This is a genomic window from Morganella sp. EGD-HP17, assembly GCF_000512315.2.
Lineage (GTDB): Bacteria > Pseudomonadota > Gammaproteobacteria > Enterobacterales > Enterobacteriaceae > Morganella > Morganella morganii.
On sequence record NZ_AZRH01000004.1, the window covers coordinates 1 to 230,686 of the forward strand.

Sequence of the window (230,686 nt, forward strand, 5' to 3'; positions counted from 1 at the left end):
TTTTTCTTTAGACACGACTCTATTCCTTATGAAGTCCCTTCTTCACTGTGAGAAGGGACTGAAATTAACGAGTTAAACCGGTAAGTTACCGATTATTTTGCATTACGAGCTTCAATAACAGCCTGAGCTACGTTGTTTGGCGCTTCATTATACTTCAGGAATTCCATGGAGTAAGAAGCACGGCCCTGAGTCTGTGAACGCAGGTCAGTTGCATAACCAAACATTTCAGACAGTGGCACTTGCGCACGGACGATTTTACCGGTAGGCATGTCATCCATACCTTCGATCATACCGCGACGACGGTTCAGGTCACCAATGACGTCACCCATGTAGTCTTCCGGTGTTTCCACCTCAACTTTCATGATTGGTTCCAGCAGAACTGGTTTCGCTTTTTTGAAGCCGTCTTTAAACGCCAGAGATGCTGCCAGTTTAAACGCCAGTTCAGAGGAGTCAACATCATGGTATGAACCGAAGTGCAGACGAACACCCATGTTAACAACAGGGTAGCCTGCTAACGGACCAGATTTCAGCTGCTCCTGGATACCTTTGTCAACCGCAGGGATGTATTCACCAGGAATCACACCACCTTTGATTTCGTTGACAAATTCGTATTCCATGTTGACGCCTTCGGCATCTTTCTTGTTCAGCGGGTACATGTCGATAACAACATGACCGTACTGACCACGACCACCGGACTGTTTAGCGTGTTTACCTTCGATATCAGTCACTTTCATAGTGATTGCTTCGCGGTAAGCAACCTGTGGTTTACCCACGTTCGCTTCAACTTTGAACTCACGACGCATACGGTCGACCAGAACGTCCAGGTGTAATTCACCCATACCGGCGATGATAGTCTGGTTAGTCTCTTCATCACTTGATACGCGGAATGATGGATCTTCCTGTGCCAGACGGCCCAGTGCGATACCCATTTTTTCCTGGTCAGCTTTGGTTTTCGGCTCGATTGCAACGGAGATTACCGGCTCAGGGAATTCCATACGCTCCAGGATGATTGGTGCATCAATCGCACACAGAGTATCACCTGTAGTGACGTCTTTCAGACCGATAGCAGCCGCGATGTCACCAGCGCGAACTTCTTTAATCTCTTCACGTTTGTTAGCGTGCATCTGAACGATACGGCCGAAACGTTCTTTCTTGGATTTAACCGGGTTCAGTACGGTATCACCGGAGTTAACAACACCAGAGTACACGCGGAAGAACGTCAGGTTACCCACGAACGGGTCGGTTGCAATTTTAAATGCCAGAGATGCAAACGGCTCTTCGTCAGAAGAGTGACGCTCAGCCGGGGTATCTTTACCGTCGTCCAGAATACCTTTAATTGCAGGAACTTCTGTCGGAGATGGCAGGTACTCAACAACCGCATCCAGCATCGCCTGAACACCTTTGTTCTTAAATGCAGAACCACAGGTTACCAGGATAATTTCGTTCGCCAGTACGCGCTGACGTAATGCTGATTTGATTTCAGCTTCAGTCAGTTCTTCACCGCCAAGATATTTTTCCATCAGCTCTTCTGAGGCTTCAGCTGCGGCTTCAACCAGATTCTGGTGCCATTCAGCAGCTAATTCCTGCATGTTTGCCGGGATATCTTCGTAGACGAAGGTAACGCCCTGGTCTTCTTCACTCCACTGAATCGCTTTCATTTTAACCAGGTCAACAACACCGGTGAATGATTCTTCAGCGCCGATAGCTAACTGAAGAGGAACCGGAGTAGCCGCTAAGCGGGTTTTGATCTGATCAACAACTTTCAGGAAGTTTGCACCCATACGGTCCATTTTGTTAACGAACGCGATACGAGGTACATGATATTTGTTTGCCTGGCGCCATACGGTTTCAGACTGTGGCTGAACACCACCAACGGCACAGTAAACCATTACAGCACCATCAAGAACACGCATGGAACGTTCTACTTCGATTGTGAAGTCAACGTGCCCCGGGGTGTCGATGATGTTGATGCGGTGTGGTTCAAATTGTTTGCCCATACCGGACCAGAACGCAGTGGTTGCTGCGGAGGTGATAGTAATACCACGCTCTTGTTCCTGCTCCATCCAGTCCATCGTTGCTGAACCTTCGTGGGTCTCACCAATTTTATGGTTCACACCTGTATAAAACAGAATACGTTCTGTTGTGGTGGTTTTACCGGCGTCGATATGTGCACTGATACCGATATTACGGTAACGTGAAATGGGTGTTTGACGAGCCATTTTTTCCTCTCTCTTGGACGTTCGTTTAATTTGGTCGGGCAGCCTTACGGCTACCCTATACACAATTCACTACGGTTTGATTACCAACGGTAGTGTGCGAACGCCTTGTTAGCTTCTGCCATACGGTGAACGTCTTCACGTTTCTTAACGGCAGTGCCTTTGTTTTCAGCTGCATCGGATAATTCATTTGCCAGGCGCAGAGCCATGGACTTATCACCGCGTTTACGGGCAGCTTCAACGATCCAGCGCATTGCTAATGCATTACGGCGGACCGGACGAACTTCAACCGGTACCTGGTAAGTAGAACCACCAACACGGCGGGACTTAACTTCGACAGTCGGACGCACGTTATCCAGTGCGATTTCGAATGCTTCCAGGTGCTCTTTACCTGAACGCTGAGCCAGGGTCTCAAGCGCGGTATATACGATTGATTCTGCGGTAGATTTTTTACCGTCTACCATCAGGATATTTACAAATTTGGCCAGCAGCTCTGATCCGAACTTAGGATCTGGCAGAATTTTACGTTGACCAATTACACGACGACGTGGCATGGAAATACTCCGTTGTTAATTCAGGGTTGTCCAAAACTCAATGAGTTTATTTGACATTAATGCGATAAATGTTTGGCCTTACTTAACGGAGAACCATTAAGCTTTTGGCTTCTTCACACCGTACTTAGAACGAGCTTGTTTACGGTCTTTAACACCGGAACAGTCCAGTGCGCCGCGAACAGTGTGGTAGCGAACACCCGGTAAGTCTTTAACACGACCACCGCGGATCAGGATCACGCTGTGTTCCTGCAGGTTATGACCTTCACCACCGATGTATGAAGAAACTTCAAAACCGTTGGTTAAACGTACACGGCATACTTTACGCAGTGCTGAGTTAGGTTTTTTAGGTGTGGTGGTATATACACGAGTACATACGCCACGTTTTTGCGGGCATGCTTCCAGTGCAGGAACGTTGCTTTTCACAACTTTCGAGCTACGGGATTTGCGAACCAGCTGATTAATCGTTGCCATTATAAAAAAAGCTCCTGGTTTTTTGCTTCGTAAACACGGATTTGTGCCTCGTATCTGTCAAAGACAAAACACGAGGACGCGAAATTTTATTGCTGACGCAACAGGGTGTCAAGAAATATACAATGATATTTGCTATTCCCACGCAAAATGTTGCGTGTGTGTGACCGTGAGCTCCACAAAACCAGTATAGTCTGTGATTCTCACTTTGCCCGAAAGGAACGGTAATAAACCGCGTGCTTCGGCATCCTCCCGCAACACACAGGGAATATGACCCGACTGAATAAGCGCCTGCAACAACGGGTTACCTTCCGTTGCTGCGATTACGCCATCTTCGGTAAAAAGGATGTCATCCTCAGGGGATAACAGATTCAGTAATGATTGGATATCAGTACGAAATGGCGATTGGCTGACAGTATATAGCATCTTGCTCACCGTAAGTAGATCAAAATGACACCACGGCGTCAAATGCCGCCAGTTTCCGGGCCAGTTCCGCCGCACTCAGGCAGGTGACCGGCAGGATATACGGCGTCTCCGGGGATAACCCGCGTGCGGCCATATCCTCCGCACAGCAGTAGCACTCATCAATATCGTACAGCGGCAGGACTTTGAAGGTGGAGATATAATCACGGGCGAGGATTTTTGCCGGTGTCTGTTCCGGTAATAACTGAAGTACCCCGTCAGACACAAAAAAGGCCGCAATCTCTTCCGTATAATTACTGGTTGCCAGCAGTGCATCCAGCCCTTCCCGGCCGCTGTTGCTGCCGTGAGGTGCACTTCTGAAAACAAATGCGATACGTTTCACCGGATCTCCCTAAAACTGGATAACGCGATCACAGGTCATCATGGCTTCCGCCAGAGTTCCCAGGCCGCTGAGGGAAAAACCGTCCGCCAGATTGGCTGCCGCCAGTTTCAGCGACTCCGCCTGTGCGGCATCGGTTACACCGCGGCGCAGCGCCGCTGCCACACAGACTGCCAGCTGAATACCGTTATCGCGGGCAAGCTGCTGCCACTGACGTACCATGTCGGTTTCGTCCCCGGCCGGTGATGTCAGCACATTGGCGTTGCTGACCCCTTCGCGGTAAAAAAACACACACTGAATCCGGTGTCCGGCCGCAATCACATGCTGTGCAAACAGCAACGCGCTGCCGGCACGCTGTGTGCCGTAGGCCGGGCCGGTGACCAGCAGGCAGTAAGATAACGGTGTCATTGCTCCGTGCTGCCTTACTCGCCGTTTTTAAACTGGCGGATGTAGAGATAGACCGTGTGTTTGGAGATATTCAGACGCACCGCCACAAGGTTGATGGCATCTTTGATATCAAATATCCCTTTCTCATACAGGTTCAGTACCACCTGTTTGTTCTTCGCGTTGTTTGCCACGTTGCGGTCGGCATTCACTTCTTCAATCGTCTGTTCCAGTGTCTGTGCCACCAGGTCTTCAACGGAAGAGGCAAAGTTCACATTGGAGGTCTCTTCTGCCAGCTCTTTCGGGATAAACGTCTGAACAATCTGGGAGAACGGCACATCCAGGTTCATGTTAATACACAGCAGCCCGATGATACGGCGTGATTTATTGCGGATAGCAATCGTCAGCGATTTCATCAGTGCCCCGGTTTTCGCCCGTGTGAAATAGGCTTTCGAGGTGCTGCAGTCTTCATCTGTAATGTCGTGCAGCATGCGCAGCGCGAGGTCGGTAATCGGGGAACCGACTTTACGGCCGGTGTGATGACCGTTTGCGATCTTCACCGCTGAGCGCTTCAGATCTTCCAGTGAGTGGAGAACGATTTCACAGTGCTCACCGATGAGCAGCGCCAGGCCATCAACAGCCGCCTCATAGGATTTCAGGATCTCATAATCCGTTTCAGTAAACGGATGATTTACAATGTAATCCGAATCATTGTCATTAAATAATACTGGGTTAGACATTTAATACACCACTCTTTGTAACGTGTGAACGTCGTTGGTTTTACTCATCTGTAATCTTTCACTGCAGGAGGAGGATTACCCTGTCATCATGTATCAATTATATACCCGGATTTCCCGGGTGCAGGAAAGCAGCAAATGACGGGCTTCCGGTTCTGTGCAGGTACCCGCAGGTTAAGTTATAGCGAAAAACAGGCCGTTTTGCGCCTGAGGTGATCAAATTCTGGTAAAAAATACAAAAAAACACGGATGTTTTGCAAATTTTTCATAATCCTGATCGTTGCGGAAACAAAAACCCGCACAACAGGGCGCGGGTTTTTGTCAGTTTCCGGTATCAGCAGGGCTTATTTGGCCGCAGGTTTGATATCCAGTAACTCGACGTCAAAGACCAGGGTGGAGTTGGCAGGGATCCCCGGAACACCGTCGGTGCCGTAAGCTGCTTCCGGCGGGATGACCAATTTGGCTTTACCGCCTTTTTTCATCTGCTTCAAACCTTCGGTCCAGCCTTTGATTACGCTGTCCAGACGGATAGTCAGCGGCTCGTTACGGTCGTAAGAGCTGTCAAACTGGGTACCGTCAATTAATGCGCCTTTATAGTGAACAACAACGGTGTCAGTCTCTTTCGGAGATGCGCCGTTACCGTCTTTCTCAGATTTGTAGAGCACACCGCTCTTGGTTTTTTCAACGCCTTTTTCTTTGGCGAATGCGGCACGGTATTTGTCACCGGCTGCTTTGTTTTCAGTCGCCTCGCGCGCCATTTTTTCCTGAGCGGCACCTTTCACCTGCTCTTCAAAGCCGCGCAGCGTCTGGTTGATCTCTTCATCACTCAGTTTGCTTTTATTATTGAATGCATCCTGAACACCCGCCATCATCTGATCGCGATCCAGATCCAGGCCAATGGATTTCTGCTCATTCAGGGCATTTTCCATGTAACGGCCCAGTGACGCACCCAGCGCATAAGCATTCTGCTGACTTGCGGTTTTAAATGCGCTGTTCAGCTTCACTTCTTCTTTTTTCGGCGCGGTATCCGCATAAGCCTGTGACATACCTAATGTCATTGCCAGCGAGGTTGCGACAACAGTCGCTTTAAACAGTGATTTCATCCTTTTCTCCATAAGTTTTGCAACAGTTACAGGACGTACCTCACAGCAGATCACGTCAGAGAGTCCTTGCAGCCGTCACCGGGCGACATCATAATGTCACGGTTTTGTGATGCTGAGACAACCTTAGCAAAAAGAGGTTTCATAGTAACCCCCCAATAAAAGATATCCTCTCACACTAAGTGTATTTCACAGGAATATTACATACTTTTACACAGTAATCCCCGTCTCAGACAGGAGAAAACGATGGACCTTTTGGAACTTGAACAACGCCTCGAACAGCTTGAAAGCAAAACCGCCTTTCAGGATCTGACCATTGAGGAACTCAATCAGGTGGTAACACAGCAGCAGATGGATATCACCCGGCTGAATGAAAGGCTCCGCCTGCTGACCGAACGCCTGAAAGCCACTCCGGGCTCAAATGTGGCACCGCTGTCAGAAGAAGTGCCGCCACCGCACTACTGATAAAACACAGGTATAAAAAAAGCGCATCCGTCAGAATGCGCTTTTTTTGTCCGGTTCAGATGCGGGTTATCAGTGACAACCGCAGCCGCCGTTACCGTGGCCTTTACCGTGACCGCCACCGCCGCAGCAGCCGCCTTCACCGTGTTCGTGACCATGGTCGTGATCGTGGCCATGACCGCCGCCGCAGCAACCGCCTTCTTCGCCGTGGTCGTGACCACCGCAGCAGCCGCCTTCTTCACCGTGAACGTGACCATGCTCCAGCTCTTCTGCTGTTGCTTCACGCACACCGATAACTTCGACGTGGAATTTCAGGTTCTGACCGGCCAGCATATGGTTGCCGTCAACGATCACTTCGTCACCTTCGATACCGGTGATTTCAACCGGCACAGGGCCCATATCGGTGTCTGCCAGGAAACGCATGCCGACTTCCAGCTCATCAACACCGACGAAAACGTCTTTCGGTACGCGCTGAACCAGGTTTTCGTCATACTGACCGTAGGCGTCGTTTGCGCCGACATCGACGTCGAACACATCACCGGCAACACGGCCGTCCAGTGCACTTTCCAGCCCGCTGATCAGCGCGCCGCGACCGTGCAGATAGTCTAACGGAGCACTTGCCGGAGACTCATCAACTAATACACCGTCTTCTGTTCTTACCTGATAAGCCAGGCTCACTACCAGGTCTTTTGCTACTTTCATGGTATCTCCTACACATCCGCGGGGGATAAGATTTTAATTAACGCGCCGATTGTAACGGAATTTACAGCCACTGTATCTGTTTTGGGACAAATTCCCCCAAATTCTCTGTGAAAAGCAGCGGCCTGTTATTCCCCCGGTGTAAAGATACCAATCACCTGTTCATCTTTGCGCACATGCTGCTCCGCATGCGCATCCGCCCGGCGCTCAAGATGGCCGCACTGCACACACTGCACCACGTCCACATTATCCTCACGCCACATGGCGAGGGTATCCTGTGCCTGACACTCAGGGCATACCGCACCCGCAATAAACCGTTTCCGGTTGCTCATTTTTCTGCTCCTGTCTCTGTCCGTCCGCTGCCCGGTGAGTCTTCCGTCAGGTTCCAGCTGTCCGGCAGATGTTTTTCCCGTTTCATTTCATTATCAAACAGATTTTCCAGCTCGCGCCGCGCCTCTTTCACGCGGGAGATATGCGAAATTTCCTCTTCCGCCTGCGGGATAAGCTCACGCAGCAACTGCATATCCAGCCTGCGGAATAATTGCTGCGCCCGGTGTGCTTCCGCCGGATGCGTGCCCAGCCCGATCAGGGTTTTGCGCGCCAGTTCCAGCGCTGACGAGAAGGTTTCGCGGCTGAACTGTGTTACGCCGTGTGTAAGCAGCTCGTGTGCCTCCACCCGTCCCCGGGCGCGGGCAATAATCTGCAGATGCGGGAAGTGCTCCTGACACAACTGCACAATGGTCATAGTATCTTCCGGCTTATCACAGGTAATGACAATCACCTTTGCCGTCTCTGCCCCGGCAGAGCGCAACAATGCGAGTCCTGTCGCATCCCCGTAATAAACCTTATAGCCGTAACGGCGCATGGCACTGACCGCGCTGACATCTTTTTCCAGTACCGTCGGATGTATTTTGTTCGCCATCAGCAGGCGGCCGATGACCTGCCCCATCCGCCCGAAACCGACCAGAATCACATGCGGGTGGTTATCCTCCACAAACGGGGTTTCGCCCGTTCCCGGTTCGGCATTATTGTAACGGCGCGCCAGAATCATATCGATGCCCTGCATCAGCAGCGGCGTGGTCATCATGGAAAGGGTGACCACCACCAGCAGCAGCGCCATCTGATGATCCGTAATCACACGGCTGGCCAGCGCCGCCGAGAACAGCACGAATGCAAATTCCCCGCCCTGACTGAGCACCCCTGCAAACTGTAAGCGCCCGCTGCGCCGGCAGGTCAGATGTGCCAGCAGATACAGCACCGTCATTTTGACACTCACCAGCACAATCACACCCAGCAGAATTTGCGGCAGATACTGCCACAGCACGCCGATATTCAGTGACATACCGACAGAAATAAAGAACATCCCCAGCAGCAGCCCTTTGAACGGCTCGATAGTGATCTCCAGCTCATGGCGGTATTCCGTATCCGCCAGCATCACACCCGCGATAAATGTCCCGAGCGCCATGGAAAACCCGAGCTGCTCCATAAACACCGCTGAGCCGATCACCACCAGCAGCGAGGCGGCGGTAAAGACTTCACTGACCCCGGATTTTACCACCAGCCGGAACAATGGCCGCAGCAGATAGCGTCCGCCGATCAGCAGTCCGGCAAAGGCCAGAATCTTGATACCGATGCGATACCAGTCACTGCCCGCCGTTTCCCCGCCCAGCAGAGGAATAACCGCAAGGATAGGGATCACCGCCATATCCTGGAACAGCAGCACTGAGAATCCCATCTGGCCGCTGTCGTTGTTGGTCATGCCCTTTTCATCCATCAGCTGTAATGCCATCGCTGTGGAGGACATCGCCATTCCCAGCCCGCCGACCACTGCCGCCTGCCAGGAGAAATCCGTCAGCCAGAGCAGCACCCCGAGGATCAGGGCGGAGAACACCACCTGCGCGGTGCCGGTACCGAAAATAGATCGCCGCAGTTTCCACAGTTCACGCGGATTCAGCTCCAGCCCGATAAGAAACATCAGGAACACCACACCAAGCTCAGAGAAGTGCAGCAGCTCATTGACGTTCTTGATAAAGCCCAGCCCCCACGGGCCGATAGCAATCCCCGCCAGCAGATATCCCAGTACCGCGCCGATACGCAGCCGCTGCGCCACCGGCACCATCACCACGGCTGCCGCGAGAAACACAATACCTGCATGCAGCAGGTTGCCGTCAGCTGGCTCCATTTTTACGCCCTCCGGTCAGTTGCGGTGCCCGCAGCCAGTCACAATACGCCTGCGCCTGCTCATGCAGCATGGCTTTTCCCTGGCGGCGTGCGGCATAGAGAATAACCGGTGCCAGCCAGTGCATTTCACACAGTGCCGCCGTCAGCTCAAACGGTCTCAGTAACTCACTGATCGGAAAACGGTTATAGCCGCCGTGCTGATAAGCTTCCGCCGGTTCCCCTGTTGTGATCACCTGGCGCCAGTATTTGCCGGACAGCTGTCTGCCGCCCTGTTCACCGGAGAAATCACGGGTCAGCACGCGGTCAAACCACTCTTTCAGCAGCGCGGGGCAACTGTAAGTGTACAGCGGGTGCTGAAACACAATGATGTCATGCTGCCGCAGCAGTTCCTGCTCATGGCGGATATCGATAAAAAAGTCCGGATAGGTGCCGTACAGGTCATGCACCGTCACATGCCCGAGTTCCGACGCCGCAGAGATAAGCGCCTTGTTGGCGATGGAGTGATGCGGTTCCGGATGGGCGTAAATCAGTAATATAGTCGGATTATTTATCATCACTTCCTCTTAAAAACGTGAGAATCTTTGTGATTTTCGCTACTATGCCCGCTGCAACGATACTCCTCGCCTGCTGACGGGTGATTTGCTGCTGACAACGCACGAATTACATTAATTTTACTCTCAATTACTTACCCTATCGATATTTATGATTGTTTTCTCTTCACTTCAGGTTCGCCGCGGCGTCCGTGTTCTGCTCGACAACGCAACGGCCACCATCAATCCGGGCCAGAAAGTCGGACTGGTGGGAAAAAACGGCTGCGGTAAATCCACGCTGCTGGCGCTGCTTAAGGGCGAATTACAGGCCGAAGCAGGCAGTGTGTCATTTCCGGGAAACTGGTCCATGGCCTGGGTTAACCAGGAAACCCCGGCACTGGATGAACCGGCGATCGAGTATGTCATTGACGGTGACCGCGAATTCCGTGAGCTTGAGGCAAAATTACAGCAGGCGAATGAACAGAATGACGGCCACGCCATTGCCGTGATCCACGGTCAGCTCGACACCCTCGATGCCTGGACCATCCGTTCCCGTGCCGCCACACTGCTGCACGGGCTGGGATTCTCACAGGAACAGCTGGACACCCCGGTACGGGCCTTCTCCGGGGGCTGGCGGATGCGCCTGAACCTGGCACAGGCACTGATTTGCCGCTCTGATCTGCTGCTGCTCGATGAACCGACCAACCACCTGGATCTCGATGCGGTGATCTGGCTGGAAAAATGGCTGAAGAGCTATCCCGGCACTCTGATTCTGATCTCCCATGACCGCGATTTCCTCGATCCGATCATTGATAAAGTCCTGCACATTGAACAAAACGGTCTGTTTGAATACACCGGTAACTACTCCTCCTTTGAGGTGCAGCGTGCCGAGAAAATGGCCCAGCAGCAGGCACAGTATGAAAGTCAGCAGTTACGCCGCGCACATCTGCAGAAATATGTCGATCGTTTCCGCGCTCAGGCGACCAAAGCCAAGCAGGCACAAAGCCGTCTGAAGATGCTGGAACGCATGGAGCTGATTGCCCCGGCACTGGCGGATAACCCGTTCCGTTTCAGTTTCCGCCCGCCTGAAGCACTGCCGAACCCGCTGCTGAAAATGGAAAAAGTCAGCGCCGGGTACGGTGAGAAAGTGGTGCTGGATAATATCAAACTGAACCTGGTGCCCGGTTCACGTATCGGCCTGCTCGGCCGTAACGGCGCGGGTAAATCCACCCTGATTAAAATGCTCGCCGGTGAACTGGAGCCGTTACAGGGCAAAATTGGTCTCGCCAAAGGTATCAAACTGGGTTACTTCGCCCAGCATCAGCTGGAATTTTTACGCGCAGATGAATCCCCGTTACAACATATGGTGCGCCTGGCGCCGGATCAGACTGAACAGCAACTGCGTGATTACCTCGGCGGTTATGGTTTCAAAGGTGATCAGGTGACCGACAACACCGGTCGTTTCTCCGGCGGGGAAAAAGCGCGTCTGGTACTGGCGATGATTATCTGGCAGCGCCCGAACCTGCTGCTGCTCGATGAACCGACAAACCACCTGGATCTGGATATGCGCCAGGCACTGACCGAAGCCCTGATCGAATTTGAGGGAGCGATCGTCGTGGTTTCCCACGATCGTCACCTGCTGCGATCCACCACCGATGATCTGTACCTGGTGCATGATGGTCAGGTCGAGTCGTTTGACGGCGATCTGGATGATTATCAGCGCTGGCTGGCAGACAGTCAGAAACAGATGCGCCAGAGTGCGGAGCCGGCGGCGGAAAACGGCGAGGAAAAAAATACCGTCACCGCGCAGGATCGCAAAGAGCAGAAACGCCGTGAGGCGGAATTCCGCCAGCAGACTCAGCCGCTGCGCAAAGAATCTGAGAAACTGGAAAAAACCATGAGCCGGTTATCGGACGCCATTGCCGTGATTGAGGAAAAACTCGGTGACAGCGGCCTGTATGATCAGTCCCGCAAAGCCGAGCTGAACACCTGCCTTCAGGAACAGGCGCAGTTCAAAGCTGAGCTGGAAGAGGCGGAAATGGCCTGGATGGAGATTCAGGAAAACCTCGAAGCCATGACACAGGCCTTTGAAAATCAGTAAATGATAAAGAGCGGCCCCTGCCGCTCTCTTTTCTTATCAGCCGTCCAGGCTGTTAATCATGGTGCGGGCATTGATCACCAGCCGCCGCGCCTGCTCTTCCCGCCGCTGTAACAGCGCCATAAACAGCAGATCCGTCACTGTATTCTGCGCCGTCCGTGAGGAAATAGACGAACTGCGCCACTCGTTTTCTTCCGCGACCGTTTCCAGCACATAATCCGCCATTTTTGCCAGCGGTGACTGACGGTTCCCGGTAATCGCAATCAGCGTGGCATTCTGTTTTTTCGCCGTGGCGGCGGTGACCAGCATATCCTTGCGTTTGCCGCTGAATGACAATACCACCAGCACATCCTTTTCGGTCAGCGTCTGGGAAAAAGCGATCTGGATATGGTGATCGGCTTCCGCCAGTGTCATCAGCCCGATTTTCTGAAGTTTATAGGCCAGATCTTTCGCCGTCAGCCCGGAGCCGCCGATACCGGCGACCTGAATACAGCGGGCATTATCCAGACAGGCGACAATCTCTGCCATCTGTTCAAAATCGAGCCGCCGTGTGGTTTCCGTAATGGAATTCTGCTTTTCCTGTGCCAGTTTCTGCGCGATCACCAGCAGCGGATCATGTGCTTCTATCCGGTTATGCAGCGCCTGCTGCTGATTAGCTGCCAGCACCCGGTTGCGGCCAATCTCTTCGCTGATAGCGACTTTCAGTGCCGGAAAACCCTTAAATCCCAGTTTCTGACTAAACTTCACTATAGCGGACTGACTCACGCCCACCCGCTCCGCCAGTACCTGGGAGGAAAGTGTCACGGTTTCTTCCGGCTGCGCCAGGATGAAATCGGCAATATGCTGCTGATTGGTCGCCAGCTCTGCTTTTACCCAGCTGATTTTTGTCAGGATCGCCATGTGTACCTGTTTTCCTTCTGCGGAGAATAAAAAAGGAATAAATTATTTTAACTAAAATGACGAATTATTCCTGATAAAGGACGTATCTGACTAATAAAAAATACATTTATATTCAATTAAATATAAAAAATAAAATGATGATGGGAAATGAAACTATTCCTGCTATAGCATCATAGTTGAATAGATTGCTCTGTGATAATTCTCACACAAAAAGAATATTTAATTCTCTAGCATGCGATTATATCTTATACAAAGGATCACGCATGAAGATTGACTTAACCTCAATGATTACCGAGAGCCGCAACCCGGCAAGCGCGGATATCGACAGCCTGCCGACATTAGATATGCTGCGGGTGATTAACCGCGAAGACCAGACCGTGGCCCTTGCCGTGGAAAAAACACTGCCGCAGGTGGCACAGGTGGTGGATGCGGTGGCACAGGCATTCCGCCTGGGCGGACGGCTGATTTATATGGGCGCGGGCACCTCCGGCCGTCTCGGGATACTGGATGCCAGTGAGTGTCCGCCGACCTTCGGCACCCCGGCAGAGCAGGTGGTCGGTCTGATTGCCGGTGGTCACAAAGCTATCCTGAAAGCCGTTGAAAATGCGGAAGATAACCGCGAACTGGCGGTGAGTGATCTGAAAGCCCTGAATTTCAATGAAAAAGATGTGTTAGTCGGGATCGCCGCCAGCGGCCGTACCCCCTATGTGCTGGGCGGTATGGAATACGCACTGTCACTCGGTGCAACGGTAGCCGCTGTCAGCTGTAATCCGGACAGTGAAATGAGCCGTCTGGCCGGTATCGCCATCACACCGGTGGTCGGCCCGGAAGTCATTACCGGTTCCTCCCGCATGAAAGCCGGCACCGCCCAGAAACTGATACTCAATATGATCACCACCGGCGCCATGATCCGCTCCGGGAAAGTGTACGGCAACCTGATGGCGGATGTGGAAGCGACCAACGCCAAACTGGTTGAGCGGCAGAAACGTATTGTGATGGCCGCAACGGAATGTGACAGAGCGACCGCAGAACAAGCCCTTGCCGCCTGTGACGGACACTGCAAGACCGCCATCGTGATGATCCTGGCACAGCTGAGTGCCGGTGACGCCAAAGCCCTGCTGGCACAGCATCAGGGGTTTATCCGTGACGCGCTGACCGGCGCGGCGCACTCTTAACGCAAGGTAATCACCATGGCCAAAATCAATCAGTCAACCATCATACAGATTCTGGATGCCATCGGCGGTCCGGGTAACGTGGCACAGAGCGGTAACTGTATGACCCGCCTGCGTCTGACACTGAACAACACACAGCTGGCGGATAAAATCGCCATCAAAAAAATTGAGGGCGTGCTGGGTGTGATTGAAAGTGATGAGCAGTTCCAGATTGTGCTGGGGCCGGGCAAAGCACAAACCGCCGCAGAGCTGATGCAGAAATATCTGGATGAGCATGTACCGGGCAGTGAACCGGACAGCCGCAGCCTGAAAGAGATTGCCGCTGATCAGAAGCAGCATCTGAAAGAAAAACAAACAAACCCGGTACAGCGTTTTCTCGCCAAATTCGCCACTATTTTTACCCCGCTCATTCCCGGGTTTATCGGTGTGGGTCTGCTGCTCGGCTTTGCCACACTGTTTGAATCGCTCTGGGTCACCGGAAATCCGTCCCCGAACGGCACACTGGTCGAAGTGCTCAGTTACATGAAGGTCTTCGGCAAAGGGCTGTTTACCTTTATGGGGATCCTGATCGGCTATAACGCGCAGAAAGCCTTCGGCGGATCCGGTGTCAATGGTGCAATCATCGCGGCGCTGTTTATCCTCGGTTATGATCCGCAGGCGACCAAAGGTTTCTACTCCGGTATGGAAACATTCTTCGGTCACGGCATTGACCCGCGCGGTAACATTATCGGTATTCTGATCGCCACCATCACCGGTGCATGGGTCGAACGCCAGGTGCGGCGTTTTATCCCTGCTAACCTGGATATCATTCTGACCTCCGCCATCACCCTGCTGATTATGGGCGCACTGACCTTTATTGTGATTATGCCGGTCGGCGTCTGGCTGTTTGACGGCATGTCCTGGCTGTTTATGCACCTTAACGCTAACCCGTTCGGCGCTGCTGTTCTCGCCGGTCTGTTCCTGATAGCGGTGATGTTTGGTATCCACCAGGGCTTTATCCCGGTGTATACCGCGCTGGTCGGCACTCAGGGTTTTAACTCCCTGTTCCCGATCCTCGCCATGGCGGGTGCCGGTCAGGTCGGTGCTGCGCTGGCACTGTATGTCCGCGCGAAAAAAGACTCGGTGCTGCGTAATCAAATCCGGGGAGCAATTATCCCGGGCTTCCTCGGCATCGGCGAACCGCTAATCTACGGCGTGACCCTGCCGCGCGTGAAGCCGTTTATCACTGCCTGCTGCGGTGGTGCAGCCGGCGGGTTCTTTATCGGGCTTGTCGCCTGGTTCGGCTATCCGGTCGGGCTGAATACCGTTTTCGGGCCATCGGGGATTATCGCCATTCCGGTGATGACATCCGACAGTGGTATCTTCATGGGGATGGCAGTCTATACCGGCGGGTTACTCGTCGCCTATCTGGCCGGATTCCTGTTTACCCTGCTGTTCGGCAGTAAGAATGTGGATTTAAGCTGATTTCGCTGCAGCGATAAAAAAACAGACCGCAATGCGGTCTGTTTTTCATTCAGCTTCTGTTTTTGTTCCGCAGGTTATATTATGTCTGCTATTCAAGCCAGATGAGCGGCACACAGGCGGCGGTGAGTAACCCCATCACAATATTGAAGGTGAACCAGGCATTGCGGCTGCGCAGAAAAAGGCCGATAAAGGCACCGAATCCGATCCAGATAAGCCCGGCAACCAGATTCACAGAGACCATCACAATACTCATCACTCCGACAGACAGCATATACGCATCACCGCTCAGGCTGTAACTGCCGACCGCCCCCAGTCCCATCAGCCAGGCCTTGGGATTGATAAACTGTAACAGCGCCCCCTGATACCAGGTGACGGCCTTACTGACCTGCGGTTCATTAAGCTCCTGATACGGTGCGGTAGCCAGTTTTTTGGCAAGCCACAGAAGGTAAAGACTACCCGCAATTTTCATAGCAGTATGCAATTTGGGATAAATCAGTAAAATAGCCGCAACACCAAAGGCTGAAAGGTATAATACCGTCTGCATGCCGAGCATAATACCAGCCATCAGTGCCAGCGTACGGCGAAAGCCGAGCTGTGCACCGGAGGCGGTCAGTAACATATTATTGGGGCCGGGCGTGACTGCCGCGATAAACATAAATACGGAAAGTGAGATAAAAAGATGTGCGGTCATGAGTAATCCGGCAACGTGGTCATTTTCTTCCCGGAAAATTACCAGTATGTTTTTCATTAAACAAGAGATGTTTTTTCATTACGAATCTAACTATGTCTAGTCATTTTCAACCGATTTCCTGGGCAACCAACCCGCACCTGCAAACGTTGCTGCCCCGGATTTTCCGCCGGAAACCGACGATAAAACCATTCTGGCAGCGCCTGACACTGCCGGATGATGATTTTATTGATCTTGCATGGAGCGAAGATCCCGATACCGCACGCCATAAACCACGGCTGGTCATCTTTCACGGGCTGGAAGGCAGTTTCCGCAGCCCGTATGCGCACGGTATCCTGGCTGCGGCCGCCCGTCAGGGCTGGCTGGGTGTTGTTATGCATTTTCGCGGATGCAGCGGCGAGCCGAACCGCTCCAGACGGATTTACCACTCCGGTGAAACCGAAGATGCCCGTTATCTGCTGAACTGGCTGCAGGATACCTACGGGAAAGTACCGACCGGCGCGGTCGGTTATTCACTCGGCGGCAATATGCTGGCCTGTTATCTCGCCGAAGAGGGTGAGAATGCCGCAGTGGATGCAGGTATTGTGGTTTCCGCCCCGCTGATGCTGGAGCCGTGCTCTTTCAAAATGGAAAAAGGCTTTTCCCGTTTTTATCAGTGGTATCTGCTGAAAGGGCTGAAACGTAATGCCACCCGCAAACTGGTGCGCTACCCGAATTCACTGCCGACAAACCTGCTGCATATCCGCGCGATTAAACGGATCCGCGAATTTGATGACATTATCACCTCACGGATCCACGGCTTCCGCGATGCCTCGGATTACTACCGCCGCTGCAGTGCCCTGCCGAAACTCCCAGCCGTACGTAAGCCGATGCTGATCATCCACGCCAAAGATGATCCTTTTATGGCACAGGAAGTGGTGCCGGATCTGTCACAACTGCCGCCGTGTGTGGAGTACCAGATGACCGAACACGGCGGCCATGTCGGCTTTGTGTCCGGCAGCTGGCGCCGTCCGCGTTTATGGCTGGAGGAGCGCATCCCTGAATGGCTCGCGCCGCATCTGGCCGCAAAGGAGACACCATGATTATTCCCTGGCAGGATATCGCGCCGGAAACACTGGAAAGTATCCTGGAAAGTGTGGTGCTGCGCGAAGGCACCGACTACGGCGAACATGAAAAATCACTCAGTGATAAAGTGGCGGATCTTTACACGCAACTCAAAAACGGCGACATTGTGATTGTCTGGTCGGAATTACACGAAACACTCAACATCATGCCGTCGGCACAATTCCGCGGCTGATTCAGCCGGAGGAAACGCCGCATGTCACGGACCCACCCGATTATCGCCGTTACCGGCTCCAGCGGAGCCGGTACCACTACCACCAGTCAGGCTTTCCGTAAAATTTTCCAGCAACTGGATGCGGTTCCGGCCATTATTGAAGGTGACAGTTTCCACCGTTACACGCGGCCGGAAATGGATGCCGCCATCCGCAAGGCCCGCGAGCAGGGCCGCCACATCAGCTATTTCGGGCCCGAAGCCAACGATTTTGGCCTGCTCGAAAGCACATTCCGCCAGTACAGCGAAAGCGGCAGCGGCGAACGCCGCAAATACCTGCATACCTATGATGAAGCCGTGCCCTATAATCAGCTGCCCGGCACCTTCACCCCCCGCGAGGCACTTCCTGCCGGGACGGATGTACTTTTCTATGAGGGATTACACGGCGGCGTGGTCACGCCGGAACATGATATTGCCGGACATGTGGATCTGCTGGTCGGCGTGGTACCGATAGTCAATCTGGAGTGGATACAGAAGTTAGTCCGTGACACCAATGATCGCGGCCATTCACGGGAGGCGGTAATGGATTCTGTCGTGCGTTCGATGGATGATTACATCCGCTATATCACCCCGCAGTTTTCCCGCACCCACATTAACTTCCAGCGGGTGCCGACGGTGGATACCTCAAACCCGTTCTCGGCCAAATCCATTCCGTCACAGGATGAAAGCTTTACCGTGATCCGCTTCCGCGGCCTGAAAAAAATCGATTTTCCCTATTTGTTATCCATGCTTCAGGGCTCCTTTATTTCCGCCTCAAATACCATCGTCGTCCCCGGCGGAAAATTAGGGCTGGCGATGGAATTAATAATGGCACCGCTGGCAGAGCAATTATTGCAGGGAAAACAAATAAACAAGCGATAAAAAAACCGGGTAATAATGTATTACCCGGTTTATTTTCAAAAATAAAAATAATATTTCAAAAAATCATTCAATATTCTTTACTTCAAAACTATGCGTAATGTTAACACTTTCGCCTAACATTAATGAAACAGAGCAATATTTCTCAGCGGATAATTGCACGGCACGCCCGACAACGTTTTCAGTCAGGTCACGGCCGGTCACAATAAAATGCAGATTAATATGAGTGAATAAACGTGGCGCGGTTTCACGACGTTCAGCGGTGAGTTTTACATCACAATCAATGACTTGATTACGGCCTTTTTGCAAAATAGAGACAACATCAATGGCGCTGCAGCCGCCGGTTGCCATCAGTACCATCTCCATCGGGTTCGGAGCTTTTTCACCGGCATTACCGTCCATTGTAATCTGGTGTCCTGACGCGGATTCCCCTAAGAAAGTCATGTTCTCAACCCACTTTACACGCGCTTCCATTTTTATACCCTCATCATCAATATAATTCACGACAGACTACCCTTTCATTCACGGGCTGGCAATCTATCCCATAGTTTATTATGCTGAAGCGAGACAGTGGAAGACAGGACAGTTTTCCTGTGCTAAAAACACGGCAAGGATTTATCTATGGCTAAGATCAATATCTTTCCGTGAGGATTATTATACTATTTTAATAAACTAACTTGCCGGAAATTCAGCAAGTTAATATGATAAGCTAAGACTTTATATAATTGCAGAGCGTAAACAACGGTTTGCAATAACTAACAACAGAGGATAACGCGAATGGTTCTCGGCAAGCCACAAACAGACCCCACGCTTGAATGGTTTTTGTCTCACTGCCATATCCACAAATATCCATCCAAAAGCACGCTTATTCATCAGGGCGAAAAGGCAGAAACACTCTACTATATTGTAAAAGGTTCTGTTGCGGTGCTGATCAAAGATGAAGAAGGCAAAGAGATGATTTTATCCTATCTCAACCAGGGTGATTTCATCGGTGAACTCGGATTATTTGAGGAAGGACAGGAACGTACAGCGTGGGTACGGGCAAAAAGCGCCTGCGAAGTTGCAGAAATCTCGTACAAAAAGTTCCGCCAGCTTATCCAGGTTAACCCGGATATCCTTATGCGCCTTTCCGCGCAGATGGCAAGCCGCCTGCAAACCACATCAGAAAAGGTCGGAAACCTTGCATTCCTTGATGTGACGGGCCGCATCGCCCAGACATTACTGAACCTGGCAAAACAGCCGGATGCGATGACTCATCCGGACGGCATGCAAATCAAAATTACCCGTCAGGAAATCGGCCAGATTGTGGGATGTTCCCGCGAAACCGTCGGCCGTATTCTGAAGATGCTGGAAGATCAAAACCTGATCTCCGCACACGGTAAAACCATCGTGGTATACGGCACCCGTTAATCCGGACCGCCCTTATCACCAAAACAGGCGCATCTGCGCCTGTTTTTTTGTTTCCGGCTCATCATTATTACTGAAGAATATCAGCTCTGCGAACCCGCAGCTTTCCTTCGCGGCCGGCTTGATCAAAAGAGGCTTTCAACTGACGCATTGCTGCTATTTTACGCTCTTTGATACTCATTTTTTTTATCTCAGAAATGTCGCGTTTTGAGTACATACCCTTTCCCCCCTTCACCAAGGCCCGCTTTTATTTCTGATAGTACGTTATCATGTCCGTGCTGTAAAATTCTGTCATAGTAGCGTTTTAACTTATCATTCTCTGCAATCATAAAATAAACCTTCGCAGCATATTGCTGACAATGCAGAATCACAATTCGTTGCAGGGCAACAGCCAGATCCTGAACAAATCCATAACGCCGTGAACACATTCCTCTTTCCGGTACCTGATAGAACGTTGAGTTTAAAAAATTATCTTCGCGATCAAACTTCAGGTCATAGCATCGTTCCGGAAGCCTGAACCCCGCCTCTGCACTCCGGAACGCCGAATATGCCGCATCAGTAATGTCGACCGGACTAAAAATAACCACAAAATCAAACCCATCGACAGAGAAGCGATAGAGATGAACATAAAAACTGCCATGAAGAAATTCTTCAAATCTGCCTGAAAACCGAATTGCTATTGCTTTACTGAGACTAGATAAACGTCCGGCAAACCTATCACAGTAAATATAGTAATAAAATATACAAATCAGTTAGTTAAACATGTTACCGTGATGGATTTACTGCATTTCCCGGAAATCATTCAGGGTTTTCGCCAGCCGTTTCATTCCTTCATCCACATCGGCTTTTTCAATAATCAGCGATGGCGTGAAACGCAGAACATTGGTACCGGCGTTAAGCAGCATCAGGCCGTTTTTGGCTGCCAGCCCCAGCAGGGTTTTTGACTGATCGCGGTAAATGCCCGCCAGTTCGGCACCAATCAGCAGCCCTTTCCCGCGGATCTCCGCAAATGCACCGAATGTACTGTTCAGAGATTGCAGTGCATCCGCAAACCACTGATGGCGCTCATTCACCCCCGCCAGCAATGCCGGGTCGTTGATCAGATCAAAGGCCGCATTACCGACCGCACAGGCCAGCGGGTTGCCGCCGTAGGTTGTACCGTGCGTACCGGGTACCATCACCTGTGCAATGTCCTGTTTTGTCAGCATGGCACTGATCGGGAAACCGCCGCCCAGCGCTTTGGCCGTGGTCAGAATATCCGGCTCAATGCCGTAATCCATATAGGCAAACAGTTTGCCGCTGCGCCCCATCCCGCTCTGCACTTCATCAAATACCAGCAGCGCCTGATGTTTATCACATAATTCACGCAGGCCCTGCATAAAGGCCGGTGTGGCAGGTGTGATCCCGCCCTCGCCCTGGACAGGTTCCAGCACCACGGCACAGGTGTGATCATCCATCACTGCTTTGACAGCATCAAGGTCGTTAAAAGGCACATGAATAATATCTGCCGGTTTCGGCCCGAAGCCATCAGCATATTTCGGCTGACCACCGACAGAAACGGTAAAGAGTGTCCGGCCGTGGAAGCCGTGATGGAAAGCGATAATTTTGGTTTTATAAGGATGATGACGGGTCAGTGCATAATGACGCGCCAGTTTGAATGCGGCTTCATTTGCCTCCGCACCGGAGTTGGCAAAGAAAACCCGTTCCGCAAACGTATGTTTTATCAGCTTCTGCGCCAGTATCAGCGCCGGTTCATTAGTAAAAATATTGCTGACATGCCAGAGCGATTCACTCTGGGCTTTCAGGGCCGCGATCAGTGCCGGATGACAATGGCCCAGCGCCAGTACGGCAATACCACCGGCGAAATCAACATATTCAGTGCCGTTCTGATCCCACACCCGGCTTCCCTGACCTCTGACAGGAATAAAATCAGCCGGTGCATAAATTGGCAGCATCACTTCATCATAAGTGCCGCGCGTAACCGCATTCTGTTTTGTCATCGTTCCTTACCTGATCTATCCACAAGTGAAAATATAATCACCAAATATGAATAAAAAATCAAATCAAAACGAATGAAAAAACAGAACCGGGGATAAAATAAGCGATAACTGATTAGTATTTCAGGAAATTATTCAGGAGTTCATGCCCCTGTTCACTGAGAATACTTTCCGGATGGAACTGCACACCTTCAATCGGCAGGGTTTTATGGCGGATCCCCATGATTTCATCCACATTGCCGTCATGCAGACTCCATGCGGTAACCTCAAACGAGGCAGGCAATGTTTCCGGGGCAATCACCAGCGAGTGATAGCGGGTGACGGTCAGCGGACGGTTCAGCCCTTTGAACACACCCTGCTGATTATGATGGATTGCTGTGGTTTTGCCGTGCATCACTTTACGCGCCTTCACCACCTGCGCGCCGAATGCCTGGCCGATAGCCTGATGCCCGAGACACACCCCGAGGATCGGGATTTCACCGGCGAAATGGCTGACCGCATCCAGTGAAATACCGGCTTCTGACGGCGTGCAGGGACCCGGTGAGATCACCAGGTGAGATGGCGATAATTGCTCAATATCACTGAGGCTGACGGCATCATTTCGTTTAACCTGTACATCTGCACCTAACTCACAGAAGTATTGATACAGGTTATAAGTAAATGAGTCATAATTATCGATAATTAATAGCATGATTATCTATATCCGACTGATATATTTATCTTTTTTATTTTCAAACTGCTGTATCAGGCACACGTTGACAATACCCTGCAACCCCGGGGGATTGCACAGACAGTTTCATGAAGCGGGCTATAATACCACAGCCGGACAGAGAAAATAGCCCGAATGCGGCATGGTGCCGCAGAGGCAGATATCGTCTTATTCAGACTATCAGGGAGTTTGACATGCTTACGGGGAATATCCGGAAATATTCCCCTTAGTCTGCACGAAAATACGGTTTATTTTACGATAGTTGCAGAAATAATTTTGATCGGTGTCGATGGCACGTTCTGGTACGGACCGATGTTTTCTGTCTTCACTTTTGAGATTTTATCGACAACTTCCATGCCGTTCACGACTTTACCAAACACAGCATAGCCGAAATCACGCTGGCCGTGGTCGAGGAATGCATTATCCGCTACGTTAATAAAGAACTGGCTGGTTGCACTGTCTTTATCTGCGGTACGCGCCATCGCAATGGTGCCGCGCAGGTTACGCAGGCCGTTATCCGCTTCATTTTTTACCGGCGGGCGGGTCTGTTTCTGGTTCATATCCGCCGTAAAGCCGCCGCCCTGCACCATAAAGCCCGGGATGACACGGTGGAATGTTGTATCGTCATAGAATTTATCGGTGACATACTGTTTGAAATTTTCCACAGTCTGCGGCGCTTTTTCATTATCCAGCGCAATTTCAAAATCGCCTGCGGTGGTGGTAAATTTAACATGCGTCTGCTCCGCCGCGAACGCCAGCGACGTTGCACTGAGGGTACAGGCTGCCACAAATGTAACTAAAACACGTTTTAACATTCCCAATTCCTTTCAACGAAATAAACTGACACTAATCTTACCGATTTTAATGGGCAATGGCGCTGAGCGCCACAGATTTACTTTAATTTACCTTTACTGCCGGGATAACTAATTAATATAAGAATTTTTCACGTATTTGTACTGATGATATTCTGCGCACAGCCCGTAATTTAGTAAAATAAGACGGAACCGTTCATTCTGCTGATGCTTTTATTGCATTTAACGCGTAAATATAAATATCATATTGATTTTTATGCGTAAATTTCATTCTCTGATGAAAAATTCAACTTATGCCAAATAAAAAATAACACCTGCCTGTATAACCGATAATAAACCGCTCTGTTTTTTTATCTTTTTGCGCGTAAATATCCGTGTTTTTTCCACCGGGAAGACTTTGTTTTTTCCGGATTATATCGGTTACCACACACAGCCCGATTATTGTTATTACTTTTTTCCGCTCTGAGAATAAACAGACACAGTAATCTGTCTGCCACAGTTCTTAAACAACAGGCATTAGGCTATAATCATCCCGGTTTCGACCTGAGGAGAACAGATTTTGACCATTAAAACGCACAACTACCAAGCGACCCATTTTGTCATCAGCGCACCGGATATCCGCCATTTACCGGAAGATACGGGGATCGAGGTGGCGTTTGCCGGTCGCTCCAATGCCGGAAAATCCAGTGCACTGAATGCACTGACACAACAAAAAAGCCTGGCGCGGACCAGTAAAACCCCGGGACGCACCCAGCTTATTAACCTGTTTGAAGTCACTGAGGGCTGCCGTGTGGTTGACCTGCCGGGCTACGGTTACGCCGAAGTACCGGAAGCGATGAAACGCAAATGGCAGGCAGCGCTGGGTGAATATCTGCAAAAGCGCGACTGTCTGCGCGGTCTGGTGGTGCTGATGGATATCCGCCATCCGCTCAAAGACCTGGATATGCAGATGATTGAATGGGCTGTGGCTATGCAGGTACCGGTTCTGGCACTGCTGACCAAAGCCGACAAACTGGCCAGCGGCGCACGTAAAAAGCAGCTGATGGCGGTGCGTGATGCACTGACTGACCTGAGTGAAACCGGCGATATTCAGGTGGAATATTTCTCCGCCCTGAAAAAAATCGGCATTGATAAATTACGTCTGAAACTGGACACCTGGTTCAGCGAAAGCGACGCAGAGTGATCCTCTGAAATATCCGCTCATGAAGAAGCCCGCGACAGCGGGTTTTTTTATGCAAAAAAAATGCTCCGGTCAGACATTGTCTGACCGGAGCAGCTAATATTCAGCTAAATCCGATTACGTGAAGTAAAAGGTCTGAAAGATAGAACATCTTACCTCTGTACCCTACGCGAATAACTTTACCGCAAATTTGCCGACAAAAAAACCTTTTTTGTAATTTTTTTTCAGATTGCGCACGATTCAGCTTGTCATAAAACCGTCAAATTCCCTCCAAATGTACTTTAATTACATATTTATGCGATCTGGATCTATAGGTAGTCCGGGACTATCCGCACAAAATAGCAACAAAACAGCACAAATGATGCCGTTTTCACACCATACTGTTATGATAGTCTGAGCGCATCCGGGAGTACGTCTCCCCATAATTTTTATTTATATTAGTGAGTTAGCTATGGCATTACTGACATTACGGCATTTTCCTGATCCCTGCCTGCGGGAAACGGCCCAACCCGTCACGGTTTTTGATGACGAACTGAAAACATTTGTCACGGATATGACAGAAACCATGTATGCCGAACGGGGCATCGGCCTTGCCGCGCCGCAGGTGGGTGTCTGTAAGCGTGTGATTATCGTGGATGTCTCTGAAAACCGCGATCAGCCGATGGCGCTGATTAATCCGGAATTTATTCAGTGCGACGGCGAAATGATGATGATGGACGGCTGTCTGTCCCTGCCGGAGAGTTATACGGAGACACAACGCTACTCCGCTGTTACTGTCCGTTATCAGGATATAAACGGTGCAGAACATACCCTTGAGGCGGAAGGATTACAGGCGGGCTGCCTTCAGCATGAAATCGACCATCTCAACGGCAAGTTATTTATCGATCATCTCTCGCCGCTGAAGCGCCAGCGCATTGAGAAAAAAGTGAAGAAAACCCTGAAAATGCGGGAAGAAAACGCCTGACAGACCCGTTCCGGGACCAATGCCTTTACGCTATAGATTTCAGTCTGTGGCAAGGCGGCAAAGGAAGAAATCCGGGGAGCATACATCAGTATGTGGCCCGGATTTCTGAGCATGCCCAACGCAGCTACGGATTGAAAGATGACGCGTGATCAAACAAACACGATTCAGAGCACAATGCCTTTACGCTATAGATTTCAATTTGTGGCAAGGCGGCAAAGGAAGAAATCCGGGGAGCATACACCAGTATGTGACCCGGATTTCTGAGTGCGGCCAACGCGGCCATGGATTGAAAGATGACGCGTAAATTAGTGGGCTTCGTCCCAGTTGGCGCCTACCCCCGCTTCTACTTTTAACGGCACATCAAGTTTCATCGCGGCTTCCATCAGCCCGCGGATCTTCTCTGCCATCTCAGCCTGTTGTTCTTTTCGTACTTCAAACACCAGTTCATCGTGCACCTGCATAATCATCAGCGCATCGATGTTCTCTTTTTGCAGCCAGTCATCCACGGCAATCATCGCTTTTTTGATGATATCTGCTGCGGTGCCCTGCATCGGGGCGTTGATCGCCTCGCGCTCAGCCGCCTTGCGGCGCATACCATTACGGGAATTAATTTCCGGCAGCCAGAGACGGCGGCCTTCAAGTGTTTCCACATAGCCTTTTTCTGCCGCATGTTCACGGGTTCGGGCCATATACTCCAGCACGCCCGGATAGCGCTCAAAATAGAGATCCATATAGCGCTGCGCTTCGCCGCGCGGGATCCCCAGCTGACGGGCAAGACCAAATGCACTCATGCCGTAAATCAGGCCGAAGTTGATCGCCTTCGCGCTGCGGCGCTGATCCGCCGTCACTTCGTCCAGCGGCATACCAAACACTTCGGCGGCGGTTGCGCGGTGGATATCCTTACCTTCGGCAAAAGCTTTCAGCAGCCCTTTGTCCTGTGACAGATGCGCCATGATGCGCAGTTCAATCTGAGAATAGTCCGCGGCCATAATGCAGTAGCCGTCACGGGCAATAAATGCCTGACGGATACGGCGGCCTTCATCGGTTCTGACCGGAATATTCTGCAGGTTCGGGTCACGGGAAGAAAGACGGCCGGTCGCGGTCACTGCCTGGTGATACGAGGTATGCACACGGCGGGTTTTCGGATCCACCATCAGCGGCAGTTTATCGGTATAGGTGGTTTTCAGTTTGGACAGGCTGCGGTGTTCGAGGATCACGCGCGGCAGTTCATGGTTATCCGCCAGCTCTTCCAGCACTTCCTCATTGGTTGACGGTGCACCGCCCGGAGTTTTCTTCACCACCGGCAGATTCAGTTTTTCAAACAGAATAGTTTGCAGCTGCTTTGGTGAAGAGAGGTTGAACTCCTCTCCGGCAATCGCAAACGCCTGTTTTTCCAGCTCATCCAGACGGGCTGTCAGCTCCACTGACTGTGCGGCAAGCACATTGGCGTCAATCAGAACCCCGGTCCGTTCCATACGGGAGAGCACCGGCACCAGCGGCATTTCGATATCCTGATAGACATGCAGCAGCGATTTTTCGGCTTCCAGCTGCGGATACAGCGCCTGATGCAGCAGCAGTGTGATATCCGCATCTTCCGCCGCATAATTGGCAGCTTCTTCCAGCGGGATCTGATTAAACGTCAGCTGCTTTTTGCCTTTCCCGGCGATATCTTCAAAGGTGGTGGTTTTGTAATTCAGATGACGGTCGGCCAGGCTGTCCATATCATGACGTCCGGCGACACTGTTGAGCACATAGGATTCCAGCATGGTATCGAAGGCGATTCCGCGCAGTTCCACACCGTAATTTTCCATAATCCCGCGATCAAACTTCAGGTTCTGACCGATTTTCCGTATTTTTTCATCTTCCAGAATCGGTTTCATCACCCGCAGCACCTGCTCAGTTAACAACTGGTCCGGTGCATCCAGATAATCATGACCAATCGGCACATACGCCGCATGGCCTGCTTTTGCTGCAAAAGACATCCCGACCAGACGCGCGGAGAGATTATCCAGGCTATCGGTTTCGGTATCAAACGCAAACTCACCGGCTTCACGCAGGATTTGAGCCCAACGGTTCAGCGCCTCTTCATCAAGAATAGTTTCATAGTTTTCGCTGCTGATGTCCGGCGTGACCGCCGGTGCAGCCGGGGTCTGTACTGCGGTGGTTACCGCTGCCTTTGACGACGCGCTGCGAGTACTTTTCTTCGCCAGCCAGCCGCCGTTTTCCAGATCACTTATCCAGCGTTTAAATTCATACTGCGTGAATAATGCATGCAGCTTATCTAAGTCCGGTTCCGTCAGTGCCAGGGAATCCCAGGTGCAATCGAGTTCCACATCGGTTTTGATGGTCGCCAGAGTGTAAGAGAGATATGCCATCTCTTTATTGGTTTCCATCTTCGGTGCGAGGGTTTTGGCACCACGGAAGCTCAGTCCGGCAATTTTATCCAGGTCCGCATAAATATCATCCAGGCTGCCCAGCCCCTGTAATAAGGCCTGAGCGGTCTTCTCGCCGACGCCCGGCACGCCCGGGATGTTATCGGAGGAGTCGCCCATCAGCGCCAGATAATCAATAATCAGTGACGGCGGAACACCGTATTTGGTTTCCACCTCTTCCGGCCCGAGAATGGTATTGTTCATGGTATTGATCAGGGTGATATCCGGGGTCACCAGCTGCGCCATATCTTTATCACCGGTACTGATCAGCACGGCACGGCCTTCTGCCGCCGCCTGTTTCGCCAGTGTCCCGATAACATCATCCGCTTCCACGCCGGAAACAGATAACAGCGGCATCCCCATCGCGACGACCATGTCATGCAGCGGCACTATCTGCTCACGCAGATCATCCGGCATCGGCGGGCGGTGTGATTTATAGGCTTCAAACAATTCATCACGGAATGTTTTACCTTTGGCATCAAATACCACGGCAACATGGCTGGGTTCATACTGCATTATCAGGCTGCGCAGCATATTCAGCACGCCGTACATGGCACCGGTCGGTTGTCCGGCGCTGTTAGTCAGCGGAGGGAATGCGTGGTAAGCACGATAGAGGTACGATGAACCATCGACTAAAATCAAAGGGTTGTCTGCAATCTGAGCCATAATTGCCTTCACAGTATTAAATGGATTCTTGCGGGTAGCATGCCACAGACTGCGGCATCAGACGACTATTATCAGCCTCAGCCGTTAATCTTCCCGCACTCAGAACAGGACGGGTTTGCCCTGGAAATAAAAAATAACAAGCTGTGGATAACTTTGTGGGTAAATTTATGAACCCTATGTAAATCACTGTCTGCAGCGCGATATGCCTGAATCTCGTTCAAAAAAATCAATAGGTTATAAACGAATACCGCAAGATAATCTGCCGTTGTAATCACTTGATTAATGTGGATAGTAAAAAAGCAATGGCGTTACCGCCATTGCTTCCCGGAGATACAGATACTGTGATCAGTTCTGTTTGATCAGATAATTGACCGTATCAGAGAACGCTTTACCGTATTCATTCACATCTTTGACTTCCAGACCGGCGTTGTTGATCTGGTATTTACCTTTGACAAAGACTGCCGGCACACCGCGTAATTTGTAATCCGCAGCCGCTTTCTGCTGCTTGGCAATCAGGGATTTAACAAAGATGCTGTTCGCGGCGGAATCATAATCCTCGCCGGTCACACCTGCTTTGATAAAGGCGTCACGGACATCAGCAGGGGTTTTAATTGTGCCGGTTTTCTGAATGCCTTCGAACAGGAGCGGAGTCACTTTGTCCTCAACACCCATCGCCATTGCCACAGACCAGGCTTTGGTCAGTTCAGGCCCCATCGGACCGCCGAGGAAATCAACATGATAACGTTCATGTTTCGCCCCTTCCGGCAGGTTTTTGCTGATGGATTCCGGTACTTTGAAGTTTTCTTCAAACTGGTAGCAGTGCGGGCAGTAGAAGGAGAAAAACTCCACCACGTCAGGCTGATTTGTTACCGGTGTGCTCAGTTCGGTGTACTCTTTTCCCGATACCGGGTTTGCAAAGACACTGAATGACATCGCAAATCCAATCAGCGCTAACCAAAGTTTCTTCATCTTTATCTCTCCTGAAAATCAATAAGGCAGAAAGCGCGTCAGCGGAGGCTCCGCCAGTACGGCTGTCTGTTCAGTCATCAGTGATTGCTGCTGTGACCAGAAATCACCTTCCGCCATCCACGGAAATGCCCGGGGAAAAGCGGGATCCTGCCAGCGGCGTGCCACCCAGGATAAAAAATGAACCATGCGCATGGCGCGCAGCGGTTCAATCAGTGCCAGCTCCCGCGTATCGAAGTCACAAAACTCCTGATAGGCATCGAGCAGAATATCCAACTGATAACGGCGCGAATCCGTATCCCCGCTGAGCAGCATCCACAGATCCTGCACTGCCGGACCGTTGCGGGCATCATCGAAATCCACCAGCCACGGTTCATCACGCCATAAAATATTACCCGGATGACAATCCCCGTGCAGGCGAATGGCGTGCCAGTCGTCGTGCCAGCGGGCGGATGTCTCACGGATCAGGGTATCCAGTGTCGCGATAAAGCTGTCACGACGCGCCTGCGGGATCAGCGGGCACTGCGCGAGGATTTCACGCGGTGTCAGCAGATATTCCTGCAGTCCGATCGCCGGCCGGTGCTCAAAACAGCGTTCCCGGCTTATCTGATGCAGCCGTCCGAGCAGCCGCCCGGTGCTTTCCAGCTGATCAAGATTATCCGTCTCATACGCCCGTCCGCCGACCGACGGAAACAGCGCGAACAGATAACCGTCCTGTGACAGCAGCGTGTCGCCGTCAAAGGCCAGCGGTGCCGCGACCGGCAGCCCGGCCTGAGCCAGTGTCAGGGTCAGGTCGTGCTCCTCACGGATCTGCGCCTCATTCCAGCGGGCCGGACGATAGAATTTCATCACATAGCGGGTACGGTTTTCATCCGTAAACTGATATACGCGGTTTTCATAGCTGTTCAGTTCCGTCAGACCGGAATCAAGCCAGATACCGTAACGGCTCAGGCTGTCGATCAGGCGGTCAGGCCGGAAATCCTGAAAAGTGAAAACCGGCGGGGTAATCGTCTGCATTACTCTTTGATGATGCCGCGTGCACGTAACAGGGCGGTTTTAAAATCTTCTTCGTAATCTTTTTTCAGACCCGGAATGGCGTCTGTTGCCTCAGAGCCGCGCATTTTCAGGTGATAAATAAGAATATCATCGGTCAGGTCAGATAATTCACCCTCAAACCCGGCTTCGTCAGCCAGTTTCTGTAACATCTGCATCAGGTTCAGATCAGAATGTTGCTGCCAGACAGGGTGCAGAAGTTCGATAACCTCATTAAGACGATGACATTTCATAATAAATTCCTTATAAGCAAGATCGTAACACATTACCAATTATCCGCCGCTCCGGAAAGAACAGGACTGTCAGGATGCGTAAATATTGGCAGGCTGTAATAACTGCGGCGTATTATCCGTGATTATAACGACCATTGCATTGATATTCGCGCTCACTATACCGGAATCCTTGTTAAGATAAGTTCAGAATATTTATCAGAGATTGTCAGAGAAACTGAAAATGATGATGCAACTCAGCGGCTGTATTCTTGCCGGCGGCCGGGCCACCCGGATGCAGGGACAGGACAAAGGTCTGGTATTACTGGGCGGGATCCCGCTTTATCAGCACAGTGTAAAACTGCTCGCCCCGCAGACAGACGATATTTTTATCAATGCCAACCGCAATACGCAGGATTATCACGCCACCGGCCTGCGGGTGGTCGCCGATACATTACCGGATTTTCCGGGCCCGCTTGCCGGGATGCTCGCCGGTCTTGAAAATGCCCTGCACGACTGGGTGCTGTTCGTACCCTGTGATGTGCCGCAGTTCCCGGCGGATCTGGCAGAAAAACTCTGGCAGCAGAAAGGTGATGCCCTGTGCGCTTATGCCTGTGATCACCAGCGGGCGCATCCGGCCTTTGCGCTGTGTCACCGCTCGCTGATCACGCCGCTGACAGAATACCTCACCGGCGGCGATCGCAAACTTCTGCTGTTTATGGATAAAATCGGCGCCAAAGCCGTCACATTTGATGCCAATCCCGGTGATTTTATTAATCTCAATACCCTTGCCGAGTGCCGGGAATGGGAAAAACAGCACCGGTTGCCGCACCCGGCACCACTGCTGGCCGTCACTGCCTACAGCGGCACCGGTAAAACCACACTGCTGAAAAAGCTGATCCCGCAGTTACGGGAAAGCGGGCTGCGCATCGGCCTGGTCAAACACACGCATCACGATATGGATGTGGACACCCCGGGGAAAGACAGCTACGAGCTGCGTAAAGCTGGTGCTTATCAGACTCTGGTGGTCAGTCAGGAGCGGTTTGCACTGATGACCGAAACCCCGGGTGGCGCGGAGCCTGATCTGATGCAGCTGGCCGCCCGCTTTGATACACGGGAACTGGATCTTATCCTGGTGGAAGGGTTCAAGGGGGAATCCGTACCGAAAATCGCCCTGTTCCGCGATGTGACTGACCGTCCGTATCAGACACTGCTGGATGAATTTGTTATTGCGTTTGCGTCAGATAAGCCACGGCTGGATGTTACTGTACCGCAGTTGGATATCAACAATATCACTGCCATCCGTGACTTTATTGTCAGTTGGCTGGAACACCATCCGTAATCGTCACTCATATCGGGCCTGACATAAAATCATGTTACCCGGCCCGATATGAGTCTCATCTGCATGCTCATACTTTTTATCCTGAAAAAACCATTTAATATTATTATTTCCTCTTTAAAAATAGAGAAATATTGAATATGACGTTATTTGATCTATCCTGAAAACGTATTTGTTGTATTTCCTGAAACAAAAAACGAGGTTTATTTATCATGAAAAAGTATTTCGTCACCGCGTGTCTGGTTGCTGCAAGTGCATTTTCCTCAGTGGCTCTCGCTGAACCTGCTGATATTCAGGTACCCGATAAAATGACCTGCAAAGAATTCGTTAATCTGAACCCGCAAAGCTGGGCGCCGGTTGCCCTGTGGGTGATCAGCAAAGACACACAATACCCGGGCGGTGACTTTGTGGCACTGTCAGAAAAAGGGGTTGCAGAAGCACCAAAAATTGTTGAATTCTGTAAGAAATTCCCGGAAGGCACCCTTCAGGATTACCTGGCTGCCCGCAATAAATAATCCCTGAAAATAAATAATAAAACGCCGGAGATATATTCCGGCGTTTTTATGCCACTATTCCGGCAAACTTTCCGCTGCATATTTGCTACAGTATATCTTTCAGCCGCTTTACCGGATAAAAGATATAATGAGTGACGAACTGATTCTGGTCGATGAACATGATAATACCCTCGGGTATGACGAAAAACTCCGCGTTCATCAGCTCGGATTACTGCACCGTGCGTTTTCTGTGTTCCTGTTTAATGATGCGGGTGAACTGCTGATCCAGCAGCGCGCGCTCAGCAAATACCATTCCGGCGGATTGTGGGCCAACAGCTGCTGTAGTCATCCCCGCCGTGGTGAATCGCTGGAACAGGCGACACAGCGCCGTCTGCAGGAAGAGCTGGGGATCACCTGTCCTCTGCGGCCTGCCGGACATATCATTTATCGTGCGGATGTTCCGCCGTCCCTGACTGAACATGAATATGATCACCTGTTTACCGGCCACTATAACGGCCCGTTTTCCCTGAATCCGCAGGAGGTCGCTGCCGTGCGCTGGATATCACTCACTGACCTGAAACAAGAGATGCGTGACCATCCGCAGCAATTTGCCGAATGGTTTAAGGTCATTGCAAAAAAATTCCCGCTGTTACAGATAACAACCTCATGACACTGATTACAGAAGAACGTGCGCCTTCCGCACAGGAATACTGCGCGCTGCGCATTAAAGCCGGATTGTCGGCAAAATCACTGAAAGCCGCTGAGATCGGGCTGCCCAACAGTTTATATATCGTGACCATCCGTGACGCCGGAACACTTATCGCCATGGGGCGAGTGGTCGGTGACGGTGCCTGTAATTTTGAGGTGGTTGATGTCGCCGTTGATCCGGCATATCAGGGCGCGGGGCTCGGCCGCTGGGTTATGGACTGTATCGATGGCTATCTTGTATCTGCCACACTCGAAGGTTCTTATGTCTCGATGGTCGCGGATAAACCCGGTTTCTATGAAAAACTCGGCTGGAAACCGGTCGGCCCGGCATCAGAGGGAATGTCGAAGAAGTTCAGGTGAAATATCTAATTTTTTTCTACCAGAAACGATGTGGTTTGCTCCGCTTCATTGATGATAATATCAATTTTTGTATTATCCTTAACCCATCGTTCTCTCTTCCGGTACTGATCAAACTTCTTTGAGAAACCTGACCGTTTGACATAGTCAAAGAGTTCATGGTTTCTCTTTGTATCGACATTAAAGAAAACAATATCATTAAACTCAGCTGAATTTCCGTCCACAGGCTCATAATTTATCTCATATTCACCTGATATCATTGGATATTTTATTTATCTCATCAAACGTATATAAATAATAGTAAACTATATTTAATTTTGTATATTCTCTGTTTCCCGGGAGGAATAAAAATATGACTGTAACGAAAAGAAAAAAAATAAACAGCGGAAAAATAATCAGTTTACTCAATTTAAATCCATTCACTTTCAGCTCCGAAATTAATCCCTGTAGTATCACTCTATAACTTTCATTCGGTGATTATATTATCCGGTTTATTACCAATCCCTTCAGCTTAGCGGTACAAAATCTGCATGTTATGACTGAATACCAACGATAGCACATAAATAAAAAAACCGGCTATATGACATGCATACAGCCGGTTTCATTTATTACATCCTCAGACCATCAGCGCATTGTCACAAACTCTTCCGCTGCTGTCGGGTGGATTGCCACGGTATTATCGAAATCTTTCTTGGTGGCGCCCATTTTCAGTGCAACCGCAAAGCCCTGCAGGATTTCGTCCATACCGTAGCCGATGCCGTGGATACCAACGATTTTTTCGTCTTTACCCGCACACACCAGCTTCATTTTGCATGGCTGGCGGTGGCTGGTGACAGCGGTATACATGGCGGTGAAAGAGGATTTGTAGCATTTCACATTATCCGCGCCGTACTGCTCAATCGCCTGTGGTTCTGTCAAACCCACGGTGCCGATAGCCGGGTGGCTGAAGACAACAGTCGGGATATTGGTGTAATCCAGGTGCTCGTCCGGCTTGTTGTTAAACAGGCGCTCAGAGAGACGGCGGCCTGCGGCAACCGCAACCGGCGTCAGTTCGACAGCGCCGGTGTTATCCCCCACCGCATACACGCCCGGAACCGACGTGTTCTGGTATTTATCCACCTGAATATAACCACGGTCGTTAAGTTTCACGCCAGTCACATCCAGATTGATGTTGTCTGTTGCCGGTTCACGGCCGATAGCCCAGATCAGGCAATCTACAGTCTGCTCGTGGCCGTTTTCCAGTTGCAGGGTCAGACTGCCGTCGGCATTTTTCACAACTGCTTTCGGTACAGAGTTGGTGTGCAGTGACGGCCCTTCGGTGTTCATCACCTCGACCAGCGTTTCCGTAATCAGCGGATCAAAATTACGCAGCGGTGCATGTTTGCGGACGAACAGATGTGTTTCGCTGCCCAGTGCATTCAGCACCCCGGCCAGTTCCACGGCGATATACCCGGCACCGACCACCGCCACACGTGACGGCAGAGCTTTCAGTGCGAAGAAACCATCAGAATCAATCCCGTATTCCGCGCCCGGGATGGACGGCGGAACCGGACGGCCGCCGGTGGCGATCAGGATATGATCCGCGGTGTACGTTTCACCGTTCACTTCTACCGTGTGCGCATCTTTAAAACGGGCAAAACCGGTGATCACATCCACTTTGTTATTGCCGAGAACGCGCTCATAAGACTGGTGAATACGATCAATATACGCAGAACGGCTTTCCAGCAGTTTGTCCCAGCTGAAATGATTGATGGTGGTATCGAACCCGTAATCCGGGCCGTACTGGCGGATAGCTTCCGCAATCTGCGCACCGTACCACATCACTTTTTTCGGGACACAACCGACGTTAACACACGTGCCGCCGAGCGCTTTTGCTTCAATCAGGGCACATTTCTGCCCGTACATTGCTGCCCGGTTTACAGACGCAATACCGGCACTGCCGCCGCCGATTGCAATATAATCGTAATGTTTGCTCATAGTTGGCTCGTTCCATTTATCAGTCAATACATAAACACCCGCTGCCGTCATGCCCGCAGCGGAAACGAATTATTCCGGTGTGATCCATTCAACCAGTGTATGCCCTGTACCTTCCGGTACCAGCACGTTATGCAGCCACGGCAGCACAGATTTCATCTGCGATTCCAGCTTCCACGGCGGGTTAATCACAATCATGCCGGATGCGGTCATACCGCGCTGATCACTGTCAGGGCGCACCGCCAGCTCGATTTGCAGAATCTTGCGGATCCCGGTTGCCTGGAAATCTTTTACCATCCGTTTGATCTGCTGGCGCAGCACCACCGGATACCAGACCGCATAAGTCCCGGTCGCAAAACGGCGGTGACCTTCCTGAATCCCTTTCACCACGGCCTGATAATCACTTTTCAGTTCATACGGCGGGTCAATCAGCACAAATCCGCGCCGGGACAACGGCGGTAACTGTGATTTCAGCTGCTGATAACCATCTTCCCGCACCACACGGGCGCGGTTATCGCGGCTAAATTCATTGCGCAGCAGCGGGAAATCAGACGGATGCAGTTCGCTGATATTTAATTTGTCGTGATCACGCAGCAAATGTGCGGCGATCAGCGGCGAACCCGGATAAAAACGCAGGTCACCACGCGGATTCAGTGCACTGACAGCTTCAAGATACGTTTTCAGTTCTTCCGGCACCGATTCCTGCGCCCAGATACGGGCGATCCCTTCCAGGTACTCCCCGGTACGCTCCGCATGCTCACCACTGAGCTGATAACGCCCGGCACCGGCGTGCGTATCCAGATACAAAAAGGGTTTGTCTTTCTCTTTTAATGACTCAATGATCAGACTCTGGACGGTGTGTTTTAACACATCCGCATGGTTGCCGGCGTGAAAGCTGTGGCGGTAACTAAGCATACAAGGGCCTCAGATGGTCGGGTGTGCACCACCCGGAACAAGAATATCAGTACAGATTGAAGTGCTCAGTATAACCTGATTTCGGCAGGAAAGAACCAATGCCCTTTCCTCATCTGTGCGGCGTGATAATGAACCATTGTCATTATTGATAGTCATAAAATGACGACTAGTATAAATAACGAGGTAAACATGACACGTTTTACAACTGCTGCACTGGCTCTGGGGGCATTACTGGTAAGCACCTCCGCGCTGAGTGCGCAGAATGGCTGTGACATCAAAAAAAGCAAAATTCAGGAGCAGCTCAGCTACGCCAAAGCTCACGGCAATACACACCGGGTGCAGGGGCTGGAGCGGGCTTTGCAGAATGTGAATACTTACTGCACACCAAACAGCCTGCGTGATGATGCCCGCGATGAAGTCAGTGACCGGACAAAAGAAGTGGCAGAGCGCAAAGCCGATTTACAGAAAGCCATCGATAAAGGCGATATCAGTAAGATTGCCAAACGCGAACGCAAACTGGCCGAAGCCGAAGCGGAATTAAAAGAAGCACAGGCGGAACTGGATTCATTATTAAAGTAATCATACCGCTGCCGGTTTTCTGACAACAGAAACCGGCAAACAGTATTAAAACGCTGTTGCTCTTAACTGCCCGAAATAATTAGTCAGCTGAAAGCGGACTTCAAAATAAGGCCCTTCCGGTTTATAAACACACCCGGTAATAAGCAGCAGAATAACCGGTATCAGCAAACAACGGTAAATTCCCCGGTTATTTCCGGGAAAGACACATTTATTATTCATATTGTGAACATCTTATAAATTGGTATTTATTTTAATTATTCTGAGAAGAAATAAGCGCGGCTGATTACATATTATTATCCCGGTTAATCAACCGGGAAATTCTGAAGCCCGTTATACCGGAACCTGAATTGTTCATCCGGTGAGTCCTGTAGTAAACTTAAACGGAATCAATTTCCGAACAAGCGAGGATACATGACCCGGGAAAACGACACACCGGAAGATGACAACAGCACATCATCATTAAAACCCCTGCGGAAGAATTTTGATGAAGGGTTAAAACAGGGGAAAAAAGCCCTGAAATGGAGTGTGAAAGCCGGAAATTATATCCGCAATATTCCGTTTATTGCCCATCTGATCCGCACCGCCACCCGCTTTAATGACAGAATGGGCAGCCCGTTCGGTGCAGCGATTACCTATTTCTCGTTTTTATCCATGATCCCGATCCTGATGGTCTCTTTTGCCGCCGCCGGTTATGTGCTGGCCTTTAATCCGGAACTGCTGACCAGACTTATCCGCGGTGTCGCCAACAGTATCAGCGACCCGACACTCGCCGCCACTATTGAGCGCAGTATTGATACCGCAATCCGCCAGCGTGCGACCGTCGGGTTAACCGGTCTGGCACTGGCACTCTATTCGGGGGTGAACTGGGTGGGTAATCTGCGGATGGCTATCCGGGCGCAGTACCACGACCAGTGGGAGCCGGATATCGAAGTCAAAGAGAACATGTTCCTGCGCTATCTGCGGGATTTCCTGGCGCTGATCGGTCTGCTGGTGGCGCTGGTGGTTACTCTCTCGCTGACCTCGATTGCCGGGGCCGCACAAGCCCGGATAGTCGCGTTTCTCGGCCTGGATGCTGTCGAATGGCTGCGTCCTGCCTGGACAACTATCGGCCTGACCATCTCCATCCTCGCCAACTATCTGCTGTTTACCTGGATTCTCTGGATCCTGCCGCGCATGAAGCTGAGCCGCCGCTCCCTGCTGAAAGGCACACTGCTGGCCGCGATCGGTTTTGAGATCCTGAAAACCATTATGACCTGGCTGCTGCCGAACATGGCGGCCTCCCCGTCCGGTGCTGCGTTTGGTTCGGTTATCGGCCTGATGGCCTTTTTCTATTTCTTCGCGCGCCTGATCCTCTTTTCAGCCGCCTGGATTGCGACTGACATCCAAAAAAATAAAACCGCCTGAGATTTTGGCTGCAATATGGTATGAATATCAGTCAGTGTAATGGATACTGAACCGTTACCGGCTGATATTCAGACAGTTGCAGACAACCACATCTATCAGGAGCCTCTATGCCATTCATCAATATCCGCATCACCAAAGAAGGTGCGACCGCAGAACAAAAGCAAAAACTGATTGAAGGTGCCACACAATTACTTGTTGATGTACTGGGAAAAAACCCGGCTTCAACCTTTGTGATTATTGATGAGGTGGAAACAGACAACTGGGGTGTCGGCGGACAGAGTGTGACGAAACTGCGCGCTGACGCGAAGAAATAATCATGCCGGCGCGGAATTTATCAGCCCTGCTGCAGGATGTTCAGCCGGACGGTTTTGCCACGGCATTCTGTTTCACCGGCGAAGGGTGTGAATTACCGGACGGTGCGGCACACGGCGGACTGAGCAAAAACGACAGCACGCCGGTCACCCCGGATACCCCGGTGCGGATCGCCAGTAATACCAAAACGTTTACCGCGGCGGCAGTGCTGCGCCTGTATGAACAGCAGAAGCTCAGTCTCAGTTCACCGGTCGCGCCGCTGCTCTCCCCGCAGTATGTCCGCTGGCTGACAGAGGCGGGTTATGATCTGAATGCCATCACGGTGCAGCATCTGCTCAGTCACAGCAGCGGGCTGTATGATCATGCCGATGAGAAGTATATCCGTGATGTGCTCGCGGATCCCGGCCATCTCTGGACACGGGATGAGCAGATCCGCCTGTATGTCAGCCGGGGCTATCCGCTGATGAAACCGGGCCTCTGTTTCCTCTATTCCGATACCGGGTATCTGCTGCTGGGCGATATTATTGAGCGGATCACACAACTGCCGCTGGCACAGGCGGTCCGGCAGTTGCTGCGCTTTGATGCACCGGGCATGGAATCCGCTTACTGGGAACTGGAAGAGCCTGCGCCGGCGGGTCTTCCGCCCCGGGCACATCAGTATCTCGGCAATATTGACGGGGAGACCATCAGTCCGACCATGGATCTCTGGGGCGGCGGCGGGTTGATTATGTCGGTAAACGCCCTGGCGGTGTTTATGGCAAATCTGTTTGAGGGCCGTATTTTTGACAAGCCGGACACCCTTGAAACCATGCTGAAACCGGGCAGCCATGACGGTGCGGAAGATTACCGCTGCGGGGTGATGGTGACAGAGCGGGACGGCCAGACACTCTGGTATCATTTGGGATTCTGGGGAACCGCAGCTTACTATCACCCGCAGAAAAAAATCGCGGCGGCGGGCTTTGTGAATAACAGGGACACCCGGCCGTGGCTGATGAATCTGCTGGAAAGCAGCTTGTGTCAGGACGATGAATAGCCATTAAAAAAGGGTATCTGAAAGATACCCTTTTTATTTCATACCATTACCCGAAATCAGGCACTGACACCGTCGGTGTTGTTATCTGCCGCCGGTGGCTCGGCATTGCCGTTTTGCCCGCCTTTTTTAGCCGGAGCCAGTGCTTTTGGTTCTGCCGGTTTCGCTTCCTGTGACGGCGCTGCCGCTTCCGGGGTTACCGCCGGGGCTTTGGCCTGCTCTGCGGCGGCTTTTTCTGCCGCTGCTTTTTCGGCTGCCGCTTTCTCAGCGGATTCCGCATCCGCCGCAGCCTGTTTCTCTGCCGCAGCAACCGCTTTCTCCGGATGCATTATCTTATCGAACTGAGCACGCAGCTGATCCACATTCATTTCTGTCTCACCTTTCGGCTGAATAAAGAAGAATGCGGTATCCTGCTCTAAAATTGCATGAATTTCTGCGTTCAGCACATCCGGTGTCAGGTTGTTCAGGAACGCCTGACGCAGACGCTGATACTGCTCCGGCGGAATATCAATGATATTACTCTGCTGGGACATCAGACGCTGGTTGATCAGAATATCCGTGGTAGTCCGGGCATAAATAGCAAATAGCTGCTGAAGCTGAGCCTGTTTCAGGGCAATCAGCGCATCAAAATTCTCAGCGGAAATCCCTTTTTCTTTCAGCACAGCCAGTTCACCGGCCAGCTCAGAGACAATCACCGGCATTTTTTCATTCGGCGCACGCAGGCTGAGCATGCAGCTGGCACGCTGATACTGCATCCGGCAATCCATATTCATTGCCATGAATTTTTCATTTTTCTTGCCGATGCCCTGCTGTAATGCACCAAAAAGGGCTTCACGGGCGAGATCGTTTAACCAGTAGCGGTTGAGTGCATCTGAATCTTTAACGGAAGACCAGTTCAGATCCCAGACCAGCGCCAGCATATCGTCTTTCTGATTTTCATTCACAGCATGGACTGAGCGTGGTTTCATCGGCGGCAGTGTGGCGACACTGACCGGAGTCTGACGTTTACCTTCCAGGGAGCCGAATGCTTTGCTGATACCGTCTTCCAGCGCGCGTTTATCAACCGGTCCGGCAACATAGAGCGTCGCCATATCCGGTGTGTACCAGCGCTGATAGAAACTGTTCAGTGCCTCAACATCAATTTTGCCTGCAGGCGGCGGCACCGGGTCAAACCCCTGGAGAGTAGTGCCTTTTAACCGGGCACGCCAGATAGGATCATTGATATTCGGCGGATAAGTGGCGACCGGAGAATCCGGCGCGGCCAGGGCGGCAGCAACGGTTTCCTGATTAAAAATTCCATGACCTGAGACATCCGCCATCCAGCTCAGTGCCGCTTTCAGCACCTCCGGATTATTATTCGGCAGGCTCAGGTTATAGAGTGTGAAATCATAGGAAACAATCGCCGGCGGCAGCGGCATATCCGGGCTTATGCCGTTACGCAGCAGGTTCGATAACTGCTGTGTGTTCAGGCTCTGGCTGTTAAACATCACCACTTTCGGGATGAGGTAAGCGAACCCTTTTTCAGCCGGTTTTTCCATCATGGAGCCGGTCTGAACAGAAAGGCGCATCTGTATGCGGTCATTCGGGCGCTGCGGCGTCTGAAGCAGCTGCCAGCTGAATCCGTTTGCCAGTTTACCCTGCTGCCATGCCGGGTCCGGCTGTAATGCTTCTGCGTGTAACTGAGATGTGACGGCAATCAGGACGCCACCGAGTAAAACACGTAAATAAGAGCGTTGCATGCTAACCTCTTTTAATATGAATCCCTGGTATGCCTTCTTCTGAGGTTTACCACTGATGCCGGAAATACTGTTATGTCAGACGATACGTACAGGCAAAAACTGACCGGCTTCCGGGACGCCCTTTTGATTCGTCTGGGTTTAGACAGCAAACCGTCCGGGAAGTTTTATGATGACTCCGTTTTATGTTTGTTCAGCTGGTTCCGGTACCCCTTCGCCAGCAAACCAAGTTCATCATCCTCATGATATGCTGAACAACTGAGCTGCTCTGCAGGCTCATCACTGTTCAGCTCACGGGCCATATTACGCAGCGGCCGCACGATCAGGCGGTTAATACACCAGCTTATCGCGATCACCAGCACCAGCGCCAGTAACAGATAACTGGTCACCATCAGTGCCACGACATTCATCGCGAAGCGGTATATGCGGTTATCATCCACCTGAAGAATAAGATAACCCTGCGGGGGTTTGCCGGTATGTGCCACGCCGTAGGCGTAAAGCGGAACCTTAATCTCAACCGGGATCCCGAAAATCATTTTTGCTGTGCCGGGAATAGGACGGTGTGTGGCAAAATCCAGGCTTATCACCTGAACATTTTCCGGCGTCATCACAATCGCGCGTCCTAAAATCCCGCTGGCCCGCAATGTTATCAGCGTCGATTTTATTGCGTTTAAGTCCGACCCTAACAAGGCATCTGCCAGCGGTTTCCTGACCTGTACTGACGAATTATAAAGCTGATTGATGTAATCATCTTTCCGCTGTTGTATCAGATGTGATAACAGAAGCGTCATAAAAAGTGCGATCGTCACCAAAGTCACCGCAGCGACAACTGACATCTGTTTGATAGTCAGTGACTTTCTGACTTTTACACGCATATTCCACGCCTTTCGTTACAATTCAGTTATCACATCTTTCGCCATACGCAGTGATTATACGTCATCATTGTGCTTTGTGCTGATCTAATCTCACCCGCCAGACAGCAAAAAGCGATAACGGAGCCCTCCATTATCGCTGTTTGTCTTCAGTTAAAACATGTTTTTCTGTAATTTACTGTAAAACAGAATGTTATGCGGAAATTTTTGCCTCTTCTTCCCTGTCCACCGCGAAACAGGCAATCAGCTGTCCGCCGTAGGATTTAAGCTCCGGACGGAACTGAGTACAGGTGCCAAATGCATGACGGCAGCGGGCGGCAAAGGCGCATCCCGGCGGCGGATTCAGCGGGCTCGGCAGCTCGCCGGTCAGTTTTATCCGCTCACGGCGCTGTGCCGGATTCAGCCTCGGTGTCGCGGAGAGCAGAGCCTGTGTGTAAGGATGGCGCGGATTCTCAAAAATCTGCGCTTTGGTACCTTTTTCCACACAACGTCCCAGATACATCACCATCACATCATCCGCGATATGTTCCACCACAGATAAGTCATGAGAAATAAACACATACGACAGACCCAGCTCATCCTGAAGATCCATCATCAGGTTCAGCACCTGAGCGCGGACGGATACATCCAGCGCGGATACCGGTTCATCGGCAATCACCACATCCGGATCCAGCATCAGCCCCCGGGCAATGGCAATACGCTGGCGCTGACCGCCGGAAAACATATGCGGATAACGGCTGTAATGCTCAGTTTTCAGGCCGACTTTCGCCATCATCGCCAGCACTTTCTCTTTGCGCTCTGCCGCGCTGAGAGAGGTATTGATAACCAGCGGCTCTTCCAGAATCTGCCCGACTTTTTTACGCGGATTAAGCGAGCCGTACGGGTTCTGGAACACAATCTGGATTTTCTGCCGCCGCAGTTTCTCCGCATGTTTATCTGCCACCAGCAGATCCTGCCCCTGGTAGAACAGCTCCCCGCCGGTCGGTTTTTCAATCATGGTCAGCAGACGGCCGAGTGTCGATTTCCCGCAGCCGGACTCCCCGACCACCGCCAGGGTTTTCCCGCGATTCAGATCAAACGATACGCCGTCGAGGGCTTTCACCATCCGCTCCGGCGAGAAAAAGCCTTTCTTCACCGGATAATATTTTTTCAGATCACTGACATGTAACAGCGGCTGTGTGGTTTCACTCATGGCCCGGTCTCCCTTCATCATCCAGCGGGGTATGACATTTCACCTGACGCGCCCCGACAGTACGCAGTTCCGGTTCCGTGCTGCGGCATAAATCCGTGGCGTACGGGCAGCGCGGGTTCAGCAGACAGCCCTCAGGCCGGTCATATTTACCGGGCACAACCCCCGGCAGTGATGCCAGACGGCTCTTGTTACCGGCGAATTCCGGCAGTGCCCGTAACAGTGCCTGAGTATACGGATGGCGCGGCGCGCGGAAGATATCCGACGCCTTGCCGGACTCCGCCACCTGCCCCGCATACATCACAATAATGTGGTGAGCGGCTTCCGCCACCAGCGCGAGGTCATGGGTGATCAGCACCAGTGCCATGTTTTCCTGCTGCTGTAACTCCAGCAGCAGTTCAATGATCTGTGCCTGAATAGTCACATCCAGTGCTGTTGTCGGCTCATCGGCAATCAGCAGCTTCGGACGGCAGGCAATCGCCATCGCAATCATCACACGCTGGCTCATCCCGCCGGATAACTGGTGCGGATAGACATCCAGCCGCGATTTCGGATCCGGGATACCGACCAGCGTCAGCAGGTCGATAGTCCGCTGTAACCGGGTTTTCCGGTTGCCGCCCTGGTGAACTTTCAGGGCTTCCATGATCTGATATCCCACGGTATAGCAGGGATTCAGGCTGGTCATCGGATCCTGGAAAATCATTGCCACATCCGCGCCCACCAGCTCGCGCCGCTCTTTTTCTGAGATGGTCAGCAGATGGCGGCCGTCAAACTCAAGGTTATCCGCCATCACCCGGCCCGGGAAATCAATCAGCCCCATAATCGCCAGTGAACTGACGGATTTACCGGAGCCGGATTCCCCGACAATCCCGAGCACTTCACCTTCCTCAACCTGATAGCTGATCCGGTCAACGGCGCGGAATGGCATCTCTTTTTCACCGAAGTGAACAGATAATTTATCAACTGTTAATAACGCCATGTCTGCACCTCTACTGCTTAAGCTTAGGATCAAGGGCATCACGCAATCCGTCGCCCATCAGGTTAAACGCCAGTACTGTCAGTAAAATCGCCAGGCCCGGGAAGGTCACCACCCACCATGCGCTCTGCGTAAACTGTAAAACATCGGACAGCATGGTTCCCCACTCCGGTGTCGGCGGCTGTGCGCCCATCCCGAGGAAACCTAATGCGGCCATGTCCAGAATAGCGTTGGAGAAACCCAGAGATGCCTGCACAATCAGCGGCGCCAGGCAGTTCGGCAGAATATTGACAAACATCTGGCGCACCGGGCCTGCGCCCGCCACCGCAGAAGCGGTCACATAGTCGCGGCTCACTTCCGTCAGCACCGCCGCGCGGGTCAGACGGATATAGTGCGGCAGTGCCACGAAAGTCAGCGCCAGCGAGGCATTAACAATCGACGGACCGAAAATCGCCACCAGCACCAGTGCCAGCAGCAGGCTCGGCAGTGCCAGCATGATATCGACGATACGCATGATCAGGGCATCAACCCAGCCGCCGAAATACCCGGCAGCGAGGCCAATCACCACCCCCAGCAGCAGCGACAGCGCTACCACCAGACAACCGACCAGCAGTGAAAGCCGTGCGCCGTACATCAGGCGCGACAGAATATCGCGGCCGATATCATCAGTACCGAGAATAAACTGCCATGAGCCGCCTTCCTGCCAGACCGGCGGTTGTAATAAATGATCACGGAACTGCTCATCCGGCAGATGCGGGGCGAGCAGCGGGGCAAAAACGGCGATCAGCAGCATCAGCAGAATATAGATCAGGCCGATCAGCGCGCCTTTGTTGCGCCGGAAGTAGTGCCAGAATTCGCGCAGCGGGGAAAGCGGCTCAGGCGCGCGGGTCACGGTAGTATTTGTCGTCTCAGACATTGTGCGCTCCTGTTATTTTTTATGACGGATCCGCGGGTTAACGACGCCGTAGAGTAAATCCACGCACAGGTTAACCAGGATAATCAGAATGGCGATCAGCAGAACGCCGCCCTGCACAACCGGATAGTCGCGGCGCTGAAGGGCATCAATCAGCCAGCGGCCGATACCGGGCCAGGAAAAAATCGTTTCGGTCAGAATCGCCCCGGCCAGCATCACGCCGACCTGTAAGCCGATAACGGTCACCACCGGCAGCAGCGCGTTGCGCAGTGCATGCACCACAATCACGCGGATGCGGCTCAGCCCCTTGGCGCGGGCGGTACGGATATAATCCTCACCCAGCACTTCCAGCATTGCCGAACGGGTCATACGGACAATCACCGCCAGCGGGATGGTACCGAGCACAATGGACGGCAGAATAAGATGCATCACCGCATCATGAAAATCGCCGTCCTCACCCCAGATCAGGGTATCAATCAGCATAAATCCGGTCAGCGGCTGACTGTCGTCGAGGAACACACTGTCCGATAAGCGCCCCGACACCGGTGTCAGATCGAGATTCACCGACACCAGCATGATCAGCATGATGCCCCACCAGAAAATCGGCATGGAATAGCCGGTCAGGGAGACCCCTATAGCAGTGTGATCAAAGATTGACCCGCGTTTGACGGCCGCCAGTACCCCGACCGGGATCCCGACAGAAATGGCGAAAATCATGGCACAGGCAGCGAGTTCCAGCGTGGCTTTAAAGCGGGGAACAAACTCTTCCCACACCGGCTGACGGCTCTTCAGAGAGAGGCCGAGGTCACCGTGCAGGACACCGTTGATATAATGAAGGTACTGTTTCCAGTAGGGCTGATCCAGCCCCAGGGCCGCCATCAGTTGAGCGTGGCGTTCAGGGGAAATTCCCCGCTCACCCGCCATGATAGTGACCGGGTCTCCCGGAATCAGATGAACAAATATAAACGTCAGTAACGTGATACCGATAAATGTCGGTATTACCATCCCGACCCGTCGGAGGATAAATTGCAGCATATCCCTGTTTCTCTTGTAATGGCCGCTGACAGCGCTCTGGTCATAAGACCGGACGAAAGGGAGGACTTTCCCTTTATACTCACACGATGAATAATATTGTTTTAGTTATGTGTTCTGCGTCGTCCGTGCAATGCGGTTCGATACAGGGTTGCCGCCCCCCGGAGGAGGCGGCAGACCGGTAACACTCATTTCCGGTTTACTTATTTTTCGATAGACACATTGTCAAAGTGGTGTTTACCCAGCGGATCCACCACATAGCCTTTCACTTCTTTGCGCACCGGCTCAAACACTGTGGAGTGTGCAACGATCAGTGCAGGCGCCTGCTCTTTCATCACTACCTGAGCCTGCTCATACAGCTTGGCGCGCTCTTTCGGATCAGCCGTGGTACGTGCCGGCTGAATGATGTTTTCAAAGGACTGATCACACCATTTCGAGTAGTTAGAACCCTGCTCTTTAGCCGCACAGCTGAAAAGTGTGGCGAAGAAGTTATCCGGATCCCCGTTGTCACCGGTCCAGCCCATCATGACAGTCTGAGGCTCGCCCGCTTTTGCGCGCTTGAGGTACTCGCCCCACTCATAGGTCACAATCTTGGCTTTCACGCCGACTTTCGCCCAGTCTGCCTGGATCATCTCAGCCATACGGCGGGCGTTCGGGTTATACGGACGCTGAACCGGCATCGCCCACAGGTCGATTTCAAAGCCGTTTTCCATACCTGCTTCTTTCAGCAGCGCTTTGGCTTTTTCCGGATCATACGGATAGTCTTCAATGCTGTTGTTGTAGCCCCACATGGTCGGCGGGATCAGGTTTTTCGCTTTCTGGCCTGCGCCCTGATACACCGCGTCAATGATGGCATCTTTATTAACTGCCATATTCAGTGCCTGACGTACTTTGACGTTATCCAGCGGTTTTTTCGTGACGTTATAGGAGAGATAGCCGACGTTCAGGCCCGGCTGCTCTTTCAGGACAATGTTTTTATCTTCACGCATACGCTCCAGGTCTGCCGGGTTCGGGTACGGCATTACCTGACACTCGTTTTTCTGCAGTTTGGCGTAACGGACAGAGGCATCCGGGGTGATGGAGAAGACCAGGCGGTCAATTTTCGGTTTGCCGTTCCAGTAATCGTCATTGGCTTTATACAGGATACGGGAATCTTTCTGGTACTGCTGCAACACAAACGGCCCGGTGCCGATCGGGTTCAGGTCGACTTTCTCCGGTGTACCGGCTTTCAGCATCTGATCGGCATATTCAGCGGAAAGAATGGAGGCGAAGTCCATCCCGAGGTTTGCCAGGAACGGCGCTTCAGAGCGGCTCAGCTGAAAACGGACAGTGTTGTCATCGACCTTCTCAACTTTATCGATGATTTTATCCATATCCATGCCGCTGAAATATTCATAACTACCGCCGGAGACCTTGTGATACGGGTTATCCGGGTTTTTCTGGCGGTCGAAGGTAAAGACCACATCATCCGCATTGAAATCACGGGTTGGTTTGAAATCCTTGCTGCTGTGGAATTTCACCCCTTTGCGCAGATGGAACGTATAGGTTTTTCCGTCTTCGCTCACATCCCAGGATTCCGCCAGGCCCGGCTCCAGCTCTGTGGTACCGGCTTTAAACTCCACCAGCCGGTTATACAGCGGCACGGAGCTGGCATCATAAGTGGTTCCCGAAGTGAACAGCTGCGGGTTAAACCCTTCCGGTGATCCCTCAGAACAAAAAACCAGCGTTCCCGCCGCATTAACACTGGCGGATACCGCCAGAGCAACCAGTGTAATACCCAGCTTCGCAAATCCTGTCTTACGTTTGGCGCTTCTCATCATCATTATCTCCGCCTGTCGTTGAATGTCGTGTTTGCTCTGTCGTCCGGCAGTGCCGGACCACAAATTTCAGTTTGTTTATTATTTTTTGACACTTCACTAAATCAACTGTCACAGAGGCAGTCAATACTATTGACTATGGACGATGACTACACATAAAACACACAAATCAAACGTTTTGATAACAAAAACAGCTAAAATGTTTGAACGGGTGCACAACTGAGCATTTATTCAGCTGCCGGATAAAACGTTCACAGAATAAACAGCTGATAAAAATTATCCGGATTTTGTGACTGAATGCTTAATTACTGCGCGATTATTTTGTCTGATATCACTGTCACAGTGTTTTCCGTTGCACATTTTGCCACAACTGCCGCTGTAATCCGCACCCTGCCTGATATACAGCGGTACTATCACGTACTGAAATCAAACCGGTCCTCAGTAACTGACACTGACAGAAAATCCTCCCGCCGGTGAAAAGGCCCGTACACGTTCCGCTTCTTTCAGCGGCAGACCGGCAAAGACCTGATAGCTCAGTGATTTATAAAACCCCTTCATCCCGATCTCCGTACCCGCCAGACGATGAGATCGCGCACCTCCGGAAATTTTTGCCCCCGGCAGCCCGGCATCTGCTGCCAGATACAGATTATGTCCCGGCAATACCTGCTGCCAGACCACCTCATTACGGCTGATAAAAGCCCGCGCGGCGCTCATGCTGTGGGAAAACGGATAGCCGCGTACCGAATAACGGCCACTCAGGGATTCATAATCCATCTCATCTGCTTTATCTGCATTAATAAAGCCGCGCATAACGCCTTCATAATAAAACGGCTGACCGGCAAGGCGGAACGGTACTGTCAGTGTTGTTTCTGCCATCAGCTGCCGGGTCGGTTTCAGCTTTTTTTCTGTTACCGGCAGCGCACCAAAGCGGTTCAGTGAATGCTTATACTGCACCTGATACTGCAAGGTGAAATCCGGCAGATACCAGCGGTGATTCAGTCCGGTATTCCAGTAAACAGACCGGCGCTCAGGCAATATCAGCGGCGCATGTCCGAGTGTGACATGCCGGGTTACCGCAGAAATGCCGCTGCTGAGGGTGAGATCATGTGCCGGAGTCAGAAGGAGCTTACGGCCGAAGCTCAGATCCAGCGTTTTGCTGCGGGTAAAATAGTCCAGTGATCCCCGGTATACCGGGTATTGCTGCTTCTGCTCACTGTAACTGCCGCCTGCGGTAAATTCCCAGTACCGGAAAGGGATCCGGTACTGGCCATAAATAAATTTCACCCCGGCGGAATGGTCGCGGTCCATATCCCGCAGGGTATAAATAAACAGGCGGTCATACAGCTGTAACGGATTTTCAAGACTGAGCCGGTTAGTTATCTGCCTGCTGCCGGTTGACGGGCTACCGTAGTTGCTGATTTCAAGTGAGCCGCTGATGCTGCGTTTTTTCTGCCGGGTAATGGTGATGATGCTGTTGCCGGGGTTCTGCGGATCAGGTTCAACGGCAGCCTGAGCCCCCAGACTGGGCAATTGATTCAGATGGGACATTCCCAGTTCAGTATCACGGATATTCAGCTGTCCGTCTGCCCGCTGCGGGAAAATCAGGTTCAGCCCGAAATGCGTATCTCCGCTCTCTTTATCGCGATAGCCGCTCAGATAACCGGGCTGATAGTGAAGTGTCAGGGTACCGTCGCTGACATTCTGCGGTGGCACACTGATTTGTGCTGTGATAAAACCGGCCTGATGCACCACCGACTCCAGTGTCATTACCGCTTCTGCCATCTGTTCTGATGTCAGACAGTGTCCGGTAATGCTTTTTTCAAATTCATCCGCCAGATAAGAGGGCTCAATTAATTCACGCTGCTTAATCACCACCTCTGACAGTATGGCGCAGGAGGCCGGAGAAACCGGCGGAGAAGAAGTGTAAGTGCTGCCCCATGCGCAGCCACAGGCCGTCGCCATCACAGCAGCAGCCGCTGTTTTTTTTATCATGTATCCGTCCGTCTGATGAAATCCTTTCAGCGGGCAGTTAAACGGATAACAGAAAACAGCGATATCAAAAAAGCGGCGGAATTTTTGAAAGTAACAGAAGAGGAAAAATGGCAGATGCTGAAAAGCAAAAAACCCTGCTGTAAAAGCAGGGTTTTTCTTAATATGGTCGGCGAGATAGGATTCGAACCTACGACCCACTGGTCCCAAACCAGTTGCGCTACCAAGCTGCGCTACTCGCCGAAAGCGGGATGGATATTACTGCCGGAAAGGCTAAACGTCAAGAGCAGAAACCGGAATTTTTTGTTTTTCGCCCCATTATTTTTATTTCGCCGGTTTATCAGCCAAATTTCTGTTTTTTATCCGCTTATTGGTAAACGGTATGTTTTTTATTTGCTATCGGAATGCTGAAAACTGACAAAAAATAACCACTCTGTTCATATCCGCTGTCAGCGACTTTATTTATCCTGCCCGTGGATTTTATACCTCAGCAACAACCAGGGAGTGGTTATGCCAAAAATAGTAAAGCTGTCCGTTATCAGCAGTGCCCTTTTCCTCGCTCAGTTCGCTTCTGCAGCAGATATTACCGTGCATCCTGCATCATCAGAGACGACTCAGGTTGTCCGTCAGGGGAACAACATCACCATCAATATCGCACCGGCAAACATACACGGTGTTTCTTATAATGCCTATGATCAGTTTAACGTCGGGAAAAACGGTGTGGTATTTAATAACCGCGAATCCGGCGCCGGAATGATTATTAACGAGGTGCTTTCAACCAAAAAATCACAACTGCGCGGTAATATGCACGTGGATGGCCAAAAAGCCCATCTCATTATCGCTAACCCGAACGGTATTGCCTGTAACGGATGCAGTGTTTCCGGCGCGGATCAGTTAACACTGACCGGCGGAAAAATAGTATTCTCTCTGGACGGAGAATTACTGGGTTATCACAATAGTAAAAATAACAGCAACATTCGCATTAGTAACACCACTGAAAATGCGTTTTCTTCCGTAAACAAATTCAATGTGATTGCTGAAAACATCACTATTCGTAACAGTGAAATCAGTACGCCCAATCTGGTGATGTTCAGCGGCCATGAATTAGTAAAATATTCACCAGATACAGTCCGGGGTTTGGAAGCCTTACCCGGCAGCAGTGGTACACAAAAAAGTAAACTGACTATCAGCAAAGGCAGCCATATTAAAACGGATAATATGTATATCAGTGCAAATAACACTGATATAAAAAATCACGGTATGATTACAGTTGGTGATGCACAAAAGCAACATGCTGTGAATAGTCAACTGACGTTGGATTTGGTCAATTCACACCTGATGAATGGCAGCAAAGGTAATATCCGTGTAACTGATGCGGATTCAATCCTGGAAAACAGCCAGATTACCAACAACGGCAATATCCATATTGATAACAAACATAAAATGCTGGCAATAGGCAGCGCTGTTATCCATAACAAAGGGAATATGTCATCAGATATCACCAAAATTACCAGTTTGAATAATGTTAAATCCGGTGTTGGTATTAATAACTATGGCAATCTGACAGGCAGTTTATTGGTTAAAGCAAATCAAATCGCATTTAACAATAAAAAATATCTGGAAGCATTGGATATATCTGCAGATAGTGATGTTCTTGCCTATATTAATGATGGCGAGATAATGAATGAAACAGCTAAGTTCAGAGCTTATGAACTCTATCATTCAGGTAATGGAAAAATCACATCCGTGCCTGTATTTGAATCTGAGATAAAAAAACCACTTCAGTAAAAAGAAAGCCCGGCATTGCCGGGCTTTTAGCTCTTTCACCGGTTACTGCAACAGCGAAATATCCGCAACACCCAGGAACAGGTTGCGCAGTTCATTTAATAATGTCAGACGGTTACGGCGGATATTGTCATCCTTATCCATCACCATTACGCTATCAAAGAACGCATCCACCGCTTCACGCAGAGAGGCCAGTTCAGTCAGTGCTTCCTGATATTTGCCTTCCGCATAGAGCGGAGCCAGCTGCGTTTTCAGGTCAGTCACATAGGCTGCCAGGCGGATCTCTTCCGGTGCATTCATTAATGATGCCAGAACGGTATCATTCAGTGCATCATCACTCTTCGACAGAATGTTGGAAACACGCTTGTTAGCAGCGGCCAGAGCAGCGGCTTCCTCCAGTGTACGGAAGTGAGTGACGGCTTTCATGCGGGCATCAAAGTCTGCCGGACGGGTCGGACGACGCGCCAGAACCGCCTGGATAGTATCAATCGCATAACCCTGCTCCTGATACCAGGCACGGAAACGGCCTAACATGAAATCAACCACGTCAGTGACCACATTCGCGTTCGTCAGCTTATCACCATACAGGCGGACCGCTTCCTGTGTCAGCGTTTCCAGGTCGAGGTTGTAACCTTTCTCAACGATGATACGCAGCACGCCGAGTGCGGCACGGCGCAGAGCAAACGGGTCTTTATCCCCTTTCGGATGCTGGCCGATACCGAAGATCCCCGCCAGGGTATCCATTTTGTCAGCAATCGCCAGAGCATCAGACACCGGCGTTGACGGCAGGTTATCACCGGCATAACGCGGCTGATACTGCTCTTTCAGCGCCAGTGCCACGTCTTCGGATTCACCGTCATGGCGTGCATAGTGCATGCCCATCACACCCTGGGTGTCCGTGAACTCAAAGACCATGTTGGTCATCAGGTCACATTTGGCCAGCAGGCCCGCACGGGTGGCGTGATTCACATCCGCGCCAATCTGACCGGCAATCCAGCCTGCGAGCGCTTCAAGGCGATCAGTTTTATCACGCAGTGTACCCAGTTGCTGCTGGAACAGAACCGTGCTCAGGCGCGGCAGGTTATCTTCCAGACGCTTTTTGCAGTCGGTTTTGAAGAAGAACTCAGCATCCGCCAGACGAGGACGGACGACTTTTTCGTTACCTGCGATGATCTGCGACGGGTCAGAAGACTCGATATTGGCGACAAAGATAAAGTTCGGCATCAGGTTGCCGTTTTTGTCGTAAACCGGGAAGTATTTCTGGTCACCTTTCATAGTGTAAACCAGCGCTTCAGACGGAACCGCGAGGAATTTTTCCTCGAATTTCGCTGTCAGCACAACCGGCCATTCCACCAGTGAAGTGACTTCTTCCAGCAGGCTGTCAGTCAGGTCAGCCACGCCGCCCAGTGCCAGTGCTGCTTTTTCCGCATCACGTTTGATCATGGCTTTACGGGCATCGTAATCCGCCATCACTTTACCGCGGGTTTCCAGAATTGCCGGATACTCGTCTGCGTGTGCGATAGTAAATTCCGCTTCACCCATAAAACGGTGACCACGGATAACACGGTCAGAGGTTATCCCAAGGACTTCACCCGGAATAACATCCGCGCCCATCAGCATCGTGACGGTATGAACCGGACGCACAAAGTGAGTCTCTTTATCACCCCAGCGCATCAGTTTCGGGATAGGCAGTTTTGCCAGCGCACGGCTGACCATATCTGCCAATAATTCTTTGGCTTTATTCCCTTTTTCCACCGCGCGGTACAGCAGCCATTCACCTTTGTCAGTGACCATGCGATCAGCCTGATCGACAGTGATCCCGCAACCGCGTGCCCAGCCTTCCGCCGCTTTGGTCGGTTTGCCTTCGGCATCAAATGCCTGGGCAATAGCAGGGCCGCGCTTTTCCACTTCGCGATCAGCGGCAGATTCCGCCAGACCGGCAATTTTTACCGCCAGGCGGCGTGGTGCAGCATACCAGGTCACATCACCGTGAGTCAGGTTAGCAGCGGCCAGTTCTGCAGTCAGGTTGGCCGCAAAAGATTCAGCAAGAGAACGAAGCGCCTTCGGCGGTAACTCTTCTGTGCCGATTTCCGTCAGGAAAGTCTGTTGTGTCATGACAGCCTCTTAGTTCTTTTTACACATCGGGAAGCCCAGTGCCTCACGGGAGGCATAATAAGCTTCGGCAACGGCTTTGGTCAGGGTACGGATGCGCAGGATATAACGCTGACGTTCCGTCACCGAAATCGCTTTGCGCGCATCAAGCAGGTTGAAAGAGTGAGCCGCTTTCAGAATACGCTCGTAGGCCGGTAACGGCAGCGGAGTTTCCAGTGCCAGCAGGGACTGTGCTTCTTTCTCATACTGTTCGAAACAGGTGAATAAGAAGTCCACATCGGCGTATTCAAAGTTATACGTGGATTGCTCAACTTCGTTCTGATGATAGATATCACCATAGGTGGTTTTGCCCAGCGGGCCGTCACACCAGACCAGATCGTAAACGCTGTCCACGCCCTGGATGTACATCGCCAGGCGCTCGAGACCGTAAGTGACTTCCCCGGTAACCGGTTTGCACTCCAGTCCGCCGACCTGCTGGAAGTAAGTAAACTGTGTAACTTCCATGCCGTTCAGCCAGACTTCCCAGCCTAATCCCCAGGCACCCAGTGTCGGGTTTTCCCAGTTATCCTCAACAAAACGGATGTCATGAACCGTCGGGTCAATACCCAGCTCTTTCAGGGAGCCGAGATACAGCTCCTGGATGTTATCCGGAGACGGTTTGATGATGACCTGAAACTGATAGTAGTGCTGCAGGCGGTTCGGGTTTTCCCCGTAACGGCCGTCCGTCGGACGACGGGATGGCTGCACATAGGCCGCCGCAATCGGCTCCGGCCCTAACGCTCTCAGACACGTCATCGGGTGTGAAGTGCCGGCGCCGACTTCCATGTCCAGTGGTTGAACAATGGTACAGCCCTGGCGCGCCCAGTAATCCTGTAATGTCAGGATAAGACCCTGGAAGGTTTTGGTATCAAACTTTTGCATGTTGGATCCGCACGCGAGAAAATGAATAATAAAATAAAAGTCATTCAGTATACCCTCTGACCGCCGGACTATACAGCGCTTCTCCGATCTTTTTCCGCCCGGATCGAAAAACCGGTAATATACCCGTTTACATGGATATTTATCCAGTATAAATTAACCGGAAAGCCGTCTTCCGGGAGAACACAATGTCACTGTCCGCCGCTGCTCAGACCCGCTGTGCCTGGGTTACTGATGACCCGCTCTATATTCAGTACCATGACACCGAATGGGGTGTCCCCGAGCGTGATAACCATAAATTATTTGAGATGATCTGCCTTGAAGGCCAGCAGGCGGGTCTTTCCTGGCTGGTGATCCTGAAAAAGCGTGAAAATTACCGGCAGTCGTTCTTTCAGTTTGATCCGGAAAAAGTGGCGGCCATGACAGAGGCCGATGTGGACAAACTGATGCAAAACCCGGGAATTGTCCGCCAGCGGGCGAAAATCAATGCCATTATCAGTAATGCAAAAGCCTACCTGGCGATGCAGGAGGCCGGTGAAGATTTCAGGGATTTTTTGTGGAATTTCACCGGTAACACGCCGCTGATTAACCACTATACAGACAGCAGCACCATCCCTGCGGATACCCCGCTGTCCCATGCTCTGGCAAAAGCACTGAAAAAACGCAGGTTTAAATTCTGCGGGCCGGTTATCTGTTATTCCTTTATGCAGGCCGTCGGCATGATTGATGATCATCTGCCGCACTGTTGCAGCCGCCGTTAAAAAAATCCCCGTTATGTGGTAAGTACATAACGGGGTAAAGGTATAACGAGGACTTTGGATCTGTTAACTGACATCACCGGCCGGCATAAAGCACAAGGCATTTACCTCACACCGTTCAGTAATGCGTCCCAGTTTACCCGCAAGTGCCTCCGGTAATGGCTGTAATAATCCTGCTATTATCATTGTATTAGCGCCGACAAACCGCACTGTTCAATAAATTCAGTCACACTTTCTGACAGATAATTCCGCCGGTTCTGTTAAAACAATTCCACGGGGGTGGTACCCTTTGCCTGTGATCTGCGTGTTTTACCGGTGACGATTTGCCGGTGATCATTTTCCGGTGACAGCACTCACGTTCCGCCGTTAAACGGAAATCCGGATCACACAAAAAAACAAAAACTTCTCAGTACACTCTATTTATGGAATAGTACGCCGGTCGGGTGAAATAATTACCGGTACCCGCCCGCTGTATATGCAGGGACATGTTATGACACGCAAATGTATGATAATAAGCGGATTGCTGGGACTGAGTACGATACTCAGCGGCTGCTCAAGTATTATGACCCGGACCGGCCCGACAGAGGGCTACTATCCCGGAACCAAAAACAGTATCGCCATGTTGCAGGATGACGAAACCGGCTGGGTCATGAAGCCGATTGTCGCCATTGACCTGCCCTTCTCCGCTGTCCTCGATACCCTTCTGGCCCCGGTCGATTATGCCACCGGCGGCAAAGACAACAGTGAGTCATCCCCTGCGGAACGGGTAAAACGCCTGGAAGCAGCGGAAACCGCCCATAACGCCCCGGCACCATTGCCGCAGGAGTAATCTGCCGCCGTTACAGCCCGGTGTCTGCCACCCAGATTTGCTGCCAGCCGTTTGTGCGGCGCAGAAATGCCACCCGGCTGTTATCCGGTGAAAACACCACCGCATCCCCTGACACCGGTTCTGCCGATGGTGCCGTCACCGCGCGGCATACCCCGGTTTCAGCACAACACACCATGACCAATCCTTTACGGACAAAGGTCAGATACCGCCCGGTGCTGTCCCAGCTGAATGCAGATTCAATACTGTCACTGCCGGAAGTGACCTGATGCACCTCACCGCCCAGCGGGGAAATCGTCCACAACTGAACAATTCCCTGATCGTCCTGCATCAGAAACGCAATTTTGTCGCCCTGCGGTGAGCTGCGCAGCCAGAAGCGCGGCTGTTTTGCCAGCCCCGGATACCGGCGATGATGAGTAAATGTCAGCCGCGTCTGGCTGACACCGGCCGGCGGAGCAGGCATCGTGCTGTCGGTTCCCTCAAGCGGCAGATCGCCGGCAACGGCATAATCTTCAGGCCGTTCCGGCAGATCGAGACGGAAAATCTCCGGGATCACCTCATCGTTTTCTGACCGGGTATCCCCGATAAACGCAATCGCACGCCGCTGACGGGAGCCGTCAGCCCGCAGATACCCCTGCTCACCAATCCAGCCCTCTTCATATGCACGGCTGATTTCATCACTGCCGGGTTGCGGCGCCGGGGTTGTCCGCGAGACCACACAGCAGAAAAACTCCCCGTCATATTCACGCGGGTGATGTTTCCCGGTACATACCGGATGCAGCGGAACCGCCACCGCCACATTACGCAGATCCAGCGCCGGATCCCGCTCATGCAGCACATGGTCGTTATAAGTGAAACTCAGCCATTCCCCGTCCGGGCTGAACACATGCACATGTGTACCGCCGCGCAGAGCGCCGGGCTGATAAGGCGGTGTAATGCAGAAAGCATCAATATTGTGTGCAACACCCGGCACATCATCACTGACCATCACCCCCTGACGGTGATGGAAATCATACTGCCACTGCGGATCCGGGTTCAGCGGCCCGCGGATAAAGGCATACCGCACCGGCAACTGCGGGCTGACAGTCACCACACCCACACAGGCCCCGGCGGTTCCCCGGTAAATTTCACGGATTTCTGTTGTATTCACATGAATTTTTTCTATCGTTTTACCGATAAACGAAGACCCCTGAGGGCGGACATCATAAACCAGCCATTGGCTATCCGGCGTCCATACATTAATATTAGTAAGCTGATGATGACGGGGTGTTGTTGTTATCTGATATTCATTCATTAGAGTGATACTCTCTTTTTATACCATCAGTTCGGATAACCTCAGGTAATCCGATTGGGTCAGACTAAAAAAACTCAGTCGAGACTTTCGGCTGTGCTGACTATGCTAACCTTCCGATAAACCGGCAATGATAAGACTATGTTACTCAGTATCCTGTACATTATTGGTATTACCGCTGAAGCCATGACCGGAGCACTGGCCGCCGGCCGCCGGAAAATGGATGTTTTCGGCGTAATTATTATCGCCTCCGCCACTGCTATCGGCGGCGGATCTGTCCGCGATATGCTGCTGGGCCATTACCCGCTGGGCTGGGTAAAACATCCTGAATATATTATTACGGTTGCCTGTGCTGCCGTTATTACTATCTGGGTTGCGCCGATGATGAAGCATCTGCGCCGCCTTTTCCTGATCCTGGATGCTATCGGGCTGATGGTATTTTCCATTATCGGCGCTCAGATAGCACTCGATATGAACTACGGGCCGATCATTGCGGCTATTGCCGCCGTTATCACCGGTGTTTTCGGTGGTGTGCTGCGCGATATGCTGTGTAACACCATTCCGCTGGTTTTCCAGAAAGAATTATATGCCGGTATCTCCTTTGCCGCTGCCTGGCTCTATATGGGATTACTGTTTTACACGCCGCTGCCGCGCGATGCCGTCATTATTATTACCCTGGTGGCCGGCCTGACGTCCCGGTTAATTGCCATCCGCTACCGCCTCGGGTTACCGGTCTTTAATTACGAAAATCAGGATTAACGGCAATAACCGCTCACCCGGAACCGGACAATACCGGTTCCGGTTCTGCTTATCTGCCCTGTTTGTCTGTTTTTTCCTGTTGTCCCGCACTGTCATGTAACTGACGGGTATATGCATACATTTTTATTCCGCCGGTGCGGAAAAATGAAACATCCGTATTCATCTGCCCGGAAAAATAAGAAATTTTCAGCAGATAATCACCTGAACGCTGCATGTCGCTGCGCGTGTGTGTATACTATATGCGGGGATTTATTCCCCGAGGCTTTTTCAACCCCCAATCAGACAAGACATCAACAATGACCCAAGGTACGTTATATATTGTCTCTGCGCCGAGTGGTGCGGGAAAATCGAGTCTTATTCAGGCATTACTGAAAACACAGCCTTTATATGACACCCAGGTTTCTGTTTCGCACACCACCCGTGGTATCCGCCCGGGCGAAGTGCACGGAGAGCATTATTTCTTCACCACTGAAGATGAATTCAAAAGCATGATCGGCCGTAATGAGTTTCTCGAACATGCCTGTGTCTTCGGAAATTACTACGGTACCGCCCGTAAAACAGTGGAAGATATCCTGAACTCCGGTGTTGATGTATTTCTTGATATTGACTGGCAGGGAGCCCGCCAGATCCGGGAACAGATGCCGGCAGCCCGCAGTATCTTTATTCTGCCGCCGTCCCGTGAGGAATTGCTGCGCCGCCTGCGCGGCCGTGGTCAGGACACTGACGAAGTCATTGCCGGACGTATGGCACAGGCGGTCAGTGAAATGCAGCACTATGGCGAGTACGATTATCTGATTGTGAACGATGATTTTAATGTCGCGCTGACCGATTTACAGACGATTATCCGTGCGGAACGTCTGCGTTCAGGTCGCCAGGTTCAGCGACATGATGCTTTAATCGCCAAATTATTGGCACAGTGATACAACTTTCAGTATCATGCCGAGTCATTTATTTATCTGTGGAGTAGCACACCTATGGCACGCGTAACAGTCCAGGACGCAGTAGAAAAAATTGGTAACCGTTTTGACCTCGTATTAGTGGCAGCACGCCGTGCGCGTCAGTTACAGGCCGGCGGCAAAGAGCCTCTGGTTCCGGAAGAAAACGATAAAGTCACCGTGATCGCCCTGCGCGAAATCGAAGAAAATCTGATCAACGGCCAGATCCTTGACGCCCGTGAGCGCCAGGAACAACAGGAGCAGGAAGCTGCTGAAATGCAAGCGGTTTCTGCAATCGCCGAAGGACGTCGTTAAGTTAAGGTAGGTCTGCCTTGTACCTGTTTGAAAGCCTGAACCATATTGTTAAGGATTATCTGCCGAAAGAGCAGATTGATCTGTTAAAACAAGCCTATATCGTTGCGCGGGATGCTCACGAAGGGCAGACCCGCTCCAGTGGCGAACCGTATATTACCCATCCGGTCGCTGTTGCCTGTATCCTGGCCGAGATGCGTCTCGACCTCGAAACACTGATGGCAGCACTGCTGCACGACGTTATTGAAGATACGCCTGCCACCTTTCAGGATATTGAACAACTGTTCGGCACCACGGTTGCCGGGCTGGTGGAAGGGGTATCGAAGTTAGACAAACTGAACTTCCGCGATAAAAAAGAAGCTCAGGCTGAAAACTTCCGCAAAATGGTCATGGCGATGGTGAAAGACATCCGTGTCATTCTCATCAAGCTGGCAGACCGCACGCATAACATGCGCACGCTCGGGTCTCTGCGTCCCGATAAGCGTCGTCGTATTGCGCGCGAAACCCTTGAAATCTACAGTCCTCTGGCTCACCGTCTCGGTATTCACCATATCAAAACGGAGCTTGAGGAGCTGGGATTCGAAGCCCTTTACCCGAACCGCTACCGCGTCATCAAAGAAGTGGTGAAAGCCGCGCGCGGCAACCGTAAAGAGATGATCCAGAAGATTTTATCCGAAATCGAAGGGCGTCTGACGGAAGCCGGGATCAGCTGCAAAGTCAGCGGACGGGAAAAACATCTCTACTCCATCTACCGGAAAATGCACCTGAAAGAGCAGCGTTTTCACTCGATCATGGACATTTATGCATTCCGCGTGATTGTAAGCACTGTCGACACCTGTTACCGCGTATTAGGTCAGGTTCACGGCCTGTACAAACCGCGTCCCGGCCGCGTCAAAGATTATATCGCCATCCCGAAAGCCAACGGCTATCAGTCATTACACACCTCCCTTATCGGCCCTCACGGGGTGCCGGTGGAAGTGCAGATCCGGACCGAAGATATGGATCAGATGGCGGAAATGGGGGTGGCTGCACACTGGGCTTATAAAGAGCACGGTGAATCCGGCACCACCGCACAGGTGCGTGCCCACCGCTGGATGCAGAGCCTGATAGAACTTCAGCAAAGCACCGGCAACACCTTTGAATTTATTGAGAGCGTGAAATCCGATCTCTTCCCGGATGAGATTTATGTCTTCACGCCGGAAGGCCGGATTGTGGAACTGCCGACCGGCGCCACTCCGGTGGATTTCGCCTATGCCGTGCATACGGACATCGGCCACTCCTGTGTCGGCGCGCGCGTTGACCGCCAGCCGTATCCGCTCTCCCAGCAACTGACCAGCGGACAAACCGTTGAAATTATTACCGCACCGGGCGCACGGCCGAATGCCGCGTGGCTGAACTTTGTTGTCAGCTCAAAAGCCCGGGCGAAAATCCGTCAGTTACTGAAAAACCTCAAAAGGGATGATTCTGTCAACCTGGGCCGCCGTCTGCTCAACCATGCACTCGGTAACGGCCGTAAGATCACAGATATCCCTCAGGAAAATATCAGCCGTGAGCTGGTGCGGATGAAACTGGCGACTCTGGATGACCTGCTGGCGGAAATCGGCCTGGGGAATGCCATGAGTGTGGTGGTTGCCCGTAACCTGCTGAACGAGCCGGAAAGTAATACCGAAGAGAGCACCACCCGCAAGCTGCCGATCAAAGGCGCGGACGGAGTGCTTATCACCTTCGCCAAATGCTGCCGTCCGGTACCGGGTGACCCGATTATCGCCCATATCAGTCCGGGTAAAGGGCTGGTTATCCACCATGAATCCTGCCGTAATATCCGCGGATATGAAAAAGAACCGGAAAAATTCATGGCTGTTGAGTGGGATAATGATATCGACACCGATTTTATTGCTGAAATCAAAGTGGATATGTTTAACCACCAGGGCGCACTGGCTAACCTGACTGCCGCAATTAATGATGCCAACTCCAGTATTCAGAGCATGAATACCGAGGAGAAAGATGGCCGCGTTTACTGCGCCTTTATCCGCCTGACCGCAAAAGACCGTATCCAGCTTGCGAATATTATGCGTAAGATCCGCATTATGCCGGATGTCCTGCGCGTCAGCCGTAACCGGAATTAATCACACGGTATGAATTCCCAACGTTATGAGCGCATCTGCCGGATGATGGCGATGCGCCAGCCTGACCTCACCCTGTGTCTCGAGGAAGTGCATAAGCCGCACAATGTCTCGGCGGTGATCCGCAGCGCGGATGCTGTCGGTATCCATGATCTGCATGCGGTCTGGCCGGAAAAAATCAAAACCCTGGTCTCTTCCGCCGCCGGCAGCAACAGCTGGGTAAATGTGCATAACCACGACACACTCGCTGGTGCCGTGACCCTCCTGAAATCACAGGGTATGCAGATTCTTGCCACTCATCTGTCTGACAGCGCGGTGGATTTCCGGGCGATCGATTTTACCCGCCCGACCTGCATTATCATGGGCTCGGAGAAAACCGGCATATCTCAGGAAGCCATCCGGCTGGCAGATCAGCATATTATGATCCCGATGTCCGGCATGGTACAGTCACTGAATGTGTCTGTTGCCGCCGCCGTGATCCTCTATGAGGCACAACGCCAGCGTGAAGCTGCCGGTCTCTATGAGCATCCCCGTTGTGCCCTGGCACAGGATGAACAGCAGCGCCTGCTGTTTGAACGCGGTTATCCGGTGCTGGCCCAGGTCGCCCGCGAGAAAAAACTGCCCCGTCCGCAGATTGATGAACAGGGTCATATTATTGCGCCGGACAGCTGGTGGGCTGCCATGCAACAGAAGAAACCATCCGCCTGATACGAAACGGAGCAGAAAATGAAAGGTCAACTGCTTGATGCTATCCCACTCACGACTTTACACGGCGTCGGGGCCGGGCAGGCGGGCAAACTGGCCGGTATCGGTCTGCACACCCTTCAGGATCTGCTTTTCCATCTGCCGCTGCGTTATGAAGACCAGACCCGGCTTTATACCATTACCGATCTGTTACCCGGGATTTATGCCACCGTCAGCGGCGAAGTGCTGCGCACCGATGTGGTCTTTGGCCGCAAGCGGATGATGACCTGCCAGATAAGCGACGGTACCGGCATCTTAACCCTGCGTTTCTTTAACTTTTCAGCGGCGATGAAAAATGCGCTGGTGGCCGGAAAACAGGTCACCGCTTACGGTGAAATCCGGCGCGGCAAAAATGGCCCGGAGATTTTCCACCCCGAATACAAAGTCCGCCAGAGTGATACTTCCGTTGAATTACAGGAAACACTCACCCCTATCTACCCGACCACCGAAGGTGTCCGCCAGGCCACACTCCGCAAACTGCTCGATCAGGCGCTGGAGTTGCTCGATACCTGCGCCATTAATGAATTACTGCCGCCGGAACTGACCCGCTCTATGATGAGCCTGCCGCAGGCGCTGAAAACGCTGCACCGGCCACCGGCGGATACACAGCTTGCCGAACTGGAAAGCGGGCAGCATCCGGCACTGAAACGGATTGTGCTGGAAGAACTGCTGGCGCATCACCTCAGCATGCTGGCGGTCAGAGCAGGGGCACAGCGTTATCACGCACTGCCGCTGTCACCGCAGGAAACACTGAAAAATCAGTTTCTGGCACAACTTCCCTTCTCACCAACCAATGCCCAGCAGCGCGTGGTGGCGGAAATAGAGCAGGATCTGGAAAAACCGGTACCGATGATGCGCCTGATTCAGGGGGATGTCGGCTCAGGGAAAACGCTGGTCGCCGCGCTGGCGGCACTTCGCGCTATCGCACACGGCAGACAGGTGGCTCTGATGGCACCGACAGAATTGCTGGCTGAACAACACGCCAATACTTTCCGTCAGTGGCTGGAGCCGCTGGGTATCAGTGTCGGCTGGGTTGCCGGGAAACAGAAAGGCAAGGCACGACAGGCACAGGAAGACGCCATTGCTGCCGGTGATGTGGCCATGGTTATCGGCACACACGCCATTTTTCAGGAACATATCCGTTTTCATTCCCTGGCGCTGGTGATTATCGATGAACAACACCGCTTTGGTGTCCACCAGCGGCTGGCATTGTGGGAAAAAGGCGAACAGCAGGGATTCCATCCACATCAGCTGATCATGACCGCCACGCCGATCCCGCGTACTCTGGCCATGACTGCCTATGCAGATCTCGATACCTCGGTTATCGACGAACTGCCGCCCGGCAGAACCCCGGTGACCACGGTGGCGATTCCGGACAACCGCCGCCATGAGATTATTGAGCGGGTGCGCAATGCCTGTCAGGATGAAAAACGTCAGGCTTACTGGGTCTGTACCCTGATCGATGAATCGGATTTGCTGGAAGCCCAGGCGGCTCAGGTCACGTTTGATGAGCTGTCCGCCACGCTACCGGATCTGCGGGTCGGGATGGTTCACGGCCGCATGAAACCGGCAGAAAAACAGGCGGTAATGGCACAGTTTAAGGCCGGTGAGCTGGATCTGCTGGTTGCCACCACGGTGATTGAAGTCGGGGTGGATGTACCGAACGCCAGCCTGATGATTATCGAAAACCCGGAACGGCTCGGGCTGGCACAGCTGCATCAGCTGCGCGGCCGGGTCGGGCGCGGCTCTGCGGTCTCCCACTGTGTGCTGCTGTATAAAACCCCGCTCACCCAGACAGCAAAACTGCGTCTTCAGGTACTGCGGGACAGCAACGACGGCTTTGTTATCGCGCAGAAAGACCTGGAAATCCGCGGGCCGGGGGAACTGCTCGGCACACGCCAGACTGGCAATGCGGAATTTAAAGTGGCGGATTTACTGCGCGACCAGGGCATGCTGCCGGAAGTACAGCGCGTTGCACGGCATCTGCACCAAAACTATCCGGAACAGGCAAAAGCCCTGATAGAACGCTGGCTGCCGGAACGCACACAATACACCAACGTATAACGAAAAAAGCCACCCGGAGGGGTGGCTTGCCTGCTTTAAGAACTGTTCTGTTACCCGCCCGCAGCCGGGAAGATAGGTAACGCCAGGAAGAACGGAATAACCAGTGCGTTAATCAGATCCAGGAAGAACGCCCCCACCATCGGTACCACCAGGAAGGCCACATGGGAAGGACCGAAGCGATCAGTTACCGCCTGCATGTTGGCAATCGCGGTTGGTGTCGCGCCCATCCCGAAGCCACAGTGACCGGCAGCCAGTACCGCCGCATCATAGTTTTTCCCCATCACACGGTAAGTGACGAAGACGGCATACAGCGCCATCACCACGGTCTGTACCGCCAGAATCACCAGCATCGGTACCGCCAGAGAGGCGATTTCCCACAGTTTCAGGCTCATCAGTGCCATCGCCAGGAACAGTGACAGACTGACGTTACCCAGCACCGACACCGCCCGTTCAAACACACGGTAGAAGCCCATCAGTGACAGACTGTTGCTCAGGATAACCCCGATAAACAGCACACACACGAACGCCGGGATCTGGAACTTCCACTGCATCGACGTGAAGAAATCCGTCAGAACACCATACAGATACGTCCCTGCCAGCAAACAGATAGCAATCAGTGCAATTGTTTCAAGCAGAACCATTGAAGTGATCATGCGTCCGGCCTGCGGTTTTTCAAACGCGGTCGGTGCTTCATCATCCTGTAATTTCACATCGCTCATGGCTGTCTTTTTGATCAGGAAACGGGCCACCGGACCACCAATCAGGCCGCCGAGCACCAGACCAAATGTGGCACAGGCAATCGCAATTTCTGTTGCAGAGGTGAAACCATAGCTGTCGCTGAAAATTTTACCCCATGCCGCCCCGGTACCGTGACCACCGGAAAGTGTGATAGAACCGGCCAGCAGACCAATCAGCGGGTCAAGCCCCATCATTTTCGCCAGGGAAATACCGACACTGTTCTGCACAATCAGTAAGCCCACAACGGCAATCACAAAGATAAATAATGTTTTACCGCCCGCCTTCAGGCTGGCTAAGTTGGCGTTTAAGCCGATGGTGGCGAAGAACGCCAGCATCAGCGGGTCTTTCAGTGAATCATCAAATTTCACTTCCAGATCCATACCGGATTTGAGCCCCAATAATACAATCGCGACCAGAAGACCACCGGCCACAGGCTCAGGAATAGTATACTTTTCGAGGAATGGTACAGTTTTTACGAGTTTACGTCCCAGTAATAGGACGAGTGTGGCCGCAACCAGCGTGCCGTAAACGTCGAGTTGATACATTCACGTACCCCTTTTATTGTTGGTATTTGTTACATCAGTATCGCGTTAATAACGTCCTTATTACGCAAGAAAAAAAGCAGGTATCGGGATTAAAGAAAAAAAAGCGGATAAAGACAAGTTAAAATAAATAAAACTGTGATTATATTCCGCTATAAAAAATAACATCTCATCCGCGCAAACGATTGCTTTTGTGCCGCAGATCATTAAAATACGGAAATTGCTTATCCCGGACCTGTTGACATGAACTCTGCAATTTCTGACAAAACCAGTGTAACTCCCGCGACTAACACAAATAGTGAACTCATCTACCGTCTGGAAGATCGTCCGCCGCTGCCGCAGACCCTCTTTGCCGCCTGCCAGCATCTGCTGGCGATGTTTGTGGCGGTGATTACGCCGGGGTTGCTTATCGCTCAGGCGCTTGGCCTTTCCGCCCATGATACCCAGCGGATTATCAGTATGTCGCTGTTCGCTTCCGGGCTGGCCTCACTGCTGCAAATCCGTACCTGGGGGCCGGTCGGCTCAGGGCTGCTCTCTATCCAGGGCACCAGCTTTAACTTTGTTGCCCCGCTGATTATGGGGGGTATGGCACTGAAAAATAATGGTGTGGATACGGAAGGAATGATGGCGGCGCTGTTCGGCACACTGATGCTGGCGGCGATGACAGAAGTGATCCTCTCCCGTTTCCTGCATCTGGCTCGCCGTATTATCACACCGCTGGTCTCCGGTGTGGTGGTGATGATTATCGGCCTGTCATTAATTCAGGTCGGGCTGACCTCCATCGGCGGCGGTTATGGCGCAATGGCGGATAACACCTTCGGCTCTGCCGATAACCTGATCCTCGCCGGTATTGTGCTGGCGGTGATTGTGCTGCTGAACCGCCAGAAAAACCCGTATCTGCGCGTCGCTTCACTGGTACTGGCGATGACCGCGGGCTATCTGGCCGCCTGGTGGATGGGCATGCTGCCGGATAACCATGCAGAAATTCCAAAAGAAATGATTGTGATCCCGGCACCGCTCTATTACGGCTTATCCATTGACTGGAACCTGCTGCTGCCGCTGATCCTGATCTTTATGGTGACCTCGCTGGAAACCATCGGTGATATTACCGCGACGTCCGATGTCTCCGAACAACCGGTGTCCGGCCCGCTCTATATGAAGCGCCTGAAAGGCGGCGTGCTGGCAAACGGTCTCAATTCCGCCCTGTCTGCGGTCTTTAACACCTTCCCGAACTCCTGTTTCGGGCAGAATAATGGTGTGATCCAACTGACCGGCGTTGCCAGCCGTTATGTCGGTTATGTGGTGGCACTGATGCTGATCGTGCTGGGGCTGTTCCCGGCCGTAGCCGGTTTTGTGCAGCACATTCCGGAGCCGGTACTCGGCGGTGCAACCATTGTGATGTTCGGGACGATTGCGGCATCCGGGGTGCGGATTGTTTCCCGCGAAACCCTGAACCGCCGGGCAATTATGATTATTGCGCTGTCGCTGGCTGTCGGCATGGGGGTTTCCCAGCAGCCGCTGATCCTGCAGTTCGCACCGGACTGGCTGAAAACCCTGCTTTCTTCAGGAATTGCGGCCGGTGGCCTGACCGCGATAGCCCTGAACCTGATTTTTCCGCCGGAGAAATAATCATCTGTTTAACCGCGTGACCGGAAACGGTCACGCGGGCTGCTCTGTGCGGAAAAACCGCGATAATCCTTGTCACCATAAAGAGCCTCACGCTAGTATGCCCTCAGGATTATCTATCGGGGAGCGCATTATGAAATGGTTGGGACGGGCTGTTTTCTGGCTGATAACACTGGTCATTATTCTTATCGTTGCCACGGCCCTTGTGGTGCAGACATCATGGGGTACAAAACAGGTTTCAGCCCTTATCAGTGACAACACACGCTACAAAGTCTCGCTTTCCGCGATAAGTCACTCGCTCTCATCTCCCTCACTTATTTCACTCAGTGATGTCAGCATCAGCACGGTTTCCGGTGATTTTGCCCTGGAAGCGGCCAATGTTGAGCTGACCCTGGACTGGCGCAGTTTTTCTGAACCCGGCTGGTTTGCCCGTATCATTGTGCAGAAAGGGGATATCGAAATTTCTGATGCTGCTGACAGCAGCACCCTGCCGGTCAGTGCCGGGTTATTACAGCTCAATCAGACCGCACTCCGCCGCACCGACGGCAACCGGGTAATTGACGCGGAAGGTGTTACCGGCGGGATCACACCGTGGCAGCCGCAGGGCAGTGACCTGACCGGAAACGGCAAATACCAGTTTTCCGCCAACAGCCTGAATTACTACGGGCTGCCGCTGAAAAATATCCTGACACAGGGCGAGGTCAGCGGAAAACAATTCACGTTTGATAACCTGACCGCCACACTGGAAAACGGCCTGATCACCGCCACCGGACGCCGCAGCGCCGAAGGTCAGTGGCAGCTGGATAACCTGTTGCTTAATGATATCCGCTGGCAGACACCGCAAACACTGACACAGCTGGCAGACAGCACAGAAAACCTGCCGGATATTCAGGCCAGGAATATCACCGCCACCAATATCAAGCTCGAAGGTCATCAGTGGGCGGTAAACTATCTGGAAGGCACGGTCAAAAATCTGGCCTTTAAACAAGGGCGCTGGCAGACGGACAACGGACAGGCAGATATCGCCGCAGCAGATCTGACACTCAGCGGGCAGCATTTTTCTGACATTATCAGCACCCTGGAACTGCGCGGCGATCAGATTGCGGTCAACCGTCTGACCGGCCGCTATGACAAGAGTATTCTGCGCTTTACCGGGGAGTGGAACCGCGCCACCCGGACACTGGATATCACCAGCGGTGTCGCCGACAACCTGCTGTACAACCTCCCGGAACAGTGGTTCGCCGCATTACAGGAAGCCGCCCCGCAGGGAATTGATGCTATCCGCCTGCAGGATATTAAAGTCTCCAATGCCCTGCTGATTGATACACAGCCGGTTTTCCCGTTCCAGCTCACCAATGTGAACGGCTACATCAAAACCATGCAGATCCTGAAATCCGGTCAGTGGGGATTATGGGACGGCGAGCTTTCTGTCAGTGCCGGCAATGCCACCTTTAACCGGGTCGAACTGCACCGCCCGTATCTGACTCTGACTGCCGGAACTGACAGCGCGGCAACCACACAATTTGCCGCCTCTGCCGAGGAAGGGTTGCTGAAAATGCAGTTTCAGGCCACGCCATCCGGTACTGTGCCTTTCAGTTTCACATTACAGGCAACCGGTGCGGACAGTCAGATCCTGTCACAATGGGGCTGGCAACCTGCTCCGCTGACCGGCAGCGCCAATTACACCCTGCGTCTGAACGGGCAGTTGCGGGCAGAGGATATCCGCAGCACACTGAGCGGCATGCTCTCCGGACAGGATAAACAGGGAAATCAGATAAACCGGGCTATCACGCAGGGACAGATGAGCAACACCCCGGGATCCGCAGAGCCGGTACCTTCTGCCCCGCCTGCACAGCGGGTGATCCCGGATAACAGCGAAACCGGAGAAATTCTGTAACCTTTGCTGATACAAAAACAGCGCCGTAAGGCGCTGTAGCGTCATCCATGACGCGCATGCTTTTCGTCCGCCTGCCCGTTATCACCGCCGTATCTGACCAATTGTCCTCTCTGTCAGCCACAGCGAAAGAAATGTGTTTTACCTCTCACTCCGCGCTGTGTTTCTGGCCGGGCAGCACCATATAGGTACCGGTAAAGACCGCGCCGACTTCATCCCCCTGCCCGACAGTCACTTCCAGCTTAATCCGCGCTTTACTGCCGCGTGCCAGACGATCCAGGTCACCGCTGAGTTTATCGCGGGAAGCAATGGCTTCTGGTCTGCCTGCCACGGCCTTGCGGTAACGGATATTGGCATCCACCAGCACAATATCGCCGTCCAGGGAGTTTTCCTGTAACAGCAGCCAGATAAGTCCCCAGCCGGTCAGTGTCGCCATCGAGAACTGGCTGCCGGCAAAAATGGTCTGATGCAGGTTCTGGTTCGGGCCTTCCGGCATGGTGGTCATAAATTCCTGACCGGTGTACTGCGTAATGCGGATCCCCATTTTTTCGCTCAGGGGAATGGTTTCATACCATGCTTTCTGTAATTCAGCACACCAGTCAGGACGATGCAGGATCGCATCGAGGGTTTCAACGGATTTAATCATAAAAAAATGACGAACAGGCGTCGTTTGCGGGCCTGTAATCGGTCCTCTGTTTTCAAAACCTGATTTTTCAAAAAATGCGACCGCTTCCTCACGGGCACTGCAGACAATCCGCTTAACACCTTCCTGACGCGCCACGGACTCCAGTGCGCGTGCAATCAGTGTGCCCAGCCCGCGTCCCTGCATCTGCGGATCAACTGCCAGAAAGCGGATCGCGCCTTCATTTTCTGCATTGATATACAAACGGCCGACAGCCACAGGCTGCCCGGTTTCGTCCACCACCATCTGATGATGTGCATAGGTATCATAACCGTCCTTTTCCGATCCCTGCGGCTGATTCAGCGGCTTGCGCAGCATCGCCCAGCGGAAATGAAAATAGCTTTCCAGCTCCTGATCGGTTTTTGGTACACGTAAATGATACATCGCACTTTCTCCTGTCAGTGGTAACCGGTGACCGGCCTGAGACTGTTGTATCATACCTGCAGCCAGAAAGTGACCGGACCATCGTTTGTCAGACTGACCTGCATGTCAGCCGCAAACCGGCCTGTTTCCGTCACCATTCCGGCTGCACGGCACTGCGCTACAAAGTGCTCATATAAGGCATTGGCTTTTTCCGGTGCCGCGCCGTTTGAAAATCCCGGGCGCATTCCTTTTTGTGTTTCCGCTGCTAAGGTGAACTGTGACACCACCAGCAGCTGACCGCCGGACTGCGCCACATTCAGGTTCATTTTTCCGTCCGCATCACTGAAAATGCGGTAACCCATCACTTTCTCACTCAGGCGTTTTGATTTTTGTTCGTCGTCATCCCGCTCAACACCCAGAAGAACCAGCAATCCGGGACCGATTTCACCGGCAATTTCCCCGGCGATCCGGACATCCGCGCGGGTCACACGCTGTATTAATGCAATCATGTCATATCCGTTTAAAAAACAATCACACCTGAATTACTCAGTCACTTCTGCTGAAAAATCATACTCTGCAAAATAACGGGAGACTGTGTCACGATCGGTGACAAACACGCCTTTGATACCGAGTGCCACTGCCGCATCCACGTTTTCGCGGACATCATCAAAGAACACGGCATCCTGCGGCTCAAATTCTTCGGTTTCAAGCACATACTGATAGATATCCGGGTCCGGCTTGCGCAGTCCCAGATCCTGGGAGAGATACAGGAAATCCGCAGATGCGGCAATTTCCGGATAGTGCTGCGGCCAGTAATCCTGATGCAGACGGTTGGTGTTAGAGAGCACCACCACGCGGTGTCCCTGCTCACGCAGCCTGTTCATGATATCAATCACATCAGGGCGGACAGAGATAAAGATAGCCTGCCAGCCTTCGGCAAACTCATCGAAACTCAGCGACATATCCAGCTGGTCATTAATGGCTTCGGCAAATTCAACATCGGAAATTTTGCCGCATTCATGCTGTTTAAAGGTTTCACCATGAATAAAATCACTGCTCAGTTCGGACAGCGGCTTGCCGCTCAGATTACTCCAGACTGATAAAACACGTTTAAAATCAATATCAATAATGACATTACCCATGTCAAAAATATAAAGCATACCATCCCTCCGGGTTGATGAATTATTTTTACTCTACCCGCAGACTCTCTTCCTGAACAGAGTGAAAACCATTTTCGGTGAGAAAAAATATCCGGGAGTGCGATCCCGCCCGTATTTCCGTGCGGTTATCAGCCTGTGACCGGTATGTGATCAGCACACAGAAAAAGCTCAGGGCGCCCGGAGGCGCCCTGAGTGGCATGAATCAAAACAACCGGCAGAGATTAATCTTTGCTGCGGTGTGCGCGTTTGCGGTCGTTTTCAGTCAGGTGGCGTTTACGCAGACGGATAGACTTCGGCGTTACTTCCACTAATTCGTCGTCATCGATAAATTCTAACGCCTGTTCCAGGGTTTTCTCGATAAACGGAGTCAGTGTGGTCGCTTCATCAGTACCGGATGCACGCATGTTGGTCAGTTTCTTACCGGTCAGGCAGTTAACTGTCAGGTCGTTTGAACGTGAGTGAATACCGATCAGCTGGCCTTCATACACTTCAGTACCGTGACCGACAAACAGCTTACCGCGATCCTGCAGGCTGTACAGTGCGTATGCAACTGCTTTACCCTGACCGTTGGAAATCATCACACCGTTCTGACGGCGGCCGATTTCACCCTGTTTAACATCATCATAGTGACTGAATGTGGCATACAGTAAACCGGTACCGGAAGTCATGGTCATGAATTCAGTACGGAAACCAATCAGACCACGGCTCGGGATGCTGTAATCCAGACGTACGCGGCCTTTGCCATCCGGCATCATGTCACGCAGTTCGCCTTTACGCTCACCCAGTGCCATCATCACGTCACCCTGGTGCTGTTCTTCAATATCCAGAGTCACCTGCTCGAACGGCTCCTGTTTACGGCCGTCGATATCGCGGAAGATAACGCGCGGACGGGATACCGCCAGCTCAAAACCTTCACGGCGCATGTTTTCGATCAGAACAGATAAGTGCAGCTCACCACGGCCTGATACACGGAATGCATCCGGGTCTTCAGTTTCTTCAACGCGCAGTGCCACGTTGTGAACCAGCTCTTTCTTCAGACGGTCAAGGATCTGACGGGAAGTCACATATTTCCCTTCTTTACCGCAGAATGGTGAGGTGTTAACGCAGAAATACATGCTGACGGTCGGTTCATCAACGGCCAGTGGTTTTAATGCTTCAACACAGTTGGTGTCACAGATAGTATCTGAGATATTCAGTTCACCCAGACCGGTCAGCGCGATGATATCACCGGCTTCAGCAACTTCCGTTTCGATACGGTCCAGACCTAAATGTCCGAGAACCTTACCGATTTTACCGTTACGGGTTTTACCTTCCGCATCGATAACAGTAACCTGCTGGTTTGGTTTGACTTTACCGCGCTTGATGCGGCCAATCCCGATAACACCTAAATAGTTGTTGTAATCGAGCTGGGAGATCTGCATCTGGAACGGGCCGTCGAGGTCAACCTGAGGCGGCTCAACATACTTAACAATAGCTTCGTACAGCGGAGTCATATCATCCGCCATATCGTTATAATCGGTGCCCGCAATACCATTCAGCGCAGATGCATAAATGATAGGGAAGTCGAGCTGCTCGTCAGTTGCGCCGAGGTTGTCAAACAGGTCAAACACCTGGTCGATAACCCAGTCAGGACGTGCGCCCGGACGGTCAATTTTGTTGATAACGACGATTGGTTTCAGACCGTTTGCAAACGCTTTCTGCGTTACAAAGCGGGTCTGCGGCATAGGACCGTCCATCGCATCTACCAGCAGCAGTACGCTGTCAACCATGGACATCACACGTTCTACTTCACCACCGAAATCGGCGTGCCCCGGGGTGTCAACGATGTTGATGTGATAGTCGTTCCACGTAATCGCGGTATTTTTTGCAAGAATAGTAATGCCGCGCTCTCTTTCCAGATCGCCGGAGTCCATTACACGCTCTTCCGGTTTTGAACGCTCATCAAACGTACCGGACTGCTGTAATAATTTATCGACCAGCGTGGTCTTGCCATGGTCAACGTGAGCGATGATGGCAATATTTCTTAATTTCTCGATAGACAAAGACTTGTACCGTTTTCGTTAATGGATGGGAATTACGTCACAGATAGCATTCTTTTCAACAACGCCCATCTATGGTGTAGATGTTTGGTGGTATTTTACACGTTCTCTGAGGCAAGTGAAAGAAGTGTGATACATCTCACTTAAAAAATAAATGATTATAAAACATGGAGATAAAATTCATCCTGCCATTTTTTTACAAAATCAGCGGCGCATACCACGCTCAGCGACGAATTCAGAGGGGCATATCATAAACCTATTCAGGATAAAAGAGATACTTTTTTTGCGTTTGTGGCCGGGAAACGGTGCACTGATTTCATTGCACCATAACAGTGCATCGCGGATCTGCAAGCTGAATCAAAAATGCACCAATATGGTGCAATTCACCCTGTTTCCGCTATCCTTATCTGAGTAACCCGCAGCAGTAACGCGGCTTACCCCCTTTTAAAAAAGTTGGCACGCTTTTCGCTTTATATTTATCAAGCAATGTGAGAACCGCAATCAGTGTCCCTCCGGGTGACCACCAGAGGATTGACGGAACATCCCAAACCAGGAGATCTGAATATGTCTGTTGAACATGTATTGACCATGATGGAAGAGTACAACGTTAAATTCGTGGACTTACGCTTTACCGATACCAAAGGCAAGGAACAGCATGTGTCGATCCCTGCTCATCAGGTAGATGAAGATTTCTTCGAAGACGGAAAAATGTTTGACGGTTCCTCAATGGCCGGCTGGAAAGGCATCAACGAATCTGACATGGTACTGATGCCGATTGCGGAATCCGCCCTGATCGACCCGTTCTTTGAAGTCCCGACACTGGTTCTGCGCTGTGATGTGTTAGAGCCGAACACCATGCAGGGTTATGACCGTGACCCGCGCTCTATCGCCAAACGTGCCGAAGATTTCCTGCGCACCAGCGGTATTGCGGATACAGTCCTGTTCGGGCCTGAACCTGAGTTTTTCCTGTTTGATGACATCCGTTTCGGTGCTGATATCTCCGGTGCTTACTATCATATCAATGATATTGAAGCTGCCTGGAACACCGGTACTGTCTATCCGGAAGGCAACAAAGGTCATCGTCCGCGCGTGAAAGGCGGTTACTTCCCGCTGCCGCCGGTCGATTCCTCACAGGATCTGCGTTCTGAAATGTGTCTGGTCATGGAAGAGATGGGTCTGGTCGTGGAAGCACATCACCACGAAGTCGGTACTGCCGGCCAGAACGAAATCGCCACCCGCTTCAATACCATGACGCTGAAAGCGGACGAAACCCAGATGTACAAATATGTGGTGCAGAATGTGGCGCACCGCTACGGCAAAACCGCGACCTTTATGCCAAAACCGCTGGTCGGCGATAACGGCTCCGGTATGCACTGCCATATGTCTCTGTCAAAAGACGGCGTTAACCTGTTCTCCGGGGATAAATATGCCGGTCTGTCAGAAATGGCACTCTATTACATCGGCGGGATCATCAAACACGCCCGTGCCCTGAACGCCTTTACCAACCCGACCACCAACTCTTACAAACGTCTGGTGCCGGGCTACGAAGCACCGGTCATGCTGGCTTACTCTGCACGTAACCGTTCGGCCTCAATCCGTATTCCGATTGTGTCCAGCGCGAAAGCCCGCCGTATTGAAGTCCGCTTCCCGGACCCGGCTGCTAACCCGTATCTGGCCTTTGCCGCACAGCTGATGGCCGGTCTGGACGGTATCATCAATAAAATTCATCCGGGCGATGCCATGGATAAAAACCTGTATGACCTGCCGCCGGAAGAAGCGAAAGAAATCCCGACAGTCGCACCGTCTCTGGGTGATGCACTGGATGCGCTGGCAGCGGATCATGAGTTCCTGGTGCGCGGCGGTGTGTTTACCGAAGATGCGATTAACACCTATATCGACCTGCTGCGTGCTGATGTTCAGCGCCTGAATATGACACCGCATCCGGTTGAATTTGATATGTATTACAGCGTGTGATTCTGATAGTGCCGCTGTCTGGCGGCACTCAGAGTGACAGGTTCCGGTTTATTTTGTTGCCGTGAAGCACTTGACCCGCCGTTGGGCGGGTCCTTTTCTCCTGCGGGGTAAATACGCTACAATGCACCAAATTGGTGCAAAGAGGTGGATAATATGAACCCGGATAACAAACCGCAGGCAGAGCAGCTCCTTGATTCACTGATCAACTGTGTCCTGCTGCTGGATAATGATTTGATTATCCGTTACGCCAATCAATCGGCTATGCAGTTATTCGCCCAGAGTGCCCGTAAACTCACCGGCACGCCGCTCCCTATTTTATACAGCTACCTTTCCCTCGATACCGCCACATTGCAGACCACACTGGCAGAAGGCCACAGCTTTACTGACAACGATGTGACCCTGGTGGTAAATAACCAGATGCACGCTCTTTCGCTGAGTGCCCAGCCGGTATCCGGCGATTTTATTCTGCTGGAACTGACACCGCTCGACAGTCACCGGCGCATTACCCAGGAACAATTACAGCAGGCGCAGCAGGCTGCCGCCCGTGATCTGGTACGCGGGCTGGCGCATGAAATCAAAAATCCGCTCGGCGGGTTACGCGGTGCCGCACAGCTGTTATCCCGCGCGCTGCCGGATCCGGCACTTCAGGAATACACACAGGTGATTATCGAGCAGGCCGATCGCCTGCGGGCGCTGGTTGATCGTCTTCTCGGCCCCCAGCATCCGGGGCAGAAAAGCCTGCAGAGTATTCACCATGTGGCGGAGCGGGTTTTTCAGCTCATCAATCTGGAAAAACCGGACAATATCACGCTGGTCAAAGACTACGATCCCAGTTTGCCGGAGTTGTCGCATTATCCCGACCAGATCGAGCAGGTTATCCTCAATATTATGCGCAATGCCCTGGAGGCCCTGCATTCCGCAGGCGGCACCATTATTCTGCGTACCCGCACCGCATTCCAGGTAATGCTGCACGGAGAACGCTACCGGCTGGCCGCCAGGATTGATATTGAGGACAACGGCCCGGGTATTCCGCCGCATATCCTGGATACCCTGTTCTATCCGATGGTCAGCGGCCGCGAAGGCGGTTCCGGGCTGGGTTTATCCATTGCCCGCAATCTTATCGATCAGCATAACGGCAAAATTGAGTTCAGCAGCTGGCCGGGTCACACCTTATTTTCACTTTATCTGCCAATCCGTCAGTAAGCCTGTTGAGGAGGTCATATGCAGCCGGGAAAAATCTGGGTCGTTGATGATGACAGCGCGATCCGCTGGGTGCTCGAGCGCGCACTGAGCAGCGCCGGTTATGCCTGTGTCTGTTTTGACAGTGCTGAAAATGCCCTTGCGGCCCTGAACAGCGGACAGCCGGACGTGCTGATCTCCGATATCCGGATGCCGGGCATGGACGGTCTGTCTCTGCTGGCGGCGGTCAAACAGCATAACCCGTTACTGCCGGTGATTATTATGACCGCCCATTCCGACCTGGATGCCGCAGTGAATGCTTACCAGCAGGGCGCGTTTGATTATCTGCCGAAACCCTTTGATATTGATGATGCAGTCACGCTGGTGGCTCGCGCCCTGGAACATTACCGCGAGCAGCATCTGCCGGTACGGCAGGAAGCGGCCGCCGATCCGGTGTCCGGCATTATCGGTGAATCCGCCGCCATGCAGGAGGTGTACCGGGTAATAGGCCGGTTATCCCGCTCCTCCATCAGTGTGCTGATTAACGGCGAATCCGGGACCGGGAAAGAGCTGGTGGCGCATGCCCTGCACCATCACAGCCCGCGGGCGGATGCGCCGTTTATTGCCCTCAATATGGCGGCGATCCCGAAAGATTTGATTGAATCAGAACTCTTCGGCCATGAAAAAGGCGCATTTACCGGGGCATCACAGGTGCGGCAGGGGCGTTTTGAGCAGGCGGACGGCGGCTCGCTGTTTCTTGATGAAATCGGCGATATGCCGCTCGATATTCAGACACGACTGCTGCGTGTACTGGCGGAAGGCCAGTTTTACCGCGTCGGCGGTTACGCGCCGGTGAAGGTGGATGTGAGAATTATTGCTGCCACTCATCAGGATCTGGAGCGGCTGGTGGCGGAAGGTAAATTCCGCGAGGACCTGTTCCACCGCCTGAATGTTATCCGCATGCAGCTGCCGCCGCTGCGGGAACGTCCGGGGGATATTCCGCGTCTGACGCGTCATTTTCTGCAGAAAACCGCAAAAGAGCTGGGAACAGAAGCGAAAAGCCTGCATCCGGATACCGAAGCACTGCTGATGCAACTGCCGTGGTCCGGTAACGTCCGCCAGCTGGAAAACGTCTGCCGCTGGCTGACCGTGATGTCCGCCACCCAGGAAGTCCTGCCGCAGGATCTGCCTGCCGACCTGACCATGACTGCCGCCGGAGAACACATCCGCAATGAGCACAACCATAATCCGGCAGCCGGAAACTGGGATCAGCAGCTGGCGCAGTGGGCGGATGCACAGTTACGGGCCGGGAAAACCGATCTGCTGGCGGATGCTCTGCCGCTGTTTGAACGTACCCTGCTGCAGTGCGCACTGAATTACAGCAACGGACACAAGCAGGATGCCGCCCGCCTGCTGGGCTGGGGGCGTAATACGCTGACGCGGAAACTGAAAGAAGCCGGGATTGATGACGCTGCATCAACCCCGGAAACAGATTAAATCACGCGGGAGAACTGACGCTGACGCATCTGGTTGCGCAGATAAGTATCAAAACACATACAGATATTACGGATAAGCAGCCGTCCGCGCGGTGTGACCACCAGAGCATCGTCGCGGATCTCAACCAGCCCGTCATCCGCCATCGGCTGCAATAATTGCAAATCTTCGGCGAAATGGGTTTTAAAATCCAGGTTATACTGCTTTTCAATCTGTGAATAATCCAGCCGGAAGTTGCAGATCAGCGCCTTAATCACATCGCGGCGCAGGCAGTCTTCCTCTGTCAGCACCAGACCACGGCACAACCCGTTGCCGCGCTCTTCCACCTGTGCATACCAGGTTTTCAGGTCTTTCTGGTTCTGGGCATAGTGATCACCCAGCATGCTGATCGCAGAGACACCAAAGCCCAGCAAATCGCACTCCTCATGGGTGGTGTACCCCTGGAAATTACGGTGCAGGATGCCGTTATTCTGTGCGACCGCCAGCTCATCATCCGGTTTGGCGAAGTGATCCATGCCGATAAACTGATAACCGCTGCCGGTCAGGTTTTCAATCGTCTGCTGTAAAATCGTCAGTTTCTGCTCTGCGGAAGGCAGGTCTTCATCTTTGATTTTCCGCTGGGCGGCAAACAGGTCCGGCAGATGGGCATAGTTAAAGACACTCAGGCGATCCGGTGACAGTTCCGCCACCCGTTTCAGGGTAAAAGCAAAGCTCTCCGGCGTCTGTTTCGGCAGCCCGTAAATCAGGTCGATGCTGACGGATTCAAACCCGGTTGCACGGGCACGCTCCACCAGCGCAAAAATCGTCGCTTCATCCTGCTCACGGTTGACCAGGCGCTGCACCTCTTTGTTGAAATCCTGCACCCCCATGCTCAGACGGTTAAATCCTTCCGCCCGCAGATGGTCGATAACGTCCAATTCTATTTCACGCGGATCGATTTCAATGGAAAGCTCGGCATCCGGCGCAAAGCGGAAATGCTGACGCAGCATGCCGGTCAGACGGCTGATCTGTACTTTATCGAGATAGGTCGGCGTACCGCCGCCCCAGTGCATCTGATGCACTTCGCGTCCGGCAAACAACGGGGCACGGGCGGCGATTTCATTCTCCAGCACGGCCAGATATTCATCCGCCTTATGCTTCTGACGTGTGACTAATTTATTACAGCCGCAGAAGTAACATAATTTATGGCAGAACGGGATATGCACATATAACGACAGCGGGCGCTCCGGATAGCGGTTTGCTGAGGCGATAAAATCACTGTCACTGTACTGCTGATTAAATTCCAGTGCGGTCGGATACGAAGTGTATCGCGGACCGGAATAGTTATATTTCCGGATCAATGCCAGATCCCAGATGATCGCGTCAGACATGCTCTCCCCTTTGCCTCACCATTGCAGAATTAATGTATTTCCGTTCTCTGACGGTTTTGTGTGCCGCACAGTTTATCGGATCTGCCGCCCGATTAATATGATCGTGCCACAGACGGATAATCAGGCGGGTCACTATAATGCTGTCAGCATTGCCGCCAGCCCGGACAAAACACCGGGGGCATTGGCCACCGCAACCGGCAGATCTTTCACTTTAAAGCCGTAAATCACCCAAAGTGTACAGTTAAATGCGGCAGCCAGCGGCTGCAGCGGTGACGTTTTATGTCCCGCCAGATTATCCATAATCTGTGGAATATAGGAGACATACATACAAAATGCCGTAAAGGTTGCCACCCAGCCGAGGCAGCGGATAAAGCGGCTGTGATCGTGCGGCGGACGTTTTGTATCACTCATTGGTTTCTCCCGGTGAACAGCATCAGCATAATCCCGTATTACTCTTCAGAATTATTTATTATTCTCAGTAAGATATCTGCCATAACTGTCACAGAAAAACCGCCGCACGGCGCTGTTTAATCCTCTGTTAAGGCAGACAGTACCGCAAACACGTAGGCTTAAAATAAGAAAACCGGCATAACAGTCGCCCGTTACGCCGGTTTTGATGCAGTACCGCCGGTTTCAGTAAAATAACTGAGGATCAGCGCCCTTTCAGCAGTTGCATGATGTCGTCGGTTTTCTCTTCATCATCATCTTCATCAAGAGAAATACCGAGTTTTTCCATCAGCGCATCGATACGTTCCAGCATGGTATCAACGTAGGTGTTTTCTTCTGCGGTCAGGGTTTCGTTGTTCTCCAGGCGCAGTAACAGTGCATCGAGACGCTCGTCGTTCTCGAGTTTTGCCAGCTCCTCTTCAGGAGACAGTCTGGCTTTGACCGGCTCAGCCGGTTTTTTTACCGCCGGTTTGACGGAGGTTTTACCTTCCGCAAACAGCGGAACCGGTTTTTTACTGCCGATACGCGGATCAGCAACCGCATTCTCCGCACCACGGCCGGTCTTGCGGGCATCATCCTGCTGACGGGCACCGGACGGATTACCGCGGTGTTTTTTCTGCCGTTTGCGTTCACGGCCTTCCGCGTTGAGCTCCTCACGGCTTTTCTTTGGTGTCCGTGACCGGGCTGGTTTTTTTGAAATAGCGGCCATATACCTTACTCGCTTAAAAATAACTGATTAATTTGTGTTAACATTTACCACGTAAATGAACAGTACAAAACTATATTCATGGTTTCCGGGCTGCCCGCAGCCATGACAATGATTCGCTGGCGGCTAGTTTACCCTGATTTCCGTCAAAACGATCTATCATTTCGCCTCCGGGTGAATAATGAACACAGCCATTATTTTAACCAAGATATAGAATTATGCACTTTTCACAACAAACGTCGCACCGCCCTGTCTGGTTTTGGGTCGCTGCTTATGTCACGCTCTGGATTATTGTCAGCTACGGATTGGATCCGACGGTGCCCTACGATGCCGTGGAAGCCCTGAACTGGGGCAAAACCGGTGAATGGGGTGCACCGAAAAATCCGTGGCTGGTCGGTATGCTGATGTACCCGGTCATCGCCTTCCCTGACCTGATTGCTGCCGATTTTTACTGGTACTTCATTCATTTTACCGGCATCGGTATTGGTATGTGCGGGGTGTGGTATCTGACACACCGCCTCACACAGCGTTCTGATTTCGCCTGGCTGGCACTGTTGTCACTGAATCTGTCGGGGATCATTAATTTCGATTTAATCCCTTATAATGATAACTATATCCTGGTCACCTTCTGGCCGTGGATGCTGTACTTTTTTGTCCGCGCCGTTTATGACAACCCGGCCTGGTGGATTGGCTTTGCACTGTCATCCGGGCTGGCAACCATGGGGAAATATTCCACGCTCGCACTCACCGGGATGGTCTTTCTCTTCACCCTGTTTGTGCCGAAAGCGCGGGAAAGTTACCGTTCCCCCTGGTTTTATGCTGCGATAGCCATCTGGTTTGCACTGGTCGTCCCGAATATTATCTGGCTGATGAATAATGATTTTGCCGCCTTTAAATGGGTCGATTCACAGATTAAAACCGGCCTGACCCTGAAAACCACCGGTTCACTGTTTACGGTGTTCTATCCGCTGATCATTATTGCCGTCATTATCCGCCTGAAAGGCGGCCGTTTCGGCTGGCCGGAAGAGCAGGCAAAACGGCTTATCAATATTATGATTCTGGCACCACTCACGGTGATTTATGTCTGGTTCACCTTCCATCAGGGCGGACGTATTACCGAGTGGCTGCAGCCTTTTGTTCTGCTGTGTATTCCGGCACTGATCTGCTCTGTGGTCACACCGCCGGTAAAACCGCTGAAAAACGTGATGAACGGGCTGATAGTGTTTGCCGTCATTGTTATTACAGGCTATGCCGCAGTGATGGGATTCAACATCCGTGACGCCGGGCAAAAAAATATCGGGATGAAAACCTTTACGGCGGAGGCAGAAAGCTGGTGGGAACAGGAAACCGGAAAACCACTGAAATACACCGGCGGGGAATATCTGCATGAATGGGTAACGTTTTACGGTAAACATCAGCCGGAAACACTTCAGCCGTGGATCAATGAGTTCGGCCATGATTACCGGGCAACCAATATTTATAATCTGCATGTCACCCGTGATGATATCCGCCGTCACGGTGCGCTGCTGATCGGCAAAATAAACCGGACCTGTGCCGATGAGCCGTTTACCGGTGCCCTGGAAGACTGGCCGGATCTGGTTATCGTGAAGCGTAAACAGGTGGTCTATCAGTCACAGCCGGGCGCAAAAGAAGAGGCGGTCTGCCTGGGGATTGTCCGGCCGGAACAATAAAGCAGACACAAAAAACCCCCGGCAGCGGGTTGCCACCGGGGGTATGTTCAGTAAATTGCCGCGATTACTCTGTCACTTCATCCTGCCCGGTGGCACGGCGCTGTTTCATCGCCCGGTAGAGCCACAACGCGATAATCACAATAAAGACGGCAGAAAAGTAGTTTGATCCGGCTTCCGGATATTCTGCGCGCATCAGGGCGTTATAGGAGAACAGACCCAGGAAGAACGTACCGGTTACCAGTTTCGGCATGCCTTCCGGCAGCATCTGGTTGAGGTAACGCTGATGGAAACAATAGACCGCAAGGCACAATGCCAGAACCGGAAAAACCGAAAAATGGACTGCGGAATTAAAAAGTGCTGAAAAAGTACCGTGTACTGAAAGCCCGACAATAAAAGCGAGCAGTAAGGTTCCTTTGTCACGGCGATGTTGTTCCGTCATAACGTTCTCCTTGGTGATAAGTGTCAGATTAATGGGGTGTAATCGGAGTCATGCATTTTCTCTTGTTCGCGGCGGTACCAGTAATACGCGCCTCTGGCGATCATCCGCAGCTGTAATACCAGCCGCTCTTCCAGGTGCGCCCGCTTTTCCAAATCAATATCCAGTGCTTCCGCACCGGCGCTGAAAACGATGGTCACCATCGATTCTGCCTGCAATTCAGTAAACTGACGCGGCATTTTACTTTCCAGTTCCAGATAGTCTGCCAGTTCTGCAATAAAATGCTGGATTTCCCGTGCGACCGCTGCACGGAATTCCGCGGATGTGCCGGAGCGCTCACGCAATAATAACCTGAAAGCGTTGGGGTTATTACCGATAAACTCCATAAATGTCGCAACTGATGTCCGGATCACACTCCCGCCTTTGGCGATACGCTGACGCGCCTGACGCATCAGCTGGCGCAGCATCAGCCCGCTCTCATCCACCATCGTCAGCCCCAGTTCATCCACATCTTTGAAATGGCGATAAAAAGAGGTCGGGGCGATCCCGGCTTCACGGGCAACCTCGCGCAGGCTCAGACTGGTGAAGCTGCGCTCAGCGCTGAGCTGACTGAAGGCAGCTTCAATCAGGGCCCGGCGGGTTTTTTCTTTCTGTTTTGCTCTTACACCAATCACGTTACTCACGGAATTCAGACTCTCAATTTATTCAGACGGATCAATATAACAAACTTAATACTTTTTTCAGTGATGATTAGCTTATGGCCGGTGAAATTCCTGAAAAAAAGATTTCCTGAAGTGTGACCTGTAAACCTTACTAATCATAGGTTGATTTTCCATCTGATGTTAAGATGATGTTGTTAACTTATGTATAAACAGGTTACTTCTCATATGCAACAGAACCAGTTTGATGCCATTGTCATCGGCTCCGGCCCGGGTGGTGAAGGTGTGGCAATGGGACTTGTGAAGCAGGGAAAACGGGTTGCCGTAATTGAGCGTTATGATGACGTCGGCGGCGGCTGTACCCACTGGGGAACGATTCCTTCCAAAGCGCTGCGCCACGCGGTCAGCCGTATTATCGAATTTAACCAGAATCCGCTGTACAGTGATAACTCCCGGGTTCTGAAATCTTCATTTTCCGAAATCCTGGCTCACGCCGGCCGGGTTATTACCCAGCAGACCGGCATGCGCCGTGGTTTTTACGAGCGCAACGGCTGTACCATGTTCTGCGGCGAAGCTAAATTCACCGAGGAGGGTGATGTCCGTGTGCGCTACAGTGACGGCAGCTGCGATATTCTCCGTGCGGAGAATGTGGTTATCGCCACCGGTTCACGCCCGTACTGCCCGCCGGATGTGGATTTCAGCCACTCCCGCATTTATAACAGCGACACCATTCTGTCACTGACACACGAACCGCGCCATGTGATCATTTATGGTGCCGGGGTTATCGGCTGTGAATATGCCTCTATTTTCCGCGGTCTGAGTGTGAAGGTGGATCTGATCAACACCCGCGACCGTCTGCTGGCGTTTCTCGACCAGGAAATGTCGGACGCACTCACCTATCATTTCTGGAACAACGGCGTGGTTATCCGCCAGAATGAAGAGTATGAGCGGATTGAGGGCACGGATGACGGTGTGATTATTCACTTCCGTTCAGGGAAAAAAGTGAAGGCGGACTGCCTGCTCTTTGCCAACGGCCGCACCGGTAACACCGATAATCTCGGTCTTGAGCATGTCGGGATCACCGCTGACAGCCGGGGACTCATCAGTGTCAATGATACCTACCAGACCAGCAATCCGGCGATTTATGCAGTCGGGGATGTTATCGGCTACCCGAGCCTCGCCTCGGCGGCCTATGACCAGGGGCGGATTGCCGCCCGCGCTATCACTCATGACGGCAATGCACCGCTGCATCTGATAGAGGATATCCCGACCGGGATTTACACTATTCCGGAAATCAGCTCGGTCGGTAAAACCGAGCAGCAGCTGACAGCGATGAAGATCCCGTATGAAGTGGGCCGGGCACAGTTCAAACATCTGGCACGGGCGCAAATCGCCGGGCTGGATGCAGGCAGCCTGAAAATTCTGTTCCACCGCGAAACCCGGCAGATTCTGGGGATCCACTGCTTCGGCGAGCGTGCGGCTGAGATTATCCACATCGGCCAGGCGATTATGGAACAGAAAGGTGAAGGTAATACCATCGATTATTTCGTCAATACCACCTTCAACTACCCGACAATGGCGGAAGCCTACCGGGTTGCCGCACTGAACGGACTTAACCGCTTATTTTAAGCCGCAGGCTCCTGCTGGTAATAAGCACACATTTTTGCACGGATAGCCTCTGCCAGCTGGCTGTAACGGCTGCGCAGCGGCGACCCCGGACGGTAAACCAGGATCACTTCACGGAAAGGCTCCGGATTGGTGCAGGAGAGATAACACACGCCGTCGCGTTTGTGCTCCGGCGGAATCGCCAGATCCGGCAGTAACGTGATACCGCTGCCTGCCGCCACCATATTGCGCAGGGTTTCCATACTTGTCGCCCGGAAGTGGGTATCTTCCCGCGCACCGGCCTGGAAACAGAATCCCATCGCCTGATCACGCAGACAGTGCCCGTCTTCCAGCATCAGCAGTTTTTCCCCGGCCAGCTCATGCATTTCCACTTCCTGACGGGATGCCCACGGGTGCTCATCATAAATCGCCAGTTTCATCGGCTCATTAAACAGCGGCTCTTCAATAAAGCTGCCAGTTTCTTTTACCCGCGCCAGAATCGCGCAGTCGAGTTTCCCGCTGTCCAGTTGCGCCAGCAGCTGATGGGTCTGGGCTTCATGCAGATACATCTCGAGCTTCGGCCACAGCCGGTGCAGTTCCGGAATGATATGCGGCAACAGATACGGGGCGATGGTCGGGATCAGCCCGATATGCAGCGGCCCTGCCATGCTTTCTCCCTGAAGGGAGGCCATTTCCTCAAGAATTTTCACTTCCCGCAGAATGGTCCGGGCCTGATCCACCAGCAGCATTCCCTGCTGGGTAAACAGGACTTTGCGGCTGGTGCGCTCCAGCAGCATCACACCCAGTTCATCCTCGAGCTTGCGGATCTGTCCGCTCAGTGTCGGCTGGCTGACATGACAGGCATCTGCCGCGCGGCGAAAGTGATTATGCTCAGAAAGTGCCACCAGATATTCCAAATCCCGGATATTCATGCCTGTGTCTCCGTCTGCGATTAATAGATAAAATCAATTGATAACTATCATAACGCAACTGCATTGTTAGTCGAGCTTAAATCACAGGACGGAAACAGACAGAAAATCCATAGCGTTACCGGTAAGAAAGCATAACTGTCAGACCGGATCGGGAAATACCGGCAACACTGATAGCAGTGTGCAGGAAATGCAGGATACCTTAATGGTCAGAATACAGCAGAGCCCGGTACGGTCATCAGGAAAACCCATAATGCCCTTACCCGGCGCTGGCCGAAAGGCGAAAAGATTATTGCGGATTTCCTGAAGGTATCACCGGCCGGAATCCGGCTTTCGCGTTATAGGCAAAAATATACTGATGGCAATAATTACCCCCGGCTCACAGGAAAAGAGGGTGAGCCGGGGACAATACATTACGTCACACCAGTTTCAGCCGGATTTTGGCTTCACTGATAGCCGCAGCCACCTGCTCCGGTGAAACACCGCCTTTCGCACAGCGTTTCTCCAGACAGGACTGAAGTGACAGGATGTCATACACATCCAGGGCAATCACCGGGCTGAATTCCTGCAGTTCTGTCAGCGGCATTTCTTCCAGCGCCACGCCTTTTGCTATCGCGCCGACCACCACTTCACCGACAATATGATGCGCCTCGCGGAACGGAACGCCTTTTGCCACCAGGTAATCCGCCAGTTCTGTCGCGTTGGCATAACCCTGTTTGGCCGCTTCCTCGCAGCGCGGACGTTTCACCTGAATGCCTTCCAGCACCAGTGCCGCCATATGCAGGCAGTCCAGCCAGCTGTCGAGTGCATCAAACAGCCCTTCTTTGTCTTCCTGCATATCCTTGTTATAGGCGAGCGGCAGACCTTTGAGGGTCATCATCATACCGGTCAGTGCGCCCTGCACCCGGCCGCATTTGCCACGGATAAGCTCGAGAGCATCCGGGTTCTTTTTCTGCGGCATCAGGGAAGAGCCGGAGGTGACGCGGTCAGATAATTCAATAAACGCTGCTTCGCCGCTGTTGAAGAAAATCATATCTTCAGCAAAGCGGGAGAGATGCACCATGCTGATCGCCGCATCACTGAGCAGTTCCAGTACATGGTCACGATCAGACACACTGTCGAGGCTGTTGCGGGTTGCACCGGCGAATCCCAGCCAGCCGGCCAGCTGTTCCCGGTCGATGGCATACGCGGTTCCGGCCAGCGCACCCGAGCCGAGCGGGCTGTAATCAAAACGCGCCAGGGCATCGCGGACACGGCTTTCATCCCGCGCCAGCATTTCACTGTACGCCAGGCACCAGTGAGCAAATGTCACCGGCTGCGCCCGCTGTAAGTGGGTGTAACCCGGCATCACCGCATCCTGATTCTGCTCCGCCGTCAGCACCAGCGCCTGCTGTAATTCCTGTAATGCCGCGAGGATCTGACTGACCGCCTCTTTGCACCACAGTTTTAAATCCGTCGCCACCTGGTCGTTACGGCTGCGTCCGGTGTGGAGTTTTTTCCCCAGATCGCCGACTTTGCCGATCAGTTTGCCTTCCACCCAGCTGTGGATATCTTCCGCATCACTGCGCAGAATGGCACGCGGATCGGCCTGCACTTCCGCCAGCAGCTCATTCAGTGCCTGCTCCAGCGCCGCCTGCTCCTGTGCGGTCAGCACATTGACCGTCACCAGTGCTTTCGACCAGGCCACAGAGCCGGTGATATCCTGCTCCGCCAGACGATAGTCGAATCTCAGCGAGTCGTTGAATTGTTTGAACCGTTGATCTGCTTCCTGACTGAAGCGTCCGCCCCACAGTGCCATACTTTTTCCCTTTCTGTTTTTAATGATAAATCAGTCTGATGCACGTCCCTGTGCATAATCTCCCTGTCTCCCGCCGGTTATTTCTGCGCTTTCAGCGCACGGATCCGCGAGGAGAGTGAATACAGGCGGATAAAGCCGCCCGCATGGCTGTGGTCATACACGTCATCTTCGCCGAAAGTGGCGAACTCTTCGGAATAGAGGCTGTTGGCGGACTGTTTCTGGATCGCCGTGACCTGTCCTTTATAGAGTTTCAGCACCACTTCACCGCTGACCTCTTCCGCCAGGGAATCCGCAGCTGCCTGAATGGATTTACGCAGCGGGGCAAACCAGCGGCCGTCATACACCACATAGGACATTTCCAGGCCAATCTGCTGACGCCATTTGAAGCTGTCGCGGTCGAGGATGATCTCTTCCAGTCCGCGCAGTGCCGCCATCATGATGGTGCCCCCCGGGGTTTCATAACAACCGCGGGATTTCATGCCCACCAGCCGGTTTTCAATAATATCGATCCGGCCGATACCGTGTTTCGCACCCAGTTCATTCAGGGCATTCAGGCAGTTATACGGAGACAGCGCTTTGCCGTTCACCCCGGTGACTTCACCGGCCTTAATGGTGACAGTAACCAGCTCCGGCTGGTCCGGGGCTTCCTGCGGATCTGCGGTCCATACCCAGCAATCAGCATTCGACTGATTCCACGGACTTTCCAGCACGCCGCCTTCGGTAGAGATATGCCATGCGTTTTCATCACGGCTGTAGATTTTTTCCAGGGACGCGGTGGTCGGGATATTACGGACTTTCAGGTAATCCAGCAGCGCCTCACGGGAACGCAGATCCCACTCACGCCACGGTGCAATGACTTTCAGCTGTGGCGCCAGGGCGGTGTAGGTTCCCTCAAAACGTACCTGGTCATTCCCTTTGCCGGTCGCACCGTGTGCCAGCGCATCCGCGCCGACTTTCAGTGCCAGCTCCACCTGAGCTTTGGCGATAATCGGCCGCGCCATCGATGTACCGAGCAGATATTTACCTTCATACAGTGCGCCGCTTTTCAGCACCGGATAGACAAAATCTTTGATAAATTCTTCACGCAGATCGACGACATAGCAGGAAGACGCCCCGGAGTTCAGTGCTTTCTGCTCGACACCGTCGAGATCTTCCGCGCTCTGGCCGATATTGGCGACAAATGCCACCACTTCGCAGTTATCATAATGCTCTTTCAGCCACGGAATAATCGCCGATGTATCCAGACCGCCGGAGTAAGCCAGTACGATTTTTTTAATGCCTGTTTTTTTTGCCTCTGTCATAACCCTGTCCTTTCAGTAAATGTTATCCGCTGCTGCGGAGTGATTCTGCCAATGTGCTGATAATCCGGATTACGCGGAAATCCGCGTGCCGATGGCTTCGCCATCAAATAATAAATGCAGCTGATCCGCATGACGCCAGGAGGCGATATCCACCGGCCGCCCCAGTGTGGCCGCCGCTTCCAGCGCCGCGTTCACTTTCACAATCATGCCGTCGGTGATAATGCCGTCGTCGATCATTTTCTGTGCATGTACACCATCGAGTGCTTTGATTTTCTGCCCTTTGCCGTCCAGGATGCCGCTGACATCCGACAGCAGGACCAGATCTGCGCCCAGCGTTTCCGCAATGGCGGTAGCCGCCTGATCCGCATTCACATTCATCAGCAGTCCGTCTTCCGTGATGCCGATGGAACTGATGACCGGCAGAAAACCGTTGTTCAGTAACAGATTCAGCAGAGCCGGGTTGCCCGGTGCCGCTTTACCTACATGGCCCAGTTCGTCACTTAGTGGTGTGACTTTGACACTCTGACCATCCCCGAGACACAAGCCGGTACCGTTGAGCTGATAACGGGTCGCCCACGCCAGCAGTGTTTTGTTGGCACTGCCCGCCAGCGCTCCGGTGATAATGTCTATCTGATCCGCCGGGGTGACCCGCAGCCCCTGCTTTTTCACCACCGGTAACTGTAATTTCGCCATCAGTTCATCCACTACGCAGCCGCCGCCGTGAACGATGACAATGCGGCGGTCATTTGACGCCCGGTATGCGGCCAGTGCGGTGAATAAACGCCCGAGGGCTTCTTCGCTGTCCAGTAACACACCGCCTAATTTGATGACTAATGGTTCCATTTCCGTTTTCCGTCAGATAAAAGAGTGAGCCGGGCTGTCTGCTTACTGTGGCAGCAGGGACAGCGTTTCATTAAAGCCAAAACGAATATTCATGCACTGAACCGCCTGAGCAGCCGCCCCTTTGAGCAGGTTATCCTCTGCACCAGCGACAATCAGATGCTCTCCCTGCACAGCAAAGCCCAGGTCGCAGAACGGCTGACCAACAACAGCATTCAGTGCCGGTACGCCGTGGTCATACACCCGCACCAGCGGTTTATCGTCATAGGCCTTGTGATAGGCCGCGCTGACCTGCTCTGCGGTGACGCCGCTTTTCAGTCTGCAGGTGATGGTTGCCAGGATCCCGCGTTTAAAGTTGCCGAGATGCGGGGTAAAAATTACCGGAGTGCCGAGATGTGCGGCAATTTCCGGCTGATGCCGGTGAGTAAACAGCCCGTAGGGTTGCAGACTCACCTCACAAAAACTGTTATTCAGCGCGGCTTTACGCCCCGCACCGCTCACGCCGCTGGTGGCATTGATAACCGGCCATTGGGTCAGATCCAGCAGGTCATTATCCAGCAGCGGTTTCAGCGCCAGCTGGGAGACCGTCGGATAACAGCCCGGCACCGCAATCAGTTGCGCGGTACGGATGTTGTCATGCTGCCATTCCGCCAGGCCGTACACGGCCTGCGCCAATAAGGCGGTATGTTTGTGTTCAAATCCGTAGTATTGTGGGTAAAAATTATCCTGCTGAACGCGGTAAGCGCCTGAAAGATCAAACACCGTGCAACCCGCCGCAAGGAAAACCGGCACGAGGTCATGGCTGACCTCATGGGCGGTTGCCAGGAACACCACATCGGTATTTTGTGCAACGGCGGCCGGGTCTGTCAGCGGCTCCAGCGGCAGATCCACCAGGCCCCGGAACTGCGGATGCAGATCCGAAAAGCATTTTCCGGCATCCGCACTGTTGGCAGAAACCATCAGGCCGGTCAGTTCCGTCTGCGGGTGGCGTTGGATATAAGCAGCGAGCTCTGCACCGGTATATCCGCTGGCACCGATAATCAGCGTTTTCAACATAAGTTATCTTCACCTTGTACCTGAAACACAAACAATGTATTTTTATTCACATAAACTGCATGAATATTGATACTATTATGACTAAAGGCTGTCAACAGTGAATATTAAATTACCTGCATTTATTGAGATTTATCGTCAGCTCATCGCGGCACCTTCCATCAGTTCCACGGAAGCGGAATCTGATCAGAGCAATGAAACTGTTATCAATCTGCTGGCGACCTGGTTTGAAACCCTGGGGTTTGATGTCGAGGTGCAACCCGTTCCGGAAACGCGCGGCAAGTTCAATCTGCTCGCGAGTCTCGGGGATGGCGACGGCGGTCTGCTGCTGTGCGGCCACACCGATACCGTCCCGTTTGATGAAGGCCGCTGGAGCAAAGATCCCTTCACCCTGACAGAGCAGAACAACAAGCTGTACGGGCTGGGAACAGCGGATATGAAGGGCTTTTTCGCCTTTATCCTCGACGCGCTGCGCGATATCAGTGTGAAGGATTTGCAGCACCCGCTCTATATCCTCGCCACCGCAGATGAAGAAACCACCATGGCCGGGGCGCGCTATTTTGCCGCCAATGCAGCTATCCGCCCGTCCTTTGCCATTATCGGCGAACCCACGTCGTTACAGCCGGTGCGGGCGCACAAAGGCCACCTCTCCAATGCTATCCGCATTACCGGTCAGTCCGGTCATTCCAGTGATCCGGAGCGCGGCGTCAATGCGATTGAGCTGATGAATGAATCCATCACGCACCTGATGTCACTGCGTAACGAGCTGAAAGAAAAATTCAATAACCCGGCGTTTGTCATTCCGTATCCGACCATGAATTTCGGTCATATTCACGGCGGTGATGCGGCAAACCGTATCTGCGGCTGCTGTGAATTGCATATGGATATCCGGCCGCTGCCGGGCATGACTCTCAGTGATATTGACGACATGCTCAATACCACGCTGGAGCCGGTGAAGCAGCGCTGGCCGGGACGGCTGGCGATTGAGGAGCTGCATGCGCCGATCCCGGGTTACGCCTGCCCGACAGATCATAAAATGGTCGGTGTGATTGAAAACCTGCTCGGCGAAAAAGCGCAGACGGTGAATTACTGCACCGAAGCACCGTTTATTCAGGATCTGTGCCCGACCCTGGTGCTCGGCCCCGGGTCGATTGAACAGGCGCATCAGCCGGATGAATTTCTCGAAACCCGCTTTATTGAGCCGACCCGTGAACTGCTGACCCAGCTTGTCACCCATTTCTGCTGTAAAACCCCCGAATAATTCTTCTCAGCGGACAGCCCGTCTGTCCGCGCTTTTCCCCTCATCATGACAATCTTTCATACAGCGTGTGAGAAAACCTCACCCGCACTGTGACAATTAGTGGTTGACGTTTAACCAATTCATCCCGTAATCTACATCCAGACGTCTAAACGTATAGACATTCAAATAATCACGGACGGATAACTGCGGGGGCAGCGATGAGTTTTTTACATATAGACCAGCACGAAGCACTGAATCAGAACCTGGCAGAACTGGCCGGTCGTGTGGCCGTATCTTTTGAATTCTTTCCGCCGGGCACACCGGAAATGGAAAAAACCCTGTGGCAGTCCATCGAACGTCTCAGTGTGCTGAAGCCGAAATTTGTTTCCGTCACTTACGGGGCGAACTCCGGCGAGCGGGACCGCACCCATTCGGTGATTAAAAGTATCAAAGAGAAAACCGGGCTGATTGCTGTTCCGCACCTGACCTGTATTGATGCCACCCGTGATGAGCTGAAAACTATCGCCAGAGATTACTGGGATAACGGTATCCGCCATATTGTGGCGCTGCGCGGCGATCTGCCGGACAGCAGCAGCAAACCGGATATGTATGCCGCTGACCTGGTCGGTTTGTTAAAATCGGTCGCCGATTTTGATATTTCCGTCGCCGCTTACCCGGAAGTGCATCCGGAAGCGCGCAGTGCGCAGTCAGACCTGATTAACCTGAAAAAGAAAATTGATGCCGGTGCAGATCGCGCTATCACGCAGTTTTTCTTTGATGTCAGCACCTATCTGCGTTTCCGTGACCGCTGTGCGGCGGCCGGTATTGATGTGGAGATTGTGCCGGGCATTCTTCCGGTCTCTAACTTCAAACAGTTACAGCGCTTTGCAGGAATGACTAACGTCCGCATCCCGGGCTGGCTCGGCACCATGTTTGAAGGCCTGGATGATGACCCGGAATCCCGCAAGCTGGTCGGGGCTTCCGTGGCAATGGAGATGGTGAAACTGCTCAGCCGTGAAGGCGTGAAAGATTTCCATTTTTACACCCTGAACCGCGCGGAACTGACTTACGCTATCTGCCATACTCTGGGTGTCCGCCCGGCCGCCTGCGTGGCATAATTTATCACGATCCGGGCACATACATCAGTATGTCGCCGGATCGTGAGCATCCGTCACAGCGAAAGGTAAGGCGTTTATGAGAACTCTTTAAATGCCTTAATCGTATTTGCCGCGTACATCACAGACGGACCGCCACCCATAGCAACAGCCACACCCAGTGCTTCCGCCAGCTCCTGCTCCGTTACCCCCGCATCAACCAATTTTTTGGTATGAAAACCAATACAACCATCACAACGGTTTGCCACCGCAACCGCGATAAAAATCAGTTCTTTTGTTTTTTTATCTAATACACCATCCGCCGAGCTGCTGCTGACCAGCTCTGAGAAAGCGGTCATAACATCCGGGATAAATTTACCCAGTTCCTGCATGTTTACGGCGATTTCTTTAGTGACATCTTTGTAATATGACATTTCCGATCCTTAGTGAGAGTAACAGTTACATACAATATATATTTTAATATTATATAAATTTACAGATTATTCAATATCATTATTCATATATTCCCGCCATTATTTTGAGATATCTCCGGCAAACTGCCGTTTTCTGCAATTAATTTATGGCATATACGGTAAGATAAATATTTAATTATCTCATGAATAATAAGGAAATAATTGATGCTTCAAATTCGGTTACATGGTGCGCCATGTAATGTCCGGCTGGATAATGGCAAGGTTATGTCAGGCAAAAAAGCAGCAGATCATCTGGCAAAAACAATTAAAGCCACAGGAAATTCACCAATTAATTTTGTTAGTTGCTACGGGGCTGCAGGAGGCGCGATTTCGAATGCACAGATGCTGGCTAATAAAACAGGTTGCCCGGTTAAAGGATACACAAAAAAAATCTCACCGGTACAGGCGGGTAATAACAGTCATGCAGGAAAAAGCCGGGTATTCCACCCGCAAAGCCCTCTGAAAGCGAAAGTTTGCGGCATCACTAACCAGACAGCAGGTTCATTGATACAACCCGGTATGCATGCTTACAATTTTCTGAGAACACATTTGCATCCCTGAATAAAAAATGGCCGCAACTGCGGCCATCCGGGGCCGCCGGCCAACCCGCAGGGGTTGGCAGCGACCGTCAGTGATTGTAAAAATAACGTTATTAACCGGTATTACGCATACCTGCCGCAATGCCTGCAATAGTCACCATCAGGGCCTGCTCTACCTGCGGATCTGACTGATCGCATTCACGTGAGCGGTGCAGCAGTTCGGCCTGCAGGACGTTCAGCGGGTCGGTATACACGTTACGCAGTGCGATAGATTCCGCAATCCACGGCAGATCCGCCATTAACTGCTCATCTTTGGAAATCATCAGGACGCTCTTAATATCCTGTGATAACTGTTCACGCAGTTTTGCCCCCAGCGGCCACAGGCGCGGCTCCACCAGACGCTGGTCATAATATTCCGCCAGCCATAAATCGACTTTGGCGAACACCATTTCCAGCATACCGATGCGGGTTCTGAAGAATGGCCACTGGTAATACATCACTTCCAGCATTGCCCGGTTGCCTTCATCCACGGCAGTTTTCAGTGCCGCACCCGCACCCAGCCAGGCCGGCAGCATCAGACGGTTTTGCGACCAGGCAAAAATCCACGGGATCGCACGGAGGGTTTCCACACCACCGGTCGGACGGCGTTTTGCCGGACGGGATCCCAGCGGCAGTTTGCCCAGCTCCTGCTCCGGCGTGGCTGCGCGGAAATACGGGACAAAATCCGGCTGTTCGCGGACATAGTCGCGGTACATCTCACAGGAGACATCCGAGAGGCGATCCATAATCGCGGCCCACTCCGGTTTCGGCTCCGGCGGCGGCAGCAGATTGGCTTCCAGGCTGGCGCTGGCGTACATTGCCAGGCTGCTGATAGTGACCTGCGGCAAACCAAACTTAAAGCGGATCATCTCACCCTGTTCTGTCACACGCAGGCCGCCTTTCAGGCTTCCCGGCGGCTGTGAGAGCAGTGCGGCGTGTGCCGGCGCACCTCCGCGGCCGATGGTGCCTCCGCGTCCGTGGAACAGCGTCAGTGTCACGCCTTCACGGGCGCAGACTTTAATCAGTGCATCCTGAGCGCGGTATTGTGCCCAGGACGCCGCCATCACCCCGGCATCTTTGGCAGAGTCGGAGTAACCGATCATCACCATCTGACGGTCATTTATCAGATTGCGGTACCAGTCGATGCTCAGCAGGCGGGTGATAACACTCTCTGCATTGTTAAGGTCATCGAGGGTTTCAAACAGCGGTGCAACCGGCAGGGTAACCGGGCTGCCGGATTCTTTCAGCAGCAGTTTGACCGCCAGAACATCCGACGGCACTTTTGCCATCGAAATCACATAGGAAGCGACAGAATTTTCCGGTGATTCGGCAATCACCCGGCAGGTATCAAAAACTTCGCGGGTTTCATTACTGCACTCCCAGTTCTGCGGCACCAGCGGACGTTTTGACTGGAGTTCACGCAGCAGGAATTCCTGTTTTTCCTCTTCCGGCCAGGCGGCGTAATCCCCGAGGCCGAGATACTGTGTCAGTTCAGACAGCGCTTCGGTATGACGGGTACTTTCCTGGCGCACATCAATACGCACCAGCTGCAGACCGAAGCAGCGGATACGGCGCAGCGTATCCAGCAGTTGGCCGTTGGCAATAATCTTCATGCCGCACTCAACCAGCGAGCGGTAGCAGAGATACAGCGGCTCCCATAACTCTTCGTTATCGGTCAGCAGGTTATCCGGTTTGATAGCCGGTTCACCGGCCAGGCAGCGCTCCAGATAGTCCAGTGTGCTTTTCAGACGGGCGCGCAGCTGTTTGGTGATGACGCGGTACGGCTCGGCGGCATCCTCACCCACGCGCTCACGCAGCTCCGGCGTGCATTCGCTCATGGAGAGCTCGGAGACCAGCACCTGAATATCATTATAGAAAAGATCAGCAGCCTTCCAGCGGCTGAGGGTCAGCACGCGCCGGGTGATATCTGCCGTGACATTCGGGTTACCGTCGCGGTCACCACCCATCCATGAGGTAAAGCGGATCGGTGTGGCTTCCACGGACAGGTTGTAATCCAGTGATGCCTCGAGCTGCTCATTAAACTCGCGCAGGAACGCCGGAACCCCTTCCCACAGACTGTTTTCCACCACGGCAAAGCCCCACTTCGCTTCATCAAGCGGTGTCGGACGGTCTTTGCGGATTTCATCAGTATGCCAGGCCTGTGCCACCAGTTGGCGCAGACGGCGCATAATACGATCGTGCTCATAATCAGCCAGGTCATCATGATCCAGCTGTGCCAGGCAGGTATTCACCGCCACCAGTTTGTGGATCAGGGTACGGCGGGCAATTTCGGTCGGATGCGCGGTCAGCACCAGCTCAATGGAGAGTTCATCCACGGCCTTGCGCATCTCTTCATTGGTAAAATTTTTGGCTTTCAGCTGATCAAACAGCGCCGCCAGGGCAACCGGATTACTGGCCGCCTCACCGTGCGGCGAAATGCTGTGATACTGCTCCGCCACGTTGGTTAAATTCAGGAACTGGTTAAATGCGCGGGCAACCGGCAGCAGTTCTTCATTGGATAGATTTTGCAGTGTCATCAGCAGCTTCTGCCGCTGAATTTCATTACCGGCCTGTGACGCTTTGGATAACTTACGGATGGATTCTACTTTCTCGAGAATATGTTCACCCTGGGCCTCTTTGATCGTGTCTCCGAGTAGTTTCCCGAGCATACTGACGTTACTGCGCATTGCGGAATATTGTTGATTCATACGACCCCTGACCCTTATTGACGGCAGAATCCTATGACCGCCGGTGAGGAACTTTCAGCCGGCAGTTCTCTGTCCTGTACATCTTAGTGATTTCATACGACGGATTAATTCTTATTTTGTGACGCCGTTCCCTTGCATTTATCTCTGCCCTATATTCATATCAAAAAAAACGCGCTTTGAAAGGACTTTATCAGATTTAATTACCGTGCCGCCATCATGTTGCGCACAGGCAGGTGCCGGATTATCGGGTAAAAATCCGTCCCGCCAGCATAATGAAAGGGAAAAACAAACGTCACAGACAGATATCGCGAATTAAGGCAAAAATAGTAACGATTCAGCCTGAGCGAAAATCCTCAGTCCGGCGGGGAAAAATTCAGCAGGAAAGTGTAACGGGAAACCGTCAGCAGAAAAACAGCGGGAAGTGAAAATAGTAACGGGATGCAATTAAATCCGTTAATCGCATCCCGCCGGGATTGTTTCTGTCCTTAGCCTGACTTCCTGTCAGAAGAAGCACGTCCGGTGCATATCCTTACCATGACATCCTGTCACAGCCATCATCCATAATGATTATATGTCCATCTTGAAACATCACCATGCGCTATTTATACCAACCCTGTACTATAAACGTAATAAGACAATTCCCGTTATCGTCATTTTTTGTCCCGTATAGTGACTTTTTAAGACTATTTAACCCCGGCGATAGTCAGAATCCGATGAATTACAGCAATTGTGCCAGACGGTTTAAATCTGACTGAATCGCCCCTGCGGTGACATCACGACCGGCACCCGGCCCGCGGATCACCAGCGGATTATCGCGGTACCAGCGGCTTTCCACGGCAAAGAGATTATCCCCCGGCTGCAGTGCGGCCAGCGGATGATCAGGCCGGACCGCTTCCACCCCGACCCGCGCTTTGCCGTTGGCATCAAAACGGGCCACGTAGCGCAGCACCATGCCCATTTCACGGGCAGCTTCCAGGCGGCAGGCCATCTGTTCATTCAGCGCAGTGACATTCTCGAAGAAGTGATCCGGTGTGCCTTCCTGTGCCGCTTCCGGCACCAGGGATTCCACACGGACATCTTCCGGCTCAATTTCATACCCGGCTTCACGGGCGAGGATAATCAGCTTGCGCATCACATCCTGGCCGGATAAATCAATACGCGGATCCGGCTCGGTCAGCCCCTGCTGCCAGGCCTGTTCCACCAGCTCACTAAACGGTACGGTGCCGTCGAATTGCAGGAACAGCCAGGAGAGTGTGCCGGAGAAGATCCCGCTGATCGCAATAATGCTGTCGCCGCTTTCATGCAGATCGCGCACACAATGGTTGATCGGCAGTCCCGCACCGACAGTGGCGTTGTACAGCCAGTGACGCCCGGTTTTGCGGAACGCATCGCGGATCTGGCGGTAATCGCGGGTTTTTGCCGCCCCGGCAATTTTGTTGGCGCTGATGACATGGAAACCGTACGCGGCAAAATCGGCGTAGCTTTCCGCCAGGGTTTGACTGGCAGTCAGGTCGATAATCACCAGGTCATCAAACGGATGGTTGCGCATCCACAGATACAGGGTGTCCTCATCGGCGATCGGCTCTGCTTCCTCATTGAAGAAAGCCAGTGCGCGGCTCGGATCCAGCCCGTCGTAACTGAGCAGCGCTCTTTCGCTGTCCGCCACCCCGGCGAGAACAAATTCAAACCCGCTGCGGGCAGAGAGATTACTCTGCTCACGCGCAAACAGTTCCAGCCAGCGGCTGCCGATATTGCCTTTGCCGAACACCATCAGGCCGATCTGCTTTTCCGCACGGAACAGGCTCTGGTGCAGACCCTGAATCACATGCCCGGTCTGACGGGTGCGCAGAATGGCCACGAGACTGATACCGTCCTCGGCCTGCCAGATAAACTCCACCGGCTGATCTTTGAGCTGCTGATAAAAACGGTGGTAATGCAGGAGGTTTTTACAGACCCCCGCCCCGACCAGCGCCACCAGCGAGAAGCCGTCACGCAGTGTCAGTGTGCCCGGCAGTCCGGCGCTTTCCAGCACATGCAGGGCGCTGTCTGCCACTTCGGCGGTATAACTGAGCTGAATAAGATTGTCATCATTATGCAGGCCGACCGCCAGCGGGCGGATCTGGCTGCGTTTAAGCAGCAGATCAATACTTTTATAACGCGCTCTGGCGTCATCCCCGGCCGGCAGGCGGATATCAATCAGACAAACCTCATCATGGTTGGTCACGATCTTCGCCCCGGTGCCGGATGCCAGCACACGCTCAATTTTTGTCGAGCCCTGTTCCGGCTGGTAACTGCAGCGCAGCTGTAAATCGATATCACTGACGGACACCGGCTGTAATGTGCGGGTATGCAGTACCGGTGCGGCGAGACGTGCCAGTTCACTGGCTTCATCCAGACGCAGCAGCGGCAGCAGACAGGCATCTTTGACTTTGCGCGGGTCAGAGCTGTAAACCCCCGCGACATCACTCCAGATGGTGACTTTTTTCACCCCGGCCAGCGCGCCGACCTGGGTGGCGGAATAGTCACTGCCGTTACGGCCGAGCAGCACGGTTTCCCCGGCAGCGTTGCGGGAGATAAACCCGGTCACCACCAGACGTTTACCCGGATGCAGCGCCAGCAGTTCTGCAAGCAGCGGCTGCGACCGCGCGGTATCCACTTCCGGCTGCGCCGCCCGCTCCGCACACAGGAATGTCCGGGCATCCAGCCACTGTGCGGCCATACCCTGCTCCTGAAGTACCTGAGCCATCAGACGGGCAGACCAGATTTCCCCGTGGCCGGTCACTTCCGCGTAAATCACATCATTCAGCGGATTTTCCAGCAGTTTCGCCAGGCGCTGAATATCATCATTAAACTGAAAGATCAGGACATTGGCCTGAACTTCCGGCAGTAAGTCACTGATAAGGGTTGTCTGATAGCGTTGCAGGGTCTGCCGCGCCTGTTCTGCGGCAGCACGATCACTCTGACTCAGTTTGACCCAGTTAATCAGCTGGTTGGTGGTGCTGCCGGCGGCAGACACGACCATCAGGTCATCCGGCTCACTGTAGTTCGCCATAATATTCGCCACCCGCAGATAACATTTTGCATCTGCCAGGCTGCTGCCGCCGAATTTATGTAACTGACGCCCTTTTACTGATTCATCAATCGCCAACGCACTCATGATTACCCTTACCCCTTAGTCACTGACTGAAATGCGCGATCCAGATCAGCAATCAAATCACTGCTGTCCTCAATCCCCGCAGAAATACGTAATAAGCTGTCTGAAATTCCCGCTGCATGCCGTGCCTGCTCCGGCATTCCCGCGTGTGTCATGGTCGCGGCATGGGAAATCAGCGTTTCCACCCCGCCCAATGACTCTGCTAGTGTAAAGAGAGACAGGTGAGATAAAAAGCGGGAAATTGCAGCTTCATCACCATTAATGTCAAAACTGAGCATTGCGCCGAATCCTTTCTGCTGCTTTGCGGCCAGTTCATGCCCGGGATGCGTCGCCAGTCCCGGATAATACACTTTTTTCACCAGCGGCTGGCGCACCAGATAATCCGCCAGAGTACGGGCATTTTTTTCCTGTAAGGTGATCCTCGGGATCAGGGTGCGGATACCGCGCAGCAGCAGATAGCTGTCAAACGCCCCCAGCGTCACACCGATATTATTCGCCCACCACGCCAGAGTTTCACAATGTTCCGCATCTGCGGCGATCACCACACCGGCGACCACATCGGAATGCCCGTTCAGGTATTTGGTACAGGAATGAATAACAAAATCCGCGCCCAGTGCCAGCGGCTGCTGTAATACCGGGCTGAGAAACGTGTTATCCGCCGCCACCAGTGCTCCGGCCTGATGCGCCTTCTCACTGACTGCCGCGATATCCGTGATACGCAGCAGCGGGTTACCCGGCGTTTCAATCAGCACCAGCTTCGGTTTCTCCGCCAGCGCGGCACTGAGTGACGCCTCATCATTCATATCCGCAAAGCGGACGGTAAAATGGCCGCGCTGCTGACAACTGTCGAGCAGCCGGTAAGTGCCGCCGTAGCAGTCGTGCGGGGCAACAATCACATCCCCGGGTGATAAAAACACGGTAAACAGCAGATGCAGAGCAGACATCCCGCTGCTGGTCACCACCGCCCCGGCACCGCCTTCCAGCTCCGCCAGCGTGCGCCCGGTGATATCCCGCCCGGGATTGCCGCGCCGTGAATAATCATGTTCACGCGGGCTGTTGAAGGCCGGAAAATTATAGGTTGATGAGAGATACACCGGCGGTATGACACAGCCGAATTGGGTCTCTTCATTGAGTCCGTTATGAATTGCCGCTGTCGCGGGTTTGCGTGCCATACCTCTTTCCCTATCAGTAACTGAACGAGTTATCAGCATATCCGCGGTTCATTTAGACGTCAATATGTCTGGACATCCATCCTGCTTTACGGTTATATATACAAGTGGGATAATACCGATATCAGTCAGGTACTTTTCTGTGCCCGGCTCCTCCTCAAACTGACTAAGATAACAAGGTAATCCATGGCTGAATGGAACGGCGAATATATCAGCCCTTATGCTGAGCATGGCAAAAAAAGTGAGCAGGTAAAGAAGATTACAGTTTCTATCCCGTTGAAAGTGCTTAAAATTTTAACGGATGAGCGCACACGCCGCCAGGTGAATAACCTGCGTCATGCCACCAATAGCGAACTGTTATGTGAAGCATTTCTGCATGCTTTTACCGGACAGCCACTGCCCGATGATGATGATCTGCGCAAAGAACGCAGTGATGAAATCCCGGAAGTGGCGAAAGAAATTATGCGCCAGCATGGGGTCGACCCGGATACGTGGGAATATTGAGTTTTATCCGCGTGTTATACGACTTCTCAACCCGGAAACAGACATAAAAAAACGCCCTGTGAAATATTTTCATTCAGGGCGTTTTTTATGGAACAGAGCGCGGCATGCCGCGCAGTGCCATTATTTCTTCGCAGAAGGAACGCTGAAGCGTTTGTTGAAGCGATCAACACGGCCGCCGCTTGCAACGTCACGCTGTTTACCGGTGTAGAACGGGTGGCATTCGCCGCACACGTCCAGGTTCAGGTTGTGACCTGCGGTAGAGTTAATTTTCATTACGTTGCCGCAAGAGCAGGTTGCAGTGATTTCTGCGTAGTTAGGATGAATACCTTTTTTCATGGGAAAACCTCGGTTAAGGCCGTGTCGCTATCCGGGCCTTTTTGCCGGACACCACACGTCGTGTTGATGATAAGTTATCGGTGGTATTTTAATTACCAAAGGCGGCGGATCATACAGAAATTCCCTGAACCATGCAATGAAATCCGCTGTCTTTTCGTGGTATTCTGGATCCTGTTTTGCGGATAATTTCCCTGTTTTTACCGGGGAAAAACTGAAATCCGGTGATTATTCAGACACTTTTGCGCCTTTTCCGCCGCTGTGTATTTTTTACACGCCGGCGCTCTGCCGATGATGGACATTATAATGACAGTCGTCCGGGTGATATTACCAGTACCTCTGACACAAACATTTGACTATTTACTGCCTGATGATATGCCCCGCCCGGTACCGGGGGCACGGGTGATTGTGCCGTTCGGACGACAGAAACAGGCAGTCGGCATTGTGGCTGAACTGGCGGAAACCAGCACCTTCAGCCCGGAGAAACTCAAGCCGGTCATTGCCTGCCCGGATGATGACACGCTGTTTCCCGGGGATCTGTGGCCGCTGCTGAACTGGGCGGCGCAGTATTATCACTATCCGTTAGGGGAAGTGCTGTTTCATGCCATGCCGATTTTGCTGCGTCAGGGCAAAGAAGCCGCCTTTGCACCGCTGTGGTGCTGGGAAGTGACGCCGGAAGGACGTGAGATTGATATCCATACCCTCAAACGCTCCCCGAAACAGCAGCAGGCACTGGCCTGTCTGCGCCGCCAGCCGGTTTACCGCCATCAGACTGCGGAATATGAACTCAGCGACAGTGCATTGCAGGGACTGAAAAAGAAAAACCTGATCACCCTGAACGATGTGCAGCCGGAGAGCAAACCCTGGCAGCCGGGATTTGCCGTCACCGGCGAACGCCTGAAACTCAATACCGAGCAGGCCACCGCTGTGGGGGCGATCCGCGCAGAACAGCATCAGTTTTCCCCGTGGCTGCTGGACGGCGTCACCGGCTCCGGGAAAACTGAGGTGTATCTCAGTGTGCTGGAAAATGTGCTGGCCGAAGGCCGCCAGGCCCTGGTTCTGGTACCGGAAATCGGCCTGACCCCCCAGACCATCGCCCGCTTCCGCGCCCGTTTTCAGGCGCCGGTGGATATTCTCCATTCCGGCATGAATGACAGCGAGCGTCTGGCTGTCTGGCTGCGGGCAAAGCGCGGGGAGACCGCCATTGTTATCGGTACCCGCTCCGCGCTGTTCACGCCGTTTACCTCTCTCGGCATCATTATTATCGATGAGGAGCACGACGGCTCCTATAAACAGCAGGACGGCTGGCGTTATCACGCCCGTGATCTGGCCGTGTTCCGTGCCAAGAAAAATGATATTCCGATTGTGATGGGCACGGCGACCCCGTCACTGGAAACCCTGTTTAATGTCCGGCAGAAAAAATACAAAGTCCTGCCGCTGACACAGCGGGCGGGAAATGCACAGCTTGCCGACCAGCATCTGCTCGACCTGAAAGGGCTGCCGCTGACTTCCGGGTTGTCACAACCGCTGATCAAACGCATCCGCCACCATCTGGCCGCAGATAATCAGGTTATTCTGTTCCTCAACCGGCGCGGCTTTGCCCCGGCAATGCTGTGCCACGAGTGCGGCTGGATAGCGGAATGCCCGCGCTGCGACCATTTTTATACTCTGCACCAGAACCACCGCATGCTGCGCTGCCATCAGTGTGACAGCCAGCGCCCGGTACCGAAACAGTGCCCGCAGTGCGGCTCCACACAGCTGGTGCCGGTCGGGCTGGGCACCGAACAGCTGGAGGAGAGCATCACCCCGCTGTTCCCGGATGTTCCGGTCACGCGGCTGGATCGCGATACCACCAGCCGCAAAGGCGAGCTGGAGCAGCATCTGGCGGATGTGCATCAGGGCGGCGCACGCATCCTGATCGGTACCCAGATGCTGGCCAAAGGGCATCACTTTCCGGATGTCACCCTTGTGGCACTGCTGGATGTCGACGGCGCGCTGTTCTCCGGTGATTTCCGTGCGGCAGAGCGCTTTGCACAGCTCTACACCCAGGTCTCCGGCAGGGCGGGACGCGCCGGGAAACGCGGCGAGGTCATTTTGCAGACTCACCATCCGGAACATCCGCTGCTGACCGTGCTGCTGGAAAAAGGCTATGCCGCCTTCGCCGCACAGGCACTGAATGAGCGGCAGAGTGTCTGTCTGCCGCCTTATACCAGCCAGGTGATGATCCGCGCCGAAGATCAGAATAACCAGCGGGCGAATGCATTCCTGCAGACGGTACGTCAGCTGTTCGAATCCCACCCGCTGCGGGATGAGCATTTCTGGCTGATGGGGCCGCTGCCTGCTATCCAGGCCAAACGCGGCGGACGTTTCCGCTGGCAGTTGCTGTTACAGCATCCGTCCCGCAGTCAGTTGCAGAAAATTGTCGCGCAGGCCATTCCGTATATTCAGCAGATGCCGGAAAGCCGGAAAGTCCGCTGGAATGTGGATGTCGATCCGACTGATGGCTGAGACTGACGTCTCACGGAAAGTGCGCGCTGTCTCAAAAAATTGAGATAACTCACAGTTTTATGCAAACCAGGTAACAGATTAATTTTACAAAGGGCTTAGAATAGCCGTTAATAGAACGATTAATAAACCGTCTGAATTTCACTTAAGAAGCTCAGGCGGTTTTTCACAGGCATGTGAAAAGTACAGCGGACCATAATGATCACAAAAACCGCGCAATCGATACACTTACAGGGTAACCAAAGGAATTAATGATGGAACCACGCCGCAACGATACCGGCGCGACAATGAAAGATGTCGCCAGAGCCGCAGGCGTCTCGACCGCGACCGTGTCGCGGACACTGATGAATCCGGAGAAAGTGTCTGTGCAGACACGGCAGAAAGTGGAAAATGCTGTCCTGGAAGTGGGGTATTACCCGCATAATCTGTCCCGGGGGATGAAACGTAATGAATCCCGCACCATTCTGGTGATTGTGCCGGATATCGGCGATCCGTTTTTTACCGATATTATTGTCGGTATCGAGGAAATTGCCGCCAAACACGGCTATCTGGTTCTGATCGGCGACTGCCGTTATCAGCACAAGCCGGAACACACCTTTGTGAATCTGATTGTCACCAAACAAATTGACGGCATGGTGCTGCTCGGCTCTGATGTACCGTTTGACAGCCGCCATGATGAACAGCGCCACTTCCCGCCGATGGTGATGGCCAACGAATTTGCCCCGGAGCTGGAGCTGCCGACGGTGAATATTGATAACCTGACCGCCGCCTTTAATGCCACCCATTATTTACAGTCGCTCGGACACACCCGCATCGCCTGTATTTCCGGGCCGGAAGAGCTGCCGTTGTGTCAGTACCGTGTCGAAGGGTATATTCAGGCCATGCGCCGTATGGGAATGCCGGTACGGGAAGAGTATCTGGTACGCGGGGATTTCACCCACGAAAGCGGCGCGGAATGTGCCGCACAGTTGCTGGCACTGCCGGAACCACCGACCGCGATTTTCTGCCACAACGATATTATGGCGATCGGCGTTCTCTGGGCGGCCAGAAAACAGGGGCTGACGCTGCCGCAGGATCTCTCGGTTGTCGGTTTCGATGATTTACCGGCTGCACAATACTGTTCGCCGACCCTGACGACTATCGCACAGCCCCGTTATGAAATCGGCCGTCAGTCTTTCTTACTGCTGCTGGAACAGTTGCAGGGACACACCGTGGCAAAAGGTTCGCGCCTGCTGGATTCTGATTTAATCATCAGAGAAAGTGCCTGCGCGCCTAAAAGCTAGGCAAAAACCATAAGGTTAAGTAACATGTAACGCTGAATAATATGTTCCCTTAACCGACTCATTAGTGAATTGAAACAGTGGCACAACGAGATTATGTGGGACGCGGACGCTCTGCGCCGCGTAAAAAAAGTAAATCACGGAAGAAAAGTCAGGCGAAAGGCCTGCCGTTCACCACATTGGTGATCGCCGTGGCACTGGTGGTCGTTTTTGTCGGCGGCCTGTTCTATCTGGTCCATAACAAAAAAAGTCAGACCGCTTCTGACAGCATCATTCCGCCTGCGCATCAGCAGAGTACCGGTAACGGGCTCCCGCCGATCCCGGAGGAGCGCTGGCGTTATATCAAAGAGCTGGAAAACCGTGAAGCCGGGGTACCGGAGCAGTATTACTCCAACCCGCAGGCACCGGCCAACCGCATTGATCCGAATGCCAAACTGACTCAGGAACAGCGGCAGCTGCTGGAGCAGATGCAGTCTGATATGCAGCAGGCACCGGTTCAGTTGCAGGAAGTACCGGCGAACGGTGCAGTTCCGCGCTCTCAGGTCGTGGTTACCGGTCAGGATCCGCAGCTGCGTATGCAGCCGGAAACCCGTCCGGCACCGCAGCCGGCCGAAAAACCGGCTGAGAAACCAAAACCGGTACAGGAAAAACCGCAGGCTGCGCCTGAGCGCTGGTTAATCCAGTGCGGATCATTCCGTGAGAGTGGTCAGGCAGAAGAAGTCCGCGCCGGTCTCGCCTTCTCCGGTATCGAAAGCCGCGTGTCCCAGGGCGGCGGCTGGTATCGTGTGATGCTCGGCCCGTATGAGAAATCTGCCGCGCAATCGGTGAAAAGCCGTGCCGCTGATGCCGGCGTAACAAATTGTATTCTTCGCTCCGCCGGGGGTTGAAATCCTTCAGCCCTCCCCCCATATCTCTAGTTAATTCTGTGCCGCCGGGAATATACCCGGCGGCCTCTCTCCATCCTTTAGCACAACCAGGGGCTGACTCATGACAACAATCGTAAGTGTTCGCCGTAATGGCCAGGTCGTAATTGGTGGTGATGGGCAGGCGACAATGGGTAATACCGTCATGAAAGGTAATGTCCGCAAAGTCCGCCGCCTCTATCACGACAAAGTCATTGCCGGTTTCGCCGGCGGCACCGCGGATGCCTTTACTCTCTTCGAACTGTTTGAACGCAAACTTGAACTCCATCAGGGACACCTGACAAAAGCCGCCGTTGAGCTCGCCAAAGACTGGCGTACCGACCGCATGCTGCGCAAACTGGAAGCCCTGCTGGCCGTTGCCGATGAAACCGCATCGCTGATTATCACCGGCCAGGGGGATGTCGTTCAGCCTGAAAATGATCTGATTGCCATTGGTTCCGGCGGCCCGTACGCCCAGGCAGCAGCCCGCGCCATGCTGGAAACCACCGATCTGAGTGCCCGTGAAATCGCGGAGCGCGCACTGACTATTGCCGGTGATATCTGTATCTACACCAACCACAATCTGAATTTTGAAGAATTACCTTCAAAAGCATAAGGATCGACGTTATGTCCGAAATGACTCCACGCGAAATTGTCAGCGAACTCGATAACCATATTATCGGCCAGGATAAAGCCAAACGTGCTGTTGCCATCGCGCTGCGTAACCGCTGGCGCCGTATGCAGCTCAATGAGGAGCTGCGTCACGAGGTCACCCCGAAAAATATTCTGATGATCGGCCCGACCGGTGTCGGTAAAACCGAAATTGCCCGCCGTCTCGCCAAACTGGCCAATGCGCCGTTTATCAAAGTCGAAGCCACTAAATTCACCGAAGTGGGTTATGTCGGTAAAGAAGTGGATTCCATTATCCGCGATCTGACTGATTCCGCCGTGAAAATGGTGCGCCTGCAGTCTATCGAGAAAAACCGTTTCCGTGCTGAGGAAATGGCCGAAGAACGCATTCTCGATGTGCTGATCCCGCCGGCAAAAAATAACTGGGGCCAGACTGACACCCAGGCAGAGCCGTCAGCTGCCCGCCAGGCATTCCGCAAAAAACTGCGCGAAGGTCAGCTGGATGACAAAGACATTGAAATTGAAGTCTCTGCTGCGCCGATGGGTGTGGAAATCATGGCACCTCCGGGCATGGAAGAGATGACCAGCCAGTTACAGTCCATGTTCCAGAACCTGGCCGGACAGAAACAAAAACCACGCAAAATGAAGATCAAAGAAGCTTTCAAACTGCTGGTTGAGGAAGAAGCCGCCAAACTGGTCAATCCGGAAGAGCTGAAAGAGCAGGCCATTGAAGCGGTTGAACAGCACGGTATCGTGTTTATCGATGAGTTCGATAAAATCTGTAAGCGCGGTGGCCAGTCCTCCGGGCCGGATGTGTCCCGCGAAGGGGTTCAGCGTGACCTGCTGCCGCTGATTGAAGGCTGTACTGTCTCCACCAAGCACGGCATGGTCAAAACCGACCACATCCTGTTTATCGCCTCCGGTGCGTTCCAGGTTTCCAGCCCGTCTGACCTGATCCCGGAATTACAGGGCCGTCTGCCTATCCGTGTGGAATTACAGGCACTGACCACGGAAGATTTCGAGCGCATTCTGACCGAACCTAACGCCTCACTGACCGTTCAGTACAAAGCACTGATGGCCACCGAAGGTGTGGATATCACCTTTACAGCCGACGGCATCCGTAAAATTGCTGAATCTGCATGGCAGGTCAACGAAACCACCGAAAATATCGGTGCCCGTCGTTTACATACGGTGCTGGAACGATTAATGGAAGAAATTTCCTACGATGCCAGTGAAAAACAGGGTCAATCCATTGAGATCAATGCGGAATATGTGAAAGATCATCTGGATCAGCTCGTGGCAGATGAAGATTTAAGTCGCTTTATTCTGTAATTTGATAATAATCAGACATAATAGTATTCAGACTGTACGGGTATTATCTGCCCGGCAGTCTGCGTTATTATTTTTTGTCGTTATTATTTCATTCTGAAAAGTAAGCGAGTTTCAATGTCAGTCACCCCTTCACCGGCCATCAGCCGTACCCAAGCCTGGCTGGAAAGCCTGCGGCCCAAAACATTACCTCTCGGGGTGATCGCGATTATTACCGGTTCCGCTCTGGCTTACTGGACCGGCCACTTTAAATTCCCTGTTGCCCTGCTCGCCCTTATCACCACCGGCATTCTGCAGATTTTGTCGAATCTGGCCAATGACTACGGCGATGCGGTAAAAGGCACCGATACCGAAGCACGCCTCGGGCCGCTGCGCGGTATGCAGAAAGGTGTTATCACCGCCGCTCAGATGAAAAAGGCGCTGATTCTGACCGTCACTCTCGCCTGTCTGTCCGGGCTGGCCCTGATTATTGTCGCCTGTGAGAAACCGGAAGATATTATCGGCTTCCTGGGGTTAGGTGTGGCCGCGATTATCGCCGCAATCACCTATACGGTCGGGAAAAAACCCTACGGCTACCTCGGGCTGGGTGATATTTCTGTTCTGATCTTTTTCGGCTGGCTGAGTGTGATAGGCACCTATTACCTGCAGGCCGGTTTTTTCAGTCCGCTGACCATTCTGCCGGCGACCGCCTGCGGACTGCTGTCTGTTGCAGTGCTGAATATCAATAATATGCGCGATATCGAAAATGATATCCTGGCCGGGAAAAACACCCTGGCCGTCCGCCTCGGCCCGCTGAAATCCCGCTATTACCATGCCACCGTGATTACCGTGGCATTCCTGTGCCTGGTGCTCTTTACCCTTCTCTATCTGCACGGCTGGTACAGCTGGCTGTTCCTGCTCTCTGCACCGGTACTGTTTATGCATATCAGACGCGTGCTGGGGGATATGACCGCCACCGGAATGCGCCCGCTGCTGGAACAGATGGTGAAAGCCGCACTTCTGGTCAATATCCTGTTTTCCGCAGGACTTATCTGCCAGCGTCTGTAACCAGAATTTACGCCGAAATCTGCCGCTTTCTTGATTCAGATCGGAAAGCGGCCGCTGTTGATTTTGCAAACAACCGTGTGAAGGGGCTATACTGACTGTATCCGGCAGCAACCAGACGTAAAATCCTATGAAAAATGATACCTTCGACACCTCCGAGCTTTGTGACATTTACCAGGAAAATGTGAATGTCGTTGAACCCCTGTTTTCCAACTTCGGGGGTTGTTCATCGTTTGCGGGGCAAATCACCACCGTAAAATGCTTTGAAGATAACGGACTGCTCTTTGATCTCCTGGAAGAAGAGGGAGAGGGCCGTATTCTCCTCGTTGACGGGGGCGGATCTGTCCGTCGTGCACTGGTTGACGCGGAACTCGCGGCACTGGCTGTGCAGAACGGCTGGGAAGGTATTGTGGTGTACGGCGCGGTGCGTCAGGTGGATGATCTGGCTGAAATGGATATCGGTATCCAGGCGATGGCCGCAATTCCGGCAGGCTGTGGTTCAGAAGGTATCGGTGACAGTGACATCCGCGTGAATTTCGGCGGTGTGACCTTCTTCTCCGGCGATTATCTGTATGCGGATAACACCGGGATTATCCTGTCAGATATCCCGCTGACGCTTCCGGAAGAAAATGATGATGATGAAGATGAGCTGACCGAAGCGTAATCCTCATAAGATACACAGACAACAAAAAGGGCGGATATCCGCCCTTTTGTCGTTATGACACAAGATAAAAACCGCATCACACTCAATTATTCGTTTTGCAGCAATACCGCGATTACACTAAATCATTCGTTCTGTGGCAAGACAGTGAAGCGAAGAGCCCCGGGAGCATACACCAGTATGTGACCGGGGAGCTGAGCGAAACCAACACAGCCACAGCATCAAAACCGCGATTACACTAAATCATTCGTTTTGCAGCAAGGCGGCGAAGTGAGGACGTCCCCGGGAGCATACATCAGTATGTGACCGGGGCGGACGAACGAAGCCAACGCCGCTGCGGAACGAAGGATGACGTGTAATTTACTGGACGTCGTCCATCTTACCCAGCAAAGCCCGCAGACGCTCCTGCCAGCCTGCCTGCTCCTGCTTCAGCTGCTCGTTTTCACGCACCAGTGACTCACGGGCACCGGCTGCATTCTGCACTTCGCGGTTCAGGTTGTTGTTCGTTTCTTTTAATTCGTCGATTTCCATCTGTAACAGGGTGATGGTGTCGATAGCCTGCTGGACTTTTGCTTCCAGCTTTTCAAATACTTCAAATGACATCTTGCGTCCTCCTTGTAAGCGATGCTCTGATTGTAAGTAGGTGTTATCAATGTGTCCAGTCACATCCCGTGTATTCCCCATAATGCAGCAGAATAAAATCCGGCTGATATTCGCCTGAATGTTGCTCGCTTGTTATAAAATAAGCGAAATCGCTCAATTTGTTGACGAGATCCACAGTTTTTGATTTCGTTATTTCTCGTTTCCGCTCATTAACGATAAATTCACACTAAGACATACGTCTGATACACGAAGAACATTATTTGTTAATAATTTGCACTTATTTCACCCTAATTTTGCACTATCAGGATTGATACTATGAGTCTAATGAAATCTCCGACCCTCTTCGGACAATGTCTCTCCGAATTCCTGGGTACAGCACTGCTGGTCTTCTTTGGTTTAGGCTGTGTGGCCGCGGTTCGTATCGCCGGTGCACAACTGGGATTATGGGAAATCAGTATCATCTGGGGTCTGGGTGTGGCACTGGCGGTGTATCTGACAGCCGGGATCTCCGGCGCACATCTTAACCCGGCTGTCACACTCGCGCTCTGGCTGTTTGCCTGCTTTGAGCGCCGCAAAGTGATTCCGTATATTGTGGCCCAGTTCCTCGGCGGGTTTGCCGCTGCAGCGCTGGTTTATGCCATGTATTACAATGTGTTCCTCGATTATGACCAGGTGCATCATATTGTCCGCGGCTCACAGGAAAGCCTCTTTACCGCCGGGGTTTTCTCCACCTATCCGGCAGCACCGGTCAGCGTGGGTCAGGCGTTCTTTATCGAAGTGGTGATCGCCGCTATCCTCGTCTGTCTTATCCTGGCACTGACCGATGACGGCAACGGTGTACCGCGCGGCCCGCTGGCACCACTGCTGATTGGTCTGCTGATTGCGGTTATCGGCGGCTCCTTCGGTCCGCTGACCGGCTTCGCCCTTAACCCTGCCCGTGACTTCGGCCCGAAAGTGGTTGCATACCTTGCAGGCTGGGGAGATATTGCCTTCACCGGCGGGCGTGATATCCCGTATTTCCTGGTACCGATGTTTGCGCCGATCGTCGGCGGGTTACTCGGTGCATTCGGTTACCGCAAGCTGATCGGCCGCCATCTGCCGTGCGAAGTGTGTAATACCGGGGACGAAAAATAATACCGCAGCGAATCACGTACTCTGACGTTATCGCGTGTTTGTTCACTCAGAAATAAAACAGGTTTAATTATGACAACAGAAACAATCACCCGTGAGAAAAAGTATATCGTCGCGCTGGATCAGGGAACCACCAGTTCACGGGCGGTACTTTTTGATCGTAATGCCAATATTATCGATATCGCGCAGCGCGAATTCACTCAAATCTACCCGAAACCGGGCTGGGTGGAACATGACCCGATGGAAATCTGGGCCACACAGAGCTCAGTCTTAACAGAAGTCCTCGCCAAAACTGACGTGCATCCGGACGAAGTCGCAGCTATCGGTATCACCAACCAGCGCGAAACCACCATCGTCTGGGAAAAAGAGACCGGCAAACCGGTTTATAATGCGATTGTCTGGCAGTGCCGCCGGACAGCAGATTACTGCACCGGTCTCAAACAGAATGAAGAGATGGTCCGCTATATCCGGGAAAATACCGGCCTGGTGATTGACCCGTATTTCTCCGGCACCAAAGTGAAGTGGATCCTCGACAATGTCGAAGGTGCGCGGGAGAAGGCGGAGAAAGGAGAATTACTGTTCGGGACTGTCGATACCTGGCTGGTCTGGCGCATGACCCAGGGACGCGTACACGTCACCGATCACACCAACGCCTCGCGCACCATGCTGTATAACATCCGCTCACTGGAGTGGGATCAGAAAATCCTCGACCTGTTCGGTATTCCGCGCGCCATGCTGCCGGAAGTGAAAGCGTCCTCGGAAATCTACGGCAAAACCAACATCGGCGGGAAAGGCGGCACCCGTATTCCTATCTCCGGTATCGCCGGTGACCAGCAGGCGGCGCTGTTCGGCCAGATGTGTGTTCAGCCGGGCATGGCGAAAAACACCTACGGCACCGGCTGCTTCCTGCTGATGAACACCGGTAACGAAGCGGTACTGTCCGAACACGGCCTGCTGACCACTATCGCCTGCGGTCCGCGCGGTGAAGTGAATTATGCCCTTGAAGGCGCGGTATTTGTGGCCGGTGCCTCCATCCAGTGGCTGCGCGATGAGATGAAAATCATTGCCGATGCCACCGATTCCGAATACTTCGCCACCAAAGTCAAAGACAGCAACGGTGTGTATGTGGTGCCTGCCTTTACCGGCCTGGGCGCACCTTACTGGGATCCGTATGCGCGCGGTGCTATTTTCGGCCTGACCCGGGGTGTGAACAGCAATCACCTGATCCGCGCCACCCTGGAATCTATCGCCTATCAGACCCGCGACGTGCTGGAAGCCATGCAGGCTGATGCCGGAACCCGTCTGAAAGCGCTGCGTGTCGATGGCGGTGCGGTGGCAAACAATTTCCTGATGCAGTTCCAGTCCGATATCCTAGGCACGTCAGTGGAACGCCCGCTGATCCGCGAAAGTACTGCACTGGGTGCGGCACTGCTGGCCGGGTTATCCACCGGGTTCTGGCAGGATCTCGAGGAAATCAAAGCCAAATCCACCATCGAGAAAACCTTCCGTCCGGGCATTGAAACCACCGAACGGAATATCCGCTACAGCGGCTGGAAAAAAGCCGTTGCCCGCGCACAGGACTGGGAAGATCACAGCTAATCCCCTTTCTGTTTTTTATCTCTCTGCCGCCGGTTAATACCGGCGGTTTTTTATGTGCGAAAACAATAATCACCACCAGAACAAAAATCCGCCTCACCCGGTAAAAGTACATATCCGCAGACCAAACTCCCGGATACCCGTCAGAGATCACAAAAAACAACCAACTGTAATCAGTATGTAACCGCATGTGCTGACATTCACAGTAATAACGAATTAAATCGAATATTCTGTGAGCGAAAAGGAATATATATGAAGAAAACCGCTGCTGTTCCGGTAAACTTCACCACCAAATACTGACAAATACTTAGCGAGGGAGATGTCTATGCTAAGCCTGTTTAAACCTGCACCGCACATTCAGAGGCTCAGTGCTGATCGCATTGATCCGGTATACCGCCGTCTGCGCTGGCAAATTTTTATAGGTATCTTTTTTGGCTATGCTGCCTATTATCTGGTCCGGAAAAATTTCGCCCTCGCCTTCCCCAGCCTGATGGAGCAGGGATTTTCCAAAGGCGAACTGGGGACGGCATTGTCTGCGATCTCCATTGCTTATGGTCTTTCCAAATTTATCATGGGATCGTTTTCTGACCGGGCTAACCCGCGCTATTTTCTCCCGACCGGGCTTATCCTTGCCTCGGCTGTCATGCTTATCATGGGCTTTTGCGACTGGGCAACCTCTTCCGTCTGGATTATGGCTATTCTGCTGTTTCTCTGCGGATGGTTCCAGGGGATGGGCTGGCCTCCGTGCGGACGTACTATGGTGCACTGGTGGTCACAGAAAGAGCGCGGCGGAATTGTATCAATCTGGAACTGTGCCCATAACGTCGGCGGCGGCTTACCGCCGATGCTGATGCTGCTGGGGATGTACTGGTTCGGTGACTGGAAAGCGGCGTTTTACATGCCGGCATTTGCGGCCATTCTGGTGGCACTCATCGCATTTGCCCTGATGCGGGATACCCCGCAATCCTGCGGCTTACCGCCAATCGAAGAGTACAAAAACGACTATCCTGATGACTATACAGAGAACAGTGAAGTTGAACTGACGGCAAAACAGATCTTCATGCAATACATTTTGCCGAATAAGTTACTGTGGTATATCGCTGTTGCTAACGTCTTTGTTTATCTGCTGCGTTACGGCGTGCTCGACTGGTCACCGACCTATCTCCGGGAAGTCAAACATTTCGATATAACAGGCTATTCTGTCGCCTATTTCCTGTATGAGTGGGCGGGGATCCCGGGTACGCTGCTGTGCGGCTGGATGTCAGATAAAGTCTTTAAAGGAAACCGCGGCGCAACCGGGGTGTTCTTTATGACGCTGGTGACGATTGCCACCGTGGTCTTCTGGCTCAACCCGGCGGGTAACCCGTCTGTTGATATGGCGTGTATGATCACCATCGGCTTCCTGATTTACGGCCCGGTCATGCTTATCGGCCTGCATGCCCTGGAACTGGCACCGAAAAAAGCAGCCGGTACCGCCGCCGGATTCACCGGATTATTCGGCTATCTCGGTGGTTCTGTGGCAGCAAGTGCAATCGTCGGCTTTACTGTGGATTATTTCGGCTGGGATGGCGGTTTTGGTGTCATGATTGGCGGCAGTGTGCTCGCTGTGATCCTGTTAGTTGTGGTGATGCGTGGTGAGAAGAAACATCACGATGAAATCGCCCGCAATAAAGCATAAGCGGAGACATACAGATGAATATACCCCGTCAGTTTTATCTTGTCAGTGCCCTTGCGGGTGCCATGATCTGCGGCTCTGCCGCTTTTGCGGCAGACAATAAGATTGTGATTGCACATCGCGGTGCCAGCGGCTATCTGCCGGAGCATACCCTGCCGGCCAAAGCGATGGCATATGCACAGGGTGCTGATTATCTGGAACAAGATCTGGTGATGACCAAAGATGATGAGCTCATCGTCCTGCATGATCATTACCTTGACCGTGTTACCGATGTGGCAAAACGCTTTCCGGATCGCGCACGTAAAGATGGCCGTTACTACGCCATCGATTTTACCCTCGCGGAAATTAAATCCCTGAAATTTACCGAGGGGTTTGAAATCGAAAATGGTAAAGCCGTACAAAAATATCCGGGTCGTTTTCCGATGGGAAAATCAGATTTCCGTATTCATACCTTTCAGGAAGAACTTGAGTTCATTCAGGGTCTGAACCATTCCACCGGAAGAAATACCGGGATTTACCCGGAAATCAAAGCGCCGTGGTTCCACCGTCAGGAAGGTAAAGATATCACCCGTAAAACCCTGGAAGTGCTGAAAGCCTACGGCTACCAGACTAAAGATTCCGGGGTATTTCTTCAGTGTTTCGATCCGAATGAATTAAAGCGCATCAAAAATGAGCTGATGCCGGAAATGAAGATGGATTTGATGCTGATACAGCTGATCGCTTACACCGACTGGCAGGAAACATTTGAACAGAATGCGGAAGGCAAATGGGTCAACTATAACTACGACTGGATGATGGCTCCCGGTGCGATGAGTAAAATCGCAGCATATGCTGATGGTATCGGGCCTGATTATCATATGCTTATCAGCAAGGAGTCCAAACCGGGTCACATCACTCTGACGCCGATGGCAAAAGAGGCACACGCTTCGCAACTGATGATCCATCCGTTTACTGTCCGCGCGGATGCCTTGCCGCCGTATGCGGAAAACACTGAACAGTTATTTGATGCTATTTATATTCAGGCCGGAGCAGAAGGGTTATTTACTGATTTTCCGGACAAAGGCATACAGTTTCTGCAAAAACATAAACTGCATCAGTGATCACTACTCTGTTGCGAAACAGAACAACGGGCACAATAGTGCCCGTTTTCTTTATATCAGCAGCCTGACTCAGGATGCCATCGGCTGCTGATTCTGCAACCGGTGAGCCAGCGGCAGCCAGCACAACACCATAATCACAGAGACCGCCAGCATCAGCAGGCCGACACTGCCCTGTCCGCCCTGCGGCATCAGTGCGGAAATCCAGGTAGCAACACCAGAGCCCACATTCTGCAATCCGCCCACCAGCGCACCCGCAGCCCCCGCCAGATACGGGAACGGCTCCATGGCCGCCGTGGTGGCCAGCGGGAACAGCATCCCGGCACCAAAGAAAAACAGCGCAGCAGGGATCAGTAAGGTCCAGACATTCATCACGCCCAGCAGCCCCGGGATCCACATCAGCGCCCCGGCCACCAGACAGCAGATTACCGCACACCACACCAGAAAACTGAAGGATTTGCTGTCACGCCCGGCAAACCAGGCACCGAAAAATGCCGCAGGTATCGGCAGAATAAACAGAATACTCACCGCCATACTGCCCAGCCCCAGGCCGTCACGCATCAGCACACCGCTGGATGCCTCAAATACCGCCACCCCGGCCAGGCCGCATATCAGCATCGCCAGATACGGCACAAATGTCCGGTTGGTCAGCAGCAGACGGAAAGAGGCCCACATTTTAGGTTTCTCTTTCATCGGCGGACGGGTTTCCGGCAGTTTGTGCCACATGTTGTAACCCACCGCCAGACCGAGCAGGAGCAGAAACGCATAACAGGCACGCCAGCCGAAGAAAAATGCCAGTGCACCACCGAGCATCGGGGCGATAAGCGGGCTGACCAGGATCCCCATATTCAGCAGGCTGTTGGCGTAACGCAGGGAAATTCCGGTGTATAAGTCACGCGGCATGGTTCGCGCCATCACCCCGGCCACCCCGGTCCCCAGCCCCTGTAACCCGCTGGCAATCACCAGCATAGTCAGATTCGGTGAAAACAGCGCGGCAGTCGTGGATAACACATAAATAAATAACCCGGTGAGGATCACCGGACGGCGGCCGACTTTATCTGAAATCGGCCCGTAAATAAGCTGGGATGCACCATAAGTAAATAAATACGCCGCCATCACGCTCTGCACGGCACCCGCCGGTTTACCGAAATCCAGCGCAATATCCGTTATTACAGGCACATACACTGTCTGCGTCATTTGCCCGACAGCAATCAGCGCAATCAGCATTACCAGCAGATGAAAGTTTTCCAGTTTTTTCATTTTTATTGTCAGTCTTTACATTGTCACCGGGAGGGCACAGCACAATTCCGGCAGCATTAATCACGGCCGGAATCAGTCATACTTGCGATACCGTATAAAATAGCAAATTAAAAAAATTTTGGGAGATAGTTCACACATTTATTTTTGTAACAGAACGACCGTTTTTATGCTGTTTCCGGCAACTAAACTGTACAGTTCATCCTGATTTATCGTATTCATGCGACAGGATCCTCTGACGCATTTAATCGATACATTTTTCCCCGTTGGCTTATTACACTGGTTTACATATTAATAACGACCATTCTGCGACTGACGGAGGTTATGCATGTCAAACTGGATCACAGGACGTGTCACACGTATCACACACCATACTGATACCTTATTCAGCCTGCATGTTCAGGCACCTGTCCTTCCCTTTACAGCGGGACAATTCGCCAAACTCGGCCTGGAAATTGACGGCGAACGCACACAGCGCGCTTATTCTTATGTTAATGCACCGGATGATGATGACCTCGAATTTTATCTGGTCACTGTCGGCGACGGTAAACTCAGCCCGCAGTTGGCAGCCCTGACCCCGGGAGATGAACTGCTGATCACCGATGAAGCGGCCGGTTTTTTTGTGCTTGATGAAGTACCGGACTGCGACACCCTCTGGATGCTCTCCACCGGCACCGCCATCGGCCCGTTTTTATCCATTCTGCAATATGGCAAAGATCTGGAGCGGTTCCGTCATATTGTGCTGGTGCATGCTGTGCGCTATGCCGCCGACCTGAGCTATCTGCCGCTGATGCGGGAACTGCAGAAAAAAATCGGGAGTGACAAACTGCGGATCGTGACTGTCGTCAGCCGGGAGCATGCGGAAGGCTCACTGCATGGCCGGGTACCGGCGCTGATCAGTTCCGGTGAACTGGAAGCCGCCGCCGGATTACCGCTGACCGCCGAAAACAGCCATGTGATGCTGTGCGGTAACCCGGAGATGGTGAAAGACACACAAAATCTGCTGAAAACTGGGCGGGAAATGCGCAAACACCTGCGCCGCAAACCCGGCCATATCACCAGCGAGCAATACTGGTGATACCCTGACCGCGGGTTCGCCCGCTGTCTCTGCCTCAGTGGCTGTCGATTTTATCCACCGGCTGTGTGCTCTCCCCGAAGCGGTTGCCCTCATCAAGACTTTTAAACACACCGCAGTCGAGCACCATTATCATCACGATAAAAATCGGCAGAAAACGCCCCAGCCCCCACTGCCAGAAATCACCGGCGAGGCTCCAGTCCGGCGTGGTCAGTGCCCACGCCATCACCAGCATTAACGCCCAGCCGCCGCGCTTGTTGCGGTCATGCAGGCGTTTGGTAAAAATCGCGGCGGCGGGATACATCACCATCAGCACCGGCACCATAATCACTTCAACAGGCAGCTTAAACAGCCCCTGTAATGACATCAGGAGAAACAGCACTGCGCCGCACACGCCGATCCCCGCCCAGAATGCTTTGCGGCCGATCCGCCCGTGAAACGAAAACGCCCATTGTTGTAGTGTCATTTCTCTTTCCTAATCGTGTACACTGGTTATATTGCAGACGGACCACAGGGAGTCGCTATGAACGCAGTCAAAAAAACCGCACTGGCCGCCCTGACAGCGGGATGCACGCTGCTGCCCGTCACACCGGCTGCGGCCGGTGACGCGGTACTGATCCCCATCCCCTGCCCGCCGGAAACACTCTGGCTTCAGGCGGATGCCCCTGCTTTCGGCATCACCATCCCCGTTATGCGCGAACAGTTTAACCGCAACAACCCGTCGCTGCCATTACGGGAATACAAAGTCGTGGCCTCAAACGACATTACCGCCAGCTATCTGCGGGCGGCAACCCGCATCAGCCCTTATATTTACTCTTCCGCCATCCTTGAGCGCGACAGTGAAAAAATCAAAAGTCTCCAGCTGACACTGCTGCCCGGTGCAGACAGTGCAGCGGAAAAAACCAACCGAGCCCTGATGCTGGCCTATATTAAGGCACTGATTATTCAGTTCGAACCGACGCTCAATAAAAACAATATTGATGCCGCCCTGAGCCGGGCACTGGCAACGGATTTCAAAACCGGCACTTACGCCTCTCAATTCGGTGCATTACGCTATCTTCTGGTAGTTGATGATAAAAATGGGGTAACTTTCGCTATTGAACCGATTAAGCTTTCGCTATCTAATAGTGATACGGCACAGTAAACAGTGGACGAAAAGCAAAGCTATTTCGCGCCGCTTTCACTATACTGTCTCTCTGTTTGCCTGTTCGCCGCTCTGCGCGGACAATGGTAATAAAGCTTAAGTCATTTAACTCATTCCGGCAGGAGGAAATACAATGCGACATCCCTTAGTCATGGGTAACTGGAAGCTGAACGGCAGCAGTAAAATGGTTTATGAGCTGATCACCGCTCTGCGTCATGAAATCGGCAATGTCACCGGATGTGATGTTGCGATCGCACCACCGGCAATTTATCTCTCTCAGGCCAAACAGGTTCTGGCGGGCTCCTCCATTGTACTGGGTGCCCAGGATACCGGTCTGAATCTCTCCGGTGCGTTCACCGGTGAAACCTCCCCTGAAATGCTGAAAGACATCGGCGCACAATACATCATTATCGGCCACTCCGAGCGCCGCACTTACCACGGTGAGAGTGATGAATTAGTGGCAGAGAAATTCGCGATCCTGAAAAAACTGGGTCTGACCCCGGTACTGTGCATCGGTGAATCCGAAGCAGAAAATGAAGCGGGTAAAACCGAAGAAGTCTGCGCACGTCAGATTGATGCCGTTCTGAACACTCAGGGTGCAGATGCATTCCTCGGCGCCGTCATCGCGTATGAGCCAATCTGGGCTATCGGTACCGGCAAGTCCGCTACTCCTGCGCAGGCACAGGCAGTACACAAATTTATCCGCAGCCATATCGCGAAGAAAGATGCGAAAGTGGCAGAGCAGGTTATTATCCAGTACGGCGGTTCTGTAAATGATAAAAACGCCGCAGAGCTGTTTACCCAGCCGGATATCGACGGTGCATTAGTCGGCGGCGCATCACTGAAAGCAGATGCTTTCGCCGTGATCGTCAAAGCCGCAGCGGCAGCAAAAGCCGCAAAATAATCTCCGGACTCCGGACAGCAAAAAGCGGCGAAATCGCCGCTTTTTTTGTGCCTGTTACTGTGCAAACCGCTTCTTTTTATTCTGATCAATCCCAAATTGAGTCATCAGGTATTATCTTTAAAAAATTCACGCAATCCTCTGAATCATTCAGTCTGTGGCAAGGCGGCAAAATGAAGAGTCCGGGGAGCATACATCAGTATGTGACCCGGGCGATGAATGAAGCCAACACCGCCACAGGCTGAAGGACAATTCGCACAATCCTCTAAATCATTCAGTCTGTGGCAAGGCGGCAAAATGAAGAGTCCGGGGAGCATACATCAGTATGTGACCCGGGCGATGAATGAAGCCAACGCGGCCACAGGCTGAAGGATGACGAGGATTTTTAGTAGAGTTTCTTCGCGGTCTCATACCAGTCTTTCTTAAACACCCGCTTCATATTCATTACCGCATCAATAATATCGTGATGAACCAGTTTTTCATTCTGGATCCCGACACAGCGGCCGCCGTAACCTTCCAGCAGTAACTGAATAGAATAAGCGCCCATGCGGGATGCCAGGATACGGTCATACGCCACCGGCGAGCCGCCGCGCTGGATATGCCCCAGTACCGTTGCACGGGTTTCGTGATGTGTTGTCGCCTCTATCTGCCGCGCCAGCTCATACACGTCGGTGACATGTTCGGTGATCGCCACAATCGCATGGCGTTTGCCTTTATCAATCCCGGCTTTGATTTCTGCAATCAGCTCATCACTGCTGTATTCCACTTCGTTCGGCGGCAGAACGATAAATTCACAGCCCCCGGCAATGGCAGCGGACAGTGTCAGGTCACCGCAATAGCGGCCCATCACTTCCACAATAGAGATACGTTTGTGAGATGTGGAGGTATCCCGCAGGCGGTCAATAGCTTCAACCACGGTTTCCAGCGCGGTAAAATAGCCGATGGTGTAGTCGGTTCCCGCCACGTCATTATCGATAGTCCCCGGCAGGCCGATACACGGGAAACCCGCTTCGGTCAGTTTTTTGGCACCGAGATAAGAACCGTCCCCGCCGATAACCACCAGCGCGTCGATGCCATTTTTGCGCAAATTTTCAATCGCGGTTTCCCGCACTTTGTCATCACGGAATTCCGGGAAACGCGCCGACCCGAGGAAGGTACCGCCACGGTTGATCACATCAGAGACACTGAAGCGGTCGAGCTGTTTCATCCGGTTTTCATACAGGCCGAGATAGCCGTCATAAATCCCGATAACTTCCAGCCCTTCTGACAGCGCAGCGCGGACAACGCCACGGATTGCAGCATTCATGCCCGGCGCATCACCGCCGCTTGTCAACACACCGATTCGTTTGATCTTCTTGCTCATGATGACCTCTGATTTGCAGATGTAATATGTGTAAATCTGAAAAACCTGAGCGGCATGTTATCACGCTTCCCCGGTCAGGCTTCGGGAATTCACTGCTGTAACGCATTGCTGAATTGATTCACCTAATCATATAGTAAGATAAGGTTTAGCCGGATGCACCTATCTTTGCGGATTTTTTTGTCATTTTGAGACACCGGAAACACAGGCCTGTCATAACCGCAGGATTACTCAGCATACCCGTTAAGGATACCCGAAAAACAAAAAATAATTAGCGGATATGAAACATTTTTTTCACAAATAATGCGTTACCGGAAAAGCAGGGGTCAAAGGCAGGATCTGAAATAAAAGGCATATCCGGGAAAGAATATATATCCGGATTTACCGCACATTGTGTAATTAACAAAAACAAACCGTAAGCAATTATGTCATCACTCACATCGTGACATAAATAATGCAATAGAAATTTATATAATATTTTTTTGCAATTGTTGAATATAATTTATGACCGGATTTAAAAAACAGATATCAGAAATATTTTATTACATTAAGTTAATATCTATTACATTCCCATCATTACGCATATTACGGGTATACCCATTACCCCTGATAAATCAAATATGGAACTTAAGCAATAAAAATAACCCAAAAACAGACAACATCAGAATTTTATTCCAGCCAAAGAAATAAAAAAACCATCAGATTAACTTCATTCATAATGTGTATTAAGATTCATTACCATCAGTTAATTTTAAAAAAACCACTTAAATATGCATTTTTGCTCCCATTGATTAAACAAACCTTAAATAAGATACTCATCTCATAAATAAAATTTACGCCTTTTAAATTTACCATTTCCGTCTGACGAAATGGCTTTCGTTATATATACCGACACCAGGGAATAACTAATGAAAACAAAAAAGAAACTTTTGCACCTTTCCATTATTGCCGTCTTATGTTCAACCGTACCATCATTAGTTATGGCAGAAACATTTTGCGGCAGCCGTAAAAATGTGGGCCTGACAGGAAGCGTGCCTTTCACCGGTGAAATGACCGCTGATGATTGCTATGAAATTGGTGCCTGGGTAGAAGGTAAGCCAACAGATTATGTCGGCATTGCTCAGAATCTGACCATGCTGAGCGGCAGTAAGCTCAGTGTACTCGGCCTGTTTGAGGATTCTCAGGTTCAGGGCGGCGCTGAAGTCTGGATTGATAAAACAACCCATATTGCCTGGGACGGCTATCACACCGGTTTCCCGGCCACCGGCAGCCGTATTGATATTCAGAGCGGCGGATTAATCCGTGTTCTGGACGGCGGAACATTAAAAGATTCCGTACTCAACGGCGGAACCGTTTATGTCAGTAATACCGGTAAAGCCGATGATCCGGGCAAGTCTGAAAATAATATCGTCAACAGCGGCGGGAAATTATTTATTTACCTGGGCGGGGAGTCAACCGGTACACAGGTCAATGACGGCGGTTATGAATATGTCCAGCAGGATGGTAAATCCCTGAATACGGTCGTGAATAACGGCGGTGCTCAGATGCTGAAATCCGGCGGGTTTGCGGACAGCACCATTATTAATGATGGCGGATTACAGCAACTGCACGGTAAAGGTTTTGCCGATAATACCCTCGTAAACGCCGGAGCACGGCAATATGTTGTCGATGATTCCAAAGCAACCAATACAACCGTTGACGGCGGCCAGCAATATATTTTCAATCAGAATGCATCTGCATCTGCCGGTATTGCAGAATTTAACCGGATAAAAAACGGCGGCGCCCAGATTATTAAAGGTGGCGGACAAGCCATTAATAACGAATTATATGACACCGCCGTACAAAGTATTTACAGCGGCTCCTCTGCGACAGATACCACGCTGAATGATCGCGCCAAAAGCTGGCTGGCGGCAGGGGCACAGCTCCTCGGCGTCACGACTGTTAATCAGCAGTCGCAGGTACAGCTGACTGCCGGTTCAGAAGACAAACTGGCAGCGGATGCCGGAGCTTATGCGGAAAATGTTATCTTATCCGGCCCGGACAGCACCCTGATGGTGATCACCGGTGATACCGGGAATGCCGCTTTTGCCGGTTCGCTCAGCGGACAGGGTCAGGTCCGGTTTGTTGCACCGGTCAACGCCGGGTACAGCCATCTGATCATTGAAAATCTCTCCGGCAGCCAGACATTCTATATGAACACGGCCATTGCCGAGCAACAGGGTGATTACCTCACTATCCGTAACAGCAGTGGTGATCATGCTCTGAATATACAGGATTCCGGGGCTGAAATTACCCGTCCGGATGAATCACGTCTTGATTTAATCACGGACGAAAGCAGCAATGCACAATTCCGCCTGAGCGCCCTCGACGGCACTAATATTGATGCGGTGGACGGCGGGACCTATATGTACTCGCTCTATCAGCGTGATGAGCAGGACGGCAAAATCTGGTATCTGGCCGCTCAGAAAGATGAGCCGGGCGAGCCTGAAAAACCGGTTCCGCCGGTCGTACCTGAGGATAAAACCACACCATCCACCGATGCGGTGTTATCCATGGCTGCCGCGCCGCAGCTGATTTTTAATCACGAACTCGACAATCTGCGGTTCCGCCGCGGCGAATTACGGGATAATCAGGGTGATGCGGGGGTCTGGGTGCGTCTGACCGGCGACAGAACCCGTGCAGGCACCGGACACACACACTTTAAACTGAATCAGGCCGGTTTTGAGCTGGGTGCGGATAAATCTGTCCCGCTGGAAAACGGCAAATTGTTGCTCGGCGTCTTTACCGGCTATAACGATGTCAAACTGAAGCATCAGCGCGGCGGCGAAAGCAGCATCGACAGTATTACTGCCGGTGGTTATGCCACCTGGTTCTCAGATAACGGCTGGTACCTCGATGGTGTGCTGAAATATAACCATTTCAATAATGAGTTACGTGCGGTTTCCACCAACCGCAGCAGCATCCGCGGAGATTATTCACAGAATGCTTACGGTGCATCCGCAGAGGCCGGTTACACCTTTGATCTGCCGGAAGCCTTCTGGGCCGAACCGTATGCCCGCCTGAGCTATATGCGTGCGGACAGCAAATCAGTTCATCTGAACAATAATATGCAGGCAAAACTGGATGCACAGCAGTCCCTGCAATCCGAACTCGGCCTGCACGCGGGTAAAGATTTCACCCTGAACAATCAGGTGATCATCACCCCTTACGCCACACTGGCCTGGCAACATGAGTTTATCAGTAATAATGATGTGACCATTAACCAGCGCAATACGTTCGACACCGATTTCTCCGGTGACAGCCTGAAAGCCGGCGGCGGGTTGACTGTCCGTTTCACACCGCAGATTCAGGCGTATGCGGAAATCAATTACCGCAAAGGCGACAAAACAGAATCGCCGCTGCACGGCAATATCGGCGTGCGCTACAACTTTTAATTTCCCGTTGTGATTCAGTTACGGCGGCCGCAAGGCCGCTTTTTTTATCTACGGCATCTCCGGCGCCAAAAAACAGGCAAAAAAAAGCCCCTCGTGAGGGGCTGTAAAAGACAGGGATGGTGTCTATGGCAAGGAAAAACTTCTTGGGTGCTACTTAACGACTCAACTGACTTCACTACTCTGACAAATTCATTCCGGCATATTCTGCGCGGAGGAGGCGGATGAGGTATGAATACTCTCCGGCTCAAAATTGGCATCCAGCTGCATTTTCTGCTCCGGGTTGAGTAACTGATACATCTGATGGTGAACCCGTATCATCTCAACCTGATAATCCAGCCGCTTGCGCATCTCCTTTTCAAGCTGATTACGCACGGCCGTTTCATCAAACTTTTCGGCCTTAACCAGCTCGTACAGCGCAATATCATCTTCTGCAAGGTTACGGACATTCCGTAACTGGTCGCGGTAATTGTGCATCAGATCCCGCAACTGCATCCGTTGTTCTTCCGTTAACCGGATACCGGTCAACATAGAGGTATAACCATCTCCCCCTGATGTCGTTATACCTTTATACTGACTGTGACTCTGCACCGGGGTAACGCAGCTATCACTTTCTGAATCCTGCGCCAGTCCCGGCGCACTTTGCATCACAAACATTGACGCTAAAGTGATTGTTGCTATCTTACCCATAGTAACTCCTTAAACTTCTGAGTCTGCGTCACCTGACCCGTTGGAATTAACTATACGCACCCGGCTGCAAACATGCGTCAGAGCATGTAAAAGAACGTAAAGTCATGGAATAGAAACGTTTGTTGTCGTATTTTGCACGTGGAGGACGTGAATAATGAATAAAATACTGCTTGTTGATGATGACCGCGAATTAACCTCGCTGTTAAAAGAATTACTCGATATGGAAGGGTTCAACGTTGTCATTGCACATGACGGCGAGCAGGCACTGACCCTCCTTGACGATTCCATAGACTTGTTATTGCTCGACATCATGATGCCGCGCAAAAACGGGATTGAAACCCTGAAAGAACTGCGCCAGAACTACCAGACTCCGGTGATTATGCTGACCGCACGCGGCAGTGACCTTGACCGTGTTCTGGGGCTCGAACTGGGTGCGGATGACTATCTGCCGAAGCCGTTTAACGATCGCGAGCTGGTGGCACGTATACGCGCGATTCTGCGCCGCTCCAACTGGAGTGAGCAACAGCAGCAGAGCGACAGCAGCAGTAACTCTTCCGTGGTGATGGTGGATAAACTCCAGCTCAACCCGGGCCGCCAGGAAGCCAGCTTCGGTGACGAAGTACTGGATCTGACCGGAACCGAGTTCACGCTGCTTTACCTGCTGGCACAGCACCTCGGCCAGGTGGTCAGCCGTGAACACTTAAGCCAGGAAGTGCTGGGCAAACGCCTGACGCCGTTTGACCGCGCCATTGATATGCATATTTCCAACCTGCGCCGCAAATTACCGGAGCGCACAGACGGCCTGCCGTGGTTTAAAACGTTACGCGGCCGTGGTTACTTAATGGTATCTGCAACATGATAAGCAGCCTGACGGCGCGGATTTTCGCCATCTTCTGGTTTACCCTGGCACTGGTGCTGTTACTGGTGCTGATGGTGCCGAAGCTCGACTCCCGGCAGCTGATGCCGCTCCAGGAGGCCGAGTACCGACAGGGGATGATGCTGCAGCAACATATTGAATCTGATCTCGCACAGGATCCGGCGAATGACCTGCTCTGGTGGCGGCGGCTGACCCGCGCCCTGGTAAAATGGACGCCGCCGGACAAGCGCCTGATTATTGTCACCACTGAAGGCCGGATCATCGGGCCTATCCGCAATGATTCCCAGGTCATCCGTAACTTTATGGGTCAGTCAGATAACACTGACAACCCGAAAAAGAAACGTTACGGCCGCATTGAGCTGCTCGGGCCGTTTGAAGTCAGGGACGGCGAAGACCGCTATCAGCTTTATCTTATCCGCCCGGCGAACACCGCACAGTCTGATTTTATCAACTTCCTGATTGACCGCCCGTTCCTGTTACTGGCCGCCACCATGCTGATCAGCACCCCGCTGCTGCTCTGGCTGGCGTGGAGCCTGGCAAAACCGGCACGAAAACTGAAAAACGCGGCGGATGATGTTGCCAAGGGTAACTTGCGCCAGCATCCGGAACTGGAAGCCGGCCCCCAGGAGTTCCTTGCGGCGGGTAACAGTTTTAACCAGATGATCAGCGCCCTTGAACGCATGGTGAACGCACAGCAGAGGCTGATATCCGATATCTCCCACGAACTGCGCACCCCGCTCACCCGGCTTCAGCTGGCTACAGCACTATTGCGCCGCCGCCACGGTGAAAGTAAAGAGCTGGAACGCATCGAGACAGAGACCCACCGCCTCGACGGCATGATCAATGACCTGCTTGTTCTCTCCCGCAGTCAGCACAAAAATGAGCTGCTGCGCCAGAACATCAAGGCCAATGAGCTGTGGGATGACATTCTCGACAACGCGAAGTTTGAGGCAGAACAGCGCCATAAAACGCTGGAAATCACCTCACCGCCGGGCCCGTGGACAATTTACTGCAACCCGTCCGCACTTGGCAGCGCATTTGAGAATATTGTCCGTAACGCCCTGCGTTACTCAAACCAGCATATTCAGGTCGCATTCAGTGCCGACACCAAAGGTATCAGCATTGTGGTCGATGATGACGGCCCGGGTGTCAGCCCGGAAGATCGCGAACATATCTTCCGGCCGTTCTACCGCACGGATGAAGCCCGCGACCGTGAATCCGGCGGCACCGGGTTAGGACTCGCGATTGTCAGCACCGCTATCAGCCAGCACAACGGTAAAGTCACCGCCAACGACAGCCCGCTCGGCGGACTTCGCCTGGAAATCTGGCTGCCGCTGCACCCACGCTGAGGCTCTCTGTAGTTACCGGGGAAATCAGCCCCCGGTAACTCTTCCTTCTTAAGCAGGAATTACCATTGCCATCAATATGATGTAATAAAACATTTCTGCTGTAATTGTGCATGTACCGATTAGAAAAAGTAATAAACCATAGCTATGGCTTAAAGTAACACTTTTTCTGCTGTTAACACAAAAAAGACAGATTTAAAGAAAAATATTGCCACATTAAACCGGATAAAGTTCGTTTAATGAAAGACTCACGAGTGTTATCATGCTTGACCTGTTCGTGTAATCGGACTAGCCTTTGGCTGCACATATAAACAGAGCTGATTGATTGGGTATAAACAACCCCCCAATTTATTGAAAAATCAGCCCTCTGTAACACACCAAAACTCTTACTGACTCGATTCTTAAATAGAATCAGTAAGATACACTCGCAATAGCGCACTCTGGGAGCGGTAACCCAGTGCGGTAGCTATTCTTTTAATAAATATGATGGCTGACATTTATTTATGGCAGATGATATCCATACAACTATTGCAGATATTGTACATTCTGCAATAGCTGAACCTCCGGTCAAAATAGAAAAAATCGGCGGAATGACAAATACAAACTATTATTGTGAAACACAAAATACGAAAACAGTTGTCAGACTACCGGGTGAAAATACTAATGTTTTGATTAACAGAGGAAATGAGAAGGCTAACTGTGAGTTAGCTACTGAACTGGGAATAAACCCCAAATTATATTATTACAATACCAACAATGGTATAAAAGTAACTGAATATATAAATAATGCTGTCACACTAACACCAAAAATAATCAACAAAGATGTAAATCTGGAAAATATAGCATTATTACTACGAACCTTGCACCAGTCAGATTTAAAATTTGAAAATCATTTCAATGTTTTTGAAGAATATAAACGTTATCTGAGTGACTTAAATAAAAATCAGATCAGCTATCCTGACTTCACAGAGACTGAATCTTATTTTTTATATTTTGAAGAAAGATTGAATAAATTAGGTCTGAATATCTGTCCTTGCCATAATGACCCTGTCCCTGAAAATTTCATCTATAACGATAATGGTTATTATCTCATCGACTGGGAATATTCCGGAATGAATGACAATATCTGGGATATTGCAGCACTTTGTGAAGAATCACATTTATCTGATAACGATGAGAATATTTTTTTAAATCATTATTTAAACGAATATTCTTCTGAATCAGAAGCGATAAAAGAAAAAATATTAATTTATAAAGCATGCCAGAATTTTCTATGGTCAATATGGACTTTAATCAAAGAAAAAAATGAAAATTTATTTGGAACCTACGGTATTGACAGATACAAAAAATGCCAAAAACAAATGAATCTCCATAGGAAAAAATATGCAACTACTGAATAAGTCTATTATTGTTGGTTTAGCATCAGGAGTACTCTGGGCACTTGATACAATACTTGTAGACTATAATATATCATCAGTCGATACACTAAAATATGCTATTCTTTTCTCTATTTGTATCGCCTTCCTTCATGACCTATTCTCATCGTTATGGTTATTTTCGTTTATAACTCTATCTGGAAGAAGTAAAAAATTAGTTAACTCCCTGAAACAACGAGATAGTTACATAATCTGCCTTGCGGCTCTCAGTGGTGGCCCTATAGGTATGAGCTGTTATATTTTAGGTATCTATTACAGTAATGCTTCAATAGCTGCTACCATATCCACTATTTACCCGGCATTAGGTTGCTTGTTTGCTTATATATTTCTGAGAGTAAAAACAACTTTTGTAAATTTCCTGGGACTTTTACTGGTTATTATTACTACTGCATATATTGGCCTAAACCTTGATAGTTTTAACCAAATATCATTACTTGGATTTTTATTTTCACTAGGCTGCGCAGTGGGCTGGGGACTGGAAAGTACCATTTGTTCTTATGCATTAAAAAATAATCTCAGCTATGAAATTGCATTATTTCTCAGGCAATTAACCTCATCCGTTATTTACTTCCTGATAATTGCATTATTCTTTAAAACAGAAGCACTCGCTGTCGCTGATATCATTCTGAATAATTCTCTGATATTGACAATGGCTGTAATTGCAATTTTTGGCGCCCTTTCATACCTGTTCTATTATCGTGCAATAGGTGAATTAGGTCCAATAAAAGCGATGGGGCTAAACATCAGTTATTCTGCCTGGGCAATTCTTCTTGGCCCATTATTAGGGTATGAGTTATCGCCTTTATTATTAGTGCTTTCAGCTATTATTATAGCCGGAGCGCTTATTACAAATCTGCAATCAAAGGAAGTTTTAGCAAAATGAATGCTGTGATCTTAGCTGCTGGTCTTGGTTCCCGGTTTGGTGATATAACAAAAAAAACACATAAGGCTCTTTTACCTATCGGTGGAATACCTAATATTGAAAGAACAATTCAATATCTGTCAGAATTCGGTATTACTGAAATAGTTATTGTCACCGGTCATCTCGCACATCAGTTTGAATATCTGCAAGAAAAATATGGCTGTATACTGATACATAATGAACAGTATCAAGAGTACAATAATATATATTCATTTTTGAAAATAGCCGATTATTTTAATGATACTCTGGTTATTGATGCTGATGTTGTACTGCTGAAAAATATCTTTATCAAAAGTGAACACAGCCTTTATTATACTGTAAAACGTACAACTCCTGAACATGAATGGATTCCTGTATTAGGCAGAAATGGATATATCGAACGAATAGATATCAAAGAACCAACAGCCCCCTCTTTATTAGGTATTTCTTACTGGAAATCAGCTGAATCAGAAAAAATTTTAGCTGAGCTACCAAAATTTACTGATGTAACGAGTCTAAATAATTCAAAGCTCTATTGGGATAATATCCCTATGTCTATAATTCATGACCTAAACATGAAAACTTATGAAGTTTCATCTGATGTCGCTGGCGAAATGGATAATATAGAAAATTATAATAGCCTTGTTATGTTATATAATAATTAATTAAAAACAAACCCATGAATAAAATAAAATTAATTCTTATAACAATAAGAAATATGTTAATATCTTTAACTAACAAGCCTGATAATAACATAGCAATATTCAGTTTTGACAAAAATAATTTTAAATTCAACTCTCGGTCATTATTTGAATATATCATTGATAATAAAAAAGAAGATTTTGAAATAAAATATATTATAAATGATGATGCCAAAAGGAATGATCTAATAAAAGAATATGGTGATTACTTTATAACAACAAAGTACAAAGAAGATATAAAATTAATATCCCGAGCAAAAATTTGGATCACTGATGGTGGCTTTCCGTTAAAAACACCTTTTAATCATAAGAACAGAATACTTGTGAATTTATGGCATGGAATACCACTAAAAAAAGTGGGCCTAATGGGTTATAGCGGAATTAATAAACTCCGGGTAGCACTTACTCTAAAAATGTTTGCACGGCATTATACATTATTCTCATCAACATCTGATAATCTTGCAGAGATATATTCAAAAAGCTTCTTAATTAAGAATTCTGTCATAAAAACGATGGGGCAACCACGAAATGATAAGCTTTTTGAGGAACCAAAGAATTTAAGTTACTTTATTAAGGATATTCCGGAGTATAAAAAAATTATACTGTATGCTCCGACATGGCGGGCAGGAATTTATGGTAAAAGCTGGATCGGGGAAGATACCCAATTTTTCCCATTTGAAGATTTTTCCCAGACTCAGTTAGAGCAATTTCTTGAGGAAAACCAATATTTATTATTATTACGTCCTCATCATCTTCAAAAAATAAATATTTCAGAATCAAAATGGATACGCTCTTTCAGTTCTGATGAGTGTGAAGAGATTATGGATGTTATGCCCCATTTTGATCTTTTAATCACCGATTATTCCAGCATATATTTTGATTTCCTATTATTAAATAAACCAATTATATTTCTCCCATATGATATTGAAACATATCAAAGCCAGGTAGGATTAAATTTCGACTACAACTTTTCCACTCCGGGTCCTAAGCCAAAAACTCAAAATGAGTTTATTCATGAAATACATCAGTCTCTAACTAATAATGAATATTTCCTGGAAAAAAGAGAACTTATTAATAATTACTTTAATCAAGTTAAATATGGTAGCAGCAAGCTTATCTACGACTATATTGTAAATAACCTTAGAAATAAATAATATGAAAAAAGATATTGTTTTCCTGACAGAAAGTATGGTTGGTGCTGGTGGTGTTGTCAGGGTTATAACAACATGGGCTAACTATTTCAGTACACATGGATATAAGTGTAAAATAATCTCTGTTGTTAAAGGCGAACCTTATTTTCCTTTACACGAAGGTATTCAATTTAAGATTAAGACATTCTTTTTTAAATGGAAACTACTTTCACTTCCTTTAAATCTACTGGCAATAATCCCAATATTAAAAGAGTGCAAAAACTCAATATTAGTTGTCAATAAATCTGCATATATTGAACCTATTTATATTCTCAGGAAGTTAGGGTTATTTAAAGATATTCAGCTGGTATATTTTTCTCACGGCGGCAATGCTGAATTTGAATTATTTTACATGTCCCGATTATTCACCAGACATCGTGTAAAAATGATCTTTTCAGTATTTGATAATGTAGTGTGTTTATTTAAAAATACAGATACAACTCCTGAATGCGTTATAGATGAGAAAATTACATTTATTGCTAATCCATGCCCACTTGAAATATATAAAAGAGACCTATCTCAGGAGAATAAAACGGTATCATTTATTGGCCGAGTCACGAAAGAAAAAGGTGTAGATACTTTAATTAAGTCCTGGAAAAAAATAGAAAGTGAACATCCTGATTGGAAATTATCAATAATTGGTGATGGTAAAGATAAAACTAATTTCATAACACTTGCAAGTGAATTAAACTTAAGAAATATCAGTTTCCTTCCTTCTACTAATGATATCAGTAAATATTTGAAAGAGACTACCATTAGTGTTCTTCCCTCTCTATTTGAAGGAATGCCAATGAGTATAATTGAAGCTCGTTCCCAAGGGTGTGCCTTAGTATCGACAAGTACTAACGGTGGAATAAAGCTAATTGATAATTTAAAAAATGGATTACTCGTAAATATAAATGATACATACGATTTAACTGAAAAAATAAATCAACTTATCACTGATAAAAACCTACGTAACGCATTGATTTTACAGGGTTATAATGACGCTCTAAATTATGATATTCAGGTAATCGCAAACAACTGGAAAGGTATACTTGGACATGATTTATGAGTACTCCCCTCTATTTATTATAATATTGTCATTATCATTTTTAACTATTTCTATTATATTTAATATACAAAGTAATAAGAAATTATCCGCTTTAATTGCATTGGTAATGATACTATCCTATGCAATACTATTTGGATTGCGGGATTATTCAATTGGCTCAGATACTAAAGCTTATATTGATAATTTTTTAAATCGGAATTGGGATTTTGAGTTACTATTTACCCTTTTAACAGATGCATTACGATTTATTTCAATAAATGAGAGAATATATCTTATTTCCATTACAGTACTATATGGAATATTTATATATTACTCTTATTATATTCTTGGTAAAAACATTAATGAGCATATAGTAATATTTATATGGTGCCTCCTATTTTCTCAAAGCTCAATAATTGGAACCATAAATTATTTTAGGCAAGTACTTGGCTTTTCTTTTTTCTTAGTTGGCTTTAGCCTATATATTAAAAACTTAAAGTTTAGCACAGCATCTATTTTCATAATGACATTGTCAATATTTATCCATTCTTCAAATGCATTGTTAATACTTATAGTAATAATATCTAAATATCTCAATATCCGTCTGATTATTTTAATATTATTACTCTCCTTGGCTACATTTATATTTGATGTTGGCGGGTACATATCTCGAAATTATAATGATTACTATATAATTAGTCGCACTATATCTCGGCATATCTATTTTAATGATCGTAGATCTATATCTACTATATATTTAAATATCATTATGTATGGTTTTCATCTATTAGTATTCTTATATCTATTAAAAAATAAAAATATTCCTGTTGTTCATAACAAATTATATAGAGCAATAAAATTCTATATCTTAGTATTCGCATTAGCAATATTTATGTCATTTAATAGGGAAATGGCAATTCGATATTATTTATTATTACCATTCTTAATCCCTATTATTTATATGTTATCAATGAAAATAGAAGGTATTAATAAAATAATAAAACCATTTCTGGTAACGATTACTCTAGTTCACTTAGGATACTTATTAAGTCGTCCATGGTTTATCGATCAACTTTCAGGTAATATCACACCCTAGAGAAGCAAAATGAAAAAAGTTATTACATATGGAACCTTTGATTTATTTCATATCGGACATGTTCGATTACTCAAAAGACTGAAGTCTTATGGTGATTATTTAGTTGTTGCGATCTCAACAGATGAATTTAATAAGCTCAAAGGAAAAGAGTCATTTTGTTCTTTTGAGGAAAGGAAAGAAATTGTTGAAGCCTGTAAATATGTTGATGAAGTAATACCTGAGTGTAATTGGGAACAGAAAGAACTGGATATAAAAAAATATAATATAGATATTTTAGGTATGGGGAATGATTGGGAAGGAAAATTTGATAGCCTAAAAAATATCTGTGAAGTCATTTACCTTGACAGAACTGAGAATATCTCAACCACTAAAATAAAAAAAGAATTATCTGTTATTACGCCGGATAAAGTTAAAGAGCTTGAAATTTCTGTTAATAACATATTCGATATTATTAAATCAATTTCAAAGGTCAATAATTAATGAAAGTACCAAAAGTAATAACGTGTACTGGTTATGGCGGCACAGGCTCAAGTGTTATTTCTGATCTACTCGGTGAGTTTAGTAATGTTTCTTCCATGGGTAACTTCGAATTCAGATTTATTCAGGATCCTAATGGTATAAGAGACTTAGATTATGGTATTAATGAAAATAATAATCGACTAACAACCAGTTATCATATAAATAATTTCATTGCTTATATAAATTATTTAAGCAAAAGTAAAGTATATAATTATGAATCATTTTTCAATGGTCAATTTAAATCAATATCAGATAAATTTATAAATAACATTGTCGATATTAAATGGGATGGTTTTTGGCACCAAGATATCATTGACTCATCTTTTTTCAGAAAATTCATTTATTATTCTGAACGAATAATTCAGAAAAAAATACTGCGAATGAAAGAAGGTGGTGCCAATTTTTATGGGTCTCTTTTTAATAAAAAAATGTATTATTCCTCCGGAAAAAACTTTCATCAACACGTCAAAAACTATATGAACGAGCTTATTTTAAGCTCTAACCATAATAATAAAGATTTCGTTGTATTTGACCAAATAATACCCTCTGATAATGTTGATAAATATACTAACTATTTCAATGAAATTAAAGTGATTATCGTTGATCGAGACCCCAGAGACTTATATATATTGAACAAAGCATTGTGGAAAGAAAAATGGATTCCATCTGACAATTTAGATACTTATATAGAATGGTTCCAGCTTTTAAGAAAAAATAAGACCGAGCACGAAAATGTAATTTATCTGCAGTTTGAAGATTTTATTTATAATTATGACTCTACCATTAGAACTGTATGCGACTTTTGTAATATAGACATTGCTAACCACCAGTGGAAAAATAAATATTTCGATCCTTCGGTTTCTATAAAAAATACCAATCTGATTGAGCGATTCCCTCAATTTAGGGATGATGCAAATATCATTAAAAATAGATTAATGCAATTCTGCTACCACCAATACTAATACATTATTTAATAAATATTAAAATATGAATTATAACTTTTCAGTTTTACTCTCTATTTACTATAAAGAAAATAGCCAATTCTTTGACGCTGCTTTAAATAGTATTTATACACAAACATACTTGCCTAATGAAGTTATCATTGTTCATGATGGGAAATTAACATCTGAACTATATAGCGTGATTGAAAAATGGGAAGCATTACTACCCATTCAGAATGTTATATTAGATAATAATTGTGGCCTTGGTATCGCATTAAACATCGGTTTAGAACAATGCTCTAATGATATTGTGATGAGAGCTGATACTGATGATATAAACTTACCAAATCGATTTGAGATCCAATACAAATATATGACTCAGAATCCTGAGATAACCTTATGTGGATCACATGTTAATGAATTTGAAGCATCTTCAGATGAAATCATCAGAGTAAAAAAAGTTCCTATTGGTGATAATATTGTTAAAGTAATAAAAAAAAGAAATCCATTTAACCATATGGCAGTTTGCTTTAGGAAAAAACATATTATTAATGTTGGTGGGTATATGGATCTTCCTTATATGGAGGATTACTATTTGTGGCTCAGGCTTTTAAATAAAAACTATAACCTCGTTAATCTCGATACTATCTTAGTTTCTGCCAGGGTCGGTGAAGCCATGATTAATCGCAGAAAGGGTTTTAAATATGTAAAATCAGAAATCACCATGTTAAAGTATATCCTCAACTCTGATTTAGAAAAGAAATACACTTCAATTCCATATTTTTCATTAAGAATACTAAGCCGTATTCTACCAACTTATCTTCTATCAAAAATATACAGCAAATTAAGGAATTAACTTCATGGTTTCGCTTAAAATAGGCAGTGGTAGAAGCCTATTATTAGAAATTATGTTATCTACTATTTTTTATGACAGCTTATTGTTTGAAATAACAGACGATAATGGTGAAAAGATAAATTACTCCCTTCTCCCAAACCGTATTTCTTTCAAAAAAAATAAGATATTAGTTGATAGTAAAATTTGCATGTTACAAGAGCGTTATGGCTATAAAATAAATATACGCAACCCATCATACTCTCGTTCTATATTTACTCCATTACTATACGCTATATTATTTTTTAAAACATTATTTACTAAAATTTTCATCCCCAGCCAATGGATTCTTGCATTTAAAGAAAAAAGCACCGATAAATGGTCAAAAATAAAGTTTGATAATAATGAATTAATGGCTGACCCTTTTATATACTATCATAACTCAAAATATTATGTTCTATATGAAGCATTAAATTATGATACTGATAAAGGCTATATTTCAATTGGTACACTAGATGTTAAAAACAAAGAAATAATTGATAATCATATAATTATTGAAGAGAATTATCATCTTTCCCATCCATTTATATTGAAAATAAATGATGAGCTATATATTATTCCTGAATCATCATATAACAACACTATTGATTTATATAAATGTATAGAGTTCCCTTATAAATGGGAAAAAATAAGAACACTCATTGATAATATATCTGCTGTTGATACTAATTTAATTAATAAAAATGGGCTATGGTACCTATTAACCTCTGAAAAAAAAATGGGTGTATCATTTGGTGATGAACTTAGTCTATATGTTACAGACGACCCATTAAGTGGAACATTCTTACCTGTTATCGGGAATCCTGTTGTTCATGATATTTCAAAGTCACGGAACGCCGGTGAGATATTAAATAATATAAGAGTTTCTCAGGATTGTTCAAAACGTTATGGTTACCGCGTTAATTTTATGGAAATAAATGAGCTATCGGAGAATAATTATAGTGAACGTTATATAAAGAGCTTGAAATTACCATTTGGAACAATAGCAATGCATACCTATAATAGCGCAGAAAATATTGAAATAGTTGATTTAAAAATCATAAATATATCTCCTTATTTTTTGTATAGGAACCTTTGCAGAATAATTAAAAAACTAAAAGCAAAAATATTAAAATGAAAAAATCGATAACCTTGAATGGTGTATATAAACTTGCTTTAAATTTATTCAGATTTACCTTACCAGCATTGATAATACCTTATGTATATAGAACATTATCACCTGATAACATCGGTTCTGTTAATTATGCTGAAAGTATATACTCATATTTTAATGCACTCGCCGTTCTCGGATTATCATTCTATGCCATAAGAGAACTAGGTAAAGTAAGAAGCAACAGATTAAAATCTTCTTTTTTATTTTCTAATATCTTTACTATCAATATACTTTTAGTTACCTTTTCGTTATTTCTATATTTATTACTAATCTTCTTTGTAATTAAAGATCCAAAAGTACAAATCATATCATTGGTTCTTGCTTTAAAGTTATTTTTGCTTGCATTTGATATTGAGTGGGTCAATGAGTCACATGAAGATTATAAATTTATTTCAATAAAAACAATGTTATGCCGCAGCGTATCATTGATTTTAATGTTTTTCCTTATTACATCATCTGACAATTATCTTATCTATGTCTGGCTGAATGTTTTCTTTGACCTAATAAATGCTCTTTTTTCTTTCTATTATATTGTTTTTTATAAAAAAAGAGTTTTTTTCTCATTCAAATTAGTTAGACTCAATAAGTTATTTTCACATTTTAAAAGGATAGCATCTACATTATTTTTAGTTGATGTTGGTTTTTTATTTTTTGCCTTTGATAAGGTTGCTCTGGGAGCATTTGTTTCTAATACTGAAGTGGCCTATTTTGCACTATCTGAAAAAATTATTGTCTTGGTAGTTGTTATTTCATCAACTATTACTCAAGTTACTTTACCCAGGTTATCTATACTTGCAAAAACTAACCGCACGGAATTTTTATTGCTTATAAATAAAATATATACTTCCTTAATGATGATAGTATTACCATCTTTCATCGGTGTATATTTAATGGCTTCCGAATTTTTATTCATATTCGGCTCTTATGAGTTTATGCCAGCTCTCGATACTATAAAAATATTTTCATTCTACATACTATTTTTTTCACTATTAAAAATATTGGCTACTCAAACACTATTTGCACTTAACAAAGAAAAAGTATATATCATTCTTCTTATAGCTTTTGCTTTAGTAAATGCTATCGTGAAATTAGTTTTCCAAGAAAGTATAAATTCATCTATAAGTATTCTAATTACACTATCACTACTACTACTGATGTCAATTATCATTTACTTCCACATCAGAAATAAAGAAAAAATAAAAATACCTATTATTAACAAAAACATATGCATATATATCACTGGCTGCCTGCCTATGTTTTTTATTCCGTTTCTTCGTGAGCACATACATAATGTATTTATATTTTCTATTCTGTCTATGATTTTTTCTATATTTTCTTATACAATAGTACTATTGTTTTTTAAAGAATCTATTTCCCAATCTCTCATTAAAAAAATATTGAAACGATAAAATTACCCGGAGTTAAAATGATCATCATTATCGGCGGCTCAGGCTTCATTGGTACTCGCCTGTCCACACAATTACAAAAAGACAATATCCCGTTCAAAATCGTTGATATTGAGAAAAGTGCTGCATTTCCTGATCATTGGGAATTTGGGGACGTCACTAAACCGGAATCTCTGGTTGAGCCACTGACAGGTTCCGACGTTATTATTAATCTGGCTGCAAAGCACAAAGATAATGTGCATCCTATCAGTCTTTACTATGATGTAAATGTCGATGGCGCTAAACATGTATGTGATGTCGCAGCTCAGCTTGGAATCAAACATATCGTCTTTACATCTTCTGTTGCCGTTTACGGTTTTGTTGAAAAAGAAACCGGTGAAGATGGTCAATATGAGCCATTCAATGATTACGGTAAATCCAAATTAGCTGCCGAACATGTTTATGATGCCTGGCAGGCAGAAGAAGCAGATCGCACACTGGTGACAATCCGCCCGACTGTGGTATTTGGTGAAAATAACCGTGGTAATGTCTATAATTTATTCTGCCAGATTGCATCCGGTCGCTTCCTGATGATTGGCGGCGGTAAAAACCAAAAATCAATGGCTTATGTCGAAAATATTGCCGCATTCTTAAAATTTGCTACTACCTTTAATTCAGGTCGCCATGTATTTAACTATGTCGATAAACCTGATTTTAATATGGAAGACCTTACAGATATAATCTGCAAAGCAATGGATAAGCATAAGTCTAATATCCACGTACCATATAGTGTTGGTCTGTTGGGTGGTTACTGCTTTGACATTCTGGCAAAAGTGACTGGTAAGGAATTCCCGATAAGCAGCATCCGCATTAAAAAATTCTGTGCCCGTACTCAGTTTAAATCCGATTTTATTGCTGATACCGGATTTGTTGCCCCAGTGAGCCTGGAACAGGGAATTGCTAATACTGTTCGCCACGAATTTAAGAAGTAACATTATAACACCATGTTTTATTTGATAAACTATTGCCCCTTAAGAGAGGGGTAATATGCTCAACATCGTCTTATTCGAACCAGAAATACCACCTAACACCGGCAATATCATCCGGTTATGTGCCAATACCGGCTTTCGGCTGCATCTTATCCATCCGCTGGGGTTTACCTGGGATGATAAGCGTCTGCGCCGGGCCGGGCTGGATTACAGTGAGTTTGCGGATATCAAACATCATCATGATTATTACGCCTTTCTCGACAGCGAGGGGCTGAGTTCTGATAATGCGCAGTCGCCAACCGGTAACCGGGTGTTTGCACTGACCACTAAGGGCACACCTCGTCACAGTAATGTCAGCTATCAGGCCGGTGATTATCTGCTGTTCGGGCCGGAGACTCGTGGGTTGCCGCCTTATGTGCTGGATAATATGCCGGTTGATCAGAAAATCCGCGTGCCGATGCTGCCGGACAGCCGCAGTATGAATTTATCCAATACCGTTGCAGTAATTGTATTTGAAGCCTGGCGGCAGCTGGATTATGCAGGGGCGTTATTGCGGGATTAATGTGTTCTGTATTTCAGTCACAAAAAAGACAGCCTTGGCTGTCTTTTTTACTTTTGGCTGCTGAATCAGGAAACTAAATCCCCTCGCACCCGTTAAAGTGCTGATCCATATCCAGGGAGGGTTTATCGCAGCCCGGTTTGCCGACTATCTTTGCCGGTACACCTGCAACGGTGGTGTGTGCCGGGACCGGGTGCAGAACCACGGAGCCTGCGCCGATTTTGGCACCGCGTCCGATTTCGATATTGCCGAGGATTTTGGCACCAGCACCAATCATCACGCCTTCGCGGACTTTCGGGTGGCGGTCGCCGCCGGTTTTGCCGGTACCACCGAGGGTGACGGATTGCAGGATAGAGACATCATTTTCCACCACCGCGGTTTCGCCGATGACAATGCCGGTTGCGTGGTCAAACATAATGCCGTGGCCGATTTTTGCGGCCGGGTGGATATCCACACCAAATGTCACTGAAACCTGGTTCTGAAGGTAGGTTGCCAGCGCACGGCGGTTCTGGTTCCACAGCCAGTTGGCGATGCGGTATGCCTGTAAGGCGTGGAAGCCTTTCAGGTAGAGCAGCGGCGTGGAGTATTTATCCACTGCCGGATCCCGCAGGCGGACGGCTTTGATATCCATTGCGGCAGATTTAATCATCTGCGGATCGTTGTGATACGCCTCTTCCACCACTTCACGGACAGAAATTGCCGGCATGGTCGGGGTTGCCAGTTTGTTGGCCAGCATAAAACTGAGCGCGCTGCCCAGATTTTCATGCTTGAGTAATGTCGCATGGAAAAAACTGGCCAGCATCGGCTCACAATCAGCAAAGTCCCGCGCTTCCTGCTTTATATAGCTCCAGACCTCTTCCAGTTCTTCGTAGGACATAATTACCTCACAGACTTCGGATAAAAAAACGGGCTTAAAAGTGCTCACCTTCTTCTTTGGTGGCTCGCCCCAACAGGGCACGGGCAGCTTCGAGCACATCTTTATTGCAGTAGAGTATTTGATAGATTTGCTCGGTGATAGGCATTTCAACGCCTGCACGCTCTGCCAGCGCACGAACTTCTTTGGTATTACGGTATCCTTCCACCACCTGACCGATGCGCTCCTGTGCTTCATCCACACTCACGCCCTGCCCCATCATCATGCCGAAACGGCGGTTACGGGACTGGTTGTCAGTACAGGTCAGCACGAGATCACCCAAGCCGGCCATCCCCATAAAGGTAGACGGATCTGCGCCTAATGCCACACCCAGGCGGGTCATTTCTGCCAGACCACGGGTGATAAGTGCTGTTCGCGCATTGGCACCGAACCCCATTCCGTCAGAGATCCCCGCACCAATCGCAATGACGTTTTTCACGGCACCGCCGAGCTGGATCCCGATAAAATCCGGGTTTTTATAAACGCGGAAGCTTTTGCCGCAGTGGAAAAGCTGCTGAACCTCATCCGCAAAGGCAGGCTCTGTCGCTGCGACAGCAATCGCCGTCGGCAGTCCGGCAGCCAGCTCTTTGGCAAAAGAGGGACCGGAGATCATGGCCAGCGGAATTTTATCCCCGAGGACTTCGCGTACCACTTCACCCAGCAGACGCCCGGTTTCCGCTTCCAGACCTTTGGTCGCCCAGATAATCCGGGCATCAGGCCGCAGCAGCGGTTTGACACGTTTGAGCACATCCCCGAACACATGGCTCGGCACCACCAGCAGAATATTACGGCTGGCCGCGAGGGCTTTTTCAAGGGAGGCTTCAGGGATCAGGGTATCCGGGAACGGGACATCCGGCAGAAATGCCTGATTGGCACGATCAGCCTCAAGCTGACGGATATGTTCCGGGTCATGCCCCCACAGCACCACACGGTGCCCGTTACGGGCCAGTGTGATCGCTAAAGCGGTGCCGTATGAACCGGCACCGAGTACAGTCATAGAAGCGTCTGTCATTATGCTTCCTGTGTACCTTCCTGCGCAGCCTGCTGTTGTTCCTGCTGCTGCAGATAGTTCATGAACAGTGCATCGAAGTTAACCGGTGCCAGGTTCAGCTGAGGGAATGTGCCGCGGCCGACCAGACCTGCGATGCACTCACGGGCATACGGGAACAGGATATTCGGGCAGTATGCACCCAGGCAGTGTGCCAGCTGAGTACCTTCCAGACCGCCGATGGTGAAAATACCGGCCTGCTGAACTTCACACAGGAATGCGGTTTCTTCGCCCATAGTCGCTGTCACAGTGACGCGCAGAACGATTTCATAAACGTCATCAGCCAGTTTGGTTGAGCCGGTGTCCAGATCCATCTTCACTTCCGGCTGCCACTCCTGCTGGAAAACGGCAGGTGCATTCGGCGCTTCAAAAGAAATATCTTTGGTGTAAACGCGCTGAATGTTGAAAGACATTTCTGTGTTTTGTTGTTCTGACATAGTGTTACCTTTTGATATCCATATAAAGAGTGTGAGTTACAAAGGGGATGTTCCAATCATCCTTTGCCGGATTACTTTTTGCTGCGGGAAAGCGGTAAGTTATCACCGGTCCAGCCGGAGAGGCCGTCTTTCAGCACAAATACACGTTCAAAACCGGCTTTGAGCAGGCTTTCAGCCGGTTTGACCAGCTCCATACCGTTGGCGGAAACCAGGATAACAGGACGGTTTTTGTGTTTTTCCACTTCACCGAGGTTGTTGTCTTTAATTTCTGACGGCGTCAGATTGACCGCGTCAATGATATGACCACGGCGGAAATCGTCCCGGGTACGGGTATCCACGACAATCGCTTCTTCTTTATTAATCAGTGCGATAGCGGTAGAACGCGGAATTGTTTTCACTTTTGAAAACAGTCCTTTGACAGTCAGTACGATGACTGAGATCAGTAACGCGACCCATACAAGGCTGATAATAGGGTGCTTACTGACAAATGGCATAATTTCTTGCAGCATGGGGGACAATAACTCCCGTTGGTTAATAACAAAGATCAAAGGGCAGAAGTATACCTGTGTGCCGGTTCAAATACAGCCGGTCTTGCCCGGGTTATGGCTGTTTTCATCGTAATTTTGCGGCGCATGCCGCGAAAATTCATTTTTCCGACAGACAGAGGGGTTAATTTACCATTGATTCACGGCTAAGGTAAAAAACAAACGCAACAAATTCGCGGTGAATCTCCGCCGCCGGATTGTCCCGAAGTGTAAATCCCGGATAACAGGACTGGTAACGCTTTAAATGGCATGGAATAATTGCAGTTTAGAATAGTTAAATACGATCGTTTCTTTGGCGTAACGGCAGGGTCAGATAAATTGGCGCATAAGCACGTTTTCCGCACGCATTCCCGCCGGGTGTCCCCCGGTGTCCGCACATTACTGGCAGCTCTGCTGTTGCCGGTCTCTTTTGCTGTTTCTGCCGCCAATACAACCACCGCCGATGCCAGCAAGAATGAGCTGAAAAATCTCCAGCTGAATATCGCGGAGAAAGAAAAGAGCGTCAAAGAGCAGCAGGGAAAACGTGCAAATCTGTTAACCCAGCTGAAAAATCAGGAAAAGGATATCGCCGCTGCCGGTCGTGAACTCTATTCCACACAGAAAACCCTGAAACAGCTCGACAGTGAAATCACGACTCTCAGCGCAGAAATCAAACAGCTGGATGCGAAGCAGAAAGCCCAGCGGGCGCTGCTGTCAAAACAACTGGACGCCGCATTCCGCCAGGGGCGTCATCAGGGTATTGAACTGATTTTCAAGGGTGAGGAAGGCCAGCGCGATGAGCGGATCCTTGCCTATTACACCTATATCGGTGCCGCACAGGAAAAAACCATTGCAGAGCTGGAAGAGACCACTCAGCAGTTACACGCCCGCCGCCAGACCGAGCAGCAAAAACGCGCAGAGCATAAAAGCCTGCTCGGCAAACAGCAGACTGAAAAGAAAAAGCTGGATCGTGCCCAGACCGCCCGGAAATCCACCCTGACTGAGCTGGAGCGCTCGCTGAAAGCCGATCAGAAAGATTTGCTGGTGATGCGGGAGAACGAAAGCCAGCTGCGTAACAAGATAGCCAAAGCGGAGCGCGAAGCCAAAGCCCGTGCGGAACGCGAAGCCCGTGAAGCCGCCCGTATCCGCGAGAAACAGGCGCAGGCGAAGAAAAAAGGTTCCACCTATACCCCGACTCAGGACGAGCGCTCGCTGATGTCCCGCACCGGGGGACTGGGCCGTCCGGCCGGTCAGGCTATCTGGCCGGTTCGTGGTCCGCTGCTGCACCGGTTCGGTGACAGTATCTCCGGCGAACTGCGCTGGAAAGGCATGGTAATCGGCGCGCCGGAAGGCACACAGGTAAAAGCAGTGGCAGATGGCCGGGTCCTGCTGGCAGACTGGCTGCAGGGTTATGGTCTGATGGTGGTGGTCGAGCACGGTAAAGGGGATATGAGCCTTTACGGCTATAACCAGAGCGCACTGGTGAATGTGGGTGATCAGGTGAAAGCCGGTCAGCCGATTGCACTGGTGGGCAGCAGCGGGGGCCAGGAAAGACCGGGCCTCTATTTTGAAATCCGGCGCCAGGGACGGACGGTTAACCCGCAGCCCTGGCTGGGGAGATAGCACACAGTGACTTACCGGCAGAAAACCAAAAATATCGTACTGACTTCGTTACTTTTTATCACTTCGTCACTGATAACGTTTTCTGCCGCTGCAGCGCAGCTCGCCATTGTGATCGATGATTTCGGTTACCGCAAACAGGATGATAACCGCATCCTGGAACTGCCGCCGCAGGTCTCCATTGCTATCCTGCCGAATTCCCCGTTCGGCAAAGAAATGGCAGAAAAAGCACACCGCCAGGGCCGTGAAATTCTTATCCATATGCCGATGGCACCGATCAGCAAACAGCCACTGGAGCGCGACACTCTGCGCCCGTCCATGAGTGCCGCAGAAATTGATACCCTGATTAAAGCTGCGATTGCCCGGGTGCCGTATGCCACCGGCATGAATAACCATATGGGCAGCGCGATGACCTCTGATCTGACCGCCATGCAGCATGTGATGGCGTCTCTCTCCGGCTCCGGTTTTTATTTCCTCGACAGTGTGACCATCGGCAGCACCAAAGCGACACAGGCTGCACAGGGAACACCGGTTCGCGTACTGCGCCGCCAGGTTTTTCTGGATAATGTGCAGACAGAGGAAGAGACGCGCAAGCAACTGAACCGGGCTGTTGCTCTGGCACGCAAACAGGGGTCGGTGATCGCTATCGGGCACCCGCATCCGTCGACGGTCCGCGCACTGCATAAACTCATCCCGCAACTGCCGCCGGATATTGAGCTGGTATCGCCGGGATATATGCTGACGCATGCCGGTAAACCATCTGCCGTGAAACCGCAGCCGGAGAAACCGGTCGTGCCGGTCAAACCGGTGGTGAAGGAAAAACCGTGGCTGACACCAATGACTGAGCAGTGTGAGGGTAAAGCAGAAATCGGCGGGGAGTTCTACACCAACTATATCAATCTGCTGACGGAAGCACTCCTGAGAGATCAGATGAACGGCAAAGTGGCGGAAGTCCTGTTATCCGTCCGCATGGCGCTACCGCAGCCGGATACCGCGCCGCCTGCGGCAAAAGAGTCAGTCAGCACTGACCTGAAGGCCGCGGAAAAAGTACCGGCTGAACCGGCGGCAGAGACTCAGCGATAGCAGGACCGGGATAACCAGCCCGGCCGACAGTATGATCAGATTATCACCGGCGGAACATCACACCGGTGACAGCACGGCTTATCCACAGTGTCAGAGCGACACAAACCGCAGTTATAATCCATAACTCAGTCTCCCCGAAGTGCCGGAAACTGTTGGTGAGTAATACCATATAAACCGTTCCGGCGGTGATCGCCGCCATAACCAGAATACTGAGCACGGTACTGAGCAGAACGGAAATTACCAGCGGTCTGATCTGCAATATTCCGCCTGCCACCGGGAAGCGCTGACGGACAACAATAAAAATAACACCGCACGAAATCAGTAAACCTGCTGCGGTGGTATACGCATTATCAGACAGCGGCGCCGGTATGCCGCCGGGGAGGTATGGTGTTATCACCGCCGTCAGAAATAACGCGATCATCCACATCAGATAAACCATCCCGCAACTGAACAACAGTGCGTAAATATCCGGGATTTTTCCGTCCGGGATAACTGCAGGATGGCTGACTTTAAGATAATATTTCGCCACCAGACGGGTCGCGATACCCAGTAATACAAATGAGATCAGGTACAGGCCAATATCTGCAGTTTTGACCAGCAGAATAACGTCAGCAAACTCCGCTTTCTCCGCAATCATTGTCGCCATCAGATGACTGAGCCATTCCGCTTTGAGGCTGCCGAGGATCATGTTTGCTGTATACAGAAAGAGAGTAAGACCGATAACGGCCAGAACAGTTTTACGATTCAGTTGCGTTATCCGGTAATGATAAAAAAATAATGATGTCAGAGTAAAAAGCCCGGTCAGCTGAATCAGCTGGAAAGCAAATACTTTTGACAAATAGGCCGCTAATGATAATTCAGGATAGCGGACACTGACATCAGGGTAAGAAACCAGGATCAGCGAACCACTCAGAATAAGTGCATAGGCCAGTACAAATAATAGCGGTAACCGGAAAACAGTGGTCGGGTTCATGCATATTCCTTTAAAGTCCGGAGACACTGTCCGGCCGGATAACATAATAAGATAACGTAATAAATAGTGTTCACGGTATAACAGATCATCAGCGGAAAACAACCCGGTAACACGGGGATCTTCCTGCCGCCGCAATTTTTTCATCCACGTCAGACTCCCATCAATGCTATGATAAAAGCAGTGATTTTTTCATTTTCTTGAATGAACCGAACAGAGGAATGCGTGATGATTATTGTCACCGGCGGTGCCGGATTTATCGGCAGCAATATTGTAAAAGCACTGAATGATGACGGTTACACTGATATTTTAGTCGTGGATAACCTGAAAGACGGCACCAAATTTGTCAATCTGGTCGATCTGAATATCGCCGATTACATGGATAAAGAAGATTTTATCGCCGGTATTGTGGCCGGGGATGATTTCGGGGATGTCGAGGCTGTATTCCATGAAGGTGCCTGCTCATCCACTACCGAGTGGGACGGTAAGTACATGATGGATAATAACTATCAGTACTCCAAAGAGCTGCTGCATTATTGTCTGGATCGTCAGATCCCGTTCCTGTATGCCTCTTCTGCCGCCACCTACGGCGGGCGCAGCGATAACTTTATTGAAGATCGGCAGTACGAAAAACCATTGAATGTGTATGGTTATTCCAAATTCCTGTTTGATCAGTATGTCCGTGAAATTCTGCCGGAAGCAGAGTCCCAGATCTGCGGTTTCCGTTATTTCAACGTCTACGGCCCGCGTGAAGGCCATAAAGGCAGCATGGCGAGTGTCGCTTTCCATCTGAATAATCAGATTTTAAACGGCGAAAACCCGAAATTATTCTCCGGCAGTGAAAACTTCCTGCGTGATTTCATCTATGTGGGTGATGTGGCAGATGTAAATCTGTGGTTCTGGAAAAATGCCAAATCCGGTATTTTCAACTGCGGTACCGGCCGTGCGGAATCTTTCCAGGCTGTCGCTGATGCTGTGACCGGTTTCCACAGCGAACGCCAGTGCGCGCTCGATTACATCCCGTTCCCGGAAAAACTGAAAGGCCGCTATCAGGCGTATACCCAGGCTGACCTGACCAATCTGCGTGCAGCCGGTTACCCGGGTGAGTTCAAAACGGTCGCCGAAGGTGTCCGTGAATATATGGCTTGGTTAAATCAGGGGAATTAATTAAACGCACATGAAAATTCTGGTGATCGGGCCGTCGTGGGTCGGTGATATGATGATGTCACAAAGCCTTTACCGTACCCTGAAAACACGTTATCCGCAGGCAACAATTGATGTGATGGCACCCGCGTGGTGCCGTCCGCTGCTGGCAAAAATGCCGGAAGTGGATGAGGCTGTCGCTATGCCGATCGGCCACGGTGCACTGGCACTCGGTGAGCGCCGCCGTCTCGGTCATTCCCTGCGTGATAATAAGTATGATCGTGCTTATGTGCTGCCGAACTCGTTAAAATCGGCACTAGTGCCGTTTTTTGCGAAAATCCCTGTGCGCACCGGCTGGCTGGGCGAAATGCGTTACGGCCTGCTCAACGATCACCGGAAACTCGACAAAGCCGCTTTTCCGCTGATGGTGCAGCGTTATGTTGCCCTCGCGTATGATAAAGCGGATGTCCCTGCCGCCGCCGCTCTGCCGCAGCCCCTGCTGTGGCCGAAGCTGGTGGTGCGTGATGAGGATATTGCCGAGAGCATGGCTGCGTTTAATATCAGTGATCACCGCCCGGTCGTCGGTTTTTGTCCGGGGGCCGAATTTGGCCCGGCCAAACGCTGGCCGCATTATCACTACGGTGAATTAGCGAAGAAACTGATTGATGAGCGTGATTTTCAGATAGTCCTGTTCGGCTCAGAAAAAGATCACGCTGCCGGTGAGGAAATCCTCGCCATGCTCAGTGATGAGCAACGCGAAAACTGTCTGAACCTGGCCGGAAAAACCTCACTGGAACAGGCGGTGAATCTGATCGCCGGTTGTCATGCCATTATCACCAATGATTCCGGTCTGATGCATGTGGCTGCCGCACTGGATCGCCCGCTGGTCGCCTTATACGGCCCGAGCAGCCCGGATTTCACGCCGCCGCTGTCAGAGAAAGCCCGCGTTATCCGCCTGATCACCGGTTATCATAAAGTCCGCAAAGGGGATGCCCATGAGGGCTACCATCAGAGCCTGATTGATATTCAGCCGGAGCAGGTTCTGTCTGAACTGGATGATTTGCTGAAGAGTTCCCCGCCATGCGCCGTGTGTTAATCGTCAAAACCTCGTCGATGGGGGATGTGCTGCATACCCTGCCCGCACTGACCGATGCCGTGCAGGTATTCCCGGCTCTCACCTTTGACTGGGTGGTTGAAGAGGGTTTTGCCCAGATCCCGGGCTGGCACTCTGCTGTTGATCGCGTCATTCCGGTTGCTATCCGCCGCTGGCGGAAAAACTGGTTCCGCCGCGATATCCGTGATGAACGCCGCCGGTTCCGCGACGCTGTTCAGTCACAGACCTATGATGCGGTGATTGATGCACAGGGGCTGATTAAAAGTGCCCTGCTGGTTACCCGGCTGGCACGCGGCCGCAAACACGGCTACGACCGGCACAGTATCCGCGAGCCGCTGGCGAGCTTTTTCTATGATGAGAAACACGCTGTCAGCAAAACACAGCATGCTGTTGAGCGGATCCGTCAGCTTTTTGCCCTGAGCCTCGGCTATGAAAAACCGCAGACACAGGGTGATTACGCGATTGCCGCCCATTTTCTGAATAACCGTGCGGTATCGCCGGATGCCGTGCCGTATCTGGTCTGTCTCCACGCCACCACCCGTGATACCAAACACTGGCCGGAATCACACTGGCGGGCGCTGTTTGCCCAGTTGGCTGATACTGATCTGCATGTCCGCCTGCCGTGGGGTGCACCGCATGAACAGGAACGGGCACTGCGTCTGGCGGAAGGATTCACCCATGTGCATGTACTGCCGAAATTATCACTGGCGGATGTGGCGGCAGAAATTGCCGGTGCGGAAGGGGTGATTTCAGTCGATACCGGGCTGAGCCACCTGACGGCCGCGCTGGATAAACCCAATATCACCCTGTACGGCCCGACGGACCCGAGGCTGATCGGTGGTTACGGTAAGGGGCAGTTTGCCCTGACATCAAAGGACGGGGATTTATCCTCTGTCAGTGCGGATGATGTGCTCGCCGCCATGGCAGAGCACATGCCGCGTTAAGATTATGATGCGTGACGCTGTGCGAGTTTGCGCTGATAAAACTCCGCCAGCGTCATCCCTTCCGCCCGCTGGGCGATATACGCAAACAGTTGCTCCAGATCATCATACAGTGCATCAATCGCCGCCTCATCCCTGAATGTCGGGCTGCCGCCCGGCATAAATTCGGATGAATGCAGCATAAATTCAATGTGAGAGTTTCCCTGCGCCAGACAGGCATCCACCACCTGCTGCATCTGTGCCAGATTCCCGCCTTTCGGCCGCAGCCAGTTCACGGACGGCGAGCGTTTTTTGCCGCGTAACTTATCATAAAACTGTTTCAGGCCGTTCATCAGCGGGGAATGGCGGAACTGTACGCTCATCGGTACCTGTAACAGCGCTGAATCCCCGGGACGGCGGATATCATTCAGATCCATAAAATACGCTTCAGACGGAAAATTCAGGTAATTGGTGCCGCCGTTACCGATGGGTGCCGGTGCTCCCGGAGTATATGCCCAGTTCACCCGTGGTGTCACAGAGCAGTCTGTCTGATAACCAAATTCTGCCAGCAAACGGGCATATTTTTCATTGAATGCCCAGCGGCCCGCGCGGTGGCTGAGCATTTTAGTCTGTAATTTATCTTCCAGCAGCGATGTCATGACGTTAACTTTTTCTTTCATCACATCATCAGGGTATTCAATCAGGTAAGGCTGGAAGCGATCATCGTCTGACGTCAGTGCCTTCAGCGGCGGGCTGTTCCAGGCATGCAGATGCATGCCGATCTCCCCGGTCTGCCGGGCAATCACATCCTGCGCAAATTCAATATAGGCATCATCCGTTGCCATTTCATAGTTGGTCAGCCAGACCGGCTTAAAGCTGTATTTCTCGCACAATGCCTGAAAGCGCGGTAAAAACCGGGTATTCTGCGTGGTGATCACCGGACCGGATTCCCAGAGGTTATCCCCTTCCGTATCAAGGGTAATGATAAAAGCGGGTTTCGCCATAGTTGTGCTCCTCACGCGTGTGTTGACGGGACTGGCTGAATTAAATCACAGTACTGGCTGACAATCGTCTGCTGCTCAAATTTCTGATACATCTCAGGGGTGATCACCGGCGGGTGTTCATAAACCAGACGGATTTTTTCCGCCAGACTCACCGGTGTCATATCTGAAAGATACGCTGCCAGTTCGCCGGTCATGATCTCGCCGATTCCTCCCGGGCAATGGGTACTGACCACCGGTGTGCCGCAGATCAGTGATTCGATCAGAACAGAAGAAAGTCCTTCACTGTCAGAGCTTAATACCACAGCTTTCGCACCTCGGATAATCGGCATCGGTTTTGACTGAAAACCGATAAATTCCACCCTCTCTTCCAGCCCCAGTTCAGCTACCTGGTTTTTCAGTGTTTGTGTGGCAGACTGGCTGCCCTGTCCCGCCAGCAGCAGTTTGCACGGCAGATTAGCCAGTGCAAACGCGGTCAGTAACCGATCCTGCCGTTTCACCTCATGAAAACGCCCGAGGTGAACCATGTAATCCTGCCCCTGGTACGGGTTATCTTTCTGCGACTGGTACTGAATATCCGCAACATCAAACGGGTTATAAATGGTCACGCACTGCTGCGGCGTCACGCCTACGTTTTCACACAGATCCCGGCACACCGCACCGGAGACGCCAATAATATTCCGTCCGTTATACACCCGGCGGATTTTTTCCTGTTTCAGACGGCGGCGAAGGCCGGTTTTATTGCCGAGATAACTGGCTGAAAACATGCCGTGGAGGCAGAACCAGACATTCAGCCCGGTCAGTGCCTGTGATGCGGCGACAATACGGTCAGTTTTATGCAGATTGGACACCACCAGTACCGGTTTACCTTTGCGGGCAAACAGATCAGATAAGAAAGCATCCATTTTTCCGGCACGGCGCCGGATTTCAGTCTGGCGGTGGAACAAGCCACGGTAAGTATCCGCAGAGACCTGATAATCCACCCCTTCCGGGATATCATAATCGCGGGTATTGCTGAGAGATAACAGAGTGACATCATAACCGGTCAGAACCAGCCCGTGGCTCAGGCTCAGCACCACCCGTTCAGCACCGCCGCCCGGTAAACCGTCAATAATAAATAAAATATGCTGTTTCATTATGCCAGGACCCGCCCGTAGAGATCGATAAGCTGCTGTGATAACGCCGCCGGTGTATAAGGTAAAACCCGCTGCCGTGCACATTCAGACATCCGGCTGCTCAGGTGATCACAGGGCAGTTGCGAGACCGCCTCTGCCAGACCGCCAATATCCAGCGCATCACAGACAAAACCCTCTTCACCCTGTGAGATAAATTCCGCCCCGCCGCAGGTGGTACTGGTGATCACCGGCAGTGCGCAGGCCATCGCCTCGGGTACCACATTCGGGAACGGATCATACAGTGTCGGCAGCAGCAGCCCGTCACTCATCTGATAAAACGGCAGTGTCTGTTTCTGCATACCCGCAAAACGGATGCGATCCGCACAACCCAGGGATGCTGCCAGCTGTCGATATTTTTTTTCTGCCTTATCCTGACCGACCACCAGCAGATACGCATCATTGCGGCTGACCGCCATAATCGCCGCCGCCAGTCCTTTGCGTTCAAACCCGGAACCGACATACACCAGACATTTTGCCGCCGCCGGGATCTGATAAGTCTGCCGGAGCGCGAGACGCTCTGATTCCGGCAGCGGATGGAACTTTTCAGAATCAATCCCGTTATAGATGACGGTTATTTGCGACTCTGACAAACCAAAGTCTTCCATCACCTCTTTTTTTACCATTTCCGAATTACAAATCACCTGCTTAAAGTGCGGATCATGGTACATCTCCTGCTCCGCCTTCATCACATAACGGTGGTACGGCGAGGCAAACAACAGTTTTGCCCGCCAGGCGGGCAGTACCCGCGCCCGCTGTAACAGCCAGCGGCGGTGCACACCGTCCCCGGCCCGGAAAATATCACAGCCGGCAATGCGTTCATGGCTCTGAACAATATCAAATTTTTCATTCTGCCAGCAGGCACGGGCAGCGTTGGCAAATCCCCGCTCACGGCTGATCCGTCCCCATTTCGGCGGATTCACCACATGAATATGCCAGCCGGGAGCCGCAGCACCCTGCCAGGAACGGGTGATAACATTCAGCTCCAGATTCCGGTTATCCAGTGCTTCCAGCGCCCGGGATACAAAACGCTCCGCGCCGCCGTCCGGGCGGTATTTCTGACGAACAATCGCCAGACGCATATTTTTCATAAATATCTCCGTGCCGCGGTAATCACTGCGTCTGCCGGAATCGGACTCAGGTAACGTTCGTCCGTCCTTGTGTCCACGTCATCCGGGTCCGGCTGTTCCCCGTAATCCGATGCTTTAATAATTTCACCGGTTGCCTGCCACGGCGACCAGAACACCAGTTTCGTCGGGCCGAACAGAGCCACCATCGGCGTTTGCAGGGCGGCAGCCATGTGCATCGGCACAGAATCCACACCGATAAACAGTTTTGCACGATCAATCAGTGCCGCGAGCTGCGGCAACGTCAGTTCTCCGGCAACGGACACAATTTTTCCGTCGGCAACAGCCTGCTGACAGGGCGCAAGAATAGATTCAATCATCGCTTTTTCGCGCGGATCCGGCCCGCTGCTGAGCACAATCTGGTGCCCGTCATCCGCCAGTGTGCGGATAACCTCACTCATCTTGTCGTCATCCCAGCATTTATAGAACCAGCGGGATGTCGGCTGTACCACAATATAGTCACCGGTCACCTGTTTGCGCTGCAAAAGCTGTTCAGTCTTCTGCCGGTCTTCCTCTGAACAGGCCATGGTGACATGGTTATCAGTCACCGGCAGATTCAGCGGGGTTAATCCGTTAAGATTCTGCTCCACCGTATGCATGGTCAGTTCCTGTGAGGTATCTGCCAGCAGGGTGTAACATTTTTTCCAGAAAATACTCTGCCGTTTCCGCAGATCCAGCCCGATACGGATACGGGCACCGGTGAAACGGGTCACAATCGCGCTGTACCACTGATCAGCCAGATTCACCACGAGGTCATAACGGCGGCGGCGCAGTGATTTCAGTAAATGCCACTCATGCCCGATACGTTTGCAGGTTCCCTCTTTACGCCAGGCTCTGTCCATGGCAAAAATATGGCTGATGCCGGGATGGCGGCTGAGCATCGGTGCTGTTTCCTGATACAGCAGGACATCAACCTCAGCATCCGGGTAATTCGCTTTCAGAGTATTAATCACCGGCGTTATCAGCAGCATATCGCCGTGATGACGGAGTTTTATTACTAAAATACGCTGTACCGGCGCTGATGCTGTTTGCATAAGAGTTCCATTTGGGTCAGACAGAAATCAGGGAATAAGGTGTATCAATCTCTGAGGCACAGATTACCACAAATCGTTCCCGGCAGTATTAACAGATAGCGCAGTGTGTTGTGCCGGGCAGCGGGGATCCCGCCGTCAGCGACGCCGGGTTTATGCTTTTTAATGCGCTATTCGTGTTAGTTTTATGCTACTATTGCCGCAATCTTATCTGCGAAACTGATAAAATGTTACTGCGTGTATACCAGGTTCTGCTTTACCTGATCCAACCTCTTATCTGGTTACGTCTGTTATGGCGCAGCCGCCGCTCCCCGGCCTACCGCAGACGCTGGGGCGAACGTTATGGTTTCTGTAAAGGAAAAACCGGCACCGGCGGTATCATCCTGCACTCGGTTTCTGTCGGCGAAACACTCGCCGCAGTGCCGCTGGTCCGAGCATTGCGCCACCATTATCCGACGTTACCTATCACTGTCACCACTATGACACCGACCGGCTCAGAGCGGGTTTTATCAGCATTAGGTGATGATGTTTATCACGTCTATCTGCCTTACGACTTGCCGGGGTCAATGAAACGGTTTTTCAATACTGTTCAGCCGAAACTGGTGATCGTGATGGAAACCGAACTGTGGCCAAACATGATAACCGAGCTGCACCGCCGGAAAATTCCGCTGGTGATCGCCAATGCCCGCCTGTCAGCGCGCTCGGCCGCCGGTTATAAGAAAGCAGGCAGTTTCGTAAAAACCATCCTGAACCGGATCACCCTGGTGGCCGCGCAGAATCAGGAAGACGGGGAACGCTTTATTGAGCTCGGCCTGCGCCGCCAGCAACTGCATGTGACCGGCAGCCTGAAGTTCGATATTTCTGTCACACCGGAACTGGCCGCCAAAGCCGTCACACTGCGCCGTCAGTGGGCTGCCCGCCGTCCGGTCTGGATCGCAACCAGCACTCATGAAGGCGAAGAGGAAATTATCCTCAGTGCCCATAAAACCCTGCTGAACCACTTTCCGAACCTGCTGCTGATCCTGGTGCCGCGCCATCCGGAACGGTTTGCCAAAGCAAGGGAACTGACCGAAAAAGCCGGTCTGACCTACGTCATGCGCAGCAGCAACACCATTCCGTCACCGGAAACACAGGTGGTGGTCGGAGACACTATGGGTGAATTGATGCTGCTGTACGGACTGGCAGATATCGCGTTTGTCGGCGGCAGCCTGGTTGAACGCGGCGGACATAACCCGCTGGAAGCTGCCGCGCACGCCCTGCCGGTACTGATGGGACCGCACACCTTCAACTTCAAAAATATCTGCGGCAAATTACAGCAGGCCGATGCCCTGCTGACAGTCACTGATGAACAGAGTCTGAGTGACGCCGTCAGTAATCTGCTCAATGATGAGGATTACCGGCTGTACTGCGGACGGCACGCCGCTGAGGTACTTCATGAAAATCAGGGCGCACTGCACCGTCTGATGCAACTGCTCGGGCCTTATCTGCCACCGCGGAGCCACTGATGACAGATAAAAAACGTCTCTCCGTTGTGATGATCAGTAAAAACAATGCCGATGTTATCGGTGATTGCCTGAACTCTGTTCAGGGACTGGCGGATGAAATCATTGTGCTCGATTCCGGCAGTCAGGACGACACACTGACCATCGCCCGCCATGCCGGAGCTCAGGTATATGAAAACCGGGAGTGGCCGGGCTTCGGCCGTCAGCGGCAGATTGCCCAGCAGTATGCCACCGGGGATTATATCCTGATGCTCGATACTGATGAGCGGGTTACGCCGGAGCTGAAACAATCCATTGAACAGGTACTTACCACGCCGCAGAAAAATACAGTTTATCGTTTTGCCCGCCGTAATCTGTTTCTCGGGCGTTTTATGAAACACAGCGGCTGGTATCCGGATCATGTCCTGCGGTTATATCCCCGTGAGCAATATCAGTACAACTGCAATGCAGTTCATGAATCTCTGGAGACACAGGGTGCCAATGTCATCACACTGAAAGGGGATGTCTTACACCTGACCTGCCGCGATTTACCGGAGTTTCAGCAAAAGCAGCTGCGCTATGCTGCTGACTGGGCAAAAGCCCGTCATCTGGCCGGTAAACGCTGCTCTTTCCTCTCTGTTCTGACTCACACCGCCGGTGCGTTCTGTAAAACCTGGCTGCTGAGAGCCGGATTCCTGGATGGTAAACAGGGGCTTATCCTTGCATTTGTGAACGCACAATATACCTTTAATAAATACGCCACTTTGTGGTCCGTCAGTAACAACGATGAGTCAGCATCATGAAAACACGCGCAATCTATCCCGGCACTTTTGACCCGATTACCTGCGGACATATCGATATTCTTGAGCGCGCCTCAAAAATGTTTGATCACATTCTGCTGGCGATCGCCAACAGCAGCCGTAAAAATCCGATGTTTACCCTCGATGAGCGGGTTGCACTGGCCAAAGACGTGTGTTCTCACATCCCGAATGTGGAAGTACTGGGGTTTTCTGAGCTGATGGCGAATTTTGCCAAAAAGCAAAATGCCAATGTGCTGATCCGGGGTGTCCGGTCTGTTGCTGACTTTGAATATGAATGGCAGCTGGCAAATATGAACCGCCATTTTGCGCAGGATCTCGAGAGTGTTTTCCTCCTGCCATCGCAGAATCTCTCTTTTGTTTCTTCATCCCTGATTAAAGATGTGGCCCTGCACGACGGTGATGTCTCTGCATTTTTGCCGGAGTCCGTCGCACAGGCGATGATGCAAAAACTCGGTAAGGCGTAATCAGTGCTGACAGGCGGGGCAGAAAAACGTGCTCCGCTGACCGACTTTCACCACTTCAATCTTCTGTCCGCAGTTTGCACAGCACTCTCCCTGTTTTCCGTACACAAACAGTTCCTGAGCAAAATAACCGGGTTTTCCGTCCGACTGTAAAAAATCTTTCAGCGTGGTACCACCCTGTCTGATGGATTCCGTCAGCACCTGCTTTATGGTGGCAACCAGGCGGGCAACCTCATCTTCAGTCAGATCTTTGGCAGGACGCAACGGATGAATGCGGGATAAAAAGAGGGATTCATTAGCATAAATATTCCCCACCCCCACCACAATTTTATTATCCATCAGCCAGCTTTTGACTGGTGTGTTTCGTTTGCGGGATTTGGCGAACAGATACGCGGCGTCAAAATCATCACTCAGCGGCTCCGGCCCCAAATTCGCCAGTACCGGACAGGTTGCCAGATCATCTGCCCACAACCAGGCACCAAAACGGCGCGGGTCGGTATAGCGCAGAATTTTACCGTCACCGAGCACCATATCCACATGGTCGTGTTTCTCTTCCGGCGTTTCTTCCAAAAGAATACGTAAACTGCCGGACATTCCCAGATGAATGATAATCCACCCTTCCGGCAACTCAATCAGCAGATATTTCGCACGGCGCTGCACACTGAGCACCGGCCGGTCACTCAGGCGCTCAATCTGCTCTGACACCGGCCAGCGCAGCCGCCGGTTCCGGACTTCAACATAACGCACTGTATTACCGACCAGATGCGGCTCAATGCCGCGCCGGCTGGTTTCGACCTCGGGTAATTCCGGCACAGATACCTCCTCAGCGATCAATCGGCAGCGGCTGTTCTGCGGTATCTTCTTTACCGCCGGTCACCAGGGCCACTGCAATACACAGGAGATAAACAGTAATACTCTCACGACTGAAGAACAAGACATCTGTCAGACCATAACCGGCCAGGCACAAGGTAATCATTATCAGTAATACGTTCTTATTACGAATACCAGCATACAACAGAGAGAGATAAATCAGCACCAGCAGCACACCACCGATAATCCCCTGCAATGACAGCACTTCAATCAGTTCACTGTGCAGATGTATCGTCAGATAGACTGATATTGAATCACTGATTGCACCAGCCGCTATTTTTTCTGAAATAAAATCATTACGGGCCTGAAAAGACTCCCCCATCGGGGCATGCTTAAACGCAGACAGCCCTGCATACCACATGGTATAACGGTCACCCAGCGATCCCCCCGGCTTTGTCACATCATAGCCCTGAGTTTCAGTGATTGCCTCATTAATACGGGACTTATATAAAAATTCATATGATGTACCGGCAAAAATCAGCAGAAGTACCACAACCATGCTGACTTTTTTTACATTCAGGCTCTTCCGGAAAACAATGACAGTATAAAAAACTGAAAGCAGAAGATAAATAGCTATTGCGGCACGGGTTTGTGTCAGAATAATAATCGCATTTGAAACAATCAGATTAGTAAAAAATAATGAAATATTCAGTTTATTTTTCACCCGCGAACAAAAATGAAGGCTGACAAAAAATATCGCACTGATAAAGTATGCAGTTACTGTTGCCCGGTTTGTATCCAGCTCAACTCTGTCTTTATGCAAAACAAAGATATCATAAAGCGCATACAATAAAATATAGAGCGGTAATACCTTAATGACAGATGAAATATATTTGTTACTGAAAAAACACTTCAACTCATTTTTTAATAAAATACAAACACAAAAAATAAATGCTCCGAGTATGATTCTCGATGCTGTGGGAGAGTAGTTTTTATAAATACTCAACCCGTCATCATTCATCAGAAATGACCAGGCAACCCGGGAAATACCAAACAACAGGAACGATACTGCAACAAGCAACACAGCACGGTCACGGAAAAGTGACATTTTTTTGAAAAAGACCAGCCAGAGTGTCACGATAACAGATAAATAACTCAGTATAAAATAAGAGTCCCGTGACAAGGTATCCACGAAAGAAGCAATAACCATTGAGAAAGTCATCAGCATACCAATGAGAATTGGTAATGTTCTGCTTGTGAACATTTAAAAAACTCCTGCTGATTTTATTTTTAAAAACATAATTTTTCTGCTTAATCTTACTTTAGAGCTGAACAGAAAGCGGAATATTTTAATATTATTAAACCGATCCATAACAAAATGGGGAAGCTTACGTTTATTATTTCTTGATAAATAATCAGAACATACTTTAACGAACAACCCTTCAAACATCACTTTTTCATTTTTATTTTTTACAAAGAAGCTTTCCATTGATAAAACAATTTGCAGGAAAAGAACGGTTTTATTCATACTTTTCTCTGTGGATAAGCTGCCGCGATGTTTATAGTAGCAATAAATCTGAGTATCTGTGATCAGAATATTCTGAGCAGCGCAAATAACATTTGCTGTAATAACCACATCTTCATAGCAATAAATTTCAGGGAACATATCATCTGTCAGGATATCCCTGCGGATAAACCGGCCGAGTAAATGACCTTTTACCGTCTTATGTTCCAGATAGAGTTCTTTTAACCTGTCCTGAGTGATTGATACTACAGGTTTATCCTCAATTTCTAATACCGGATTACGATCATGATGTTCATCCAGACGGGTTATCAGCAGATCAAACGGATGCTCCCGCATAATGTCCATAACCCGGCTCAGTGCACCATTTTTCAGCATATCATCACTGTCTAACGCTGTGATATATTCGCCGCGGGATAATGAATATGCATAATGGCGGACTTTCCCGACATTAGAAAAGTTAACTGTTTCAACGACTTTAATAAAGTTTCGTGGCTGATAATGGTTGATAAGATCCAGCGATTTATCGGTGGAGCCATCATTAATAATGATCGCTTCAACATGCTCCGGAGAACCATTCTCATTCAGGGCATTATCCAGACTCTCTAACGCGGCCAGGATTGATGACTCCGCATTATGTACTGCAATCATGACCGAAATAACCGGGTTACTCATATCATATTCCAACATTCGTTTTTATCTGCGAAGTAAACTGATTCAGATTCTGGCTGTCACTGGCACGCCAACTCAGTAATCATATAAAAACTATATAAAAATAATAAATAAATCAGCCGTTATAGTTGTATGTTCTGATAAAACAATAGTACCCGTAAATGATACAACAATCTGAATATTTTAATACTCTTACAATCAGTATTTAAGATAAGTATCCGATTTATCTGCCATTTTATCTCCAATTAACGTTTGAAAAGATATCGTTTTATATAAAAACACCAATAATTTATAAAATAGCAATATATTATATCAACTAACTCAGCGAGTGAAAACAGATGACAATATTACCCTCTGTCAATCAAGCGTTCACCTGTAAACAGGCAATAAAAAACCCGGCCGAGGCCGGGTTTTTTCAATCAGGAAGCAGAAATTACTTAATTTTTGCTTCTTTGTACATTACATGCTTACGAACAACCGGATCGAATTTTTTCATTTCCAGTTTTTCAGGCATAGTACGTTTGTTCTTCGTAGTGGTATAGAAGTGACCTGTACCTTCAGAAGAAACCAGTTTGATCTTTTCGCGAATACCTTTAGCCATTTTTCAGCTCCTTAGTACTTCTCACCGCGGGTACGTAAATCAGCTAAAACAGCTTCGATACCCTTTTTATCAATGATACGCATACCTTTAGCAGATACACGCAGAGTCACGAAACGTTTTTCAGACTCAACCCAGAAACGGTGAGAGTGCAGGTTCGGCAGAAAACGACGTTTGGTCGCATTTAATGCGTGAGAACGGTTGTTACCGCTCATCGGACGCTTGCCAGTAACTTGGCAGACTCGGGACATGTCTATTCTCCAAAAATCTAATCAGCTCGAGCTTTGTATTGGGTGAGGCTGCCTCGTCAGGCTTAGGAGCCCATCTCAGCTTACTTTTGACTCGCCGGGAAATTGCTCTGTCAACCAGCAAAAATATGCTGAGATAGGCTCTTCTCGCCAAACCCAAGATCCTCAAAGGTGGCGTAGTATACGCTTTCCGGCGCAAACGCTCAAGACCCGAACAGTAAAGATCGTGTGTTTCTGCGAAAAAAACTGCTCAGATCAGCTCGTGTTCTGCAAACGAAAACATATTGAATTTCCCGATAATCAGGTGATCCAACACGTTAATCCCCACCAACTCACATGCCTGAACAATTTTTTTTGTCAGCAGACGGTCAGCCCGGCTGGGGTTTTCGTTACCGGAGGGGTGATTATGCGCCAGAATCACAGAAACTGCATTCACTTTGAGCGCCAGGCGCAAAATCTCTCTGGGATGTACTTCCACACAGTTTACCGTCCCTGAAAACATCTCCTCGTAACGTATAAGTTGGTTCTGATTATTGAGAAAAAGTACTGCAAAGACTTCCCGCTCCTGCCCGGCCATCCGCTGGTTAAGATACGCCTTTACAGTACAGGCACTGCTGAGAAATTGCGTTTCCTGAAACTGACTGCTGAAATAGCGCCTGGACAACTCGACAATCGCCTGCATCTGGCAAAACTTACTGTCCCCTATCCCGGGCAGAGGCTTAAACTCCTCATACCCTGCTGTCAGCAACCGGTGCAGTGACCCGAAGACGTCCAGCAGATACTCCGCAAACTGCCGCACCGGCCGCTCACGGGTACCGGTACGCAAAAAAATAGCCAGCAGTTCTGAATCACTCAGAACAGATGCCCCGTAAGCAATCAGTTTTTCTCTCGGCATCAGTGCCGTATTTCCGGTTATGTTATCCATTTTTCCCCCGCCGTTTTCTCTGCTTTACCGGAAAAAGTATGTCAGTACCGGCGGTTTTTTCGCATAAAACACGCCATTTTTGCGAGACGCGCCGAAGAAAAAACATTATTTAGCTGGATAAATACACAGCACCCTACCTATACGGCGGTGTTGTGGTAAAATCGCGTATCTCCGAAAAATAACTGGATAAAACACAATGTCCGAACTGACAGGAAAACAGATAGTTCTGGGTATCAGTGGTGGTATCGCAGCCTATAAAGCCCCTGAGATTGTCCGCCGTCTGCGTGACCGGGGTGCGATTGTCCGTGTCGCCATGACACCTGCGGCAACCGCATTTATCACCCCGCTGACACTCCAGGCCGTTTCCGGCTTCCCGGTGGCCGAAAGCGTTCTTGACCCGGCTGCAGAAGCGGCAATGGGTCATATTGAGCTGGGGAAATGGGCGGATCTCATTATTCTCGCGCCCGCCACGGCTGACCTGATTGCCCGCCTGAGCGCCGGCATGGCAAATGACCTAGTCACCACTATCTGCCTGGCATCTGATGCCACTATTGCCGTTTCACCGGCCATGAACCAGCAGATGTACCGCGCACAGACCACTCAGGAAAATCTCGCGCACCTGGAACAGCTCGGTTTTGCGGTCTGGGGACCGGACAGCGGCAGCCAGGCCTGCGGTGATGTTGGTCCGGGACGCATGCTGGATCCGTCAGAGATAGTCTCACGGGCAGAACAGCACTTCCGTAAAAAACAGGATATGTCCGGCATCCGTCTGGCCATTACCGCCGGGCCGACGCGCGAAGCACTCGACCCGGTGCGTTTTATCAGCAATCACAGCTCCGGCAAAATGGGTTTTGCCATTGCAGCGGCTGCCGCAGCACGCGGCGCGGATGTCACACTGATTGCCGGGCCTGTCACACTACCGACACCAGCGGGTGTTAAACGTATTGATGTCAGCAGTGCCTGTGAAATGAATGATGCCGCACAGAAAACAGCCCCGCAGCAGGATATTTTTATCGGCTGTGCTGCCGTCGCGGATTACCGCGCCAAAGCGGTTGCGCCTGAGAAAATTAAAAAACAGGGCGACGAAATCACCTTCACGATGGTGAAAAATCCGGATGTGATCGCCGGTGTCGGTGCACTGGAAAAAAACCGGCCATTTGTGATTGGATTTGCAGCTGAAACCCAAAATGTGGAAGAATACGCGCGCGGCAAGTTGGTGAAAAAGCAGCTCGATATGATTTGCGCCAATGACGTTTCTGTTGAAAACCAAGGCTTTAACAGTGATAACAATGCCCTGCATCTGTACTGGCATACCGGCGATATCAGCTTACCGAACATGAGCAAATCCGAGCTCAGCCACCATTTACTGGACGAAATACTGAAACACTATGACCAAAAAAATCGACATTAAGATTCTTGATCCGCGCATCGGCGGGGAATTTCCGTTACCGGCCTACGCCACGCCGGGTTCTGCGGGTCTGGACTTACGTGCCTGCCTGGATGAAGCCACTGAACTGAAGCCGGGCCAGACACTGTTACTGCCGACCGGCCTTGCCGTCCATATTGCAGACCCGTCCCTGGCGGCAATGGTACTGCCGCGTTCCGGCCTCGGCCACAAACATGGCGTGGTTCTCGGCAACCTGGTGGGCTTAATCGACTCTGATTATCAGGGACAACTGATGGTATCCGTCTGGAACCGTGGCGACACCACCTTCACGATTGAACCGGGCGAACGTATCGCACAGATGATTATCGTTCCTGTTGTTCAGGCTGAATTCAATATTGTTGAAGAATTTACCGAAAGCGAGCGCGGAGCCGGCGGATTTGGCCATTCAGGCCGTCAATAATACTAATAACGCCGTTATTTCCGTCGCTTTTCTGACAGCAGTACTGGTGTACGGCTGTCAGTCGGCAGATTTGTTTTTGCGTTAACGCAGGGGTTTTATCTGACATGGCAGAAAGTACAAAAAAGAAGAACAGGCGCGAGGAGATCCTGCAGGCGCTTGCGCTGATGCTTGAGTCCAGTGACGGCAGTCAGCGTATAACAACCGCCAAACTTGCCGCCAGTGTGGGTGTTTCAGAAGCAGCGCTCTATCGTCATTTTTCCAGCAAAACAAAAATGTTCGACAGCCTGATCGTATTTATTGAGGACTCACTGATTTCGCGGATAAACCTCATCCTTCAGGATGAAAAAGAGACTATCTCGCGGATAAAACTGATTCTGATGCTGATTCTGGGATTCTCGGAAAAGAACCCCGGCCTGACCCGTATCATGACCGGTCACGCACTGATGTTTGAGCAGGATAAATTACAGAGCAGAATTAATCAGTTGTATGAACGAATCGAAGCTCAGTTGCGTCAGGTCTTAAAAGAAAAGCGGATCCGTGACGGCAGCGGTTTTACTTATGACGAAAGCCTGTTAGCATCTCAGTTGCTCGCCTTTTGCGAAGGCATGCTGTCCCGTTTTGTACGCTCAGAATTTAAGTACCGGCCAACACAGGAATTTGAAGCCCGCTGGCCGCTGATCCTTGCACAACTTCAGTAATACCGTTTTTAGTTAAACTACTCACCCCGCCCGTTTTATTGGGCGAGGGCTTTTTTTGCCTGCTGTCCGGCTCAGATCTCAATCCCGTACTGCTCACGGTAAGCCCGTACAGCCTGTAAATGGCTGTCCATCTGCGGATCTTCCGCCAGATAGCTGATTAAATCATTCAGTGTGATAATGGAAAATACCTGACAACCGTAATCGCGCTCCACTTCCTGGACGGCGGATAACTCGCCTTTGCCTTTTTCCTGACGATCAAGACTCAGCATCACACCGGTAAGCGAAGCATTGTTTTGTCTGATGATTTCCATCGACTCACGGATCGCCGTTCCGGCGGTGATCACATCATCCACCACCACAATCCGTCCGCTCAGCGGGCTGCCGACCAATGTTCCGCCTTCCCCGTGATCTTTGGCTTCCTTACGGTTAAAACAGTACGGCATATCAAGATCATGATGCTCGGCCAGTGCGACGGCTGTCGTCGTTGCAATCGGAATACCCTTGTAGGCAGGCCCGAACAGGACATCATACTGTACGCCGCTGTCGCATAATGCTGCCGCATAAAAGCGTCCGAGCAGTGCCAAATCCCGCCCTGTATTGAATAACCCGGCATTGAAGAAATACGGGCTTTTCCGGCCGGATTTCAGCGTAAATTCACCAAATTTCAGTACCTGTTTTTTCATCGCAAGTTCAATAAATTCGCGCTGATAAGCTTTCATCGGGATCTCCTGATTCTGATTGACGGATAACGTGCCTGAATCACAGGCATAAAAAAGGCGACTATCACGTCGCCTTCTGATTAATTTTCTAATGCCGCCTTCTGAGCGGAGAAAATGGTTTCCAGCCCGCCTCTTGCGAGGGCCAGTAACGACAGCAACTCATCATGACTGAACGGCGCACCTTCTGCCGTACCCTGGACTTCAATCATCCGTCCGTCATCAATCATGACCACATTCATATCGGTTTCTGCCGCAGAATCCTCGACATATTCCAGATCACAACGCGGCTCGCCGTCCACGATACCGACAGAAACGGCGGCAACCATGGATTTCAGCGGGCTGGCTTTCAGCTGACCTTTCGCGACCATCTGATTCAGGGCATCAGCCAGTGCCACACAGGCGCCACTGATCGCAGCGGTACGGGTACCGCCGTCAGCCTGGATAACATCACAGTCGAGGGTGATGGTGAACTCGCCCAGTTTGGTCAGATCAACCGCAGCACGCAGTGAACGTGCGATCAGGCGCTGGATTTCCATTGTGCGGCCGGTCTGTTTGCCACGGGCGGCCTCGCGGGCATTACGGGAATTGGTTGCGCGCGGCAGCATGCCGTATTCGGCTGTGATCCAGCCCTGTCCCTGACCTTTCAGGAAACGCGGTACACCTTCTTCAACGGAGGCATTACATAACACTTTAGTGTCACCGAACTCGACCAGCACAGAGCCTTCGGCATGTTTGGTATAATGACGGGTGATAGTAATAGGACGCACCTGGTCTGTTCCCCGGCCAGCGGGACGTGATGACTGACTCATAGTGATTCTCCGGTTCAGTTAACTGTTGGGGGCGCATTATACGGCTTAAACCGGTGAATGCCTATGCCTTAACACCATAACAGCGCTATAATCAGAGCAATAAATCCATCACAGGACAGATATCATGATCCGTAGTATGACCGCGTTTGCCCGTCAGGAAGTCAAACGCCCGTGGGGCACTGCCGCATGGGAACTCCGCTCTGTTAACCAGCGCTACCTTGAAACCTACATCCGCCTGCCGGAACAGCTCCGCAGCCTGGAGCCGGTGATCCGCGAGCGTCTGCGTCAGCGTCTGACCCGTGGTAAAGTTGAGTGTAACCTCCGCTTTGACCTGAGCAGTAACGCGCAAAGCGGGCTGAATATGAATGAAGACCTGGCAAAACAGCTGGTTGCTGCCGCAAACTGGGTTAAAAACTACAGTCACGAAGGGGAAATCAATCCGCTGGAAATTCTGCGCTGGCCGGGTGTGATGTCCGCACAGGAGCAGGATCTGGACACCATCAGTGAAGAACTGCTGGCCGCTCTCGATAACACCATCACCGCCTTTATCGATGCCCGCGAACGTGAAGGTGCGGCACTGAAGACCTTAATCGAACAGCGCCTCGACGGTGTAACCGAAGAAGTCCGCAAAGTCCGTGCGCAGATGCCGGATATCCTGTTATGGCAACGTGAGCGTCTGCAGAGCAAACTGGACGACGCACAGATTCAGGTCGATCCGAACCGTCTGGAGCAGGAACTGATCCTGCTGGCACAGCGCATTGACGTGGCGGAAGAGTTAGATCGCCTCGATGCCCATGTGAAAGAAACCCATAATATCCTGAAGAAAAAAGAGGCCGTCGGCCGCCGTCTGGACTTTATGATGCAGGAATTCAACCGCGAATCGAACACCCTCGCCTCAAAATCCATCAATGCCGATATCACCAGTTCAGCGATTGAACTGAAAGTGCTGATTGAGCAGATGCGTGAGCAGATTCAGAATATTGAGTAACACTTCACAGTAACTCAATACACATCCATAAGCCGGCTGATGCTCTGTATCCGCCGGCTTTTTTTATTGTCAGAACAATACTGAATAGTACTCATGAGGACAAAATGAACAGTAATAAGCACTCTCCGCAATATATTGAATTAATGGATGCCATTGTTTCATACAAAAACTGAAACACGCCTGCTGCAGAAAATCCGCAGTGAAAAAATGTCAGATAAAGAAAAAGAAAACTTGTATAAAGAACTCACTGATGTTCAGAAAAACAGGAAATTTGGTAAATCAGTTACTGTCTTCAAAAAAGTGTGGAAAATCATGGTAGCGTATTCTTTCTTTGCCGTTTCTCTTATTGTTATAGTTGATACTTATTGGGAAAATATCGTTAAACCACTTTTTTATCTTTTTCCGGGGGCTTTTCGTGGCACCGGGTCTCGGTGCACTGCTCGCCGCGTCTGCCACGGCTTACGATATCGTTAAATGGTGCGGGGCACTTTATCTGCTCTGGCTGGGTATTCAGTTAATTCTGCACCCCCGTCAATCATTCAGTACAACACAAGGGGATATTTTATGTCTCTTTCCTGCCGCAGTTTATTCCTGCCGGACAGCCGCTGATAGCCCGGACATTTCTGCTCGTCACTATTCATGTGGTTATCGGTACGCTCTGGTCATTGACTCTGATTATGATGACCGGTTACGCCTCACGCCTGCTGAAATCACGGCGCTTTATCCGGTGGATGGATCGCCTGACCGGCGGACTTTTTATGTTTTTTGCCGTGAAGCTGGCACTCAGTCACCGGTAAGTCCGTATACTGACAGCCCGCTGAGATAAGCGGGCTGTCAGGCTGTGCTGATTAAACTTCCTCTTCCCTCACGGATTCTTCAATATCATCCGGTTCGGTTTCCTTACTGATCGGAATAATTAAATTCAGAATAATAGCGGTCACACCGCCCATACAGATCGGGTTTTCTGCCAGCGCGTAAAGGGATGTCGGCAGGACGTGGAAAACCGCCGGGTCATAAGAGACACCCAACCCCAGCCCCAGTGAGGTCGCCACAATCAGGGTTTCGCGGCGGCGCAGACCGTTGGACAGAATAATACGGATCCCGGCAATGGCAATCATGGAGAACATCAGTGTCATCGCACCACCCAGCACCGGTGCCGGAATCGTCGTAAAGAACCAGCCGATCCCCGGAAACAGCCCCAGGATCACCAGGATAACCGCAATGATTTTCCCGACATGGCGGGAAGCCACCCCGGTCATCTGAATAACCCCGTTGTTCTGGGCAAAGGTGGTCAGCGGCAGAGAGCTCATCGCGGAAGCCGCCACAGACACCAGACCATCCGCCATTACCCCGCCTTTCAGACGGGACTGGAATTCCTGTCCCTGAATTTTCTGCCCGGACACCAGCGCGGTTGCCGTCAGGTCACCGACCGCCTCCAGCACACTGAGCAGATAAATAATAGCGACCACCAGGAAGTGAGCGAAGTTAAACGAGAAACCATATTTAAACGGTACCGGGATCGTGATAAACGCGGCTTTGCTCATCTGACTGAAATCCACCATCCCCAGGAACAGGGCGCAGATATAACCGACAATCAGCCCGATCGCGATCCCGCCCATGCGCAGCAGCGGGCTTTTACAGCAGTTAAACCCGATAACAACCAGCAGAACCAGTAACCCGACACCGATATTCTGATAATCACCGAAGGTGCCGGAGGACTTGGCGGAGAAGCCGCCGCCGAAATCAATAATCCCGACTTTTATCAGGCTCAGCCCGATCATCAGAACCACAATACCGCTGACTGTCGGGGTGATGACACGACGCAGATAGGGCAGGATAAAAGACGATCCCACAACTAAGAATGCGCCGGCAAACGAGATACCGAAGATAGTGGACAGTAACAGCTCTTCATCAACACCATCAGCCCGCATGCTGGTTCCGATGGCAATCATCACTGTCACAAATGAAAAGTTAACGGACTGAATCGATAATAACCCCGAACCAACCATGCCGTAGCGGTTTACCTGCAACCATGTGCCGACACCGGAGGCGATCATAGCCATGGAAACAAGATACGCATTGGTCTCAGGCGATAGCTGTAAGGCCGTGCCGACAATCAGCGCCGGTGTGACCATCGGAACGAAAATGGCCAGCAGATGGGTCACGGCACCAATAATCGCCTGTAAAAACGGGGGTTTATCTTCGAGCTGGTAAATAAGATCAGATGCTGTGTTTTGTTGATCAGACATCTCTTCTCTCCTGTACGTGAATTTGACTATCTGACTCTGTTAATAACTATCTGTTTTATTTAGGACTCTTGTGGAGAACAGACGGCTGTCATGCAATCTGTATCAACAGATAAAGCAATAACCACACCAGGAGGGCGGATTAGCGGGGAGAAGGGTTATAAAATGTGATTAATAACGGAATTTTTGATCACTTTGTGAAATTGTTCACTATTCGTACTGAACATCTCACGACAGCGGGGTTTTTCAGCGCAGATATCATTATGAGAATAATGATTAATAAATAATCAAATTGATAACCGCCGGGAACCGGCGGCTGAACATTAATTCTCTTCGCGGATACGGGCGCGGGTGATTTGCTTTCTGACCAGCAGACGCAGCGAATTCACCACCAGCAACAGAATAAAGGCGTTGGAAAAAATAAACAGGGTGAATGCCAGCAGGTGAATAAATTCATTATCTGAAGACATACTGATATTCAGAGAGGATTTTGCCAGTGCCGACACTCCGAATGAAAAGCTCCAGAATGACAGGGTAAATGCCTGTTGTGTAAACCAGGGGATGAGCCGGATCATAAACACCAGTTGCAGTAACCCGTAGCCGAGCAGCATTTTGGCAAAGAAATCAATATGATTCTGGTTTACCGCCAGATAGGCGCTGCATGCCACCAGTGCCGGAGCCAGCTGAATACCGAAAGAGAGACGCGATTTTTCATCCATCAGCCCGTCACTGCGGATCCGTTTCAGAATCGCCGGTTCCAGGCTCAGCCAGGAGAAAACGCCTGCACCGAAGAAAAGAATACCGAGGTCGGTAAAACCGAGTGCGCCGCACGCCATGGCGCAGATAAAATTATTGGCGACAGTCGGAAGATAGAGTACCGGGGTGGTCGCCGCTTTCGGGTATTCCCCTTTCCACTGGGAGCCGACCAGCCACGCGGCGTAAGACAGTTGTGCTACTGCGCCGAGGGAAAATAATCCGGTGGAAAACAGCGGGAAGTATGGTGTCAGCCCCATCGCCACCAGAACAGTAGTTGCCGGTAACAGGCTGGAGAACCCGCTGGCGACCGGATGACGGAACTCGTCGGTCATTTTTCCCGGGAAACAGAAACTGCGGATAATAAACAGAGAGATCAGCACCAGCCAGACCGCACAACCGGCACCAATAATCACCTCACCGATGATTGCCGGATACCCCTGCTCAGCCGCTGCGTAACGCCATGCCATCCCGGTGCCGATCAGCCCCAGGACCATGCCGAAATACCCGGCCGAAAACTGGGAAGAAACGGATTTAATCTTATTTATCAGTGTAATGCTCATATCTGTTCTGCTCTGTCATCATACAATCGCCGGAGCGGCAGCCCCGGAGACTAAATAATAATACAAATTTTATAATTTATTTTGATAAGAGTCATTCTGTATACATGTTAAATCACATCATTTTTTCCGGCAGTTCCCGGTACCAGCCCGGCCAGTCCCCAGTGATGGGTGATCTCACGGATAATCAGTAAAAATGCCGTGAATTGTTTGTCTGACGGGAGTGATGTTGATGATACCGGGCTGCCGCTGATAACATTCACGATCTCATTAAACCCGCGTTCTATTTCCTCAGTGGATAAGAAGCCCGCGTCATCACCGGTCAGTAAATAGTTTAGCCGCGGATCAGGGCAATGCAAAATCAGGTCTTCCGCCGGTAATGCCGCCCGCGCCGGGATAATCCGGTTTTCAATATGCTCAATTGCCACTTCCGCTTCATAAGCTGTCACCGGCGAGTGCTGAAAAACAAACCCGTCAATCACACTGTCACCGAGCGGAAGCCGCACATCAGCCTCCGCAGAAAAAATCCGGGTTTCTGTTGCTGTTATCTGTAATGTCAGGTGCGTTACCATTATGACCTCCGTTTAAACCTTTACACTTCTCCGCATAACTATACGTTCCCCTGTATTGACCTTCCCCTAAGGTAAACCATTAATCTCATCATTATTATCCGACTCATTACAGGGAATACCGATGAAAAAATCCGTCTGGGCGTTATCTTTATTATTAACCACACTTTCTGCCGGTGCCATGGCAGCGAAAGGAACCGTCACCGTGTATAAATCCCCGACCTGCGGCTGCTGCGGCCAGTGGGCGGAAGGGGTGGAAAAAGCCGGTTACGATGTGGAAACCAATATTATTCCGCAGGCACAGCTGGAGAAAATGATGCTTGATTCCGGCGCCACCGCGAACCTGATGAGCTGTCACCTCGCCACGCTGAACGGCAAATATGTGATTGGCCACGTCCCGGCGGACAGCCTGGATGCCATTGATACGCTGCCGGAAAGTGCCAAAGGAATTTCGGTTCCGGGGATGCCGGTCGGCAGCCTGGGTATGGAATACAAGGATATGAAAGAGCCGTATGATGTGGTCGCCTATGATGCGGACGGAAAGCAGACGGTATTCCGCAGCTATTGATTTTTATCCTGATCCCGCAGCGAACTTTCAAGAAAATGCAGGAATTTGTCGACAACCGGTAACACCTCACGGCGGCTGGCATAAACGGCTCTCAGTTCGATGGGAGCCGGTTCTTCATTCAGCCGGACAGCCTGTAATGTACCGTCACGGAAAGCCTGCTGACACAAATGCGTGGTCAGAATCGCAAAACCCAGCCCTTCAACAGCCGCCGCCGCTGCCAGTGCCGCACCGTTAACCTGATAGCGGCTGTTAATGCGCACAGTCAGCCATCCGCCGTCCGGTTTACGGAAAATCCACGGCTGACCATTCAGGGCACTCAGGCTGGAAATACAGGGCAGCCGGGGCAGCTCAGCGGCAGAAACCGGAATACCGGTCCGCGCCAGTAATGACGGAGCTGCCACCACCACACACGACCAGGACTGAATCAGACGGCTGTGATAACTGCTGTCTGCCATCTCCCCGCGCTGATAAGTCAGCAGCAGATCGATATCATCACTGATAATATCCGCCGGGGTCAGCTTTGTATCACACCGGATCTGCAAATCCGGATGCAGTGCGGCAAAACGGGCCAGTACCGGAGCCAGCATTTCCCCGCAGCCTTCACCGGGCACTGTCAGCCGGAAACAGCCGGTCAGCACATCATCATTGCGGATCTGTGAAAAAGTTTCCCGCAGCATGGAGTCCGTTTTTCCGGCGCACTGATACAGTTGCTGTCCTTGTGCTGTCAGGCGCATACGCCGGGTTGTCCGTTCAATCAGGCGGCAGCCGGTCTGGGTTTCCAGCTGTCTGATGGCCCGGCTGACATTGGACGACGGCATACCCAGCCGGGTGGCCGCACCGGTAAAACTGCCCTGCTCCGCCACCGCCAGAAAAACCGGCAGTAAATTCAGATCGACCGCCATGACCGCGTCCCCGTTGTGAGAGATATTCATCCCTATTGTTATCACAAACAGGTTAATCTGTCCTCAGCAATAGCCGAAAGACATTAATTTCTGATAGCGCTGCGCCAGTAATTCGTCTTCCGGTAAGGCGGATAACGCCGCCAGATCCTGCAACAGCTGCTCACGCAGGTTATCCGCCGCCTGCTGATAGTTGCGGTGAGCGTCGCCCGCCGGTTCTGGAATAATGGTATCGATAATACCGAGCGCCTTCAGGCGCGGGGCGGTCATCCCCATGGTTTCAGCAGCCTGCGGCGCTTTATCCGCGCTTTTCCACAGAATAGAGGCGCACCCTTCCGGCGAAATCGCCGCATAGGTACTGTATTGCAGCATATTGATACGATCGCCGACCCCAATCCCCAGCGCCCCGCCGGAACAGCCTTCGCCGGTGATGGAGCAGATAACCGGGGTTTTCAGCCGCGACAGCTCAAGCAGGTTACGGGCAATCGCCTCCGCCTGTCCGCGCTCTTCCGCACCCACGCCGGGATAGGCACCGGCGGAATCAATAAACATCAGCACCGGCATATGAAAACGTTCGGCCATTTTCATCAGACGCAGTGCCTTGCGGTAACCCTCCGGTGACGGCATGCCGAAATTGCGCAGTAACTTTTCTTTGGTATCCCGCCCTTTCTGGTGACCGATAACCATCACCGGACGGCCTTCAAGGCGAGCCAGCCCGCCGACAATCGCCTTATCATCGGCAAAGGCGCGATCACCGGCAAGCGCCTGAAAATCCGTAAAAATAAGACTGATATAATCCAGGGTATAGGGCCGCAGCGGATGACGGGCCAGCCGGACAATCTCCCATGCACCGAGATCCGCATAAATCGATTGGGTCAGTTTTTCGCATTTTTTCCGCAGGCAGGCAATTTCATCATCCGGATCAAACCCCAAATCGCTGCTGCGCTCTTTAAATGACTGCAATGCGGCGATTTTTTCTTCCAGCTCAATGATTGGTTTTTCAAATTCGAGATGATACTGAGACATAGCGGACATTACCCTGACAGAAAACATCCGGTCAGTGTAAAAAAACGCCGGAACGGGATACAGTCCTCATTCCGGCATACACTATTATCAGAAACGGGATAATCAGCCGTAAGAAATGGCCGCACAGCGACGGGCGGTGAAAATCGCAATCAGCGGGGCAATGGCCAGTAACATCATCAGCCAGTAGGCTGAAGACATCACGCCCGTCAATGTACCGTCATTGAAACCATTGACGTTAACAATCATACCGGCCAGCGCCGCACCCAGTGCTGTGGCAAAAAGCTGCACGGTGGTGATGGAAGCGGCGGCGATCTCTTTATCCGCAGGTGTGGCCACCTGTAAAATCCGGGTCAGCAGATGCGGCCAGCCGAACCCGATCCCGAACCCGACCAGCGATAACCCCAGCAGGATCGGCGACATAATGCCCCATGTACCGGCAGACGGTACAGAGAGTGTCAGTGCCAGCAGAACCAATCCCGCCAGCACAAAAACCGGCCCGAGCAGAATACTGGCGCGCATTTTCGCCCCTTTCCATCCGGCGCTGATGATCTCACTGACAGTCCAGCCCAGCGCCATCAGTGCACTCATATAACCGGATGCCAGCGGCGACTGACCGTGCAGGCGCTGCAGGAAGTACGGCACGAACACTTCACAGGTCATCCCGATAGCCAGCAGAGAGATAGTGATGTACAGCGCGGCATGATGACTGCCGCGCCGGAAGGTGTTTTCCGGCAGTAACCGGATGCGGCTGCGCTGCTCAATCAATGCAAGCACAATCAGTAACAACAGCGAGACCACCACGCCGCCCACATTCAGGAACACATCCGGACTGAGACTCCCGGCAGAGACCACCAGTACAGCGGCAGTCAGTAATGTCAGCTGGATCAGGGGAAGACGTGGCCGGGTGCCGTCATCTTTCTGCTTTCTCGGCATAATCGTAAGCAAAAAGAGCCCATAGATGACCATCAGCGGCAACATCACACCAAAAGCAAAACGCCAGGCGTTTAACTGGGCAAAAATACCCCCGACTGCCGGACCGACCAATGTGGCAACACCCCACATTCCGGAAATCAGTGCCATGGCTCTCGGCCACAGCGCCGGAACATACACTAAATTGATCATGGCATAAGACAGTGCGAACATAACACCGCCGCCGAAGCCCTGAATGGTGCGCCCCAGCAGCATAATCTCCATCCGGGGAGCCAGTGCACAGGCCAGGCTGCCGGCGAAAAAGGCCACCACCGAGATAAGGTAGGCGATACGGGCACCGTATACGGCAAGTAGCCGGGCGGAGAGTACAGAACCGATAATGGATGCCGCCACAAACAGTGTGGTATTCCAGGCATACAGATTCAGGCCGCCGATATCAGCAACAACGGATGGCAAAATGGTGGTCGCCATTAAGATATTAACGGCGTGAATAACAACACCGAACGAGAGAGCGATTGAAATCGCAGCGTTTTTCCCTGAGAAAAGGTCACGCCAGCGGCTGTCATCGGGCAACATAGAACCATCCTTTAGTCTTGTGATACTTTGCTGAATACGATAAATTAAACAAGAATTAACTTGGATAAATAAATACCGGGCACGAGAATATGTCAAGAACTAACCTGGAAAGCAATCTCAGTTCCGCACAATCTGTCGGAGAAAAATTGCTTATTCTCCTGAAAAAGCATGGCCCGATGCAGGCATCCGAGGCCGGGGAGCACCTGGGTACCACCGGGGAAGCTGCCCGTCAGCAGTTTACCAAACTGGCCCGGGACGGCATGGTTGAGGCACATTCCGAATGCCGGGGTGTCGGCCGTCCGGTGCAGCGCTGGCACCTGACCGCACTGGGCAATAAACGCTTTCCGGATTGTCACGCTGAGCTGACGGTCAAAATCCTGACCACCATCCGCCGCGAACTCGGCGAGGATGCTATCGGCAAAATTATTACCGCCCGTGAGAATGAAGCCCGCCGCGACTATTTTGATAAACTTCAGGGCGCAGAAACTCTGGAAGAACGCATTATCCGCCTCGTTGCCATCCGCACAGAGGAAGGCTATATGGCGCAATGGGAAAAAGAACCGGAAGGAAGCTGGCTGATTATTGAAAATCACTGTCCTATCTGCTCCGCCGCCCGCATGTGTCAGGGATTCTGCCGCGCCGAGCTGGAACTCTTTCAGACAGTTTTAAATGCAAGTGTGGAACGGGTCGAATATTTACTCACGGATTCTCGCCGCTGCGTATATCGTGTGATACAACAGGAAGATTAACCATTTCAGTTAATCACTAAAAGGAAAGAGGTCACACAATGAAAATTTCCGCACGTAACCAGCTCACCGGTAAAGTCTCCCGCGTTGTTGCCGGCGCTGTTAATAATGAAGTGGAATTAACACTTGAGCATGGTGAAATTCTGACAACCGTCATCACCAAAGAGAGCTGTGACGTATTAGGGATCCGCGAAGGAAAAGAAGCGGTCGCGATTATTAAAGCGCCGTGGGTGGTACTGGCAAATCCGGATTGCGGCCTGCGTTTTTCCGCCCGCAACCAGTTCCGCGGCAAAATCAGCAAAATGGTGAACGGTGCGGTCAACAGCACGATTCATCTGAGAACCGAAAAAGGGCTGCCGCTGACAGCGGTTATTACCAATGAAAGCCGCGACGAAATGGAATTACATGAAGGTAATGAAATTGTCGCACTGATAAAAGCTTCCAGCGTTATTTTAGCCACTAAAGCCTGATTCCGGCATACCGTGCAAAACAGGCCGCATTTGCGGCCTGTTTTATTATCTGCCGGTCATTACTCCGCCTGAAGCTGTTCAGGGAAAACCGTATTATAACTGCTGACCAGATTACCGATATCCAGCGCTGTTTTACCGTTGTCTGCCAGCCTTGCAGATAGCACCGTACCTGCCGGGCCTGCCGCAATCAGAAAGAGATCAATCTCTTTTTTCATCAGACACTGTTCGGTCAGCTGATCAATATCGTTATAAGCATCGGTGTCTTTTACCCGCCCAGATATCCATCCGGGCATCCGCCAGTTTTTTACCGGACTGATAAAAACCGTCCGGAGTCGTGGCGCGGGTATCACCGTAAACCGGTTGATCAAGATAACATTTTGTCAGAAACCAGTACTGAGACCAGAATTTAAGCCATGAATCGTTCTCAGTCTGCATACCCGGAACACACACCAGTGTATTGTAATTACCGGTGCTGATATTCCGTAATTCATACATCAGCATTTTATTCAGCAGATCACGGTACTGATGAGATTCAATCGCACAGGTCAGCTCCGTCTGTTTACGGGCATAAAAATCGGCAGCGATATCATTATAAAAACCGATAATCTCATTGGTAATTCCGCGGGCTATCGAGACAGTATCTGTTTCATCCAGCGGGATCCGGCTGAATTCATATTTCTTATTCCGGCCGTCATAAATCAGTGTTTTAAAATCAAAATCACGTTTAAGGCTCTTCTGAAAAAGATCCGGAGATTCATAATCCCTGAATACCAGCCATACATTTTTGCATTTCTGACGTAATAGCCCGGGAATTTCTCTTTATTGAATTCACTGACAAAATTTTCCAAATCGATCTTCATGTCTTAAATCCTTTTTGAAGAAAATCAGAATAGTCCCTCATCCCGCAAAATATGTTTGTCCCCTCTGCGGCGGGTAAAACCGGTCCTGTCAAAAAACTCCAGAATCTGTACGGCCAGCTTACGCCCCATGCCGTATTTATCCCTGAATTGTGCCGCGCCGATACCTTCTTCATGTGTCTGATTATATTCACGGATAACCTGCGCGAATTCCGTGATTTGTGACCGGTGATAATAGCGGTCAGGCACAATCGCCATAATATGACCCAGCTGTGCGGCTTTTTTCAGAAACTGACGGGCGGTGGTTTCATCAATGCCGAGTTTAACGGCCAGATCACGAACCCACCACGGCTCCTGCTGAAACAGCGGTTCCGCACTGTGCCAGAGCGCGTCCTGTGCCGGATCGAAAGCCAGACCGAATCCGGGCAGATGGAGCCAGCCACGGGTTCTGACAATCTGTTTTTCATCCAGTAATTGTGCAATAACCGGAAATACGATGGAATCAGAAAGCACCGGTAATGCCATCCGTTTCAGCCTGTCACGGCCGACGCCCATCTGGTCGCTGTGTGACTGATGATAATCCGCCAGAGTAGCCAGCAGAATGGCTTTTGCCGTTTCAACCCGTTGTGCCGAAAGGGCATAACCGTCGTTGATCAGCAGATTCAGCCCGGCAGTACATTCCGCCAGTTTTTCCGCTGTCAGCTGCCGCGCCCAGGCAAACACCGGCAGAGAAATTTCCCCGCGCGGCAGTTCGCACATCAGGACATCGCGATCATCCTGTGCCGCTGCCCGTTCTGATAACCACGCCAGAAATTCCGGGCGACGTTTTCCGCGTCGCGGGGAAGACAAATTCAGCACACGGGCACCCGCCAGTGTGCGCTGCGCACTGATATCGCGCAGGATCAGCCGGTCTTCCTCCGCCAGCCAGAGCGGGGTATCAAGGGTAATTTCCGCCAGCAGCGGACGGATGTTATCGTCACTCAGGAGGGAAACCCGCCCGGTGATATGGCTGGCGCCGTGGTGAATATGCACCGGCTGCCAGCTTTTCAGACCTTCATCTGTTTCAATTTCCGCCAGAATGCGGTGTGCAGACTGCACCGGTTTTTCGCTCAGCAGCCAGTCACCGCGGGAAACCGTCTCTTTGCTGACATCACCGCTCAGGTTGATCGCCACACGGTCACCGGCCTGAGCCTGCTCCTGCTGGCGGTTCTGGGCATGAATACCGCGCACACGGACAGATTTGTCACTGCCGGTCACCCATAAAGTGTCACCGGTGCTGACACGCCCGGCCAGCGCGGTACCGGTCACCACCAGCCCCGCCCCTTTGACACTGAAAACACGGTCAATCGCCATCCGGAAACGTTTTTCTGTCCGGCTTTCTGAAGATTGCTGCTGATGGTGCAAACGCAGATGGGCCCGCAGTGCATCCAGCCCTTCGCCGGTATGGGATGAGGTGACAAAGACCGGGCTTTCCGGCCAGCCGTCAGATAACAGCAGTTCTGTGATTTCCTGCCGGACTTCCTCAACCCGCTCCGCCGGGACGCGATCGGCTTTGGTCAGCACCACAGAGATTTGCGGACGCCCTGCCAGGCGCAGAATCGCCAGATGCTCGCGGGTCTGTGCCATCACTCCGTCGTCGCAGGCAATAATCAGCAGGATATGGCGGATCCCGCCGATACCCGCCAGCATATTGCCGAGAAACTTTTCATGGCCCGGCACATCCACAAAGCCGATAACCGTATCATCATCCTGCGGCCAGTAGGCATAGCCGAGGTCGATGGTCATTCCGCGTTTTTTCTCTTCCGGCAGATGGGTGGTATCCACGCCGGTTACCGCCTGAATAAGAGCCGTTTTTCCGTGGTCAACATGGCCGGCTGTAGCAAAAATCATGGTAACAGTGCCTGTAAAAGTCGGTTTTCATCTTCAAGGCAACGCAGATCCCACCACAGACGCCCGTCACTCACCCGCCCGATCACCGGAATGGTCAGCTGACGGTGAGACTGCGTCAGGGTGGCTAAGGCGCTGCCTTTTCCGTTTTGCGGGGTAAACGTCACTGCCCAGCCGGGCAGGCGTTCCACCGGCAGGGATCCGCTGCCAATCTGCGAGGAGCAGGGCTCTGCGCGGATCACCCATTCATCACCGTAATATGCCTGAATTTTCGGCACAAGCCGTTGTGCCATATCATAAATATCGTCAGCAGACCGGGTGAGCAGGCGCAGTGACGGCAGTGTCTGCGCCAGTTTTTCCGGACGGCGGTACAGACGAAGCGTGGCATCCAGCGCCGCCAGAGTCATTTTATCTGCCCGCAGGGCGCGTTTGAGCGGATGGCGCTGTATTGCCTCAATCCACGCTTTTTTGCCGAGAATAATCCCCGCCTGCGGCCCGCCGAGCAGTTTATCACCGGAGAAAGTCACAATATCAATGCCCTGCGCCAGATAGCGCTGCGGCATCGGCTCTTCCGGCAATCCCCACTGTGTCATATCAATCAGAGCACCGCTGCCGAGATCAATCACTGACGGGATAGTATATTCCCGGCCGAGTTCCGCCAGTTCCTGCCCGGAGACCTCTGCCGTAAAACCTTCAATATGATAATTACTGGTGTGGACTTTCATCAGCAGCGCCGTCTGCTCACTGACGGCATTTTTATAATCATGCAGATGGGTCCGGTTTGTGGTGCCGACCTCAACCAGACGACAGCCCGCCTGGCTCATCACTTCCGGCACGCGGAAGGCACCGCCGATTTCCACCAGCTCACCGCGGGAAACAATCACTTCCCGCCCGGCGGCCATCGTCGCCAGCACCAGTAATACCGCCGCCGCATTATTATTGACGATACAGGCCGCTTCCGCGCCGGTCAGCTGACACAGGCGCTCCGCGACAATGCTGTCGCGGTGACCGCGCCCGGCATCATCAAGGGAATATTCGAGCGTGACCGGCCAGCGCATGGCATTGGTCACCGCCTCAATAGCCGCTTCCGCCTGTAATGCCCGGCCGAGATTGGTGTGCAGCACGGTACCGGTCAGGTTAATGACCGGCCGCAGTGCTTCCCGATCGCTGTCCAGACGGCGGGACAGTTCATCCGCCCAGCAACCGTGCCAGTCCGGCAGCTGCTGCCGCTCACGGATCGCGTCACGTGCATCATCCTGCATCTCCCGCAGCACACCGACGATACAGGTCTGTCCGTACTGTTCTGTCAGTGCGGCAACCGGTGTTTCATGTAATAACCCGTCAATGGCAGGTATCTGACTGTATAATGCACGTTCGTTCATAGCGGACTCACTTCACTGACTTATTCATTCGGGAACAGGAACGGGTTGATACTGCTGCGGGCAAAACCTTCTTCTTCCATCCGGGCATCCAGGATCAGGGTTGCCAGGTCATCCGCCACGGTATCCACTTTCGCGTCTTTTTCCTGTGACAGAATTTTCAGGTAACTGCCGCAATCACCACAGCTTTCTGCTTTCACCGCCGCCTGCTCACTTTCCAGTGACCAGTAATTCAGATCACGGGTCTGTTCGCAGTTGGTGCACTTAATACGGACCACATGCCATTCGGTTTCACATAATCCGCAGTGCAGATAACGCAGCCCCTGCGTGGTGCCGATCTGGATCACGCCGGAGACCGGCATTGCCGCACAGACCGGACAAAACTGACGGTGTTCGCCGTGCTCTTCGCGGCCTTTGCCCGGGATCATCGACGCCATCTGCGCCCAGTACAGGGATAATGCTGCCCAGATAAACACGGACTTATCCGGTGATACAGCAGAAAATTCCTGATTAAACAAGGCAGTTGCCATGTCTTCCAGCTCATTCTCAGAGGCTTTGTCCAGGTTTTCCAGGGTCGGACGGGCATGATCCGGTGCGACCGGCAGCAACTCAGCAATAATGCTTTTCAGCAGCTTGCGCCAGTGTTCAGTACGCTGAAAAGTGCGGCAGTCGAGCAGGGCTTTGCCCGGCATATTGGCAGCCATCAGGGCATCCATATCCATTTCAAGCGGGTTGTCATACAGGGCTTTCTGCTGGGCGCGGGTGATTTCAGCCGCAAATTCCAGGTAATCCGCAAACGGGTTATCTTTGGCCAGCTCATCAAAACGTTCGGCACGGCGCTGATACAGATTCTTCAGATTAGGAAACAGTACGGCCGGGATAAAGCCAATCCCTTTTTCATTTTTCTGAGCCTGTCCCAGCTCTTCTTTGGATACAATTCGGATACTCATGATATTGCTCTTCTTCTGATATGGAGAGGATAAGCCGGTCCGGCAAGTAAAACCCTATTATGAACCGGCTGCCTTAAAATGTCGAAAAGGCAGGGAAATCCCTGCCTTCTGAATGGTCACACGAGAATAGTAAAAACGGTCACTGACCTTTTTTATCCTCTTCGCGCTCTTTTGCCACAATCTGACGGTACCAGCGCGGGTGATGTTTCTTCGCCCAGCCGCGCGTTACCCAGCCTTCCGTCATCGCACGCACTGACCCTTTCACCCAGATTGCCGCATACGCGTGAACAATAATAGTGATAATCAGCCCGATAGCGGAAATGGAGTGTACCAGCAGCGCGATACGGATCACCGGAATAGAGAAATATTCCGCAAAGTAAGGACGCCAGATAACGATACCGCTCAGCAACAGCAGGAACAGGCAGATACTGGCTGCCCAGTACACCCCTTTCTGACCGAGGTTATACTGACCGACATCACCGGCTTCCTCATTTTTCATGATTTTGCCGATCTGCTTCGCCCACTCGATATCATCACGGTTGATAAAGTTGTGTTTAAAGTAACGGAAAAACATAAACACAAACAGTAAGAACATCACCACACCGGTAAACGGATGCAGCAGACGTGATAACTGCGGGGTACCCAGAATGTTCATAAACCAGTTAAGCGACGGGAAGAAAAACCCGAGCCCGCTGATGGCCGTGAACAGAAAACAAATGACCACAGCCCAGTGATTCACACGCTCAATCGGTTTGTGGCGGATAATTTTTTCGCGATCATCCTGTTGCATTATTTCTGCTCCTCCTGACCTGCTGATTGCTCAGTCTTTGCCGGAACATCCTGAATATCTTTCAGGGCCTCTTCTTCCTCGCGTTTTGATACCCGGTTCGGGCCGATACCCACATAGTGGAAGATTGCCGCCGCAAAGGTCGCCGCAAAACCGACTGCTGCCAGTGGTTTCCACGCACCTTTCCAGAATTTCACCGCAGCACTGATTTCCGGGTTCTCCGGCAGGCCGTGATATAACTGCGGCTTATCAGCGTGGTGCAGCACATACATCACATGCGTACCGCCGACACCCTGCGGATCATAAAGACCGGCTTTGGCATAACCACGGCTTTGCAGCTCAGTCACACGATCACCGGCCAGCGCTTTCATATCCTCTTTCGAGCCGAAATGAATCGCCCCGGTCGGACAGGTTTTCACACACGCCGGTTCCTGACCCACATCCACGCGGTCAACACACAGTGTGCATTTATAAGCGCGGTTATCTTCTTCGTTGATACGCGGCACATTAAACGGACAGCCCGCGATACAGTAACCGCAGCCGATACAGTGCTCTGACTGGAAGTCGACAATCCCGTTGGCATACTGAATGATTGCGCCCTCTGCCGGACAGGCTTTCAGACAGCCCGGGTCCGCACAGTGCATACAACCATCTTTGCGGATCAGCCACTCAAATTTGCCGTTCTCTTCCACTTCGGAGAAACGCATGACAGTCCATGACTTGGCGGACAGATCCTGCGGGTTATCATACACCCCCACGTTGGTACCGATTTTGTCACGGATGTCGTTCCACTCCGAACAGGCCACCTGACAGGCTTTACAGCCGATACAGGTGGTCACGTCGATAAGCTTCGCCACTTCTTCCTTAAAATCCCGCACCTGAGGTGCGGGGGTCAGGGAATTGGTGGCAGAGCGACGAATAATGTCCTGTGATTGCATTGACATAATTTATCTCCTTACACCTTTTCCACATTAACCAGGAAGGCTTTAAATTCAGGCGTCTGGGTGTTCGCATCCCCGACAAACGGTGTCAGTGTGTTGGTAATAAAGCCTTTCACCGCCACACCCTCAAAGCCCCAGTGAATCGGAATACCGATGGTATCCACTTTTTGACCATTCACATCCAGGGTACGGATGCGTTTGGTGACCACTGCTTTCGCCTTGATATAACCGCGTTTGGAGCTGACTCTTACCGTATCGCCATGGGAAATGCCTTTCTCATTCGCGAGACGCTCACCGATTTCGATAAACTGCTGCGGCTGAGTGATAGCATTTAACCGTGAATGCTTGGTCCAGTAGTGGAAGTGCTCCGTCAGACGGTAAGTTGTACCAACATACGGGAATTCCGCTGCTTTACCCATCTGCGCCCAGTCATCTTTGAAGACACGGGCTGCCGGGTTGGAGACCACATCCGGATGCAGCGGGTTAGTGCCGAGCGGGGTTTCAATCGGCTCGTAGTGCTCAGGGAACGGCCCTTCCGCCATCTTATCGATAGCAAACAGGCGGCCCATCCCTTCCGGCTGCATGATAAACGGCCCGACATCCGAATCCGGCGCGGCATTGCTGTAGTCCGGCACATCCATACCGATCCACTTGCTGCCGTTCCATTCCAGAATCTGACGTTTCGGATCCCACGGTTTACCCGCCGGGTCCGCAGATGCGCGGTTATAAATGACGCGGCGGTTCAGCGGCCATGCCCACGCCCAGCCGAGGGTGTTACCCAGCCCGGTCGGGTCAGCGTTATCACGGCGTGCCATCTGGTTACCCTGCGGTGTCCAGCTGCCGGCGAAAATCCAGCATCCGCTTGCCGTGGTACCGTCGTCACGCAGCTGTGCGAAGGAGGTGAGCTGCTCGCCTTTCTTCACAATAACATTGCCGTCAGCATCTTTCAGATCGACCAGCGCCAGACCATTACTCTCCTGAGCGACTTCTTCCGGTGTCGGATTATCGCGGTCGAAGTAGTTCCAGGTCATGTTCAGTACCTGCTCAGGCACCTTACCGCCTTCCGCTTCATACAGCTTGCGGACACGGTGGAAAATCCCGGAGAGGATTTCGCCGTCGCTGATAGCTTCGCCCGGGGCATCCGCGCCTTTCCAGTGCCACTGTAACCAGCGGGCAGAGTTAACGATAGAGCCGTTCTCTTCCGCGAAACAGCAGGACGGCAGACGGAACACCGTGGTCTGAATCTGTGCCGGATCCACATCGTTCATCTCGCCGTGGTTCTGCCAGAAGTTCGATGTTTCGGTATTCAGCGGGTCAACGGTGATCAGGAACTTCAGTTTTGAAAGCGCCTTAACCACTTTGTTTTTGTTCGGGAATGAGGCTAACGGGTTAAAGCCCTGGCAGATATAGCCATTCACTTCCCCTTTATCCATCATGTCGAAATAACGCAGAACGTCGTAGCCTTTATCCCACTTCGGCAGCCAGTCAAAGCCCCAGTTATTCTCTTTCTGCGCTTTGTCGCCGTAGAAGGTTTTCATCAGGCTGACAAAGAACTTCGGATAGTTACCCCAGTAGTTAACCTGGCCCTGTACCGTTGGTTTCGGTGTGTTGGCAGCCAGATAACTTTCCAGTGACGTCTGTTTGTCAGACGGCAGCGTCAGGTAGCCCGGCAGGCTCTGAGACAGCAGGCCCAGGTCGGTTAAGCCCTGGATATTGGAGTGACCGCGCAGCGCGTTCACGCCGCCGCCCAGCATCCCCATGTTACCCAGCAGCAGCTGGATCATGGCCATGGTACGGATGTTCTGCGCACCGACAGTGTGCTGTGTCCAGCCCAGTGCATACAGGAATGAGGCGGTTTTATCTTTCGCGCTGGTTTCGCCGATATATTCACAGACTTTCAGGAAATCTTCTTTCGGCGTCCCGCAGATATTGGTCACCACATCCGGGGTATAACGGCTGACGTGCTCTTTCAGCTTGTTCCACACACAACGCGGATGCTGCAGTGTGGTATCGCGTTTCGCAAAGCCGTTTTCATCCAGTTCGTAATTCCAGGTGGTTTTATCGTACTGGCGTGTTTCAGGATCATAACCGGTGAACAGCCCGTTTTTAAAATCGTAATCTTCACGGACGATCAGGCTGGCGTTGGTGTACGCCTCAACATATTCACGGTTGATTTTTTCATTTTCCATCAGGTACTTAATGACACCTGACAGAAACGCAATATCAGTACCGGAACGGATAGGCGTGTAGAAATCCGCCACAGCCGCTGTACGGGTAAAGCGCGGGTCAATAACGATCAGTTTGGCATTGTTATGAATTTTGGCTTCCATCGCCCAGCGGAACCCGACAGGGTGAGCTTCCGCAGCGTTTCCGCCCATCACAACAACAAGGTTGGCATTTTTAATATCAACCCAGTGGTTGGTCATGGCACCGCGACCAAATGTCGGAGCAAGACTTGCTACCGTAGGTCCGTGTCAGACACGCGCCTGGTTATCCACGGCAAGCATGCCGAGGGCGCGGGAGAATTTCTGGGTGACAAATCCGGTTTCGTTACTGGCAGCAGATGCGCATAACATCCCGGTGGTTAACCAGCGGTTGACGGTAACGCCATCGCTGTTCTTTTCAATAAAGTTAGTATCGCGGTCATCTTTAATCAGGCGGGCGATACGATCAAACGCCTCATTCCACGAGATACGTTTCCACTCGTTGGTGCCCGGCTCACGGACTTCAGGATACTTAAGACGACTTTCGCTGTGGATAAAATCGATCAGACCTGCGCCTTTCGGGCACAGTGCGCCGCGGTTTACCGGATGATCCGGGTCCCCTTCAATGTGAAAAATAGATTCTTTGGCGTTTTTTGCCCCGTCACCCAGACTGTACATTAACAGCCCGCAGCCGACGGAACAGTACGTGCAGGTATTACGGGTTTCACGTGCGCGTAAAAGCTTATACTGACGTGAACCGGCAATAGCGACCGCCGGGGCAAAGCCCAGAGCCGCCGCCGTTGTACCCGCCATACCGCCAGCGCAGATCTTAAAGAACTGCCTTCTGCTGACTTGCATGGAGATCTCCTTATTACATTGCTCTTATGCCGCTGCAAAATAAGCCACAGCGAACTTTCTTTTTATCCGCACAGTGGTGCGTGCGATCAGGTTCATTGCCTGGTGGAATGGTGTAAACTTTTACCCATACTATTATTATGTATTATTAAGCGCAGGAATTCATCTGATGGATGACATTTATTCCATAGAATCGTTACATAATTGCCTAATTCGCGGTGCGCATCTCACAAATGTGCAACAAAAAGGTAAACCCGGGCATAATGAAAATGACTGGGTCGCGGAAGAGACACCGGTTGCCCTGGTGTACAACGGTATCTCCCATGTGGTGATGATGGCCAGCCCGAAAAACCTCGGCGATTTTGCGGTCGGTTTTTCCCTTTCCGAAGGCATTATTGAATCCGCTGATGAAATCCGCGGGATTGATATTACGGATGCCTGCCACGGCGGATTTGAAGTCCACGTTGAATTATCCGCCCGCCGTTTTGCCGGACTGAAAGAGCGCCGCCGCAATATGGCCGGGCGCACCGGCTGCGGCATCTGCGGCACCGAGCAGATCAGCGAGATTTTCCGCCCGATCACACCGCTGGATTTCACACAGACTTTTTCTCTCAACCATCTCGATGAGGCACTCAGCCAGCTGCCGCAGGTACAGGAAATCGGAAAGCTGACCGGCTGCACTCACGCCGCAGGCTGGATTTCCCCGCAGGGTGAATTACTGGGCGGTTGTGAAGATGTCGGCCGTCATGTGGCGCTGGATAAACTGCTGGGTATGCGGGCAAAAGCACAGTGGACTGATGGCGCGGTGCTGGTATCCAGCCGCGCCAGCTATGAAATGGTGCAGAAAAGTGCGCAGTGCGGCGCGGAAATTCTGTTCGCGGTTTCCGCCCCGACCACGCTGGCAATTGAAACCGCCAAACGCTGCCGCCTGACACTGGCCGGCTTCTGTAAAAAAGGACGGGCCACCATCTATACCCACCCTGAACGGCTGATCCCCTGACTATTCAGCCAGCGGATGATATATCCACAGGTTCGGCTCATGGTAAATGACCCGGTCCGTTTCAGGATCGGCCTGAACCGGTACCAAAGCCCCCGGCACAATGTACTGACCGGCGTGCGGAAAGGCCATGCCGGTCCATTCAGACCAGTTATCAGCGGAGGATGTAATATCCATCGAACGCATAGCCGGTTTGATAATCTGCCCGCCCAGCCGGACATGTGTGCGGATCCACGGGTCAAACGGCTCACCCTGCGGGGTCTGCCACTGACAATATTCCGCGAAATCCTGTAACGGATACTGTGCCTTGAGCGTAGGACGCACCGGTACCACCACGCCCTTCAGCCCGGCCTGTGCAACGGCCGCTTTCAGCGCGGTGATAAGCTGTGCAGGGATACCGCGTCCGCGAAAATCCGGGTCAACGGTCACTGACAGTGCGGATACAAATGTCGGTTTCCGGGTATCGGTTGCCCCCTGCGTCAGCACCGCATCCCAGCCCTCATCCGGCAGATCAGTCAGCGGTGCATCTTCCGGAAAATAAAACGGAATCGCACTCAGAAGCCCGACGACCTGCTCCTCTCCGGCAATGGTTACAACCGCAACCTGCTGAAAAGGCAAATTTTCCTCACGATAAAGTGTATCCCAGTACTGGTCAGAAACCGGACTGGATAACATAAACAACGGCCATTGTTCCGCAATCAGTGCTTCCGAGCTGTCCAGCAGCGATTCATGACACTGTGCAACACTGAGGATCCGGACTGATGACATGTACTTCTCCGCTAATCAGGGTGATTCCGGTATGTTACCGGTTTTCCGGGCAGAAAACTTAATACAACCTTTATTGCTGATACCTTATTTGTACTTACATCAGCGGTCACGCGACGAAAAATAAAATCCCTTTCCTGTCCGTTTTCCGTCTTTATCCAGAATCTCGTAATACTCTTCCGTCACCACGGACTGCCCTTTATCCCAGCGTCCGGTATCTGACAGATTATCTGCACGGTAAACATCCCCGACTACGCGGTACTGCCGTCCTTTATAACGGATGTGTTTCGTCGCTCCGGGGGAAAACTGGCGCGTAACCTCGGTGTACTGCCCGTTACCGTCACGCCGCAGGCCGATCAGCCGCAGGCCTTTTGTTGCCGGGTCATTATTAACCGCACCGGGCACCGGCATAGCCGGTGTCAGGGTAATCACCTCATAACGCTCAGAAAAATCACTTATCCCGGTTTGCGGCCATGTGGCCGATGCGGATCCGCAGGCCAGCACCGTTAACAGCAAAAATATCAGCGTTTGTTTCATTGTCAGACTATCCGTTCAGCTTAAAACACCAGACAGTATGAAACATAAATACCAAATCAAATGCGATAATAACCATTAATTAAATACATTATTATTACGTTTAAAATCGCTCCATCAATAAAAGAAAAAATAATCATCACTTTTAATGATATTTATGAATTAATAACCCGGTTTACCGCACAGAAAAACTCTGAATGTGCATCACATATTTTCATTCTTATATTTGAAATAAATCTGTCACAAAAAATAAAAAATGGTGATTTTTTAATTCGTTATTTAATTAGCATTCTAATCAAATTATTCTCATTGCAAACAAATGATAATAATTCTCATTTACAGAAAATTCATTCTCCTTTATCGTTTATTTGCTTCCGGCAATCATACCGGAAAAAGGCATTTCACTCATCCGGTCATTCATTAAATTACAAGGAGTTTAGTTTATGAATACATTTAATATGAAAACCCCGCTGGCGACACTGGTTACCCTGTGTGCCGCATTCTCCGCGGTACAGGCTCAGGCTGATGCGGGCTATGGATCATCATCTGCCGAAGGCTTAAGTAACTATATATCTGTCGGCGTAACCGCTGCATCAGAGCGTCAGGGGCATCCGTCACCGGGCGGAGAACCGGGAATTGGTTATTCCGGCATGCACAACGGAACCAAAGTCAGCTTTGCCGGACTGCAGGGACCCAACCGTGCAACACCAAACGATAACGGTGTTTCTGTTATCACCTCAACTCCGCAGTCACACCGCAGTATGGGCTCTTTTAATTTTGCCAAAATAGCCGATGCCGATATTTATTACGGTGAATGGGTTTCCGGTACTGATTTCAGCGATGATTCCCATATGGTGTATTACGCCGGGAAAGATATTACCGCCGCCATGCCATCCGAAGGGACGGCACAGTACAGCATTAAAGGACTCAGCGGGTACAGCAGCGGTGAACAGATCAGCGGTACATTCAGTACGGATTTTGATGCCAATACCTTTAGCGGCTCTCTAAGCTCAACCGAGCTCAGCTACAGCCTGAGCGGGGATATCAGTGGTTCAACCTTTGATGGAACCGCATCTGTCAGCACCACCGGTACCGATACCACAGCCGTCAGCGGTACGACCAACGGGCATTTCTTTGGTGACAATGCACAGCAGGTTGCCGGTTATGCTGAGTTCAGCAGTGATAAAGCGAAGAATATCGCGTTCGGCGGAACCAAGTCTTAATTCATTATTGATACATTTCATCAGGAACAGATTATCTGTTCCTGGTGTTTAGCGGATATAAATATGTCATCGCAGATAAAGTTAATTTACGGATTTATTCTTTTTTTATTATTACTTGCTTTTTCATTACCGGTATCTGCAACCATACAAAAAAATAATCATTCAGAGAATGATAATACTGCACGAAATTTATATCTCTCACTAAAGAAAAATAACCTCAAAGCAATTTATCATTACTTATCTGTTTATCAGCAGGAACATCAGGCTGACCCGTTACTGATAATCTTCAGCCAGGCAAAACTGGCCTATTTAAACCAGCGCCCCGGGGTTGCAATCCGGTTATATAACACTATTCTGCAACAGAAACCCCATTTCTTTACCGCACAACTGGAACTGGCCCGCAGCTACCGGGCTGATCGTCAGCTCGGGAACGCCTTGCTTTTGTTCCGGGAACTGAGCCAGCGCCTGCCGGTGACCTCTCCCCACTATCCGGAGATTACCCGCGCCATTACCGAACTCACCCGGGCACTCAGTTGGTCATTACTGCTCAGCGCCGGTAGCCATTACACGGATAACTATTATCAGACTCCACTGCCGAAAACACACTGCCTGCACTACAGCCCCGATGGTTCCTGTTACGCCAGCCTTATTCCGCAGATCCCCCACACCGTCTTACAATGGCGCAGCGACTGGGATCTGCGCAGGCTGACGCCGCTGTCCGGCTCCCATTTTCTGACGCAGCACTACCGGGTATCCACCCGGTATGATGCCGCGAATCAGGCAGCCAATACCTTAACACTGACTGCTAAAACGGGTTATCACTATCAGGATCACCATACTTTATGGCAACTGACTCCGCTGCTGGAGCAGCATTTTTCCGCCGGGCGCCGTTTTTCCTCAGCTTACGGCTTACAAACGTATCTGAATCAGCAACTCAGCCCGGAGTGGTCTCTCGGCGGATTGGCTGCACTTCGACAGCACCGTTATCAGCCTTATCTGCATTCACATAACGGCACTGAATACCAGTTGATACCACAGATAACCTGGCGTCCGCATCCGGCAGCCACGCTGTATTTACAGGCAGAAACCACCGTCCACAAAAAAAATGATCCCTATAAACATTACCAGACGGCTGCCCTGCATACCGGCCTGACCTATCTGTGGCACCCTTTTGTGTCCCAGTCTGTTCATGCCGTTTACACCCGTAAACGTTATCACCATACACATCCGTTACACCGCCAGGCCAGGGAGGATCTCACCCGACAGTACAGTACAACACTCGCGCTCTATCCGCCGTCATTCGCGCAAATTTCACCTCAGCTTTCACTGATCCACACCCGCAACCGCAGTTCTGTCCCATGGCTTTATAGCTACCGGCAGACTGAAATCATGCTGCGTTTTGAACGGCTGTTTTAACCCTTTCTGATTATTTATTTTTTATCATCCGGGAATCGTTATGTCTTCGCATTCACCATTATCTGGTCACCCATATAAAACAATCACACTGCTTCTGCCCGTGTTATTTATCCCGCTGCCGGGACTGGCGGCAGAGGAAAAAGATCAGCACCTGGGCGATATTACGCTCCGTAATGAACAGACCGCTGCTGACAGCGCCAAAGATAAAATCTATGACAAAAATGTCTCCACCCTGATCCTCACCAAAGAAGAAATAGAGCGCTATAAAGGCGCCTCTGCCGCCGATATTCTCAAAGGCGCCAACGGGGTATTCAGCGGTGATGCCCGCAACGGCAACGCGCTGGATGTCAATATCCGCGGAATACAGGGGCCGGGCCGTGTACCGGTCACCATCGACGGCACCGAACAGGCCGTGACGGTGTACCGGGGTTATAACGGTGCCAATAACCGTAACTACCTTGACCCGATGCTGATCAGTGAAATTGAGATTGAAAAAGGCCCGTCCCTTAACCCGCTCCTGAAAACGTCGGTAGGCGGCGGTGTTGCCATGAAAACGCTCACTATCAATGACGTGGTGAAAAACGGTGACCAGTTTGGTGCTGCACTGATGCTGGAAAACAGCAGTAACACCACCAAAGCCCGGATACCCAATCTGGGGCTCGGGGAAGATTACCGCCTTGTGGATAATATGCAATTTGATTGGCTTATCATTGACGACCCCGGCACCCATTTAACCCCGGAAAATCGTGATAATGCCCCCACACTGAATAAAAGCGACTACGCCTGGCGTCTGGCAGTGGGTACCCGTCAGGAAAATATGGATCTGCTGCTGGCTTATGCTTACCGCGACCGGGGAAACTATTTTGCCGGTAAACGCCACAGCGAAAACTATAATGATGAAATGTCTGACAGTGATATCGGTATTTTGCAAATGTCGAATATGACTTACGACCCGTATATGCCGTTTGTGTCCCGTATTTACCGCAAGGGTAATGAAGTTCCCAATACATCGGCAAAAACGGAATCCTGGCTGATAAAAAATACCTGGTATCTGAATGATGACCACGCGCTGCAACTCAGCTGGCGCGATACCCGCTCGGATTTCGGCGATATTATGCCTTCCCGGCTGGGCTGGATCCGCGCTGAGGATAATATTATTCCGCAGTGGCCGCTGGCTGACCTGCATGCACAGGCCGGTTATCTTCACCTGAAATCCCAACCGGCACATTTTACCTATATTGATGCAGATATCCGCCTGTGGACCACCCTGACCACCAGCAATACCAACTCCGGCGGCGGCTGGCCGCGTTACCCGAAGAATATGGACTACGGCTATAAACAGGGGGATATCAACACCATCAACCCGGCAATCGATGGAACACTGATTAACACCGCTGCCCTGAATGTACAGAATCAGCGCTACGGGCTGGATTTCAGCAATAAGTTTGCTTTTACCCCGGAACTGTCGGTGACTCTGGCCGCCAATATGCAGTTTGAGCATCTGGACAGTAATACCAGCCTGGAAAACTATAAACTCTTTATGTTCGCTGTTCCCGCCCGTAAAGGCCGCCGCTTTGAATATCAGCAATCCGTCAGCCTGGACTGGCAGCCGGTCTCCTGGCTGTCACTTAGTGCCGGCGGCAGACAAACCGTATACTGGAGTGTGGATGATCTCTCCAATGAGTGCGCCGCCCGCAAAGACCCCTACTGCAAACAAAACTATGAAGTTACCGGTTATTACCTGAATTATTTCCGGAATATGACCGAAATAGAATCACAGGTTTATAAAAAACGGCAGCAGGGTATGTGGCACGAACTGACCCCGGAAGAAAAACAAGCAACATGGGGAAAAATTTTTCAGTCTATATACCCAAAATGGCGTCGTGATTACCTCAACAACCGGAAAGACCGGCCAATGGTACATGAGCAGGCATTCTGGCCGGTGGATACCAGTGACGGACGCCTGAAACAGAAAGACCGGCCGGATATCGATACCGCATTACGGGGTATTGATCCCTATACCGGGCAGGAAACCTATCTCTATGAGTATGGCAGCCTCCCTATTTCGCACGGTGACAGAGAACTTCAGGCAGTCACCCACACCTGGAAAGAAAAACCCCGCCGCCAGGCTAGCGCCTGGACACCGATGCTGTCTGCCTCGGTGCATCTGACTGATGATCTGCGTCTGTATGGCCGCTATGCGGAAACCGTACGTATGCCGAGCCTGTTTGAGGATACTGTCGGGTTTTCCGGTTCCTCTGTCCCGCATATCGGTTACCGTTATAAACCGGAACGTGCGGTAACACGGGAATACGGTGTAGTTTTTAACGGGAAATCACTGCTTCATGCTGACCGCCATGCAGATATCCGGCTGAACTACTTCCATACGGATATCCTCAATGTCTTTGATCGTGATAATTATTTCCGTTTTACACAGATGGATAAGCAGATCCTGAAAGGGATTGAAATCCAGGCCCGTTATGATCATGGCTGGATCTTCAGTGATCTGGGGGTGACCTATAACCTCACCAATAAAGTCTGTGATGAAACATCCCATGCCTTTATGGATCCTACCGGGCTGAAAGATATTCCGCCATGCATTGACGGTGGTTATCCGGGCGGGTTCCTGCGCACCCAAATTCAGCCGCACTACTCTGTGACCTTTAACCTCGGCGGGCGTTTATTGCAGGAGTCATTAGAAATCGGCAGCCGCTGGCTCTACCACAGTGCAGTGGAAAACAGCCAGGAGAAACGCCTGATGACGATTGTCCCTAACCAATACAGCAATTTTAATAACTACCCGATGCGATGGAATTCAGTACTGACCGTAGATGCTTATGCCAAATATAAAATCACCCCGGATGTTGCCCTCGAACTGACGGCCACCAACCTGACCAATGAATATTACCTCGACCCGCTCACCCGGTCGATGATGCCTGCACCGGGCCGGGCCGTAAAATTCAATGTCTCTGCGAGGTTCTGATTTATGTACGGCGCAATAGCATTACCGCATCCGCCTTTCCTGTTTTCCCGGGAAAGAACCGGAACGTGGCAGCAGATGGTTTCTGTTGCTGCGATCGGTGTGTGTTTCTCCGTCGCCGGGCTGCTCATCACGGGCAGCCCCCCGGTGACCACCCCGCAACAGCATCAGATTGATAACCGGGGACAAACACCAGCGGTTTCCGTTGCCATTCAGATGAATGCAACACCTGTATATCAGGAAACAGAGCCGGAAGCGGAACAATTACCACCACCACAGGAATCACCGTCTCAGGCAGAACTGGCAACCGCCCGCCGGAAAACACCGGAGAAAACAACCAAACCGCCATCAGCAAAACCGGCAGTAAAAGCGGTGAACAAAAAGGCGGAGAAATCAGAACCGGTTACCACAGCAACCACCGCAGATACCGGAAAGGATAAAACCACACAGCAGCAGTCCGGCGGACAGGCAGTATCCCCGACAAATTCTGCCACCGCAGGAGCCGATAACCGGAAAGCACAGGAGGATTACTTTAACCTGCTGCGGCAAAAAATTGAGGAGCAAAAACATTACCCCCGCCGGGCCCGCAGCGCCGGGCAGCGGGGGATCAGCACCATTTCCTTTTCTCTCGACGATAACGGCAAACCTTTTGCACCGGTCGTTACCCGCTCTTCCGGTTATGAATTACTGGATAACGCCGCAATGGATGCTGTCATCAGGGTTGCTGCTGTCGGTACGCCGCCACCAGGTGCAAAACGGAGGGTGACATTCTCATTACGTTTTCAGCTGAACAAGGGTTTTTAACGGCTGAGTGTATTCACGACAGTGATTATTTCTTGTGCACACAGAGCTAATAGGTATACTGGTCTACCTATTAATTAAACACAAGAGATTTTCCGGATGAAGGACACCGACGCAACACAGACCCGGCTCAGTGCCAGAGACCGTTTACTGGAAGCCGCAGGCATCTTGTTTTACAACGAGGGCATTGCGGCAACCGGTATTGATACGATCACCAAAAAGGCCGGTGTCGCCAAAAAAAGTCTGTATAACAATTTTAGCTCCAAAGCTGAGTTGGTGACCACTTACATCCGGCTGCGGCATGAAGAATGGCTGGCGTTATATGATGTCCGTCTGCAACAGGCAACAACCCCGGTACAGCGGATCCTGGCGGTATTTGATGCTTATCACGACCATGCTGAGTTTGCCTATGAACGGGGATTCCGGGGATGCGGCCTGCTGAACGCAGCCGCTGAGTTTCCGGCCGGCAGTGAGGAACGTCGCGAAGTGTGTGCTCACAAATCTGAAGTAGCTGATATTATCCGCAAGAACCTTTATCAGTTGCTGCCGGAAGACACCGCGAAAGCAGAGCAACTGACCGCACACCTGGCGTTCTTACTGGAAGGTGCGATTGTACTCGCCGGGCTGGAAGAGCACGGGGCACGGGTATTACAGGCTGCCGCCATGGCAAAAACCATGCTGGAGGCGCTGTGATCCAGACACCCAAAGGCCACTTTGCCGGAATTGCCGTCATTATCCTGGCCTCCTTCTTATGGGGAACCACCGGGGTTTCTGCCACCTTCGCACCGGATGTCAGTCCTGTTGCTATCGGTGCTGCCGCCATGGGTTTCGGCGGGTTGCTCCAGGCCGCGATTGCCATCACACCGATCCGCCGCAGCCTCGGCACTTTCCGGCAGCAATGGCATTTGCTGTTATTGGGTGCCGTTGCTGTTGCCGTATATCCGCTCGCCTTTTACGGCTCAATGCGACTGGCCGGGGTGACTATCGGCACCGTAGTATCGATCGGAACGGCACCGGTTTTATCGGCAATTATTGAAATTATCATGGACGGAGCCCGCATGACACTGCGCTGGTTGAGCGGTGCAGTACTCGGCCTGACAGGTATTGCGCTTCTTTCCCTTTCCGGCGGCACGGAACAGATTGCTGCAGCGGATGCATCCGCCACACTGACAGGTGTCATACTGGGATTACTCGCCGCCTTTACTTATGCGCTTTATTCCTGGGCCGCGCGCCGCCTGATGCAGCGCAACATTCCGTCACGGGCAGCTATGGGCGGTATTTTCGGGATCGGGGGATTACTGCTGATGCCAGTATTAGCACTTTACGGCGCACCATTCCTGGATTCGTGGCAGAACGCCGCAGTCGGCATTTACATGGCTTGTGTACCGATGTTTCTGGGCTATGTCTGTTTCGGTTATGCACTGGCACGTATTCCCGCCAGTACCGCCACCACAATTACACTGCTGGAACCGGTTGTCGCCGCCGCACTCGCCGCCATTATTGTCGGCGAACAACTCACCACCGCCGGCTGGGCCGGAGTCGCACTGATTTTCACCTGTCTGGTCTGTATTACACTACCTGCCCGGCGTAAGGCACAGGCAGTGAATGTGGCTGTCGTTAAACCGAATCAGTGTTAGGGTTTGTCAGCTTACTTCCCGATACAAAAACTCGAGAAAATGCGCCCGAGCAGATCGTCGGAGGTAAATTCACCGGTGATTTCGCTCAGTGCCTGCTGGGCGAGACGCAATTCTTCTGCCAGTAATTCGCCGGAGCGGGCAACCACTAACTGCTCGTGACCGGAGATCAGATGCTCTGCCGCAGTGTTCAGTGCCTGTAAATGACGGCGGCGGGCGAGGAATCCGCCTTCAGTGTTGCCTTCAAATCCCATGGTGGTTTTCAGGTGATCGCGCAGCAAATCAATACCGTGGCCTTCGCGGGCAGAAAGTTTAATCAGCGTATCGCCGTTCCGCTCTGTGATACCGGTGGTTTCCCCGGTGATATCGGTTTTATTGCGGATAATGGTGACCGGGATACCGGCCGGTAAGCGGGACATAAATTCCGGCCAGATTTGCTCCGGGGTCTGTTCATCCACCGTGGTACCGTCCACCATAAACAGGACGCGGTCTGCCTGTGCAATTTCCTGCCAGGCGCGTTCAATACCAATCCGCTCCACTTCATCCCCGGCTTCGCGCAGCCCGGCAGTATCAATGATATGCAGCGGCATACCGTCGATATGAATATGTTCACGCAGCACATCACGGGTGGTTCCGGCAATATCAGTGACAATCGCAGCTTCGCGTCCGGCAAGAGCATTCAGCAGGCTGGATTTTCCGGCATTCGGGCGCCCGGCAATCACCACTTTCATCCCTTCACGCAGCAGGCTGCCCTGACGCGCCTGAGAACGAACCCGTTCCAGGTCAGCAATAACGGTATCGAGTTTGGCTTCAATCACACCATCCGAGAGAAAATCAATTTCCTCATCCGGGAAGTCGATTGCTGCTTCGACATAAATCCGCAGGTTAGTGAGTGCTTCCACCATCTGATGCACTTCCCCGGAGAAAGCGCCCTGTAATGAATTCATCGCCGAACGGGCCGCCTGTTCCGAACTGGCATCAATCAGGTCAGCAATGGCTTCCGCCTGTGCCAGATCCAGTTTGTCATTAAGGAATGCACGCTCTGAAAACTCACCGGGATTGGCGATACGGATATTATCGATAAGCAGAATACGTTTTAACAATAAATCGAGGATAACCGGTCCGCCGTGTCCCTGGAGTTCCAGCACATCCTCACCGGTAAAGGAGTTCGGGCCGGGGAAGAAAATTGCAATCCCCTGGTCCAGCACTTTGCCGGTTTCATCACGGAAAGGCAGATAATCGGCATAACGCGCTTTCGGGAGTTTCCCCAGTACAATCTGAGCCACCTGTGCCGCCTGCGGGCCGGACACACGCAAAATACCGACTCCGCCGCGTCCCGGCGGGGTTGCCTGTGCCACAATGGTATCGGTGCTCTGAATTTCAGCGTTATTCATGACCATGTCTCTCTTTCTCACCGTGTGATAAACAATAAAGGCGGTCAATATGACCGCCTTTAAATAATACTATAAGACCGGCAGAGATTCCCCGCCGGTCACGGGCTTATTTTTTGTCGCGGCTGTGAAGACCGCGTTTTTCCAGGCCGCGATAGATAATCTGCTGCTGGAGGATAGTCACCAGGTTACTGACGATATAGTACAGCACCAGACCTGACGGGAACCACAGGAAGAAGACTGTGAAGATCACCGGCATAAAGGTGAAAATCTTCTGCTGTAACGGGTCGGTGACCGCTGTCGGAGACAGTTTCTGGATCACAAACATCGTTGCACCCATCAGAATCGGCAGGATGTAGTACGGATCCTGTGCGGATAAGTCATGGATCCAGCCGATAAACGGCGCGTGACGCAGTTCCACTGAGCCCATCAGCATGTAATACAGTGCCAGGAAGATAGGCATCTGGATGATCAGCGGTAAGCAGCCACCCAGCGGGTTCACTTTCTCTTCTTTGTACAGCGCCATCATTTCCTGACTCATGCGCTGTTTATCATCACCGATACGCTCACGCATTGCTTTCAGCTTCGGCTGAAGCATACGCATTTTCGCCATAGAGGTGTATTGCGCACGGGTCAGCGGATACATGATACCGCGGACGATAAAGGTGATAACGATGATGGAGAAGCCCCAGTTACCGATGAAGCTGTGGATAAACTTCAGTAACTTGAACAGCGGCTGAGAAATGAACCATAACCAGCCATAATCAACGGTTAAGTCCAGATGCGGTGCCACAGCTTCCATTTCGTTCTGCAGTTCCGGTCCGACCCACAGAGTTGCGTTATATTTCGCTTCGCTGTTTGCCCCGATACGGATTGCATCACTCTTATAACCGATGAATGCATCGCCGGTTTTGGCACTGTACAGCGTATAGAAGTTATTGGTGGTGCCTTTCTCAGGAACCCACGCTGTCGCAAAATACTGCTGTAACATCGCCACCCAGCCAACATTGGTGTTGATGTTCAGTGGCTTATCTTCGATATCACTGAAGCTGTATTTTTTGTAGTTAGTGTCTTCAGACGAGTACGCCGCACCACGGTAGGTATGCAGCGCAAAGTTGCTGCTGCCGTTGTTAAGACGTTCCGGTAAATTCACAGATTGTTTTAACTGACCGAAAAACGCCATTTCCAGCGGAGCTGAGGTGTCGTTTTTGATGGTGTAATCAACACTGATGGCATAATCTTTGCGCTTCAGGGTATAGGTTTTCACATACGTGACACCATCCAGAACGAAAGTCAGAGGAACACGCAGTTCATCCTGGCCTTCCGCCAGCACAAATGTATCGCTTTCAGTGGTATACAGCGGGCGATCTTTGTAATTATTCGGGTTATCCGGACCATTCACACCGGTTAAACCACTGATTGCCTGGTAGGCAAATTCAGGTGTTGTTTCCAGTAAACGGAACGGATCTGCGGATTTTAAGGTTGCCGGGTAAGCCAAAAGGTCAGCTTCATCAATATCACCGCCGCGCAGATTGATGTTCAGTGACAGCACATCTGTTTTGACCGTAATATATTTGTTCTGCCCGCTGCTTTCACCACTTGGCGTTGTCGTCTGCTGCGTTGCCTGAGTAGCCGCGTTAAGTGCTTGTGTCTTATCACTTTCCCACGTCTGCCATGCAAAGAAGGATACGAGTAGCAAAGCGATGAATAGAAGATTACGTTGCGAATCCATCGTTAATGTTCTCTGTTATCATCATTTTTAGGTGGGACAGGATCATCACCACCTTCGTGTAAAGGGTGGCATTTTAATACGCGTTTCACCGTTAACCAACCGCCTTTTATCATACCAAACCTGCGCAATGCCTCAATTCCGTATTGCGAGCATGTTGGTGTGAAGCGGCAACGTGGTCCCAGCAGCGGACTTATCACCAGCTGGTAACCTCTGATTAACAGGATCAGGAAGCGTGCGCCAAGCGACTGTGACGACGCCATAACTTACCCAATGCTTCCGTAATCTCGCGATTACTCAACTCCGATACCCCTTTTCTTACCAGAAGCACGAAATCCATATCGGGCAACTCATGTTGGTGCAGACGAAAGTATTCACGCGCTAACCGTTTAATGCGATTGCGCTCATGAGCCCGTTTAACGTTTTTTTTAGCGACGGTAAGACCAATGCGGGGATGTTCCAGCTCATTACGGCGTCCCAGAAGTGTTATTTCAGGAGTACTTGCCCGTTGTGGTTGCCGGAAGACAAAGTTGAAATGCTCGGGAGTTAACAAACGTAACTCCCTCGGAAAAGCGAGCTTAACCACGTATGGTTAGCTTTATTACTTAGAAACGGTCAGACGAGCGCGGCCTTTAGCACGACGGCGAGCCAGAACCTGACGACCATTTTTAGTGGCCATACGAGCGCGGAAACCATGGGAACGGTTACGCTTCAGTACGGACGGTTGAAAAGTGCGTTTCATAGCGGTTTCTACCTAAACTTTAAATTATTACTGATTCAGTAAACGCATCGGCAAACAGTAAATTCAGCGGCGGATTCTCATCTTTCTGCTGAAAGGGTCATCACGGAAAGTGGCTGACCTCTGTGCCTTATCGCAACATCAATATGGAAAGATGCGAGATTGTAATAAAATCCGGGCCTGTCCGTCAATCAAAGATGGCGCGATAACACAGATTTCTGCACATAATTGCATTTACCCATAACCTGCCTGCACACATCACCGCATCAAGACACAGATAACGCGCACAGGGTGCAAGATTATACGGACTCCCCGGCAAAGCGCAAGGATCGATCCGCGATCCGTGAATATTCGATCGCGCGCCTGATCCTGAATGCGTTTTTTCAGCCTGAGGATAATTCACCAAAACTTATCCCCAAACGGGATTTTCCCGCTGTATTCTCCTGCCCGGATTCGTTATACTCCGGCCTGAATCCCGCTCCGGACGGGCTGACAGCCCCTGTGGATAAAAACCCGGAAAACTGTGTAAAAGGATGAGGATCTTGTCCCGCTTTTGCGATATGATCCGTCGTCACGATCATTTTCACCCGTGCGGTGATCGCCGGTGCAGGGAATGATCGTCCATAACACAGCCCCACTTTTGTACACTGACGTGTCCGTTGAAACATGCAGAGGACAATTCGTCTGTATGTGCTGTGTCTGCGTGAAAAATCTTATTCTGTTTCTTTGACTGGTCTTGTTTAGGGGAGTTCACCGTGTCTCTTTCGCTTTGGCAGCAATGTCTTGCCCGTTTGCAGGATGAATTACCTGCCACAGAATTCAGTATGTGGATACGCCCCCTTCAGGCTGAGCTGAGTGATGACACTCTGGCGCTCTATGCCCCAAACCGGTTTGTGCTCGACTGGGTACGGGAGAAGTACATTAATAACATTAATGCGCTCCTGTCCGATTTCTGCGGCAACGAAATTCCGCAACTGCGCTTTGAGGTCGGTAATAAGCCGGCCGGCGCTGTCAGCACACCGGAAAGAAGTATTCCCCCGTCACGGACGATGAAACAGCCGCCTTCGCGGGAAAAAGCCCCCGCACTGCGCCCGAGCTGGCATGATAACAGCGCGGAACCGGATGTGGCTTACCGTTCCAACGTTAACCCGAAACACACCTTTGACAGCTTTGTGGAAGGTAAATCGAACCAGCTGGCGCGCGCAGCCGCCCGTCAGGTGGCGGATAACCCGGGTGGCGCATACAACCCGCTGTTCTTATACGGCGGAACCGGTCTGGGTAAGACCCACTTATTACATGCCGTCGGCAACAGCATTATGGAAAGCAAAGCCAACGCCAAAGTGGTCTATATGCACTCAGAACGTTTTGTGCAGGATATGGTCAAAGCCTTACAGAACAACGCGATTGAAGAGTTCAAACGTTACTACCGTTCTGTCGATGCCTTACTGATAGATGATATTCAGTTCTTTGCTAACAAAGAGCGTTCTCAGGAAGAATTTTTTCATACCTTCAATGCCTTACTCGAAGGTAATCAGCAGATAATCCTGACCTCCGACCGCTACCCGAAAGAAATTAACGGGGTGGAAGATCGCCTGAAATCGCGGTTCGGCTGGGGATTAACCGTTGCCATTGAACCGCCGGAACTGGAAACGCGGGTCGCCATCCTGATGAAAAAAGCCGATGAAAACAACATCCGCCTGCCGGATGAAGTGGCTTTCTTTATTGCGAAACGTCTGCGCTCCAATGTCCGTGAACTGGAAGGTGCACTGAACCGGGTGATTGCCAACGCCAACTTTACCGGGCGGGCGATTACCATCGATTTTGTGCGTGAAGCACTGCGGGATCTGTTAGCACTGCAGGAGAAACTGGTCACCATCGATAATATTCAGAAAACTGTTGCTGAGTATTATAAAATTAAAGTGGCTGATCTGCTCTCCAAACGCCGTTCGCGCTCTGTCGCCCGGCCGCGCCAGATGGCGATGGCACTGGCAAAAGAGCTGACAAACCACAGTTTGCCAGAAATCGGGGATGCTTTTGGCGGCCGTGACCACACGACCGTTCTGCACGCCTGCCGTAAGATCGAGCAGCTGCGTGAGGAAAGCCACGACATCAAAGAAGATTTTTCTAACTTAATCCGGACATTATCATCATAGCGCTATGAAATTTATCATTGAACGTGAGCAATTGTTAAAACCCTTACAACAGGTCAGCAGTCCGTTGGGCGGTCGCCCGACCCTACCGATTCTGGGTAACTTACTGCTGAAAGTCTCTGATGGCGTACTGCATCTCACAGGGACAGACCTTGAGATGGAAATGATGGCCGCCGTTCCGCTGGACCAGCCGCATGAAAACGGCGAAACCACGGTACCGGCCCGGAAGTTCCTGGATATCTGGCGGGGTCTGCCGGACGGCGCGCAAATCAGTGTTGAGCTTGACGGTGACCGTCTTCTGGTCCGCTCCGGGCGCAGCCGCTTCTCGCTGTCCACTTTACCGGCCTCGGATTTCCCGAATCTGGATGACTGGCAGAGTGATGTCACTTTCTCTCTGCCGCAAGCAACATTGAAACGCCTGATTGAATCCACCCAGTTCTCCATGGCACATCAGGATGTCCGCTATTACTTAAACGGCATGCTGTTTGAAACCAGCGGCTCTGTGCTGCGTACTGTCGCCACAGACGGGCACCGCCTGGCGGTCTGCTCGCTGGATATCGGACAGGAACTGCCGGACCATTCGGTGATCGTGCCGCGTAAAGGGGTTATCGAACTGATGCGCCTGCTCGACGGCGGCGATGCCCTGCTGAAACTCGAAATCGGCAGCAACAACATCCGCGCCCATGTCGGCGGGTTTATTTTCACCTCCAAACTGGTGGATGGCCGCTTCCCGGACTACCGCCGTGTCCTGCCGAAGAACCCGGACAAAACGCTGACGGCAAATTGTGATATGCTGAAGCAGGCTTTTTCCCGTGCGGCGATTTTATCGAACGAGAAATTCCGCGGCGTGCGGATTTACCTGAGCAACAATCAGCTCAGAATTACCGCCAATAACCCGGAGCAGGAAGAAGCCGAAGAGATCGTGGATGTCACCTATGACGGAACGGACATGGAAATCGGGTTCAACGTCAGCTATGTCCTTGATGTTCTTAACACACTGAAATGCGAAGATGTCTCGGTGAAACTGACCGATGCCACCTCCAGCGTGCAGATTGAAGATGACGCCAGTGATGCAGCCGCTTACGTTGTGATGCCGATGCGCCTGTAACACGATGATCCTCTCGCGTTTACTTATCCGTGATTTTCGCAATATCGAAAATGCGGATTTACCGCTGGCCACTGGGTTTAACTTTCTGGTCGGCCCGAACGGCAGCGGTAAAACCAGTGTTCTGGAAGCCATTTACACACTCGGCCACGGCCGGGCATTCCGCTCAGTACAGGCGGGGCGTGTTATCCGCCATGATAACGACGAATTTATCCTGCACGGCAAACTCGGGCAGGAACAGACAGACCGGGCCACCAGCGTCGGCCTGAGTAAAAACCGCCAGGGTGACAGCAAGGTCCGCATTGACGGCACTGACGGCCATAAAATTGCCGAGCTGGCAAAATTACTGCCGATGCAGCTTATCACCCCGGAAGGCTTTACCCTGCTCAACGGCGGGCCGAAATTCCGCCGGGCTTATATTGACTGGGGCTGTTTCCACAATGAACCGCAATTTTTTGCGCTGTGGAGTGATTTAAAACGTCTGGTGAGACAGCGCAATGCCGCCCTCCGCCAGGTATCGAATTACGGTCAGATCCGCCACTGGGATCAGCAGCTGATTCCGGTTGCTGAGCAGGTCAGTCAGTGGCGGGAGAATTATGTGACAGCGATTGCTCAGGATATTGAGCAGACCTGTCAGCAGTTTTTACCTGAATTTTCGCTGAGTGTCTCTTTCCAGCGCGGATGGGATAAAGAGACCGATTATTCAGAGCTTCTGCAGCGCCAGTTTGAACGGGACCGCGCACTGACCTACACCGCCTCCGGCCCGCATAAAGCGGATTTACGGATCAGAGCGGACGGGGTGCCGGTGGAAGATTTACTTTCACGTGGTCAGTTAAAACTGCTGATGTGCGCGCTGCGGTTAGCACAGGGTGAATATTTCACCCGTCAGAGCGGGCAGCAATGCCTGTATCTGCTTGATGATTTTGCCTCCGAACTGGATGCCGGGCGCCGTCTTTTACTGGCTCACCGGCTGAAAGCCACACAGGCACAGGTTTTTGTCAGTGCCATCACCCCTGAACAGGTCAGTGATATGGCGGATGAAAACAGTCGCCTCTTTGTCGTGGAAAAAGGTAAAATACAGGTTCAATAATCAGGATTAGATGAGCGGGAAACGTTGATGTCGAATACCTATGACTCCTCAAGTATCAAAGTATTAAAAGGGCTGGACGCGGTGCGTAAACGCCCGGGAATGTACATTGGTGATACCGATGACGGAACCGGTTTACACCACATGGTCTTCGAGGTTGTTGACAACGCTATCGACGAAGCCCTCGCCGGTTACTGTAAAGACATCATTGTGACCATTCACAATGATAATTCAGTCTCCGTACAGGATGACGGTCGCGGTATCCCGACCGGGATCCATGAAGAAGAAGGCGTCTCCGCCGCAGAAGTTATCATGACTGTTCTGCACGCCGGCGGGAAGTTCGATGATAACTCCTATAAAGTCTCAGGCGGCCTGCACGGCGTCGGGGTCTCTGTTGTTAACGCCCTGTCTGAAAAACTGGAACTGGTTATCCGCCGTGACGGCAAAGTTCACGAGCAGATTTACCGCCACGGTGAACCGCAGGATCGCCTGACTGTTGTCGGCGAAACCGATAAAACCGGGACACGCGTGCGTTTCTGGCCGAGCATGGACACCTTCAAAGGCGAGACTGAATTCCAGTACGACATTCTGGCAAAACGCCTGCGCGAACTCTCCTTCCTGAACTCCGGTGTATCGATCCGTCTGATCGATAAACGCGACGGCAAAGAAGATCACTTTCACTACGAAGGCGGTATCAAAGCATTCGTGGAATATTTAAGCCGCGCCAAAACTTCGATTCATAACAACGTTTTCTATTTCTCCACTGAGAAAGACGATATCGGCGTGGAAATCTCCATGCAGTGGAATGACTCCTTCCAGGAAAACGTATACTGCTTCACCAACAACATTCCGCAGCGCGACGGTGGTGCTCACCTCGCCGGTTTCCGCGCCGCCATGACCCGTACCCTCAACAGCTATATTGAGAAAGAAGGGCTGAATAAAAAATCCAAAGTCAGCACCACCGGGGACGATGCCCGTGAAGGACTGGTGGCGGTCATTTCCGTCAAAGTGCCGGATCCGAAATTCTCCTCCCAGACTAAAGACAAGCTGGTCTCTTCCGAAGTGAAAACGGCGGTTGAAACCCTGATGAACGAAAAGCTGTCTGAATATCTGGATGAAAACCCGAACGACACCAAAATCATTGTCGGCAAAATTATTGATGCCGCACGCGCCCGTGAAGCTGCACGCCGTGCCCGTGAAATGACCCGCCGTAAAGGCGCGCTGGATTTAGCCGGTCTGCCGGGTAAACTGGCGGATTGTCAGGAACGCGACCCGGCCTTCTCCGAACTGTACTTAGTGGAAGGGGACTCTGCGGGCGGCTCTGCAAAACAGGGGCGTAACCGTAAGAACCAGGCTATCCTGCCGCTGAAAGGTAAAATCCTGAACGTTGAGAAGGCGCGTTTTGATAAAATGCTGGCTTCTCAGGAAGTTGCCACCCTGATCACCGCACTCGGCTGCGGTATCGGCCGCGACGAATACAACCCGGACAAACTGCGCTATCACAGCATCATCATCATGACCGATGCCGACGTCGATGGTTCACACATCCGTACCCTGTTACTGACTTTCTTCTACCGTCAGATGCCGGAAATCATTGAGCGCGGTTATGTGTATATCGCACAGCCGCCGCTGTATAAAGTGAAAAAAGGCAAGCAGGAACAGTATATTAAAGATGACGAAGCGATGGAGCAGTATCAGGTCTCTATCGCACTGGATGGCGCGGCACTGTATGTAAACGAAAATGCAGCTCCGATTCAGGGCGAACATCTGGAAAAACTGCTGCACGAATACAACGGCGCACACAAAATTATCCGCCGTTTAGAGCGTCTCTATCCGCTGGCACTGTTAAACAGCCTGGTCTACCAGCCGAAACTGGAAGAATCCGCGCTGCTGAACAAAACCGAGGTGGAAGCCTGGGCACAGAGCCTGACAGAGCGCCTGACCCGTCATGAAGAGCACGGCAGCACCTACAGCTACCGTATTGCGGAAAACAAAGAGCGCCAGCTGTTTGAGCCGGTACTGACTATCCGTACCCACGGTGTGGATACTGACTACAATCTGGATTTCGATTTTGTTCACGGCAGCGAATATGCCCGTATCTCCAAACTGGGTGAGCTTATCCGTGGTCTGATTGAAGAAGGTGCTTATGTTGTCCGTGGTGAACGCCGTCAGAACGTCAGCAACTTTGAGCAGGCACTGGACTGGCTGATGAAAGAATCACGCCGTGGTCTGGCTGTACAGCGCTATAAAGGGCTGGGTGAAATGAACCCGGAACAGCTGTGGGAAACCACCATGAACCCGGAAACCCGCCGTATGTTGCAGGTCACGGTAAAAGATGCAATTGCAACGGATCAGTTATTCACCACACTGATGGGTGATGATGTTGAACCGCGCCGTGCCTTTATCGAAGAGAATGCCCTGAAAGCGGCAAACATCGACGTATAATTTTTTCCTCTCTCTGAGACCCCATAAAGCCCGGTTTTCCGGGCTTTATTTTTTATCACCCCGTAAGATGCTTCAGATTCGTGGTGATAAGACCGACCATTCCCGAAACCAGTAACTGAATCGCCAGTGTAACCAGAATAATGCCGGAGATCCGCGCCAGGGTGTCCATCACCCCCGGGGATAAACGCCCGTGCAGCGGCCCGGTTGCGAGAAAAGTCAGCGCAATAGTGGGCAGCATCAGCAGGATCACAACAGAAAGCTGTATCAGCCCGGACAGGGAATCACTGTGTCCGGCCAGCGAAATCCCGACCGCTATCGTGCCGCCGCCCATCGACAGCGGAAAAAGCAGCGGTACCATTGCCAGCCGCATGATATCTTTCGGCGGGGTCACACTGACCGGAATATCACTGTGCTCCTCTTTCACCCCGCGGATAAGCATCGGCCATCCCTGTGCCAGTAACGCAATACCGCCGGTGACGGTCAGGGCATCCGCACTCAGCCCGAGAGCCGTCAGCAGCCAGTTCCCCAGCCAGATAACCACCAGCATGACCAGCGTGTATCCCGCCGCAATTTTCCAGGCAATTTGCCACAATATGTTCCGGTCAATCCGGCCAAGGATAATCGTGGCGGCGGTGATAGTTGCCGGGGGACTGAACAGCGACACAAAAGTCACATAATTAAGAAGAATATTATCGAGCCATTCATTCATCTTTCCGGCTCCGTTTCCGCAGATAACCGGCAAACAGACAGAGAATAAGGGCCCCGGCAATCACACTGACAGAAATAAATCCTCCGCTCAGCAACGTCACCACAAAACCAGCCAATACAGCGGTGACAAGGACAATCCCGGTCCCGGTAATGAGTTTTGATGCCCGGATAACTGCGCTCTGACGCCACGCCACCACCAGCACCATCAGATAGCACAGAAGAAACGTAAAACTGGCGACATTGGCCAGATCACTGAGATTCAGGAACAGCGCCAGCAGCAGTGTCAGCAGAATGAGCAGAATATTCACTGTTGTTCCCTGCCGGAATACCGTTTTGCCCCAGGAATCCGGCAGAATACCGGTGCTGCACATTCTGTCGGTGATATTGAAGGCGGAAAACAGGGTGGCATTAATGGCGGATGTTGTCGCCAGCAGCGCGGCGGCGGCCACAATCACAAAACCGGTTTTTCCCCATACGGGATAAGCCACCTGAGCCACAGCGGTATCCGCATAACGGACCAGTTGAGACGGCGAGAGATTACCGAGCAATACCAGCGCCAGGCTGATATACAGTACAATCGTGAATAAAATGGCGATCATAAATGCCCTCGGCATCACCCGGCCGGGGTCTGCCACTTTGTCTGAGGCATTTGCCATCATGCCGAACCCGGCATAGGCGAAAAACGTCAGCCCGACGGCGGAAAAAAGGGTATCTCCGGAAAACGAGCTGATATTCAGCAGTGTTGTATCCACAGTAAATACGCCCGTCGCCACCAGGGCGATAATAATCACCAGTTTGGTGCCTACCAGAAGGACTTCCACTTTACCGACAGCATGGCTGCCGGTGATATTCATCAGACCAACCGCGATGATAATAAACGCGGTATACACTTCCGGTAATAAGGCCGATTCATTTCCCTGATGAAAAAGCTGAACGGCGTAAGCCCCGAACGCCCTTGCCACCATCGCCACCGTCAGGATCAGCGTGACAAGATACAAAAAGGATAAGGCGATCGTCAGCACGGCGGGCAATGACAGCCGGAAGAAATCAATAATACCGCCCGGCGAGGGATAACAGGCGGATAACCGGGCATAGGCATAACCGGCAAATAACGCAACCAGACCGCCGCAGGCAAAGGCAATCCATGTTGCAGATTGCATAATCAGTGCCGTCTGCCCCAGCAGGGCAAAAATCCCGGCACCTACCATTGCGCCGATCCCCAGCGCAATAACCTGTAACAACGTTAACGGCTTTTCTGATGACACTGGCTTCATAACCCGCTCCTGAAATAAAACATGTGCTGCCGCTGGTGTTTATTTATATCTGATAACGCCCGGAAGCCCGGGCGTTATCGTTATCAGCGGGATCACCGGTAAAGGTTATATCCCAGTGCGGCGGCAACCGAAGCCACCATTTTCTGGCCTCTGACACTGTTTCCGTCATCATCCAGCGGCGGTGAAAATGCCGCTATCCCCATCACACCCGGTACCACTGCGAGGATCCCCCCGCCGACCCCGCTTTTGCCCGGTAACCCGACTGTGTATGCCCAGTCACCGGAGCGGCCGTACAGCCCTTCCATGGTCATTTCTGCCAGGATAAACGGAGTATGTGCCGGGTTCAGCACCTGCTCACCGGTCACCGGGTTTTTGCCGTGTCCGGCCAGTGTCGCGCCCATTGTGGCCAGCTCTTTGGTGGTCAGCAGTGTGGAGCACTGGCGGGTATACACATCACAGGCCTCCATCGGGTCACAATAGAGGTTTTGAGCGGCGTAAAGCAGCCAGGATATGCCCCGGTTATGGAAATTGGTGGTCTGCTCTGACTGATTCAGTTCGTCCGACAGAGCAATATTCTCCGACCCGAGACGGCGCTGCATGGTCAGGATGCGCTGCCAGCGTTCATCGGCAGATTTTGCGGTAACCGCACTGACGGTCGCGATCGCACCGGCATTCACCAGCGGCGACAACGGCTTATCATTATGCAGCTCCAGCGCCATCACAGAGTTAAACGGCAGCCCGGTCGGATCCGCACCAATCTGATCCTGAACCGCCTGCGGGCCGATATCCTCCAGCGCCAGTGCCAGCGTGCAGACTTTGGAAATTGACTCGATGGCAAACCGGTAATCAGCATCACCGCTGCTGATAATATCGCCCTGAGCAGTGACTACCGCAACCGCCGCCAGGTCGGACGGGATATTAGCCAGGAACGGAATATAATCCGCATTCGCACCGCCGGGAGCCTGATGAAACTGCTGCCAGGCATTGGTCACCGCCTGTTTGATTGCTGTTAAATCTGTCATGATGCTTTTCCTTTGTTTTCCCATGTAAACGGTGCGAAATCACTGTCCGGATCACGCCAGCCGGGTTTACGGATCTGATAAACAACAAACGGAAGAAGAACGAACAGAACGGTCAGTCCGATCAGCGCCCCCACATACACTTCCGGGCTGCCGACCGCAATCTGAGCCGGCGGGATAAAGCTGAACAGAAACGCGGTTAATGAGCCGAGCAGCCCCATACCGCCGAGGATAATCATCCCCGCATTACCGCCCGGGATCCGGTACGGGCGGGCGCGCTGCGGCTGACTGAAACGCAGGTAAATCGCGGCGCTGAACATCAGCATATACATAATCAGATAGAGAATAACCGTCAGCTGACTGAGGATCTGATAAGCCGCCTGCACGGACGGCAGCACCACAAACAGCACCGCCAGCAGAGAGACCAGCACAGCCTGTACCAGCAGGATATGTGTTGCCATCCCGTTCTTGTTGGTATGCTGGAACCAGTGCGGCAGATAGCCCGCTTTCGCCACTTCCAGAAGACCGGAAGACGGCCCGGCAACCCAGGTCACCACACTCGCCAGCACACCGATAGCCAGCATGACGGCGACAATCGGCCCCATCCACGGAATGTGTGCCCATTTGAACATGTCATCGTAAGCCACCAGCAGACTCTGGGTCAGGCTGATATCGGACTGAGGAATGATAAAGGCGATCGCCAGCGTACCCAGCACAAAGATAGCCACCGTACCCGCCGCCGCCAGAATGATGGCTTTCGGGTAGTTTTTGGTCGGGTTATCAATGTCTTTTACGTGAATGGCGTTCATTTCCATACCGGCATAGAACAGGAAAATACTGGCCGCCAGCACAATGTTATCGAAGTTTGAGAAATCCGGCAGAACCTGATCCCACGCCAGGTCAATCTGCGGCGTCTGGCCGCTGAACAGGTAGGAGAAACCAAGTACAATCAGAATGATCGCCGGAACAATCGTCCCGATAATCCCGCCCCATTTTGATACCCGGGCAAACGCGCCCACGCCTTTAAAGGCAATAAAGGTCGCCAGCCAGTAGATAAACAGGACAATACCGAGCACAAAGAATTTATTCGCCGCCAGCGCTTCATCGAATGTCTGATGCGGATCGATAAAGGCGAGTGATACCGCCCCGAATGTCAGCCCGGTCGGGAACCAGACCGTCACCTCAATCCACAGCATCGCCATCGCCAGAAACGCCAGACGCGGCCCGAACGCCTCGCCGACCCAGCGGAACACCCCGCCTTTCTCTGACCAGCCGGTGGCCAGTTCAGCAGCAACCAGTGATACCGGGATCAGGAAAAACACTGCCGCAAACAGATAATAAAAAATCGCACTGAGACCGTATTCCGCTTCGGCAGGCAAACCGCGCAGGCTCACCACCGCCACAATATTCATGACGATAAGTGTGCCGACAGTCAGTTTTGCTGCACCGGAAGACGGTTTTTTAGTTGAAGTATCAGTCATAAAAGCACCCCGGAGGATAATGAGTGAGATCCTCCGGCCGCTGATACCGGCCGGAGGTCATTGTGTAAAAATTAACCGTGATGGAAGGTGGCTTTGGCAGTCGAGTTCACTACCGGGTTTTGTCTGAAGTGATCGATAGCCCGCTTAATATCATCCAGCAACAACGCGGCCAGGTCGCGGCTGACGCCGTGACGGATCATAATGCGCTGAACAACGGTTTTCTCTCTGTCCGCCGGGAGCGGATAAGAGGCTATCAGCCAGCCGCGTGTGCGGATGCGGTCGGAAAGGTCATACAGATTGAACTGTGTCACGCCCGGTTTCAGCTTGTAAGCCACCGCCGGCAGTGCACCGCGGCCGTCATACACCAGGTCGAAAATCCCCAGCTTGTTCAGTTCATCCGCAAGCCATTGCGCAGTATCTGCACACGCCTGCTGAATTTTGGTATAACCGGCGCGTCCCAGACGCAGGAAATTATAATACTGTGCAATGATTTGCCCGCCGGGACGGGAAAAGTTCAGTGCAAATGTCGGCATATTGCCGCCGAGATAATCGACATTGAAAACCAGCTCTTCCGGCAGGTCTTCTTTGCTGCGCCAGACCACCCAGCCGACACCCAGCGGTGACAGGCCGTATTTGTGTCCGGAGCTGTTAATGGATTTCACCCGCTCAATCCGGAAATCCCACACCAGTTCCGGCTGGATAAACGGCGCGATAAACCCGCCGCTGGCACCATCAACATGCAGCGGAATATCAAAACCGGTATCCCGTTGTATTGCATCCAGTTCTTTTGCCAGTTCCGCCACCGGTTCATAAATTCCGGTAAACGTGACCCCCAGTGTCGCCACCACGCCGATGGTGTTTTCATCGCAATATTTGCGCAGATCAGACGGCTGCATACCGAGGGCATCGCCTTCCAGCGGGATCTGCCGGAGTTCCACATCAAAATAGCGGGCAAATTTTTCCCAGCACACCTGTACCGGGCCGGTTACCAGGTTCGGCTTACCGGTCTCTTTCCCCTGTTTTTCTCGGTTTTTACGCCAGCGCCATTTCATTGCCAGCCCGCCGAGCATTGCCGCCTCACTGGAGCCGGTGGTAGAGCAGCCGATAGTTTCCTGTGCCTGCGGGGAATTCCACAGGTCGGCAATAATATGCACACAGCGGCTTTCAATTTCTGCGGTTTGCGGATATTCGTCTTTGTCGATCATGTTTTTATCGACACTGTCGGTCATCAGCTGTTTGACTTCATCCTCAACCCAGGTTGTACAAAATGTCGCCAGATTCTGACGGGAGTTACCATCCAGCAGTAATTCGTCACGGACCACACTGTAAATAATTCGCGGGTCACTGCTGTCGTCCGGCATTTTGTATTTAGGGAGTTTTGCATCCGAGTCCGGTGATGCGTAAATATCAATAAATTCTGAACTATTTTTACCTTTCACTGCATGAAGAGACATAAAACCTCCTTCTCAGATCACTTATTGATAGTTAAAATTAATTAACGCTGCTGTCATTCTGAACACGGGAGTTTACGGAAAAACAGGATATCTCCTGCTGAAAATATGCATTCAGTGAAGCAACCTAAGTATATTAGCTTATGAAATGTGTAATTTTCAAACCCGTAAAACAGGTTAATAATTATATTTTCTTATGTGATCTGATTTAACCATTGCGATAATAAATAAATTCCGTTAATAAAAAACCGGATTAACACAAAAGAAACATTTATTTATTTCGTTACGGTTTTGTGAAATCCGGATGTGTTTATATAAGAAACTCACAGACTAAAATTAACGAAAGAAGAATGAATGACAGGAAAAAGCGGGTGGTACGAAGGATCAGAAATCAGCGCCTTTTTTTATTACCCGAATCAAGCCATTTTTACAGCGCCGGGAACAGCAGACAAAAAAACAGGAAAGGGACAGATACAGCGGGTGATTTAAAACATACAACTAAATATAAACATTAAGTCAGTCTCTCCGGCTGCTGACGCGGATTTTAATTCTCAGAAAGATTAAATAGCTGCTATAAAACAGCCCCGGGGATATACAACATATTATGTGTACAGTTTTAACAATAAAATAAAAACGGGACAGGAACGAAATGTTACCGGTGCATTTTGCGCAAATAACAAACAATAAACGGAGTGTATCAATAATTCCGGTAATATAGACCTGACAGACATTTTTCAGTTGCAGAAAACACACACATCCGGTTATTTAACCGGTTCAGTCAGTGAGAAGATGCAGATTCTGCAAAAAAAGCAAAACACAAACAAAAAAAATGACCCATGCGAAAAAATCAACACATGGGCCTGCTTTATTATCTGTATTTAGATTATTGTCGTTATTTCAGTAAAATATTCAGCATTCTGCGTAACGGCTCTGCGGCACCCCACAGAAGCTGGTCACCCACAGTAAACGCAGATATATAATCCGGTCCCATATTCAGTTTACGGATGCGCCCGACCGGCGTTTTCAGTGTGCCGGTAACCGCCGCCGGGGTCAGCTCACGCACGGTAATATCGCGATCATTCGGCACCACGCGAACCCACTCATTATGAGCTGCCAGCAGAGACTCAATCTCCGCAACCGGCAGATCTTTCTTCAGTTTCAGGGTAAATGCCTGGCTGTGGCAGCGCAGAGCGCCTATACGGACACACAAGCCATCCACCGGAATAATATTCTGACCGCGTGACAGAATTTTGTTGGTTTCAGCCTGCCCTTTCCACTCTTCGCGGCTCTGGCCGTTATCCAGCTGCTTATCAATCCACGGGATCAGGCTCCCGGCCAGCGGTACACCGAACTGTTCCGCCGGTAATGCACCACTGCGGGTAAATTCAGTGACTTTGCGTTCAATATCCAGAATCGCGGAGGCCGGGTCCTGTAACTCTTTCACCACATGGGCATTCAGTGCCCCCATCTGCACCAGCAATTCACGCATATGACGCGCACCGGCACCGGATGCCGCCTGGTAGGTTGCCACAGAGGCCCACTCCACCAGATCCGCCTCAAACAGGCCGCCCAGGGACATCAGCATCAGGCTGACCGTACAGTTACCGCCGACAAATGTTTTAATGCCGCGGTTCAGCCCTTCTTCTATATGCTTACCGTTCACCGGGTCGAGAATAATAATGGCGTCATCATTCATCCGCAGTGCTGATGCCGCATCAATCCAGTAGCCGTCCCAGCCGCTCTGACGCAGCTTCGGATAAACATCATTGGTGTAATCGCCGCCCTGGCAGCTGATAATAATGTCGAGCGCGCGCAGTGCATCAATATCAAATGCATCCTGTAACGTGCTGCGGTGCCCGCCGAATGACGGCGCTTCCCCGCCACTTTGCGAGGTTGAGAAAAATACCGGACGGATCCCGTCAAAATCCCGCTCTTCTGTCATGCGCTGCATCAGCACAGACCCCACCATCCCGCGCCAGCCGACAAATCCCACATTTTTCATCGTGATGTTTCCTTTTATTCTCATCTGAACTGCGTTTGCAATACTCTTAACCTGACAAAATATGAATAACGGTGCAAGTGAATTTATTGATGATCCCCCGCTGTTCAGAAGCGGAACTTATATCAGACGACGGGTTCTCATCCGGCTGCCGGTGCTTTATGCTGGGGATAACACAACAGTGATCAGAACAGGGCGGAATCATCATGTATTACGGTTTTGATATGGGCGGGACGAAAATTGAGCTTGCCGTTTTTAATGAAGCACTGGAACCGGTCTGGCAAAAGCGTATTGCGACACCGAAAGAGAGCTACGCCGCGCTGCTTGAAGCATTCAGACAGCTGACAGAACAGGCGGATAGCGAACTCGGATGCAAAGGAAAAATCGGTATCGGCGTTCCCGGCATTGTGAATCATGAAAAAGGAACGGTGTTTACCACCAATGTGCCTGCCGCTCAGTATCAGCCGCTGCGTCATGATCTGGAAACCATATTGCAGCGCCCGGTAAAAATTGAAAATGACGCCAACTGCTTTGCACTCTCCGAAGCCTGGGATCCGGCATTCCGCCACTATCCGACAGTACTGGGGCTGATCCTCGGTACCGGTGTCGGCGGCGGCTTTGTGATTAACGGCACCGTGTTACCGGGGAAAAACGGGATCGCCGGTGAAATCGGCCACATCAATATGACGCTGGAAGGGGATAAGCTTCTCGGGCATCAGGTTCCGGAGACCCTCTGCGGCTGCGGAAAAACCGGCTGTTTTGAAACTTATCTTTCCGGCCCCGGATTTGAGCGGATTTTCACGGCATTTTACGGCGAAAAGCTCAGTGCAGTTGATATTATCGCCCGTTACTACGACGGTGATCATAATGCAAAACTGCACGTTGAGCGGTATATGTCGCTGCTCGCGCACTATCTGGGAAATGTGCTGAGTGTCTTTGATCCTGATTTGCTGGTGATCGGCGGCGGATTATCACAGTTTGAGGATATTTACCGCCTGCTGCCGGAATACCTGCCGCAGTATCTCTATGGCGTTGCCTCACTGCCCGCCATTCATAAAGCCCGCTACGGAGATTCCGGCGGCGCCCGGGGCGCAGCCTGTCTCAATTTTTCCGGCTGATAAACCTTTATTTACCGCCTGCGGTGCGGGCGGTAAATAATAAAAAGAATATCGGCTAACTCTTATATTCTTTTCCCGGAAAAAGACTACATTAGCGATATTAAAAACCGGCTGAATCCGTAAAAATATCGTGTTTATACATAGGATATTATTATATCTGCCTTGTATTACATCAGCCTGAGGGAAATTGCGTATTTTTGTGATTTTTTATCTGTTATAAAGGCTAATGTCATGAATTTTATCAACCACACTATTTTTCCGGCGCTGAATTATGACAGCGATAATCAGCAATATGATACATTTCATATCGTTGCATCACGTATTACCTATGATATCCGGATAAATAACCGTGACGGACAGAGCCAGCTTGTTATTTCCCCGGAACAATCCCTGCTGAATTATACGGATGTCAGCTACAATGAAATGGTTGATACCAGTATTGAATACGAAAGTGATTTAGCCCCTTATAAACCAAAAACTGATATTGTCATTAACGCCACAGCATTTGTCCCGGAAAATAATCCGGTTCCGGTTTTTGATGTCGGTATTCAGATCGGAAAATATCAGAAAGTCCTGCGCATATTCGGTCCCCGTTACTGGGTAAAGGAGGATGACGAGTGGTTTCTCACAGAATCTGAACCGATCAGTTATCTTGATATCCGTTATGAGCATGCCTCCGGCGGTACATACAGCGCCGGTGATACGGTTTTTACCTCTCCGGCAAACCCGGTTGGTATGGGCTGGTATCCGGCGGAATTTCTGGCTCAGTGTGATAAAACACAGTTACCGGCGCATCAGATAGAATCCCCGGATATCCCGGCAGAGCATATCAGTCAGATACTCCGCCCGGACGGTTTCGGTTTTTTCGGCCGGACCTGGCAGGGACGGGCAGAGTACGCCGGGGATAATGACCCGGTGTCATCACACCCGCCGCAGACACCGGATAACCTCAATTACTGGTGTGGTGCCCACCCGACACCGTCGTTGTGGACATGAACCTGAGAAAAGTGTTCTGCACTTACCGTATCGCTCTGCCGGAATCACTGAATATCGCCGAAATGACGCTGCGCCACATTCCGGATCATCCGGCCAGATAACCGGTACACATTTACCTTAAAAATGCCGCCATTGTCTTGACTGAAAATTACGGTTAAGTAATGATTTAAAAATTCCGAAACTGAGATTTATTTAAATTTAAAATTCCTATCCGATATAAAAAACGAATAACATAAAAACCGTTGTCACATCAATAAAAAAGAACAACCATAATATTAATTTAATAATTAAAGATCGCTTAAATTGTTTCATTTTCATGACAAAAAATAATTTTTAAAAATAAAAAAATCTATATTTCCCGGTCAATTGCTAATATATTAGCCAAAAAATAAAACAACCATTCTGTACTGTTTTTTTACAGTGCGGAGGGCTATTTGTTAATTATTTTATATCACCCGGGGTTATCATGAAAAACAACATACCTGTCACACAGCATGAATACTCGCTTAACGATAATGCAATATTAATGTCAACCACTGACACTCAGAGCCATATAACCTATGCAAACTCTGCATTTATTACCGCAAGCGGGTTTGAGGAAGGGCAATTAACCGGACAGCCTCATAATATTATCCGCCACCCGGACATGCCCCCGGCAGCCTTTGCCGATATGTGGTATACCCTGCAGCAGGGTGACAGCTGGACAGGTATTATCAAGAACCGCTGCCGTAACGGCGACCATTACTGGGTGCGGGCAAATGTCACCCCGGTCTGGCACGATAAAAAACTGACAGGCTATATTTCTGTCCGGACAGTACCAACCCGTGATGAAATAAAAAAAAGCGCCTCACTTTACAGCAGGTTAAAGAGTAATAAATTAAACGGATATCGTCTTTTTAAAGGTATTATTATCCGTAAAGGTAAACTGGCATTTTTATCATTACTGAAATGGCTGCCGGTCGGGCAGCGGATTAATTATTCCTTATTAACTGTAATGTTATTAACCCTGGCTCTGGTATTTTCACCGTTAAATCCGTTTATTCAGGCGGGCGGTGTGGCGGCTTTATTTATTCTGCTGTCGGTTTACCTTCAGTCACAAGTCTCTCAGCCGGTTAAATTACTGCTGTCACAGATGAAAAAAGTCGTTTCCGGACGGAAACCGGATCCGGTGCATATGGACAGGGTTGATGAGATCGGATTACTGATGCGCCTGGTGAATCAATCCGGGCTTAATCTGAACTCGCTGGTGGATGATGTCAGCACACAGGTTGCCGGGATCCGCGCTATCAACCAGCGGGTTTCACAGGAAACCACCGCGCTGCATACCCGCTCTGAAGAGGCATCCGCCCATCTGCAGCAAACCGCAGTCGCCATTGAGGAAATCAGCAGTGCGGTGCAGCAGACTGCCGAGAGTGTTTATCTGACGATGAATATCGCCGGTAATGCGAGTAACAGCGCAACACAAAGCAACGAAACTATGCAGAAAACCATCGATATGATGCATACCATTTCTGCGGATAATAATCAGATTGTTGATATCATCGGTGTGATTGACCGTATTGCTTTTCAGACTAACATTCTGGCGCTGAATGCGTCGGTGGAAGCCGCCCGTGCAGGGGATGCCGGACGGGGCTTTTCTGTTGTGGCCGCAGAGGTGCGCAACCTGGCGCTGCATTCCGCCTCTGCCGCCAAAGAGATAAAAACCCTGATTGAGAAAAACGCGGCCAATGTCCGCACCGGCGTGACAATGGCAGAGCAGACCGAAACCCAGCTCGGGGAAATGGTCACCGATGTGCTGAAAATGTCATCCATGATCAATGAAATCGGTCTTGCCACCAAAGAACAGACTCAGGCACTGGAACTTATCAATGAATCCGTCGCCCGTATCGGCACCATGACCGGCAACAATACTGAAATGGTCAATAATGTCACCGGTGCCACCTCTGAACTGACACGGCGCTCCTCGCGATTACAGCAGGCAATTCAGGTTTTCGGCAATCATGCCTGAGCTGATGCGGCAAACCGCGCAACCCGTTTACCGGTGTTTAATGCCGGTTTGCTGTGTGGCTGAGCAGCGGTGTGATTCGTCAGGCGGAAATCCCGTGTCCGTGACTGTAAATCCGCAACCTGAGCCTTAAGCGCATCAGAAGAACCGGCAAGCTCATCGGCGATCATCACACTGCCCTGAGTTGCCTGTTCCAGCTCGGAAAGGGCCGTTGCTATCTGCTCAATCCCCTGCTGCTGCTGTTGTGTGGAAACAGAGATCTGCGCCATCAGGCCGTTTACCCGCTCCGCACCCTCAACAATCTTATTCATATTCACTTCGGCGCGGTGAACAATATCCTCTCCCTGCTTAACATTATCGGTTGTCACCGCAATCAGGGATTTAATATTTTTCGCTGATTCTGAACTGCGGTGAGCCAGATTTCTGACCTCACCGGCCACAACAGTAAACCCTCTGCCGTGCTCACCGGCACGGGCGGCCTCTACAGCGGCATTCAGCGCCAGAATGTTGGTCTGGAAGGCAATGGAATCAATCAGGGTGATAATTTCAGTCATCTTATTGGTGCATTCATTAATAGAATGCATATTGGTGGCCACTTCCTCCATCAGCTTACCGCCATGTCCGGCAAACACCGTTGCTTCCTGTGCATGCTCACTGACCAGCACCGTATTCTCCGCATTATTTTTAGTCCCGGCGGCAATCTCCTCCATATTGGCCGCTGTTTCCACCAGCATGGCTGATTGCTGCTCCGTCTTGGCAGACAGCTCAAAACTGCGCATTGCCAGTTGCTCAGACAACACAGATGCGGAATCTGATGAGCTGCGAATTTCACTGACCAGCAGAGAAAGGCTTTCCGCCAGCTGATTCACCCCGGGGATCAGGCGTCCGGCACAGTTATTACCAAATACCGGGATCCGCACCGACAAGTTACCGGCGTTAACCTCATCAATACTGTTTTTCACGGCATTGATCGGCATAACCAGATACTTCGTAATGTAAAACCATGAGCAGGCGAACGTAAAAACACTAACAATATTAAGCATTACTAATTTAATTAGTGCGGACAGGGGCAAGAGAAAGATAATATTAATTGTAGTGAAATTACAGATGAGAAAGACGACAATGACGGTTCTTATACTGATATGTTTAAGCATAACTTACTCCAGTATTGGTATTTTGCGATATTTTTAGTGCCTGAATCTTAATTTATTTTTTCTTTTGGCTTTCTATATAATTGGTTATTAAAGAAATAAATTCAAATTCTATTACTGATAAGTAAGTGAACCTAATCACATTTAGTTTATAAATATGATTATTAGTCAAATAATGATGTTGTTTTTCTTAAGGATGAGAATGGCGGGATAGAAAAAGCCCGGCGTGTATCACGGTGATACGCGCCGGGCTTTACTAATTAATTATCTGAAACTAAATCAGGCTCAGCTTATTCAACCGTCACTGATTTCGCCAGGTTACGCGGCTGATCCACATCAGTACCTTTAATTAAGGCAACGTGATAAGAGAGCAGTTGTAACGGGATGGTGTAGAAGATTGGAGCAATAAGCTCTTCCACATACGGCAGCGGAATAATTTTCATATTTTCGCTGTCGCTGAAACCGGCGTCTTTATCTGCGAAGACATACAGCAGACCACCACGGGCACGGACTTCTTCAATGTTGGATTTCAGTTTTTCCAGCAGTTCGTTGTTTGGTGCCACGATAATGACCGGCATATCCGCGTCAATCAGTGCCAGCGGACCGTGTTTTAATTCACCGGCGGCATAGGCTTCTGCGTGGATATAGGAGATCTCTTTGAGTTTCAGCGCGCCTTCCACCGCGATCGGGAACTGATCCCCGCGGCCCAGGAACAGTGCGTGGCTCTTGTCTGAGAAATCTTCCGCCAGCTGCTCAATGACTTTATCCTGAGACAGCATACTCTCAATACGGCTCGGCAGCGCATGCAGTGCAGTCACAATACTGTGCTCCAGCGCTTCACCTTTGCCTTTCAGGCGGCCGAGGTAAGCCACCAGCATCAGCAGAACAGTCAGCTGAGTAGTGAATGCCTTGGTGGAGGCCACACCGATTTCAGTCCCGGCTTTGGTCATCACAGCAAAATCAGATTCACGCACCAGTGATGAACCGGCAACGTTACAGATAGCCAGAGAAGTCAGATAGCCCAGCTCTTTACCCAGACGCAGTGCCGCCAGGGTATCTGCGGTTTCACCGGATTGTGAAATGGTGATCAGCAGGCTGTTCTTACGGCAGGCCGGTTTGCGGTAACGGAATTCAGAGGCGATTTCCACATCACACGGTATACCTGCCAGAGCTTCAAACCAGTAGCGGGAGACCATCCCGGCGTTGAATGACGTACCGCAGGCAACAATCTGGATATGCTCAATACCGGACAGCACATCACGGGCTTTTTCACCCAGCTCGCTGAATTCGACCGTTTCATTGCGCAGACGCCCTTCCATCGTGTTTTTGATGGCCAGCGGCTGCTCATAGATCTCTTTCTGCATATAATGACGGTAAATACCTTTATCACCGGCATCATACTGAACGTTGGATTCAATCACATCGCGTTCTGCTTCATCACCATTGCGGTCAAAAATATGAACATGACGGCGGGTAATTTCGACGATATCCCCTTCTTCCAGGTAGATAAAGCGGCGGGTAACCGGCAGCAGCGCCAGCTGATCAGAGGCGAGGAAGTTTTCACCGACACCCAGGCCGACCACCAGCGGGCTGCCTGAACGGGCAGCAACCAGCAGTTCCGGTGTGCGGGAATCCATAATCACCGTACCGTATGCACCGCGCAGTTGCGGGATAGCGCGCTGTACGGCTTCACGCAGCGTACCGCCCTGTGAATGTTCCCAGTTCACCAGGTGTGCGATAACTTCAGTGTCAGTGTCGGAAGTGAACTGATAGCCGCGGCCTTTCAGTAATTCCCGTAATTCACTGTAGTTTTCAATAATACCGTTATGAACAACGGCGATATTTCCGGAAACATGCGGGTGTGCGTTGCGTTCCAGAGGCTCGCCATGCGTTGCCCAGCGTGTGTGCGCGATACCGGTGCCGCCGGAAACCGGCGTTTTTTCTGCTTCTTCCGCCAGCATTTTCACTTTACCGACTTCACGCAGGCGGGTCAGGTGCCCTTCGCTGTCCACAACCGCCATACCGGCAGAGTCATACCCGCGGTATTCCAGACGACGAAGCCCTTCTAACAGAATTTCAGCGATATCACGTTGTGCTACTGCACCAACAATTCCACACATAGTTGTAAATTCCTGATTTAACGATGTCCTGCCTGATTGTTTTTACGGCGTTGCCGTGTCCCCGGGCTGTGTAGATATGGGGTTATTATTGTATTTACTTTTTCATTTTTACCGGACGTTTCCAGCCGGAAATCTGGGTTTGTCTGACCCGGCTTATCACCAGTTCATTATCACCCACATCTTTTGTTACGGTTGTACCGGCACCGACGGTCGCGCCTTTCCCGATAGTGACCGGTGCCACCAGCTGAGTATCAGAGCCGACAAAAACATCATCGCCGATTACCGTTTTGAATTTGTTTGCACCATCATAGTTACAGGTGATGGTTCCGGCACCGATATTCACATCGTTACCGATTTCCGCATCCCCCAGGTAGCTGAGATGTCCGGCTTTGGAGCCGACGCCGAGTGTCGCTTTCTTCATTTCAACAAAGTTGCCGACATGGGCTTTGTCTGCCAGCACAGAGCCGGGACGCAGACGGGCAAACGGACCAACAGTACAGTCGCGGGCCATTTCAGATGATTCCACCACGGTATACGGGCTGAGCACCGAGCCATCACCGATAACGCAATCTTTCAGCACACAACCGGCGCCAATTACCACATTATTACCGAGAGTCACATTGCCTTCGATAATGACATTCACGTCAATGATGACATCTTTGCCGTGTGTCAGAGTGCCGCGCAGGTCAAAACGCGCCGGATCCAGAATCATCACACCTTCGAGCAACAGACGATCAGCCTGTTCACGCTGATAAATACGCTCCAGCGCCGCGAGCTGAAGGCGGTTATTCACCCCTTCCATTTCACTCAGTTTTTCCGGATGAGCCGTCTCAATACGACGTCCTTCCTGATGCGCAATGGCAATAATATCGGTGATATAAAATTCACCCTGCGCATTATTGTTGTTCAGTTTTGCTAACCAGCGTTTGAGATCACCACCATTGGCAACCAGAATACCGGTATTGATTTCTTTGATTTTCTGCTGCTCTTCAGAGGCATCTTTCTGTTCGATAATCCCGGTCACCAGTCCGTTTTCACGGATGATGCGGCCGTAACCCGCCGGGTTATCCAGGATCACCGTCAGCAGGCCAATGCCGCCTTCCGGTTTGACCGCCATCAGGCGTTCCAGGGTTTCAGCCGCGATCAGCGGAACATCGCCGTACAGCATCAGAATATCTTCGTCATCGGCAAAGTGAGGTGCAGCCTGCTGCATCGCATGCCCGGTTCCCAGTTGTTCTGCCTGTAAAACCCAGTTCAGATTCTGATCCGACAGCGTATTCTGTAATAAATCACCGCCGTGTCCGTAAACCAGATGCACATTCTGTGCGCCCAGTGAAAGGGCAGTATCAATCACATGCTGAACCATCGGTTTGCCTGCCAGGTGATGTAATACCTTAGGCAGCGCGGAGTACATCCGGGTACCTTTACCCGCAGCGAGAATTACCACACTTTTAGCATTCGTAGACATAAGAAATCTGATCGCTCCTCTTTTAGAGTGCCAAGTAAACCTTTTTACACAAAAAAATACCACATATTTCGCAACGCAAAAAAGCCAGTCAGCGGATACTGACTGGCTTTTATATTTTAACTGCCTCGGTTACATCATCTTCTTGGCTAACTCGTCAATTACACGTAATTTTGCAATTGCTTTTGCCAGTTCGGCTGATGCCTGAGCATAATCCACGTCACCATGTGCTTTCCGGATGTTTTCTTCCGCGCGGCGTTTTGATTCCATCGCCAGTGCAGCATCCAGATCGTTTGCACGGATAGCCGTGTCCGCAAGTACGATAACGCCGTTTGGCTGTACTTCGAGCATTCCGCCTGAAAGGTAGATAAGCTCTTCTTCGCCAAATTGCTTAACAATCCGTACCATGCCCGGTTTTATGGCAGTCAGCAGCGGGGTATGCATCGGGTAAATACCCAGCTCACCTTCACTGCCTGTCACCTGAATCTTCTGGACTAAGCCCTTAAACAGTTGTTTTTCGGCACTTACTACCGTCAGGTGAAACGTCATTGCAGACATATCAGCCTCCTGTCAACCGGATTAAATCTTCTTCGCTTTTTCCACAGCTTCTTCGATGGTACCAACCATGTAGAACGCCTGCTCCGGCAGATGATCGTAATCACCTTCCAGGATACCTTTAAAGCCACGGATAGTGTCTTTCAGGGAAACGAACTTACCCGGTGAACCGGTGAAGACTTCTGCCACGAAGAACGGCTGAGACAGGAAGCGCTGGATTTTACGGGCACGTGCAACAACCAGTTTATCTTCTTCTGACAGCTCATCCATCCCGAGGATTGCGATGATATCTTTCAGTTCCTGATAACGCTGGAGGATTGACTGTACGCCACGGGCAACATCGTAGTGCTCCTGACCAACAACGAGCGGGTCAAGCTGACGGCTGGTGGAATCCAGCGGGTCAACCGCAGGGTAGATACCCAGAGACGCAATCTGACGGCTCAGAACGACGGTCGCATCAAGGTGGGCGAACGTGGTTGCAGGAGACGGGTCAGTTAAGTCATCCGCAGGGACGTAAACGGCCTGTACAGACGTGATAGAGCCTGTTTTGGTCGATGTGATACGTTCCTGAAGCACACCCATTTCTTCCGCCAGTGTCGGCTGGTAACCTACCGCTGAAGGCATACGGCCTAACAGCGCGGATACTTCAGTACCGGCCAGGGTATAACGGTAGATGTTATCAACGAACAGCAGTACATCGCGGCCTTCATCACGGAATTTTTCCGCCATGGTCAGACCGGTCAGAGCAACGCGCAGACGGTTTCCCGGTGGCTCGTTCATCTGGCCGTACACGAGTGATACTTTGTCCAGAACGTTGGAGTCTGTCATTTCATGATAGAAGTCGTTACCTTCACGGGTACGCTCACCGACCCCTGCGAATACAGAGTAACCGGAGTGCTCGATCGCGATGTTACGGATCAGTTCCATCATGTTTACGGTTTTACCCACACCCGCACCACCGAACAGACCGACTTTACCACCCTTCGCGAACGGGCAGATCAGGTCCATTACTTTGATACCTGTTTCCAGCAGTTCCTGGGAGTTAGACAGTTCTTCGTATGTTGGTGCAGCACGGTGAATAGACCATTTTTCTTCTGCGCCGATGTCACCTTTCATATCGATCGGATCACCCAGAACGTTCATGATACGTCCTAAGGTTTTCACGCCGACAGGGACTTCGATCGGGTGGCCTAAATCGGTTACTTCCAGATTACGGCTCAGACCATCAGATGTACCCATAGCGATACAACGGACAACCCCGCCGCCTAACTGCTGCTGAACTTCCAGCACCAGTTTTTCTTTACCATTTGTTACCTCAAGCGCATCGTACACTTTCGGTACTGCATCCTGAGGAAATTCGACGTCCACAACGGCGCCGATAACCTGGATGATTTTTCCAGTAGCCATCTTGAATCCTCTACGTAATTCGTAAAACCCGGGTGTTAAACCGCGGCAGCACCGGACACAATCTCGGTGAGTTCTTGTGTAATGCTTGCCTGACGCGCTTTGTTGTAAACTAAATTCAGCTCTTTGATCATGTTACCGCCGTTATCAGTTGCAGCTTTCATTGCAACCATACGGGCGGCCTGCTCACTGGCCAGGTTTTCCACAACGCCCTGGTATACCAGCGCTTCGATGTAGCGCCGTAAAAGGGAATCCAGTAACGCTTTAGGATCAGGTTCGTATAAATAATCCCAGGTTTTCTTCTTCAGGTTTTCGTCATCGCTTGGCGGTAACGGCAGAACCTGAACAATGGTCGGAACCTGAGACATGGTATTCACAAACCGGTTAGTTACAATGTACAGCTTGTCAAGACGACCTTCGTCGTAGGCCTGAAGCATGACTTTTACCGAACCGATAAGGTCAGCCAGCGACGGGTCATCCCCCATGCCGGTTACCTGAGCAACCACATTCCCGCCCACAGAGGAGAAGAATGATGTTGCTTTGGACCCGATCAGAGCCAGATCAGTCTGAACACCTTTGTCAGACCAGTCTTTCATTTCGACAATCAGCTTCTTGAACAGGTTAATGTTCAAACCACCACACAAACCACGGTCGGTAGAAACAACCAGGTACCCGACACGCTTAACCTCGCGTTCTTCGAGGTATGGATGTTTATATTCCAGATTACCTAATGCAATGTGACCAATCACACTGCGGATGGTCTCTGCATAAGGACGGCTGGCCGCCATGCGGTCCTGCGTTTTACGCATTTTGGACGCCGCGACCATTTCCATCGCTTTAGTGATCTTCTGCGTATTTTGTACGCTGGCGATCTTAGAACGTATCTCTTTTGCGCCGGCCATTTGCTCTCCTCATGAACCAGACGGCCTGTACTGTTCACACAGGCCGTTTAGTATTACCAGGACTGAGTCGCCTTGAAGGTATCGAGCACGTTTTTCAACTTCGCTTCGATATCATCGTTATAGCTACCCGTCTGGTCGATTTCTTTCAGAAGATCAGCATGTTCACGAGTGGCGTAGCCAATCAGAGCAGCTTCAAACGGCACGACTTTCGAAATTTCGATATCTTCCAGGTAACCACGCTCAGCTGCATACAGTGACAGAGACTGTTGTGCCACTGACATTGGTGCATACTGTTTCTGTTTCAGCAACTCGGTAACTTTCTGACCGTGGTCAAGCTGTTTACGGGTTGCATCATCAAGGTCAGATGCGAACTGTGAGAACGCCGCCAGTTCACGATACTGTGCCAGAGCGGTACGGATACCACCGGACAGTTTTTTCATGATCTTGGTCTGTGCTGCACCACCCACACGGGATACGGAGATCCCCGGGTTAACCGCAGGACGGATACCGGCGTTGAACAGCGCGGATTCCAGGAAGATCTGACCATCAGTGATGGAGATAACGTTAGTCGGAACGAACGCTGATACGTCCCCTGCCTGAGTTTCGATGATTGGCAGCGCGGTCAGAGAACCGGTTTTGCCTTTCACTTCACCCTTGGTAAACGCTTCCACATATTCCGCGTTAACACGCGCAGCACGTTCCAGCAGACGGGAATGCAGATAGAAAACGTCACCGGGATATGCTTCACGTCCAGGCGGACGACGGAGCAGCAGGGAGATCTGACGGTAAGCAACCGCTTGTTTTGACAGGTCATCATAAATGATTAACGCGTCTTCACCGCGGTCACGGAAGTATTCACCCATTGCACAACCGGAATACGGAGCCAGGTATTGCAGTGCCGCAGATTCAGACGCACTCGCGACCACAACGATTGTGTTGGCCAGCGCATTGTGCTCTTCTAATTTACGGACAACGTTAGCAATAGTGGACGCTTTCTGACCAATTGCGACGTAAATACATTTGATGCCGGAATCACGCTGGTTGATGATTGCATCGATTGCCAGTGCGGTTTTACCGGTCTGACGGTCACCGATAATCAGCTCACGCTGACCACGGCCGATTGGAATCATCGCATCGACAGACTTATAACCGGTCTGTACAGGCTGATCAACGGACTGACGGTCGATAACACCCGGTGCGATAACTTCGACAGGTGAGAAACCATCGTGCTCAACCTGGCCTTTACCATCGATAGGCTCACCCAGGGTGTTGACCACACGGCCTAACAGGCCACGGCCAACCGGCACTTCCAGAATACGACCGGTACATTTGACTTTCATGCCTTCTGCCAGGTCGGCATAAGGACCCATCACAACCGCACCAACAGAGTCGCGCTCCAGGTTCAGTGCGATAGCATAACGGTTGCCCGGCAGAGAGATCATCTCACCCTGCATAACTTCGGCTAAACCGTGGATACGAATGATACCGTCGTTGACGGAGACAATCGTACCTTCGTTGTGAGCTTCACTCACGACATTGAACTGAGCAATGCGCTGCTTGATCAGTTCGCTGATTTCGGTGGAATTCAGTTGCATATGCTCCAGTCCCCTTAAGACTGCAAGACGTCGGTTAAACGCTCGAGTCGATTGCGAATGCTGTTGTCGATGACAAGGTCACCGGCGCGCAATACAAACCCCGCGATAACTGACTTATCAATTTTGCAAT

Annotated in this window: 212 protein-coding genes, 1 tRNA gene and 3 pseudogenes (1 of these 216 cut by a window edge); 102 read left to right on the plus strand and 114 right to left on the minus strand. The window is 50.9% G+C overall.

All coding sequences use genetic code 11. The annotated features are described in order from the left end of the window. Window positions 1-92: 92 nt before the first annotated feature. The 8 genes from fusA to fkpA all read right to left on the minus strand — a co-directional run bounded on the left by fusA (window position 93) and on the right by fkpA (window position 6,264). Window positions 93-2,219, minus strand: coding sequence for an elongation factor G (gene fusA, locus X965_RS05635; protein ID WP_004236495.1), 2,127 nt, complete (start codon window positions 2,217-2,219; stop codon window positions 93-95). Between the two features lie 80 nt (window positions 2,220-2,299). After that, a complete protein-coding gene (gene rpsG, locus X965_RS05640) occupies window positions 2,300-2,770 on the minus strand; it encodes a 30S ribosomal protein S7 (protein WP_004240719.1) in 471 nt (156 codons plus the stop codon). A gap of 96 nt (window positions 2,771-2,866) precedes the next feature. Then, window positions 2,867-3,241, minus strand: coding sequence for a 30S ribosomal protein S12 (rpsL, locus tag X965_RS05645; RefSeq protein ID WP_004236497.1), 375 nt, complete (start codon window positions 3,239-3,241; stop codon window positions 2,867-2,869). 132 nt (window positions 3,242-3,373) lie between these two features. Beyond that, the gene (gene tusB, locus X965_RS05650; RefSeq protein ID WP_024473585.1) at window positions 3,374-3,664 is read right to left on the minus strand and encodes a sulfurtransferase complex subunit TusB; all 291 of its coding nucleotides are present in this window, start codon (window positions 3,662-3,664) and stop codon (window positions 3,374-3,376) included. Window positions 3,665-3,683: 19 nt separating this feature from the next. Further along, window positions 3,684-4,043: a sulfurtransferase complex subunit TusC gene (gene tusC / locus X965_RS05655; protein ID WP_015422412.1), complete on the minus strand. Its 360-nt coding sequence runs from the start codon at window positions 4,041-4,043 to the stop codon at window positions 3,684-3,686. Between the two features lie 9 nt (window positions 4,044-4,052). Further along, entirely contained in the window at window positions 4,053-4,448 is a 396-nt protein-coding gene (gene tusD / locus X965_RS05660) for a sulfurtransferase complex subunit TusD (RefSeq protein ID WP_004236499.1), read from the minus strand. 14 nt (window positions 4,449-4,462) lie between these two features. Next, the gene (locus X965_RS05665) at window positions 4,463-5,164 is read right to left on the minus strand and encodes a transcriptional regulator (RefSeq protein ID WP_004236501.1); all 702 of its coding nucleotides are present in this window, start codon (window positions 5,162-5,164) and stop codon (window positions 4,463-4,465) included. A gap of 341 nt (window positions 5,165-5,505) precedes the next feature. Beyond that, complete coding sequence (fkpA, locus tag X965_RS05670) at window positions 5,506-6,264, minus strand: FKBP-type peptidyl-prolyl cis-trans isomerase (RefSeq protein ID WP_004240721.1); 759 nt, start codon at window positions 6,262-6,264, stop codon at window positions 5,506-5,508. Between the two features lie 243 nt (window positions 6,265-6,507). On the opposite strand from fkpA, the gene X965_RS05675 reads away from it, so the two are divergent. Next, window positions 6,508-6,726, plus strand: a complete 219-nt coding sequence (locus X965_RS05675; protein ID WP_004240722.1) for a SlyX family protein — start codon at window positions 6,508-6,510, stop codon at window positions 6,724-6,726. A 69-nt stretch (window positions 6,727-6,795) separates the two neighbouring features. On the opposite strand, the gene slyD is transcribed toward X965_RS05675, so the two are convergent. The 4 genes from slyD to kefG all read right to left on the minus strand — a co-directional run bounded on the left by slyD (window position 6,796) and on the right by kefG (window position 10,157). Beyond that, window positions 6,796-7,425 (minus strand): peptidylprolyl isomerase, encoded by a 630-nt coding sequence (gene slyD, locus X965_RS05680; RefSeq protein ID WP_004236504.1) that lies wholly within the window; start codon window positions 7,423-7,425, stop codon window positions 6,796-6,798. A 125-nt stretch (window positions 7,426-7,550) separates the two neighbouring features. After that, on the minus strand, window positions 7,551-7,754 hold the full coding sequence (locus tag X965_RS05685; protein WP_004236505.1) for a YheV family putative zinc ribbon protein: 204 nt from the start codon (window positions 7,752-7,754) through the stop codon (window positions 7,551-7,553). Continuing rightward, window positions 7,751-9,604: a glutathione-regulated potassium-efflux system protein KefB gene (gene kefB, locus X965_RS05690; RefSeq protein ID WP_004236506.1), complete on the minus strand. Its 1,854-nt coding sequence runs from the start codon at window positions 9,602-9,604 to the stop codon at window positions 7,751-7,753. Before kefB ends, X965_RS05685 begins: the two co-directional genes overlap by 4 nt. Then, the gene (gene kefG / locus X965_RS05695) at window positions 9,591-10,157 is read right to left on the minus strand and encodes a glutathione-regulated potassium-efflux system ancillary protein KefG (RefSeq protein WP_004236507.1); all 567 of its coding nucleotides are present in this window, start codon (window positions 10,155-10,157) and stop codon (window positions 9,591-9,593) included. Before kefG ends, kefB begins: the two co-directional genes overlap by 14 nt. 148 nt (window positions 10,158-10,305) lie before the next feature. Between kefG and X965_RS05700 the strand changes: the two genes are divergently transcribed. Then, window positions 10,306-12,234, plus strand: a complete 1,929-nt coding sequence (locus X965_RS05700) for an ABC transporter ATP-binding protein (protein ID WP_036417384.1) — start codon at window positions 10,306-10,308, stop codon at window positions 12,232-12,234. 36 nt (window positions 12,235-12,270) lie between these two features. Here the strand turns inward: X965_RS05700 and X965_RS05705 are convergent, their stop codons facing one another. After that, on the minus strand, window positions 12,271-13,131 hold the full coding sequence (locus X965_RS05705) for an SIS domain-containing protein (protein ID WP_004236509.1): 861 nt from the start codon (window positions 13,129-13,131) through the stop codon (window positions 12,271-12,273). Between the two features lie 263 nt (window positions 13,132-13,394). Between X965_RS05705 and murQ the strand changes: the two genes are divergently transcribed. Both murQ and murP read left to right on the plus strand, forming a co-directional pair. Next, the gene (gene murQ, locus X965_RS05710) at window positions 13,395-14,306 is read left to right on the plus strand and encodes an N-acetylmuramic acid 6-phosphate etherase (RefSeq protein ID WP_015422411.1); all 912 of its coding nucleotides are present in this window, start codon (window positions 13,395-13,397) and stop codon (window positions 14,304-14,306) included. Window positions 14,307-14,321: 15 nt separating this feature from the next. Further along, window positions 14,322-15,767, plus strand: a complete 1,446-nt coding sequence (gene murP / locus X965_RS05715; RefSeq protein ID WP_004236511.1) for a PTS N-acetylmuramic acid transporter subunit IIBC — start codon at window positions 14,322-14,324, stop codon at window positions 15,765-15,767. 88 nt (window positions 15,768-15,855) lie between these two features. Here murP and X965_RS05720 read toward each other — a convergent pair whose 3' ends face one another. Further along, complete coding sequence (locus tag X965_RS05720; RefSeq protein ID WP_036413539.1) at window positions 15,856-16,458, minus strand: LysE family translocator; 603 nt, start codon at window positions 16,456-16,458, stop codon at window positions 15,856-15,858. 92 nt (window positions 16,459-16,550) lie between these two features. Here X965_RS05720 and X965_RS05725 point away from each other — a divergent pair, with 92 nt between their 5' ends. The 3 genes from X965_RS05725 to X965_RS05735 are packed head-to-tail and all read left to right on the plus strand — an operon-like array spanning window position 16,551 to window position 18,649. Then, window positions 16,551-17,537, plus strand: coding sequence for a hydrolase (locus X965_RS05725; RefSeq protein ID WP_015422410.1), 987 nt, complete (start codon window positions 16,551-16,553; stop codon window positions 17,535-17,537). Further along, window positions 17,534-17,752 (plus strand): YheU family protein, encoded by a 219-nt coding sequence (locus X965_RS05730; RefSeq protein WP_004236514.1) that lies wholly within the window; start codon window positions 17,534-17,536, stop codon window positions 17,750-17,752. The genes X965_RS05725 and X965_RS05730 overlap by 4 nt, the downstream gene beginning before the upstream one ends. A 21-nt stretch (window positions 17,753-17,773) precedes the next feature. Continuing rightward, entirely contained in the window at window positions 17,774-18,649 is an 876-nt protein-coding gene (locus X965_RS05735; RefSeq protein WP_004236515.1) for a phosphoribulokinase, read from the plus strand. Window positions 18,650-18,712: 63 nt separating this feature from the next. Here X965_RS05735 and X965_RS05740 read toward each other — a convergent pair whose 3' ends face one another. Then, window positions 18,713-19,120, minus strand: coding sequence for an OsmC family protein (locus X965_RS05740; RefSeq protein ID WP_015422409.1), 408 nt, complete (start codon window positions 19,118-19,120; stop codon window positions 18,713-18,715). Window positions 19,121-19,423: 303 nt separating this feature from the next. On the opposite strand from X965_RS05740, the gene crp reads away from it, so the two are divergent. Next, window positions 19,424-20,056, plus strand: a complete 633-nt coding sequence (gene crp / locus X965_RS05745) for a cAMP-activated global transcriptional regulator CRP (RefSeq protein ID WP_004240730.1) — start codon at window positions 19,424-19,426, stop codon at window positions 20,054-20,056. A gap of 67 nt (window positions 20,057-20,123) precedes the next feature. Here crp and X965_RS19300 read toward each other — a convergent pair whose 3' ends face one another. From X965_RS19300 to ppiA, 5 genes are all read right to left on the minus strand, one after another. After that, window positions 20,124-20,270 carry a hypothetical protein gene (locus X965_RS19300; protein ID WP_004240731.1) on the minus strand — a complete coding sequence of 49 codons (147 nt, stop codon included), beginning with the start codon at window positions 20,268-20,270 and terminating at the stop codon, window positions 20,124-20,126. After that, window positions 20,245-20,640 (minus strand): hypothetical protein, encoded by a 396-nt coding sequence (locus tag X965_RS19305; RefSeq protein WP_156341066.1) that lies wholly within the window; start codon window positions 20,638-20,640, stop codon window positions 20,245-20,247. Before X965_RS19305 ends, X965_RS19300 begins: the two co-directional genes overlap by 26 nt. Window positions 20,641-20,832: 192 nt before the next feature. Then, window positions 20,833-22,053: an aspartate aminotransferase family protein gene (locus tag X965_RS05755; RefSeq protein ID WP_036417386.1), complete on the minus strand. Its 1,221-nt coding sequence runs from the start codon at window positions 22,051-22,053 to the stop codon at window positions 20,833-20,835. A gap of 112 nt (window positions 22,054-22,165) precedes the next feature. Continuing rightward, entirely contained in the window at window positions 22,166-22,741 is a 576-nt protein-coding gene (locus X965_RS05760) for an aminodeoxychorismate synthase component II (protein WP_004236520.1), read from the minus strand. A 266-nt stretch (window positions 22,742-23,007) separates the two neighbouring features. After that, window positions 23,008-23,574, minus strand: a complete 567-nt coding sequence (gene ppiA, locus X965_RS05765) for a peptidylprolyl isomerase A (RefSeq protein WP_004236521.1) — start codon at window positions 23,572-23,574, stop codon at window positions 23,008-23,010. Window positions 23,575-24,130: 556 nt separating this feature from the next. Here ppiA and yihA point away from each other — a divergent pair. Together yihA and def are read left to right on the plus strand one after the other, a co-directional pair. Further along, a complete protein-coding gene (gene yihA, locus X965_RS05770; RefSeq protein WP_004236522.1) occupies window positions 24,131-24,754 on the plus strand; it encodes a ribosome biogenesis GTP-binding protein YihA/YsxC in 624 nt (207 codons plus the stop codon). A 448-nt stretch (window positions 24,755-25,202) separates the two neighbouring features. Beyond that, on the plus strand, window positions 25,203-25,715 hold the full coding sequence (def, locus tag X965_RS05775) for a peptide deformylase (RefSeq protein ID WP_036413535.1): 513 nt from the start codon (window positions 25,203-25,205) through the stop codon (window positions 25,713-25,715). 305 nt (window positions 25,716-26,020) lie between these two features. Here def and polA read toward each other — a convergent pair whose 3' ends face one another. The 4 genes from polA to X965_RS05795 all read right to left on the minus strand — a co-directional run bounded on the left by polA (window position 26,021) and on the right by X965_RS05795 (window position 31,065). Next, window positions 26,021-28,813: a DNA polymerase I gene (gene polA, locus X965_RS05780; protein ID WP_036417388.1), complete on the minus strand. Its 2,793-nt coding sequence runs from the start codon at window positions 28,811-28,813 to the stop codon at window positions 26,021-26,023. Between the two features lie 345 nt (window positions 28,814-29,158). Next, on the minus strand, window positions 29,159-29,782 hold the full coding sequence (dsbA, locus tag X965_RS05785; protein WP_004236525.1) for a thiol:disulfide interchange protein DsbA: 624 nt from the start codon (window positions 29,780-29,782) through the stop codon (window positions 29,159-29,161). An 18-nt stretch (window positions 29,783-29,800) separates the two neighbouring features. After that, window positions 29,801-30,787 carry a serine/threonine protein kinase gene (locus X965_RS05790; protein ID WP_371257981.1) on the minus strand — a complete coding sequence of 329 codons (987 nt, stop codon included), beginning with the start codon at window positions 30,785-30,787 and terminating at the stop codon, window positions 29,801-29,803. Window positions 30,788-30,795: 8 nt separating this feature from the next. Next, entirely contained in the window at window positions 30,796-31,065 is a 270-nt protein-coding gene (locus tag X965_RS05795) for a YihD family protein (protein ID WP_004240741.1), read from the minus strand. A 226-nt stretch (window positions 31,066-31,291) separates the two neighbouring features. Between X965_RS05795 and mobA the strand changes: the two are divergent. The 5 genes and pseudogenes from mobA to X965_RS05815 form a co-directional block, all read left to right on the plus strand. Continuing rightward, window positions 31,292-31,828, plus strand: a pseudogene (gene mobA, locus X965_RS19730) (molybdenum cofactor guanylyltransferase MobA); the annotation flags it as partial. A gap of 36 nt (window positions 31,829-31,864) precedes the next feature. Next, complete coding sequence (mobB, locus tag X965_RS19735; RefSeq protein WP_225806429.1) at window positions 31,865-32,383, plus strand: molybdopterin-guanine dinucleotide biosynthesis protein MobB; 519 nt, start codon at window positions 31,865-31,867, stop codon at window positions 32,381-32,383. Window positions 32,384-32,592: 209 nt separating this feature from the next. Beyond that, window positions 32,593-32,895, plus strand: a complete 303-nt coding sequence (locus X965_RS05805) for an HdeA/HdeB family chaperone (RefSeq protein WP_004236529.1) — start codon at window positions 32,593-32,595, stop codon at window positions 32,893-32,895. 127 nt (window positions 32,896-33,022) lie between these two features. Beyond that, a complete protein-coding gene (gene idi, locus X965_RS05810) occupies window positions 33,023-33,544 on the plus strand; it encodes an isopentenyl-diphosphate Delta-isomerase (RefSeq protein WP_015422407.1) in 522 nt (173 codons plus the stop codon). Continuing rightward, complete coding sequence (locus X965_RS05815; protein ID WP_036417392.1) at window positions 33,541-33,942, plus strand: GNAT family N-acetyltransferase; 402 nt, start codon at window positions 33,541-33,543, stop codon at window positions 33,940-33,942. The genes idi and X965_RS05815 overlap by 4 nt, the downstream gene beginning before the upstream one ends. A 621-nt stretch (window positions 33,943-34,563) precedes the next feature. Here X965_RS05815 and gorA read toward each other — a convergent pair. Further along, a complete protein-coding gene (gene gorA / locus X965_RS05825; RefSeq protein ID WP_004236534.1) occupies window positions 34,564-35,916 on the minus strand; it encodes a glutathione-disulfide reductase in 1,353 nt (450 codons plus the stop codon). A gap of 69 nt (window positions 35,917-35,985) precedes the next feature. After that, window positions 35,986-36,828: a 23S rRNA (adenine(2030)-N(6))-methyltransferase RlmJ gene (locus X965_RS05830; protein ID WP_036417394.1), complete on the minus strand. Its 843-nt coding sequence runs from the start codon at window positions 36,826-36,828 to the stop codon at window positions 35,986-35,988. A gap of 189 nt (window positions 36,829-37,017) precedes the next feature. Between X965_RS05830 and X965_RS05835 the strand changes: the two genes are divergently transcribed. The 4 genes from X965_RS05835 (at window position 37,018) to X965_RS05850 (ending at window position 40,156) form a co-directional block, all read left to right on the plus strand. Beyond that, complete coding sequence (locus X965_RS05835; RefSeq protein ID WP_004236536.1) at window positions 37,018-37,407, plus strand: DUF1090 domain-containing protein; 390 nt, start codon at window positions 37,018-37,020, stop codon at window positions 37,405-37,407. Window positions 37,408-37,818: 411 nt separating this feature from the next. Continuing rightward, window positions 37,819-38,811 (plus strand): inner membrane protein YhjD, encoded by a 993-nt coding sequence (yhjD, locus tag X965_RS05840; protein ID WP_032098000.1) that lies wholly within the window; start codon window positions 37,819-37,821, stop codon window positions 38,809-38,811. 107 nt (window positions 38,812-38,918) lie between these two features. After that, on the plus strand, window positions 38,919-39,125 hold the full coding sequence (locus X965_RS05845; RefSeq protein ID WP_004236540.1) for a 2-hydroxymuconate tautomerase family protein: 207 nt from the start codon (window positions 38,919-38,921) through the stop codon (window positions 39,123-39,125). 2 nt (window positions 39,126-39,127) lie between these two features. Beyond that, complete coding sequence (locus X965_RS05850) at window positions 39,128-40,156, plus strand: serine hydrolase (protein ID WP_004236541.1); 1,029 nt, start codon at window positions 39,128-39,130, stop codon at window positions 40,154-40,156. 56 nt (window positions 40,157-40,212) lie between these two features. On the opposite strand, the gene X965_RS05855 is transcribed toward X965_RS05850, so the two are convergent. From X965_RS05855 to X965_RS05890, 9 genes are all read right to left on the minus strand, one after another. After that, window positions 40,213-41,892, minus strand: a complete 1,680-nt coding sequence (locus tag X965_RS05855; protein WP_036417396.1) for a pitrilysin family protein — start codon at window positions 41,890-41,892, stop codon at window positions 40,213-40,215. A gap of 164 nt (window positions 41,893-42,056) precedes the next feature. Next, window positions 42,057-42,764, minus strand: a complete 708-nt coding sequence (locus tag X965_RS05860) for a HAMP domain-containing protein (RefSeq protein ID WP_004236543.1) — start codon at window positions 42,762-42,764, stop codon at window positions 42,057-42,059. A 190-nt stretch (window positions 42,765-42,954) separates the two neighbouring features. Continuing rightward, complete coding sequence (gene dppF / locus X965_RS05865) at window positions 42,955-43,953, minus strand: dipeptide ABC transporter ATP-binding subunit DppF (protein ID WP_004236544.1); 999 nt, start codon at window positions 43,951-43,953, stop codon at window positions 42,955-42,957. Continuing rightward, entirely contained in the window at window positions 43,946-44,929 is a 984-nt protein-coding gene (dppD, locus tag X965_RS05870) for a dipeptide ABC transporter ATP-binding protein (protein ID WP_004236546.1), read from the minus strand. The genes dppF and dppD overlap by 8 nt, the downstream gene beginning before the upstream one ends. Before the next feature lie 10 nt (window positions 44,930-44,939). Next, window positions 44,940-45,842 carry a dipeptide ABC transporter permease DppC gene (gene dppC, locus X965_RS05875; protein ID WP_004236547.1) on the minus strand — a complete coding sequence of 301 codons (903 nt, stop codon included), beginning with the start codon at window positions 45,840-45,842 and terminating at the stop codon, window positions 44,940-44,942. Between the two features lie 12 nt (window positions 45,843-45,854). Continuing rightward, entirely contained in the window at window positions 45,855-46,874 is a 1,020-nt protein-coding gene (gene dppB, locus X965_RS05880; protein WP_015422405.1) for a dipeptide ABC transporter permease DppB, read from the minus strand. A 200-nt stretch (window positions 46,875-47,074) separates the two neighbouring features. Next, a complete protein-coding gene (gene dppA / locus X965_RS05885; RefSeq protein ID WP_036409105.1) occupies window positions 47,075-48,688 on the minus strand; it encodes a dipeptide ABC transporter periplasmic-binding protein DppA in 1,614 nt (537 codons plus the stop codon). Window positions 48,689-49,126: 438 nt separating this feature from the next. Continuing rightward, the gene (locus X965_RS18890) at window positions 49,127-50,680 is read right to left on the minus strand and encodes a ShlB/FhaC/HecB family hemolysin secretion/activation protein (protein WP_004236550.1); all 1,554 of its coding nucleotides are present in this window, start codon (window positions 50,678-50,680) and stop codon (window positions 49,127-49,129) included. 163 nt (window positions 50,681-50,843) lie between these two features. Beyond that, window positions 50,844-50,920 (minus strand) — tRNA-Pro (locus X965_RS05890). A 267-nt stretch (window positions 50,921-51,187) separates the two neighbouring features. Between X965_RS05890 and X965_RS05895 the strand changes: the two genes are divergently transcribed. Continuing rightward, window positions 51,188-52,465, plus strand: coding sequence for a filamentous hemagglutinin N-terminal domain-containing protein (locus X965_RS05895; RefSeq protein ID WP_036417399.1), 1,278 nt, complete (start codon window positions 51,188-51,190; stop codon window positions 52,463-52,465). Window positions 52,466-52,507: 42 nt separating this feature from the next. Here X965_RS05895 and glyS read toward each other — a convergent pair whose 3' ends face one another. Next, window positions 52,508-54,577: a glycine--tRNA ligase subunit beta gene (glyS, locus tag X965_RS05900; protein ID WP_004236552.1), complete on the minus strand. Its 2,070-nt coding sequence runs from the start codon at window positions 54,575-54,577 to the stop codon at window positions 52,508-52,510. Between the two features lie 9 nt (window positions 54,578-54,586). Further along, window positions 54,587-55,495: a glycine--tRNA ligase subunit alpha gene (gene glyQ, locus X965_RS05905; protein ID WP_004236554.1), complete on the minus strand. Its 909-nt coding sequence runs from the start codon at window positions 55,493-55,495 to the stop codon at window positions 54,587-54,589. 185 nt (window positions 55,496-55,680) lie between these two features. Between glyQ and X965_RS05910 the strand changes: the two genes are divergently transcribed. Together X965_RS05910 and X965_RS05915 are read left to right on the plus strand one after the other, a co-directional pair. Then, on the plus strand, window positions 55,681-56,253 hold the full coding sequence (locus tag X965_RS05910) for a DNA-3-methyladenine glycosylase I (RefSeq protein ID WP_036417400.1): 573 nt from the start codon (window positions 55,681-55,683) through the stop codon (window positions 56,251-56,253). Window positions 56,254-56,740: 487 nt separating this feature from the next. Next, a complete protein-coding gene (locus tag X965_RS05915; RefSeq protein ID WP_015422403.1) occupies window positions 56,741-57,079 on the plus strand; it encodes a YceK/YidQ family lipoprotein in 339 nt (112 codons plus the stop codon). A 10-nt stretch (window positions 57,080-57,089) separates the two neighbouring features. On the opposite strand, the gene X965_RS05920 is transcribed toward X965_RS05915, so the two are convergent. Further along, window positions 57,090-58,370 (minus strand): DUF3748 domain-containing protein, encoded by a 1,281-nt coding sequence (locus X965_RS05920; protein ID WP_004236559.1) that lies wholly within the window; start codon window positions 58,368-58,370, stop codon window positions 57,090-57,092. A 138-nt stretch (window positions 58,371-58,508) separates the two neighbouring features. Between X965_RS05920 and X965_RS05925 the strand changes: the two genes are divergently transcribed. From X965_RS05925 to recG, 6 genes are all read left to right on the plus strand, one after another. Next, entirely contained in the window at window positions 58,509-59,126 is a 618-nt protein-coding gene (locus X965_RS05925; RefSeq protein ID WP_004236560.1) for a trimeric intracellular cation channel family protein, read from the plus strand. 296 nt (window positions 59,127-59,422) lie between these two features. After that, window positions 59,423-60,046 carry a guanylate kinase gene (gene gmk, locus X965_RS05935; RefSeq protein ID WP_004236564.1) on the plus strand — a complete coding sequence of 208 codons (624 nt, stop codon included), beginning with the start codon at window positions 59,423-59,425 and terminating at the stop codon, window positions 60,044-60,046. A gap of 54 nt (window positions 60,047-60,100) precedes the next feature. Continuing rightward, complete coding sequence (gene rpoZ, locus X965_RS05940) at window positions 60,101-60,376, plus strand: DNA-directed RNA polymerase subunit omega (RefSeq protein ID WP_004236565.1); 276 nt, start codon at window positions 60,101-60,103, stop codon at window positions 60,374-60,376. 17 nt (window positions 60,377-60,393) lie between these two features. Continuing rightward, window positions 60,394-62,499, plus strand: coding sequence for a bifunctional GTP diphosphokinase/guanosine-3',5'-bis pyrophosphate 3'-pyrophosphohydrolase (gene spoT / locus X965_RS05945; protein WP_004236566.1), 2,106 nt, complete (start codon window positions 60,394-60,396; stop codon window positions 62,497-62,499). A 9-nt stretch (window positions 62,500-62,508) separates the two neighbouring features. Further along, window positions 62,509-63,204 (plus strand): tRNA (guanosine(18)-2'-O)-methyltransferase TrmH, encoded by a 696-nt coding sequence (gene trmH, locus X965_RS05950; RefSeq protein WP_004236567.1) that lies wholly within the window; start codon window positions 62,509-62,511, stop codon window positions 63,202-63,204. Between the two features lie 18 nt (window positions 63,205-63,222). Then, entirely contained in the window at window positions 63,223-65,304 is a 2,082-nt protein-coding gene (gene recG, locus X965_RS05955) for an ATP-dependent DNA helicase RecG (RefSeq protein ID WP_004236568.1), read from the plus strand. Between the two features lie 50 nt (window positions 65,305-65,354). On the opposite strand, the gene gltS is transcribed toward recG, so the two are convergent. After that, window positions 65,355-66,587 carry a sodium/glutamate symporter gene (gene gltS, locus X965_RS05960; protein ID WP_004236569.1) on the minus strand — a complete coding sequence of 411 codons (1,233 nt, stop codon included), beginning with the start codon at window positions 66,585-66,587 and terminating at the stop codon, window positions 65,355-65,357. Between the two features lie 240 nt (window positions 66,588-66,827). Between gltS and X965_RS05965 the strand changes: the two genes are divergently transcribed. Continuing rightward, entirely contained in the window at window positions 66,828-68,213 is a 1,386-nt protein-coding gene (locus tag X965_RS05965; RefSeq protein WP_004236571.1) for a uracil-xanthine permease family protein, read from the plus strand. A gap of 130 nt (window positions 68,214-68,343) precedes the next feature. Next, on the plus strand, window positions 68,344-70,107 hold the full coding sequence (locus X965_RS05970; RefSeq protein ID WP_036417402.1) for a hypothetical protein: 1,764 nt from the start codon (window positions 68,344-68,346) through the stop codon (window positions 70,105-70,107). A 145-nt stretch (window positions 70,108-70,252) separates the two neighbouring features. Here the strand turns inward: X965_RS05970 and fabY are convergent, their stop codons facing one another. The 4 genes from fabY to typA all read right to left on the minus strand — a co-directional run bounded on the left by fabY (window position 70,253) and on the right by typA (window position 74,351). Then, on the minus strand, window positions 70,253-71,170 hold the full coding sequence (fabY, locus tag X965_RS05975) for a fatty acid biosynthesis protein FabY (RefSeq protein WP_015422399.1): 918 nt from the start codon (window positions 71,168-71,170) through the stop codon (window positions 70,253-70,255). Window positions 71,171-71,220: 50 nt separating this feature from the next. Then, on the minus strand, window positions 71,221-71,658 hold the full coding sequence (gene dtd, locus X965_RS05980) for a D-aminoacyl-tRNA deacylase (RefSeq protein ID WP_004236576.1): 438 nt from the start codon (window positions 71,656-71,658) through the stop codon (window positions 71,221-71,223). A 33-nt stretch (window positions 71,659-71,691) separates the two neighbouring features. Then, window positions 71,692-72,309 carry a glucose-1-phosphatase gene (gene yihX, locus X965_RS05985; protein ID WP_024473631.1) on the minus strand — a complete coding sequence of 206 codons (618 nt, stop codon included), beginning with the start codon at window positions 72,307-72,309 and terminating at the stop codon, window positions 71,692-71,694. A gap of 221 nt (window positions 72,310-72,530) precedes the next feature. Then, complete coding sequence (typA, locus tag X965_RS05990) at window positions 72,531-74,351, minus strand: ribosome-dependent GTPase TypA (RefSeq protein ID WP_004236578.1); 1,821 nt, start codon at window positions 74,349-74,351, stop codon at window positions 72,531-72,533. A 561-nt stretch (window positions 74,352-74,912) separates the two neighbouring features. Here typA and glnA point away from each other — a divergent pair. The 3 genes from glnA to glnG all read left to right on the plus strand — a co-directional run bounded on the left by glnA (window position 74,913) and on the right by glnG (window position 78,998). After that, a complete protein-coding gene (glnA, locus tag X965_RS05995; RefSeq protein ID WP_004236580.1) occupies window positions 74,913-76,322 on the plus strand; it encodes a glutamate--ammonia ligase in 1,410 nt (469 codons plus the stop codon). Window positions 76,323-76,475: 153 nt separating this feature from the next. Next, window positions 76,476-77,525, plus strand: coding sequence for a nitrogen regulation protein NR(II) (gene glnL, locus X965_RS06000; protein ID WP_024473632.1), 1,050 nt, complete (start codon window positions 76,476-76,478; stop codon window positions 77,523-77,525). Window positions 77,526-77,543: 18 nt separating this feature from the next. After that, window positions 77,544-78,998: a nitrogen regulation protein NR(I) gene (gene glnG, locus X965_RS06005; RefSeq protein WP_036417404.1), complete on the plus strand. Its 1,455-nt coding sequence runs from the start codon at window positions 77,544-77,546 to the stop codon at window positions 78,996-78,998. Here the strand turns inward: glnG and hemN are convergent. From hemN to yihI, 3 genes are all read right to left on the minus strand, one after another. Next, complete coding sequence (gene hemN / locus X965_RS06010; protein WP_036417405.1) at window positions 78,995-80,365, minus strand: oxygen-independent coproporphyrinogen III oxidase; 1,371 nt, start codon at window positions 80,363-80,365, stop codon at window positions 78,995-78,997. The two genes, glnG and hemN, sit on opposite strands and share 4 nt — an antisense overlap. Before the next feature lie 132 nt (window positions 80,366-80,497). Continuing rightward, a complete protein-coding gene (locus tag X965_RS06015; RefSeq protein ID WP_036417407.1) occupies window positions 80,498-80,776 on the minus strand; it encodes a SemiSWEET family transporter in 279 nt (92 codons plus the stop codon). Between the two features lie 241 nt (window positions 80,777-81,017). Further along, window positions 81,018-81,521: a Der GTPase-activating protein YihI gene (gene yihI, locus X965_RS06020; protein ID WP_004236585.1), complete on the minus strand. Its 504-nt coding sequence runs from the start codon at window positions 81,519-81,521 to the stop codon at window positions 81,018-81,020. Between the two features lie 215 nt (window positions 81,522-81,736). Here yihI and X965_RS06025 point away from each other — a divergent pair, with 215 nt between their 5' ends. Next, a complete protein-coding gene (locus tag X965_RS06025) occupies window positions 81,737-83,209 on the plus strand; it encodes a glycosyltransferase family 39 protein (RefSeq protein ID WP_036417408.1) in 1,473 nt (490 codons plus the stop codon). A gap of 64 nt (window positions 83,210-83,273) precedes the next feature. Here the strand turns inward: X965_RS06025 and X965_RS06030 are convergent, their stop codons facing one another. Together X965_RS06030 and fabR are read right to left on the minus strand one after the other, a co-directional pair. Beyond that, window positions 83,274-83,648, minus strand: coding sequence for a YijD family membrane protein (locus X965_RS06030; protein ID WP_004236587.1), 375 nt, complete (start codon window positions 83,646-83,648; stop codon window positions 83,274-83,276). A gap of 23 nt (window positions 83,649-83,671) precedes the next feature. Then, window positions 83,672-84,328 (minus strand): HTH-type transcriptional repressor FabR, encoded by a 657-nt coding sequence (fabR, locus tag X965_RS06035; protein WP_004240776.1) that lies wholly within the window; start codon window positions 84,326-84,328, stop codon window positions 83,672-83,674. A 204-nt stretch (window positions 84,329-84,532) separates the two neighbouring features. Here fabR and sthA point away from each other — a divergent pair, with 204 nt between their 5' ends. Continuing rightward, complete coding sequence (sthA, locus tag X965_RS06040; RefSeq protein WP_015422398.1) at window positions 84,533-85,933, plus strand: Si-specific NAD(P)(+) transhydrogenase; 1,401 nt, start codon at window positions 84,533-84,535, stop codon at window positions 85,931-85,933. Here the strand turns inward: sthA and oxyR are convergent. Beyond that, window positions 85,930-86,841, minus strand: a complete 912-nt coding sequence (gene oxyR / locus X965_RS06045) for a DNA-binding transcriptional regulator OxyR (RefSeq protein ID WP_004236590.1) — start codon at window positions 86,839-86,841, stop codon at window positions 85,930-85,932. The two genes, sthA and oxyR, sit on opposite strands and share 4 nt — an antisense overlap. 249 nt (window positions 86,842-87,090) lie before the next feature. Here oxyR and X965_RS19225 point away from each other — a divergent pair. Further along, window positions 87,091-87,291, plus strand: a pseudogene (locus X965_RS19225) (helix-turn-helix domain-containing protein); the annotation flags it as partial. Here X965_RS19225 and argH read toward each other — a convergent pair. The 4 genes from argH to argC all read right to left on the minus strand — a co-directional run bounded on the left by argH (window position 87,257) and on the right by argC (window position 91,833). Then, window positions 87,257-88,636, minus strand: a complete 1,380-nt coding sequence (gene argH / locus X965_RS06050) for an argininosuccinate lyase (RefSeq protein WP_004240777.1) — start codon at window positions 88,634-88,636, stop codon at window positions 87,257-87,259. The pseudogene X965_RS19225 and the gene argH overlap by 35 nt on opposite strands. A gap of 77 nt (window positions 88,637-88,713) precedes the next feature. Beyond that, the gene (locus tag X965_RS06055; RefSeq protein ID WP_004240778.1) at window positions 88,714-89,937 is read right to left on the minus strand and encodes an argininosuccinate synthase; all 1,224 of its coding nucleotides are present in this window, start codon (window positions 89,935-89,937) and stop codon (window positions 88,714-88,716) included. A 69-nt stretch (window positions 89,938-90,006) separates the two neighbouring features. Beyond that, window positions 90,007-90,780: an acetylglutamate kinase gene (gene argB / locus X965_RS06060; protein WP_004236593.1), complete on the minus strand. Its 774-nt coding sequence runs from the start codon at window positions 90,778-90,780 to the stop codon at window positions 90,007-90,009. A 42-nt stretch (window positions 90,781-90,822) separates the two neighbouring features. After that, window positions 90,823-91,833, minus strand: coding sequence for an N-acetyl-gamma-glutamyl-phosphate reductase (argC, locus tag X965_RS06065; RefSeq protein WP_004240779.1), 1,011 nt, complete (start codon window positions 91,831-91,833; stop codon window positions 90,823-90,825). A 97-nt stretch (window positions 91,834-91,930) separates the two neighbouring features. Between argC and argE the strand changes: the two genes are divergently transcribed. Both argE and metF read left to right on the plus strand, forming a co-directional pair. After that, a complete protein-coding gene (gene argE, locus X965_RS06070) occupies window positions 91,931-93,091 on the plus strand; it encodes an acetylornithine deacetylase (protein ID WP_004240780.1) in 1,161 nt (386 codons plus the stop codon). A gap of 197 nt (window positions 93,092-93,288) precedes the next feature. After that, window positions 93,289-94,188 (plus strand): methylenetetrahydrofolate reductase, encoded by a 900-nt coding sequence (gene metF / locus X965_RS06075; protein WP_004236596.1) that lies wholly within the window; start codon window positions 93,289-93,291, stop codon window positions 94,186-94,188. A gap of 74 nt (window positions 94,189-94,262) precedes the next feature. Here metF and X965_RS06080 read toward each other — a convergent pair whose 3' ends face one another. Next, window positions 94,263-94,598: a carboxymuconolactone decarboxylase family protein gene (locus X965_RS06080; RefSeq protein WP_004236597.1), complete on the minus strand. Its 336-nt coding sequence runs from the start codon at window positions 94,596-94,598 to the stop codon at window positions 94,263-94,265. A 204-nt stretch (window positions 94,599-94,802) separates the two neighbouring features. Between X965_RS06080 and X965_RS06085 the strand changes: the two genes are divergently transcribed. Continuing rightward, complete coding sequence (locus X965_RS06085) at window positions 94,803-95,198, plus strand: hypothetical protein (protein WP_125460931.1); 396 nt, start codon at window positions 94,803-94,805, stop codon at window positions 95,196-95,198. Window positions 95,199-95,289: 91 nt separating this feature from the next. Here the strand turns inward: X965_RS06085 and ppc are convergent, their stop codons facing one another. The 3 genes from ppc to metB all read right to left on the minus strand — a co-directional run bounded on the left by ppc (window position 95,290) and on the right by metB (window position 102,249). Further along, entirely contained in the window at window positions 95,290-97,923 is a 2,634-nt protein-coding gene (gene ppc / locus X965_RS06090) for a phosphoenolpyruvate carboxylase (RefSeq protein WP_004240786.1), read from the minus strand. Window positions 97,924-98,641: 718 nt separating this feature from the next. Beyond that, the gene (locus tag X965_RS06095) at window positions 98,642-101,080 is read right to left on the minus strand and encodes a bifunctional aspartate kinase/homoserine dehydrogenase II (RefSeq protein WP_015422395.1); all 2,439 of its coding nucleotides are present in this window, start codon (window positions 101,078-101,080) and stop codon (window positions 98,642-98,644) included. A gap of 8 nt (window positions 101,081-101,088) precedes the next feature. Further along, on the minus strand, window positions 101,089-102,249 hold the full coding sequence (gene metB, locus X965_RS06100) for a cystathionine gamma-synthase (protein WP_004236601.1): 1,161 nt from the start codon (window positions 102,247-102,249) through the stop codon (window positions 101,089-101,091). A 183-nt stretch (window positions 102,250-102,432) separates the two neighbouring features. On the opposite strand from metB, the gene metJ reads away from it, so the two are divergent. Beyond that, the gene (gene metJ, locus X965_RS06105; RefSeq protein ID WP_004236602.1) at window positions 102,433-102,750 is read left to right on the plus strand and encodes a met regulon transcriptional regulator MetJ; all 318 of its coding nucleotides are present in this window, start codon (window positions 102,433-102,435) and stop codon (window positions 102,748-102,750) included. 120 nt (window positions 102,751-102,870) lie between these two features. On the opposite strand, the gene rpmE is transcribed toward metJ, so the two are convergent. Next, a complete protein-coding gene (gene rpmE / locus X965_RS06110) occupies window positions 102,871-103,086 on the minus strand; it encodes a 50S ribosomal protein L31 (RefSeq protein ID WP_015422394.1) in 216 nt (71 codons plus the stop codon). 303 nt (window positions 103,087-103,389) lie between these two features. Between rpmE and priA the strand changes: the two genes are divergently transcribed. The 7 genes from priA (at window position 103,390) to rraA (ending at window position 111,437) form a co-directional block, all read left to right on the plus strand. Next, entirely contained in the window at window positions 103,390-105,591 is a 2,202-nt protein-coding gene (gene priA, locus X965_RS06115) for a primosomal protein N' (protein WP_036417504.1), read from the plus strand. Between the two features lie 251 nt (window positions 105,592-105,842). After that, complete coding sequence (cytR, locus tag X965_RS06120) at window positions 105,843-106,871, plus strand: DNA-binding transcriptional regulator CytR (RefSeq protein ID WP_024473648.1); 1,029 nt, start codon at window positions 105,843-105,845, stop codon at window positions 106,869-106,871. A 77-nt stretch (window positions 106,872-106,948) separates the two neighbouring features. Then, the gene (gene ftsN / locus X965_RS06125; RefSeq protein WP_032098016.1) at window positions 106,949-107,755 is read left to right on the plus strand and encodes a cell division protein FtsN; all 807 of its coding nucleotides are present in this window, start codon (window positions 106,949-106,951) and stop codon (window positions 107,753-107,755) included. Between the two features lie 100 nt (window positions 107,756-107,855). Then, the gene (gene hslV, locus X965_RS06130) at window positions 107,856-108,386 is read left to right on the plus strand and encodes an ATP-dependent protease subunit HslV (RefSeq protein WP_015422392.1); all 531 of its coding nucleotides are present in this window, start codon (window positions 107,856-107,858) and stop codon (window positions 108,384-108,386) included. An 11-nt stretch (window positions 108,387-108,397) separates the two neighbouring features. Next, window positions 108,398-109,732 carry an HslU--HslV peptidase ATPase subunit gene (hslU, locus tag X965_RS06135; RefSeq protein ID WP_004236608.1) on the plus strand — a complete coding sequence of 445 codons (1,335 nt, stop codon included), beginning with the start codon at window positions 108,398-108,400 and terminating at the stop codon, window positions 109,730-109,732. Window positions 109,733-109,846: 114 nt separating this feature from the next. Beyond that, complete coding sequence (locus X965_RS06140; protein WP_004236609.1) at window positions 109,847-110,776, plus strand: 1,4-dihydroxy-2-naphthoate polyprenyltransferase; 930 nt, start codon at window positions 109,847-109,849, stop codon at window positions 110,774-110,776. A gap of 127 nt (window positions 110,777-110,903) precedes the next feature. Continuing rightward, window positions 110,904-111,437, plus strand: coding sequence for a ribonuclease E activity regulator RraA (rraA, locus tag X965_RS06145; RefSeq protein WP_004236610.1), 534 nt, complete (start codon window positions 110,904-110,906; stop codon window positions 111,435-111,437). Between the two features lie 357 nt (window positions 111,438-111,794). Here the strand turns inward: rraA and zapB are convergent, their stop codons facing one another. Then, window positions 111,795-112,037 carry a cell division protein ZapB gene (gene zapB / locus X965_RS06150; protein ID WP_004236611.1) on the minus strand — a complete coding sequence of 81 codons (243 nt, stop codon included), beginning with the start codon at window positions 112,035-112,037 and terminating at the stop codon, window positions 111,795-111,797. 315 nt (window positions 112,038-112,352) lie between these two features. Here zapB and X965_RS06155 point away from each other — a divergent pair, with 315 nt between their 5' ends. The 4 genes from X965_RS06155 (at window position 112,353) to glpQ (ending at window position 117,539) form a co-directional block, all read left to right on the plus strand. Next, window positions 112,353-113,171 carry an MIP/aquaporin family protein gene (locus X965_RS06155; protein ID WP_015422391.1) on the plus strand — a complete coding sequence of 273 codons (819 nt, stop codon included), beginning with the start codon at window positions 112,353-112,355 and terminating at the stop codon, window positions 113,169-113,171. 69 nt (window positions 113,172-113,240) lie between these two features. Then, window positions 113,241-114,767 carry a glycerol kinase GlpK gene (glpK, locus tag X965_RS06160; RefSeq protein ID WP_004240799.1) on the plus strand — a complete coding sequence of 509 codons (1,527 nt, stop codon included), beginning with the start codon at window positions 113,241-113,243 and terminating at the stop codon, window positions 114,765-114,767. A 322-nt stretch (window positions 114,768-115,089) separates the two neighbouring features. After that, window positions 115,090-116,442 carry a glycerol-3-phosphate transporter gene (glpT, locus tag X965_RS06165; protein ID WP_004240800.1) on the plus strand — a complete coding sequence of 451 codons (1,353 nt, stop codon included), beginning with the start codon at window positions 115,090-115,092 and terminating at the stop codon, window positions 116,440-116,442. A gap of 14 nt (window positions 116,443-116,456) precedes the next feature. Next, the gene (glpQ, locus tag X965_RS06170) at window positions 116,457-117,539 is read left to right on the plus strand and encodes a glycerophosphodiester phosphodiesterase (RefSeq protein ID WP_004236616.1); all 1,083 of its coding nucleotides are present in this window, start codon (window positions 116,457-116,459) and stop codon (window positions 117,537-117,539) included. A 69-nt stretch (window positions 117,540-117,608) separates the two neighbouring features. On the opposite strand, the gene emrD is transcribed toward glpQ, so the two are convergent. Beyond that, window positions 117,609-118,796: a multidrug efflux MFS transporter EmrD gene (emrD, locus tag X965_RS06175; protein ID WP_004236617.1), complete on the minus strand. Its 1,188-nt coding sequence runs from the start codon at window positions 118,794-118,796 to the stop codon at window positions 117,609-117,611. Between the two features lie 325 nt (window positions 118,797-119,121). On the opposite strand from emrD, the gene fpr reads away from it, so the two are divergent. Next, window positions 119,122-119,871 carry a ferredoxin--NADP(+) reductase gene (gene fpr, locus X965_RS06180; protein ID WP_036417412.1) on the plus strand — a complete coding sequence of 250 codons (750 nt, stop codon included), beginning with the start codon at window positions 119,122-119,124 and terminating at the stop codon, window positions 119,869-119,871. Window positions 119,872-119,905: 34 nt separating this feature from the next. On the opposite strand, the gene X965_RS06185 is transcribed toward fpr, so the two are convergent. Beyond that, window positions 119,906-120,334: a DUF805 domain-containing protein gene (locus X965_RS06185; RefSeq protein WP_004236619.1), complete on the minus strand. Its 429-nt coding sequence runs from the start codon at window positions 120,332-120,334 to the stop codon at window positions 119,906-119,908. 57 nt (window positions 120,335-120,391) lie between these two features. On the opposite strand from X965_RS06185, the gene X965_RS06190 reads away from it, so the two are divergent. After that, window positions 120,392-121,012: a DUF1454 family protein gene (locus tag X965_RS06190; RefSeq protein WP_032098020.1), complete on the plus strand. Its 621-nt coding sequence runs from the start codon at window positions 120,392-120,394 to the stop codon at window positions 121,010-121,012. A gap of 133 nt (window positions 121,013-121,145) precedes the next feature. Beyond that, entirely contained in the window at window positions 121,146-121,916 is a 771-nt protein-coding gene (gene tpiA, locus X965_RS06195; RefSeq protein ID WP_004240805.1) for a triose-phosphate isomerase, read from the plus strand. A gap of 382 nt (window positions 121,917-122,298) precedes the next feature. Here tpiA and pfkA read toward each other — a convergent pair whose 3' ends face one another. Beyond that, window positions 122,299-123,276, minus strand: a complete 978-nt coding sequence (gene pfkA / locus X965_RS06205) for a 6-phosphofructokinase (RefSeq protein WP_004240806.1) — start codon at window positions 123,274-123,276, stop codon at window positions 122,299-122,301. A 977-nt stretch (window positions 123,277-124,253) separates the two neighbouring features. Here pfkA and X965_RS06210 point away from each other — a divergent pair. Beyond that, window positions 124,254-126,707, plus strand: a complete 2,454-nt coding sequence (locus X965_RS06210; protein WP_253280763.1) for an autotransporter outer membrane beta-barrel domain-containing protein — start codon at window positions 124,254-124,256, stop codon at window positions 126,705-126,707. Between the two features lie 189 nt (window positions 126,708-126,896). Here X965_RS06210 and X965_RS06215 read toward each other — a convergent pair whose 3' ends face one another. Then, window positions 126,897-127,394, minus strand: a complete 498-nt coding sequence (locus tag X965_RS06215) for a Spy/CpxP family protein refolding chaperone (protein ID WP_024473657.1) — start codon at window positions 127,392-127,394, stop codon at window positions 126,897-126,899. Between the two features lie 154 nt (window positions 127,395-127,548). Here X965_RS06215 and cpxR point away from each other — a divergent pair, with 154 nt between their 5' ends. From cpxR to trmL, 15 genes are all read left to right on the plus strand, one after another. Next, window positions 127,549-128,253, plus strand: coding sequence for an envelope stress response regulator transcription factor CpxR (gene cpxR, locus X965_RS06220; protein WP_004236626.1), 705 nt, complete (start codon window positions 127,549-127,551; stop codon window positions 128,251-128,253). Further along, the gene (cpxA, locus tag X965_RS06225) at window positions 128,250-129,620 is read left to right on the plus strand and encodes an envelope stress sensor histidine kinase CpxA (protein ID WP_004236627.1); all 1,371 of its coding nucleotides are present in this window, start codon (window positions 128,250-128,252) and stop codon (window positions 129,618-129,620) included. The genes cpxR and cpxA overlap by 4 nt, the downstream gene beginning before the upstream one ends. 500 nt (window positions 129,621-130,120) lie before the next feature. After that, window positions 130,121-131,017 (plus strand): choline kinase family protein, encoded by an 897-nt coding sequence (locus tag X965_RS18900; protein WP_046024810.1) that lies wholly within the window; start codon window positions 130,121-130,123, stop codon window positions 131,015-131,017. Next, window positions 131,001-131,936, plus strand: a complete 936-nt coding sequence (locus tag X965_RS06235; RefSeq protein ID WP_036417418.1) for a DMT family transporter — start codon at window positions 131,001-131,003, stop codon at window positions 131,934-131,936. Before X965_RS18900 ends, X965_RS06235 begins: the two co-directional genes overlap by 17 nt. After that, complete coding sequence (locus X965_RS06240) at window positions 131,933-132,619, plus strand: NTP transferase domain-containing protein (protein WP_036417419.1); 687 nt, start codon at window positions 131,933-131,935, stop codon at window positions 132,617-132,619. The genes X965_RS06235 and X965_RS06240 overlap by 4 nt, the downstream gene beginning before the upstream one ends. 14 nt (window positions 132,620-132,633) lie before the next feature. Beyond that, window positions 132,634-133,809, plus strand: a complete 1,176-nt coding sequence (locus X965_RS06245; protein ID WP_079549407.1) for a CDP-glycerol glycerophosphotransferase family protein — start codon at window positions 132,634-132,636, stop codon at window positions 133,807-133,809. Window position 133,810: 1 nt separating this feature from the next. Continuing rightward, complete coding sequence (locus tag X965_RS06250; protein ID WP_036417423.1) at window positions 133,811-134,899, plus strand: glycosyltransferase; 1,089 nt, start codon at window positions 133,811-133,813, stop codon at window positions 134,897-134,899. 106 nt (window positions 134,900-135,005) lie between these two features. Beyond that, on the plus strand, window positions 135,006-135,974 hold the full coding sequence (locus tag X965_RS19920) for an EpsG family protein (protein ID WP_350813835.1): 969 nt from the start codon (window positions 135,006-135,008) through the stop codon (window positions 135,972-135,974). A 9-nt stretch (window positions 135,975-135,983) separates the two neighbouring features. Beyond that, window positions 135,984-136,454, plus strand: coding sequence for a glycerol-3-phosphate cytidylyltransferase (gene tagD / locus X965_RS06260; RefSeq protein ID WP_036417425.1), 471 nt, complete (start codon window positions 135,984-135,986; stop codon window positions 136,452-136,454). Then, on the plus strand, window positions 136,454-137,455 hold the full coding sequence (locus tag X965_RS06265; protein ID WP_036417427.1) for a sulfotransferase family protein: 1,002 nt from the start codon (window positions 136,454-136,456) through the stop codon (window positions 137,453-137,455). The genes tagD and X965_RS06265 overlap by 1 nt, the downstream gene beginning before the upstream one ends. Before the next feature lie 25 nt (window positions 137,456-137,480). Continuing rightward, on the plus strand, window positions 137,481-138,290 hold the full coding sequence (locus tag X965_RS06270) for a glycosyltransferase (protein ID WP_036417429.1): 810 nt from the start codon (window positions 137,481-137,483) through the stop codon (window positions 138,288-138,290). 4 nt (window positions 138,291-138,294) lie between these two features. After that, window positions 138,295-139,443, plus strand: a complete 1,149-nt coding sequence (locus tag X965_RS06275; RefSeq protein ID WP_036417431.1) for a hypothetical protein — start codon at window positions 138,295-138,297, stop codon at window positions 139,441-139,443. Further along, complete coding sequence (locus X965_RS06280) at window positions 139,440-140,888, plus strand: oligosaccharide flippase family protein (protein ID WP_036417433.1); 1,449 nt, start codon at window positions 139,440-139,442, stop codon at window positions 140,886-140,888. The genes X965_RS06275 and X965_RS06280 overlap by 4 nt, the downstream gene beginning before the upstream one ends. 17 nt (window positions 140,889-140,905) lie before the next feature. Beyond that, window positions 140,906-141,856 carry an NAD(P)-dependent oxidoreductase gene (locus X965_RS06285; protein ID WP_036417435.1) on the plus strand — a complete coding sequence of 317 codons (951 nt, stop codon included), beginning with the start codon at window positions 140,906-140,908 and terminating at the stop codon, window positions 141,854-141,856. Between the two features lie 55 nt (window positions 141,857-141,911). Next, a complete protein-coding gene (gene trmL / locus X965_RS06290) occupies window positions 141,912-142,415 on the plus strand; it encodes a tRNA (uridine(34)/cytosine(34)/5-carboxymethylaminomethyluridine(34)-2'-O)-methyltransferase TrmL (protein ID WP_036417437.1) in 504 nt (167 codons plus the stop codon). A 73-nt stretch (window positions 142,416-142,488) separates the two neighbouring features. On the opposite strand, the gene cysE is transcribed toward trmL, so the two are convergent. The 4 genes from cysE to X965_RS06310 form a co-directional block, all read right to left on the minus strand. Next, on the minus strand, window positions 142,489-143,289 hold the full coding sequence (gene cysE, locus X965_RS06295; protein ID WP_024473667.1) for a serine O-acetyltransferase: 801 nt from the start codon (window positions 143,287-143,289) through the stop codon (window positions 142,489-142,491). Window positions 143,290-143,323: 34 nt separating this feature from the next. Further along, window positions 143,324-144,337, minus strand: a complete 1,014-nt coding sequence (gene gpsA, locus X965_RS06300) for an NAD(P)H-dependent glycerol-3-phosphate dehydrogenase (protein WP_004240117.1) — start codon at window positions 144,335-144,337, stop codon at window positions 143,324-143,326. After that, a complete protein-coding gene (gene secB, locus X965_RS06305) occupies window positions 144,337-144,810 on the minus strand; it encodes a protein-export chaperone SecB (RefSeq protein ID WP_004236643.1) in 474 nt (157 codons plus the stop codon). Before secB ends, gpsA begins: the two co-directional genes overlap by 1 nt. A gap of 71 nt (window positions 144,811-144,881) precedes the next feature. Further along, window positions 144,882-145,319, minus strand: a complete 438-nt coding sequence (locus X965_RS06310) for a rhodanese-like domain-containing protein (protein ID WP_004236644.1) — start codon at window positions 145,317-145,319, stop codon at window positions 144,882-144,884. Between the two features lie 354 nt (window positions 145,320-145,673). On the opposite strand from X965_RS06310, the gene envC reads away from it, so the two are divergent. Then, window positions 145,674-146,957, plus strand: coding sequence for a murein hydrolase activator EnvC (gene envC, locus X965_RS06315; protein ID WP_051997316.1), 1,284 nt, complete (start codon window positions 145,674-145,676; stop codon window positions 146,955-146,957). Window positions 146,958-146,963: 6 nt separating this feature from the next. Continuing rightward, window positions 146,964-148,037, plus strand: a complete 1,074-nt coding sequence (locus tag X965_RS06320) for a divergent polysaccharide deacetylase family protein (RefSeq protein WP_032098033.1) — start codon at window positions 146,964-146,966, stop codon at window positions 148,035-148,037. Between the two features lie 43 nt (window positions 148,038-148,080). Here the strand turns inward: X965_RS06320 and X965_RS06325 are convergent, their stop codons facing one another. Beyond that, complete coding sequence (locus tag X965_RS06325) at window positions 148,081-149,010, minus strand: hypothetical protein (protein ID WP_253280764.1); 930 nt, start codon at window positions 149,008-149,010, stop codon at window positions 148,081-148,083. Between the two features lie 225 nt (window positions 149,011-149,235). On the opposite strand from X965_RS06325, the gene rfaD reads away from it, so the two are divergent. Genes rfaD through rfaC form a run of 3 tightly spaced genes read left to right on the plus strand, consistent with a single transcriptional unit; the run spans window position 149,236 to window position 152,208 of the window. Then, complete coding sequence (gene rfaD / locus X965_RS06330; protein ID WP_024473670.1) at window positions 149,236-150,174, plus strand: ADP-glyceromanno-heptose 6-epimerase; 939 nt, start codon at window positions 149,236-149,238, stop codon at window positions 150,172-150,174. A gap of 10 nt (window positions 150,175-150,184) precedes the next feature. After that, on the plus strand, window positions 150,185-151,246 hold the full coding sequence (gene rfaF, locus X965_RS06335; protein ID WP_004236651.1) for an ADP-heptose--LPS heptosyltransferase RfaF: 1,062 nt from the start codon (window positions 150,185-150,187) through the stop codon (window positions 151,244-151,246). Continuing rightward, entirely contained in the window at window positions 151,231-152,208 is a 978-nt protein-coding gene (gene rfaC, locus X965_RS06340; RefSeq protein ID WP_036417439.1) for a lipopolysaccharide heptosyltransferase RfaC, read from the plus strand. Before rfaF ends, rfaC begins: the two co-directional genes overlap by 16 nt. Before the next feature lie 2 nt (window positions 152,209-152,210). On the opposite strand, the gene X965_RS06345 is transcribed toward rfaC, so the two are convergent. The 4 genes from X965_RS06345 to rfaQ are packed head-to-tail and all read right to left on the minus strand — an operon-like array spanning window position 152,211 to window position 156,518. Beyond that, entirely contained in the window at window positions 152,211-153,188 is a 978-nt protein-coding gene (locus tag X965_RS06345; protein WP_004236653.1) for a polysaccharide deacetylase family protein, read from the minus strand. An 11-nt stretch (window positions 153,189-153,199) separates the two neighbouring features. Continuing rightward, window positions 153,200-154,321 carry a glycosyltransferase gene (locus tag X965_RS06350; protein ID WP_004236654.1) on the minus strand — a complete coding sequence of 374 codons (1,122 nt, stop codon included), beginning with the start codon at window positions 154,319-154,321 and terminating at the stop codon, window positions 153,200-153,202. Beyond that, complete coding sequence (locus tag X965_RS06355; RefSeq protein WP_004236655.1) at window positions 154,321-155,448, minus strand: glycosyltransferase family 4 protein; 1,128 nt, start codon at window positions 155,446-155,448, stop codon at window positions 154,321-154,323. The genes X965_RS06350 and X965_RS06355 overlap by 1 nt, the downstream gene beginning before the upstream one ends. Continuing rightward, complete coding sequence (gene rfaQ / locus X965_RS06360; protein WP_004236656.1) at window positions 155,445-156,518, minus strand: putative lipopolysaccharide heptosyltransferase III; 1,074 nt, start codon at window positions 156,516-156,518, stop codon at window positions 155,445-155,447. The genes X965_RS06355 and rfaQ overlap by 4 nt, the downstream gene beginning before the upstream one ends. A 224-nt stretch (window positions 156,519-156,742) precedes the next feature. Between rfaQ and waaA the strand changes: the two genes are divergently transcribed. Genes waaA through coaD form a run of 3 tightly spaced genes read left to right on the plus strand, consistent with a single transcriptional unit; the run spans window position 156,743 to window position 159,281 of the window. Next, a complete protein-coding gene (waaA, locus tag X965_RS06365) occupies window positions 156,743-158,020 on the plus strand; it encodes a lipid IV(A) 3-deoxy-D-manno-octulosonic acid transferase (protein WP_032098072.1) in 1,278 nt (425 codons plus the stop codon). Further along, on the plus strand, window positions 158,020-158,799 hold the full coding sequence (locus tag X965_RS06370; RefSeq protein WP_036417441.1) for a glycosyltransferase family 2 protein: 780 nt from the start codon (window positions 158,020-158,022) through the stop codon (window positions 158,797-158,799). The genes waaA and X965_RS06370 overlap by 1 nt, the downstream gene beginning before the upstream one ends. After that, the gene (gene coaD / locus X965_RS06375) at window positions 158,796-159,281 is read left to right on the plus strand and encodes a pantetheine-phosphate adenylyltransferase (RefSeq protein WP_004240132.1); all 486 of its coding nucleotides are present in this window, start codon (window positions 158,796-158,798) and stop codon (window positions 159,279-159,281) included. Before X965_RS06370 ends, coaD begins: the two co-directional genes overlap by 4 nt. Here coaD and mutM read toward each other — a convergent pair whose 3' ends face one another. The 6 genes from mutM to radC form a co-directional block, all read right to left on the minus strand. Further along, window positions 159,282-160,091 (minus strand): bifunctional DNA-formamidopyrimidine glycosylase/DNA-(apurinic or apyrimidinic site) lyase, encoded by an 810-nt coding sequence (gene mutM / locus X965_RS06380; RefSeq protein WP_036417443.1) that lies wholly within the window; start codon window positions 160,089-160,091, stop codon window positions 159,282-159,284. 10 nt (window positions 160,092-160,101) lie between these two features. Then, complete coding sequence (locus X965_RS06385; RefSeq protein WP_036417445.1) at window positions 160,102-161,352, minus strand: O-antigen ligase; 1,251 nt, start codon at window positions 161,350-161,352, stop codon at window positions 160,102-160,104. Then, window positions 161,353-162,285, minus strand: coding sequence for a glycosyltransferase family 2 protein (locus X965_RS06390; protein WP_228342867.1), 933 nt, complete (start codon window positions 162,283-162,285; stop codon window positions 161,353-161,355). Between the two features lie 430 nt (window positions 162,286-162,715). Then, the gene (rpmG, locus tag X965_RS06395) at window positions 162,716-162,883 is read right to left on the minus strand and encodes a 50S ribosomal protein L33 (protein WP_004236665.1); all 168 of its coding nucleotides are present in this window, start codon (window positions 162,881-162,883) and stop codon (window positions 162,716-162,718) included. Between the two features lie 11 nt (window positions 162,884-162,894). Then, the gene (gene rpmB / locus X965_RS06400; RefSeq protein ID WP_015422374.1) at window positions 162,895-163,131 is read right to left on the minus strand and encodes a 50S ribosomal protein L28; all 237 of its coding nucleotides are present in this window, start codon (window positions 163,129-163,131) and stop codon (window positions 162,895-162,897) included. 247 nt (window positions 163,132-163,378) lie between these two features. Beyond that, window positions 163,379-164,053: a DNA repair protein RadC gene (gene radC, locus X965_RS06405; protein ID WP_004236667.1), complete on the minus strand. Its 675-nt coding sequence runs from the start codon at window positions 164,051-164,053 to the stop codon at window positions 163,379-163,381. 196 nt (window positions 164,054-164,249) lie between these two features. Between radC and coaBC the strand changes: the two genes are divergently transcribed. From coaBC to slmA, 3 genes are all read left to right on the plus strand, one after another. Continuing rightward, window positions 164,250-165,464: a bifunctional phosphopantothenoylcysteine decarboxylase/phosphopantothenate--cysteine ligase CoaBC gene (gene coaBC / locus X965_RS06410; RefSeq protein WP_036417449.1), complete on the plus strand. Its 1,215-nt coding sequence runs from the start codon at window positions 164,250-164,252 to the stop codon at window positions 165,462-165,464. Next, window positions 165,442-165,900, plus strand: a complete 459-nt coding sequence (gene dut / locus X965_RS06415) for a dUTP diphosphatase (RefSeq protein WP_004236669.1) — start codon at window positions 165,442-165,444, stop codon at window positions 165,898-165,900. Before coaBC ends, dut begins: the two co-directional genes overlap by 23 nt. A gap of 104 nt (window positions 165,901-166,004) precedes the next feature. Then, entirely contained in the window at window positions 166,005-166,598 is a 594-nt protein-coding gene (slmA, locus tag X965_RS06420; RefSeq protein WP_004236671.1) for a nucleoid occlusion factor SlmA, read from the plus strand. 71 nt (window positions 166,599-166,669) lie between these two features. Here slmA and pyrE read toward each other — a convergent pair whose 3' ends face one another. After that, window positions 166,670-167,317 (minus strand): orotate phosphoribosyltransferase, encoded by a 648-nt coding sequence (gene pyrE, locus X965_RS06425; RefSeq protein WP_004236672.1) that lies wholly within the window; start codon window positions 167,315-167,317, stop codon window positions 166,670-166,672. 80 nt (window positions 167,318-167,397) lie between these two features. After that, the gene (rph, locus tag X965_RS06430) at window positions 167,398-168,126 is read right to left on the minus strand and encodes a ribonuclease PH (protein WP_004236673.1); all 729 of its coding nucleotides are present in this window, start codon (window positions 168,124-168,126) and stop codon (window positions 167,398-167,400) included. A 124-nt stretch (window positions 168,127-168,250) separates the two neighbouring features. Here rph and X965_RS06435 point away from each other — a divergent pair, with 124 nt between their 5' ends. The 3 genes and pseudogenes from X965_RS06435 to X965_RS06445 all read left to right on the plus strand — a co-directional run. Further along, window positions 168,251-169,114: a YicC/YloC family endoribonuclease gene (locus X965_RS06435; RefSeq protein WP_032098039.1), complete on the plus strand. Its 864-nt coding sequence runs from the start codon at window positions 168,251-168,253 to the stop codon at window positions 169,112-169,114. Window positions 169,115-169,261: 147 nt separating this feature from the next. After that, entirely contained in the window at window positions 169,262-169,588 is a 327-nt protein-coding gene (locus tag X965_RS06440; RefSeq protein ID WP_072144559.1) for a hypothetical protein, read from the plus strand. Then, a pseudogene (locus tag X965_RS06445) lies at window positions 169,521-169,911 on the plus strand (LysE family translocator); the annotation flags it as partial. The gene X965_RS06440 and the pseudogene X965_RS06445, both read left to right, overlap by 68 nt. Before the next feature lie 51 nt (window positions 169,912-169,962). Here the strand turns inward: X965_RS06445 and X965_RS06450 are convergent. The 3 genes from X965_RS06450 to X965_RS06460 form a co-directional block, all read right to left on the minus strand. Next, window positions 169,963-171,363: a nucleobase:cation symporter-2 family protein gene (locus X965_RS06450; RefSeq protein ID WP_004236677.1), complete on the minus strand. Its 1,401-nt coding sequence runs from the start codon at window positions 171,361-171,363 to the stop codon at window positions 169,963-169,965. Between the two features lie 320 nt (window positions 171,364-171,683). Continuing rightward, complete coding sequence (gene tehA, locus X965_RS06455) at window positions 171,684-172,676, minus strand: dicarboxylate transporter/tellurite-resistance protein TehA (protein WP_036417452.1); 993 nt, start codon at window positions 172,674-172,676, stop codon at window positions 171,684-171,686. 107 nt (window positions 172,677-172,783) lie between these two features. Beyond that, a complete protein-coding gene (locus X965_RS06460) occupies window positions 172,784-173,245 on the minus strand; it encodes a hypothetical protein (RefSeq protein ID WP_036417454.1) in 462 nt (153 codons plus the stop codon). 121 nt (window positions 173,246-173,366) lie between these two features. Here X965_RS06460 and X965_RS06465 point away from each other — a divergent pair, with 121 nt between their 5' ends. Then, entirely contained in the window at window positions 173,367-173,810 is a 444-nt protein-coding gene (locus X965_RS06465; RefSeq protein WP_015422372.1) for a DUF411 domain-containing protein, read from the plus strand. Here X965_RS06465 and X965_RS06470 read toward each other — a convergent pair. The 3 genes from X965_RS06470 to X965_RS06480 form a co-directional block, all read right to left on the minus strand. Further along, a complete protein-coding gene (locus X965_RS06470) occupies window positions 173,804-174,712 on the minus strand; it encodes a LysR family transcriptional regulator (protein WP_036417457.1) in 909 nt (302 codons plus the stop codon). The two genes, X965_RS06465 and X965_RS06470, sit on opposite strands and share 7 nt — an antisense overlap. Window positions 174,713-174,775: 63 nt before the next feature. Continuing rightward, window positions 174,776-175,735, minus strand: a complete 960-nt coding sequence (gene accA / locus X965_RS06475) for an acetyl-CoA carboxylase carboxyl transferase subunit alpha (RefSeq protein WP_036417459.1) — start codon at window positions 175,733-175,735, stop codon at window positions 174,776-174,778. Window positions 175,736-175,837: 102 nt separating this feature from the next. After that, on the minus strand, window positions 175,838-177,241 hold the full coding sequence (locus tag X965_RS06480) for an MFS transporter (RefSeq protein ID WP_024473693.1): 1,404 nt from the start codon (window positions 177,239-177,241) through the stop codon (window positions 175,838-175,840). Between the two features lie 89 nt (window positions 177,242-177,330). On the opposite strand from X965_RS06480, the gene X965_RS06485 reads away from it, so the two are divergent. Together X965_RS06485 and X965_RS06490 are read left to right on the plus strand one after the other, a co-directional pair. Continuing rightward, window positions 177,331-177,990, plus strand: a complete 660-nt coding sequence (locus X965_RS06485) for a metalloregulator ArsR/SmtB family transcription factor (RefSeq protein ID WP_004236684.1) — start codon at window positions 177,331-177,333, stop codon at window positions 177,988-177,990. A 38-nt stretch (window positions 177,991-178,028) separates the two neighbouring features. Continuing rightward, entirely contained in the window at window positions 178,029-178,457 is a 429-nt protein-coding gene (locus tag X965_RS06490) for a molybdopterin-binding protein (RefSeq protein WP_004236685.1), read from the plus strand. A gap of 59 nt (window positions 178,458-178,516) precedes the next feature. On the opposite strand, the gene X965_RS18905 is transcribed toward X965_RS06490, so the two are convergent. The 7 genes from X965_RS18905 to fdnG form a co-directional block, all read right to left on the minus strand. Then, window positions 178,517-178,750 (minus strand): GT-D fold domain-containing glycosyltransferase, encoded by a 234-nt coding sequence (locus X965_RS18905; RefSeq protein ID WP_004240163.1) that lies wholly within the window; start codon window positions 178,748-178,750, stop codon window positions 178,517-178,519. A 591-nt stretch (window positions 178,751-179,341) separates the two neighbouring features. Beyond that, window positions 179,342-181,204, minus strand: coding sequence for a selenocysteine-specific translation elongation factor (selB, locus tag X965_RS06505; RefSeq protein WP_036417463.1), 1,863 nt, complete (start codon window positions 181,202-181,204; stop codon window positions 179,342-179,344). Beyond that, on the minus strand, window positions 181,201-182,583 hold the full coding sequence (gene selA / locus X965_RS06510) for an L-seryl-tRNA(Sec) selenium transferase (protein ID WP_032098047.1): 1,383 nt from the start codon (window positions 182,581-182,583) through the stop codon (window positions 181,201-181,203). The genes selB and selA overlap by 4 nt, the downstream gene beginning before the upstream one ends. A 20-nt stretch (window positions 182,584-182,603) precedes the next feature. Beyond that, the gene (gene fdhE, locus X965_RS06515; RefSeq protein WP_004240168.1) at window positions 182,604-183,530 is read right to left on the minus strand and encodes a formate dehydrogenase accessory protein FdhE; all 927 of its coding nucleotides are present in this window, start codon (window positions 183,528-183,530) and stop codon (window positions 182,604-182,606) included. 139 nt (window positions 183,531-183,669) lie between these two features. Then, window positions 183,670-184,320, minus strand: a complete 651-nt coding sequence (gene fdoI, locus X965_RS06520) for a formate dehydrogenase cytochrome b556 subunit (protein WP_004240169.1) — start codon at window positions 184,318-184,320, stop codon at window positions 183,670-183,672. Beyond that, complete coding sequence (gene fdxH, locus X965_RS06525; RefSeq protein WP_004236694.1) at window positions 184,320-185,261, minus strand: formate dehydrogenase subunit beta; 942 nt, start codon at window positions 185,259-185,261, stop codon at window positions 184,320-184,322. The genes fdoI and fdxH overlap by 1 nt, the downstream gene beginning before the upstream one ends. 11 nt (window positions 185,262-185,272) lie before the next feature. Then, a complete protein-coding gene (fdnG, locus tag X965_RS06530; RefSeq protein WP_079549259.1) occupies window positions 185,273-188,320 on the minus strand; it encodes a formate dehydrogenase-N subunit alpha in 3,048 nt (1,015 codons plus the stop codon). 166 nt (window positions 188,321-188,486) lie between these two features. On the opposite strand from fdnG, the gene fdhD reads away from it, so the two are divergent. Next, complete coding sequence (gene fdhD, locus X965_RS06540) at window positions 188,487-189,317, plus strand: formate dehydrogenase accessory sulfurtransferase FdhD (protein ID WP_036417465.1); 831 nt, start codon at window positions 188,487-188,489, stop codon at window positions 189,315-189,317. On the opposite strand, the gene X965_RS06545 is transcribed toward fdhD, so the two are convergent. Then, on the minus strand, window positions 189,318-190,082 hold the full coding sequence (locus tag X965_RS06545) for a GNAT family N-acetyltransferase (protein WP_036417468.1): 765 nt from the start codon (window positions 190,080-190,082) through the stop codon (window positions 189,318-189,320). A 99-nt stretch (window positions 190,083-190,181) separates the two neighbouring features. After that, complete coding sequence (gene umoA, locus X965_RS06550) at window positions 190,182-190,616, minus strand: UmoA family flagellar biogenesis regulator (protein ID WP_036417471.1); 435 nt, start codon at window positions 190,614-190,616, stop codon at window positions 190,182-190,184. Between the two features lie 440 nt (window positions 190,617-191,056). On the opposite strand from umoA, the gene X965_RS06555 reads away from it, so the two are divergent. The 6 genes from X965_RS06555 (at window position 191,057) to X965_RS06580 (ending at window position 198,670) form a co-directional block, all read left to right on the plus strand. Further along, complete coding sequence (locus X965_RS06555) at window positions 191,057-191,836, plus strand: Slam-dependent surface lipoprotein (RefSeq protein ID WP_004236701.1); 780 nt, start codon at window positions 191,057-191,059, stop codon at window positions 191,834-191,836. A gap of 63 nt (window positions 191,837-191,899) precedes the next feature. Further along, the gene (locus tag X965_RS06560) at window positions 191,900-193,252 is read left to right on the plus strand and encodes a surface lipoprotein assembly modifier (RefSeq protein ID WP_004236703.1); all 1,353 of its coding nucleotides are present in this window, start codon (window positions 191,900-191,902) and stop codon (window positions 193,250-193,252) included. Window positions 193,253-193,292: 40 nt separating this feature from the next. Further along, window positions 193,293-196,235, plus strand: a complete 2,943-nt coding sequence (locus tag X965_RS06565; protein ID WP_004236705.1) for a TonB-dependent receptor domain-containing protein — start codon at window positions 193,293-193,295, stop codon at window positions 196,233-196,235. Between the two features lie 3 nt (window positions 196,236-196,238). Further along, entirely contained in the window at window positions 196,239-197,036 is a 798-nt protein-coding gene (locus X965_RS06570) for an energy transducer TonB (RefSeq protein ID WP_036417473.1), read from the plus strand. 96 nt (window positions 197,037-197,132) lie between these two features. Continuing rightward, window positions 197,133-197,726 carry a TetR/AcrR family transcriptional regulator gene (locus X965_RS06575; protein ID WP_004236707.1) on the plus strand — a complete coding sequence of 198 codons (594 nt, stop codon included), beginning with the start codon at window positions 197,133-197,135 and terminating at the stop codon, window positions 197,724-197,726. After that, window positions 197,723-198,670 (plus strand): DMT family transporter, encoded by a 948-nt coding sequence (locus X965_RS06580; protein ID WP_032098052.1) that lies wholly within the window; start codon window positions 197,723-197,725, stop codon window positions 198,668-198,670. Before X965_RS06575 ends, X965_RS06580 begins: the two co-directional genes overlap by 4 nt. A gap of 11 nt (window positions 198,671-198,681) precedes the next feature. Here the strand turns inward: X965_RS06580 and mnmE are convergent, their stop codons facing one another. The 5 genes from mnmE to rpmH form a co-directional block, all read right to left on the minus strand. Beyond that, window positions 198,682-200,046: a tRNA uridine-5-carboxymethylaminomethyl(34) synthesis GTPase MnmE gene (gene mnmE, locus X965_RS06585; protein WP_024473709.1), complete on the minus strand. Its 1,365-nt coding sequence runs from the start codon at window positions 200,044-200,046 to the stop codon at window positions 198,682-198,684. A 121-nt stretch (window positions 200,047-200,167) separates the two neighbouring features. After that, window positions 200,168-201,790 (minus strand): membrane protein insertase YidC, encoded by a 1,623-nt coding sequence (gene yidC / locus X965_RS06590; RefSeq protein ID WP_036417475.1) that lies wholly within the window; start codon window positions 201,788-201,790, stop codon window positions 200,168-200,170. A 2-nt stretch (window positions 201,791-201,792) separates the two neighbouring features. Beyond that, on the minus strand, window positions 201,793-202,050 hold the full coding sequence (gene yidD / locus X965_RS18910; protein WP_015422368.1) for a membrane protein insertion efficiency factor YidD: 258 nt from the start codon (window positions 202,048-202,050) through the stop codon (window positions 201,793-201,795). Then, window positions 202,014-202,373, minus strand: coding sequence for a ribonuclease P protein component (rnpA, locus tag X965_RS18915; protein ID WP_071592722.1), 360 nt, complete (start codon window positions 202,371-202,373; stop codon window positions 202,014-202,016). The genes yidD and rnpA overlap by 37 nt, the downstream gene beginning before the upstream one ends. 15 nt (window positions 202,374-202,388) lie before the next feature. Further along, entirely contained in the window at window positions 202,389-202,529 is a 141-nt protein-coding gene (gene rpmH / locus X965_RS18920; protein ID WP_000831330.1) for a 50S ribosomal protein L34, read from the minus strand. A gap of 752 nt (window positions 202,530-203,281) precedes the next feature. On the opposite strand from rpmH, the gene dnaA reads away from it, so the two are divergent. Genes dnaA through gyrB form a run of 4 tightly spaced genes read left to right on the plus strand, consistent with a single transcriptional unit; the run spans window position 203,282 to window position 209,313 of the window. Then, window positions 203,282-204,679, plus strand: coding sequence for a chromosomal replication initiator protein DnaA (gene dnaA, locus X965_RS06600; RefSeq protein WP_015422366.1), 1,398 nt, complete (start codon window positions 203,282-203,284; stop codon window positions 204,677-204,679). A 4-nt stretch (window positions 204,680-204,683) separates the two neighbouring features. Then, window positions 204,684-205,784, plus strand: a complete 1,101-nt coding sequence (gene dnaN / locus X965_RS06605; RefSeq protein ID WP_004236713.1) for a DNA polymerase III subunit beta — start codon at window positions 204,684-204,686, stop codon at window positions 205,782-205,784. A gap of 4 nt (window positions 205,785-205,788) precedes the next feature. After that, entirely contained in the window at window positions 205,789-206,871 is a 1,083-nt protein-coding gene (gene recF / locus X965_RS06610) for a DNA replication/repair protein RecF (protein WP_004236714.1), read from the plus strand. A 27-nt stretch (window positions 206,872-206,898) separates the two neighbouring features. Then, complete coding sequence (gene gyrB / locus X965_RS06615) at window positions 206,899-209,313, plus strand: DNA topoisomerase (ATP-hydrolyzing) subunit B (protein ID WP_004236715.1); 2,415 nt, start codon at window positions 206,899-206,901, stop codon at window positions 209,311-209,313. A gap of 55 nt (window positions 209,314-209,368) precedes the next feature. On the opposite strand, the gene X965_RS06620 is transcribed toward gyrB, so the two are convergent. The 5 genes from X965_RS06620 to X965_RS06640 form a co-directional block, all read right to left on the minus strand. Continuing rightward, window positions 209,369-210,022 (minus strand): MarC family protein, encoded by a 654-nt coding sequence (locus X965_RS06620; protein ID WP_004236716.1) that lies wholly within the window; start codon window positions 210,020-210,022, stop codon window positions 209,369-209,371. Then, a complete protein-coding gene (locus tag X965_RS06625; protein ID WP_036417477.1) occupies window positions 210,015-211,295 on the minus strand; it encodes an APC family permease in 1,281 nt (426 codons plus the stop codon). Before X965_RS06625 ends, X965_RS06620 begins: the two co-directional genes overlap by 8 nt. 92 nt (window positions 211,296-211,387) lie before the next feature. Continuing rightward, window positions 211,388-212,317, minus strand: a complete 930-nt coding sequence (gene glsA, locus X965_RS06630) for a glutaminase A (protein WP_004236718.1) — start codon at window positions 212,315-212,317, stop codon at window positions 211,388-211,390. Next, on the minus strand, window positions 212,314-213,795 hold the full coding sequence (gadC, locus tag X965_RS06635; RefSeq protein ID WP_004240194.1) for a putative glutamine/gamma-aminobutyrate antiporter GadC: 1,482 nt from the start codon (window positions 213,793-213,795) through the stop codon (window positions 212,314-212,316). Before gadC ends, glsA begins: the two co-directional genes overlap by 4 nt. 71 nt (window positions 213,796-213,866) lie before the next feature. After that, window positions 213,867-215,249, minus strand: a complete 1,383-nt coding sequence (locus X965_RS06640; RefSeq protein WP_036417480.1) for a glutamate decarboxylase — start codon at window positions 215,247-215,249, stop codon at window positions 213,867-213,869. A gap of 351 nt (window positions 215,250-215,600) precedes the next feature. Between X965_RS06640 and X965_RS19885 the strand changes: the two genes are divergently transcribed. Beyond that, the gene (locus X965_RS19885) at window positions 215,601-215,735 is read left to right on the plus strand and encodes a hypothetical protein (protein ID WP_004236722.1); all 135 of its coding nucleotides are present in this window, start codon (window positions 215,601-215,603) and stop codon (window positions 215,733-215,735) included. A gap of 403 nt (window positions 215,736-216,138) precedes the next feature. Here the strand turns inward: X965_RS19885 and asd are convergent, their stop codons facing one another. Further along, the gene (asd, locus tag X965_RS06650; RefSeq protein ID WP_036417485.1) at window positions 216,139-217,248 is read right to left on the minus strand and encodes an aspartate-semialdehyde dehydrogenase; all 1,110 of its coding nucleotides are present in this window, start codon (window positions 217,246-217,248) and stop codon (window positions 216,139-216,141) included. 203 nt (window positions 217,249-217,451) lie between these two features. Between asd and nagK the strand changes: the two genes are divergently transcribed. The 3 genes from nagK (at window position 217,452) to X965_RS06665 (ending at window position 221,367) form a co-directional block, all read left to right on the plus strand. Next, entirely contained in the window at window positions 217,452-218,363 is a 912-nt protein-coding gene (gene nagK, locus X965_RS06655) for an N-acetylglucosamine kinase (protein WP_036417487.1), read from the plus strand. A 231-nt stretch (window positions 218,364-218,594) separates the two neighbouring features. Beyond that, window positions 218,595-219,359 carry a DUF2169 domain-containing protein gene (locus tag X965_RS06660; RefSeq protein WP_051997317.1) on the plus strand — a complete coding sequence of 255 codons (765 nt, stop codon included), beginning with the start codon at window positions 218,595-218,597 and terminating at the stop codon, window positions 219,357-219,359. Window positions 219,360-219,825: 466 nt separating this feature from the next. Further along, window positions 219,826-221,367: a PAS domain-containing methyl-accepting chemotaxis protein gene (locus X965_RS06665; protein ID WP_036417488.1), complete on the plus strand. Its 1,542-nt coding sequence runs from the start codon at window positions 219,826-219,828 to the stop codon at window positions 221,365-221,367. Here the strand turns inward: X965_RS06665 and X965_RS06670 are convergent. The 8 genes from X965_RS06670 to atpH all read right to left on the minus strand — a co-directional run. Next, the gene (locus X965_RS06670) at window positions 221,358-222,518 is read right to left on the minus strand and encodes a methyl-accepting chemotaxis protein (RefSeq protein ID WP_015422362.1); all 1,161 of its coding nucleotides are present in this window, start codon (window positions 222,516-222,518) and stop codon (window positions 221,358-221,360) included. The two genes, X965_RS06665 and X965_RS06670, sit on opposite strands and share 10 nt — an antisense overlap. Before the next feature lie 287 nt (window positions 222,519-222,805). Then, window positions 222,806-224,635, minus strand: a complete 1,830-nt coding sequence (gene glmS / locus X965_RS06675; RefSeq protein WP_004236729.1) for a glutamine--fructose-6-phosphate transaminase (isomerizing) — start codon at window positions 224,633-224,635, stop codon at window positions 222,806-222,808. Between the two features lie 94 nt (window positions 224,636-224,729). Further along, entirely contained in the window at window positions 224,730-226,103 is a 1,374-nt protein-coding gene (gene glmU, locus X965_RS06680; RefSeq protein WP_004236730.1) for a bifunctional UDP-N-acetylglucosamine diphosphorylase/glucosamine-1-phosphate N-acetyltransferase GlmU, read from the minus strand. Between the two features lie 129 nt (window positions 226,104-226,232). Further along, window positions 226,233-226,658, minus strand: coding sequence for a F0F1 ATP synthase subunit epsilon (locus X965_RS06685; RefSeq protein ID WP_004236731.1), 426 nt, complete (start codon window positions 226,656-226,658; stop codon window positions 226,233-226,235). A gap of 21 nt (window positions 226,659-226,679) precedes the next feature. Beyond that, window positions 226,680-228,062 (minus strand): F0F1 ATP synthase subunit beta, encoded by a 1,383-nt coding sequence (gene atpD / locus X965_RS06690; protein ID WP_004236732.1) that lies wholly within the window; start codon window positions 228,060-228,062, stop codon window positions 226,680-226,682. Between the two features lie 35 nt (window positions 228,063-228,097). Next, entirely contained in the window at window positions 228,098-228,961 is an 864-nt protein-coding gene (gene atpG / locus X965_RS06695; protein WP_004240209.1) for a F0F1 ATP synthase subunit gamma, read from the minus strand. A 53-nt stretch (window positions 228,962-229,014) separates the two neighbouring features. Beyond that, complete coding sequence (gene atpA / locus X965_RS06700) at window positions 229,015-230,556, minus strand: F0F1 ATP synthase subunit alpha (protein WP_004236735.1); 1,542 nt, start codon at window positions 230,554-230,556, stop codon at window positions 229,015-229,017. Between the two features lie 14 nt (window positions 230,557-230,570). Continuing rightward, a protein-coding gene (gene atpH / locus X965_RS06705; protein WP_004236736.1) for a F0F1 ATP synthase subunit delta crosses the window boundary here: on the minus strand, window positions 230,571-230,686 show its final stretch. It continues 418 nt past the right edge of the window; only the last 116 of its 534 coding nucleotides appear in the window; its start codon lies beyond the right edge, outside the window — the gene reads right to left on this strand; the stop codon is at window positions 230,571-230,573.

Coding starts and splice junctions, on each gene's coding strand:
- X965_RS05735 (WP_004236515.1), top strand. CDS start 17,774: ATGTCACGGACCCACCCGATTATCGCCGTTACCGGCTCCAGCGGAGCC.
- yidD (WP_015422368.1), bottom strand. CDS start 202,050: ATGGCGTCGTCACAGTCGCTTGGCGCACGCTTCCTGATCCTGTTAATC.
- asd (WP_036417485.1), bottom strand. CDS start 217,248: ATGAAAAATGTGGGATTTGTCGGCTGGCGCGGGATGGTGGGGTCTGTG.
- X965_RS19885 (WP_004236722.1), top strand. CDS start 215,601: ATGACAGGAAAAAGCGGGTGGTACGAAGGATCAGAAATCAGCGCCTTT.
- trmH (WP_004236567.1), top strand. CDS start 62,509: ATGAATTCCCAACGTTATGAGCGCATCTGCCGGATGATGGCGATGCGC.
- sthA (WP_015422398.1), top strand. CDS start 84,533: ATGCAACAGAACCAGTTTGATGCCATTGTCATCGGCTCCGGCCCGGGT.
- argB (WP_004236593.1), bottom strand. CDS start 90,780: ATGGAACCATTAGTCATCAAATTAGGCGGTGTGTTACTGGACAGCGAA.
- glpT (WP_004240800.1), top strand. CDS start 115,090: ATGCTAAGCCTGTTTAAACCTGCACCGCACATTCAGAGGCTCAGTGCT.
- ppc (WP_004240786.1), bottom strand. CDS start 97,923: ATGAATCAACAATATTCCGCAATGCGCAGTAACGTCAGTATGCTCGGG.
- gadC (WP_004240194.1), bottom strand. CDS start 213,795: ATGACTGATACTTCAACTAAAAAACCGTCTTCCGGTGCAGCAAAACTG.
- rpmH (WP_000831330.1), bottom strand. CDS start 202,529: ATGAAACGCACTTTTCAACCGTCCGTACTGAAGCGTAACCGTTCCCAT.
- X965_RS05725 (WP_015422410.1), top strand. CDS start 16,551: ATGTCTAGTCATTTTCAACCGATTTCCTGGGCAACCAACCCGCACCTG.
- X965_RS05685 (WP_004236505.1), bottom strand. CDS start 7,754: ATGAGCAACCGGAAACGGTTTATTGCGGGTGCGGTATGCCCTGAGTGT.
- tehA (WP_036417452.1), bottom strand. CDS start 172,676: ATGAGCATTACACTGATAAATAAGATTAAATCCGTTTCTTCCCAGTTT.
- X965_RS06435 (WP_032098039.1), top strand. CDS start 168,251: ATGATCCGTAGTATGACCGCGTTTGCCCGTCAGGAAGTCAAACGCCCG.
- X965_RS06030 (WP_004236587.1), bottom strand. CDS start 83,648: ATGACGGAACAACATCGCCGTGACAAAGGAACCTTACTGCTCGCTTTT.
- tagD (WP_036417425.1), top strand. CDS start 135,984: ATGAAAAAAGTTATTACATATGGAACCTTTGATTTATTTCATATCGGA.
- rfaD (WP_024473670.1), top strand. CDS start 149,236: ATGATTATTGTCACCGGCGGTGCCGGATTTATCGGCAGCAATATTGTA.
- X965_RS05910 (WP_036417400.1), top strand. CDS start 55,681: ATGTCACTGTCCGCCGCTGCTCAGACCCGCTGTGCCTGGGTTACTGAT.
- X965_RS06555 (WP_004236701.1), top strand. CDS start 191,057: ATGAATACATTTAATATGAAAACCCCGCTGGCGACACTGGTTACCCTG.
- glmU (WP_004236730.1), bottom strand. CDS start 226,103: ATGTCTACGAATGCTAAAAGTGTGGTAATTCTCGCTGCGGGTAAAGGT.
- dppF (WP_004236544.1), bottom strand. CDS start 43,953: ATGAGTGAAACCACACAGCCGCTGTTACATGTCAGTGATCTGAAAAAA.
- cpxA (WP_004236627.1), top strand. CDS start 128,250: ATGATAAGCAGCCTGACGGCGCGGATTTTCGCCATCTTCTGGTTTACC.
- rpmB (WP_015422374.1), bottom strand. CDS start 163,131: ATGTCCCGAGTCTGCCAAGTTACTGGCAAGCGTCCGATGAGCGGTAAC.
- dnaN (WP_004236713.1), top strand. CDS start 204,684: ATGAAATTTATCATTGAACGTGAGCAATTGTTAAAACCCTTACAACAG.
- X965_RS05760 (WP_004236520.1), bottom strand. CDS start 22,741: ATGCTATTAATTATCGATAATTATGACTCATTTACTTATAACCTGTAT.
- X965_RS18900 (WP_046024810.1), top strand. CDS start 130,121: ATGGCAGATGATATCCATACAACTATTGCAGATATTGTACATTCTGCA.
- gyrB (WP_004236715.1), top strand. CDS start 206,899: ATGTCGAATACCTATGACTCCTCAAGTATCAAAGTATTAAAAGGGCTG.
- oxyR (WP_004236590.1), bottom strand. CDS start 86,841: ATGAATATCCGGGATTTGGAATATCTGGTGGCACTTTCTGAGCATAAT.
- X965_RS06015 (WP_036417407.1), bottom strand. CDS start 80,776: ATGAGTGATACAAAACGTCCGCCGCACGATCACAGCCGCTTTATCCGC.
- crp (WP_004240730.1), top strand. CDS start 19,424: ATGGTTCTCGGCAAGCCACAAACAGACCCCACGCTTGAATGGTTTTTG.
- X965_RS06565 (WP_004236705.1), top strand. CDS start 193,293: ATGTCTTCGCATTCACCATTATCTGGTCACCCATATAAAACAATCACA.
- glyS (WP_004236552.1), bottom strand. CDS start 54,577: ATGACACAACAGACTTTCCTGACGGAAATCGGCACAGAAGAGTTACCG.
- X965_RS05795 (WP_004240741.1), bottom strand. CDS start 31,065: ATGAAATGTCATCGTCTTAATGAGGTTATCGAACTTCTGCACCCTGTC.
- X965_RS06670 (WP_015422362.1), bottom strand. CDS start 222,518: ATGCTTAAACATATCAGTATAAGAACCGTCATTGTCGTCTTTCTCATC.
- X965_RS06490 (WP_004236685.1), top strand. CDS start 178,029: ATGAAAATTTCCGCACGTAACCAGCTCACCGGTAAAGTCTCCCGCGTT.
- rpsL (WP_004236497.1), bottom strand. CDS start 3,241: ATGGCAACGATTAATCAGCTGGTTCGCAAATCCCGTAGCTCGAAAGTT.
- recF (WP_004236714.1), top strand. CDS start 205,789: ATGATCCTCTCGCGTTTACTTATCCGTGATTTTCGCAATATCGAAAAT.
- accA (WP_036417459.1), bottom strand. CDS start 175,735: ATGTCTCAGTATCATCTCGAATTTGAAAAACCAATCATTGAGCTGGAA.
- X965_RS06685 (WP_004236731.1), bottom strand. CDS start 226,658: ATGTCTGCAATGACGTTTCACCTGACGGTAGTAAGTGCCGAAAAACAA.
- X965_RS06025 (WP_036417408.1), top strand. CDS start 81,737: ATGCACTTTTCACAACAAACGTCGCACCGCCCTGTCTGGTTTTGGGTC.
- X965_RS06250 (WP_036417423.1), top strand. CDS start 133,811: ATGAAAAAAGATATTGTTTTCCTGACAGAAAGTATGGTTGGTGCTGGT.
- X965_RS06560 (WP_004236703.1), top strand. CDS start 191,900: ATGTCATCGCAGATAAAGTTAATTTACGGATTTATTCTTTTTTTATTA.
- cpxR (WP_004236626.1), top strand. CDS start 127,549: ATGAATAAAATACTGCTTGTTGATGATGACCGCGAATTAACCTCGCTG.
- fdhE (WP_004240168.1), bottom strand. CDS start 183,530: ATGAGTATCCGAATTGTATCCAAAGAAGAGCTGGGACAGGCTCAGAAA.
- murQ (WP_015422411.1), top strand. CDS start 13,395: ATGAAGATTGACTTAACCTCAATGATTACCGAGAGCCGCAACCCGGCA.
- ppiA (WP_004236521.1), bottom strand. CDS start 23,574: ATGTTAAAACGTGTTTTAGTTACATTTGTGGCAGCCTGTACCCTCAGT.
- X965_RS06545 (WP_036417468.1), bottom strand. CDS start 190,082: ATGTCATCAGTCCGGATCCTCAGTGTTGCACAGTGTCATGAATCGCTG.
- X965_RS06270 (WP_036417429.1), top strand. CDS start 137,481: ATGAATTATAACTTTTCAGTTTTACTCTCTATTTACTATAAAGAAAAT.
- slyD (WP_004236504.1), bottom strand. CDS start 7,425: ATGAAAGTAGCAAAAGACCTGGTAGTGAGCCTGGCTTATCAGGTAAGA.
- X965_RS06570 (WP_036417473.1), top strand. CDS start 196,239: ATGTACGGCGCAATAGCATTACCGCATCCGCCTTTCCTGTTTTCCCGG.
- X965_RS06240 (WP_036417419.1), top strand. CDS start 131,933: ATGAATGCTGTGATCTTAGCTGCTGGTCTTGGTTCCCGGTTTGGTGAT.
- dsbA (WP_004236525.1), bottom strand. CDS start 29,782: ATGAAGAAACTTTGGTTAGCGCTGATTGGATTTGCGATGTCATTCAGT.
- hemN (WP_036417405.1), bottom strand. CDS start 80,365: ATGTCTGACGCGATCATCTGGGATCTGGCATTGATCCGGAAATATAAC.
- idi (WP_015422407.1), top strand. CDS start 33,023: ATGAGTGACGAACTGATTCTGGTCGATGAACATGATAATACCCTCGGG.
- murP (WP_004236511.1), top strand. CDS start 14,322: ATGGCCAAAATCAATCAGTCAACCATCATACAGATTCTGGATGCCATC.
- X965_RS05665 (WP_004236501.1), bottom strand. CDS start 5,164: ATGTCTAACCCAGTATTATTTAATGACAATGATTCGGATTACATTGTA.
- dtd (WP_004236576.1), bottom strand. CDS start 71,658: ATGATTGCATTAATACAGCGTGTGACCCGCGCGGATGTCCGGATCGCC.
- nagK (WP_036417487.1), top strand. CDS start 217,452: ATGTATTACGGTTTTGATATGGGCGGGACGAAAATTGAGCTTGCCGTT.
- gmk (WP_004236564.1), top strand. CDS start 59,423: ATGACCCAAGGTACGTTATATATTGTCTCTGCGCCGAGTGGTGCGGGA.
- rpmE (WP_015422394.1), bottom strand. CDS start 103,086: ATGAAAAAAGGTATTCATCCTAACTACGCAGAAATCACTGCAACCTGC.
- glpQ (WP_004236616.1), top strand. CDS start 116,457: ATGAATATACCCCGTCAGTTTTATCTTGTCAGTGCCCTTGCGGGTGCC.
- X965_RS05970 (WP_036417402.1), top strand. CDS start 68,344: ATGAAATGGTTGGGACGGGCTGTTTTCTGGCTGATAACACTGGTCATT.
- X965_RS06245 (WP_079549407.1), top strand. CDS start 132,634: ATGAATAAAATAAAATTAATTCTTATAACAATAAGAAATATGTTAATA.
- X965_RS06140 (WP_004236609.1), top strand. CDS start 109,847: ATGTCAGTCACCCCTTCACCGGCCATCAGCCGTACCCAAGCCTGGCTG.
- X965_RS05755 (WP_036417386.1), bottom strand. CDS start 22,053: ATGACAAAACAGAATGCGGTTACGCGCGGCACTTATGATGAAGTGATG.
- X965_RS05920 (WP_004236559.1), bottom strand. CDS start 58,370: ATGAATGAATATCAGATAACAACAACACCCCGTCATCATCAGCTTACT.
- rph (WP_004236673.1), bottom strand. CDS start 168,126: ATGAGTCAGTCATCACGTCCCGCTGGCCGGGGAACAGACCAGGTGCGT.
- argH (WP_004240777.1), bottom strand. CDS start 88,636: ATGGCACTGTGGGGCGGACGCTTCAGTCAGGAAGCAGATCAACGGTTC.
- X965_RS05705 (WP_004236509.1), bottom strand. CDS start 13,131: ATGGCGATCCTGACAAAAATCAGCTGGGTAAAAGCAGAGCTGGCGACC.
- X965_RS06665 (WP_036417488.1), top strand. CDS start 219,826: ATGAAAAACAACATACCTGTCACACAGCATGAATACTCGCTTAACGAT.
- glpK (WP_004240799.1), top strand. CDS start 113,241: ATGACAACAGAAACAATCACCCGTGAGAAAAAGTATATCGTCGCGCTG.
- X965_RS06440 (WP_072144559.1), top strand. CDS start 169,262: ATGCCATTGTTTCATACAAAAACTGAAACACGCCTGCTGCAGAAAATC.
- glmS (WP_004236729.1), bottom strand. CDS start 224,635: ATGTGTGGAATTGTTGGTGCAGTAGCACAACGTGATATCGCTGAAATT.
- rpsG (WP_004240719.1), bottom strand. CDS start 2,770: ATGCCACGTCGTCGTGTAATTGGTCAACGTAAAATTCTGCCAGATCCT.
- coaBC (WP_036417449.1), top strand. CDS start 164,250: ATGTCCGAACTGACAGGAAAACAGATAGTTCTGGGTATCAGTGGTGGT.
- X965_RS06370 (WP_036417441.1), top strand. CDS start 158,020: ATGACAGATAAAAAACGTCTCTCCGTTGTGATGATCAGTAAAAACAAT.
- priA (WP_036417504.1), top strand. CDS start 103,390: ATGACAGTCGTCCGGGTGATATTACCAGTACCTCTGACACAAACATTT.
- argC (WP_004240779.1), bottom strand. CDS start 91,833: ATGTTGAAAACGCTGATTATCGGTGCCAGCGGATATACCGGTGCAGAG.
- X965_RS05860 (WP_004236543.1), bottom strand. CDS start 42,764: ATGCGTGTAAAAGTCAGAAAGTCACTGACTATCAAACAGATGTCAGTT.
- recG (WP_004236568.1), top strand. CDS start 63,223: ATGAAAGGTCAACTGCTTGATGCTATCCCACTCACGACTTTACACGGC.
- X965_RS05730 (WP_004236514.1), top strand. CDS start 17,534: ATGATTATTCCCTGGCAGGATATCGCGCCGGAAACACTGGAAAGTATC.
- X965_RS06390 (WP_228342867.1), bottom strand. CDS start 162,285: ATGAGTAACCCGGTTATTTCGGTCATGATTGCAGTACATAATGCGGAG.
- X965_RS06055 (WP_004240778.1), bottom strand. CDS start 89,937: ATGACAGAGGCAAAAAAAACAGGCATTAAAAAAATCGTACTGGCTTAC.
- dppA (WP_036409105.1), bottom strand. CDS start 48,688: ATGAGAAGCGCCAAACGTAAGACAGGATTTGCGAAGCTGGGTATTACA.
- atpD (WP_004236732.1), bottom strand. CDS start 228,062: ATGGCTACTGGAAAAATCATCCAGGTTATCGGCGCCGTTGTGGACGTC.
- X965_RS06485 (WP_004236684.1), top strand. CDS start 177,331: ATGTCAAGAACTAACCTGGAAAGCAATCTCAGTTCCGCACAATCTGTC.
- pyrE (WP_004236672.1), bottom strand. CDS start 167,317: ATGAAAGCTTATCAGCGCGAATTTATTGAACTTGCGATGAAAAAACAG.
- trmL (WP_036417437.1), top strand. CDS start 141,912: ATGCTCAACATCGTCTTATTCGAACCAGAAATACCACCTAACACCGGC.
- X965_RS05895 (WP_036417399.1), top strand. CDS start 51,188: ATGCCAAAAATAGTAAAGCTGTCCGTTATCAGCAGTGCCCTTTTCCTC.
- X965_RS05740 (WP_015422409.1), bottom strand. CDS start 19,120: ATGGAAGCGCGTGTAAAGTGGGTTGAGAACATGACTTTCTTAGGGGAA.
- tpiA (WP_004240805.1), top strand. CDS start 121,146: ATGCGACATCCCTTAGTCATGGGTAACTGGAAGCTGAACGGCAGCAGT.
- X965_RS06350 (WP_004236654.1), bottom strand. CDS start 154,321: ATGAAACAGCATATTTTATTTATTATTGACGGTTTACCGGGCGGCGGT.
- X965_RS06095 (WP_015422395.1), bottom strand. CDS start 101,080: ATGAGTGCGTTGGCGATTGATGAATCAGTAAAAGGGCGTCAGTTACAT.
- X965_RS06280 (WP_036417433.1), top strand. CDS start 139,440: ATGAAAAAATCGATAACCTTGAATGGTGTATATAAACTTGCTTTAAAT.
- X965_RS06190 (WP_032098020.1), top strand. CDS start 120,392: ATGAACGCAGTCAAAAAAACCGCACTGGCCGCCCTGACAGCGGGATGC.
- fdhD (WP_036417465.1), top strand. CDS start 188,487: ATGGATGACATTTATTCCATAGAATCGTTACATAATTGCCTAATTCGC.
- X965_RS06625 (WP_036417477.1), bottom strand. CDS start 211,295: ATGAAGCCAGTGTCATCAGAAAAGCCGTTAACGTTGTTACAGGTTATT.
- kefB (WP_004236506.1), bottom strand. CDS start 9,604: ATGGAGCCAGCTGACGGCAACCTGCTGCATGCAGGTATTGTGTTTCTC.
- selA (WP_032098047.1), bottom strand. CDS start 182,583: ATGAACGAACGTGCATTATACAGTCAGATACCTGCCATTGACGGGTTA.
- tusD (WP_004236499.1), bottom strand. CDS start 4,448: ATGACACCGTTATCTTACTGCCTGCTGGTCACCGGCCCGGCCTACGGC.
- X965_RS06640 (WP_036417480.1), bottom strand. CDS start 215,249: ATGTCTCTTCATGCAGTGAAAGGTAAAAATAGTTCAGAATTTATTGAT.
- X965_RS06620 (WP_004236716.1), bottom strand. CDS start 210,022: ATGAATGAATGGCTCGATAATATTCTTCTTAATTATGTGACTTTTGTG.
- selB (WP_036417463.1), bottom strand. CDS start 181,204: ATGATTTTTGCTACAGCCGGCCATGTTGACCACGGAAAAACGGCTCTT.
- yihX (WP_024473631.1), bottom strand. CDS start 72,309: ATGCTTTATATTTTTGACATGGGTAATGTCATTATTGATATTGATTTT.
- metB (WP_004236601.1), bottom strand. CDS start 102,249: ATGGCACGCAAACCCGCGACAGCGGCAATTCATAACGGACTCAATGAA.
- X965_RS06215 (WP_024473657.1), bottom strand. CDS start 127,394: ATGGGTAAGATAGCAACAATCACTTTAGCGTCAATGTTTGTGATGCAA.
- dut (WP_004236669.1), top strand. CDS start 165,442: ATGACCAAAAAAATCGACATTAAGATTCTTGATCCGCGCATCGGCGGG.
- cysE (WP_024473667.1), bottom strand. CDS start 143,289: ATGTCCTACGAAGAACTGGAAGAGGTCTGGAGCTATATAAAGCAGGAA.
- X965_RS05720 (WP_036413539.1), bottom strand. CDS start 16,458: ATGACCGCACATCTTTTTATCTCACTTTCCGTATTTATGTTTATCGCG.
- hslU (WP_004236608.1), top strand. CDS start 108,398: ATGTCCGAAATGACTCCACGCGAAATTGTCAGCGAACTCGATAACCAT.
- X965_RS06355 (WP_004236655.1), bottom strand. CDS start 155,448: ATGAAAAATATGCGTCTGGCGATTGTTCGTCAGAAATACCGCCCGGAC.
- fusA (WP_004236495.1), bottom strand. CDS start 2,219: ATGGCTCGTCAAACACCCATTTCACGTTACCGTAATATCGGTATCAGT.
- X965_RS05850 (WP_004236541.1), top strand. CDS start 39,128: ATGCCGGCGCGGAATTTATCAGCCCTGCTGCAGGATGTTCAGCCGGAC.
- X965_RS06285 (WP_036417435.1), top strand. CDS start 140,906: ATGATCATCATTATCGGCGGCTCAGGCTTCATTGGTACTCGCCTGTCC.
- fdoI (WP_004240169.1), bottom strand. CDS start 184,320: ATGCAACAGGATGATCGCGAAAAAATTATCCGCCACAAACCGATTGAG.
- fdxH (WP_004236694.1), bottom strand. CDS start 185,261: ATGTCAATGCAATCACAGGACATTATTCGTCGCTCTGCCACCAATTCC.
- gpsA (WP_004240117.1), bottom strand. CDS start 144,337: ATGACAGACGCTTCTATGACTGTACTCGGTGCCGGTTCATACGGCACC.
- kefG (WP_004236507.1), bottom strand. CDS start 10,157: ATGATAAATAATCCGACTATATTACTGATTTACGCCCATCCGGAACCG.
- X965_RS06385 (WP_036417445.1), bottom strand. CDS start 161,352: ATGTTCACAAGCAGAACATTACCAATTCTCATTGGTATGCTGATGACT.
- yhjD (WP_032098000.1), top strand. CDS start 37,819: ATGACCCGGGAAAACGACACACCGGAAGATGACAACAGCACATCATCA.
- X965_RS06235 (WP_036417418.1), top strand. CDS start 131,001: ATGCAACTACTGAATAAGTCTATTATTGTTGGTTTAGCATCAGGAGTA.
- X965_RS06265 (WP_036417427.1), top strand. CDS start 136,454: ATGAAAGTACCAAAAGTAATAACGTGTACTGGTTATGGCGGCACAGGC.
- zapB (WP_004236611.1), bottom strand. CDS start 112,037: ATGTCATTTGAAGTATTTGAAAAGCTGGAAGCAAAAGTCCAGCAGGCT.
- tusB (WP_024473585.1), bottom strand. CDS start 3,664: ATGCTATATACTGTCAGCCAATCGCCATTTCGTACTGATATCCAATCA.
- emrD (WP_004236617.1), bottom strand. CDS start 118,796: ATGAAAAAACTGGAAAACTTTCATCTGCTGGTAATGCTGATTGCGCTG.
- X965_RS06080 (WP_004236597.1), bottom strand. CDS start 94,598: ATGTCATATTACAAAGATGTCACTAAAGAAATCGCCGTAAACATGCAG.
- X965_RS19920 (WP_350813835.1), top strand. CDS start 135,006: ATGATACTATCCTATGCAATACTATTTGGATTGCGGGATTATTCAATT.
- fabY (WP_015422399.1), bottom strand. CDS start 71,170: ATGTATCATTTACGTGTACCAAAAACCGATCAGGAGCTGGAAAGCTAT.
- yidC (WP_036417475.1), bottom strand. CDS start 201,790: ATGGATTCGCAACGTAATCTTCTATTCATCGCTTTGCTACTCGTATCC.
- atpG (WP_004240209.1), bottom strand. CDS start 228,961: ATGGCCGGCGCAAAAGAGATACGTTCTAAGATCGCCAGCGTACAAAAT.
- X965_RS19300 (WP_004240731.1), bottom strand. CDS start 20,270: ATGTACTCAAAACGCGACATTTCTGAGATAAAAAAAATGAGTATCAAA.
- gltS (WP_004236569.1), bottom strand. CDS start 66,587: ATGTATCAACTCGACGTTTACGGCACGCTGGTTGCGGCCACACTCGTC.
- rpmG (WP_004236665.1), bottom strand. CDS start 162,883: ATGGCTAAAGGTATTCGCGAAAAGATCAAACTGGTTTCTTCTGAAGGT.
- cytR (WP_024473648.1), top strand. CDS start 105,843: ATGGAACCACGCCGCAACGATACCGGCGCGACAATGAAAGATGTCGCC.
- radC (WP_004236667.1), bottom strand. CDS start 164,053: ATGGATAACATAACCGGAAATACGGCACTGATGCCGAGAGAAAAACTG.
- X965_RS05805 (WP_004236529.1), top strand. CDS start 32,593: ATGAAAAAGTATTTCGTCACCGCGTGTCTGGTTGCTGCAAGTGCATTT.
- X965_RS18905 (WP_004240163.1), bottom strand. CDS start 178,750: ATGCCCGGATGGATATCTGGGCGGGTAAAAGACACCGATGCTTATAAC.
- glnL (WP_024473632.1), top strand. CDS start 76,476: ATGAACCCGGATAACAAACCGCAGGCAGAGCAGCTCCTTGATTCACTG.
- hslV (WP_015422392.1), top strand. CDS start 107,856: ATGACAACAATCGTAAGTGTTCGCCGTAATGGCCAGGTCGTAATTGGT.
- X965_RS06465 (WP_015422372.1), top strand. CDS start 173,367: ATGAAAAAATCCGTCTGGGCGTTATCTTTATTATTAACCACACTTTCT.
- rpoZ (WP_004236565.1), top strand. CDS start 60,101: ATGGCACGCGTAACAGTCCAGGACGCAGTAGAAAAAATTGGTAACCGT.
- X965_RS18890 (WP_004236550.1), bottom strand. CDS start 50,680: ATGATAAAAAAAACAGCGGCTGCTGCTGTGATGGCGACGGCCTGTGGC.
- X965_RS05815 (WP_036417392.1), top strand. CDS start 33,541: ATGACACTGATTACAGAAGAACGTGCGCCTTCCGCACAGGAATACTGC.
- X965_RS06460 (WP_036417454.1), bottom strand. CDS start 173,245: ATGGTAACGCACCTGACATTACAGATAACAGCAACAGAAACCCGGATT.
- X965_RS05830 (WP_036417394.1), bottom strand. CDS start 36,828: ATGCTTAGTTACCGCCACAGCTTTCACGCCGGCAACCATGCGGATGTG.
- atpA (WP_004236735.1), bottom strand. CDS start 230,556: ATGCAACTGAATTCCACCGAAATCAGCGAACTGATCAAGCAGCGCATT.
- rfaQ (WP_004236656.1), bottom strand. CDS start 156,518: ATGCAAACAGCATCAGCGCCGGTACAGCGTATTTTAGTAATAAAACTC.
- X965_RS05855 (WP_036417396.1), bottom strand. CDS start 41,892: ATGCAACGCTCTTATTTACGTGTTTTACTCGGTGGCGTCCTGATTGCC.
- polA (WP_036417388.1), bottom strand. CDS start 28,813: ATGGCTCAGATTGCAGACAACCCTTTGATTTTAGTCGATGGTTCATCG.
- glnA (WP_004236580.1), top strand. CDS start 74,913: ATGTCTGTTGAACATGTATTGACCATGATGGAAGAGTACAACGTTAAA.
- glsA (WP_004236718.1), bottom strand. CDS start 212,317: ATGACAGATTTAACAGCAATCAAACAGGCGGTGACCAATGCCTGGCAG.
- X965_RS06210 (WP_253280763.1), top strand. CDS start 124,254: ATGGCAGAAACATTTTGCGGCAGCCGTAAAAATGTGGGCCTGACAGGA.
- coaD (WP_004240132.1), top strand. CDS start 158,796: ATGAAAACACGCGCAATCTATCCCGGCACTTTTGACCCGATTACCTGC.
- X965_RS06470 (WP_036417457.1), bottom strand. CDS start 174,712: ATGGCGGTCGATCTGAATTTACTGCCGGTTTTTCTGGCGGTGGCGGAG.
- rfaC (WP_036417439.1), top strand. CDS start 151,231: ATGCGCCGTGTGTTAATCGTCAAAACCTCGTCGATGGGGGATGTGCTG.
- X965_RS05915 (WP_015422403.1), top strand. CDS start 56,741: ATGACACGCAAATGTATGATAATAAGCGGATTGCTGGGACTGAGTACG.
- rraA (WP_004236610.1), top strand. CDS start 110,904: ATGAAAAATGATACCTTCGACACCTCCGAGCTTTGTGACATTTACCAG.
- X965_RS05965 (WP_004236571.1), top strand. CDS start 66,828: ATGAACTCTGCAATTTCTGACAAAACCAGTGTAACTCCCGCGACTAAC.
- X965_RS06275 (WP_036417431.1), top strand. CDS start 138,295: ATGGTTTCGCTTAAAATAGGCAGTGGTAGAAGCCTATTATTAGAAATT.
- X965_RS06185 (WP_004236619.1), bottom strand. CDS start 120,334: ATGACACTACAACAATGGGCGTTTTCGTTTCACGGGCGGATCGGCCGC.
- def (WP_036413535.1), top strand. CDS start 25,203: ATGGCATTACTGACATTACGGCATTTTCCTGATCCCTGCCTGCGGGAA.
- glyQ (WP_004236554.1), bottom strand. CDS start 55,495: ATGCAAAAGTTTGATACCAAAACCTTCCAGGGTCTTATCCTGACATTA.
- slmA (WP_004236671.1), top strand. CDS start 166,005: ATGGCAGAAAGTACAAAAAAGAAGAACAGGCGCGAGGAGATCCTGCAG.
- gorA (WP_004236534.1), bottom strand. CDS start 35,916: ATGAGCAAACATTACGATTATATTGCAATCGGCGGCGGCAGTGCCGGT.
- fpr (WP_036417412.1), top strand. CDS start 119,122: ATGTCAAACTGGATCACAGGACGTGTCACACGTATCACACACCATACT.
- yihI (WP_004236585.1), bottom strand. CDS start 81,521: ATGGCCGCTATTTCAAAAAAACCAGCCCGGTCACGGACACCAAAGAAA.
- rfaF (WP_004236651.1), top strand. CDS start 150,185: ATGAAAATTCTGGTGATCGGGCCGTCGTGGGTCGGTGATATGATGATG.
- X965_RS06480 (WP_024473693.1), bottom strand. CDS start 177,241: ATGTTGCCCGATGACAGCCGCTGGCGTGACCTTTTCTCAGGGAAAAAC.
- umoA (WP_036417471.1), bottom strand. CDS start 190,616: ATGAAACAAACGCTGATATTTTTGCTGTTAACGGTGCTGGCCTGCGGA.
- X965_RS06085 (WP_125460931.1), top strand. CDS start 94,803: ATGCTTCAAATTCGGTTACATGGTGCGCCATGTAATGTCCGGCTGGAT.
- X965_RS05835 (WP_004236536.1), top strand. CDS start 37,018: ATGACACGTTTTACAACTGCTGCACTGGCTCTGGGGGCATTACTGGTA.
- X965_RS06450 (WP_004236677.1), bottom strand. CDS start 171,363: ATGTCTGATCAACAAAACACAGCATCTGATCTTATTTACCAGCTCGAA.
- glnG (WP_036417404.1), top strand. CDS start 77,544: ATGCAGCCGGGAAAAATCTGGGTCGTTGATGATGACAGCGCGATCCGC.
- X965_RS06155 (WP_015422391.1), top strand. CDS start 112,353: ATGAGTCTAATGAAATCTCCGACCCTCTTCGGACAATGTCTCTCCGAA.
- waaA (WP_032098072.1), top strand. CDS start 156,743: ATGTTACTGCGTGTATACCAGGTTCTGCTTTACCTGATCCAACCTCTT.
- X965_RS06660 (WP_051997317.1), top strand. CDS start 218,595: ATGAATTTTATCAACCACACTATTTTTCCGGCGCTGAATTATGACAGC.
- metF (WP_004236596.1), top strand. CDS start 93,289: ATGAGTTTTTTACATATAGACCAGCACGAAGCACTGAATCAGAACCTG.
- X965_RS06575 (WP_004236707.1), top strand. CDS start 197,133: ATGAAGGACACCGACGCAACACAGACCCGGCTCAGTGCCAGAGACCGT.
- metJ (WP_004236602.1), top strand. CDS start 102,433: ATGGCTGAATGGAACGGCGAATATATCAGCCCTTATGCTGAGCATGGC.
- X965_RS05675 (WP_004240722.1), top strand. CDS start 6,508: ATGGACCTTTTGGAACTTGAACAACGCCTCGAACAGCTTGAAAGCAAA.
- X965_RS05925 (WP_004236560.1), top strand. CDS start 58,509: ATGTTACTCAGTATCCTGTACATTATTGGTATTACCGCTGAAGCCATG.
- pfkA (WP_004240806.1), bottom strand. CDS start 123,276: ATGAGCAAGAAGATCAAACGAATCGGTGTGTTGACAAGCGGCGGTGAT.
- secB (WP_004236643.1), bottom strand. CDS start 144,810: ATGTCAGAACAACAAAACACAGAAATGTCTTTCAACATTCAGCGCGTT.
- X965_RS06325 (WP_253280764.1), bottom strand. CDS start 149,010: ATGAACCCGACCACTGTTTTCCGGTTACCGCTATTATTTGTACTGGCC.
- X965_RS05700 (WP_036417384.1), top strand. CDS start 10,306: ATGATTGTTTTCTCTTCACTTCAGGTTCGCCGCGGCGTCCGTGTTCTG.
- dppB (WP_015422405.1), bottom strand. CDS start 46,874: ATGCTGCAATTTATCCTCCGACGGGTCGGGATGGTAATACCGACATTT.
- X965_RS06310 (WP_004236644.1), bottom strand. CDS start 145,319: ATGCTGCAAGAAATTATGCCATTTGTCAGTAAGCACCCTATTATCAGC.
- X965_RS05845 (WP_004236540.1), top strand. CDS start 38,919: ATGCCATTCATCAATATCCGCATCACCAAAGAAGGTGCGACCGCAGAA.
- X965_RS06345 (WP_004236653.1), bottom strand. CDS start 153,188: ATGGCGAAACCCGCTTTTATCATTACCCTTGATACGGAAGGGGATAAC.
- dppD (WP_004236546.1), bottom strand. CDS start 44,929: ATGGCGTTATTAACAGTTGATAAATTATCTGTTCACTTCGGTGAAAAA.
- fkpA (WP_004240721.1), bottom strand. CDS start 6,264: ATGAAATCACTGTTTAAAGCGACTGTTGTCGCAACCTCGCTGGCAATG.
- dppC (WP_004236547.1), bottom strand. CDS start 45,842: ATGTCTGAGACGACAAATACTACCGTGACCCGCGCGCCTGAGCCGCTT.